Source organism: Pseudoalteromonas sp. 1181_04 (assembly GCF_052850545.1).
Genome location: NZ_VXCS01000001.1, coordinates 115,343 through 335,305, shown reverse-complemented (window position 1 = coordinate 335,305; position 219,963 = coordinate 115,343). Strand labels below are relative to the sequence as shown.

At 40.2% G+C, this 219,963-nt stretch carries 165 protein-coding genes, 1 other RNA gene and 2 pseudogenes (1 of these 168 running past the window's edge); 71 read left to right on the top strand and 97 right to left on the bottom strand.

Annotated features, from left to right (window positions below; all coding sequences use genetic code 11):
* From FW757_RS01400 to fabB, 4 genes are all read right to left on the bottom strand, one after another.
* Positions 1 to 2,113: FimV/HubP family polar landmark protein (locus FW757_RS01400; RefSeq protein WP_446440790.1), on the bottom strand; the 2,113-nt coding region annotated here is incomplete at its 3' end.
* Between the two features lie 319 nt (positions 2,114 to 2,432).
* A complete protein-coding gene (locus tag FW757_RS01395) occupies positions 2,433 to 3,449 on the bottom strand; it encodes an aspartate-semialdehyde dehydrogenase (protein ID WP_145241502.1) in 1,017 nt (338 codons plus the stop codon).
* 51 nt (positions 3,450 to 3,500) lie between these two features.
* Positions 3,501 to 4,619 (bottom strand): 4-phosphoerythronate dehydrogenase, encoded by a 1,119-nt coding sequence (locus FW757_RS01390; RefSeq protein ID WP_446440789.1) that lies wholly within the window; start codon positions 4,617 to 4,619, stop codon positions 3,501 to 3,503.
* A 109-nt stretch (positions 4,620 to 4,728) separates the two neighbouring features.
* Entirely contained in the window at positions 4,729 to 5,940 is a 1,212-nt protein-coding gene (gene fabB, locus FW757_RS01385; protein ID WP_145241506.1) for a beta-ketoacyl-ACP synthase I, read from the bottom strand.
* A 177-nt stretch (positions 5,941 to 6,117) separates the two neighbouring features.
* On the opposite strand from fabB, the gene mnmC reads away from it, so the two are divergent.
* Together mnmC and FW757_RS01375 are read left to right on the top strand one after the other, a co-directional pair.
* Entirely contained in the window at positions 6,118 to 8,142 is a 2,025-nt protein-coding gene (gene mnmC, locus FW757_RS01380) for a bifunctional tRNA (5-methylaminomethyl-2-thiouridine)(34)-methyltransferase MnmD/FAD-dependent 5-carboxymethylaminomethyl-2-thiouridine(34) oxidoreductase MnmC (RefSeq protein ID WP_182785311.1), read from the top strand.
* 29 nt (positions 8,143 to 8,171) lie between these two features.
* Positions 8,172 to 8,501: a hypothetical protein gene (locus FW757_RS01375; RefSeq protein ID WP_446440788.1), complete on the top strand. Its 330-nt coding sequence runs from the start codon at positions 8,172 to 8,174 to the stop codon at positions 8,499 to 8,501.
* A 317-nt stretch (positions 8,502 to 8,818) separates the two neighbouring features.
* Here FW757_RS01375 and FW757_RS01370 read toward each other — a convergent pair whose 3' ends face one another.
* From FW757_RS01370 to FW757_RS01325, 10 genes are all read right to left on the bottom strand, one after another.
* Complete coding sequence (locus tag FW757_RS01370) at positions 8,819 to 27,616, bottom strand: tandem-95 repeat protein (protein WP_446440787.1); 18,798 nt, start codon at positions 27,614 to 27,616, stop codon at positions 8,819 to 8,821.
* Positions 27,617 to 27,621: 5 nt separating this feature from the next.
* Entirely contained in the window at positions 27,622 to 28,770 is a 1,149-nt protein-coding gene (locus FW757_RS01365; RefSeq protein WP_259398577.1) for a TIGR03032 family protein, read from the bottom strand.
* Entirely contained in the window at positions 28,760 to 29,851 is a 1,092-nt protein-coding gene (locus tag FW757_RS01360) for a S8 family peptidase (RefSeq protein WP_259398578.1), read from the bottom strand. Before FW757_RS01360 ends, FW757_RS01365 begins: the two co-directional genes overlap by 11 nt.
* A 277-nt stretch (positions 29,852 to 30,128) precedes the next feature.
* Positions 30,129 to 30,665, bottom strand: coding sequence for a phage tail protein (locus FW757_RS01355; RefSeq protein ID WP_054205193.1), 537 nt, complete (start codon positions 30,663 to 30,665; stop codon positions 30,129 to 30,131).
* Positions 30,666 to 30,677: 12 nt separating this feature from the next.
* Positions 30,678 to 31,208 carry a phage tail protein gene (locus FW757_RS01350; protein ID WP_054205192.1) on the bottom strand — a complete coding sequence of 177 codons (531 nt, stop codon included), beginning with the start codon at positions 31,206 to 31,208 and terminating at the stop codon, positions 30,678 to 30,680.
* 14 nt (positions 31,209 to 31,222) lie between these two features.
* Entirely contained in the window at positions 31,223 to 31,768 is a 546-nt protein-coding gene (locus FW757_RS01345; protein WP_145242941.1) for a phage tail protein, read from the bottom strand.
* A gap of 58 nt (positions 31,769 to 31,826) precedes the next feature.
* Positions 31,827 to 32,108 carry a DUF6916 family protein gene (locus FW757_RS01340; RefSeq protein ID WP_054205190.1) on the bottom strand — a complete coding sequence of 94 codons (282 nt, stop codon included), beginning with the start codon at positions 32,106 to 32,108 and terminating at the stop codon, positions 31,827 to 31,829.
* 29 nt (positions 32,109 to 32,137) lie between these two features.
* Complete coding sequence (locus tag FW757_RS01335) at positions 32,138 to 32,647, bottom strand: GNAT family N-acetyltransferase (RefSeq protein ID WP_145242939.1); 510 nt, start codon at positions 32,645 to 32,647, stop codon at positions 32,138 to 32,140.
* 7 nt (positions 32,648 to 32,654) lie between these two features.
* Positions 32,655 to 33,329, bottom strand: coding sequence for an aspartyl/asparaginyl beta-hydroxylase domain-containing protein (locus tag FW757_RS01330; RefSeq protein ID WP_145242937.1), 675 nt, complete (start codon positions 33,327 to 33,329; stop codon positions 32,655 to 32,657).
* A 550-nt stretch (positions 33,330 to 33,879) separates the two neighbouring features.
* Entirely contained in the window at positions 33,880 to 34,935 is a 1,056-nt protein-coding gene (locus FW757_RS01325; protein WP_145242935.1) for a phytanoyl-CoA dioxygenase family protein, read from the bottom strand.
* A 137-nt stretch (positions 34,936 to 35,072) separates the two neighbouring features.
* Between FW757_RS01325 and FW757_RS01320 the strand changes: the two genes are divergently transcribed.
* From FW757_RS01320 to FW757_RS01310, 3 genes are all read left to right on the top strand, one after another.
* A complete protein-coding gene (locus FW757_RS01320; RefSeq protein WP_446440786.1) occupies positions 35,073 to 35,585 on the top strand; it encodes a hypothetical protein in 513 nt (170 codons plus the stop codon).
* 18 nt (positions 35,586 to 35,603) lie between these two features.
* A complete protein-coding gene (locus tag FW757_RS01315; RefSeq protein ID WP_145242932.1) occupies positions 35,604 to 36,401 on the top strand; it encodes a hypothetical protein in 798 nt (265 codons plus the stop codon).
* Between the two features lie 132 nt (positions 36,402 to 36,533).
* Entirely contained in the window at positions 36,534 to 36,878 is a 345-nt protein-coding gene (locus FW757_RS01310) for a mannan-binding lectin (protein ID WP_149980783.1), read from the top strand.
* Positions 36,879 to 36,939: 61 nt separating this feature from the next.
* Here the strand turns inward: FW757_RS01310 and FW757_RS01305 are convergent, their stop codons facing one another.
* On the bottom strand, positions 36,940 to 37,692 hold the full coding sequence (locus tag FW757_RS01305) for a sulfite exporter TauE/SafE family protein (protein WP_446440785.1): 753 nt from the start codon (positions 37,690 to 37,692) through the stop codon (positions 36,940 to 36,942).
* Between the two features lie 529 nt (positions 37,693 to 38,221).
* Here FW757_RS01305 and FW757_RS01300 point away from each other — a divergent pair.
* Positions 38,222 to 39,046: a hypothetical protein gene (locus FW757_RS01300; protein WP_446440784.1), complete on the top strand. Its 825-nt coding sequence runs from the start codon at positions 38,222 to 38,224 to the stop codon at positions 39,044 to 39,046.
* Between the two features lie 117 nt (positions 39,047 to 39,163).
* Here the strand turns inward: FW757_RS01300 and FW757_RS01295 are convergent, their stop codons facing one another.
* From FW757_RS01295 to FW757_RS01260, 8 genes are all read right to left on the bottom strand, one after another.
* Entirely contained in the window at positions 39,164 to 39,304 is a 141-nt protein-coding gene (locus FW757_RS01295) for an alpha-amylase (protein ID WP_182717125.1), read from the bottom strand.
* 463 nt (positions 39,305 to 39,767) lie between these two features.
* The gene (locus FW757_RS01290; RefSeq protein ID WP_446440783.1) at positions 39,768 to 40,433 is read right to left on the bottom strand and encodes a hypothetical protein; all 666 of its coding nucleotides are present in this window, start codon (positions 40,431 to 40,433) and stop codon (positions 39,768 to 39,770) included.
* The gene (locus tag FW757_RS01285; RefSeq protein ID WP_446440782.1) at positions 40,426 to 40,815 is read right to left on the bottom strand and encodes a hypothetical protein; all 390 of its coding nucleotides are present in this window, start codon (positions 40,813 to 40,815) and stop codon (positions 40,426 to 40,428) included. The genes FW757_RS01290 and FW757_RS01285 overlap by 8 nt, the downstream gene beginning before the upstream one ends.
* Positions 40,816 to 40,836: 21 nt before the next feature.
* Positions 40,837 to 41,385, bottom strand: a complete 549-nt coding sequence (locus FW757_RS01280; protein WP_446440781.1) for a hypothetical protein — start codon at positions 41,383 to 41,385, stop codon at positions 40,837 to 40,839.
* Between the two features lie 415 nt (positions 41,386 to 41,800).
* Positions 41,801 to 42,502, bottom strand: coding sequence for a hypothetical protein (locus FW757_RS01275; RefSeq protein WP_446440780.1), 702 nt, complete (start codon positions 42,500 to 42,502; stop codon positions 41,801 to 41,803).
* Positions 42,492 to 43,295, bottom strand: coding sequence for a hypothetical protein (locus tag FW757_RS01270; RefSeq protein ID WP_446440779.1), 804 nt, complete (start codon positions 43,293 to 43,295; stop codon positions 42,492 to 42,494). The genes FW757_RS01275 and FW757_RS01270 overlap by 11 nt, the downstream gene beginning before the upstream one ends.
* Before the next feature lie 68 nt (positions 43,296 to 43,363).
* The gene (locus FW757_RS01265; RefSeq protein WP_446440778.1) at positions 43,364 to 44,371 is read right to left on the bottom strand and encodes a DNA-processing protein DprA; all 1,008 of its coding nucleotides are present in this window, start codon (positions 44,369 to 44,371) and stop codon (positions 43,364 to 43,366) included.
* A complete protein-coding gene (locus FW757_RS01260) occupies positions 44,368 to 45,843 on the bottom strand; it encodes an HAD hydrolase-like protein (protein ID WP_446440777.1) in 1,476 nt (491 codons plus the stop codon). The genes FW757_RS01265 and FW757_RS01260 overlap by 4 nt, the downstream gene beginning before the upstream one ends.
* Before the next feature lie 240 nt (positions 45,844 to 46,083).
* On the opposite strand from FW757_RS01260, the gene FW757_RS01255 reads away from it, so the two are divergent.
* The gene (locus tag FW757_RS01255) at positions 46,084 to 46,866 is read left to right on the top strand and encodes a BRO-N domain-containing protein (RefSeq protein WP_446440776.1); all 783 of its coding nucleotides are present in this window, start codon (positions 46,084 to 46,086) and stop codon (positions 46,864 to 46,866) included.
* A gap of 443 nt (positions 46,867 to 47,309) precedes the next feature.
* On the opposite strand, the gene FW757_RS01250 is transcribed toward FW757_RS01255, so the two are convergent.
* The gene (locus FW757_RS01250; protein WP_446440775.1) at positions 47,310 to 47,486 is read right to left on the bottom strand and encodes a hypothetical protein; all 177 of its coding nucleotides are present in this window, start codon (positions 47,484 to 47,486) and stop codon (positions 47,310 to 47,312) included.
* A 545-nt stretch (positions 47,487 to 48,031) separates the two neighbouring features.
* Between FW757_RS01250 and FW757_RS01245 the strand changes: the two genes are divergently transcribed.
* Entirely contained in the window at positions 48,032 to 49,102 is a 1,071-nt protein-coding gene (locus FW757_RS01245; RefSeq protein ID WP_446440774.1) for an HNH endonuclease signature motif containing protein, read from the top strand.
* 5 nt (positions 49,103 to 49,107) lie between these two features.
* Here the strand turns inward: FW757_RS01245 and FW757_RS01240 are convergent, their stop codons facing one another.
* The 16 genes from FW757_RS01240 to ssrA all read right to left on the bottom strand — a co-directional run bounded on the left by FW757_RS01240 (position 49,108) and on the right by ssrA (position 66,201).
* The gene (locus FW757_RS01240; RefSeq protein ID WP_446440773.1) at positions 49,108 to 49,473 is read right to left on the bottom strand and encodes a hypothetical protein; all 366 of its coding nucleotides are present in this window, start codon (positions 49,471 to 49,473) and stop codon (positions 49,108 to 49,110) included.
* 355 nt (positions 49,474 to 49,828) lie between these two features.
* A complete protein-coding gene (gene darG / locus FW757_RS01235) occupies positions 49,829 to 50,896 on the bottom strand; it encodes a type II toxin-antitoxin system antitoxin DNA ADP-ribosyl glycohydrolase DarG (protein WP_446440772.1) in 1,068 nt (355 codons plus the stop codon).
* Between the two features lie 9 nt (positions 50,897 to 50,905).
* The gene (darT, locus tag FW757_RS01230; protein ID WP_446440771.1) at positions 50,906 to 51,514 is read right to left on the bottom strand and encodes a type II toxin-antitoxin system toxin DNA ADP-ribosyl transferase DarT; all 609 of its coding nucleotides are present in this window, start codon (positions 51,512 to 51,514) and stop codon (positions 50,906 to 50,908) included.
* Complete coding sequence (locus tag FW757_RS01225) at positions 51,511 to 52,104, bottom strand: DarT ssDNA thymidine ADP-ribosyltransferase family protein (protein ID WP_446440770.1); 594 nt, start codon at positions 52,102 to 52,104, stop codon at positions 51,511 to 51,513. The genes darT and FW757_RS01225 overlap by 4 nt, the downstream gene beginning before the upstream one ends.
* A gap of 41 nt (positions 52,105 to 52,145) precedes the next feature.
* On the bottom strand, positions 52,146 to 52,976 hold the full coding sequence (locus FW757_RS01220) for an ATP F0F1 synthase synthase (protein ID WP_446440769.1): 831 nt from the start codon (positions 52,974 to 52,976) through the stop codon (positions 52,146 to 52,148).
* A 3-nt stretch (positions 52,977 to 52,979) separates the two neighbouring features.
* Entirely contained in the window at positions 52,980 to 53,525 is a 546-nt protein-coding gene (locus FW757_RS01215; protein WP_446440768.1) for a hypothetical protein, read from the bottom strand.
* A 36-nt stretch (positions 53,526 to 53,561) separates the two neighbouring features.
* Positions 53,562 to 56,714 carry a type I restriction endonuclease subunit R, EcoR124 family gene (locus FW757_RS01210; protein ID WP_446440767.1) on the bottom strand — a complete coding sequence of 1,051 codons (3,153 nt, stop codon included), beginning with the start codon at positions 56,712 to 56,714 and terminating at the stop codon, positions 53,562 to 53,564.
* Between the two features lie 12 nt (positions 56,715 to 56,726).
* Positions 56,727 to 57,944, bottom strand: a complete 1,218-nt coding sequence (locus FW757_RS01205; protein WP_446440766.1) for a restriction endonuclease subunit S — start codon at positions 57,942 to 57,944, stop codon at positions 56,727 to 56,729.
* A complete protein-coding gene (locus tag FW757_RS01200) occupies positions 57,945 to 60,563 on the bottom strand; it encodes a type I restriction-modification system subunit M (RefSeq protein WP_446440765.1) in 2,619 nt (872 codons plus the stop codon).
* Positions 60,564 to 60,614: 51 nt separating this feature from the next.
* Entirely contained in the window at positions 60,615 to 61,553 is a 939-nt protein-coding gene (locus FW757_RS01195; protein WP_446440764.1) for a restriction endonuclease, read from the bottom strand.
* Entirely contained in the window at positions 61,550 to 61,726 is a 177-nt protein-coding gene (gene mads1, locus FW757_RS01190; protein WP_033103556.1) for a methylation-associated defense system helix-turn-helix domain-containing protein MAD1, read from the bottom strand. Before mads1 ends, FW757_RS01195 begins: the two co-directional genes overlap by 4 nt.
* A 179-nt stretch (positions 61,727 to 61,905) precedes the next feature.
* Positions 61,906 to 62,085 carry an AlpA family transcriptional regulator gene (locus tag FW757_RS01185; RefSeq protein ID WP_446440763.1) on the bottom strand — a complete coding sequence of 60 codons (180 nt, stop codon included), beginning with the start codon at positions 62,083 to 62,085 and terminating at the stop codon, positions 61,906 to 61,908.
* A 702-nt stretch (positions 62,086 to 62,787) separates the two neighbouring features.
* Positions 62,788 to 63,834, bottom strand: coding sequence for a replication initiation factor domain-containing protein (locus FW757_RS01180; RefSeq protein WP_446440762.1), 1,047 nt, complete (start codon positions 63,832 to 63,834; stop codon positions 62,788 to 62,790).
* Positions 63,827 to 64,039: a helix-turn-helix transcriptional regulator gene (locus tag FW757_RS01175; protein ID WP_446440761.1), complete on the bottom strand. Its 213-nt coding sequence runs from the start codon at positions 64,037 to 64,039 to the stop codon at positions 63,827 to 63,829. Before FW757_RS01175 ends, FW757_RS01180 begins: the two co-directional genes overlap by 8 nt.
* A gap of 392 nt (positions 64,040 to 64,431) precedes the next feature.
* Positions 64,432 to 65,625 carry an integrase domain-containing protein gene (locus FW757_RS01170; protein ID WP_446440760.1) on the bottom strand — a complete coding sequence of 398 codons (1,194 nt, stop codon included), beginning with the start codon at positions 65,623 to 65,625 and terminating at the stop codon, positions 64,432 to 64,434.
* A 219-nt stretch (positions 65,626 to 65,844) separates the two neighbouring features.
* Positions 65,845 to 66,201: a transfer-messenger RNA gene (ssrA, locus tag FW757_RS01165) on the bottom strand.
* A 305-nt stretch (positions 66,202 to 66,506) separates the two neighbouring features.
* On the opposite strand from ssrA, the pseudogene FW757_RS01160 reads away from it, so the two are divergent.
* A pseudogene (locus FW757_RS01160) lies at positions 66,507 to 68,133 on the top strand (DUF342 domain-containing protein).
* Here the strand turns inward: FW757_RS01160 and rnt are convergent.
* Positions 68,117 to 68,812 (bottom strand): ribonuclease T, encoded by a 696-nt coding sequence (gene rnt, locus FW757_RS01155; RefSeq protein WP_446440759.1) that lies wholly within the window; start codon positions 68,810 to 68,812, stop codon positions 68,117 to 68,119. The pseudogene FW757_RS01160 and the gene rnt sit on opposite strands and share 17 nt — an antisense overlap.
* Before the next feature lie 217 nt (positions 68,813 to 69,029).
* Between rnt and FW757_RS01150 the strand changes: the two genes are divergently transcribed.
* The gene (locus tag FW757_RS01150; RefSeq protein ID WP_145237165.1) at positions 69,030 to 69,908 is read left to right on the top strand and encodes a flagellar protein MotY; all 879 of its coding nucleotides are present in this window, start codon (positions 69,030 to 69,032) and stop codon (positions 69,906 to 69,908) included.
* Positions 69,909 to 69,948: 40 nt separating this feature from the next.
* On the opposite strand, the gene FW757_RS01145 is transcribed toward FW757_RS01150, so the two are convergent.
* Positions 69,949 to 70,851: a DMT family transporter gene (locus tag FW757_RS01145; RefSeq protein ID WP_145237168.1), complete on the bottom strand. Its 903-nt coding sequence runs from the start codon at positions 70,849 to 70,851 to the stop codon at positions 69,949 to 69,951.
* Between the two features lie 387 nt (positions 70,852 to 71,238).
* Here FW757_RS01145 and FW757_RS01140 point away from each other — a divergent pair, with 387 nt between their 5' ends.
* Complete coding sequence (locus tag FW757_RS01140; RefSeq protein WP_145237171.1) at positions 71,239 to 72,438, top strand: aromatic amino acid transport family protein; 1,200 nt, start codon at positions 71,239 to 71,241, stop codon at positions 72,436 to 72,438.
* A gap of 71 nt (positions 72,439 to 72,509) precedes the next feature.
* Here FW757_RS01140 and FW757_RS01135 read toward each other — a convergent pair whose 3' ends face one another.
* On the bottom strand, positions 72,510 to 75,500 hold the full coding sequence (locus FW757_RS01135) for a bifunctional diguanylate cyclase/phosphodiesterase (RefSeq protein ID WP_446440758.1): 2,991 nt from the start codon (positions 75,498 to 75,500) through the stop codon (positions 72,510 to 72,512).
* A 360-nt stretch (positions 75,501 to 75,860) separates the two neighbouring features.
* On the opposite strand from FW757_RS01135, the gene FW757_RS01130 reads away from it, so the two are divergent.
* A complete protein-coding gene (locus FW757_RS01130) occupies positions 75,861 to 77,018 on the top strand; it encodes a chorismate mutase (RefSeq protein WP_149980790.1) in 1,158 nt (385 codons plus the stop codon).
* Between the two features lie 70 nt (positions 77,019 to 77,088).
* On the opposite strand, the gene tyrA is transcribed toward FW757_RS01130, so the two are convergent.
* The 6 genes from tyrA to ffh form a co-directional block, all read right to left on the bottom strand.
* Complete coding sequence (gene tyrA, locus FW757_RS01125; RefSeq protein ID WP_145237181.1) at positions 77,089 to 78,222, bottom strand: bifunctional chorismate mutase/prephenate dehydrogenase; 1,134 nt, start codon at positions 78,220 to 78,222, stop codon at positions 77,089 to 77,091.
* A 404-nt stretch (positions 78,223 to 78,626) separates the two neighbouring features.
* Positions 78,627 to 78,986 carry a 50S ribosomal protein L19 gene (rplS, locus tag FW757_RS01120; protein ID WP_002962189.1) on the bottom strand — a complete coding sequence of 120 codons (360 nt, stop codon included), beginning with the start codon at positions 78,984 to 78,986 and terminating at the stop codon, positions 78,627 to 78,629.
* 33 nt (positions 78,987 to 79,019) lie between these two features.
* Positions 79,020 to 79,787 carry a tRNA (guanosine(37)-N1)-methyltransferase TrmD gene (trmD, locus tag FW757_RS01115; RefSeq protein WP_145237185.1) on the bottom strand — a complete coding sequence of 256 codons (768 nt, stop codon included), beginning with the start codon at positions 79,785 to 79,787 and terminating at the stop codon, positions 79,020 to 79,022.
* Positions 79,787 to 80,323: a ribosome maturation factor RimM gene (gene rimM / locus FW757_RS01110; protein WP_149980792.1), complete on the bottom strand. Its 537-nt coding sequence runs from the start codon at positions 80,321 to 80,323 to the stop codon at positions 79,787 to 79,789. Before rimM ends, trmD begins: the two co-directional genes overlap by 1 nt.
* A 17-nt stretch (positions 80,324 to 80,340) precedes the next feature.
* Complete coding sequence (gene rpsP, locus FW757_RS01105) at positions 80,341 to 80,589, bottom strand: 30S ribosomal protein S16 (protein ID WP_145237191.1); 249 nt, start codon at positions 80,587 to 80,589, stop codon at positions 80,341 to 80,343.
* 261 nt (positions 80,590 to 80,850) lie between these two features.
* Positions 80,851 to 82,230 (bottom strand): signal recognition particle protein, encoded by a 1,380-nt coding sequence (gene ffh / locus FW757_RS01100; RefSeq protein ID WP_145237194.1) that lies wholly within the window; start codon positions 82,228 to 82,230, stop codon positions 80,851 to 80,853.
* 273 nt (positions 82,231 to 82,503) lie between these two features.
* Between ffh and FW757_RS01095 the strand changes: the two genes are divergently transcribed.
* From FW757_RS01095 to FW757_RS01085, 3 genes are all read left to right on the top strand, one after another.
* On the top strand, positions 82,504 to 83,310 hold the full coding sequence (locus FW757_RS01095) for a cytochrome C assembly family protein (protein WP_145237197.1): 807 nt from the start codon (positions 82,504 to 82,506) through the stop codon (positions 83,308 to 83,310).
* 61 nt (positions 83,311 to 83,371) lie between these two features.
* A complete protein-coding gene (locus FW757_RS01090) occupies positions 83,372 to 84,640 on the top strand; it encodes an HlyC/CorC family transporter (RefSeq protein ID WP_145237200.1) in 1,269 nt (422 codons plus the stop codon).
* Between the two features lie 136 nt (positions 84,641 to 84,776).
* Complete coding sequence (locus tag FW757_RS01085; protein WP_145237203.1) at positions 84,777 to 85,613, top strand: mechanosensitive ion channel family protein; 837 nt, start codon at positions 84,777 to 84,779, stop codon at positions 85,611 to 85,613.
* Positions 85,614 to 85,668: 55 nt separating this feature from the next.
* Here FW757_RS01085 and FW757_RS01080 read toward each other — a convergent pair whose 3' ends face one another.
* Together FW757_RS01080 and gshA are read right to left on the bottom strand one after the other, a co-directional pair.
* Positions 85,669 to 86,277 carry a transglycosylase SLT domain-containing protein gene (locus FW757_RS01080; protein WP_145237206.1) on the bottom strand — a complete coding sequence of 203 codons (609 nt, stop codon included), beginning with the start codon at positions 86,275 to 86,277 and terminating at the stop codon, positions 85,669 to 85,671.
* Between the two features lie 140 nt (positions 86,278 to 86,417).
* Positions 86,418 to 87,995 (bottom strand): glutamate--cysteine ligase, encoded by a 1,578-nt coding sequence (gene gshA / locus FW757_RS01075; RefSeq protein WP_182740351.1) that lies wholly within the window; start codon positions 87,993 to 87,995, stop codon positions 86,418 to 86,420.
* Positions 87,996 to 88,480: 485 nt separating this feature from the next.
* Here gshA and FW757_RS01070 point away from each other — a divergent pair, with 485 nt between their 5' ends.
* Positions 88,481 to 90,028: a methyl-accepting chemotaxis protein gene (locus FW757_RS01070; RefSeq protein WP_446440757.1), complete on the top strand. Its 1,548-nt coding sequence runs from the start codon at positions 88,481 to 88,483 to the stop codon at positions 90,026 to 90,028.
* 111 nt (positions 90,029 to 90,139) lie between these two features.
* On the opposite strand, the gene clpB is transcribed toward FW757_RS01070, so the two are convergent.
* The 3 genes from clpB to rluD form a co-directional block, all read right to left on the bottom strand.
* A complete protein-coding gene (clpB, locus tag FW757_RS01065) occupies positions 90,140 to 92,716 on the bottom strand; it encodes an ATP-dependent chaperone ClpB (protein WP_149980795.1) in 2,577 nt (858 codons plus the stop codon).
* 97 nt (positions 92,717 to 92,813) lie between these two features.
* Complete coding sequence (gene pgeF, locus FW757_RS01060) at positions 92,814 to 93,539, bottom strand: peptidoglycan editing factor PgeF (protein WP_145237218.1); 726 nt, start codon at positions 93,537 to 93,539, stop codon at positions 92,814 to 92,816.
* Between the two features lie 9 nt (positions 93,540 to 93,548).
* Entirely contained in the window at positions 93,549 to 94,526 is a 978-nt protein-coding gene (gene rluD / locus FW757_RS01055; protein WP_145237221.1) for a 23S rRNA pseudouridine(1911/1915/1917) synthase RluD, read from the bottom strand.
* 141 nt (positions 94,527 to 94,667) lie between these two features.
* On the opposite strand from rluD, the gene FW757_RS01050 reads away from it, so the two are divergent.
* The gene (locus FW757_RS01050; RefSeq protein ID WP_149980797.1) at positions 94,668 to 95,429 is read left to right on the top strand and encodes an outer membrane protein assembly factor BamD; all 762 of its coding nucleotides are present in this window, start codon (positions 94,668 to 94,670) and stop codon (positions 95,427 to 95,429) included.
* A gap of 82 nt (positions 95,430 to 95,511) precedes the next feature.
* Here FW757_RS01050 and glnB read toward each other — a convergent pair whose 3' ends face one another.
* Positions 95,512 to 95,850 carry a nitrogen regulatory protein P-II gene (gene glnB / locus FW757_RS01045; RefSeq protein WP_145237227.1) on the bottom strand — a complete coding sequence of 113 codons (339 nt, stop codon included), beginning with the start codon at positions 95,848 to 95,850 and terminating at the stop codon, positions 95,512 to 95,514.
* Between the two features lie 196 nt (positions 95,851 to 96,046).
* Between glnB and FW757_RS01040 the strand changes: the two genes are divergently transcribed.
* Positions 96,047 to 96,592 (top strand): GspH/FimT family pseudopilin, encoded by a 546-nt coding sequence (locus FW757_RS01040; protein WP_446440791.1) that lies wholly within the window; start codon positions 96,047 to 96,049, stop codon positions 96,590 to 96,592.
* Between the two features lie 75 nt (positions 96,593 to 96,667).
* Positions 96,668 to 97,207 carry a GspH/FimT family pseudopilin gene (locus FW757_RS01035; RefSeq protein WP_182794087.1) on the top strand — a complete coding sequence of 180 codons (540 nt, stop codon included), beginning with the start codon at positions 96,668 to 96,670 and terminating at the stop codon, positions 97,205 to 97,207.
* An 89-nt stretch (positions 97,208 to 97,296) separates the two neighbouring features.
* Here FW757_RS01035 and FW757_RS01030 read toward each other — a convergent pair whose 3' ends face one another.
* From FW757_RS01030 to murJ, 14 genes are all read right to left on the bottom strand, one after another.
* Complete coding sequence (locus tag FW757_RS01030; RefSeq protein ID WP_182797447.1) at positions 97,297 to 97,731, bottom strand: type IV pilin protein; 435 nt, start codon at positions 97,729 to 97,731, stop codon at positions 97,297 to 97,299.
* Between the two features lie 192 nt (positions 97,732 to 97,923).
* Complete coding sequence (locus FW757_RS01025; protein ID WP_404687415.1) at positions 97,924 to 101,079, bottom strand: PilC/PilY family type IV pilus protein; 3,156 nt, start codon at positions 101,077 to 101,079, stop codon at positions 97,924 to 97,926.
* A 437-nt stretch (positions 101,080 to 101,516) separates the two neighbouring features.
* Positions 101,517 to 104,705, bottom strand: coding sequence for a pilus assembly protein (locus tag FW757_RS01020; RefSeq protein WP_182797458.1), 3,189 nt, complete (start codon positions 104,703 to 104,705; stop codon positions 101,517 to 101,519).
* A 17-nt stretch (positions 104,706 to 104,722) separates the two neighbouring features.
* Positions 104,723 to 105,205 carry a pilus assembly PilX family protein gene (locus FW757_RS01015; protein ID WP_182794084.1) on the bottom strand — a complete coding sequence of 161 codons (483 nt, stop codon included), beginning with the start codon at positions 105,203 to 105,205 and terminating at the stop codon, positions 104,723 to 104,725.
* Complete coding sequence (locus FW757_RS01010; RefSeq protein WP_182794083.1) at positions 105,193 to 106,179, bottom strand: PilW family protein; 987 nt, start codon at positions 106,177 to 106,179, stop codon at positions 105,193 to 105,195. Before FW757_RS01010 ends, FW757_RS01015 begins: the two co-directional genes overlap by 13 nt.
* Before the next feature lies 1 nt (position 106,180).
* On the bottom strand, positions 106,181 to 106,741 hold the full coding sequence (pilV, locus tag FW757_RS01005; protein ID WP_182794082.1) for a type IV pilus modification protein PilV: 561 nt from the start codon (positions 106,739 to 106,741) through the stop codon (positions 106,181 to 106,183).
* 133 nt (positions 106,742 to 106,874) lie between these two features.
* Positions 106,875 to 107,576: a LytR/AlgR family response regulator transcription factor gene (locus FW757_RS01000; protein WP_446440756.1), complete on the bottom strand. Its 702-nt coding sequence runs from the start codon at positions 107,574 to 107,576 to the stop codon at positions 106,875 to 106,877.
* Entirely contained in the window at positions 107,573 to 108,613 is a 1,041-nt protein-coding gene (locus FW757_RS00995; protein WP_446440755.1) for a sensor histidine kinase, read from the bottom strand. The genes FW757_RS01000 and FW757_RS00995 overlap by 4 nt, the downstream gene beginning before the upstream one ends.
* Positions 108,614 to 108,651: 38 nt before the next feature.
* Positions 108,652 to 109,581: a 4-hydroxy-3-methylbut-2-enyl diphosphate reductase gene (gene ispH, locus FW757_RS00990; protein ID WP_182717083.1), complete on the bottom strand. Its 930-nt coding sequence runs from the start codon at positions 109,579 to 109,581 to the stop codon at positions 108,652 to 108,654.
* Complete coding sequence (gene fkpB / locus FW757_RS00985; protein WP_145237262.1) at positions 109,581 to 110,021, bottom strand: FKBP-type peptidyl-prolyl cis-trans isomerase; 441 nt, start codon at positions 110,019 to 110,021, stop codon at positions 109,581 to 109,583. Before fkpB ends, ispH begins: the two co-directional genes overlap by 1 nt.
* Positions 110,018 to 110,518, bottom strand: a complete 501-nt coding sequence (lspA, locus tag FW757_RS00980) for a signal peptidase II (protein WP_145237265.1) — start codon at positions 110,516 to 110,518, stop codon at positions 110,018 to 110,020. Before lspA ends, fkpB begins: the two co-directional genes overlap by 4 nt.
* 9 nt (positions 110,519 to 110,527) lie before the next feature.
* A complete protein-coding gene (gene ileS, locus FW757_RS00975; RefSeq protein WP_182739368.1) occupies positions 110,528 to 113,356 on the bottom strand; it encodes an isoleucine--tRNA ligase in 2,829 nt (942 codons plus the stop codon).
* 25 nt (positions 113,357 to 113,381) lie between these two features.
* Positions 113,382 to 114,308, bottom strand: a complete 927-nt coding sequence (gene ribF / locus FW757_RS00970) for a bifunctional riboflavin kinase/FAD synthetase (RefSeq protein WP_446440754.1) — start codon at positions 114,306 to 114,308, stop codon at positions 113,382 to 113,384.
* Between the two features lie 109 nt (positions 114,309 to 114,417).
* Positions 114,418 to 115,956, bottom strand: coding sequence for a murein biosynthesis integral membrane protein MurJ (murJ, locus tag FW757_RS00965; RefSeq protein WP_404699110.1), 1,539 nt, complete (start codon positions 115,954 to 115,956; stop codon positions 114,418 to 114,420).
* Between the two features lie 297 nt (positions 115,957 to 116,253).
* Between murJ and rpsT the strand changes: the two genes are divergently transcribed.
* A complete protein-coding gene (rpsT, locus tag FW757_RS00960; protein ID WP_145237275.1) occupies positions 116,254 to 116,514 on the top strand; it encodes a 30S ribosomal protein S20 in 261 nt (86 codons plus the stop codon).
* A 92-nt stretch (positions 116,515 to 116,606) separates the two neighbouring features.
* Here the strand turns inward: rpsT and FW757_RS00955 are convergent, their stop codons facing one another.
* Positions 116,607 to 116,990 (bottom strand): response regulator, encoded by a 384-nt coding sequence (locus FW757_RS00955; RefSeq protein WP_145237278.1) that lies wholly within the window; start codon positions 116,988 to 116,990, stop codon positions 116,607 to 116,609.
* Positions 116,991 to 117,099: 109 nt separating this feature from the next.
* Between FW757_RS00955 and FW757_RS00950 the strand changes: the two genes are divergently transcribed.
* The 3 genes from FW757_RS00950 (at position 117,100) to smrA (ending at position 118,607) form a co-directional block, all read left to right on the top strand.
* Positions 117,100 to 117,549: a hypothetical protein gene (locus FW757_RS00950; protein ID WP_446440753.1), complete on the top strand. Its 450-nt coding sequence runs from the start codon at positions 117,100 to 117,102 to the stop codon at positions 117,547 to 117,549.
* Between the two features lie 99 nt (positions 117,550 to 117,648).
* On the top strand, positions 117,649 to 117,894 hold the full coding sequence (locus FW757_RS00945; RefSeq protein ID WP_145237284.1) for a hypothetical protein: 246 nt from the start codon (positions 117,649 to 117,651) through the stop codon (positions 117,892 to 117,894).
* A gap of 134 nt (positions 117,895 to 118,028) precedes the next feature.
* Entirely contained in the window at positions 118,029 to 118,607 is a 579-nt protein-coding gene (gene smrA, locus FW757_RS00940; RefSeq protein WP_182717078.1) for a DNA endonuclease SmrA, read from the top strand.
* Between the two features lie 30 nt (positions 118,608 to 118,637).
* Here smrA and FW757_RS00935 read toward each other — a convergent pair whose 3' ends face one another.
* The gene (locus FW757_RS00935; protein ID WP_257325490.1) at positions 118,638 to 118,769 is read right to left on the bottom strand and encodes a hypothetical protein; all 132 of its coding nucleotides are present in this window, start codon (positions 118,767 to 118,769) and stop codon (positions 118,638 to 118,640) included.
* Between the two features lie 98 nt (positions 118,770 to 118,867).
* Positions 118,868 to 119,788, bottom strand: coding sequence for a 2-hydroxyacid dehydrogenase (locus FW757_RS00930; protein ID WP_182794080.1), 921 nt, complete (start codon positions 119,786 to 119,788; stop codon positions 118,868 to 118,870).
* Between the two features lie 169 nt (positions 119,789 to 119,957).
* Here FW757_RS00930 and FW757_RS00925 point away from each other — a divergent pair, with 169 nt between their 5' ends.
* The 3 genes from FW757_RS00925 (at position 119,958) to FW757_RS00915 (ending at position 124,174) form a co-directional block, all read left to right on the top strand.
* Positions 119,958 to 121,670 (top strand): GNAT family N-acyltransferase, encoded by a 1,713-nt coding sequence (locus FW757_RS00925; RefSeq protein ID WP_182717076.1) that lies wholly within the window; start codon positions 119,958 to 119,960, stop codon positions 121,668 to 121,670.
* A 163-nt stretch (positions 121,671 to 121,833) separates the two neighbouring features.
* The gene (locus FW757_RS00920) at positions 121,834 to 123,447 is read left to right on the top strand and encodes an ATP-binding protein (RefSeq protein WP_446440752.1); all 1,614 of its coding nucleotides are present in this window, start codon (positions 121,834 to 121,836) and stop codon (positions 123,445 to 123,447) included.
* Positions 123,448 to 123,466: 19 nt separating this feature from the next.
* A complete protein-coding gene (locus tag FW757_RS00915; RefSeq protein ID WP_182717074.1) occupies positions 123,467 to 124,174 on the top strand; it encodes a response regulator transcription factor in 708 nt (235 codons plus the stop codon).
* A gap of 123 nt (positions 124,175 to 124,297) precedes the next feature.
* Here the strand turns inward: FW757_RS00915 and FW757_RS00910 are convergent, their stop codons facing one another.
* The 3 genes from FW757_RS00910 to FW757_RS00900 all read right to left on the bottom strand — a co-directional run bounded on the left by FW757_RS00910 (position 124,298) and on the right by FW757_RS00900 (position 128,084).
* A complete protein-coding gene (locus FW757_RS00910) occupies positions 124,298 to 124,969 on the bottom strand; it encodes a hypothetical protein (protein WP_446440751.1) in 672 nt (223 codons plus the stop codon).
* A 227-nt stretch (positions 124,970 to 125,196) separates the two neighbouring features.
* The gene (gene dapE / locus FW757_RS00905) at positions 125,197 to 126,384 is read right to left on the bottom strand and encodes a succinyl-diaminopimelate desuccinylase (protein WP_446440750.1); all 1,188 of its coding nucleotides are present in this window, start codon (positions 126,382 to 126,384) and stop codon (positions 125,197 to 125,199) included.
* Positions 126,385 to 126,665: 281 nt separating this feature from the next.
* A complete protein-coding gene (locus FW757_RS00900) occupies positions 126,666 to 128,084 on the bottom strand; it encodes an MATE family efflux transporter (RefSeq protein WP_182717071.1) in 1,419 nt (472 codons plus the stop codon).
* 238 nt (positions 128,085 to 128,322) lie between these two features.
* Between FW757_RS00900 and FW757_RS00895 the strand changes: the two genes are divergently transcribed.
* Complete coding sequence (locus FW757_RS00895; protein ID WP_149980817.1) at positions 128,323 to 128,976, top strand: OmpW/AlkL family protein; 654 nt, start codon at positions 128,323 to 128,325, stop codon at positions 128,974 to 128,976.
* A 47-nt stretch (positions 128,977 to 129,023) separates the two neighbouring features.
* Here the strand turns inward: FW757_RS00895 and FW757_RS00890 are convergent, their stop codons facing one another.
* The gene (locus FW757_RS00890) at positions 129,024 to 129,560 is read right to left on the bottom strand and encodes a thioesterase family protein (protein ID WP_149980818.1); all 537 of its coding nucleotides are present in this window, start codon (positions 129,558 to 129,560) and stop codon (positions 129,024 to 129,026) included.
* 108 nt (positions 129,561 to 129,668) lie between these two features.
* On the opposite strand from FW757_RS00890, the gene FW757_RS00885 reads away from it, so the two are divergent.
* Positions 129,669 to 130,160 carry a hypothetical protein gene (locus FW757_RS00885; protein WP_446440749.1) on the top strand — a complete coding sequence of 164 codons (492 nt, stop codon included), beginning with the start codon at positions 129,669 to 129,671 and terminating at the stop codon, positions 130,158 to 130,160.
* 27 nt (positions 130,161 to 130,187) lie between these two features.
* Here FW757_RS00885 and tyrR read toward each other — a convergent pair whose 3' ends face one another.
* Positions 130,188 to 131,744 (bottom strand): transcriptional regulator TyrR, encoded by a 1,557-nt coding sequence (gene tyrR / locus FW757_RS00880; RefSeq protein WP_149980819.1) that lies wholly within the window; start codon positions 131,742 to 131,744, stop codon positions 130,188 to 130,190.
* A gap of 252 nt (positions 131,745 to 131,996) precedes the next feature.
* Here tyrR and FW757_RS00875 point away from each other — a divergent pair, with 252 nt between their 5' ends.
* The 13 genes from FW757_RS00875 to FW757_RS00815 all read left to right on the top strand — a co-directional run bounded on the left by FW757_RS00875 (position 131,997) and on the right by FW757_RS00815 (position 159,096).
* Complete coding sequence (locus tag FW757_RS00875; protein WP_220493209.1) at positions 131,997 to 134,222, top strand: CapA family protein; 2,226 nt, start codon at positions 131,997 to 131,999, stop codon at positions 134,220 to 134,222.
* A gap of 25 nt (positions 134,223 to 134,247) precedes the next feature.
* Positions 134,248 to 136,239: a hypothetical protein gene (locus FW757_RS00870; protein ID WP_182794078.1), complete on the top strand. Its 1,992-nt coding sequence runs from the start codon at positions 134,248 to 134,250 to the stop codon at positions 136,237 to 136,239.
* Positions 136,232 to 139,348, top strand: a complete 3,117-nt coding sequence (locus FW757_RS00865) for a poly-gamma-glutamate biosynthesis protein PgsC/CapC (RefSeq protein ID WP_182731089.1) — start codon at positions 136,232 to 136,234, stop codon at positions 139,346 to 139,348. Before FW757_RS00870 ends, FW757_RS00865 begins: the two co-directional genes overlap by 8 nt.
* A complete protein-coding gene (locus tag FW757_RS00860; RefSeq protein WP_446440748.1) occupies positions 139,335 to 141,608 on the top strand; it encodes a hypothetical protein in 2,274 nt (757 codons plus the stop codon). The genes FW757_RS00865 and FW757_RS00860 overlap by 14 nt, the downstream gene beginning before the upstream one ends.
* A complete protein-coding gene (locus FW757_RS00855; RefSeq protein ID WP_145237330.1) occupies positions 141,592 to 142,362 on the top strand; it encodes a hypothetical protein in 771 nt (256 codons plus the stop codon). Before FW757_RS00860 ends, FW757_RS00855 begins: the two co-directional genes overlap by 17 nt.
* On the top strand, positions 142,347 to 146,687 hold the full coding sequence (locus FW757_RS00850) for an autotransporter outer membrane beta-barrel domain-containing protein (protein WP_257325480.1): 4,341 nt from the start codon (positions 142,347 to 142,349) through the stop codon (positions 146,685 to 146,687). Before FW757_RS00855 ends, FW757_RS00850 begins: the two co-directional genes overlap by 16 nt.
* 1 nt (position 146,688) lies before the next feature.
* Positions 146,689 to 150,801, top strand: a complete 4,113-nt coding sequence (locus FW757_RS00845) for a poly-gamma-glutamate synthase PgsB (RefSeq protein ID WP_446440747.1) — start codon at positions 146,689 to 146,691, stop codon at positions 150,799 to 150,801.
* A gap of 313 nt (positions 150,802 to 151,114) precedes the next feature.
* Entirely contained in the window at positions 151,115 to 152,329 is a 1,215-nt protein-coding gene (locus tag FW757_RS00840) for a hemolysin-type calcium-binding protein (protein ID WP_182717063.1), read from the top strand.
* Between the two features lie 417 nt (positions 152,330 to 152,746).
* Complete coding sequence (locus tag FW757_RS00835; RefSeq protein WP_446440746.1) at positions 152,747 to 154,177, top strand: peptide MFS transporter; 1,431 nt, start codon at positions 152,747 to 152,749, stop codon at positions 154,175 to 154,177.
* A gap of 624 nt (positions 154,178 to 154,801) precedes the next feature.
* Positions 154,802 to 155,848 (top strand): 4-hydroxyphenylpyruvate dioxygenase, encoded by a 1,047-nt coding sequence (gene hppD, locus FW757_RS00830; protein ID WP_182739377.1) that lies wholly within the window; start codon positions 154,802 to 154,804, stop codon positions 155,846 to 155,848.
* A gap of 153 nt (positions 155,849 to 156,001) precedes the next feature.
* Positions 156,002 to 157,315 carry a fumarylacetoacetase gene (fahA, locus tag FW757_RS00825; RefSeq protein ID WP_446440745.1) on the top strand — a complete coding sequence of 438 codons (1,314 nt, stop codon included), beginning with the start codon at positions 156,002 to 156,004 and terminating at the stop codon, positions 157,313 to 157,315.
* A 142-nt stretch (positions 157,316 to 157,457) separates the two neighbouring features.
* A complete protein-coding gene (locus FW757_RS00820; RefSeq protein ID WP_182717061.1) occupies positions 157,458 to 158,615 on the top strand; it encodes a M23 family metallopeptidase in 1,158 nt (385 codons plus the stop codon).
* The gene (locus FW757_RS00815) at positions 158,605 to 159,096 is read left to right on the top strand and encodes a bactofilin family protein (protein ID WP_145237352.1); all 492 of its coding nucleotides are present in this window, start codon (positions 158,605 to 158,607) and stop codon (positions 159,094 to 159,096) included. Before FW757_RS00820 ends, FW757_RS00815 begins: the two co-directional genes overlap by 11 nt.
* Before the next feature lie 10 nt (positions 159,097 to 159,106).
* On the opposite strand, the gene FW757_RS00810 is transcribed toward FW757_RS00815, so the two are convergent.
* Positions 159,107 to 159,580 carry a hotdog fold domain-containing protein gene (locus FW757_RS00810; protein WP_145237355.1) on the bottom strand — a complete coding sequence of 158 codons (474 nt, stop codon included), beginning with the start codon at positions 159,578 to 159,580 and terminating at the stop codon, positions 159,107 to 159,109.
* 164 nt (positions 159,581 to 159,744) lie between these two features.
* On the opposite strand from FW757_RS00810, the gene FW757_RS00805 reads away from it, so the two are divergent.
* Genes FW757_RS00805 through FW757_RS00795 form a run of 3 tightly spaced genes read left to right on the top strand, consistent with a single transcriptional unit; the run spans position 159,745 to position 162,058 of the window.
* Positions 159,745 to 160,938, top strand: a complete 1,194-nt coding sequence (locus FW757_RS00805) for a multidrug effflux MFS transporter (RefSeq protein WP_182739378.1) — start codon at positions 159,745 to 159,747, stop codon at positions 160,936 to 160,938.
* A 5-nt stretch (positions 160,939 to 160,943) separates the two neighbouring features.
* Positions 160,944 to 161,579, top strand: a complete 636-nt coding sequence (locus tag FW757_RS00800) for a LysE family translocator (protein WP_149980833.1) — start codon at positions 160,944 to 160,946, stop codon at positions 161,577 to 161,579.
* Between the two features lie 14 nt (positions 161,580 to 161,593).
* A complete protein-coding gene (locus tag FW757_RS00795; protein WP_145237363.1) occupies positions 161,594 to 162,058 on the top strand; it encodes a methylglyoxal synthase in 465 nt (154 codons plus the stop codon).
* A 7-nt stretch (positions 162,059 to 162,065) separates the two neighbouring features.
* Here FW757_RS00795 and yegD read toward each other — a convergent pair whose 3' ends face one another.
* From yegD to FW757_RS00770, 5 genes are all read right to left on the bottom strand, one after another.
* Complete coding sequence (gene yegD / locus FW757_RS00790; protein WP_182739379.1) at positions 162,066 to 163,433, bottom strand: molecular chaperone; 1,368 nt, start codon at positions 163,431 to 163,433, stop codon at positions 162,066 to 162,068.
* A gap of 64 nt (positions 163,434 to 163,497) precedes the next feature.
* The gene (locus FW757_RS00785) at positions 163,498 to 164,346 is read right to left on the bottom strand and encodes a DNA ligase (protein ID WP_145237368.1); all 849 of its coding nucleotides are present in this window, start codon (positions 164,344 to 164,346) and stop codon (positions 163,498 to 163,500) included.
* 34 nt (positions 164,347 to 164,380) lie between these two features.
* On the bottom strand, positions 164,381 to 165,037 hold the full coding sequence (locus FW757_RS00780) for an HAD family hydrolase (protein ID WP_145237371.1): 657 nt from the start codon (positions 165,035 to 165,037) through the stop codon (positions 164,381 to 164,383).
* A 60-nt stretch (positions 165,038 to 165,097) separates the two neighbouring features.
* Entirely contained in the window at positions 165,098 to 165,397 is a 300-nt protein-coding gene (locus FW757_RS00775; RefSeq protein WP_145237374.1) for a hypothetical protein, read from the bottom strand.
* 115 nt (positions 165,398 to 165,512) lie between these two features.
* Positions 165,513 to 167,795 carry a TonB-dependent receptor gene (locus FW757_RS00770; RefSeq protein WP_145237377.1) on the bottom strand — a complete coding sequence of 761 codons (2,283 nt, stop codon included), beginning with the start codon at positions 167,793 to 167,795 and terminating at the stop codon, positions 165,513 to 165,515.
* Between the two features lie 497 nt (positions 167,796 to 168,292).
* On the opposite strand from FW757_RS00770, the gene FW757_RS00765 reads away from it, so the two are divergent.
* Entirely contained in the window at positions 168,293 to 168,841 is a 549-nt protein-coding gene (locus tag FW757_RS00765) for an HdeD family acid-resistance protein (RefSeq protein WP_182717055.1), read from the top strand.
* A 77-nt stretch (positions 168,842 to 168,918) separates the two neighbouring features.
* Here FW757_RS00765 and FW757_RS00760 read toward each other — a convergent pair whose 3' ends face one another.
* Positions 168,919 to 169,791, bottom strand: a complete 873-nt coding sequence (locus FW757_RS00760) for a mechanosensitive ion channel family protein (protein WP_182739381.1) — start codon at positions 169,789 to 169,791, stop codon at positions 168,919 to 168,921.
* Positions 169,792 to 169,971: 180 nt separating this feature from the next.
* Here FW757_RS00760 and FW757_RS00755 point away from each other — a divergent pair, with 180 nt between their 5' ends.
* From FW757_RS00755 to FW757_RS00730, 6 genes are all read left to right on the top strand, one after another.
* Positions 169,972 to 170,181, top strand: a complete 210-nt coding sequence (locus FW757_RS00755; protein WP_145237750.1) for a hypothetical protein — start codon at positions 169,972 to 169,974, stop codon at positions 170,179 to 170,181.
* Positions 170,182 to 170,433: 252 nt separating this feature from the next.
* The gene (locus FW757_RS00750; RefSeq protein WP_182739382.1) at positions 170,434 to 172,566 is read left to right on the top strand and encodes a M3 family metallopeptidase; all 2,133 of its coding nucleotides are present in this window, start codon (positions 170,434 to 170,436) and stop codon (positions 172,564 to 172,566) included.
* A gap of 143 nt (positions 172,567 to 172,709) precedes the next feature.
* Positions 172,710 to 174,137 carry an amidohydrolase family protein gene (locus FW757_RS00745; protein WP_182794072.1) on the top strand — a complete coding sequence of 476 codons (1,428 nt, stop codon included), beginning with the start codon at positions 172,710 to 172,712 and terminating at the stop codon, positions 174,135 to 174,137.
* 91 nt (positions 174,138 to 174,228) lie between these two features.
* Complete coding sequence (locus tag FW757_RS00740) at positions 174,229 to 175,074, top strand: carboxylate/amino acid/amine transporter (protein WP_446440744.1); 846 nt, start codon at positions 174,229 to 174,231, stop codon at positions 175,072 to 175,074.
* Positions 175,075 to 175,143: 69 nt separating this feature from the next.
* Entirely contained in the window at positions 175,144 to 176,469 is a 1,326-nt protein-coding gene (locus tag FW757_RS00735) for a glycerophosphodiester phosphodiesterase family protein (protein WP_182783852.1), read from the top strand.
* Between the two features lie 69 nt (positions 176,470 to 176,538).
* Entirely contained in the window at positions 176,539 to 177,273 is a 735-nt protein-coding gene (locus FW757_RS00730) for a dienelactone hydrolase family protein (protein WP_149980843.1), read from the top strand.
* Between the two features lie 8 nt (positions 177,274 to 177,281).
* Here the strand turns inward: FW757_RS00730 and FW757_RS00725 are convergent, their stop codons facing one another.
* On the bottom strand, positions 177,282 to 178,205 hold the full coding sequence (locus FW757_RS00725) for a LysR family transcriptional regulator (protein ID WP_182767470.1): 924 nt from the start codon (positions 178,203 to 178,205) through the stop codon (positions 177,282 to 177,284).
* Between the two features lie 144 nt (positions 178,206 to 178,349).
* On the opposite strand from FW757_RS00725, the gene FW757_RS00720 reads away from it, so the two are divergent.
* The 4 genes from FW757_RS00720 to yghU all read left to right on the top strand — a co-directional run bounded on the left by FW757_RS00720 (position 178,350) and on the right by yghU (position 185,173).
* Positions 178,350 to 179,033 carry a type 1 glutamine amidotransferase domain-containing protein gene (locus FW757_RS00720; RefSeq protein ID WP_149980845.1) on the top strand — a complete coding sequence of 228 codons (684 nt, stop codon included), beginning with the start codon at positions 178,350 to 178,352 and terminating at the stop codon, positions 179,031 to 179,033.
* A gap of 103 nt (positions 179,034 to 179,136) precedes the next feature.
* On the top strand, positions 179,137 to 179,733 hold the full coding sequence (locus tag FW757_RS00715) for a rhomboid family intramembrane serine protease (RefSeq protein ID WP_145237407.1): 597 nt from the start codon (positions 179,137 to 179,139) through the stop codon (positions 179,731 to 179,733).
* 794 nt (positions 179,734 to 180,527) lie between these two features.
* Positions 180,528 to 183,821, top strand: a complete 3,294-nt coding sequence (locus FW757_RS00710; RefSeq protein ID WP_446440743.1) for a ligand-binding sensor domain-containing protein — start codon at positions 180,528 to 180,530, stop codon at positions 183,819 to 183,821.
* Between the two features lie 512 nt (positions 183,822 to 184,333).
* The gene (yghU, locus tag FW757_RS00705; protein WP_446440742.1) at positions 184,334 to 185,173 is read left to right on the top strand and encodes a glutathione-dependent disulfide-bond oxidoreductase; all 840 of its coding nucleotides are present in this window, start codon (positions 184,334 to 184,336) and stop codon (positions 185,171 to 185,173) included.
* A gap of 44 nt (positions 185,174 to 185,217) precedes the next feature.
* On the opposite strand, the gene FW757_RS00700 is transcribed toward yghU, so the two are convergent.
* Positions 185,218 to 185,721 carry a DUF6622 family protein gene (locus FW757_RS00700; RefSeq protein WP_182767472.1) on the bottom strand — a complete coding sequence of 168 codons (504 nt, stop codon included), beginning with the start codon at positions 185,719 to 185,721 and terminating at the stop codon, positions 185,218 to 185,220.
* Between the two features lie 361 nt (positions 185,722 to 186,082).
* Here FW757_RS00700 and FW757_RS00695 point away from each other — a divergent pair, with 361 nt between their 5' ends.
* Together FW757_RS00695 and FW757_RS00690 are read left to right on the top strand one after the other, a co-directional pair.
* Positions 186,083 to 186,682 carry an FMN-dependent NADH-azoreductase gene (locus FW757_RS00695; protein ID WP_149980849.1) on the top strand — a complete coding sequence of 200 codons (600 nt, stop codon included), beginning with the start codon at positions 186,083 to 186,085 and terminating at the stop codon, positions 186,680 to 186,682.
* Positions 186,683 to 186,901: 219 nt separating this feature from the next.
* A complete protein-coding gene (locus FW757_RS00690; RefSeq protein WP_145237444.1) occupies positions 186,902 to 187,330 on the top strand; it encodes an OsmC family protein in 429 nt (142 codons plus the stop codon).
* A gap of 107 nt (positions 187,331 to 187,437) precedes the next feature.
* Here FW757_RS00690 and FW757_RS00685 read toward each other — a convergent pair whose 3' ends face one another.
* A complete protein-coding gene (locus FW757_RS00685) occupies positions 187,438 to 188,049 on the bottom strand; it encodes a flavin reductase family protein (RefSeq protein WP_145237753.1) in 612 nt (203 codons plus the stop codon).
* A gap of 94 nt (positions 188,050 to 188,143) precedes the next feature.
* On the opposite strand from FW757_RS00685, the gene FW757_RS00680 reads away from it, so the two are divergent.
* Positions 188,144 to 189,457 (top strand): DASH family cryptochrome, encoded by a 1,314-nt coding sequence (locus FW757_RS00680; RefSeq protein WP_446440741.1) that lies wholly within the window; start codon positions 188,144 to 188,146, stop codon positions 189,455 to 189,457.
* An 80-nt stretch (positions 189,458 to 189,537) separates the two neighbouring features.
* Here the strand turns inward: FW757_RS00680 and fucP are convergent, their stop codons facing one another.
* A complete protein-coding gene (gene fucP / locus FW757_RS00675) occupies positions 189,538 to 190,845 on the bottom strand; it encodes an L-fucose:H+ symporter permease (protein WP_145237450.1) in 1,308 nt (435 codons plus the stop codon).
* 288 nt (positions 190,846 to 191,133) lie between these two features.
* On the opposite strand from fucP, the gene FW757_RS00670 reads away from it, so the two are divergent.
* From FW757_RS00670 to FW757_RS00645, 6 genes are all read left to right on the top strand, one after another.
* Positions 191,134 to 192,291 carry an ROK family transcriptional regulator gene (locus tag FW757_RS00670; protein ID WP_220493207.1) on the top strand — a complete coding sequence of 386 codons (1,158 nt, stop codon included), beginning with the start codon at positions 191,134 to 191,136 and terminating at the stop codon, positions 192,289 to 192,291.
* A gap of 462 nt (positions 192,292 to 192,753) precedes the next feature.
* Positions 192,754 to 193,719: a carbohydrate kinase family protein gene (locus FW757_RS00665; RefSeq protein WP_446440740.1), complete on the top strand. Its 966-nt coding sequence runs from the start codon at positions 192,754 to 192,756 to the stop codon at positions 193,717 to 193,719.
* A gap of 169 nt (positions 193,720 to 193,888) precedes the next feature.
* Positions 193,889 to 195,400 carry an FAD-binding domain-containing protein gene (locus FW757_RS00660; protein ID WP_446440739.1) on the top strand — a complete coding sequence of 504 codons (1,512 nt, stop codon included), beginning with the start codon at positions 193,889 to 193,891 and terminating at the stop codon, positions 195,398 to 195,400.
* Positions 195,393 to 195,545: a DUF2256 domain-containing protein gene (locus tag FW757_RS00655; protein WP_446440738.1), complete on the top strand. Its 153-nt coding sequence runs from the start codon at positions 195,393 to 195,395 to the stop codon at positions 195,543 to 195,545. Before FW757_RS00660 ends, FW757_RS00655 begins: the two co-directional genes overlap by 8 nt.
* A 141-nt stretch (positions 195,546 to 195,686) precedes the next feature.
* Complete coding sequence (locus FW757_RS00650; protein WP_182758542.1) at positions 195,687 to 196,241, top strand: TFIIB-type zinc ribbon-containing protein; 555 nt, start codon at positions 195,687 to 195,689, stop codon at positions 196,239 to 196,241.
* 376 nt (positions 196,242 to 196,617) lie between these two features.
* Entirely contained in the window at positions 196,618 to 197,760 is a 1,143-nt protein-coding gene (locus FW757_RS00645; protein WP_446440737.1) for a N(5)-(carboxyethyl)ornithine synthase, read from the top strand.
* Positions 197,761 to 197,840: 80 nt separating this feature from the next.
* On the opposite strand, the gene FW757_RS00640 is transcribed toward FW757_RS00645, so the two are convergent.
* The 4 genes from FW757_RS00640 to FW757_RS00625 form a co-directional block, all read right to left on the bottom strand.
* Positions 197,841 to 198,104 (bottom strand): biotin/lipoyl-containing protein, encoded by a 264-nt coding sequence (locus FW757_RS00640; RefSeq protein ID WP_149980857.1) that lies wholly within the window; start codon positions 198,102 to 198,104, stop codon positions 197,841 to 197,843.
* Positions 198,105 to 198,132: 28 nt separating this feature from the next.
* On the bottom strand, positions 198,133 to 203,454 hold the full coding sequence (locus FW757_RS00635) for a DNA repair ATPase (protein WP_446440736.1): 5,322 nt from the start codon (positions 203,452 to 203,454) through the stop codon (positions 198,133 to 198,135).
* 81 nt (positions 203,455 to 203,535) lie between these two features.
* Complete coding sequence (locus tag FW757_RS00630) at positions 203,536 to 205,638, bottom strand: flotillin family protein (RefSeq protein WP_145237480.1); 2,103 nt, start codon at positions 205,636 to 205,638, stop codon at positions 203,536 to 203,538.
* Positions 205,639 to 205,700: 62 nt separating this feature from the next.
* Positions 205,701 to 206,324 carry a YqiJ family protein gene (locus FW757_RS00625; RefSeq protein WP_257325469.1) on the bottom strand — a complete coding sequence of 208 codons (624 nt, stop codon included), beginning with the start codon at positions 206,322 to 206,324 and terminating at the stop codon, positions 205,701 to 205,703.
* Positions 206,325 to 206,602: 278 nt separating this feature from the next.
* Here FW757_RS00625 and FW757_RS00620 point away from each other — a divergent pair, with 278 nt between their 5' ends.
* A complete protein-coding gene (locus tag FW757_RS00620) occupies positions 206,603 to 207,388 on the top strand; it encodes a putative porin (RefSeq protein ID WP_446440735.1) in 786 nt (261 codons plus the stop codon).
* 64 nt (positions 207,389 to 207,452) lie between these two features.
* On the opposite strand, the gene FW757_RS00615 is transcribed toward FW757_RS00620, so the two are convergent.
* Positions 207,453 to 208,943, bottom strand: a complete 1,491-nt coding sequence (locus tag FW757_RS00615; RefSeq protein WP_446440734.1) for a dipeptidase — start codon at positions 208,941 to 208,943, stop codon at positions 207,453 to 207,455.
* A 144-nt stretch (positions 208,944 to 209,087) separates the two neighbouring features.
* Positions 209,088 to 210,317, bottom strand: a pseudogene (locus FW757_RS00610) (methyl-accepting chemotaxis protein); the annotation flags it as partial.
* 461 nt (positions 210,318 to 210,778) lie between these two features.
* On the opposite strand from FW757_RS00610, the gene FW757_RS00605 reads away from it, so the two are divergent.
* The 4 genes from FW757_RS00605 to FW757_RS00590 all read left to right on the top strand — a co-directional run bounded on the left by FW757_RS00605 (position 210,779) and on the right by FW757_RS00590 (position 213,893).
* Positions 210,779 to 210,949 (top strand): DUF2986 domain-containing protein, encoded by a 171-nt coding sequence (locus tag FW757_RS00605; protein ID WP_182783823.1) that lies wholly within the window; start codon positions 210,779 to 210,781, stop codon positions 210,947 to 210,949.
* Between the two features lie 297 nt (positions 210,950 to 211,246).
* A complete protein-coding gene (locus FW757_RS00600) occupies positions 211,247 to 212,647 on the top strand; it encodes a pre-peptidase C-terminal domain-containing protein (protein ID WP_446440733.1) in 1,401 nt (466 codons plus the stop codon).
* Positions 212,648 to 212,775: 128 nt separating this feature from the next.
* The gene (locus FW757_RS00595) at positions 212,776 to 212,934 is read left to right on the top strand and encodes a hypothetical protein (RefSeq protein WP_182758552.1); all 159 of its coding nucleotides are present in this window, start codon (positions 212,776 to 212,778) and stop codon (positions 212,932 to 212,934) included.
* 143 nt (positions 212,935 to 213,077) lie between these two features.
* Complete coding sequence (locus FW757_RS00590; RefSeq protein ID WP_220497016.1) at positions 213,078 to 213,893, top strand: AraC family transcriptional regulator; 816 nt, start codon at positions 213,078 to 213,080, stop codon at positions 213,891 to 213,893.
* 64 nt (positions 213,894 to 213,957) lie between these two features.
* Here the strand turns inward: FW757_RS00590 and FW757_RS00585 are convergent, their stop codons facing one another.
* A complete protein-coding gene (locus FW757_RS00585) occupies positions 213,958 to 214,926 on the bottom strand; it encodes a TDT family transporter (protein ID WP_182761472.1) in 969 nt (322 codons plus the stop codon).
* 111 nt (positions 214,927 to 215,037) lie between these two features.
* On the opposite strand from FW757_RS00585, the gene FW757_RS00580 reads away from it, so the two are divergent.
* Complete coding sequence (locus FW757_RS00580; protein WP_182717031.1) at positions 215,038 to 215,916, top strand: LysR family transcriptional regulator; 879 nt, start codon at positions 215,038 to 215,040, stop codon at positions 215,914 to 215,916.
* A gap of 42 nt (positions 215,917 to 215,958) precedes the next feature.
* On the opposite strand, the gene FW757_RS00575 is transcribed toward FW757_RS00580, so the two are convergent.
* Positions 215,959 to 218,109 (bottom strand): TonB-dependent receptor, encoded by a 2,151-nt coding sequence (locus FW757_RS00575; RefSeq protein ID WP_404699089.1) that lies wholly within the window; start codon positions 218,107 to 218,109, stop codon positions 215,959 to 215,961.
* 447 nt (positions 218,110 to 218,556) lie between these two features.
* Between FW757_RS00575 and FW757_RS00570 the strand changes: the two genes are divergently transcribed.
* The gene (locus FW757_RS00570) at positions 218,557 to 219,759 is read left to right on the top strand and encodes an MFS transporter (RefSeq protein WP_182761470.1); all 1,203 of its coding nucleotides are present in this window, start codon (positions 218,557 to 218,559) and stop codon (positions 219,757 to 219,759) included.
* Positions 219,760 to 219,803: 44 nt separating this feature from the next.
* Here FW757_RS00570 and FW757_RS00565 read toward each other — a convergent pair whose 3' ends face one another.
* On the bottom strand, positions 219,804 to 219,963 hold the 3' portion of the coding sequence (locus FW757_RS00565; RefSeq protein WP_182761469.1) for a helix-turn-helix transcriptional regulator. 38 nt of this gene lie beyond the right edge of the window; the window shows 160 of its 198 coding nt (coding positions 39–198); its start codon lies off the right edge, out of view; the stop codon is at positions 219,804 to 219,806.

Sequence of the window (219,963 nt, the reverse complement as noted above, 5' to 3'; positions counted from 1 at the left end):
TATCGCCAGTCTCATCAATTAAACTATCGATGTCGTCTAAATCAAATTCATCTTCTTCAGCCAGCTCCGGCTCTGCTGTTGCTTTATCGCCAGCTTCATCAAGCAGACTGTCAATATCGTCTAAATCAAATTCGTCTTCTTCAGCCAGCTCTGGCTCTGCTATTGCTTTATCGCCAGTCTCATCAATTAAACTATCGATGTCGTCTAAATCAAATTCATCTTCTTCAGCCAGCTCCGGCTTTGCTGTTGCTTTATCGCCAGCTTCATCAAGCAGACTGTCAATATCGTCTAAATCAAATTCGTCTTCTTCAGCCAGCTCCGGCTCCGCTGTTGCTTTATCGCCAGCTTCATCAATTAAACTATCAATATCGTCTAAATCAAATTCGTCTTCTTCTGCCAGCTCAGGCTCTACAGTCGCTTTATCGCCAGCTTCATCAATTAAACTATCAATATCGTCTAAATCAAATTCGTCTTCTTCTGCCAGCTCAGGCTCTGCAGTTGCTTTATCGCCAGCTTCATCAATTAAACTATCAATATCGTCTAAATCAAATTCATCTTCTTCTGCCAGCTCTGGCTCTGCTGTTGCTTTATCGCCAGCTTCATCAATAAGGCTGTCAATATCGTCTAAATCAAATTCGTCATTATCGCCGTCATTCTTATCTGTCGGTTGATTACTACTTTGTTCATCAATCAATGCATCAATGTCAAAATCATCACCTTCATCTGCTAACTCTTCACTGAGTGCTGCTAAGTCATCATCTGAATCAAGCGAGTCATCTAATTCAGCAGTCGGTTCATCGCTGTCATTAGCAAATAAATCATCTAGATCTGCTGCACTTAAAATATCGCCATCATTGTTGTCAGCTTTAATATCTAAATCAATGTCGTCACCTAAGCTATCATCATCTGCTTGATCAAAATCTTGCTGCATGAAGATATCAAGTTCATCATCTTCTTTAGCTTCGTCACTTTCATCAGAAAATACAATGTCGTCGCTCAGTAAGCCATCTAATTCGTCTTGATTTAATAAACTGTCACCATCCTCAAACGCATCATCAATATTGTCATCAAAAATAATATCGTCGTCATCTGGTAAAATATCGTTCTCAAGATCATCAAGCTGAATACTTACATCATCGTCTTCTTGAACTGGATCTGGAATAATTGGATCAAGTGATGGTCCTAAGTCAACATCATCCTCTGTTGTATAACTAGGGCTTTGTGGTAAAAATTCGTCATCATCTGTGCTTTCATCTTCTTTATTACGTTTACGTAAAAACATCACGATTGCAAAGATGATCAATAACGCTGGAATTGTCATTAATAAAATAAGAACTAGCGGATTGGCTAACAGCCCAGCAAAGTCAAACTCACTAGTCTCTTCGAGCTTTTTTGCTTGTTGTTGCTCTATAATTTCGTTCTGTTTTGCAATCAATTCAGAAAGTTGGCGTTGAATTTCACTGTCTTTACCAAGTTGCTCACGAATATTTTCAAGCTCTTTAGACACACCAGTTAACTGTTGCTTTAATTTATTGTTTTCAACTAAAATTTCTTCGACATTATCAACTGACGACTTGAACTGCTTTTGTAATTCAACAAGCTGACTGCCCTGTTGGGTTTTAATGCTGTTGATTTCTTGTTTTAATTCTTGCTTAGCTTCATCAACATCCACTTTGCGTGCTTGAGTTACTTTGGTTTGTGAAGCAGTAATTTCGCTGTTCGTAAGCGTGCCATTTTTCTTTTTTTCCCATAGCTCATCATCTTGCTCTGAGCGCTGTTTGGCAAGCTCCGGGCTTACTGCGCGGATATCGGCTAAGGTAGGAATTTTTAAATACGCACCATCGCGCATATGATTGAGATTTTGATCTAAAAATGATTGCGGATTTTTTTCATATAGAGCCTGCATAACCTGATAAATACTGACGGAGTTATCTGGTCGCACTTTTGCAGCAATACGCCATAGCGTATCGGTTGGCTTTATTGGCCCAATAGAACGCCCTTGAACGCCATAATCAACGCCTTTAGGGCCTTTAAGTTGGCTGCCGTCTTGGGAGTATATCGGTGTTACCACCAATGCAGACGCTAATAAGAGGAGTGTAGCTAAACCGCGCATGCTGATCCTTTAATGTTTAAATGTTAACGCAGCGCCATTAAATTAGACGCTTAAACATTGATTATTTCTTGCAGAAATAACGTACATAAATAAATAGTTAATTAAGTCTTTCCTGCAAGCTCTATTCCAGTTGCAAACTATAAACCAGTTGCGGCTTAATATCCATCGCAACACTTTGATACGTAATAGCTTAAACTTTATTAGCCGGAAGAGTTTTTTATCGTTAAGATTAAGTTTATACGCTTTTAGCAGCTATGCGGCAATTATTTGGCAGTTAAAAAATAAAAAAGCGACAAACTGCCGCTTTTCTTGCTTTTAATTAAAGATAGTTCGCTATCAACTCTTCAGCTATTTGCACGCTGTTCGTTGCGGCCCCTTTACGGGTATTATCACTTACAACCCACATATTTAAACCATGCGGATGTGAGATATCTTGACGTAAGCGCCCTACATACACAATGTCATTACCACTTGCATCCGTAACCGGGGTTGGGTAATCCCCTTCGTCTTCTATAAGTTCAAGCCCTGGCGCGTCATTAAGTAACTGTTTTACATGTTCAAAGTCGTAAGGCATACGTGTTTCAATGTTAATCGCTTCTGAGTGACCAAAAAATACCGGAACTCGTACACACGTCGGATTAACAGCAATTGTGGTATCACCCAGAATTTTATGGGTTTCGTTAACCATCTTCATTTCTTCACGGGTGTAACCGTTATCTTCAAAAACATCAATTTGTGGGATAACATTAAACGCCATCTGCTTTGGAAATATTTCGCTATCTACAGGGCGTGCATTCATTAAATTAGCAGTTTGTTTTGCAAGTTCATCAACCGCTTTTTTGCCTGCACCCGATACTGCTTGATAAGTAGATACATTAATACGATCGATGCCGTATGCATCATAAATAGGTTTTAATGCCACCATCATTTGAATAGTTGAGCAATTAGGATTAGCAATGATATTGCGATTTCTAAAATCAGCAAGGCTTGCTGCATTTACTTCTGGCACAACCAGTGGTATTTCAAAATCATTTCTAAAGTGCGAAGTGTTATCAATTACTACACATCCTGCATCAGCGGCAATAGGTGCGTATTTTTCTGACACACTGCCACCAGCAGAAAATAAACCAATATGCGCTTGGCTAAAGTCAAACCCTTCAACGTCCTGCACTTCAATAGTTTCACCACGAAACTTAATATCTTCACCAGCGCTGCGACTACTTGCCAATAAAAATAATTGATCAACAGGAAACTTACGATCTTCTAACGTTTCAATAATTTGGCGACCAACAAGACCTGTAGCGCCAAGTACGGCAACATTATATTTTTGTGACATGTGTATTCCTCGTTTAACAGCCGCCATTGTGGCCGCTGTTTAAATTTTAAGTTATTCGACTACGAAACCAAGCCCTTGCAGCAAAGGCGAATATGCGCCTGCACCTAGCACTTTGACTGTGCTAAATTCACGTCGAATGGGGTAGTTTTTACGTAAGCTATCAAACCCTTCACTTGCTAAGTTGCATCGCAAAATACCATCATCACGACGCACATCGTAAACCAGATGGATCAACTGACTTAAATCAGCTTCGCTAAAGGTTTCTTGTAATGTAACTTGGGTAACCGCAGGCACTGGTAAAAAATCAGCTAATGCTTTGCCTGTTTGCAAACCTTTAAGCTCGCACAACTTTTCATAGAGCATTTGCGTGCCACGTGCTTTACCCTCTAAGGTATGGCCTGCGATATGGACACTGGCATAACGCACAAACTCAAGCAATTCAGTTAATATAGAAGGTTCGTTTTCCCATACATCTAATACCACATCGAGCTTGGCACCACCGCGCATAATTTCCAGTAGAGCATGATTATCGACCACATCGCCGCGACTGGCATTAATCAAAATAGTGCCAGGTTTAAGCGCTGCTAAACGCGCTTTGTTCATTAAATGCAAGGTACTATGTTTACCGGTCGTTACTAACGGCACATGGAAAGTGACGATATCCGCTTTACTCAACAACTCATCAATATCTGTATGCTCGGCTAATTGTCCCGCTTCATGCTTAGGTGGATCGCATACTAATACAGTGACATTAAGCGCGGCTAATTTATCTCGCAAACAGCTACCAATACTGCCCACTCCGACAATCCCAATGGTTTTGTGTTCCAAGGTGCAGGCATTTTCTTGGCACAGTGCAAACAAGCTACTGATCACATATTCAGCCACAGCAACGGCATTACAACCAGGTGCGCTCGTAAATGCAATATCACGTTGTTTGAGTAAATCAGTATCAATATGATCAACGCCGATTGTCGCCGTACCTACGTAGCGTAATTTATTAGCATGTATTAACAGTGCTTCATTTACTGAGGTTACCGAGCGAGTTAATAATACATCAACATCAATTAGCTGTTCGCTTTGTAATGTACGACCATCAAAACGCGTTACTTCACCAAAATCAGCAAAATATTGCTCAACAAGTGGCATGTTTTGGTCTGCAAGAATTTTCATTAACAAGTCCAGTAAGCACTAAGAGCCGCTATTGTAACGAACATAGCCGACTTTGAAAACGAAAAAGCCGAGCAAGTTGCTCGGCTTTAATTGTAATGTGGCTTTTTAATTAGCCTTTATATTTACTCATCACTAACGTGGCGTTAGTACCACCAAAACCAAAACTGTTAGACATAACAGTATTTAGTTCAACGTCTTTACGCTCAGTGATAATGTTTAAGCCTGCAGCTTGTTCATCTAGCTCATCAATATTGATTGAAGGCGCAACAAAGCTATGCTCTAACATCAATAGTGAGAAAATAGCTTCATGCACACCAGCGGCGCCCAGTGCATGGCCTGTCATTGCTTTAGTCGCGCTGATCATCGGTGAATTACCACCAAATACTTCTTGAATTGCTCCTAACTCTTTTACATCACCTACTGGTGTAGATGTACCGTGAGTGTTTAGATAATCAATGCTGTCAACGCCTTGCATTGCTTGACGCATACAACGTGCAGCACCTTCACCTGATGGTGCAACCATGTCATAGCCATCAGATGTTGCGCCATAGCCAACAACTTCAGCATAAATGTGTGCACCACGTGCAAGCGCATGTTCAAGTTCTTCAACAACAACAATACCGCCACCACCAGAGATAACAAATCCATCGCGGTTAGCATCATAAGTACGAGAGGCTTTTTCAGGCGTTTCGTTATATTTAGTAGAAAGTGCGCCCATTGCGTCAAATTCCATTGCCAATGTCCAGTGAAGCTCTTCACCGCCACCGGCAAAAACAACGTCTTGTTTGCCTAATTGGATTTGCTCAACTGCGTTACCAATACAGTGTGCAGAGGTTGCACATGCTGAACTGATTGAGTAGTTAACACCTTTAATTTTAAATGGTGTTGCTAAGCATGCCGATGTTGTACTGGCCATGGTGCGCGGAACCATATAAGGACCTACACGTTTTACGCCTTTTTCACGTAAAATGTCAGCCGCTTCAACCTGCCATTTAGATGAACCACCACCGGAACCCACAATGATACCCGTGCGCTCATTTGATACTTGATCATCAGATAAACCAGAATCTGCAATTGCTTGTGCCATTGAGATATACGAATACGCAGCGGCATCGCCCATAAAGCGCATTGCTTTACGATCAACAAACTCTTTAACGTCAATATCAATTTTGCCAGATACGTTACTACGTAACTTATATTCAGCAAATTCTGGGTTAAAAGCGATTCCGCTCTTACCTGTTTTTAACGATTCTAATACTTCTTCTTTGTTGTTACCGATGCTTGATACAACACCGATGCCCGTAATAACGGCTCTTCTCATGGGTAATTACCTTAGCTTGATACTAAATTGTGTTCTATTTTACGCTGAAACTTACAACGAAGTGGTCAGCTTTCTAGCGTACACTTGTACTCTGAACCTCTAGCTTATAAATAACGCCAGACTATTTCAAAGAAAACACGTAAAATAATGAAAAAAAGTACTCATTAATTGCATGCCATGATTAAAAACGCTGAAATTCACTTTAATAACTTAGGTACACCCGTTGCAGACAACTTTAACGATGTCTACTTTTCGAACGATGATGGCCAAGCTGAGTCTGATTATGTGTTCTACCAGCAAAATAATATGCCTCATCGATTACAAAATCATGACCGTGCACATTTCGTTATCGCTGAAACTGGTTTTGGTACTGGGCTTAATTTTTTAAATACATGGCAACAATTTAAAAATCATCTAACCAGTAGGCAACATCAAAGCCAAGAAGTTCACAACTCAGCACAACAGAATGTGCAGCGCTTACATTTTATTTCTTTTGAAAAGTATCCGATTAAAACAGACGATCTGCAAAAGGCATTGCAAGTATGGCCTAGTTTAGCACCATTGAGTAAACAGTTACTTGCTAAGTACCCGATTAATTTGGCTGGTTGCCATCGTCTTGAATTTGATAATGGTCGAATTATACTCGATTTATATTTTGGCGATGTGCAAGAATCACTCGCAGCTATAAGCTACCCGCAAACAGGTATTATCGATGCGTGGTATCTAGATGGCTTTGCACCGAGTAAAAATCCAGAAATGTGGCAGCCAGCCTTATTTAATTCAATGGTGGATATTTCTCGTAGTAATGCCACGTTTGCAACCTTTACGGTTGCAGGTGTTGTACGTAGAGGTCTTGCTGATGCAGGGTTTGCGGTACAAAAAATCAAAGGTCATGGCAAAAAAAATGAAATGCTGATTGGTTCTTTAGCCCATGCTAACCAAGCACAATCGGCGCCACCTTATCTGGCTCATCAGCAAAGTTCACTTAAAAACGTTGCTGTCATTGGCGGAGGGATAGCCAGCAGCGCTATTTTATATAGCTTGGCGAAACGTGGGGTTAACAGCCAACTTTTTTGCCAAGATCCCCAACTCGCGATGGGCGCATCTCATAATGTACAAGGTGCGATTTATCCGCACTTACAAGCAAAAAACTCCCCGCACAGTGAGCTTTTTGCGCACAGTTTTTTATATGCGAAACGACTTTATCAGCAACTCACTGAGAATGGCTTTCACTATGATCATCAATGGTGCGGCGTATTACAACACGCGATCAAACAACCCTTAGTTGAGCGCCATCAAAATATTGAACATAAACAGCTGTGGCCAGATGAACTCATGCACGGCGTAACGCCTGAGCAAGGTGATGAAATTGCCGGTGTAAGTACAGGCTACTCTGGCGTATATTTCCCGTTAGGTGGATGGGTTAACCCACCACAATTAGTGAGCGCTCTGTTCCAACAAGCCCATAAACTCAAACCAATTAAAAGCCATTTTAATTGTGATATCGAACAGCTTGAGAAAACCCCGCAAGGCTGGCTGTTATTGAGCCAAGGGCAACAGTTTGGCCCATTTAGTGACGTTATTGTATGTGCTGGTGAGCACAGCGACCGTTTTGTACAAACTCAGGCTCTGCCAATTGTTGGCGTGCGTGGTCAAGTATCCCATGTACAAGCAAGTCCTGCATCACGTAAACTAAAAACCGTGCTATGTCATAAAGGCTACTTTACTCCTGCTTATTTAGACCATCACTGTATGGGCGCAACATTCGAGAAGAACTCAAAAAGCCGCGCAGTCAAAGACCAAGACAATCAAACAAATCGCGAGCAACTGCTTCACTTTTATGGACAAACCGACTTTGCCAGTAGTCTAGGTGAGATCACGGCAGCTAAAGCCGCTGTACGTTGTAGTTTTATTGATCACCTCCCTATGGCCGGAGAATGGCCGCAGCAAAGTGATTATATTCACGCGTTTGCCAATTTACGCGCAGGGAAACGCTATCAATATCAATCCTTACAAAAACCACAACAAGGACTACACATACTCACAGGCTTTGGGGCTCGTGGCTTATGCAGTGCGCCCCTGTGTGCAGAACAATTAGTTGCTGCACTTAACAATGAACCACAGCCTTTGAGTGAACGAGTAAGCCAAGCGATTCACCCAGCCCGCTTTATTGTAAGAGATTTAATTCGAAATAAAATTTAATTTAGCAAAAATAGCGTGTAGGAACCAATATGATAAAAATAATAACACCACTGCTGTTAGCAATAAGCCTAACCTCACTGACTTGCGCTGCAAATTTAGACAGCGTTCCGCTACCAGCTGATTTTAAGTACTCATTACAAATTGCCGATGACTACCCACTGATACAAACTGGCTATGTTGCTCAGTCGATTACAAAAGTGAGTGCTTTTTATCAACAAGCTTTAGGTAAGGCTGAGCTTATTATCGGTGATAATAAACGCCGAACGTTGTTTTATACCATCGACAAGAAAACCGTGCGGATCAGCTTATATGCTCGTGACTACCGAACCGAAATAGCGATTATGATCACGCAACCATAATCGCTTGACGGCGAACTGATCTGAATACGTATGCATAAAACAAATTGTTAAGCTTATAGCAAAAGCACCAAAGCAAAACGAGGCCCGATACCGTGAGACCCGAAGCTAATGGCTTAAAGGTGATCACTATCTTAAATACCCTAATTTATTTCCGATGTTAGAAGGTAATCGCTTGCCCAACAAGCGGATCATCTTGATAAGACAGTTAAGTAGCTCAATGATCTTGAAAAGGCATTGTCGCTAAACTTGGGTTGTTTAAGTATTAAATACAAAAACGGCTAGAAAGCTAGCCGTTTTTATTTACGCTTTAATGACTCCTAAAATTGATATTGGAATCCTAGCGCCCATTCATTCACATCGTTTTCTCTTAGCTTATAATGGCTATAGTTAATTGAAACATCTGTATTTTCAAGCACTGGATAAGCTAATTGCCCGCCCAAATAAGGGCGTGTATTGGTGTCACTATATGTAATTTTTTGCCCCGTAGATGAGCGGCTATCGATTGAATAATGATAATGGAAAGCCCCTACAAAAACCTTACTCTTAACTTGGCCCAACAGCGGAAATACATAAGCTGTTTGTATCGCAGGTCCTTGTGACAATACCGGCACGGTTTGTGATACATTCAATTGCGCGTTACTTGGATCAAGCGTATCTCCAACAAAGGTCATACTACCTTCGCCTAAGTTGATATAGCGTACGCCAAATTGCCAATTAGTCGCTAAGGAATAAATTGCGCCTATTGACCAACTAATATCGGTATCGTCGTATTCAGTATTCGCTAATTCGACTGATTGATTAGTTGTGGTTGAGCCTGCAACGGCCGCATAACCAATAGTGCCATCCATAGACCACTCACCTGCTAGTACAGGCTGACTGACTACCGCAGCCGTAGCGAGTAAAGCCCATGGCGTCAGTTTTGATTGGCGACGTATAAAGACTAAACCAATCATTAACAACACCATGGTGCTGCCTAAACTACCTGATGAGCTATTTTTAACCGTGGTGGTTGTATAAGCTTTTACGGTCACTTTTACTTCTCCTTTAGCTTCAGCACCTTTACTGTCAGTCACTGTGTATTCAATTAAATCAACACCTTCAAAACCTACTTTAGGTTGGTAATTCAATGTGCCATCGTTATTTATAGTGACTGTTCCTTGCGTAGCTTGCGCGCTTATTAAACTAAGTGCATCACCATCCGCATCGCTGTCATTGGAGAGTACATCAATAACTATTTGCGTGCGGTCGTTGGTGCTTGCAGTATCAGCAATAGTTGTTGGGGCACTGTTTACTACCACACTAACAGTCGCTGTACCAAAGGCTGTTCCACCTTTACCATCAGACACACTGTAGTTGATTGTTGCAGTACCAATAAAATCAAGTAATGGTTGATAACTAAGTTGATTATTAACGATTGCTACCTCACCAAAATCAACACTTGCACTGGTGAGCATCAATACATCATTATCTGCATCGCTATCATTACTGAGCACATCAATAACAATACTATTACCTAGTGCAATAGTTACTTGATCTGATTGTGTAACAGGCGCGCTGTTATTACTACTCATAACGCTAACGCCGCCTGGATCAACAATTTGACCATTCGCTACGCCATCAGCATCATTGATACCACCATCAGTTATGCGTAATTGTACACACCAGTCACCTTCTTTAAGCCCTTCTTGCCACAGCTGACTATTTGGTGAAGGGCAATACCCTTGCTCACCTTGAGTAGAATAGACCTTATCGCCGTTGCTGGTATTAAAGTCAATCCACTCATTATTGATAAGCTTTCTATAAATCGCCCCCGCTGGTATTGGCATTCTTTGCGGAAGCACTATGTGGTAGTTTTCACCTTTTTGCTCCATGGCGGTTACTATAAAGCTAAAGTAACCACCAGAGTTATCCATCCCAACATCTGCAGGCAATTCATTTTCAAACAATTGTGCTGCGCCACTGCTATTTTGTATGCTTGAGAATGCTTTTCTTAAACATGCTCCCGCATCCCCCTCGACAAGAAACTGCGCGGACTCATTTACTTGCTCAGGTAATACATTACATTCATTAATATTATCCAAATAATCAGGAATACCATCACGGTCATTATCTTGTAGACCTTCGATATTGTCTGGTATTAAGTCATTATCAGTATCGGCAGTTGTTAACTCAGGTAACTGAGCTACCACTTCAACATAACTGGTCACTGTAGTTGATAAGCTATCCACAGCGTCATCTGTTGCGGTTACTGCTATTTCATAAATACCAATATCGAGTTCAGCTGTAGAGAACACAAATGTATCAGCCGCATTACCTAGATCAACAATCCGTTCATCTGCTGCTTGCCAACTGAATGAAATATTATCTCCAGGGTTATTATCTGTTGCCAACGCTGTAATTGTTACGAGATCGTCACTGGCTAAAACAAATGGCCGAGGCTGATTATTTTGCTCCGTTATCGTAACTAAGCTTGGTGCTATATTACTCTCTGAAATAGTCATAATATTAGAGGCTTGCGCGCCAGTATTAAGGCTATCGTCAAGCGTTATAACTATTGTTTCATCCGCTTCAATCTCACTATCTGCAAAGACTCTAAAGTTGATCTCACCAACGAGGCCTTGTTCAATAACCACTTCACCGCTGATTAAATCATGATCATCTGATGTTGCGGTTCCAGATACGCTGTAAGGTACAGTGACAGGATAACTTGCCGCTGTTCCATTCAAGTAAACCCGAGTGGTATAACTTTGATCCTCAGCAACAACTTTATTTTTACCTAGTGATATTTGCGGGTGAACCATTACTTGCTGGCTAGCCATTGTGGTTTTACCACTACTGTCTGTCGCTTGCCAATACACTTGATGTACACCTGGCGTAAACAACATACTTTGATTTAAAGTTGCGACTGGTAATCTGTTTTGCTCGCTATCAAACGCAAGAGCTGTACCCAGCTTAACTCGAGTAAACAATCCTGTTGCATCAATATCCACATCAGCTGGAGGTGTAATGGTTGGTGCACCTAGTTGGCCATCAGTAAAGTTAATAAAAGCAAACCCTGTGCTTTGTGCTTGCGCGGGGTCGGCAATAATATACTCAACTTTAATAGTGCCTTGGTTACTTGCGCTAAATTGATAGACAAGCTGCTGGTCAACAATACTCACTGTACCCACTGACGCCCTAGCACCAATAATTGTTATTACATCACCATCAACATCAGTATCATTCGCCAATACATCAAGTATATAACGGCCGCTTTCTGTTCGCGCTAAGTCAAAGGTATCTTCCACAGCAACCGGTTGATCGTTTACTGACTCAACAGTAATTAACGCCGTAGCTATAGCTGAACTTGTTTTACCATCAGTCACTAAATAGCTAAAGGTGTCGCTACCATGATAATCAGCCTGTGGCTGATAACTAAATACCGTTCCTTGCACCGTTAAGCTACCAAACTGTGGTTGAGTGACCACTTCTATAACTAAATTGTCGTTATCACTGTCACTAACCTGAGCACTGACACTGAGGTTATTATCTTCTTTAACGCGCATTACCATATCATTAGCAACAGGCGGCGCATTCACATACGTTACATCAATACTAAATGGGTTAAGCGTACTGCTTAACTGCCCATCGCTTACGCTGATCAAAATATTACTATATAGACCAACGTCATCTCGTGTCGGTATACCACTTAATGTACCACTTGTGCTATCAAACGTTGCCCAACTCGGCTTGTTCGCAATCGTCAATGATAAACTGGTATTATCAATATCCGACACAATTGGCGTAAATGAGTAACCTGTATCTTGCGCGATTGATGTTGCAGGTGAACCGCTGATTGTTGGTGCATCGTTAACATTCACTACTGTCAGTGTAAATGGGGTTAAACTTTGACTTGCAATCCCATCCGTTACACGCACCGTGATGCCTGCATAACTTCCTACATCAGCATTGCTTGGTCTGCCTGATAGCTCCCCTGTGGTGGTATCAAAGTTCAACCAACTTGGTTTATTTTCAATACTGAAGCTGAGGTTATCGCCATCATTATCTGTCGCTAGTGGTACAAAGCTATATAAGTCATTTTCATTAACCGCTAAGCTTGGTACTCCAGTAATCACTGGCAAATCGTTAATACTATTAATCGTTACTGATACTGTGCTCGGTGCTGAATCAAGTAATCCATCATTCGCTATATAACTAAACTGATCGTCACCAAAGTAATTTGCACTGCCTTGATAAGTAACTTGCTCACCTGAGATAGTCGCAGTGCCATGAGTTGGTTGACTAACGATTGTATAGATTAATGTATCACCATCAACATCACTACCGAGTAAGTTCATAACGACTGGCATGTCTTCATCAGTAACGCCGGTTTGTAGACCAACAACTGGCGCGTCATTCACTGCGGTGATAACTAACGATACCGGCGTTATTGTTGAATCTAATAGTCCATCATTAACAACAAAGCTAAAGCCATCACTGCCGTTATAATTGGCGTTTGGCGTATATAACCAACTATCATTACTTTGCTGCACAAGCGAGCCATGTAATGCGCCTTCATCAAGACGATAGCTTAGATCATCGTTCTCAATATCTGAGCCAACCAAGGTGATCAAAACGCTATTATCTTCTGCAAGTATTAAGCTTTGCGGAATACCTAAAGGCGCATCATTGACTGGGTTTACAGTCATGGTGACAGTAGCAAGGTTAGATACCTCGCCATTGCTGTCTTTAACTGTGTAAGTAAAGCTGTCGTCACCATAGTAATCTGCATTGGCGGTGTAAATGATTGCCCCCGTTGCGGTTACTTGAGTTTGCCCATTGCTTGGTGCACTGACAACCGTCACACTGCTCACATCTAAGCTGTCGCCGATATCAACATCACTGTCGTTACCCAATACGTTAACTTCAAATGAACCTTCTTCTTGCAGTTGGGCGGTGTTATCTAGCGCCACTGGTGCATCGTTCACGGCATTAATGGTCAGTGTGACGGTCGCTGGGGTTGAGCTTAAGCCTTCGCTGTCTGTTAATGTGTAGGTGAAACTAAATACCCCATTCACATCTTGGCTTGGCACGATAGCTAAACTACCATCGAGGTTAACACTGACTGTCGCAAAGTCGTACATGCCCGCCCCCGTGCCTTGGTTTTCAAGGCTTACGTTGGCAGCATTAAAGCCACTGTCTTCTACGTCTGAGTCGTTTGCTAAAATAGCTAACGTTGTTGCGGTATCTTCATCAGTCGTCACTGCATCATTAGCAACAACTGGACGGTCATTCACCGCACCTATATTTACCGTAACGGTTCCTGGCAGTGACACACCGCCTTCGCTGTCGGTAATGGTGTAGGTGAAACTGTCTTGCCCTGTAACGTTCGCATCTGGGGTATACACAAAGGTGCCCGCGGCTTGGTCAAACACCACTTGCCCTGAGCTTGGCGCTCTGACTAAGTTAATCGTGCCCGTTGGGATGGTGTCTTCCACATCACTGGCCAGTGAACGCACATTGGTCACTGCTGATGCGGTGTCTTCATCCACACTTAAGCTGATAGCTTGTACCTCAGGGAGGTCGTTCACTGGGGTAATGGTGACTGTCACTGTTGCCGCTGTCGAGGTATTCAATGCCGCATCTTTTACCGTATAAGTAAAAGTGTCTGTCCCCGTTACGTTGCTGTTCGGTGTATACGTGGCAATGCCGTTAGTGATACTTACCGTGCCTTTACTCGCAGGTAATACGATAGCCGCTGAAGCGACCACTAAGTCATCTTCTGCATCACTGTCATTTGCTACCAAACTAAAGTTCACTGGCGTGTCTTCTGCAGTGGTGGCACTGTCATCCATGGCAACCGGTGCATCTGCAACTGGCGCGACCGTTAGTGTTACTGTCTGTACTGCCGATAACGCACCGGCGCTATCACGAACTTGGAATGTAAAGCTGTCGCCGTGGTTTTCACTGCCGTCATGTTGATAACTAAAGCTACCATCACTGTTTAAGCTGACACTACCAAATTGTGGTTGACTGACCAGCTCTGCGCTGAGTGTGTCGCCTGCATCATCATCGCTGGCGTTACTTAATAACCCGTTTGCAAGTGCCACGGTTAATGTCGCGGCTTCATCGAGGTTAAACGCGAAGTTTTGCCCTACCGGCGCATCGTTGGTGTTGGTGACCTCTAATGTAAATGGCGTTAAACTGGCGCTATCTGTGCCATCGTTAACACTGATAGTAATAGCCGCGTAGCTGCCTACATCCTCGTTCTGTGGCGTGCCCGCTAATTCGCCCGTGCTGGTGTCAAAGCTCGCCCAGCTTGGCTTATTAATGATGCTGAAACTGAGGCTATCACCATCAATATCACGCACTAATGGCGTAAACTGATACTGACTGTCTTCGCTTACCGTGGTGTTCGGTGTACCACTGATTGTCGGTGCATCGTTAACGTTCTTAACTGTGAGATTAAAGCTACTCAGTGCTGTAGTAATCGCGCCGTCTGATACTGAAATAATAATGTTATTATTTACGCCGACATCATCATTACTTGGCGTACCTGACAACTGCCCAGTGCTGCTATCAAAGTTTGCCCAGCTCGGCTTGTTGCTAATGCTAAAGGTTAAGCTGTCGCCATCAATATCGCTGGCTGTTGGGGTAAAGCTATAAAGGGTATCTTGATCAACATTTAATGTTGGAGCACCACCAATCGTTGGCGCGTCATTGACGTTGATCACCGTTAAGCTAAATGCCGGTAAGCTTACCGTATCCATGCCATCGCTGACACTGATCACAATATTACTATACACACCCACATCACTGTTACCAGCGGTACCACTGAGCAACCCGGTACTGCTATCAAAACCCAACCAACTTGGTTTATTACTGATGCTAAAGGTTAAATTATCACCCTCGGTGTCAGTTGCCGTTGGCGCAAAACTATAAACGATTTTTTCACTCACTGACACAGTCGGTGAACCGCTGATCACTGGCACATCATTGACACTGCTCACGGTCACTGTGATCACCGCAGGTGCTGAATCTACGTTGCCATCGTTAGCAACAAAGCTAAAGCTATCGGTGCCAAAGAAGTCACTCTCGCCTTGGTATACTGCTTGCGATCCAGTCAATGTAACACGGCCATTTTGTGGCTGACTGCTGATTTGATACGTTAAGGTATCGCCTTCGATATCGCTGGCGGCAAGGTTGACCGTCAGTAGCGTATCTTCATTTACTGACACCGCCTCTGCACTGGCAACTGGGGCATCATTTACAGCATTAACGGTTAAGTTAACACTAACAGGAGCTGAATCTAACGCACCATCATTGGCTACAAACGTGAAACTATCACTGCCGTTATAATCTGCCGCAGGTGTATACAACCAACTATCACTGCTTTGTTGAACTAGCGTTCCGTGTGCAACATCAGTATCGATACGATAAGTTAAGCTGTCATTTTCGATGTCTGTCGCAAGCAATGTGATCAATAAGCTTGCATCTTCATCAAGGTTAAGGGTTTGCGTTTGTGCCACCGGCGCATCATTGACTGGGTTTACAGTCATGGTGACAGTAGCAAGGTTAGATACCTCGCCATTGCTGTCTTTAACTGTGTAAGTAAAGCTGTCGTCACCATAGTAATCTGCATTGGCGGTGTAAATGATTGCCCCCGTTGCGGTTACTTGAGTTTGCCCATTGCTTGGTGCACTGACAACCGTCACACTGCTCACATCTAAGCTGTCGCCGATATCAACATCACTGTCGTTACCCAATACGTTAACTTCAAATGAACCTTCTTCTTGCAGTTGGGCGGTGTTATCTAGCGCCACTGGTGCATCGTTCACGGCATTAATGGTCAGTGTGACGGTCGCTGGGGTTGAGCTTAAGCCTTCGCTGTCTGTTAATGTGTAGGTGAAACTAAATACCCCATTCACATCTTGGCTTGGCACGATAGCTAAACTACCATCGAGGTTAACACTGACTGTCGCAAAGTCGTACATGCCCGCCCCCGTGCCTTGGTTTTCAAGGCTTACGTTGGCAGCATTAAAGCCACTGTCTTCTACGTCTGAGTCGTTTGCTAAAATAGCTAACGTTGTTGCGGTATCTTCATCAGTCGTCACTGCATCATTAGCAACAACTGGACGGTCATTCACCGCACCTATATTTACCGTAACGGTTCCTGGCAGTGACACACCGCCTTCGCTGTCGGTAATGGTGTAGGTGAAACTGTCTTGCCCTGTAACGTTCGCATCTGGGGTATACACAAAGGTGCCCGCGGCTTGGTCAAACACCACTTGCCCTGAGCTTGGCGCTCTGACTAAGTTAATCGTGCCCGTTGGGATGGTGTCTTCCACATCACTGGCCAGTGAACGCACATTGGTCACTGCTGATGCGGTGTCTTCATCCACACTTAAGCTGATAGCTTGTACCTCAGGGAGGTCGTTCACTGGGGTAATGGTGACTGTCACTGTTGCCGCTGTCGAGGTATTCAATGCCGCATCTTTTACCGTATAAGTAAAAGTGTCTGTCCCCGTTACGTTGCTGTTCGGTGTATACGTGGCAATGCCGTTAGTGATACTTACCGTGCCTTTACTCGCAGGTAATACGATAGCCGCTGAAGCGACCACTAAGTCATCTTCTGCATCACTGTCATTTGCTACCAAACTAAAGTTCACTGGCGTGTCTTCTGCAGTGGTGGCACTGTCATCCATGGCAACCGGTGCATCTGCAACTGGCGCGACCGTTAGTGTTACTGTCTGTACTGCCGATAACGCACCGGCGCTATCACGAACTTGGAATGTAAAGCTGTCGCCGTGGTTTTCACTGCCGTCATGTTGATAACTAAAGCTACCATCACTGTTTAAGCTGACACTACCAAATTGTGGTTGACTGACCAGCTCTGCGCTGAGTGTGTCGCCTGCATCATCATCGCTGGCGTTACTTAATAACCCGTTTGCAAGTGCCACGGTTAATGTCGCGGCTTCATCGAGGTTAAACGCGAAGTTTTGCCCTACCGGCGCATCGTTGGTGTTGGTGACCTCTAATGTAAATGGCGTTAAACTGGCGCTATCTGTGCCATCGTTAACACTGATAGTAATAGCCGCGTAGCTGCCTACATCCTCGTTCTGTGGCGTGCCCGCTAATTCGCCCGTGCTGGTGTCAAAGCTCGCCCAGCTTGGCTTATTAATGATGCTAAAGGTATGGGTATCTTGCGTATCGCTGTCTGTAAGGGTGGGTATAAAACTATACGCTGCATCTTCAGCTGTAGTTGTACTTGGTGAACCACTTAACACCGGTACGACGTTGTATTTTTTAGTTACTGTGGCAGTTACTGCTGCGCTGGCATTGCCTGCGGTGTCTGTAACTATTGCTGAGAACGTTAACACTCCCTCAGCCAATGTTGTAACATCAATACCTGTAATTTGCTGCGTAACAGCACTAATTGTTGCGTTACCAGTAACAGCATTACTGCCATCACTAACCTGATAACTAAGCGAACCACTGCCTTCAAGTCCAGTAAAACTAACACTCATTGCGGATTCGTTATCTGCGTTAATTAAGCTTTGATCAACGCTAACTGCATGCCCAGTTGGGCTGGTATTATCTAAAGTAATAGAGCTGGTCGCCGCTGGTGAAGTATTCCCTGCACTGTCAGTTTGCGTTACCGATACTGTTAAAGTGCCGTTATTAAGTGCACTTATATCTAATTCATTGCCGTTAAGCGTCCAATTACCACCACTACCAGCTGTCACAGTGGCATTTACACCGCCAATATCAACATTAACTGCAGCGCCTGATTCTGCCCCAGAGCCGGTGATCAATACACTATCATCTTCACTAGCGTTAACGATGCCATCGACTTCGATTGGCGTATTAATAGTAACAACTGACGGTGCACTGTTATCCAAGGTTATCGTCGTCGTTGCCGCTGGTGAAATATTACCTGCGCTGTCAGTTTGCGTTGCTGATACCGTTAATGTGCCATTATTTAATGCACTGATATCTAACTCATTACCACTGAGAGTCCAATTACCGTTGCTATCAGCAGTCACGGTGGCATTTACACCGCCAACATCAACCTTAACTGCAGCGCCTGATTCAGCCCCAGATCCTACAATTAATAACGCATTATCTTCAGCAGCATTAACAATGCCATCAACAGCAATCGGCGTTGTAATAACCAATGCATTTGGCGCAACATTATCTAAGGTTATAGTGGTTGTCGTTGCAGATGAAATATTTCCTGCGCTATCGGTTTGCGTTGCAGATACTGTTAATGTGCCATTATTTAGAGCGCTAATGTCTAATTCACTGCCGTTAAGTGTCCAGTTACCGCTGCTATCAGCTACCACAGTGGCATTTACGCCGCTAATACCCACTGTCACTGTTGCGCCAGCTTCTGCTCCTGACCCTGTGATCAACACAGCATTGTCTTCAGCCGCATTTACAATACCATCTACTGCAATCGGCGTTGTAATAGCCACCGCATTTGGTGCGATGTTATCTAATGTAATTGAAGTTGATGCAGCCGTTGAGATATTGCCCGCATCGTCGGTTTGTGTTGCCGAAACTGTCAATATGCCATTATTTAGAGCGCTGATATCCAGCTCATTACCTAATAATGTCCAATTACCACTTGAGTCTGCGGTAGTCGTTTTAGTAACCCCAGCGATACTCACAGTGACTGTTGCACCTGACTCTGCTCCCCCGCCTTGGACTAATACATCATTATCCTCCGCAGCGTTAACTTTACCATCCCCCTCAATAGGCGTAATAAAGGTTGGTGCGTTTGGTGCTTGGTTATCCAACGTTATTGTTGTAGTTGCAGCTATTGAGATATTACCTGCGCTATCGGCCTGAGTTGCCGAGACAGTCAGCGTACCATTATTCAGCGCACTGATATCCAGCTCGTTGCCCGACAATGTCCAATTACCACTTGAATCTGCTGTGGTAGTTTTAGATATACCATCAACATTTACTGTAACTGTTGCACCTGACTCTGCGCCAGATCCTTGCACTAGCACATCGTTATCTTCTACAGCATTAACTTTGCCGTCGCCTTCAATTGGCGTAGTAATCGTCAATGCATTTGGCGCTTGATTATCCAACGTAATTACTGCGGTTGCCGTAGTCGAGGTGTTACCCGCCGCATCACTTTGTGTGGCGCTGACGGTGACGGTGCCATTATTAAAGCTGCTGACATCAAACTCACTACCACTGATAGTCCATGCCCCAGAGCCATCAGCCGTTACGGTACGTGATAAGTTATTCGCGCCATCGCTGATAGTCACACTGACACTGGCATTGGCTTCTGCGCCAGAGCCGGTGATCAATACACTGCCATCTTCTACAGCATTGATCCGGCCATCAACCTCAATTGGGGTGGCAATCGTTAAGGCATTCGGTGCTGTATTATCTAAAACCACCGCGGTGCTGACTGCGCTGGAGGTGTTACCCGCCGCATCAGATTGTGTGGCGCTGACGGTGAGCGTGCCATTATTAAAGCTGCTGACATCAAACTCACTACCACTGATAGTCCATGCCCCAGAGCCATCGGCCGTCACAGTGCGCGATTGGTTATTCCCGCCATCGCTGATGGTTACACTGACACTGGCATTGGCTTCTGCCCCGGAGCCGGTGATCAATACACTGCCATCTTCTACAGCATTGATCCGGCCATCAACCTCAATAGGGGTCGTTATGGTCAAGGCATTCGGTGCTGCGTTATCTAAAATCACTGAGGTGCTGGCTGCACTGGAGGTGTTACCCGCCGCATCACTTTGTGTGGCGCTGAGGGTGAGTGTGCCATTATTAAAGCTGCTGACATCAAACTCACTACCACTGATAGTCCATGCCCCAGAGCCATCGGCCGTCACGGTGTGCGATAAGTTATTCGCGCCATCGCTGATGGTCACACTGACACTGGCATTGGCTTCTGCCCCTGAGCCGGTGATCAATACACTGCCATCTTCTACGGCATTGATCCGGCCATCGCCCTCAATCGGGGTGGCGATCGTCAAGGTATTCGGTGCTGTATTATCTAAAACCACCGAGGTGCTGACTGCGCTGGAGGTGTTACCCGCCGCATCACTTTGTGTGGCGCTGACGGTGAGTGTGCCATTATTAAAGCTGCTGACATCAAACTCACTACCACTGATAGTCCATGTACCTGCGCCATCGGCCGTCACGGTGCGCGATTGGTTATTCGCGCCATCGCTGATAGTCACACTGACACTGGCATTGGCTTCTGCGCCAGAGCCGGTGATCAATACACTGCCATCTTCTACAGCATTGATCCGGCCATCAACCTCAATCGGGGTGCTTATCGTCAAGGCATTCGGTGCTGCGTTATCTAAAATCACTGAGGTGCTGGCTGCACTGGAGGTGTTACCCGCCGCATCACTTTGTGTGGCGCTGACGGTGAGCGTGCCATTATTAAAGCTGCTGACATCAAACTCGCTACCACTGATAGTCCATGCCCCAGAGCCATCGGCCGTCACAGTCCGTGATAAGTTATTCGCGCCATCGCTGATGGTCACACTTACACTGGCATTGGCTTCTGCCCCGGAGCCGGTGATCAATATACTGCCATCTTCTACAGCATTGATCCGGCCATCAACCTCAATCGGGGTCGTTATGGTCAAGGCATTCGGTGCTGCGTTATCTAAAATCACTGCGGTGCTGGTTGCACTGGAGGTGTTACCCGCCGCATCAGATTGTGTGGCGCTGACGGTGAGCGTGCCATTATTAAAGCTGCTGACATCAAACTCACTACCACTGATAGTCCATGTACCTGCGCCATCAGCCGTCACGGTCCGCGATTGGTTATTCGAACCATCGCTGATAGTCACACTGACACTAGCATTGGCTTCTGCCCCAGAGCCGGTGATCAATACACTGCCATCTTCTACGGCATTGATCCGGCCATCGCCCTCAATCGGGGTGGCGATCGTCAAGGTATTCGGTGCTGTATTATCTAAAACCACCGAGGTGCTGACTGCGCTGGAGGTGTTACCCGCCGCATCACTTTGTGTGGCGCTGACGGTGAGTGTGCCATTATTAAAGCTGCTGACATCAAACTCACTACCACTGATAGTCCATGTACCTGCGCCATCGGCCGTCACGGTGCGCGATTGGTTATTCGCGCCATCGCTGATAGTCACACTGACACTGGCATTGGCTTCTGCGCCAGAGCCGGTGATCAATACACTGCCATCTTCTACAGCATTGATCCGGCCATCAACCTCAATCGGGGTGCTTATCGTCAAGGCATTCGGTGCTGCGTTATCTAAAATCACTGAGGTGCTGGCTGCACTGGAGGTGTTACCCGCCGCATCACTTTGTGTGGCGCTGACGGTGAGCGTGCCATTATTAAAGCTGCTGACATCAAACTCGCTACCACTGATAGTCCATGCCCCAGAGCCATCGGCCGTCACAGTCCGTGATAAGTTATTCGCGCCATCGCTGATGGTCACACTTACACTGGCATTGGCTTCTGCCCCGGAGCCGGTGATCAATATACTGCCATCTTCTACAGCATTGATCCGGCCATCAACCTCAATCGGGGTGGCAATAGTTAAAGCATTAGGGGCTGCGTTATCTAAAATCACTGCGGTGCTGGCTGCACTTGAAGTATTGCCCGCTGTATCCGATTGTGTGGCGCTGACGGTGAGCGTGCCATTATTAAAGCTGCTGACATCAAACTCACTACCACTGATAGTCCATGCCCCAGAGCCATCGGCCGTCACGGTACGTGATAAGTTATTCGCGCCATCGCTGATGGTCACACTGACACTAGCATTGGCTTCTGCCCCAGAGCCAGTGATCAATACACTGTCATCTTCTACGGCATTGATCCGGCCATCAACCTCAATCGGGGTCGTTATGGTCAAGGCATTCGGTGCTGCGTTATCTAAAATCACTGAGGTGCTGGTTGCACTGGAGGTGTTACCCGCCGCATCAGATTGTGTGGCGCTGACGGTGAGCGTGCCATCATTAAAGCTGCTGACATCAAACTCACTACCACTGATAGTCCATGCCCCAGAGCCATCGGCCGTCACAGTCCGTGATAAGTTATTCGAACCATCGCTGATGGTCACATTAACCGTAGCGCCAGAGTCAGCGCCGCTACCTTGTATAAGCACATGCGCATCTTCCACAGCATTGATCCGACCATCTACTTCAATCGGGGTGGTAATACTCGGTGCACTCACGTTAGTATCAATGGTTATTGTAGTACTCGTTCCATTGGTAATATTACCAGCAGAGTCCGTCGCGCGTGCCACAATAGTATGCGAGCCACTCGTCATTGCTGAGCCTACGGTGATACTCCACACCCCACCACTAACAACAGTACTGCCTATTGAGCCATCAACACTTGAAATAAGAGTAATAGTGTCGCCTGTGGTGCCTGTACCTGTAAAAGTGGGTGTTGTATTATTGGTTATATTATCTGTACTCGAAGAACCACTATCACTGGCTGCAGTTAGATCGGCTGCGCTCGGTGCGCTCGGCGCGGTTGTGTCAATTGTCACTGTAAGTGCGCTTGAGCTACTACTTACATTACTTGCTGAGTCTGTTGCTTTTGCTGAAATAGCATGGTCTAAACCGGCAGTTAAAGTGCTAGTGGTAATTTGCCAATTGCCATCGGTCGCTATGCCAGACCCGATTACAGTTGCTCCAGCACCAACTTGGTCGCTGTAAAGACTAACTGTTGAACCGCTCTCAGCAGTGCCACTAAATGTTGGCGTGGTATCGTTGGTAATATTATCCGTAGTAGATAACCCTGAATCAGCAGCCGCATTTAAATCAGGGGTAGATGGCGCACTTGGCGCAACATTATCATTTACCGTTATAGTAAACGCTTTTTGAAAAGTTGTTGTTGCATCGTTACTTTGTACGCACACAATATAACTTCCTGCACTAAGTGCAGCTTGCGTCTGAATTAAGGTGCCACTGATCTGAAAATTGCTGTTGTTTGTATCAGCGCTACATGTACCGTTTACACTTGCGCCTGAGCTTACAAACGTATAACTATGACTGTCGGTGGTATCTACATCTGAGGTAGTGAGCGCCCCTATATTAGCACCAGGTCCAGTTGATGATTGATTTATACTTGCCGATGAAAGTGAAATATCCGTTGGGGCATCATTTTGCCCAGTAATATTCACTATCGCTTGATTTGTACCCGCGCTGTTTGCTATCCCATCATTAAAGACATAATCCAAAGTCACTGATGATGATGGAGATTCGGAACTATTTTGATAGGTAATGCTTTGTAAAACTGAGTCAACAATTGCAGATGTAGCATTAGCATTAAAGGTCAGTACCAAGGTACCTGAGGAGTTAGTCGTTACCGTTCCGACTGTGGTCGAATTATAAGTAAACGTATTGCCCTCAATTAGCGCGCCCAATAAGTTATTGTTCGCAAAAACATCTTCAGTACTTGCCCCACCGTTTCGACTAATAGTTAAACTGGCATTATTATAATTACCAATTGCGCCATTAAGGGCATCGAGCTCAGTATCAGCGATAGTCACATCAGAGTCGATAACAATTGCAGAGCCATTTTCAATGAAGGTTGCACCGCCATTCAAACTACTAAATACGGGGGCGCTATTTGGCTCAACAAAAGTTATTATGGTATCGCTACCACTTTCAGCAACGCTAAAAGCTAAACTTGAGCCTGGTGAATTACTTAATGAGAGCGTAAGCTCAGAAATATTAAAATCGGTGGCATCTGTATCAACTTCTAATGTACTCGTGCCATTAAATCGCACATTTGCACTTGAAAGCCCTGTCACGCCAGTAATCGTTAAGGTATCACCTACGGCTAGATCGGTGATGGTATCCCCTGATAATTGTGATGCACTGCCGACAAAATTATCGTTACCTGCATTGCCCGTCATCGAATCAGTACCACCGCCAGGGCGGATGGTATCTGCGCCGCTACCGCCAACGAAAGTATCATCACCATTAAAATTGCTGGCTGTAATCGTCAACATGTCACTGGCAAAGGCTGAAGCATTTATTGATAGGGCTGCTGTAATTTCACCGCCACTGACATTTGACACTGATACTGCTTGACCATTGGCATTAAAGTTGTCAGTTAAGGTTACTGTGGCATTATTGTCAGTTCCTATTGCCACGCCTTCAACAGCAGACACTGAGGTACTGGTAAAATCAAACGCCCCACCATCCATAAGTTTCAGTGTTTCAGTACCCGCACTACCCGTTATAGCAGTGCTAAAATTACCAATATTAGCGGCATCAATAGCCACTGTTGCGCCACTAGCTAACGAAAGAGTGCCTATATTTAAAAATCCACCGCCGCTAATGTCTGCACCATCAGTTACTTGTACTTGGTCGGCAACACTATTTTCGCCAATTAACGTGCCCGTGTATGCACTGTTACCAATTGCAAAAATTATGGCGTCGGTTGACGAACCAGCCGTAACATTAGTGGTCCCTGTTGATACGGTGATTGTTCTGGTGTTTGTACTGTCATCAGCTGCATCGTAGCTTTCAATACCAGTTAAGGTTGTGAAATCACCATCACCGGTGATAGTAATCGTTTCTGAACCAGGCGCTGTTATGGTGCCCGTAAAACTACTATGCTGGCTGGCCGTCATCGATACTGACGCACCCGAAGCGAGTGTTAAATTAGTCACATTACTAATCGTGGCATTACTAATGTTTGCGCCGCTACTCATAGACAATGTATCAGCAACACTATTTTCGCCGGTAATTGTTCCCGTATAAGCTAGTGTGCCAATATCAAACGTAATGGCATCAGTTACGGAGCTAGCTGTTACTGAGTGCCCCGCGGCACTAATAGATACTGTACGCGCGTTCGTGCTATCGTCATTTAATGTGTAGCTTTCAATTGCTGATACTGTAGCGAAATTACCATCACCTAAAATATCTAGCGTCTCATTACCACTGCCTGATACAGTGCCTGAGAACAATGCTAGCTGTGATGCAGCAATACTTGCTGAACCGCCACTTGCTACCGTCAAGTTTTCAAAGCCGCTAATTGTGGCGCCAGAAATACTGCCACCACTACCAATAGATAACGTATCAGTGCCGGTGTTGCCCGCTAAAATACCGATTGCGCTAACTGAGCCAATATTGAGAGTATCGTCGCCGGTGCTACCAGTAAAATTTTGCCCTGCAGCGCCAAGGGTGAATGCATTTGGTGCAGATAAAACATACGTTTCAATCGCACTGTTGCCTGTTAGTCCATCCGTTGCTGAGCTAATAATTATCGTTTCTGTGCCTGGTGCTGTAAACGTTGTAAAACTATCGTGCTGTGCCTCAGTCATCAATACACTCGCACCACTGGCAAGTGTTAATGATTCAAAGGCAGATATTGTTGCACCACTAAGATCAGCACCAGTGCCAGCCTGCAATATATCGGTACCCGCAGCGCCGTTCAATGTACCTGTTACCGTGAAGGCATTAATATTAACGGTATCATCTGCGCTGCTGCCAGTTACATTTTGCGCTGCGCTACCAAGCGTAAAGATCATTGCAGCGCCAAGCACATAAGTTTCAATATCCGCATCACCCGTTAGCGTTTGATCGCCATCGGCACTAGCGATAGTAAATTGATTTGTACCTGTACCATTTATAGTAGTGAAACTGTCATGCTGCGTTTCACTTAATGTCAATGAACCATTGTTATAGGGCGTTAAGGTTTCAAAACCCGTTAAGCTTGTGAACCCAGTTAAGTCGCTCCCGGTAACAACACTGATTGTATCGGTACCGCCGCCGCCATCAGCCGTTGACCCTGTAATATGCGCTGCATTGTTAATATTTAATGTTTCATTATCGTCACTAAATGTAATTGCTGGGCTTAAATTTATACCGTTTAAGGTACTAAATCCAGCAGCGGCAGAACTCGCTGAAGTAATATTAGCAACCGAAATTGTCGCTGTACGACTTACACTATTTACAGTGCCATCATTAATTACCACTGTCACCGTTCTAGCAGTTTCATCGGGCGTATTTGAAGTATTATCGTAAGTGATATTCTGCAAAAAGGTAGCCACTTCAGCGGCCGTTACGGTTGCCCCTGTGATAGAAATTGTGTCTTGAAGTATAATATCCGCCGCAGACCCACCCGTGAGTGCGTTTTGCGCCGCAGCTGTTACGTTCAGGCCTTCTGAGGCGCCATTTTGATCGTTGGTTAATGCAACGGTTATTGTTGTTATTGTATCGCCATCACTATCCTCTGCACTAGCATCGGGCGCAATATTTACAGCACCACTACCTTCGGTAAATGACACTGAACTCCCTGTACCTGGAATCCCACCATTTAAATCAACAACAGGCGCTGAATTTGTAGAAGTACCTGTGGCACTCAAAGACACATTATACATACTCTCATTTGCATCAGTGTTGCTAATTCTTAAATTACCTGATATCCCACCAACTGTTGTCGTTTGTACAGTTACAAGTATCGTACATTGCATACCTGAGCTTAATGTTTGACCATTCGTAGCACATGTACCGCCTGTAATTGAAAAGTCGCTACTTCCACTTGTTATAGAAACAGCCGTAGTCGTTAAATTACCAGTGCCTTCATTTTTTACCGTAAAGGTTTTTGTTGTAGTTGCTACACCATCCGCTGCAACACTGCCAAAGTCTTCGCTTACAGTTGTCGATCCACTTTCTTCAACATCTATTTCTGGCGATGACCCACAAGCGCCAACACTACCACCTCTCAAAGTACAGCTAGAAGAGCTTACAGTGGTGCACGCCCCGCCTGGTAGGGTGCAGTTTGCACTTGCAAACACCTTTCTTATTAGTAAATCACTTTTTACTTGTGTATTATCGCCCTTAACAATACTTACTTTTTGTTCATTCGTTTCAAGTAATCCCTGCTCTTTTAAAAAGCTTAATGTATTATTTATATCTGGGTTTACTAAGTGTGATTGGGCTTTTTGCCCTCGACTAAATGTCGAAAATGGGCTTTTTGACTCTATACCAACTATTTCATCTTCAGTTTCTAGCGCTAACTTTTTTGAAAATTGTTTTAAATCTACAGCTTCATTTACTGTTTCTGCGTAAGCCCCGCTAGCTATTACTGCAGAAATCGCAACCCCTAAAAAAGTTTTATTTAAGCTTAAACGTTCCATGATACTCATCCTCGACAAAATTCAAAAATATGGCTAGACAACGCGTCTGAGCTTTGAAATAGCTCTGGTTTCCTGCTGTTCGGTACAACAGCAATATCGTAAATCTGTTTTACATCACCCGTAAAAGTCAAATTACCTACCACCTCACCTGTATTTACATTCACTAACCATATTGCGCACACACTTTTCCCATCTAATAATCTTGGGTTTGCTTTAAAGCGAATATGCTCTTCTGATTTACGTAATGTACTCGTACCGACAAGCATCAAGTCACCAAAGAACGTCATTCCCCTTGTAAAACCTTGCAACTCACATAAAACTCTATTAGTACCTGACTTTGGATCGTATACATGAATATCGCCATCTCCAGATGCACAATAATACACCTTGCCTGCGTGGCATCTTGGCGAATGTGGCATTGAAATACCTGATTTGATGACCTTATTTTCAACGACATCAATAAGCACCCCTTTATTCCCTAGCTCTTCACGCCAACCTTGTGCTGTATCTGATTCACTAAAGGCTGTAGCATAACGAGGCACACCATCTAACAACGCCATGCCATTTAAATGGCATCTATTTTCCGGCTTCAGTTCTGAAATAAACGACGGCACCCAAGCAGCGACAAAACTATGGTCAGGACTTAACTTACTTAAACAAGAGAACATCGAGTTAACTACCCACAAACCATCATTACCCCAACAAATATCATGGATGTTGATCATACCTGTTGATAAAGTCGCTCTTTCTATAAACAAACTGTCGGCTGCCTTTACACTTTTGACTTGTTCATCCCACTCTTCACGAAATTTGGGGCTATCTCTGAGTTCATTATCTTGTAATTTTTTTGGCAACTCTTCATAACGATCAAGGTTCCCATTAATAACATCAGCATAACCACTTGGTGTTTTTTGAAAGTCGATTACTTGATTTAGTGTTCCAAGCGTGACCCTATTTTCGTCGGCATAAAGTCCCATTGGTCTTGGAAATGCCTTTAATTTTGTTTCTAGCTTGCCATTATTGGAACGCACTAAAATAACACGTTGTGATTGATAACTTGTCGCAATCAACGATACGCCCAACTGAGCCAATATTTTTGGGAAGTTGTCACTGTGGGTGCTACTAAAATCTAACGGTTCCATTTCAGTGCTCATTAATTTCACTACCTTTTGATCTAATCAAAGTTACACTCTTTATATTATTTTTATTAACTACATGTGCAGGCAAAATATTTTCAACCATCGTTAATTTTGTTAACGGGTATTCAACTCCGCATGCTTTTAGCTGTGCCACAACGCCTGAAACAATAGCGGCTGATGATGAGGTGCCACCAAAATTTACATACCCATTAAGTGACGTTGATGCAATTGAAGAAGGGGCGTAATAATCAACACATTGCCCATAATTAGAAAACTCAGCAACATTCCCATTTTTATTTATTGCCCCTATAACAACCACTGAACTTAATGCCGATAGATGATTGACTTCACAAGCTTTCTTACCCGAATTTCCTGCTGAAACAACGATAATAGGTGCATTTGATGCAGATGCAACATTCTCAATTACCAGTGACGTAATACCCGATAATAACGGTAAAACCCAACTACAGTTGATAACATCCGCTTTCATCAACTTAGCGACCTGAAATGCCAATATTATAGAAGATGACCATGTTGAAACTTGCCTGATAGCTATTATTTCACTAGTCGGTGCGAAACCCTCAACCCCTATATTATCTTGCTTTGCAGCAATAACTCCAACAACACGTGTACCATGGTAATCAGTTGGGTTTTTAGCACTGGTTGCCAGTGTTTTTTCATCAGGATCATATTCAAACAATACTGTTAAATCATCAAACTCTGGGTGAGTAAAATCAAAGCCGTCATCAATAATTGCAACCCGCACAGTATTCTCTGGTTTATCGCATAAAGGAGCATTTTGTGACACAAGCACGCTGCTAGTCTGCCTGCTTGTTCCTGACGTAACTAACTTTGTGACAGGTGCAATATCTGGTTCGATCTCTAGCACATCTTGATGTTTGCTTAACGCTAAATAAACATCAAAAAAATATTCGGGTCTAGGTGTTACCCAGTAAACCAATTCACTTCCTATATTAGCGATTACTTGAACTTGTTTTATTTCATCATGTAGCTGTGAGATCTCATCGACTGATAGCAAAGAGAGTATTATTATTTTTTTGTTAAAAGCGTACATCTTCCCTGCATCATCAATCAAAAAATTACTGTCATGCTTGGCAAATACAACACTACCTTTAGAGCTTTTAAATTGCAGCTTGTCTAAACTCGCCTGAGCAGATACATCTCTTGCAAATAAGCACACAACTATAATTAAACAGCTGAAAACAATATGCCAATTAAGGTATTTCAACATAAGTAAATAACAACCAACAGAGCTCTTTCAAACAACATATAACTTACTTCCTGCACAAACATAATGGTTTTTCATCATATGTAGAATACAGATTTCAAACTAAAATCTGTATTCTCACACATCAATTTCTTGGTGGATAAATTCCATCTAGTGCAATGCAAAAGTTTAACGCTAAGCTAGGTTGCATATTTTCATGCCGCTGACTCTTACCTGACGATGCTAAACTGCTGCTACTCATAGCACTTGTATTACTATCCAGTGGCGCAGTATATCGCAGTGCACCACCTGAGGAGGCAACGTCTATTGCAAGTTGATTATCACTTGGTTGGTCAGTATTACCAGCTTGAAATACACCTGAAATAACATGGTCATGCTTAGGTAGCTGTATGGGGGCCAACGCTACTTGGCTAACACCACCAAAGGTAGAAAATGGCCGAGTCGTTAGTCCTATCCCTGATCCCGCATGCATTGGTGCTCTGCCTTGTAAATCAGGGACTCCAAATGTTGTTCGTCCATCACCACCGAAATTAGTTCCCAGCAAACTAAATAGCGCTGTAGATTGTGAAATACTGAGTATTTGCCCTGCGCATTTAGCCCAAGCTCTAGGACTATACGTAAGACCAAATATTCTAATTTCAGCCATAAATGGTTCAGCCATAATATTTCTCCTTTAATTTCTTGATGGGAAGAGGCCGTTGAGGCAAATAATAAAATGTATAGCCAAATAAGGCATCATATTAGTATGCGGCTCATTAGCACCCACAGTTTCAACTGCAGCGTCATTTAGTTGCTGACTTTCTCCCGTGACAGCGCCTGATATATAAGTTGACTCAGTTGCAGGGCTTCTCGCCAAAACATTACCAATGGCTGTAGATGTAGTTGCACGATTATTATTTGCCTGCAAGCTATGGGTGTGTGCTGGCATCTGCTGTGGTAGAAGCGTCACTTTTTCTACGCCAGCCTGACGCGCTATAGGGTAAGGTTGTAATCCTGGGCCTTGCCCAAAATGTACGGGTACACGCCCTCTTAAATCAGGCAGCATAAATGACGAGCGCCCATCACCGCCATATTGTGCGCCAATCAATGCAAATAACACTTGGTTTTGACTTATTGAAAAAGTAGACCCGCTACAAAATGCCCACTGCCTAGGTGAGAATGTAGTAGCAATCATTTTTATTTCACCGACAAATGACTCAGACATGCTAGTTTCCTTTTTTAATTTCTAGCTGGAAAGGTACCTTCCAGTGCAATACAAAAATTAAGTACGAGTAAAGGTTGAAGATTAGTATGTGGCGACCCACTCCCGCTACTACTAACAACATCCTGAGCAAGTTCTGTCAAATCTAACGATGAACCGTATACGAAAGGTTCAGCTGAGGTACCCTTATTATCCTTTGATTCAGAAAATATACGATCTGTAAACGCGGGGCTATTAGCGGCTATGCTAGCCGTAGCTTTTACTGCATGCGTATGCGCTGGCATTTCATCTAACGTTAACCTAACCGTTTCCTCCCCTGAACTATCTCCAGCATAAAAGGGACGGTTTTCAGTGCTCAAAAACCCACTACCGATAGGCGTGCGCCCCCGTAAGTCCGGTAACTTAAAATCACTTGTTCCGTTACCACCAAACTGAGTCCCTAATAGAGCATACAGTGCCCCATTCTGTGTAATTGCGATCACTCCACCATTACAGAATGCCCAATTTTTTGGGGCAAAATCAAACGCAAATGGTCGTATTTCAGATATAAACGGATCAGCCATATAAATCTCCCTACTCACTTTTATTAAACGAATAATTTAGTCTATTAAACACGAAGTACTATTTTTGTGTCGTGATGTATATCTCATACTCAGTTTCGCTATTTGGTGATAGAAACAGCTCTGCATCATTAAATGCATCGTGTGTGAGTCTATATGTGCCTTGTTCTAAAGGTTCATTTGCAGAGCCTTTAAGCAAAACACGAAATGCATCCCATTGTTCCCCATTCAGTTTTGTTCTATCAACTGATGATACCTTTAACTCTACTTCACCATCTTGACCAGCAACCTTAACAATTGACCCTTGTGCTCTTTCAACATTTTCAAACGTAAACTTTTCCATATTCAACTCCTGTGTTTAACTTCGCTTAGTCACACACCACTCATTAATTTCACTGGGTGTGGGTACCACGCCATAAATTCATATGGCGGGCTAATTGATTCAACTTGAAACCCTAAACGCGCATACAACTGCTTAGCAGCAAAATTATGTTGCTCAACGGTCAGTGTTAAAGGTGCACCAGATTGTAATGCGGCACTTTGAAACGATTGAATTATCGCTGAGCCAAAACCATGCCCTCTCGCACTTGGTAAAAAGCCAATATCGACGATACGAATTTCATTTGGGCCAAAATCAATGGTTGCCTTACCGATTGCTTCATGATGTTTTTCAATAATAAAGTACATTGCATTGGGGAACTTATCTCCATACCCTTGGGTTTGAGCTTTAAACTGCATTTCCACAATTGACTCTACAAAATCTTTTTCGCCATCAATTAACTGTAAGTCTTGTCGCATTAAACTATGCAGCTTTTCTAAAAAAGGCTTATCGTTTGCATTTGACGGTCTTATATTTAAGCCCTTAGGAATATTAAGTTTCATTACCTCTTTAGCTCCTTAGCTTACTTTTTTTACTACAATATGTTTTTTCTTTAGAGTTCATAATTAAATCCAACAACCACTCATTAACATTACAGTCTATGACAAGGTTGATTCTTGGTGTATCACCAGTATTTATTACAGAATGTTCCGCATCGGCATTTATATACCAACAGCTGCTCTGACTTATTGGAACTTTTAAATCATCCACTAAAAATTCAACATGTTCAGATGTCTCTAAAGAAATATGAATACGTGCCTGGGCTGATAGCTCAATACTCAATCCAAGGTCTCGGTGGGGTTTAATCAAAGAGTTGGGGGAAAGGCGCATAAGCCGTGCAGATAAAATATTACATTTAAATTGTGACAATAACTCACTAATAGAAGGTAAATATTGAAGGTGATCGCCATCAATAAAACTTGAGCTAGACTCAATTGCGAAAGATTGCAGAATCACATGCTTATCAGCATGTTCAACAGGCACTCTTAAAGGCAATACATCCCAATCGCCCTGATAACACTGGGTATTAACATGTCTAACCCATTCTAATTTTTTTGCTACAAGCAAATCGGCAGACATCTTTTTTACATTATAAAAAATTTCAAGCTTGGCAAACGAAATGACTGGAGAGACTATATTCTCACCAGCATTAACAACTTCAGGAATAAGTATGTCATCATTCATTATTTGTTCTCAAACGAAGAGAATGAATGAGCAAGTATTTAATCTTAAAACAAAGTGTATACAGGATGGGGGTGAAATCGATTTCTGTATGTATATTGTTGCGGTATGTTGAGCTACTTTCACTCACTATAACGGCTTTAGCAAATGACTCTAATTGCATTTTAAGTAAAGACTTTAAATAACAAATTATTGGTTTTGCGCGCCGTAAACGCTTTGTAAGCTGTGAACTTTGTGCTTCCATACTGAAATATTCCTTTGATATCCAATTATCGTGCTAAATTCTATTAGGGAATTAATGCTACATTCAGTTAAGAGCTTAGTTTAAAAGCTATAGGGTACAACTTTAATTTTCATTTATTTTATATAGCTTTAATTTATTTGATTTATATCAAACATCATAAAAAACCATAAAAAATAAAAGGCTTAGTAAATGCAGCTTAATTTAAATTATCTTGAGCATGGCACAGGAGTGTTATAAAAAACATTACACGTTATTACATGGCATCATTTTTATTCTTATAAATAACTGCAGGCTTGATTTTGCTTAGCTTTATAATGAGCTCATATTTATATATTGCACAATTCGAGGACTATTCGTCCTATTTGGACAACTACCATGCGGCAGTGTATGTTGCCAAACAATTAAACTGCCCGCTTTTGCAGGCAAAGGCGTACTGTGCCATTGTTGGCAATTAAAATGATGTGGATTGGTGTTTTTAGGTAAGCTAGCAAGCCAGCCGTCTATTTTTTTATGAAAACCAGGAACACAACTAAACGCACCTTGATCAGCGGTAACGTCAGTAAGGTACAGTAACCCTTGCGTTGCAAAGGTGAGCGGTTTATTAAAATTAATATCCCAGTGCAGATTTGGCCCGGGAAACTGCCAACTCAATGTCTCTGGCGGGTTAAAACCAACCCTATCAGTACTTACAGTTAAATTACTTTTACCCCACAGTTGCTCAAAAACATCCCGCACCTGAGGCTGCTTCCGAATAGCTTGCATTGTTATATCATTAAAAATTTGTACCATAACTCCTTGTTTAAGATCATGATTTCGGTACCATGAAGCAGGATTGTGTTTATCCATATTCAAACGTTCATAAATCATATTACAAACGTTTTCACATAGCGTTTTTTCCACCAACTCAGGAATAATAACGTAACCATTATCATCCCAGCTTTGCCACTGCTGTGACGTTAAAACATAATGACGAGGCTGATTTAGTAATATTTTTTGTTGTTTTGGGTCTTTTTGCTGAAAAAATGCTGCTACCTTTTCATTTAACTTACTTTTAACTGTATTTGAAATAGCTATGCCATAACGCTGTTCTACCCAGTTTTCGAACGTTAAAAAACTATCCGATGAAAAAATGAATTCTATCGTCGGTGTGAGCCCTAAGCCTAAAGTATCCATGATCATGACATCAAGCGACCATTCGCCTTCTATTATTTTTTTATCCGCACAGCCTTGTTTTTGTAATTGCGCTTTGTGCCACATTCGTTTTAATTGAAATAGACCTAAGCGCCCAGTTTCTTTATAACAAGGTAGTATGCTCTGCGCTGTTGTGTGCAGAGATGGCACTTTTGCTATCAATTCATTTTGCATAATAACTCCTTTTTCTTGCCTGATTTTAGACAAGCAAAACACCTTAAATTGATTTATTAACGCTAACTAAACTTAGTTAGAATAGAGTGCTATATTACTGTAAGCAACAATTGTAATTGCTAAATACAGGGAGTGGTATGAACACTGAGATTGAAAAAATTCTCGCCTTTGTTACTCATATTGGAATAAAGCACAGGTATCAAAGGTTAAACGAAAAGACTTTTTTGCCGGGAATTAAAGTAGCCCAGGGAACTTTACTACTTGATTTAGAAAAATGCCTCTACCCTGGTGACATCCTTCATGAAGCAGGGCATATTGCAGTAACCCCAGAGACAAACAGAACCTGTTTAACCGGCGATATGAAAAACCATGATCACCAAGCCGCTGAAGAAATGACCGCGATTGCATGGTCATGGGCCGCAGCCTGTTACTTAAATATTGCACCCGATGTTTTATTTCATAAACACGGTTATAGAGGCAGTTCAGCTAGCTTAATAACCGCTTTTAGCAATAATACTGGCTTTGGCTATCCGCTGTTGTATTCATGGTTTATGTGCGAACAACCTGATCACCCCAACGGTTATCCAAACATGTTGAGGTGGCTTAGAGATGACGCCTACACACAAGCTCAACTAAAAAAATTACAATAAATACGATAAGGAATATACGTGCTTGATAATAACTTTTCCTCAGAGCAGCTTACTTTACTATGTGCTGACTTAGCTCAACTAAGATTAATAGCCGATTTAACACTTGCACCTACGATGCCTTACTTTGCTGAAAAACCTTATCCAATTGGCCGCTGTAGAGAAATAAGAGACGAGGTATTTACATTACTACAAGCACAACTGCCGCACACAAACAAACCTGGACTTAGCTTATTAAAAGGTCTTATTGCACAGGGCAATCCTTTACAAAAAGCCTGGGGTTCACTGCGGGATGAGTATTTTCAAAACGCATTTATTATTGGTCCTTGGTATATTGATGTTTCTAACGACACCGTGAATGCCAATAAACCCAGAGTAGAGATTTTGCCTTTAGCGACATCAAACTTTACCCCAATTAAAGATTTTACTCAGTTTGTAAAAATAGCCCGTAACTATTGGAAAGTTGAGGTGTATAGAAATGATGTATGCCCAGCACTTGCGCCTTATATGCCACTTTTATGTGTTGGCGATAACGGTACTAGCTGGCTAGGAGCTGCAAACGACGACATGCTAAACATCGCAATAAACAGCCAATTTACCCAATCAAAAGCAATATTAAAAGTTCTGCCAAGCCCACCAAAAGAAATAATACAGCGCTGGCAATCGCTGTTATTAAACTTCACTCACGACCCTTTATTGATAACAAAAGGAGATGCAATCATCTTTTGTGATGAATACAGTAAAAAGTTACAGCACCCCGATCTAGCACACAGGGATGCCGCTGTGATTGCCTATTCATCGTTACCAAAGTCAGTGTGATTTAGAATATCAGTGCAACACTCATTGTAATGATGTGTAATAGAAAAGCCTGCCCTTGTTCCTATACTCCTTAATGAGTAAAGCAATTAGCTTTTACTCGCCAACCTATTAAAACAATTTAAGGAGAAATTTATGGCTACATTTAAAGTGAATATCCCAGCAGGTCCAATCTGGGATCAAAAAGATGCTGAAGAAAAAGCACCTGCCGTTGCCGCAGCACATCAAGGCACATGGACAGGCCAATGGAATACCGTAGTAGAAAGTCAAATGAGTGTTGTTGAAGTTGAACTTGAAGTGGCAAACTCAGGCAGTAACTCATTCAAAACTACTGTATTAGCCGGCCCTCTTTGGAGCAATGACGAAGCCCAAAAAATAGGTAAAACAATCGCAGCTTCATACGGTGCAGAGTTTACGGGTGAATGGAAGACTATCGTAAATGGTGTGATGAGTGTTATTGAAATAGAGTATAAATTCTAATTAGTTAGAATTTATAAAGCGCTATGACACCTAGGCTTATAGCGCTTTAACTAACTGTTAGTTAGAACGCTTGCAACCCCTGCCATGCCAATTGCAGTGCGAGTAAGGTTAAAACAACCCGAAAAATACGTTTAAACTTATCGGCAGAAATACGCTGTAATAACTGTAAACCAAGCCACGTGCCAAGCGCACCACTGATGATCATTGCCGCAACTAAAGGCAACCACTGCCAAAACGAAAAACCTACAAAGCCATACAAAATAGCTTTAAAAGTATGTTGCACACTCATACAAGCGGAAAAAGTAGCGGTATATCTTAGCTTTTCATAATTATTAACATACAAACAACTGCCCACTAACGGGCCACTTGCGCCAACAAACATCGATAAAAATGTTGTCACAGCACCAGCTGTACTGCGCCATAAAGCTGAGGTTTCACGCAACTTTGGCGTCATTCCCCACAATAAATAAAGTACAAACCCTGCCACGACAATTTTCATAAATTCAAGTGGAATACGTGTCACAATAGCCGACGCAGCAAACGCACCAATAATCCCACCGAGTGAAAAGTACGCAAACATACTTTTATCAAGGTGCTTAAAAGTCAGCATAAACCTGTTGGCATTTGAGCCCAGCTGCACTAACCCATGCACCGGAATAACAATACTCATAGGCAATAACGATGCCATCACCACCAACAACATCAACCCGCCACCAGCACCAAAAGCCGCCGAAATCATCGACGTTACAGCCGATAATATAATAAGCCCAATCACGCTGAGCGGCGTTAATAAATCGCCAGCTAAAAATTCCATATAAGATCACTTGGCAAGTAAAAAATAATAATGACGTTAACATGAGTAAAAATAAGATGCGAGTACCTAAAGCACCAGTAAAATGAAGCGCTTATTTCAATAAAATAAAAATAAGCGATGAGCTATTAAAACAATAAAACACTTCGCCTTAAACATAAAAAAACCCGCAAAATTGATTACTCAAATTTGCGGGTTTTTTAGGGTTTTTAAATCAACGAATTTAAAAACCGATATTGGTGGAGCTGGGGGAAGCCAAACCAAACAAATAACCCTATGTTATTAAAGAGATAACGATATTTTAAACTTCATATTATGGTACTGGCTGTGGTACTACCAATTCGCTGTCGGAAAGGGATATGAACCGCCGTCTGAAACACTTTAACCAAATGAAAAATAACAAATAATACTTTCAGCAGTTGTATATTATCGTGTATGTTCGAAGATTATAGATGCTGTTCCTATTCAAAGCAATATTTATGCTTTTTACAGCAGTTTTAAGCCGTGTATTTTTTCACAATGAGGTGTTTTTATGACAAGTGATCAACCGACTACAAATGAAATTGAAAGTATTTATATTGATGGCCAACTCGTTCACCCCTTAGATATAGAAGACCCTGATGCGTTTTTTACAAATTTAGTGCGGAATGAGCTTGAAGACTATTTAGTAGAGGAAATACAACAACTCGATAATCTAACAGCAGCAACTAATGTCTTTAATAAAATGGTTGATGAATTCATTAATTACGCTGTAACGACTTATCTTGGGCACGTAGAAACGGACTCTGTAGCTGTATTACAAGAAGAAAGCACCATACTACAAGTTATTGAAGATTATCGTGAGGCTGATGCAAAGCTAGGTGCAAATGAACTTAACTATAATAACTTAGACATTTTTGATTATGCGGGTGATTTACTTAGAGGGCTGGGAATTCCAAATTTGGGATTAGCTATAAAAGCAAAGCGAATTGAAATTATGATTCGCGAGCAAACACAAATTCAACTTGAAAAAATAGGCGGGCTTAAACATTTAAATGATGAAGCTATTAAACGCGGCAGGCAAGGTGGTCAAAACAAAGCCCATAAACAAAAAGAGCTTGTATTTTTTGTTTTAAGGGAATACGAAAGTAACTATATGAATTCAAAGCATAGCCAAGCGCGTGCTGCAAAAATGATAAAAGATAAATTAAACGAGCACATACAAAACACATCAGAACTAAGGGCACAAAACCAGCCATTTAGCGAAACCTCTGAAGCCGTTTTAAAATGGATTTCTAACTTCAATAGTTACATGAAAAACCAAGTATGGCCGCCAAAAACCTCATCTGCGGTTAAAGAGTATTATGAGTCTAGGTAATAGGCCTTTGTATGGTTTTGGTATTAATGCCGCCTCCCTTTACTAAATTGCCAATATTACGAAAGTTGCTCTGGATGAAAAAGGTACGGCTATAAAGCCGTACCCACTGTACCTCCGTTATTTTTTGCCTTGGTAATTAGGGTTATTTGGGTTTAACTGATTACCACGATTATCCTGCGCTTTTTGATACGCAGGGTTATTACCTGAAGTACCTTTATTACCGTTATTTTGATTAGCTTTGTGATTGTTGTTAGACATAAAAATCTCCTTAGAAGTTAAAAGAATAAGTTCGATTTTAGGAGCTTCAGCGATTGCTAAAGCTCCTTCAATCGTCGAATATCCATTTTAAAATTTTTAAACGCTCTACAATCACTTGGGGTGCTTGGCACCGTTACTTTTATACCTGAAGGTGTTATTAGTCTTGGGTGCCTGCCTTGTTTGATAGACCACCCTTTCTTCTTCAACAAGCTGCGCACTAGCATATTTATATCTTTGTCACTGCTATACTTTTTCATTAACAAAGCCCTAAAAGAGTAACTTTGTTTATTGACGTATAACACTGCTTCTTAGCATCACTAGTGCCACAACGAAAATTGCAGCTTTCAGTCATCTTACAGCTAATAGTGAGCTCTTTAATGTTTGTCATGTAAATCTCCATTTGTTGCTGACAAACACAGATTCACCTAGTGCAATGCACTAAAAAGCATTATTTTTAAAATAATTACATTTTTTGAAAATAATCTAGCAAATCATCAAATTCCTCAGCCTCTTTGTGCTGGGCATGGATATGTTCAATGAGTTGTTTAACACTACTATTATTGGCCTTAAATTGGTTTGATAACGCTAAGGCCTTATCTATATCATTATTTAGATAAGCCAAAAGTAAGTTATCTGTAGCGCTAATAAGTGCGGATTGGGTAAGGAGAGCATGAAGTAAACTCAGATTTTTACCTAACACAAGCTGTGGGAGTGTAGCAAAGGGATTTGGAAGCCTGATAGAGTAAAGATCCATCTCACTTGCCAAGTCATCAATAAATTGAACTGCGTTTTGATTACTAAGAGCAACTCCCATTAAAGAATTATTCTCAGCAAAAAGCAGTTTAATCGTTTTTACAGATTCAGCTCTAAAGCGCCTGTCTTCGAAAATCTTTTTTACGTCTTTAGGATCAGTAAAAATAGCATTCAGCAATAACGCGTTAAACAACACATCTAACTGCCCTTCAGCTAGATATTGCTTAGATCTTTGAACAACTTTCTCAGTATTAACTTTGATAAGCTTATTTCGCACTAAGGAATTAGCTTTGTCTTTTAAGTATGGACTTTCTTTGGCAACTTCAATTCCAAATAAATGACGAATTGCATCGGGGATAGTTAAACCACTAGCCATTGCAAAAAGCCTCTTTTAGCAAGCTACTTGCTTTAACTTGCTCTAATTGCTCTGTACTTAATGATAAACCAACTATTATTTGTGCTAAATCGAACCAATTAAGAGTTCTATAATTACCATACATGTTTTTACATTTTGGTGGAGTCTTAATATATTGCTGTAAAACACCTATACAATAACCTGCTCTCATGGCTTCAGACATTGAAGTATGTAAAGCTGCATATTTACCTGTTTCTTGCTTTTTATTGAAAATTTCAATCACCTCTCTACATGATGACTGTAAAAAGGCTGTATCGTCTGGCTGAAATAGCTGCTCTTTTGCACCTAGGCTACTAATAAACAAACAGCTTGTAATAACTAAACTTTGAACTAATTTCTTCATACTAAAAACTTCCATGTTAATCTATCCCACTAAACTTGCTGATTCAGATTTTTCAGATGTTCCATCACTAAAAGTATCTCCTGCTTCCTCTTTTGGTTGTTTTTCCTTATTTAGATAAAAAGGAGGCAGTGGAGTTCCTGCGTAGATAGCCGCAATTATAACCAATGACGATAGGAAGGATTCAAAGTCAGCATGCCTATCTAGAATTTCAACTCCCAGTACACCTTGGTCTGCTAACTCTATAATCAAATAGACTGCATAAAAGAACATATACAAAAGCTCAGCGAAAGCGACAACAAACACAAAGCGTTTTATAGCTCTCCATTTTGTCCATTTCAAATTAAAGCAACGATTATAAAAACGCCAAACCGCTGCAATTAATAAAATAAAAAGCCCTAACTCCACCAAGTCTAAATCAGATAAACCGGCATCATACTCAAAGAAAGAGAACGGTATTAACAGTAAGCTAGTAACTGCAATCAGGCTTATAACTATATAAAGAAAAACAACTGTAAAACCACGGGCGAAATGCCCAAGCAAAATATCAACGGTATTAAGAAGTGATTTCATTTTCATCCTTGAATTTATTAGAAAATATATTTTTCAATATCATCCCTTGTTGCATAATAAAGGTCCAGAAAAATATAAGTAGATTGATTATTAAAATCAAAAAGGCAATAACATGGAAGACTTTAAACACTTTGATGAAATAACACAGATGGATGACAGGCACCGGCTAATGGGCTTAATTACAGGAGCTCTCATTAGCCTTGAATACATTTATAAATACTTAGAACAAAAAATTACACACAAACGTACATAAAGAGGTCAAAAATCCGTTCAATGTGCTTATGAATATGGCTTTATATACATATTTTTCTTACTCCTTAGCGCCAGAAGTTAACTTCAAAACATACACTCTTTTTGAACTTTCATTACGTATATAAATAATAAGTGGTATAAGCCACAACCTAAACGATTAAAGCTAGTCAGATATTAAATCCTTAAAAGCTAGAATTATAGAATCCTCATGAACTCCACCAAAAAAATTCCACTGTAAATATTCTGTAAAGATCTTCTCCGCTTCAGCTCCTAATTTATACCCTAGATGTTTATATGATTTATAATGCGCACCAATAGGCATGATGTGATCAAATCGAAGAATTGAAGGCTGCCCATAACTATGAGGCAACTCATCATATAAAAATTGCTTATACTCAACATGTCTCACCCGTTCAACAAACAAGGGATTATAACCAGCCCTTTTCTGACTGTTAGCAATCCCGTAATAAGGAGCAACAATAATAGTAGGAGCAGTTGAGTGATTAGCCATACCTTTTGTTATTGCTTTATCTATATTGTCTCCTTCACCGGAAAGAACAATACAGGGACGTTTTTTTGATCTGAAAGCGCTCCAATATTCATTTGGTAAAGCTCTAGGCATTCCTGCGACTGGTAAAGTTACTTCTGCTAAACTTTCGCCAACTTTAAGTGGCTTTACAATGACATCTGCTTGATTATGGGCCCTAGGGTCCTTTCTGCCAATTGGTTCAAATTGATATGGTACTTGATCAACATGCGGTATAAAGGCTTCAATTAAACTGCCTCTTACAACATCCTCTGATTTTACCCACCAATCATCCACCAAGTCCTGTAGCTTAAATTCTACTTTTGAATTATCTTTCATAAATTCCTTTTCTAGCAGATGAAGTCCAAACAGATGAGTCAAACTCAACAACAATCTTAGATTCTTCGAACTTTTTCACCTCAGACTCATCTAGCATCGAAATACCATCAAAAAATACCTCGTCATATTTAGGCGAAGGTGAAGGATCAATTAAATATTCAGTTTTAACATGCTCTTTTAGTTTATTTTTAAGGGTTGAAATACCTTCTTTTATTTTTTTCTTTTTTTTGTTTGAAAGCTTTACTTCAATAGACATTTCTAAGTATTCATTAGTCTTTAATTGATCTAAATGCTTACCTAATGATGAAAGATCAATTTTTTCATTCGGGGATGTTTCTAGCATTGGCTCGGTACTGTATACATAATTAAGTAAATCAGCTGTATTACTACCAAACTTTTTAATGTAAACCTTCAAATTTCTAGACACTACTGGTGGGATAACTCTCTCAATTTGTTCAAGTAAAAATTTATCTCTTTTCTCAAAGCGTAAGAAATCATCATCACTGTATTCACTTTCAAACTGATGCTTTATAGCATTAATACCTTTCATCGAATAATCTATACGACTATGTGCAAGGCTACTCCATGGACCAAAGTTATAAAACTGCCATTCTATTCCCGAGAACGATTCCCCACTATTTCTTTTTGCATAAAAGTAATCAGCTAAATATAAATATTTAAGAAGATGAATAGGGCCAAGCCTTGCATACATGAAATCATCAAGTTCCCCCGCAACAAGCAAAGAGTATTGAAAAACTTCTTCTATCTTTTTGATAGTTGTATTCTCTTTCAACTTATCCCCCTACACTGTATAAAAGGGTGCGATTTTAGCACGAATTTCAAACAAAAATATATCAAAGCTCAAAAATCAAAATCGCCATTCGAATTTACCTGCTGATACAAATTTGATTGTTGGATAGACATTAAACTTATATCTAATGCAGAAAGTGTAGAACTGTAATAGTTTCGACTATGCATTTTAATTAAAAGGTCAGACGGGTAGCTATTTGTTTTTAATAAGTTACAAGCTTTTCCTTTATCCTCACCTAAGAGAATAATATTAGCCATTAACTGACTTGGAGAAGTTAACAAGTCACTTTTTGACTGACCAACAACAACTAATGGTCTCTTATATTTAATAATTTCTCTTGATGCATGTAGACTCCCGCCTTTTTCTCCACTTTGGATTAAAACTACACCAGCTGAAAGAGCTGCTTGTATTTTATCCCTTTGGACTAATTGAGCAGGACGTACTGTAATGCCATATGGATATTCTGATACTAATGCTCCATCAGTTTCTAGTATTTTTTCTGCAAGTCCCATATTTTCTTTAGGGTATACATTAATATCGAGACCATGAGCTAATACCGCGGTAGTTTTTTTTCCCGCACTGATACAAGTCTCATGTGCAAGAGTATCGACCCCTTTAGCTAAACCGCTAACAACATTCCAATTATTTGAACATAACCATTGAGTAACTCTACTAGCAATTTTCATTCCATTCGGTGTTGGATTTCTAGTTCCAATAACAGCTATATTTTTTTCATTCAAAAAATCGAGTTTCCCTGATACATAAAGAATTACAGGGCTGTTTGCTATATTTCTGAGACTAATTGGGTAATCATTATCTAAAAAAGATACTATTTTATGACCAAGCTTTTCTGCTATTTCAACCTGCTTTTTAGCAATTTCTTTGCCTAAGCTGTATGATTTCATATTTATAACCGGAAATTTTCTGCTTATCAGCTCGATCATTTCATTTGACTCTAAATGAATAAACTCTTGAACCTCTCGCAAAGTAGCTGGCCCAATACCTTTTATAGCTTTAAGGGACAGTAATTTAAACGTCAAATGTGAAATTGAGGTCACTTTATTAACTCCGTCAATTTCCTTGTAAATGAGCAGTTCTTGCCATGCAATGACCAATCATGCGATAAATAAAACCCATGCGCCCCGTACTTTTGTACCAGTTTATTATTACAATTTGGGCAATCTGCAACTTCGTGGGCCTGAGTATGTTTACAAGTAAATGATGTTTCATAATACCCGCTACATCCCCAAAACGAAATTCCCTGCTCATTTTCAAGCATTCTCATTGGCCTATGACATTTTATACAAGCCTTTTGCGGTCCTATTGGGTTAACTGTTTTAGCGAGCGTTACAGCCAAAAAACGCTCAATCCCCTTCTCTTCTAATAACTTTCTTGCTCTGTTTAATGTCGCACCTGTTGTCATCACATCATCTATTACTATGACCTTTTTACCTTCTATTAATTCAGATAGTTTCTTATCTATCCATAAACTTCGTGTAATCTCAAAGTCTCTATTATCTGCCCCCCCAACAGTTTTAAGGCTTTTTGCATCATCAGTAAAATAGAAAAGTCCTGGTAAAAATAGATATTGGTTTAATGATGCTCGCTCATAAACTTTTTGTAATAGTTGCTCTAATCTAGGTGGCTTACCTTGCTTAGAAGGAATTACTGTTATCACATCAAAGTCTTGATGTCCCTTATATACAAATTCCCCAATTCGCATTAAGATAAATTCAAATATATCAACCCAATAATTAGGTACTGAATAATTAAACTGGTTCTCTTGTGAATCTTTCTGACTTATGTCCTTAGAGAGCTTATGTCTAGCTCTTAAAGAAGACGTTATTTCTGACTTATTAGTAAAATAACGTCCGAAAGTAATAACTTCTAATCTATCTCTACCTGGCATTATTACATCGCCATTCATATCAAGAGGAGCAAAATAAAACTTTTTTCCTTTAATAGCAGATAGATCCTCATTATGAGATGCAGCCTCAGCAAGAAATATTAAATTTTCAGGAGAAGGTAATTGCTCAATTAATTCTTTGGTAGAAACAACACAAGCTGGCATTTGGTGAATGTGTGTATTAGCCCAAGAAGGTGCCAAAGGTACAACACCGGCAGCATAAGAAGCATCAACGTCAGATTGAAGGTCTCCAATATAAAAAACTCTATCTTTAACTTCTGAAACACCTAAAGCTTCACAAGCTTTATTTATTCCTGTTGCATGTGGTTTTATTCCAGCAGGTCCCACATCATTATATGTAACAACCACCTTAAAAAAATGAGAAATGTTGAAGTGATTGAGTATGATATCAGTGTACCAGCCTGGTGAATTTGTCACTATTGCCATGGGTACTCTATGCTCTGAAATTCCTTTTAAAAGTGGTACAGTAGTTCGGTATAACCGAGTTTGAGGTAATAATTTAATAAGCTCATTTCTATCTGCATGCACACGAGCAAACTCAAGTTTATCCGTACCCAATAAAGTATTATCTAAATCGAAAATCACTGCCTTAATTCTACCCATTTGCATATCCCTTGCTTAACAGTTATAACTACATTACTGGTGTATAAATTTACACTACTTTCTCTTGCACAATTAGAACTAATTTTTTTAAATTTGACCACACCTATACAAGAATTACTAGTAATAGTAATTTAATTTGATGGCATAAGCTAAATAATTTGAAATTTTAATTATGACTGCGAAAACACTAAACCTCTGTAAATTAAAACAACGATATTACTTTATTAAGGACAAATTAATTTGAAAAGTGAACTAGTGAACATTTGTTATGAAGGAGCATCCGGTACTTCTGATATAAGAACGCTCATCCACGATGAGTTATTGCATATTTCATTGAAAGACATATTAACAACACTTAATAAAGAAAACCGAGAGCTCAATCAAGAATATCTACCTAAATTAATGGCAGGTTTACTGAGATCTCAATTAGAAGCGCTAGATGTAGATGAATACATATCCGTACCTGCATTAAACCCAAAGTTTTTAGATGAAACGGAAGTATTTGTTACTCAACCAGGACTTTACAGAGTTCTGTCAAGTGACAGAAGCCAAGCTGGTAAACGCTTTCAAAAATGGCTTTATCACGATGTTATTCCATCACTAACCAAGCATGGGGTATACCCACCACCACCTGAAGCAAAAGGCTCATTGCTAACTAAAATGGCTGAAGTTGTTGCACAAAATTCAAGAATTATAGCCGATGCTTTGGCAAGACAAGATGAACTAGAGCAAGATGTTCAGAAAGTAAAATCAACTCTTGGCAATGTTGTAGATAAAATCAACTCAATTGAAAAGAAATTTCCTGAAGATCAATTTATTGTTACTGTTCGTAATAGATGCGATTCACTTGATATACCTTTAGATTCAGAGACTGAAAATCATCTTGTTGCTTGGTGCGATAATTTAAGCTTAAACCAAAATAAAAGAATTAAGAGGTGTGCTTCGGGATTGAGGTTAAATAGTCGCTACCACTTAACAATTATTGATGCTGCTATTAATTTAGTATTAAAGTCAGAACAATAGCTCAATTTCATCCGAAAAAACTTAAGCAGAACAGTACTGGCCTAGAGATAAATACTGTTCTGAATAACTTGAATATATTTCAATAAACCTGACTACTATATATTCCTTTGATGAAATTAAATCTCAAAAGCATATATTTCTCTATGCTTTACTAAATAACTCAAGTGATTACTAGTCAGCCAATTTATTTTCATTGACCCATTGATAGCAAACTTTCCAAGTAAATCTCGACACAAATTTTGTCTGATTAGAATAACTCCATTTTTACCAAAGGATATTATCCCTTTATCAAATAGCTTATCTAATGTGGGGAAGGTATATCTAAGCCATTAAATTTATAGAATTTTTAAATTAATTAGAATGTTGCGAAGGCAAAATATGGGAAGTTATTAAAAGCTTTCTATATTTAATATTTGTTAGAGCACAAGTACCTTACCAATATTTCAATACCTCTTTTCTAAATTTGCCTGCCCAACCCTTGCTTTTACAATAGCTTCTCTTTCAGCACCCATTGCTATACTTTTACCAGTTCTTTTAACAATTCCATATTGAACTTTGACAGCCTCTTCACCAACTAAATCGAGTAGAAAGCCACCAGAAGCAGTAGGTAATTTAATCATACAATCCTGAGAAACAGTATGCATTTTGGCAAAAAGCCTTGTGTAACAAAAATTTAGCTATGAGGTGTTCAATTACAAAAACCAACATACCTTTGATTTTGCAGGTACTTTTCTAAGGGCAATGGGGTTGGAAATTTAGGGTTATCTATACTTGCACAAAAAATGAAGATACTCGTCTGTGAACGAACTACGAATTATATAGAAAAAAGAGGCTGTGTTTTTTGTTTTAAGGGAATACGAAAATAACTATATGAACTCAAAGCATACCCAAGCTCGAGCTGCAATAATGATAAAAGATAAAACCAATGAGCACATCCATAACACACCTGCGCTAAGGGGCCCAAATCCAGCCATTTAGCGAAACCTATGAAGCCGTTTTAAAATGGATATCAAACTTTAGTAATTACATGACAAGCCAAGTATGGCCGCCAAAAACCTCATCTGCTGTAAAAGAGTATTATGAAAATAGATAAATTAAATTGCCTAAACTATAATCAATTTAAGACGGATTTCATGAATTATAAAACATTTTAAGAGGAAAAATAATGGAAGGAAATGTTGATTATGAGTTCGTTGAGCTCAATTGGAAAAAATATCCTATTCAAGCTCTAGCATACAAATTTAAGCTAAGCCCAATTAAATTTATGCAGTTAATTCGTAAGAAAGGGATTTGTAAAGAAGTCCAACCTTTTGAAATCGAATACATAAATAAAAAAATAAATAAGCTCCCATTATCTGAAATAAGACAGCAACTTGGAGTAACAAAAACACAGCTAGACCAGCTAATTAGAGGGAAACTATCTAGTAAAAGCACTAGTACATCTCTACTATCTCTAGACGATGTTATTTCTAAAACCAAATGGCTGGTAGAAGGTAAATTAAAATTGAATTTAGATGACTTTTTACCTAGGACTATTACAAGTAAACAATTTTATGAAGCTGATCTTTATCACTGTATTAAATTTGCTACTGCACTGAAAACAAAAGACAGCTACTATAAATCTTTTTCAGCTATCGCATTCCTTATATGTAAAACCTACCCTTCTTTATATAAGCCATTTCAATTTAGGCATTCGAAAACTAATGACTATTTCAAAGGGAAAGTAGGTAGAAAGAATTTAATTAATGCCGCTATTTGGGTCATTGAAGAGAAAATGCATCTATCACTAGAGGGCCTAACAGCCCTATCTAGTAGTAAATATTTCCTAAGGTCTAGAGATTTAGCATTTTATGGTATCAGCAGCCACTGGTTCAGAATGCATTTCAACTCGCATAATGAATTCATAAATTCAATTTTAAGTAATTTTCAAATTACTAAACACGAAAACCCAACAACAAAACAGCTCAGAGAGATACTATTAGAAAGTGGCCGAAATATCGACAAATGCGAACTAAAGTCTTGTCTATTAAAATGCGAAGCACCTGAAATTCATCATATAATTCCTAGGTCAATTCGAACAATTAAGCCAGAAAAGCTTCATGCTCCTGACAATTTACTCGTACTTTGTTCAAAGCATCATACCCAGGCACATCAATTTGATTGGCAAAAGTATAGTTTTGAGGGAGCTAATTTAAGAGATGAATTAATGCTATTCTTAGAAAGTAGTATTAACTAGACAAGCTATGAGGCATTATTTTTGCTGTTTGCAATTTTCTCTCTAATGCCGCTTATAGCTTGCTTCCCTATTTCCTTTTTACTCTCCGAAATAGGTTTAATAGCTTCAGGCTTATGAAAGCTTGCTTCGAGGCGTTTTTTAGCCTTCATAGCTCTTAAAGTAAAAAATTCACTGGGAATAGCAATATCGATTAATACTTTTAATTCATAGGCACTTACTTTATGTTTTCTTGAGACATTTGTTATAACTATCTTCTTCTCACCATACTTCCCAACAATACAATAAACAGCATTATAAGCTGCACGACCAAGCGCAAAATCATCCGTAGGGGGAATATTAGCTTGGTATTCTTTTACAAGTTCTGAATTCATTAACACCTCTATTTTAAGTGAAGATCAACGATTAATGCTTCAGTCAATATTACATGAGAATTATAAAGTGCTGAAAGTGGAAAGTTATAATTTTGTAGTTTTCGTTATAAAGGTAGCTTGCTACTGCACTAATCAATAATATTGCAGATACATATTTTATCAGATAACCAACTAATTTTATTAAAATCAGTATCACTATAACAGCATCTTTAGTAACTTTTTCAATTGCATACAACTACCAAGGTCTAGTTCAAAACCCTCGTCTAGCGCAATTTTACATTGTCACCAAAAACTCTTCACTTAAAGGTTCACTACCGGTGATTGAACGGGATTACCCCTTCCTTTTAAAATAGTTTTAAGCTGTTTGTGCTTTTAAATTCAACCAGTCTTCTTGTTTTAGCTTGTTCCAAGCAGCAAGGATACGGGTGGGCTTCATTTCCGACTTTCTAGCATTCCAGCTATGTACTGTATTAATAAGCTCTTCATCAGTAATGTTATTGCCTTCTAGCTCATTCGTTGCAACCCAATGCACAGTTGAAAGTAGCTCCATACCGTTTTGCGACTCAAAGCCTTCTATTAGCCTAGCTACTTTATCAAATCGTTGCTTTGTGTTTGGGCATTCTTGCAAATAGTTAATTGCTTCGATAGCCGCATCATCTTTTAACTCTATAGGCTTATCAGGCTTATTTATACCATCTACATAACCGGTAATAAAGTGACCTTCCATTTTGTCTAGTACATGGCGCAGCACATCAGCAGAAGGGCCATAATGATGTTTTTGAAATACCACTTTGTTTAAAGGTTCCCCCGCCGCAGTTAAAAAATACACAAGCTTTTGCACTTCAAGTAGTGATAAACGATACCCAAACCCTGTAGAGGTATAACGCTCAATCAACCCCAGTACTGCGGCTCTGCCTTGCGTCATTTCAGGTCTTTTAGTTTTATTAGGCACAGCCTGGGCACTTGGTGCATTTTGTGGAGGATAAACGCGCCACTCAACGTCTGGCAATTCATTTAAAGAACGCTGTATTAGTGAATTTACATCATTCCAATCTAAGCCCCCTAAGCCGCTTCCCAGTGCTGGTAAAGCAACTGATTTAAGGCCTAATCGTTTTACCTCAGCTTTTAAGCTGTTAAGCCCTTGCTCTATATATTCAAGCTTAGACTTACCTTTCCAATGCGCTTTAGTGGGGAAGTTAATAATGTAAAATGGTGCATTAATAGAGTTAAGCTCAACAGTTAACAGCTCACCTGTTATAAGTTCTTTATCATTACAGGCTTTTTTGTATACTTTAAAATTATCAGGAAAGGCCTTTTTAAATTGTAAAGCAAGACCTTTGCCCATTACACCCACAGTGTTAACTGTATTGATAATAGCATCGGCCTGGTCATGTAAAATATTGCCTGTTTGATAAGTAATCATAAATAACCTCTAATAATACCACTCAGGTTGAATAACAACCTTTGGCTTATGCTGAGCATTCTGAAGCAAAGCATTAACTTCATTTGCAATCGCTTGCGTCTTAACACCAATTTGTTCAATGGCGGTCCATTGTACCGATTCAAAAGCTAGAAACTCAGCTTGTTTTTCTTCTTTAAAGTCTTGCCAATACCTTTCATTAATAATTTTTTGAATATTTAACTCTGCCATTCTAGTAAAATCATCGATCTGTTCGGCATAATCTAAATCAGCATGAATGTCAGTGAAAAAACAATGTGGGTTATTCAAGCGAATCGTATCAACGTCACTAATTAAGTGTAGCACTCGTTCTTGCCCATCGTTGAAATCTTGGTGTCCTTTATAGATAACAAATAGCATAACCGAACGAGGGCAAAAATTAAATGGAACATACTGACCTATTGTTCCACCTGCGGCGACATTTACAGGTCGTATAAGACGTCGTTGTTTAATGTGGGTATAACCAATATTTTGATTAACTAAGCCCAACTCGATGCGTTTAGCATCAGACCACAAGCATGATTGCTGTATAATACCATCAAGATTGTCAATGTGTGTGATGTGTGAAACTTTTACAGTCATATATTCACTCTTGGAAACATATTAGGCCGCTTATTAACGTATATATCTAACTCTCTTTTTCTTACCATCCAACTAACTCTTTCTTCACAAGCATCAGTTTTGACAAAAATTGAATTAATGTGGCTAGCATCTACCACTCCTGGTGCAAGGCATTCAGCCATACAAACACTTTTACTGTTCGCATCACTATAATCTCTTTTATTCATTTCAACCCAATCAATAGCTTCCATTCCTTCATCGTATGACATTAACGAAATCGTTTCATTAGCCAATGGGTGACGTGGTATCACTTCCCAATTTTGTTCTTTAGAGTGAGTTCTCAAAATGCCAAGGAGTACAAATGTCTTCATTGGATTAGCATGAACGACTCCACCATCAAATGGATTATTGACAAAAAAGTGAAAAGGCACTTTCTCATCAAGTTTAAATCGCTTTCTTTTCTCAAGTATCTCTGAGTCTGCAACATCAGAAAAACCTTCAAGCTGGCATCTTGGCTTTATACCTTCACTTAATATCGAATCAAGATTAATTATATCTGTCATGTGATAGATAAGTTTTTGGTTTCTTATATCTGGCCTTTCAAAACTCATATACAGCCTTGTAAATTAATTTAATACATTACTCTAATGCTCTACATTGCCTGCACAGAGTTAGCTAAACGCTTTTCATGTCCTAGCGGTGTGGTGTAAAAGCGCTGCTCTATACCGTAGAGCAAGTATTTCAGTTCATCATCAGAGTTGATTTCAAACTTACTGTTTTCTTTATCAAACGTTAGCTTTTGCTCACAGTAACTATGAATATACGAGTACATTTGATCTCGTTCTTCAACTGGTAGTGCCGCCAGTGTATCCATTGCCAATGCGATTCGTTTACGATTGGGCTTCGTTACTTTAGACGCATCATAGCCATCAGAAAGCTCAATAAAGTCCTCCTCCAAGAACTTTGCAACCTCTTCTTTTGTTGCTTCTTTGTAGAGCTCATCAATACCTTTAAAGATGCTAGATATTGTAGCTAGACTCTTAAATACTAACTTGTCCTGCGCTTTGAAGTAGACAGCATCAGCAACTTGATTAACAACTAAACGCTTTTCAGTACTTTCAAGTTCCGCAGCTTCACCGAAAGCAATCATCTTCTTTGTTACAAAGAGAGAAGGTGTTATTTTTTGGAAATAAAAATCATCGCCCTGAATACCTAGCAACAAATTAATGCTACTAAATTTATCTTTTGGGAGATCAACATAGCCCTTAGGATCAAATTCCGTTTCCAATATATCAAGGCAATATGGTTGCTCACTAAAGTTATCAATTTTAAACCATGAATCTTCGTCTAAATTATGATCAGGTGCATATTCAACACAGGCCTCGTCTGTAACGAACAATTTATTAAACAGTGTTTTTTCTGATAAAAGTTTAAAAGTTTTCCTTTTACCGTGCCCTTTAATTTTAGCTAGTACGTGATCCATCAACTATCTCCGTTCAATAAATGTGTAATTATTAATTCGATGAGCTTCCTCAATAACTATTTCATCAGCGGTTTTGTATTCATGCCTGCTGATCAAAAAGATTGCTCCACCATTTTTAGTTTTTATATTGTAAAACTCAAACCCAAACAGTAAAAAAAGAGGATTAAAATATAATGCCTGCGATAAAAATGTAAAAACAAATAAAACGCCATAAACAAAAAACAAGGTTTCCCAGTTCATAATGCTCAAGGCAACAAAAAAGTAGCCTAAATAGCTCGGCAAGAAACTATTATTTGCGTGCTCCATATCTGTAACTTGACCCGTTTTAAAGTCATCCTTACCTAGGTATCGACTTAAATAGATACTGACCCCTGTAAAAATAACGGGCACTGTAAAATAAAGCCCATAAGACACCATATTATGCATTTCCACAAGGAACGTACAATCATCAAAAAAGTGTCCTAAAGTATAAGCTTTTTGTACTAAAAAAATAATCACCAGTAACGAGGTAGCATTAAATGTTAGTAGCAATCTAAATAATAAATTCATTCAACCTAATCCTTTTCTGTTGGCAAAATTAAAAGCTTAATCTTCTAAAATAAAATCTTGTAGATGCTTATCTACTTTGATTCTTAGCTTGAAAGGAGGGATAGTAGTACCCTCTTTATCCTCAAAGAATGCTTTAGCTTTATTTATATCAACTGTCGCTTTTAAGTTATCGAATCGACCAAATTGGTTTATGTTTTTCTCATTAATTACACTGCCCATTAGTTCAATTAAAAGCTCTTTATCAACACCTAAAGCATCAACCAAAGCATTAATTTTGGCGTTTTCTACGTTGTTTTGATAATCGTTTATGTAATCTCTAAAGCTATGCCCATCGACTAACTTAGCATCACCGCGCTGTAAATCATGCAAAAATAATTTAGTGTACTTTTGCTCATTTTGAGTCAGTGATGAAAACGACTTGTGTAGTTCGTTAAGTGTAAGCTCAATATTTGCTTTATCCTGGCCCTGATTTAGCTCTTTTAAATATTTATCGAAGCGACTATTCATATAGTCGGTATCGATTTTACCGGTGTCAATTTCAGTTAAGTAACCGCTAATATCAAAAGGTACTTCACCGCCACCAGCGCCGCCACCATCACCTGAACCAGCAAGTTCTTTATAGCGCAGCACTAAGCTCAAGTAGGTTTGCTCATCTATCGCCAGCGTCACCTCACGCTCATTATTGTCACCAAAAGTGTGGGTAAGCTCTTCCCAGAGTAAGCCCTGTACTTTTGCTGCCTCTAAGTGCTGGTTAAAAATTTTGAATAAATCTGCAAACTTAGCGCAGGCTTCTAGATCATCAGGTAGCTTTTCAAAATTTTCAACGCCAGCACTTTCAAATAGCTCTGTTATATCTGCCGCTATTGTGTTCATAGCTTCAAGGTTACTTTCTAAGCGGTCAACAAATAAGCCGATAGGGCGATCACCAGAATACAGTTTCACCGCGTCGTTAATGTGCTGTTCCATTGTGTGAGGATAGCGGTAATAACGAATAATCCCGTGTGGTTTATCCGGCCCAAATAAGCGATTAGTGCGTGAGAAGGCTTGAATAATATTTTGATATTTAATCACCTTATCTAAATACAAGGTATTGAGCCACTTAGAATCAAAGCCTGTTAGCATTTGATCTACCACTATAAGTAAATCTAACTGCTTTTCATGTTCTGTGTGTATGCGCTCATAGGGCTTTTTATGAGCAAGACGTGCGGCTAAATCTTTTTTAAACTTACCATGTTTTGCAAAATCAAAGTCTTGTCCATAGCGTGCATTATAATCTGCCATAATTTCGTATAGGCCATCACCTTTAAAGGTGGGCCCACGATCGCCGCTACCGTCATTATCAATATTTGGGTCAAACAAAGCCGATATTTTAAGTTCAGGCTTGGCCGCTTTTAAACGGCGGTAATAGTCAATGGCTTCAGCAATACTGTTGGTGGCTAAAATGGCATGGAATTTATTAGCCTGACTTAGCACATCCCATTTATCTAAAATATCACTCACTACTTCTTCTTGGTGGGCATCTGTTAAGTATTGGCTTTTAGGCACGTAATCTTCAATGCCTTTATGGTATTTACCTGATGCATCTTTTTTTCCTGCCATAGGCACATCATTCATAAAGTGGTTAAACTTTTTCTTTTTCGCGGGGCTGCTCATGGCATCAGCCACCGAGTCAGCTTTGGCTTGGGCTAGAGCCACCTCTTTTTTTAAGTCGCCATCTTTAAAGGTGGGCACTTTATAAGGGTCAAAACCTAGCACGTTGCCGTCACGAATCCCGTCAGCAATACTGTAGCGATGTAATTCATTACCAAAGACGGTGCTGGTGGTATTCCCGCTTTTTTCGTTCTCTTCTTGAATGGGTGTACCAGTAAAACCAAAAAACAATGCACTGGGGAAGGTATGCTTAATCGTAATCAACATATCACCAAAAGTTGAGCGATGAGCCTCATCAATAATGAACACTAAGCGCTTGGCTTGTATTATTTCAATATCGGCAGAATTAGTAGCAGTGCCTTCATCATCAACCGCTTCAAAAATATTACTCATTTTTTGAATAGAGCTAACTATTAACGTTTCAGCCGGATCAGTACTTTTTAACTTAGAGATTAATACGCCAGTATTCTCTGTTGCTTGCACGTCTTCACCGTCGCCAGCAAAGTTACGGTACTCTGCAAGTGATTGAGTACCTAACTCAATTCTGTCCATCAAAAATATAACTTTGTCGGCATCTTTAGATTGCGAGATTAATTGTGCTGACTTAAAGCTGGTCATGGTTTTACCTGAGCCTGTGGTATGCCATATATAACCCCCTAATCGCTCGGTATTCGAGTTTATTTGCTTCCAATGAGTTTTAGCCACTTTATCGGATATCGCATTAGCGGCGTAATACTGATAACTACGCATTACCTTAAGTACACCGTCGGTATCATCGGCCACGGTATAAAAACCAATAAGTTGGTGTGCCATAGGGATAGACAGCAAGTCAGACGCTATATCTTTCCAGTAATTTTTGGGCTCATTCATAAAGTCGGCCCAGTTAAATTGGTAGTCAGAGTTAAACTTGCCATCTAAGCCTGGATTGGCAAAGTATTTGGTCTCATTCGGCTGCATGGCTACAAACACTTGAATCAATGAAAAAAGCCCACTAAAAATGCCTTCTTTACTGTATTTTTCAATTTGATTTACAGCTTGGCTTACCGGTATACCACTGCGTTTAAGCTCTACATGAATAACGGGCATACCGTTAATTAATAACAGCACATCGCCACGCCTGTCGTTACGCAAAGGGCTGCCACGTTCAAATTTTGGTTGTTGTACTATTTGGTAACGGCTTTGGCCTGCGGCTATTTCTTGGCGGTCGTATATTTTTAGGCTAACCTCTTTACCTAAACGCTCTGGGTGAGCGGGGTTGTCGCGCTTAATTGCTACCGTTTTACCATTAATTAAACCATTCAGCTTTAGCGGAGTTTTAAGCTCTTTTATCTGCTCAATAATCTGCTGCATCTCAGTTGTAGTTAGTGGTACATCGTTTAAGCGGTCTTGCTGGCGGTTATTCTCAAATAAAATATTCGCCCAGTTTTGCAGTAAATCAACCTCGGTTTTGTTTTTTAATATTTCTGCTTCCCAACCTTTATGGGTAAGTACTTCAATAAAAGCCTGCTCAAATTGTGCTTCGGTTTTAAACGTAGTCATGTACATTCCTTGTTATACAAACATTTTACTCAAGCAGGCCTGCTTGATGTTTTTGAGTTTAGTGATTTGTTGTTGGTGTTGGTTGATTAGGGTGTCGAGTTTTTGAAAATAGTTTCCGATAGCGGTTTGTTCTTTTTCGCAAGGTATAAGAATTTTCATGAGCCCAAGTTGCTTACCCGAAATCTCTAAAAACGTCGAGCCTGACGCATGTTTAAGTGCAAACTCTTTAATCTGTTTACCTGTGGAATAAATGAAATAAGGTGAAAGCCCTTCTTTCACAACAAAGGATTGAAATCCCTGATTAGTAGCACCTGGTCTGGCAAGAATAGCCATATCACCTATACCAGCTCTACTAGTAAATAGAACCGTATTACCAGCAGGAAGTATTTTTGCAGATGAACTTTTAAGACCTAGAGGCGTAATTTTTTTCTGACTACCTTCAGCATACACATTGTCGCTAATTTCAGTAGGCGAATACCAATCGATATCACCGTTCCAAAATTCAGATATTGAAGTGCTAGGAGTGCCGCCGCCAATAATGTCAGCAACATCAGTACCCAGCTCTTTCTCTTCCCACTCCCCATTAAACCCCTTAAAGCGGATTTCTGGGATCATTTCACCTCGTTTAGGGAACATCTTTTCCAGCATGGCTTTTTTAACATTGCTGAGCTTGTCATGCTTTTTTTGATGTTGGTTAATTAGACTATCTAACTTTTGGAAAGTGTTGCCTATTTCATTAGATTCCCTTTTGTCTGGTGGACAGTTAATGGTAACCAACTTAATTTCATTCATATTGATTTTTTTGGGGAATGCAATATGGAGAGTACGAAGCCATATGTCTCTTTGCACATATGGTGAAGCAATAGAGCTTTTCAAAAAATAGGGGCACAATTGTTTATACTTCAATAATGCCAGTGTCACGTAATACGCTTTGTCATCATCAGTTTCGACAACGTTTGCTGTGCCTACATCCCCTATTCGAGTCATTAGTACATCGTTTTTTTTGGGATAGACCTTAAACTCTTCATTGAAAGCTTTTTCTGAAATAAATTTTTGTGAATTTAATGTCTTTATATTCTCAGCAGAAAGAAACATTACTCCACTTTTTGTATACGCTGGCGTTTGATGTGTTCCATCATATACATCGGTAATTTGATCCAGGTTGAAACTTAGCCACTCATCACTAAAGCAATTGAAACGAATCTCAGGCACTTTCTTTTCTACTCTCATTTATTCACCCTTCAACAAGTTTGTGAGTTCTGCTAAGCCTTGCTGATCAAACTCGTTACCGGTAAGTTCGACCATCATTTTCGCCAATTCTTGCTCAGTAGTTTTTATCTCACTTGCCACTTGCGAATAAGTAACCGCATATTTATTGGCTAGAGCTTGCACTTGGCTGGTGAGCTGGGTAATAACTGCGCTTGGCATCGCCGCGAGCTTATTACTTAATGGAGTAATCCATTTGAGGCGCAGCAGTTCAATTACCTTCTCGTTAGATAAACTCTCAATTGTTGTCTTAGTTAAAAGGTGCAGTGCAATAGCGGCTTCTTTAACTACTTTTTTAAGCGCTTTTTCTTCGTCAATAAGTTGGTTAGCGTTAATAATTTTCGCTTTATAACTTTTTTCAGGGTCAGCGCTCTCAGTTAAAAATTTAACTTTGCGGTCTTTTTGCTCTTTTAGGAAGGCTTTAGCCGCTTTGCCCACTTCTGCATTTACAAAACCGTCTTTGTCTTCTTTTACTGTACTCTGCTCTTTATCTTCTTCACTTAAGCTTTCTAAAACTTCTTCAAGCTGGCTTGAAATTTCTGCAAGGCGGGTTTCTTGATCTACCAAGGATTGCAATTCGTCACTTAGGTGCGTTTGCTGCACTAAATCAAACGGCAGTATATGACCTTTCCAAGGCGTATTAGCATCTTGCACCTCAACTTCTTTGCTATTTTGTTTTTTGATAACCATATTAGCAACTACCTGTTTAGCAGCAGCAAAGCCTTCGGTCTGCATCATTTCTAAATCGGCACTAATAGTTTGCCATTGGTTATTTTGGTGTTGATAGGCTAGGTATTTATCAATAAGTTTAATAGGCGCCAAGCGCTTAAAAAGCTCTTCACTGAGTGAAGCCTCTATTTGATTGAGATTAACCGTTTCCCACTTTTTAATAAGTGTGGTGTGTAAATAGTCATCGTAACCATTAAATGCTTGATTATAGGTAGTGATAAATTCACGCACTTGTGGGTGGTCGCTAATGGTGGCGTTCACATCTTCTTTGGCAACTGTAAGCTCACTATAAGCGGCTGACTTAGGCGTAAACAATGCTGAGTGCAGTTGCGGAAAGGCTTGCCAATAAGTTTGCAGCTCGGCAATTTCATTGTTAGGAATACCACCAAGCATAGTAGCGTGCAGGTCCCAACACTCAGCGGCAACTGAAGAATCTACATAACGCGGTATATTTAAGTTATACCCGTTTTTGCGAAGGGTTTGCTTGCTCACTGCCTTTGAAAACTTATCGATATTTTCACGGTTAATAACCGCATCAGTCACTCGTTTTATATCACTTGCTTGTAGCTTGTTGTTTTTACCTTCTTTAATAAAGTGTTTAGAGGCATCAACTACTAGCACATCGGTATTTTGTCGCTTTTGTTTAAGCACAATAATAACGGTTGGAATGCCTGTACCAAAAAAGATGTTAGCCGGTAAACCGATAATGGTGTCAATATGGTTATTTTCGATCAGTTGTTTACGTATTTTACCTTCTTCGCCACCACGGAATAAAACACCGTGTGGCAGTACAATAGTCATAATGCCATCGGGCTTTAAGTGATAAAGATCGTGTAGTAAAAAAGCAAAGTCGGCTTTGGTTTTAGGTGCAAGGCCAAAACGCGAATAGCGAGGGTCGCTGTCTTTAAAGCTTGGGTCCCAACTTTGTGAGTAAGGCGGGTTTGATACAACTGCATCTACGTATAAAGGGTTGTATGTAGCAAGCGGATCGCTTTCATCAAAGTATGGCCAGTCGTCTTCTAAGGTATCGCCATTACGGGTAGTGATGTTGTCGGGTAAAATACCGCGCATAATCAGATTCATACGGGTTAAGTTGTAGGTGCTCTCTTTTAGCTCTTGGGCGTAGTATTTAATATCGTCTTTACTTTTTGCATATTTTGCAACTGAGCTACCAATGTTTATTAGTAATGAGCCTGAGCCACTGGTTGGATCGTAAATTTCAATTTTATCTTTATGTTTTAGTTCATGCGCTGTGATTTCTGACATGAGTAGTGACACTTCGTGAGGTGTATAAAACTCACCGGCTTTTTTACCTGCATTGGCGGCAAACTTTTCAATTAAGTATTCGTATATGTAACCCAGCACATCGTAACCAACATTACCGCCCATAGGGATGCTTTTAATTAGGTGTAGTAAATCACTTATCGCTTTAGTTCGTTTAGGCGCACTTTCACCTAGCTTGCTTAAGCCTGTTTCTAGTGTGGTGAAAATACCCTCAAATAGTTTTTTATGATTAGGGTGAATAAGACGGCTAAAAGCAGAAAGTGCATCGCGCACGTTAGATTCATCAAAGTCTGATTTTGGATCAACCCAAGTAGAAAACAGATTATTGTAAGATATAAAGTAACCTAGGTTGCTTTGCACATATTCTAGGGTTTCAGGGTCGTCTTCGCCAAGGGCTTTAATTTCATCTTCGGTCATGCCTTGCTCTTTAACAAAGCTAACCAATTGATCACTCACATACTTATAAAATATAAAGCCTAAAATAAAGTCTTTGTAGTCGTTCGCTTCAATTTTCGAACGCATTTGGTTGGCTGATTCCCAAATTTTGGCTGCTAGTTGTTGCTTATTCATAAATAAAACTATTTCCTAATACTTAAGTAAAACGTAAACAAAGAATGTTGCTTACGCTTCGAAAAATTCTTCGTCTATTTTTTTCAGGTGTAATACCTGCTCGTCTCTGCTGCCAATATTGTAACGCAGCATGAGCTTTGCTAATTCTTTACCATTTATGAGGACTATACGCATACCTAGGTCTTTGGCTGTTTGCATGGCTGATGGGGTAAAGTCTGAGGTGGTAATAAAGATTCCTTTTTGCGCTTTTTTAAGGTTGAGAGCGCCAAAAAAGTCTCGTATATCGCCTGATCCAACATTATTACCTTGTGCGTATCGTTTAGCCTGAATGTAGATTTGATCCACGCCTAGCGGGTCTTGGTTAATAACGCCATCTATGCCGTTATCTCCTGATTTGCCTAGTGCATGTGCTGCGCCTTCGCCGGTGCCACCGTAACCCATAGCTAGCAGTAATTCGATTAGTAGGTTTTCAAAAAAGGCTGGTGTTACCTTACGTGTGCGCTCAATAATTTCTTCGGCTAGAGCATCGTTTATTTTACGATACGCTGAGCGGAGTGCTTCATCTGGCGTAATATTACTTTCAGGCTCATTTGTAGCTCTTTCGATAGTACTTTGCGTTTCGGAGGGCTCGTTATTTTTTTGCTTAAAAGCAACAAACTCATCAAAGCGCTTTAAGTACTCGTTATTTATATCTACATTATCTTTTAATGCTTCAATACCGCGAGGCGTTATTACAAAATGCGCTCTGCGTGTAACGTCAAGCAAGCCTGCCTTTGTTAAGTAGGTTCGGGCCCAGCCAACACGGTTATCTAATACAGATTGCTTACCACTAGGTAGTGTTTCGGTGCGCTCTTCATCGGTTAAATTAAACTGCTCAGCGAGCTGATTAATAACATCACGTAATTTTACTTCATTAACTTGCCCATCGTGATGAGCTTTATACGCGATTTGAAGAAAGGGCCGCATAAACTCTTGGTAATTTGGGATCATCCGTTATCCTTTTGTTTTTCTATCCAGGCTTCTATATCTTCACGCTTAAATCGCCATGAACCACCGACTTTAAAGCCTGGCAGCTTGCCCTCGCCAGCTAAGCGATAAGCTGTTTTTTCATTAAGCTTTAAGTAAACCGCAAGCTCTTGGATCGTTAGTATTTCGTCACTCATTGATTTATCTCTAACTGTGAACAAAAGTAGAGTATGAGAAAATTGCGGAATGGTCAATTTAATGCTGTAAAACACTTTTATTATCGCTTTTTGCTACTGCGGCATAGAAGCTCGGTTATTAAGCCCGAGCTGAACGTTATTTCTTTTATATAGAGCTTATAAGACGATTTTAGGTCTAGTTACCCTCTTTCCCCTATTCTTTCTATTATCCAATCATCAACTTCTGACTCAAGCCAGGCTACAGATTTTGCACCTAACGATACTTGCTTCCGGAATGTCCCTTCAGAAATAAATTTATAGATACTTGAGTGGCCAAGTGATGTTTTTTGTATAACTTCTTTTAATTTGATTAAACGCATGAAATTTCTCCGATTAGTTATTAGTACATAACCTTTCCGGAATCAGTATTTTGATGCCCTTCAAATAAAAAATAAATATATCAATAGATTGCACCAATTAAGAGAAATTAAAAATGCAAGGTCAAATGTCGTTATATGAATTTAAACAACGAATAAATGATGAGCCGATAATGCAAGTCATGAAAATAGTAAGTAAAACAATAGCTTTTGCTATCACTATAGTAACTTGTCTTTTATGGTAAATGTACTAGTTGCACCGTTTCATCAAGCAGTAGGCTAAATACACTAGCCCAGTCTTTGCGTGCCAGCGGCTATTTCGATGATTTAACAACATTGGTCGTTATGACAAACTTTGCCAAATGACAAAAAATTTGTCATTTTAATTAGCTAATTATTCACTCAATGAATAATTTAAAATTATATTATTCAAATAGTTAAACCTACATAGTGAATAAACACGCCAAACGGATTCATTTTAAACGCGGAGTGAATTACTAGTTTTAGCGTACCAAATCCTATTAATAATGGTCTTATACGTGCTGAAATTTGCCCCTTAAAACACCTTAAATATACAAAAATGGCAAACTCTATCTATAAGATTGTCATAAATCACCTCTGAGCCCTTTATACACAAGGGCTCTAACAGGTATGAACAAAGCGCCAATCTAACGAGGATCTAACATTTATCAGCAGAAAAAACGGCTAAAAAACAGCCTTTGATTCTTGAAGTAGTGCAATTGGTAACGATGGTTGATTACTTTTACTACATCGAGCAACGGACCTTATAATTTCCGTCTCTGTCATTGTTTGATTTGCAAGAATAATTGTAGGCCCATACTGGTTACGTAAGTGTGAAAGCCGCTTATCAAGCGTTACTTTACAACGTGCTTTTACTTCTCGAACAATCGCTCTTGGCTCAACACTCTTGAGCATGCGGCTATATGCCTTTGGGTATGCTGCAACAAAATAGCTGTCTGGTACTGTAAATATATCAAGCGGTATCGGTTGAGTCCGCTTACCTTGCAAACGTAATTCGTGACGCGTCCAACCTTTATAAAAAGGTTCATCTTCAGGTAGTTTGAGTTGCTTACCCTTTTCATAAATTGCCATCTTTTTATGAGAGCTATTGGCACCTATGTAAATTGTTCTCCCCTCGTTTGATTTAAGATCCCTTCGAGTCGGTGCAGTACCGGACTTAGGCGAGTAGTCACCTTTACTAAACGACTTTTGAACATGACGTATGTTGTATTTACCGCTTAAATCATCGAGCGCTAAATCAATTCGCCTAATGTCCAACTTAGCAAATTGCTCGAGTTGTAATAGCGGAAAAAAATAGCGGTCATCTAAATTGATTAACTCACATGCAAAACCTGTTAGCTCTAATCGAATACTCATTTTATTGTTAGGCCATTTAATTGCACCGCAATTTTGTTTAACCACATCATAACTGTGGAGTAATTGTCCATCATCAAAGTGTTTTAGCTTAGGCTTAAACTGACTGATTTTAATCAATAGTGACTTTAGCCAGTCTTTAAGCTTTTGCATAACATCATCGAATTGCTCCTTACGAACAAGCACTAAATTAATAGTTACATAATCAATTCGTGTTTTAATATTATTGTTTACTAAAAAAAGACAATCTGTCTTTATTAATGACTCTTTATGAGCCCCTGTAAGTGTATTGTTTTTACTTACTTTATTAGTATTATCTGTCGGTGTTAATGCCCCTTTTATGATCTTATTATCCATTAATGCATGCCTCCATCCAGTTTAAGAGGTCGGATAATCGCCATGCTGTCGTTCTTTTATTTAATTGAATTCGCTTTGGAAACGTACCCGCCTGCTCCATCTCATAACGTGATGTACGTGATAGCCCTGTAATATGCTGGCATTCTTTTTCTCTAACAAAACGGTCAATACTTGGTGTTTGCTGTTCGCTATGATTTTTATTCATGTCAATTTCTCTATTTTTTATTTCGATTCGATCGAGTGTGATCGCATCAGTTCGAGAGCTATTAAATAGAAAAATTAAAAGTCTGAGAATCGAGCCTAGCTGCTAGGCTCAGACTTTTTTTAAATTGAACAAATCGAAAAACTACTTCTGCGGCATAAAAAACAACAGCAAGCAATTGATTTTAAATAACTAATAATAATAAATGGAGTAACTAATACAAACCGTGGATTTACATGGAGGTTTATTTAAACGTAGGCTAAACAATTACTATTGATAATAATGAGGTATAAGTAGGATGTTCAAGGCCTCTTTTTTGTCAAAAGATAGCCTTGATAATATGGCATGATTTAAGGGGTTTTACTCGTTCAGATTTGTTCCATCTGAGCTAATTATTAACTCGCTTTTGCTATGTGTTCGCTCCACCAGTCCATCATTTCTCGTCTGCGGTCGATATACTGTGCACGGTTATAAGCGCGTCTGACTTCGTTTTTTTCTATGTGTGCTAAAGCAGTTTCTATTAAGTCTGGATCAAACCCTTGCTCATTTAAAATGGTGCTAGCAAGCGCACGCATACCATGGGCCACCAGCGCACCTTCAAGCCCCATCCTTTTTATTGCCGCATTAGCTGTTTGCGCATTTGTATGACTTCGTGGGTTTCTATCAGCAGGAAAAATATATTCTCTGTGGCCGCTAACTGGTTTCATTAATTCTAGTAAATGAAGCGTTTGTTTAGTCAAAGGTACTTTGTGCTCTTTTCGCATTTTCATCCGCTCGGCAGGGATTATCCATAACCCGTCATCAAAATTGATTTCAGACCACTTAGCAGCTGCGGCTTCCATTGGTCGGCACATTGTGTGTAACTGCCATTCAATCAAACAGCGTGTTGTGTATTTTATACTTGCACGATTTAGCATTGCCATTAATTCTGGCAATCTTTCTGGCTCAATCGTACTCATGTGAGTTCGCTTTGGTGATTGAAATGCACTGCGAATACCTGCCAACGGGTTTGATTGGATCAAGCCCACGTTAACAGCATAAGTCATGACTTCATTTACTCGTTGGCTTAATCGTCTAATTTGTTCAAGCACACCTTTTGATGCTAGTGGCTTCATAACAGCAATGACCATGGGCGCTGTTAATGTATTAATAGGTCTGTTTGCTAATTGCGGAAATAAGTGATTTTCAAACGAACGCCAAATATCTTCAGCATAGCCTTCACTGACTGATGCACGCTTTACATCGAACCATTGCTCAGAAACATATTTAAATGTATTTTGAGTTTCGTTAAGTACATCGGTTTTTTCTTGCTCGGCCTGCTCTTTCGGATCAATGCTTTTTGCAAGGAGCGCACGTGCTTGCTCTCTTAATACTCTAGCTTCTTGAAGTGTGATTGTAGGATATGCGCCCAGTACCATATTATTACGCTTTTTAGTGTAAGGACGATAGTAACGGAATATCCAAGATTTATTACCTGAGACGCGTATTCTTAAATAAAGACCATTGCCATCTGCAAGTTCATAATCCTTATCTTTTGCCTTTGCGCGCTTTAATTGGGTGTCGCTGAGAGGTTTGATCAATTTTGCCATTAGTTACCTTCTTAAACTTAGCTACAATCAACTGAAATTTATAGTAAAAATGCTTTTTGGTACCACAAGTTTATTCTCAGCGGTTTATGGTACTTGCAATGGTACTTAGTGTTCCGAATAGTACCATACATCTTCGAACCATTTAGAAACAAAAAAGCCCTTAACTCATTAAAAGTTAAGGGCTTTTTGAACGTATTCGGCACTTGCCGAACACTATATTGGTGGAGCTGGGGGGATTTGAACCCCCGTCCGAAAAGCCTCGACCGTCGGTACTACATGTTTAGTATTGTCATTTAATTAACCTTTAAGTCCCGGACAAACACGGTAAGTAAAGGCGAGGCCGCTTAGTTTTAGCGCTTCAACCCCGGCCAGGGTTTCCGTCGCGATCAGGTGTTAGGGTGACACTCCAAAATCCAGTCCACAAGAATACATGGAAGGAGCGCTAGCTAGCCTAAGCTGCTAGAGAGTAGTTATCGTCGTTTGCGATTACTTTAAGTTGCGGCTTTTTAACGAGGCAAACCGCACCTCGACATGCACCTTGGGCTTCTTGAATTCCGTCGAATCCTAATCAGCCCCTGAATTAGTAAACTCATTCAGAGCGTGCAGCCAGTATAACCGAGTAACGCGCTGATACTCAAGGCCCTTTTATGCTTTATTTTATATTGCTATGTAGTTGCGGATTAAACACGCAACAAAATGTTACTATTCTCTCCTAGAACAAGCAAAGCATTAACATTTACTTAACAATATTTGAAAGTTATGTTCAAATGGTCTGCTACTTTGAAAATGCCTGACTATGGGTTTTAGCCGAGCGGCATATAAATAAAAAACATCTACATCCAAAATAATAAGAACAGGCATATTACATAGGAAATCTATAAATGTCGTTGTTTACACATGACTCTACTACGGGTTTTGTGTCACTGCTTGATCACCCTAAAAATAGTGGTTTTCCAGTGACAAGCTCGCAACTCATTGAGTTGATTGAGCAGTCCCAATTTGCTGAATTTGAGATAATAAGTGCTAATATTGGTAAACTCTTCTCGCCAACTAAAGACTATCAAGCTGACTCTTTGATCATTGCGCGTGCTCTTGATGCATCGATGTTAATTCACGTTGATGAAAAAAACATGGTTGCAGAAGCCTGCCTTACCACAGCTAAAGGTGGAGCGCTGATGTCTATTGAAAATAGCCCGTGCAGCATTGGTTGATGCCGGTGTTTTGCAAGGAGTTAGTTCCCGTGCATTGGACAATTTTTTAGGTCAGCAATTTGACAAGCCTGCGGGTGTTTCCTATAGAGCGATTGTTGCTCATGGTCGTAGACCAAAAGAAGGCAGCGACGCTAAATTTGTACGTTTGTGCGCTACAGCACAAGATCGTGTATTGAGCCCACAAGCAAAAGAAGGTGGTAAGGTCGATATGCGCAATTTAGGCGCGATCATCACTGTAAAACCGGGCACTCCTCTAATGCAGCGTGTTGCTGCAACTCCTGGGGAAGATGGTTATACGGTATTTGGTGATGTGCTGCCCGCCATACCTGGTAAAGATCTACCATTACAACCATTTGAAGGCACTAAACTCGATCCAACTAATCCCAATGTACTGATTGCAGATTGTAAAGGTGTGCCTGTCGCCCTCCCTCGTGGCATGCGCGTTGATGACGTGTTGTGTTTTGATAATGTTGATATTGGCACCGGTCATGTTGATTTTGACGGCAGCGTAATTATCAGTGGCGATATAAAAGATGGTATGCACGTGCGTGCCAGTGGTGATATCACGGTATTAGGATTTGTTGAATCAGGCCAGATCGAAAGTGCCAGTGCGGTTACAATTATGCTCGGTGCAATTGGTCGTAAGCGTGAAAATGACGAAGCGTTTACTTGCAAAATTAAAGCCGCTCGGACTATTTCAATTGGCTATGCCCAGTATTGCCATATTCATAGCGAACACGATCTCTTTATTGAACGACAAGCATTACATTGTGACTTGAGTGCTCGGCGGTTGATCCGCGTTGGTAAAGCAAATAATCCGCGCGGTAAAATTATTGGCGGCAATATTTTAGATGCCATGCGAATTGAAACCGGAGAGCTAGGTGCCCCATCGGGCACAAAAACGCGAGTTTTCATCGCGCAGTATTGGCATGACTTGAGACAAAAACAATTGCAAATTGCCGATTTTGAAAAACTGTTAGCCACTAAATCCGCAGCATTAAAGCAAGCACGTAAAAAAGCAGTTAAAATTCCAGCACCAGCAAAACGACAATTATTTTTAGACAAAATTAGTGCCAGCGAGCAACAAATTAATATTCGTATTGCCAACACCAAACGTAAAAAACATCTAGTAAAACAAAAAATAGCACAGCTTTTAGCTACTAGCCGTTTAAAAATTAATGAGTTAATGCATCCCGGTGTGGAGCTAAAAATCGCAAAAGATTCAAAACACTTTTCGCGTATTTATCCGCCCCACTTAGTTAAAATGAGCGAAGGTAAAATTACTCAGTCGTTTTAACGGCTGAGTCTTCGTTGTCACCAGCTTGCTCTGCATCTTCTGGCAGTTCTTCAGCTAAAGGCCAGCCACCCAGCTGTTGCCAACGATTAACTATCAAACAATATAGCTCTGCCGTACGTTCGGTGTCATATAATGCTGAATGAGCCTGTTTGTTGTCAAATTCAATGCCAGCTGCACGACATGCTTTAGCAAGTACCGTTTGACCAAGTGCCAAACCCGCTAATGAGGTTGTGTCAAAACTAACAAACGGATGAAATGGCGTACGCTTAATATTATTACGTTCTATTGCTGCATTTAAAAAACCATGGTCGAACGCCGCATTATGAGCCACTATGACTGAACGTTGACAACCCGCAGCTTTTTGAGCTTTACGTACCACTTTACAAATTTCTTTGATCGCTTCCTCTTCAGATACTGCACCACGTAATGGCGAGAAAGGATCAATACCATTAAAATCAATAGCGGCTTGTTCAATGTTTGCGCCTTCAAATGGCTCAACATGAAAATGCACAGTATGATCAATACTGAGTAGGCCTTCATCATCCATTTTTAATACTGACACCGCAATTTCTAACAGTGCATCGGTTACTTTATTAAAGCCTGCAGTTTCAACATCAATAACCACCGGGAAAAAGCCACGAAAGCGTTTTGCGAAAAGAGTTTGTTCAGTATTTGCCATAGTATTCTTGGTTTGCCAGAGTAAGCTGGCTATTATGTCAAAAATCATAGTGGCTAGGCTAGCGCTTTACAGATTAAATTAACACTTACATTTAGGCATATAACTTGCTTTACTTAACTAGAACTAGAGCTAGCTAACGACACCTTGATGGCTGTTAGCCTCTGTAAATGCAGCTTTTGCCAAGATATTGGCGTAATAAATTGTTGGAGATCCCGTAATGAAGCTTTCAATGCTGTTTATCAGTCTAAGCATTGCAACTGCATGCCTTTCAGATACGGCCAGCGCTGCAATGCGCCAGTACACAGCCACGGCAGATAACTCACAATGGGAAGTTGTAAAAACAACTCGCTTACAATGCCAATTAAATCATGAAGTTCCATATTATGGCGAAGCTATTTTCAGCGCTACCGCGAGCAAAAATAAAGACCTGCTATTTAACTTGGATATGGTTGTCCGTCCTGACAATTACAGTATTGCTGGTTTAAAAGCAGTCCCGCCAATCTGGCGAGCAGGTTTACCAGCACGTGATATTGCTGACATGAAATTACTACGAAAATTTGACGGCGAACTGGGTAACAAAACGGCATGGGAAATGTTGACCGAGCTTGAAAAAGGCTACCAACCTACTTTTTATTACCAAGACTGGCAAAATAGTGCCGATAAAATTGCCGTTGGCTTATCGAACATTAATTTTAAACAAGCCTATTGGGCATTTTTACAATGCCGCGATGAATTACTGCCATACAGCTTTGAAGATATTTCCTTCACGATTATGAATTATCAACCAAATACCAGTAAACTTACTAAATCATCAAAACAACGTTTAGATAAAATTGCTGAGTATTTAAAGTACGATACGACGATTGCGGCTATTTCGATTGACTCATACACAGATAGCTACGGTGGTCGTTGGAACAACTTAGAGCTGTCTAAAAAACGAGCTCAAGCGATCAAAGAATATATGGTGAGCCTAGGAATTGATGAAACTAAAGTTGAAACGCAAGGCTTTGGTGAAAAACGTCACGTAGCGACTAACGATAATATTTTGGGCCGCGATAAAAACCGCCGCTTAGTGATACAAATTGAGAAAATGTAGCTAAAAGAAGTAATGCCTTTTAGCTACATGACGACTGTTGTTAAGGGTTAAGCTTTTTAAACGTGGCTCTTTTTTTCAACCAACCATCACCAAACTGAAACACCGCTAAGCTCAGTAATATGATGGCAGCGCCAATAAGTAATTGTTGATCAATTGCTTCATTATTTAACCAGCCCCCTAAGCCAATCGCAAAGCTTGGTGTGATCAAGGTGGTTAGCGCCACGGTACTAGCTGGTAATTTTTGTAACACATGAAAATAAGCAAGCGAACCAACCAATGAGCCAAACACGCCCAAATACACAATTGACCACAGTGATTTTACTGTCCACGTACTCGTATTGAGCTCACCATCGAACAACCACCAAGTAATAAAAAATAAGGGCGTAACAAATACTAATGCACCAAATGTGGTCGCCATTGGATGAATAGCAATTTTTATTCGCTTGATCATCACCCCACTTAAACTAAAAAAGCACACAGCCATAAATACGTAAGCTAAACCCTGCATTTGCATCAATGAGCCTTGCATGTGTTTTTCACTTACCAAAAATAACCCCAATAGCGCAAATGCTAACGCAATTAGTTTAACAACGCTGAATTTTGGCTCGTTGAGTAATCGCTGTGCTAATAAACCAGATAAAATTGGTGCCAGACCAAACATTAATGATATCAGCCCTGATGGAACTGTTTTAGCTGCCATATAACTCAACAGCATGCCACCATATATGCCGATACTCGAATAACCATACAAAAAACACGCACGACGGTGCCAAGGGACACGAATATTAGCAATCGCCACAACTAATGCAGCCAGCACTAATCCTATCGACATCCGTAACAATACCGCGAGCGTTGGTGTAACAGACTCACTGCTCCAAACAATTCCCAAAGGCGTTGTTGACCAAATTAAGACCATTAAAAAATATGATGCTTTAACGCTCACAAGCGGATCCTTTTAGCAAAGTGGCGATAACAAAGAGGAAGGAGATACAGCACTAACCGCTTTGAAATCGCGGTTAGTAAAAAACAACTTAACCGCAGCGCAGCAATGGGCGCACAACTGATAGATTCAGCCATGGGCGCATGGTTAGGGCTCGGTTAACTTGTTGCATGTAAATAGTATTCTTAATAATAAATTGAATTTATAGAAATAGCAGAACTGGTTAATAAGTCAACTGCTAGAGTGGTTTTTATACCAAAAACTGACTTCACAATGATGGCTTGTAAATCATAAGTTACATTTAATTTCTTTGATTTGTAACAAAACTATTTAAGTTTGTGCCAACTAGTTATATCTTGCCTGCCTCTCACGATGTTTTAGGGGCAAAAAGTGCTTAAAAATAAAACAATAGGCAGCATGTTAATTGTTGCAGGTACCACTATCGGCGCAGGGATGTTGGCGCTACCAATCGCTTCTGCGGGACTTGGCTTTACAACCGCATTAGCATTAATTATTTCAATATGGGCGTTAATGACTTATACCGCATTATTAATGCTCGAATTACATCAACATGCTGATCGCGATGCCACGCTAAATACGTTAGCAAAATCATGGTTAGGTAAACGCGGCCAATATCTGGCTAATTTTTCGGTGATGTTTTTATTCTATGCGCTTTGCTCAGCTTACATTGCAGGTGGTGGTGCGCAACTACAAGAAAAAATAAATAACGGCTTTAGCCTCGATATTGCTCCGCAAGTAGGTTCAATCATTCTAGCGATTGTAATAGGCACAGTTGTTACCTTAGGCACCAGTAAGGTCGATAAGCTAAACCGAGTGTTATTTAGCATCAAAATTGTGGTACTGGCGAGCTTATTTTATATGTTAACCCCGTATGTTCATGGCCAACATTTACTCGAAATGCCCATTGAACAAGGCCTTATTTTATCAGCTATTCCTGTGGTATTTACCTCTTTTGGTTTTCATGGTTCGATCCCATCGATCGTTAAATATGTTGGTTTAGATATTAAAACCTTACGCCGTGTCATGATTGCCGGAGCAGCTTTACCGCTGGTTATTTACATTTTTTGGCAGTTGATCAGCCAAGGTATGATGAGTCAAGCTGAATTACTAAAAAGCTCTGGCTTACCAGGCTTTGTGGCAAGTATTGCCAGTATCGCTAATAACGCAGCTGTTGCCACTGCAGTTAACCTATTTGCAGACTTAGCACTGGCAACCTCATTTTTAGGGGTGAGCCTAGGATTATTTGATTTCTTTGCTGATGCCTTTAAAAAAGGAGATGGTAATAAAGATCGGATAAAAACAGCCCTCATTACTTTTATCCCGCCATTAGGATTTGCATTGTTTTACCCACAAGGTTTTATTATGGCGCTTGGCTATGCAGCTATCGCTTTAGTCGTACTAGCAGTGTTTTTACCCGTAGCAATGGTTTATAAGCAGCGTAGCAGCGATAAAGGCGGCTATACAGTGCGTGGTGGTAATTTTGGTCTGGCAGTAGCGGCGCTTTGCGGCGTGCTTATTATCAGCGCCCAAGGGCTGCAGATGGCAGGTTTAATCCCCGCGATAGGTTAATGCAAAAAGGCACCTAAATGGTGCCTTTTGGTATTTTAACTAACTTGAGTTAGATTAAACATGTGTTTAACTCAATCATCAAGCTTTGCAAATAGCTTTGGCAAATCTTGCTCTGCTATAGGCGGGCTATAATAATAGCCTTGCACTATAAAGCAGTTATTGTTTTGTAAAAACTCCACTTGTTCTATGGTCTCAACGCCTTCGGCTACCACATTCAATTTTAACTTTTGTGCCATCGCTATAATTGCCGCAGTGATCTCCATGTCATTTGGATCATCCGGTATATCTTTAACAAACGAGCGGTCAACTTTTAAAATATCAACTGGGAAACGTTTTAAGTAGCTCAATGACGAATAACCCGTGCCAAAGTCGTCTATCGATATTGACACGCCAAGCGCTTTTAGCTGATGTAATTGCGTAATTGCCGCTTCCACATTACCCATTAGCATACTTTCGGTTAATTCCAGATGTAACCGCTTAGCCGACACCTTGGTTTTCTTAATAATCGATGCCAATAATGGCACTAACTTAGCATCTTTAAACTGACGAGCAGAGAGATTAATCGAAATATTATTTTCTCGCCCTTGCGCTGCTAATCTTGCTGCAAACTCACACGCTTCTTGTAGCACCCAAGCACCTAACTCAACTATTAAACCTGTTGCTTCAGCTATTGGGATAAACTTGGTAGGTGGGATCATCCCTTCAGTTGGGTGGAACCAGCGGATCAAGGCTTCATAACCGACCACATGCTGAGTGCGACTATCAACTTGTGGTTGATAGAAAATCACAAATTGCCGTGCTTTGATTGCTAAACGCAGTTCGTTTTCAATAAACAGTCGCTCATTTGCTGCAGCATCTAATTCTTGGCTATAAAAGTGATAAGTATTACGCCCTTTTGCTTTAGCCTCATACATAGCTAAATCAGCGTGTTTTAATAACTGGTCTTCTTCTTTGCTATCATATGGTGCCATAGTAATGCCAATACTAGCACTAATAATGACCTCGTTATTGCCAAGCATTATTGGCACATTCAATGTTTTTTGAATCGTGTTAGCAACATCCATTGCATGCTCTTGACGCTCAATTCCACTGAGTAAAACTGCAAACTCATCGCCACCTAAACGGGCAATTGTATCTTCCGCTCGCAGTCGTTTTTTCAAACGGTTAGCAACCTCAACTAGTAGCTGATCGCCTGCATCATGACCAAGTGTATCGTTAATACGCTTAAACTCATCTAAATCAAAATAGAATAAAGCAAACGCATAATGGCCACGCTCTGCAAGCGCCATTGACTTACGTAATTGCATTCTAAAGAAGGTACGGTTAGCTAGCCCCGTTAAGGTGTCGAAATAAGCCAATTGCTCCATTTTCCGCTGGCTTTCTTTAACAAACGAAATATCCTGTGCTGAGGCAACATAACTGGTGATGCTGCCACCGTCTTCGCGAATTGGTGAGATACTGAGCGACACCCAGATTGGCTTTTTATCTAGACCTTGGATCAAAGTATCGCCACGCCAATAATTTCGGCTGCGTAAATCAATATCAATGTCATCAACCAAAATAGCCATTTCTTTGGCGATAATACTTAATAGCGGTGACTGCATAAAGTGATTTTCTTCAAATCCGGTCATTTCTAACATTTTTGGATTGACGTATTCAATCACGAAGTTTTGATCGGTGATGACCACTGCAGTGCCAGAAAAAGCAACCGCTTTAGATAATCGATTTGCGGCTTTTTCGGCAATCTCTTTTTCTGTAATACGCTGATTCAGACCATCAATAAGCTTACGAATTTCAATAGCCATATCGCGAAAAGAGCCATTTAAAGTACCAATTTCGTCTTTATTTTCTTTTGGAAATTCAATTTGTAAGTGCCCTTTGCCAAAGCTGGTTACCGCATGTACTAATGAATGAATACGACGTAACACCAGTTGGTAAAGTGCTTGATGTAATAACAGTGCGACTAAAATGGCATATAAAATAAACAACCCAAAAAACTTCACTTTTAGCTCTTCAAGTGCTGAAAGTGCTGATGAACGTTTTTTGTAAATTCCTATATACCAGTCTAAATTATCAACTTTACGAATATTAATGATGTGCGATTCACCATCTTGTACAAAAGAGTCTGCGTATTCTGGTAAATGCATTTTGATAGTTTGATTGATCAGCTCTTGTAGATCGCCATTAACAAAATCATGAGTGCGTAGTGGTTTGCCTGCTTTACCGTAGGTTTCGTAAAGATTTTTATTCAGATCAGGATGAGCAAGTAATTGCCCTTGGCTATCAAAAACAAATAAGTGCTGCTCCTTGTCACCGATCGGTAATTGCGAAATAAGCGTATCGAGTGCTAAATCGCTGCCAGTAACACCTAAAAATTCATTTTCAAGATAAACTGGCACCAGTAAACTCACCACCCATTTATGCCAAATTTTATCGTAGTAAACTTTAGACCACACAGCCGAGCGGGTTGGGTTAAGCGCTTCTTTTGCGTAATTAAAACTTTGATTATCAATAAACTGATGAGAGCCTGCAACATTCAGAGCCCAATTAGGTGGCGCAATACGGATAAAATTATCTTTGGTGATTAAATAAAAGTTAAAGAAATCTTGGATCAAGGTAGGCGCTACAATTTTCCATAGCGATTCAGAATCATTAATGAGTTTTTTATAAAAAGGTGAGTACTTATCTTGTGGCATAAAAGCCGCAGATAAACCATCATCAGAGGCACTGCGAATACTGCCATCGGGGTCAAAGCTGAGCTGCGCACTTTGGCTACTGAGCAATTGCGAGGAATTATAAAATAATTGGCTAGAGACGACATTATTCGCTTGCTCCGCAATATTAATTTTGGTTTTCACCAGAGTATTAAACTGACGGATCAGACGTTCGCTGGAATGCTTGAGAACTTCATGTTCTTCAAATACCAATTGTTTTTCTTCTGATTTTAGCATTAACACCGCTGCACAGATCCCAGCAATTAAACAAATTGCCGAAATTAACAGCGAAAGCTTCATACTCAACGAATTTACACCAAAGCGTGATGGTGGGCGTCTATACACCACAGGACAACCTTATTTTTAATAATTATTTTTATTTAAATTCACCTAAATAAATATACCAGATCCCTATTTAGATTTATAAATTTTTCGTTGAAATTACTGAAAAAATCCCATATCAAAAATAAACTATCCTTTGGCGGCGATAAAACCCGCTAGAGTGTTGACTTTATAGCCCACTCTCCATACATTAAGAGTATGAATATAATATTTTCGCAATTACATTTTTCGTTTTTTAGCTTCTTTAGATAGAAGAGGCTTACCTGTTTGCGAGATTAAATCAACCGAATAGCAAAGCCTCCCAATTGGGAGGCTTTTTTGTTTTTATTACCCAAAAGGTAATTTTTTGGAATGAGGAACCCAAAAATGACTAATGATGTACTTAATTCACTTAGACACGATATCAATGAAATTGATTCTGACCTATTAGTGCTATTAGCAAAACGTCGCCGTATTAGCCACGGCGTTGTAGAATATAAGATTGCTAATAATAAACCGATACGTGATGAGGCCCGAGAACTTGCCTTGTTAGAAAAACTCATCGGTTATGGTAAGTCTCTTGGTTTGGACGCTTATTATGTGAATAACGTTTTCCAAACAATTTTAGAAGATTCAGTACTTAATCAACAAGCCATGTTACAGAAGAACTTAAATCCAGATGCTATGAGTGAAACACACCGTGTTGCTTATTTAGGTGGTCAAGGTTCTTACAGCCAACTTGCTTGTCATAAATATTTTAGCCGTCGCCCAGGTAAACTTGTTGAAATGGGCTGCTCTAGCTTTGAACAGATCACTGGTAAAGTTGAAAATGGTCAAGCAGATTTTGGCTTATTACCCATTGAAAACACCAGCTCTGGCAGTATTAACGAAGTGTTTGATTTACTGCAACACGCACAAGTCTCCATCGTTGGTGAAGTAACCCACAGTGTTGAACATTGTTTATTGGTCACACCGGGTACTGAGCTTAGTCAGATCAGTAAGATTTTTGCTCACCCGCAACCATTCGCTCAATGTAGTCGCTTTTTACAAGGCTTAGGAGATATTCAACATGAAACATGCGATTCAACCTCAAGCGCTCTACAATTAGCATTAGATACCCCTAATAGCGCAGCAATTGGTTCAGCTCAAGCGGGTAAGAATGTGGGTTTAGAAGTGATTAAATCAGGCCTTGCGAATCAACGTGAAAATCATAGCCGTTTTATTGTAGTTGCCCGTAAGCCTCTTTATGTATCAAAACAGATCCCGACTAAAACCAGTTTAATTATGGCAACTAAACAACAAGCAGGTTCTTTGGCTGATGCGTTGATGATTTTCAAAGAACATAATATCAACTTAGTAAAACTAGAATCACGCCCTGTGCCGGGTAACCCATGGGAAGAAGTATTCTATGTGGATTTAGAAGCAAACCTGGTTGATAACCATGTTAAGCAAGCACTTGAAGAACTTAAAGAACACACCCAATATGTACGCGTACTGGGCTGTTACCAAAGTGAATCGCTGCAAGCTGTTAGTATAGAAAGTTAAGCGCTAAGTAAAATATAAAAAAGGGCTAAAATTAGCCCTTTTTTATTATCTGTTTTTCACACAGCGGTTATCAATCAAGTACTTTCGCATCATTAGCTTTGTTTAACAGGCTGCGACTTTGCGTTAAAAAATGCGCAGTAGCATCTGAAAAATACGCTTTAGCATCCGCAAATGAATCAATTAAAGCGGCCTTATCACCGGCTTTTAATTTTGCCAAGGTACTTGCAAACGTATCTTGATATTGTGCAAGTAAAGGCTCTACGTTATCAAATTGCGCTAGCATAATGTCTGAATAAAGCTCTGGTGATTGTGCGAATAAGCGCCCTACCATCATCAACTCTAATTGGTAAATCGGTGACGAACAACTGCGGAGCTCCTCGAGAGTATGACCTTGTTTTGCTAGAAACTGACCGTATACAAAAGTGGTTAAATGGCGCATAACCTGAATAATTTGCATGGCTTCATCGTGCTTTTGCGCATCGAGTTCAACAAGTTGACAGCCCCACACTTGCAGTTGCGATAATAAACCTTGGGCAATCTCATGGTTACGGCCTTCGCAAACCACCACTGTTTGCTTTACCCAATGAGAAATATCAGGACCAAACATTGGATGTAAACCTACTACAGGACCGCTATGCACTGCTTTTAATACTTTTAACGGTGCTTGCTTAACTGAAGTAATATCAACTAATAAACAATCATCATCGAGCTTAGGTAAGGCAGTAACCACTGTTTCTAAGGCATTAATTGGCACACTGATCATCACCAGTTTTGCACCCGCTAATATTTCTTGCGCGTTACTTTGCTGTTCTTTGTCGAGTATTCTAACTTCATACCCTGAACGGATAAATTGCTGAGCAAACAACTGCCCCATAGCGCCTTGACCACCAACAATCACAATAGGTGATAACTGTGGCGCGCTACATGCTAATTTAGCCTGTTGATTTTGGTAAGCTTCCCGCATCATACGGCGTAGGATATCTTCCACCAATTCAGGATTAACACCTTGGTTAATCGCTTCTTGGCGACGAGCAGCTAATAAAGTAGCTTCACGGTCAGGCGCATGCAGTGGCGCACCCGTTTGTTGTTTGATTGCGCCTATCTGCTCGGTAATACTATTACGTCTAGCCAGCAGTGCAACCAACTGGGCATCGCATTCATCGATCCCCTCTCTTAACTTATCTAACTCTTTTATATCCGCCACGCGACTACCACCTTAGAAACTGCAATTTCGTACATTTAAATTTACATAAAAGTAAACTAATCAATACGATAAATACTAACAGGATCGCTTAGTTGTTAAAAGGCTAAATAAGCAAAAGAATGAGGGTTTAAGCGTTAAGCCATAAGTTATAAGTTGGCCGAGTTGTATTTGATTTATGAGTAATTCTTGGATGGGTATTTTTTTACTGAACTTCTCTGCGCTCTAATCAAGTTATGGTGATCACTTTAACGTTGAGCGATCTTAATCTTTTAACTTTATCCTTTAACCTCACTAGCCTTCTAATTCGATAACTTTACTCTACCTAACTTACTATCTCTAAAAACCAAAACGGGTTGCAGCCCGAAGGTTGCAACCCGTTTTTTTGCGTTGATAAACAGCGCGTATTAGTTAAGTTTTTCTCTAATACGTGCAGATTTACCAGAACGCTCACGTAGATAGTAAAGTTTCGCACGGCGAACTGCACCGCGACGCTTAACTGCTACGCTATCGATAAGAGGGCTGTGCGTTTGGAATACACGCTCAACACCTTCACCGTTCGAAATTTTACGAACTGTGAATGCTGAGTGAAGACCACGGTTACGCTTAGCGATTACAACACCTTCAAAGGCCTGTAGACGCTCTTTAGCACCTTCTTTTACTTTTACCTGTACAACCACTGTATCACCAGGGCCAAATGCAGGTACGTCTGTTTTAAGCTGCTCATCTTCAAGCGCTTTAATAATATTTTGGTTTACTTTTGCCATTATGTTTCTCACTTTCCTAGGTGTAACTGTCTTCTAGCCACAAGCTTTTTGGTACTCTTGCTGAAATTTCGCGAGTAATACCGCTTGCTCCTCAGTCAGAGCTAGGTTATGCAACAAGTCAGGACGGCGTAACCAAGTTCTGCCTAATGACTGCATCAGCCGCCATTTTGCTATCTCTTGGTGGTTTCCGCTGAGTAATACAGCAGGAACCTGTTTGTCGTCCAATGTTTCTGGCCGTGTATAGTGAGGACAATCTAGCAAGCCATCCGAAAATGAGTCTTGCTCTGCTGACTGGTTGTGTCCTAATACACCCGGCACTAATCGCGCTACTGCGTCAATTAATGTCATGGCTGGTAGTTCACCACCACTCAAAATAAAATCACCAATCGACCATTCTTCGTCAACGTATGATTCTATTATTCTCTCGTCTATACCTTCATAGCGACCGGCAATTAAAATCAGTTTTTTAGAGCTGGCGAGTTCGCTTGCCCCTTGCTGATCTAATTTGCGCCCTTGCGGGGACATATAAATTACTTTTGCACCATCGCCTGCCGCCTGTTTGGCGTCAAGAATGGCTTGTTTCAGTGGTTCAACCATCATTAACATACCTGGACCGCCCCCGTAAGGACGATCATCCACGGTTCTATGCTTATCAATAGCATAATCTCGTGGGTTCCAGCAGTTAAAGTCGATCAGACCATTTTTTACTGCTCGACCAGTTACACCTTGCGTTGTAATGGCATCAAACATGTCCGGGAAAAGGCTGATAACCCCTACCCACAACGAACTCGTTTGACTCATTAAAAGCCAGGATCCCAGTCTACTGTAATTTCTTTTGCATCGTGCTTAATCTCTTTGATAACTGAATCAGTTAAAAACGGAATTAAACGCTCTGCTTGGCCAAATGCATCTTTATTGTTTGCTTTCACAACCAATACGTCATTTGAGCCTGTCTCCATCAGGTCATCAACTATGCCTAAGTCATAACCTTTATCGGTTACAACAGACATGCCAATGAGATCTCGCCAATAGAACTCACCTTGCGGGAGCTCTGGTAATTGCGCTGCATCCATTGAGATTTCTGCATGGGTATAAGCCATTGCTTCGTCTCGATCGTTTACTTGCGCAAATTTAGCGATAAAGCCTTTGTTGTGGCGACGCCAGTCGACCACTTCTAAGGTCTGCCATTTACCTTGCTGCCCTATCAACCACGGGCTGAAATCGAAGATCCCTATGGGATCATCAGTAAATGAATGTACCTTAAGCCAGCCCTTTATACCATATGGGGCACCGAGCTTTCCTACGACAATTATTGATGAGGTGTTCTCTTGACTCATGGTTACACTTACGCCTATTAAGCCGCTTTACGAGCGTCTTTAACTAACTTATTTACGCGATCTGAAAGAGATGCGCCCTGACCTACCCAGTGTTCTACACGAGATAAATCTAAACGTACTTTTTCTTCTTGACCACTAGCAATTGGGTTAAAAAAGCCTACTTTCTCGATGAAGCGACCGTCACGCGAGAAACGGCTATCCGCAACCACAATTTGATAGAAAGGGCGTTTTTTAGCGCCACCACGTTGCAAACGAATAGTTACCATACCGTCCTCTAAATAGATTGACTGTTTTCATTAATAAGATTTACTCCCCAGTATGGGGAGCTGGGGAATTGTACGAGTTTTTAGCAACAATGCAAGTAAGAAGTGACTCGAAATGACTGTTAAGTTGATTAAACTATGATCTACGCGTTAAATCAGGCTATATAGAACTTTCAACGCATAATTTATCTACAAAAAAAGAGGCTATTTGCCTCTCTTTTTAGTTAACTGAGTAACTACATCTGCATGGCGTCAGTTAAAACATTAAAATTTAGGGCCACCGCCACCCATCATTCCTGGTGGTAACATGCCTTTCATGCCGCGCATCATTTTCATCATGCCGCCTTTACCTTTCATTTTTTTCATCATTTTTTGCATCTGCGTAAACTGTTTTAACAGCTTATTGATCTCTTGTACTTGCGTACCAGAGCCCGCTGCAATACGCTTTTTACGAGAGCCTTTAATGATCTCTGGACGCGCACGCTCTTTTTTCGTCATTGAGCTGATGATCGCTTCCATCTGAATAAAGGTTTTATCACCCATCTGACCTTTCACTGCATCAGGTAAGTTTTGCATACCAGGTAATTTATCAAGCATTGACATCATGCCGCCCATGCTTTTCATTTGCTTTAATTGATCAGCAAAATCATCAAGAGTAAAGCCATCACCTTTAAAAACTTTTTCAGCAACTTTTGCAGCTTGCTCTTTATCGACTTTCATTTCGACTTCTTCGATCAATGAAAGTACATCACCCATACCAAGTATACGCGATGCGATACGATCTGGATGGAAAGGCTCAAGCGCATCAGTGCGCTCACCAACACCCATAAACTTAATGGGTTTGCCGGTAATATGACGGATTGATAGTGCAGCACCACCGCGCGCATCACCATCAGTCTTGGTTAGTATCACACCGGTCAGAGGTAATGCTTCATCAAACGCTTTGGCAGTATTGGCAGCATCTTGACCCGTCATGGCATCAACCACAAACAAGGTTTCGATTGGGTTAATAGCATGATGAAGATTTTTAATCTCGTCCATCATGTCATTATCAACATGCAAACGACCTGCGGTATCAACTAATACAACATCGATAAATTTCTTTTTCGCATGAGAAATAGCTGCCTTCGCAATATCAACCGGCTGTTGTGAAATGTCACTTGGGAAAAACTCAACACCTACTTCATCGGCCAGTGTTTCCAACTGTTTAATAGCCGCAGGACGATAAACGTCGGCACTGACTACTAATACTGATTTCTTTTTACGTTCTTTTAAGAATTTGGCAAGCTTAGCAACACTGGTCGTTTTACCCGCACCTTGCAGACCCGCCATCATTACAACGGCTGGCGGTTGTGCGTTTAGGCTCAACTCTTCGTTTGCTTCACCCATGGCTTTTTCAAGCTCTTCGCGAACGATTTTAATGAACACTTGCCCAGGACTTAGGCTCTTAGTTACTTCAATACCTACCGCGCGCTCTTTAACTTGTTTAACAAACTCACGAACAACGGGTAAAGCGACGTCGGCTTCTAAAAAAGCCATACGCACTTCGCGTAGTGTATCTTTTATATTGTCTTCAGTAAGGCGTCCACGGCCGCTGATATTCTTTAAGGTTTTACCTAATCGTTCTTGGAGGTTCTCAAACATGTAAAGGTTCCGATCAAACGTGATATACCAATTTCCCAACCAACGTTATTGCCGCAAGTTTAGCACTTACTATTAATAGCGCTGATTTCATATAATCAGTATTATTAAAATTTTAATTAAAAACAGTATACCGTAAATGGTGGCGCACAATACAGTGTTCAAGTGAGCTGTTTGAGTTTCTTTTTACAAACTCTATGCATTTGCCTCACTATAAAATACAATGCCATTACTCTAACAAGGAATATTTGACTCAAATTGAGTGGCCCAAGCACTATGCTGATTATTAGTTTAACTATTATTGCCAGTTTATTTTATATCTTCGCGACGTCTCACGTGCTGTCTCGGTTATTTCACCAACAAGGTCCGAGCCAAAAGCTGACGGTTATCCTCAGCACGGTGGCAATTTTAGCGCACATGTTATTACTGGTGAATTCAGTGTTTCGCGCCGATGGCCAAGATTTAAGTATTGTTAATGTATCACTATTAACCTGCTGGGTGATTGTGGTCTCTGTCACTACAGTGTCATTAAAATTCCCTGCCACATTATTACTGCCTGTTGTCTATGGCTTTGCTGCTTTGCTAACAATTGCCAGCTTATTTATCCCGCATCATATTTTATTGCAAAGTATTGATGTTGAAATAGGTTTAGTCACTCATATTTCGCTTTCCCTGCTTGCATACTGTGTGTTAATTATTGCCACTTTATATGGCGTACAGTTTTACTTTATTGATAAACGTTTAAAACGAAAAGACTTAGCGATTGTGCATAGCCATTTACCGCCATTAATGGTGGTTGAACGCCAACTCTATCACTTATTAACGCTAGGCACGGTTTTGTTAACCTTAGCGTTATTATCTGGTTTTATTTTTCTTGATGGCATGTTTGCTAGTGAATTTATTCATAAAACTGTTTTATCATTAATTGCTTGGGCTATGTTTGCAACGGTGACAATTGGTCACTTAAAGCAAGGCTGGCGTGGGAAACCGGTCGTACTAGCTATCATGGCTGCTGCTTTTGTTTTAACGCTGGCTTATTTTGGCAGTCGTTTTGTGCAAGAGGTGATCCTGAATAAGTTTTAACTTGACTCAGGCAGCTCACTCCCGCTTAATACGCATTGGTTAAATAAAAAAGGATCCTTCTTTGGACGACATCTCTACAAGTGTTTTGTTTATAATACTTGGAATACTCATACTTTGTTCTGCATATTTTTCTGGTTCTGAAACGGGCATTATGTCAATTAACAGAATCCGCTTACGCCACCTTGCTAAAGAAAATCACCGCGCAGCAAAGCGTGTCAACAAACTTTTGAGCCGTCCTGATAGACTTATTGGCCTTATCCTCATCGGTAATAACTTGGTGAATATTGCTGCCGCGCAGGTTGCAACCATTATCGGTATTCGTTTATATGGTGATTTAGGTATCGCTATTGCCACTGGCGCACTAACTTTAGTAGTGCTTATATTTGCAGAAGTAACGCCTAAAACGCTAGCTGCGCTTTACCCTGAAAAAGTTGCCTTTCCTAGTTCGGTGATACTCAAAGGGTTACTAAAAATTCTCTTTCCATTTGTCGTCGTCGTTAACTGGATGACCAATGGCATATTACGCCTATTTGGTATTAGTGCTGCACAAATAGATGAGCACAGCATGAGTAAAGAAGAATTAAAAACGGTGCTGAATGAATCGGGTGCGCTGATCCCCGCGCGTCACCAAAGTATGTTGACCTCCATTTTAGATTTAGAGCAAGTCACTGTCGAAGATATTATGATCCCGCGCAACGAAATTGTTGCCATTGATATCAATGATGACTGGAAACTAATTAGTAAACAGCTTACCCATGCACAACACACGCGAGTACTTTTATATCGCGACCAAATTGATGATGCGGTAGGCTTTATTCACTCACGGGATGCACTGCGGTTATTAACAAAAGAGCAATTTGATAAACCATCATTGCTTCGCGCAGTTCGTGAGATTTATTTTATTCCTGAAGGTACGTCGCTCAATACTCAGCTATTTAAATTTCAGCAATCAAAAGAGCGTATCGGTTTAGTAGTTGATGAATATGGTGATATTCAAGGATTAGTTACCCTCGAAGATATTCTTGAAGAAGTGGTCGGTGACTTTACCACTACGCAAACACGTACTCCAAGTGAAGAAGTTGTGTCACAAGATGATGGCTCATTTTTAGTTGATGGCGGTGCTAACGTACGCGATCTAAACAAAGAAATGGATTGGGAGTTCCCTCTTGATGGCCCGAAAACATTAAGTGGCTTAATTGTCGAATACTTAGAAGACATTCCTGATGCCAACTTGAGTTTGCGTATTGCAGGCTATCCGATTGAAGTTGTTGAAGTAAAAGAGAACATGATCAAACTGGTGCGCATTCAAGCGAACAAGCGCAAAATATAAGCAATATCTGTAGAGTAACCTATGGTTACTCTACTCCCTCAGCTCATCCCCGCAACAAATTTTTTGTTCATTATTCTCTATAAAGTGTTAATTATTAGGCTATTATATTTGTAACTTTATAGATGTGGAAAATGCAATGGAAGATATCTCTATCGAGACCCTGTACACCAAAGCGATTGAAATGCTAATGACCTATGGCCCTCGATTTTTATTGGCAATCTTTGTTTTAATTGTTGGTTGGTGGTTTGTTGGCCGTATTGCCAGTATGGCTGAAAAATCAATGGCAAAGGTAAAATTTGAAGCCGGATTAAGTCATTTTTTGGTCTCCTTCTTATCGGTTATTTTAAAGTTACTATTACTGATCTCAGTCGCATCAATGATTGGTATAGAAACAACCTCGTTCATCGCTATGCTCGGTGCTGCAGGTTTAGCGGTCGGTATGGCATTACAAGGCAGCCTAGCGAATTTCGCTGGTGGTGTGCTGATCTTATTTTTTAAACCATTTAAAATTGGTGATGTCATTGAAGCCCAAGGCTATATGGGCAAAGTGGTTGAAATTCAAATATTTGTTACCGTACTACTCACTTATGATAATGAAAAAATTATCATCCCAAATGGTGCACTTTCTAATGGCTGTGTAAAAAACAAGTTTGCAGAACCAACTCGCCGCGTCGATATTGAGTTTGGTATTAGCTACAGTGATGATGTGCTTAAAGCGCGAGAAGTACTAATGGGCGTGTTAAATAGCTACGAGTTAGTACTCAAAGATGAGGCAAAACAACCGGTTGTGCATGTAAGTCAGCATGGCGATAGCCATATCGGCATGTTGGTCTGGGCATGGGTTGATTCTGAAAATTACTGGCCAGTGTATTTTGGTTTATACGAACGCGTTAAAATTGCCTTCGATAAAGAAAATATTACCATTCCATTCCCACAGCGCGATGTACATATTCATCAATTCCCAGGGAAATAAACTAATATTAAAAAGCCCGCACAGCGGGCTTTTTAAAATCTTGAATCTTGTCAGATCAGCTAAATAACCTTTCTAACCACCCTTTATCTAAATCGTCTTCACAACGTTTAAGCTGAGCCGCATAGCGACTTGCACGATTTTTTACTTTATTAGCCACTGCCATTAACCACTTTTTATTTTTATAGGTGCCGCGTTTATAACCGCCCCAGCCTTCGTGGTAATTTAGGTATTGCGCGTAGGCATCCCATTTCGAGATGCCATTAACTTTATGAGTCTTATAAACAAACCAGCCCATAAAGTCGATAGCGTCATCAAAATCATCGCGATCTGCGCCGCTATTACCCGTTTCACGAATATAATCAGACCAGGTGGGAGTTTTTGCTTGTGAGTAGCCGTAAGCTGAACTTGCTCGCCCTGTGGGAATAACCCACAAAAAGTATTCCATTGGCGGTGCAGCATCGTGTTTAAAGGAGCTTTCTTGATACATCATGCTCATTAGTACATGTTTAGGTGAGCCCCATTTTTCTTGGGCATCTTTTGCGTCATAGTACCAATCGCTTTTTTCTTCAAAAATTTTACATATATCATTAGGTTGCTTTGGAGGGGCTGTTGCGCAACCAGTTAACAGAGCCCCCAGCGATAAAATAATTAAACTATTTTTCATTTTTTTTTATGCTCGCTGAACTTTTTATAAAAGTATAAGTCTTATTTTATGAATGCGCAGTTTAGCATTGTTTATCCCTGAAGAATCTTTACGCAGCCAACTTGGGCTGCGTTTTTTTGCCTGCTTATTTAGCTACAAACTTACTTAGTGGCAAAATAATCATCTAAAAATGCATTAAATGTTTGATTATCAGCGGCTTTCAACTCGCGTTCAGCAATAACTGACTGTTCTGCTTGTTGTTTTAAATAGCTGTCTGAATACACTTTATATGGCGTATCTTGATGTTGTTGCTGGTAACTTTTTGCCAACGATAAGGCAAAATAACCATTATCAATACCAGACCCTTTCAGTTGACTAACGTAGCGCCCTGAGTATGTTAATTCAGGATCTGCTATCCATTGGCTTAATCGAGTAATCGTTTCGCTGTAATAGCTAACGCCGTAAGCATTATCCATATAGGCTGCAACTTGTTGTAACTGTACGAAGATCTCTGCTCCCCACGTTGCTAGACTGCGTAAACTACCAGAGCGATTTAGCATCACTTCTAAAGCGCGACCTTGGCTTACAACCGTATCTAAATTTTCGGTGCTCCGCTGTTGCGAATCCCAATCCATTGTTGGAGAATCTTTCAATAAGCAATAAGTTAGAAAAACATCTAGGAAATGAATTTGCTCAATATCAATTCCCGTTGCTGCAAATGGATTTACATCTAGAGCCCGGATTTCAATATACTCAATACCGCCACGTAACAGTGCGTCAGTCGGTGTTTCACCACTTTTAGCATTGCGCTTAGGACGAATTGGCGAATAAAATTCGTTTTCAATCTGCAATACATTTTTATTCAATTGTTTAGGCTGGGCATCTTTATAATCAGCAAGCTGACCATAAATATCTGACGGTGAATGAATCGCACTTTTTAATCCTGCTACATATTCATCTAGTGAGTTATACAGTACTTTTAGTGATGACTGAGCACTGTTGGTATAACCCAAATTACCTAAGCGCAAAGCTGTACCCACTTCAAGATAAAGCGTACCTTTACCTAGCTTTTTAAAAGGAAGATCCGTACTACGCCCTTGTAAAAATGAATTACACAGCGCTGGCGATGCACCAAATAAATAACTGATCAACCATAGTTCTCGTTTGAAGTTACGGATCAGTCCTAAATAACCAGCCGAAATAAACTCTTGTAATGAGCCAGTATCGCCTTTAATCGTTTTTAAACTCTGCCAAAATGACTCTGGAAACGATATATTAAAGTGCACACCGGCAATCGCTTGCATCATGCTGCCATAACGATTTTTAAGACCTTCGCGGTACAAGGTTTTCATGCGTCCAATATTAGAATCACCAAATTGAGCTAATACAATGTCATCTTGATGTTCTATAAAACACGGCATACTGATAGGCCATAATAATTCATCGCCCATCTGTGATAGGGTAAACTTTTGTAAGTCTTGCAGCTGATTTAACGTTTCTTCAGCAGATTCACTAACGGGTGTTATAAACTCTAGTAAAGACTCAGAAAAATCAGTTGTGATATGCCCGTTAGTTAACGCACAACCAACCCCTTTTGGATGACCTTGCTGTGAAATTACACCGTTTGGCTTGATCCGCAACGCTTCTCTTTCAATACCGCGTTGAATGCCTTTAATTGCGTATTTATGCTGTTCTGGGGCTAGCGCTGCTAACGCTTTAGTTAAATCATGTGTAGTCAAAAATGCTTCCTCGAGCCACGTGGCCTAATCATAAGTCAATGGGGGCAAATTGATAATACTCAAGGTTTAATAGTGGCATAACTCTAATTTCCACTATTTTCCAAGAAGGTCACCGTATGTTTGTAAAGCAAACTTGCTGCGGGCAGCCAAGCTATAATAGCCAAATATTTACTAATCTTGCCATTGTAAGAGCTAATATACAATTGCTTTAATGACACCACAGTAATGCAAGATACTGACTAATTAAATGTTTGCTTGTTATGTGCAACTCATTGCTGACATTTACTCATTGCTCGTACTAGAGCAATGATATCTATTTATATATTAAGCTATTACCCGCGCACTTTTTGCAAGTTTCTTTGTTTTAGATCATTAAAAAGCTATTTAATAGCTATTTTACTCCTGTGATCACTGAACCTGCTATCATTACATTTGTATGAACTTTATAATCATCACTAATAATAAAGCATGTTTAAGGACTACCTATGCGTCGGGGTCAGCAGTTAATAAACGAAGAAGTCACCTTTTCAGATCACCAGGAGCTCGTCTCCACTACAGATATACGTGGAGTGATAACCTATGCAAATAAAGAATTTTGCAACATTGCCGGCTTCACCCTTGAAGAACTGATTGGCAAAAATCATAATATTGTTCGCCACCCAGATATGCCTAAAGCAGCATTTAAAGAAATGTGGGGAAAACTCAAACAAGGTCATTCATGGCGCGGCATGGTAAAGAATCGCTGCAAGGATGGCCGCTATTATTGGGTTGATGCATTTGTTACTCCTATTTTTGAACATGGTCAACTCGTTGGCTATCAATCAGTACGAACAAAACCGAGCGAACAACTAAAACGACGCGCACAAAGCCTATACACTAAAATAAATGCCGGTAAATCGTTGTCCTCTTGGCGTGAATGGGTCGGTGTTCGCCAAAGTGCAGCCCTACTGATTGGCTTACTTGGTTTAGTACTATTGGCAGCTTTTGTATCTATTGCTGTTGCATTGATAACCGCGTTATTTAGTTTACTAATTATGCTATTAAATTATGATGAATTAGTTTTCACACCAACAGCACTGAAACAGCTAAAGGCAGTAAATGATTCTGTATCCCGCTATGTCTATGTCGGCCATCATCCATTTAGTATTAGTGAATATAACCAGCAAATGCTTAATGCTAAATTACGTACCGTATTAGGACGAGTAAAAGATACGACTGTCACGTTTACCGGTATTGCGGCTAATCTAGACCAACAATCAGCATTAACTGAAAAAGGCATTGCCGCACAAGGACAACGCCTTGGCCAAATGGCCACCGCAATGTCACAAATGAGCGCAACCATAGGTGAAATATCGAGCAACACTCATCATACCGCTGAAAAAGTAAATATTACTTACCAAAGCTGCACTGATATAAAACTGCACATTGCAGACAATAGTGCCATGGTGTCTGACCTTGCTTTACAAGTTGAACAAGCGGCAAGTACTGCTAATTCCCTTGCAACCGAGGCGGATAAAATAGGTCAAGTAATGACTGAAATCGAAGGCATTGCAGAGCAAACCAATTTGCTGGCATTAAATGCTGCAATTGAAGCCGCGCGTGCTGGTGAACATGGCCGAGGCTTTGCGGTAGTTGCCGATGAAGTGCGTGCATTATCTTCTCGTACTCAACGTGCTACTGCACAAATTCATAGCTCTATTAAAGAAATTCAAGATACCCTGTTTAGCTGGTCCACGGTCATGAAAAACACCAAGGCGCAAGCCGATGAATGTGTAAATACCACCGGACATACCCAAGTTGAACTGGATAGCATCTTCGCGCAAATAAGTGAAATATCGCAACTAGCGACACAAATATCTGCTGCCGCCGAGCAACAACAAACTGTCAGCCTCGATATTAGCGACAACATTACACAAATAAAAGGTTACAGTGACGAGAACTTAACGTTGAGCTTTAATGTCGCTAAAGGTGCTGCACAGCTTGTCGAAGGCTCACGTAAAGTTAACGATATTTTACTGACTTTTAAGGTTTAATTAAGCGCGGCTAAATGATAGGGGTTTATCTTTAATATTTACTTTATAACTTTTTATTCGCAGCGAGTTTAAGGCCAGCATATTCACTGGCCTTAAAACTCAGTTAATCAGTTAGCGTGATGAGAACACTAAACCATTTTCGTCAGCATCAATTACTATCATGTCACCACTTTGATATTCACCTGCGAGTAACTTCTGCGATAATGGGTTTTCAATGGTATGTTGAATAGCCCGTTTGAGTGGTCGTGCACCATAAACCGGGTCAAAACCACTGGCTGCAATTCGATCAAGAGCTGCATCACTTATTTGTAACAAGTAACCCATTCCTGTTAGGCGCTCACGTAACTTGCTTAACTGAATATCTGCAATCTCTTTGATATGTTCATTAGCAAGTGGGTGGAATACTACGGTTTCATCAATACGGTTAATAAATTCAGGTCTAAACTCATTAACCAAAACCCCCATCACTTTTTCTTTTAACGCTGCATAATCGTTGTTACCGGTTTGCTCTTGAATAATATCTGAGCCTAAATTTGAGGTCATGATGATCACTGTATTTTTAAAATCAACAGTACGACCTTGGCCATCCGTTAAACGACCATCATCTAACACTTGCAGCAGAATATTAAATACATCAGGATGTGCCTTTTCGATTTCATCAAGCAAAATTACAGAATATGGACGACGACGAACAGCTTCTGTTAAGTAGCCACCTTCTTCATAACCAACATAGCCCGGAGGCGCGCCAACTAAGCGAGCAACTGAGTGCTTTTCCATAAACTCAGACATATCAATTCGCACCATCGCGCTTTCAGTATCAAACATATATCCAGCTAACGCTTTAGTCAGCTCAGTTTTACCGACCCCGGTTGGGCCTAAAAATAAAAACGAACCGATTGGCCTATTTGGATCTGCAAGCCCTGCCCGTGAACGACGAATCGCATTCGCCACTGCGACTACGGCTTCGTCTTGACCGATCACTTTATGGTGTAAATGTTCTTCCATTTGCAGCAGTTTTTCACGCTCACCTTGAAGCATGCGCGATACAGGAATGCCAGTCCAACGTGAAAGTATCTCAGCAATTTCATCTTCACCCACTTGGTTTTTAAGTAAGCTCATTTCTTGCATTTCAGCTTGTGAAGCTAAGTCGAGTTTACGTTCCAACTCTGGAATGCGGCCGTATTGCAACTCTGACATACGTTGTAGATCAGTGGCACGACGAGCAACATCTAAGTCTAATCGCGCTTGCTCAAGTTCAGCCTTAATTACTTGAGTACCTTGCAAAGAGGCTTTCTCAGCTGTCCATACTTCATCAAGTTCACGGTACTGGGCTTCAAGATCGGTGATCAGCTCCTGCATCTCAGAACGACGCTTTTGACTGGCGTCATCTTTCTCTTTAGCAAGTGCATTATCTTCGAGTTTTAGCTGGATGATACGGCGCTCTAATTTATCTAATGATTCTGGTTTTGAATCGATTTGTAGGCGAATAGACGAACCCGCTTCATCAATTAAATCAATGGCTTTATCCGGTAGCTGGCGATCGCTAATGTAGCGGTGCGATAAATGCGCTGCGGCAACAATGGCTGGATCGGTAATTTCAACACAGTGATGTAACTCGTAACGCTCTTTCAAGCCTCGAAGAATCGCTATGGTATCTTCTACTGATGGTTCTTCAACAAGCACCTTTTGAAAACGACGTTCTAAAGCGGCATCTTTTTCAATATATTTACGATACTCATCAAGGGTTGTAGCACCGACACAATGCAGTTCACCTCGAGCCAATGCAGGTTTGAGCATATTACCCGCATCCATTGCACCATCAGATTTACCGGCGCCCACCATAGTATGAATTTCGTCAATAAACAGAATCACTTGGCCTTCTTCTTTAGCCAATTCATTAAGCACTGACTTTAAACGTTCTTCAAACTCACCACGGTATTTTGCACCGGCCACCAAGGCTCCTAAATCAAGCGATAACACACGTTTGTTTTTCAAGCCTTCAGGCACTTCGCCATTTATAATACGCTGCGCGAGCCCTTCAGCTATAGCGGTTTTACCGACACCGGGTTCGCCAATCAACACGGGGTTATTTTTAGTACGCCGTTGTAATACTTGAATGGTGCGGCGAATTTCATCATCGCGGCCAATAACAGGATCAAGTTTACCTTGCTCTGCACGCTCAGTTAAATCGATAGTAAACTTTTTCAGCGCTTGACGGGTATCTTCAGCATTCGGATCATCAACTTTTTGACCACCGCGAATAGCTTGTATTGCTGCTTCTATTTTAGTGCTGGTCATATTTAAAGCGCGGAAGATATCACCCAATGGCCCTTTATCATCACACGCTGCTAATACAAATAACTCACTGGAGATGTATTTATCTTTACGCTTTTGCGCGTACTTATCGCATAAGTTGATCAGTGAAACCATGTTATTTGACAACTGCACGTCGCCGCCAACACCTTCCACTTTAAATAGCTTTTCTATCTCTTGTGATAACTTGGTATTAAGTTCATCGGCACTCACACTGGCTTGGGCTAATAACGCACGCACACTTGAGCCACTTTGCTGCAAGAGTGAATACATTAAATGTACTGGTTCAATAAATTGATGATCACGACCAAGCGCTAATGACTGAGCGTCAGAGAGCGCAGATTGAAATTTACTGGTAAATCGATCTAAACGCATAAGGGGTTACCTATTAAAAAAACTAATTACTTAATTAATGGGTATGCTCGGCACTTTGATCAAGGCTTAGGAGAAAATATACTCACTGAATAGACTATTACTTGCGCCAGATCAAAGAAGCCATACGGCCTGTTTGACCATCTCGACGGTATGAGAAGAATTGTTCGCTATTGCTAACTGTACAGTACTCACCACCACTAATATTTCTTATGCCTAGATTAATAAGCTGTGTGGTTGCGAGCAGATAAATATCCGCTAAATATTTACCATCCGCCTGCGCCACAAATGCAGTGTGATGAGATGCTGATTGTTCACAGAAAAGCGCTTTTACTTCACTGCCAACCTCAAACTTTGCAGCACCTATGGCAGGACCTAACCACGCTATAATTTGTTCTGCAGGGCTGCTAAAGTGACGCAAAGTATTAGCGATAATACCCGCATGCAAACCGCGCCAGCCACCATGAATAGCAGCCACCTCATCACCACTTTCACTGGTAAGTAAAACCGGCAAGCAATCTGCTGTCATAATTGCCAGTGGTTGATTTTTTAATCGGGTATACAGCGCATCCGCATCATAATTAGCCTGTGGGTCAAAATACTCATCCACAACAACGACTTCACTGCTATGGATCTGATTAAGCCACACCGGTGCTTTAGGAAGCTGAGCAGCTAAAAGTGCGCGATTCGTTAATACCGCTTGCTGATCATCGCCCACATGTAGGCCTAAGTTTAAACTCATAAAAGGCGCATGCGATACACCGCCCTGACGAGTTGTACTGAGAGCACCTACATTGGTTGGCGCTGTCCAATTAGGATAAAGCATTAAAGCAGCTTAAAAATCGATATTTGGATTAGCTTTGGTGTCTTCACGAAGTACGTGCGTCATGGCAACCATGTCATCAGGAATTGGCGCCTGCCAAGTCATCATTTCACCCGTAATTGGGTGTGCGATACTTAGCTTTACCGCGTGCAATGCTTGACGATTAAATTCACGTAACATTTGGAACAATTCAGGTGTTGCGCCTTTTGGTGGACGTGGACGACCGCCATAGGCTTTATCACCAATCAATGGATGATTAATAAATGCCATATGCACACGAATTTGGTGAGTTCGGCCAGTTTCTAAACGAAGACGTAATCGCGTATGCGCACGGAATTTTTCAGCAACTCGAAAATGCGTAATTGCTGGTTTGCCCTGCTCATGCACAGCCATGTGTGTACGCTGCGTAGGATGGCGGCCAATTGGTTTTTCAACCATGCCACCCGCTGTCATTGTGCCATTACAAATTGCTTCATATTCACGCGTGAAATTTTCACGCTTTTGTAATGCTTTAACTAAATGTGTTTGCGCCTGAATTGTTTTAGCTACCACCATCAAACCGGTAGTATCTTTATCTAGACGATGCACAATACCTGCGCGCGGAACATTAATGATATCTGGATAATGATGCAACAATGCATTGAGCACTGTGCCATCAGGATTACCGGCACCAGGGTGCACAACTAAACCCATAGGTTTGTTGATAACCAAAATATCATCATCTTCATAAACGATGTTTAATTTGATATCTTGCGCTAGATATTCACGTGGGGCTTCAATGCTAGTTTCAACATTGACCGTTTCACCACCAAAGAGTTTTTCTCTCGGGGTGTTTAAAATTTCACCATCCACGGTGATTTTATCATCCAAAATCCACGTTTTTATACGTGAACGTGAATAATCAGGGAACAATTGCGCCAATACTTGGTCTAGACGTTTACCGCCTAACTCAGTTGGCACCTCGGCTTGAAGAGAAATTTGCTCTGACATTAGTAACTTTACCCAATTTACCAGTGCAAGCTGTGCTCGACTGGGTTAGAATCGCTTTTAATAAAAGCATTATATAATAAGCATAGTTTACTCGGTTTTACCCACTTGGCCTAGCCGAAGACATCGAAGGTAACAAATAAAATGATAAATAGAATAGGGAAACGTGCATTCGCCATTGTTTTTACAGTTTCATTACTTGGTTTAGGTGCCTGTTCGTCAGCACCTGATGCAGAAGATATCCAACGCGTTCCTAATAAATCAGCGCAAGCGTTGTATGATGATGCCAAACAAACACTTGATTCAGGCTTGTACGCGCGTGCAATTGAGCTTTTGAGTGCGATTGATTCACGCTATCCGTTTGGGCCTATGTCAAAACAAGTACAAATGGATTTAGTCTACGCCCATTACCAAGCGGGTAATACTGAACAAGCGCTTGCAACAATTGACCGTTTTATTCGCCTAAATCCAAACCACAAAGATTTAGACTATATGTACTACATGCGTGGTTTAGTAAATATTAAAGCCGATAAAAACGCATTCCAAGAGTATTTTGGTGTTGATAGAGCCGACCGTGATGCTAATCGTACCCGTGTTGCCTTTACTGATTTATCAACCTTAGTCAATCGCTTCCCTGACAGTGGCTATGCTCCTGAAGCAAAAAGACGTTTAGTTTGGTTACTCAACAAAATGGCACGTTACGAGTTGAAAGTTGCTGATTACTACTATGAACGTGAAGCTTACTTAGCAGCAGCAAATCGCGGTAAGTACGTCGTAGAGCATTATTCTCAAAGTAGTTACTTAGATAATGCACTGGAAATGATGGAAAAAAGCTACAACAAGCTTGGTTTACCAGAATTAAGTAAACACGCTAAAATGACCCGTGAGTTAAATAAAAAGAAATAAATTAACATATACAAAAAAGGCGCTACTGATTGTTTATAAGTAGCGCCTTTTTTATGTCTGACTTTTAATCTCAGATAATAAATTAAATCGCGTCTTCATCTTCTTCAGCAGTACGAATACGTACCACACGCTCAACGTCAGTGACGAAAATCTTACCATCGCCAATTTTACCTGTTTGTGCTGTTTTAACGATCACTTCAATAGCACGGTCAACATCGTCATCACCAAGGACAATATCAAGTTTTACTTTTGGTAAAAAATCAACCATGTATTCAGCTCCACGATATAACTCAGTATGCCCTTTTTGACGGCCAAAACCTTTCACTTCACTGACGGTCATGCCAGTAATACCGACATCAGACAACGCTTCACGAACATCATCAAGTTTAAATGGTTTAATTATTGCTTCAATTTTCTTCATTATTAGTCGCTACTCTTATATTGCCAATTGAGTCGATTTTAGACAATCCTGCACTTCATAGCAAACAAAGCAATTGAATTACGGTGATTTAATCGTCAGCAATGGTATGATTATATCAATTGGAACAATTATGTTTAAGATAAGTTCCTCAAAGTGCACTGATTTACTCAGCGCCAATCCAGTACCAGAGGTGAACATGAACAAACAACAACATGGCTTTACACTACTTGAGGTGATGGTCACCCTTGCGATAGTCGGAATTTTAGCCTCAATTGCTTTTTGGAATAGCAGCGACATGCTTGAAAACAACCGAGCTGAAAATTATTTGCTGGAGTTAAAACGTAACCTCAACTTTGCTCGCGCAAAAGCAACGGGGACGGATTCACTGATCGTCGTATGCAGTGGTGATACAACTAGAATAGAAAGAGACAGAAAAGTGACCTGCTTAAATGATTGGAGTGACGGCACTATACTTGTATTTCATGATGCCAACGGTAATGGTGATTATAATCCAAAGCAAGGCGAAACTATTCTCAGAGTCATGGAAGAAGTCCCTGACAATAATCAATTAACATTTTCGGGGGATAGCTCATTAAGATTTGATGCAAGTGGCCGTATTACCTCTAACCCTGGTACATTTATCTATTGTCCAAATAAAGATAATAAAAACAATAAAGCACTGACAATCAGTCAATCTGGTACAGCTTTATATAATGGCGATACTGCGAATACCTGTGATTAAATAATATTAGTTGAACTTGCAACTGTTCCAAGCTCAACTAACATTAGAATAGATATTCTCAAAGAGTTCTCATGGATGAGAAAAATAACTCAACGCAATCCCAACTATGGCACCACGCTTATTGAAATAATGGTCGTGTTGAGCATCATCGCGATCATTACTAACCTTGCTCTTTTCCACGTTCAACCTTTCCTTGTAAAAACACGGCTGGAAAATTATACCCAGCAGATAAAAAGAACGCTGAGTTTAGCTCGTAATAAGGCTATTTCTTTAAATAGCCAAATAACTGTTTGCGCTTTAGAATCATCTATATGCGATAGTAATAGCTGGCATCAAGGGCTAACTGTTTTTGTAGATAAAGGTAAAATTGGCGTATTTGGTGCTGATGACACTGTGATTTTCGTCACTGCGGCGATTAATGAATCTGATATGCTCACTTACCCACGTAATGCAGTCACATATCGACCAGATGGCACCCCTAGAGGGTTTAATAATGGTACTTTTGTATATTGTGCTGAATATGAATCTGCAACTCTGCCCGGCCTTGCTATTTCAGTAAGTACGACAGGTAAAACAACCTTAAAAGACACTAAAGAATGTCAAGAGAGTCACTGATCTAAATTATCGGTTCAAAGCTTCCCCAAGCAATTTGTTCAACGCTAACTAGAGTAATTTTGATTGCAATAGACCTGTAAAGTTAACTGTTATTTCCCCCAACATTTACCTGGGTTAGTTTTACCGATTGCACCTGTTGCTGTTTTCAGCCCCGTATCATCAATAGTGAATGATTTACAGTCGTCATCCTGTAATACAGGCCCGGCAACTGGCGTTGCAGTAAAACTAAATGTGCCTTCATCATTGTCCACTTCAACCTTAATAGTATAAAAACCATGCTCTGTTGGTGTTGCCACCCCAAGATTAGCCAAGTTAGTGGTATATTGACGATTATCAACAAAAAATTGTTCTTGTCTGTTTGCAGCATCAAGAAGCGAGGTTATCGCCTCTGTACGTGCTGTACGTTTCACATGTTCAAAGTAACTTGGTAATGCAATAGATGCGATGATACCCAGTATTGCTACAGTGATCATTAACTCTATCAAGGTAAAACCATTTTTTTGTGCTTTTATTAGTCGTGCCATTTACTTCTCATTTTATATCTAGATTGGTTATATACAAAGCCATGCACTGTAACCAAATATATTCACTATCATAGGTCCGTATGTCATTGAATGCAATTATTGGCTGAGTTAAAGCACACTCCCAGCGCCATAAACTCTACACAAGTCATTCATAATAAAACACACAGGTAATTCTGACTAACAATTCCGAGATTATTGAGAAATAATATCTTGCTTATATACATAGGTTTGCCGAACCCTAAAGCCAAACCCCTGAACTGATGTATCACTAATCAATTTTATGTGACCATTTTCGTCAAAGGTAAGCTCTGGTCCTAAAAGCTCTTGAGGTATAAAAGCTTCGCTAGGTTGTTTTGATCCTTTCATTTGGCTGGTATTCAGCCAAGGTCCAACAAGCAGAAACTGACTTTTCTCTGTGACTGGCTCCAGCGTATCATCGCAAAGTTTGTCATGATTTTTATCTTCGCATTGCTCACTCGCTCCAAAGTAGAGCTGTGGTGTATCTGGTAATTCATGGCGGGTTAGATAAGCTAACTGCTCATATACTTTGGTTCCGTAATGTAAATGAAAAGCATACATTGCCCCTTGCCCACTACTATTTATACACTGCTGAGCTTCGGTAGCAACAGCTGGAGTATAACTTGTAAAGTAGGCAATCCCACCTATGACGGTCGCAGCTGCCAAAGACTTTTCACCTAACTTAGGTAAGTTGTAATACCAACCTTTAAAGCGACTCAGCTCCACCTCTAATTGATTAAACCCCTCAATATCGTCGAGTTTAGTCGAAAATGGATCCGAACTGACATCCATTAAATGGTCAATCTTAATCGGTTCTGGTATACCATTGACAAACTTGCCTGTCACAGTATTAATATCCCGAATCATATATAGTTGGTCCTGAACGTCCGAAGCCATTGGTGCTGCACGGTCACCGCTGCCGATTAACACAGCATCGAAGGGGATATCTTCACGTACTTTAAGTTGTTCACCATTATAAAAAACACGGCTAACCCGGCTAAATACAGTCCTAGCAACCATAGGCTGATTTAAGAAACGCCGATTTTGAGCGGCTCCATTACCACTGAGCTCGGCAAGCTTAAAATGTGTCCATAACTTGCCCTCTGGCATATCCACTCGCCACACATTACCTCCCGTATCAGCAGCATAAAGACGATCAATATAACCATCATAATTTGCATCAAATACAGCTACATCGCCAGCAATGCTATCGACACCTTTAAAGCCATTTTCAGGTGTTAACGACCACACTTTTTCGCCAGTACTAGCATCTACAATATAGATTCCTCGTCCTTGGTTATCTGAATGTAAATATTCATTGTCTTTATTTGTGTCATAGCCTGCGGCAAAAATTAGTACAGGCTTATTTTCAAAGCCTGCTAATTTGATATAAGTCACCACAGGTTTAGACCAAGTTTGCCCTAGCTCTTTAAAAGGAGCCCTTCCCCCTTGAATTGGGTTACTCCAAAGAAGTTTCGGTGAGTCTGGTTTCGATATATCAAGTCCATAGTAATTTCGTCCACCTCGACGTTGCCCGAAAAACGCCCAAACACGATCATCATCATTGATAATACCATTACTATTTTTGTCGTCTATAAACAAACTAATAGGACCATCTACACCATAAATTTTACGGTTTGCTTGATTAACTCTGAGGGACTTGAGAATGCCATAAAGGCTACGAGGTATAAATGCCCAGCTTTCAGCTAATGTATCATTTTTATCTTGGAACATATGTAAAAAGCCAGCATTTGTGCCTATTAGAATCCTTATATCTCCGTTACCATAATCAATTGCGACTGGTTTTGAGTGTAGAGGATCACCAAAGATATTACTACGTGACTCGGTTCGATTATCGTTGTTGTTTTCATCATCAACATCGACTCCTCTAGCCCAGTTTATAGTTGCCTCTAACTGTAATGGCGATTCATTAAATAACTCATCAAGCTTACCTACATCAGCTTGTAATTTGGCAAATGTAAAAGGCACTAAACCAGCGAGGGTATCCGTATAAATAGTTCGTTCTGCATATTCTGATAACCAATAATTGACTCCTCCTGCAAGCAACTCCGCTCCATCATTCGGTTCGCCTCCAGGAAGCCAAAAAGTGCGACTATCTTGGTTTATTTTACCTTCATCATCCAAAGCGATATTACCTGTAGCATCGATGATTTGCGTACCAGAGACTTTTAATTTCTTCAAGTTACCCAGCCAACGAGGTCCTAGTTCTGGTCGAAACATTGTTAAATAAATACTATCTAGATGGCGAGTTCTATCAGCGTTATTTGCGACAATAGCAGGTGAAGTAAAATTAGCATCCACATCACGTACCGTTTTCATCGTAGCTGCAAAAGCATCATCAAGTTCATCTATTGATTCAGCTAAAAAATACTGACCGCCACCTTGCTTTGCTGTTTCAATTAATACTTGCTCTGCATAAAGAGGCATAGCAAAACCAAATCCTACTGTGTGAATTTTGATTGTATCTATTATTGTAGTTTCTGGGTAAGCGTCATAGTCATCAATTCCTTGGCCATGTAGAACCTTAGCAACTATCGGTAAGTAAGTATTTTTAAATTTTACAGCTGGATATCCATACATAGCTTGATGAAGCTGTTTAATATCGTTCACTCGGCTATTATCTAACAATGGAAGACTTTCGGTAAGTGATATACCGTCAGTGATCAATACTACATTCACTCGGCTTTCACAGGGCAGAGCAAAGCTGTCTAACAACTTGAAGGGAGAAATATACTGCCCTTTTTTTTGAATACGAATATCAATTAGGTTTAACAGATTTAGGTGATCATAACCTATTTGTCGGCCGTGCAAATAAAGTAAAGCTTCATGTAGCATTTCAGTCATAGGGCTTAAGTTAACTAAGGAAAGAAGATTCCAATTATCTATTGTATCAATAATATCAGCATGATCAGCGCCAAAGCCATGTGCTACATAACCACCAGCAGGGCCTACTAATAAACCATCTATGTTAAGCATATTACTTAAATTTAAGCTTAGTGGGCCAGTCGATTTTATAAGTGCAAAGTCAATATCAGGATTATCATTGATTAGCTTTTTCATCGCTTTCTTTGCCGCTGAAAGCCGTGTCTCTGGGCATAACTTGATTACTCCTAAGAGTCCTTTACAGTGCTTATTACTGTGCATAGGTAAAGCCATACTTAGCGAGTTATCAAACACAAGTAATACCCGTGGCTTATCATTACTTTCTAAATGATAAAGTTCGATATCATCAGCAATGCTAAATTGACTGGTTAAAAAAAGTAAAATGCCTAATAGAAGACTTGTAACTCCATGAGTGAACTGAGACATAGCGACCATCCTATCCATGTGAGAATCTTTTAGATACAAAAACTCATACAGAAGACGTCTCTACATCCTGCTGAGTACTACTTTAGTACAGCATAGAATTTAGATTTAACAACATAAATCAATCACATTTTTGTACAAAAAAAGCACAGCAAATCATTTTTAACTATACCTAATTGATTAGACTAAAATAATATAACAACAGATATTATGGTGTTTTTTAGATTAATTTATCTTCGAGGAATGATGGTTGAGCTAACTCTATGTTTAAGAATAAATGACTTATGGAAGATTATTCAATACCGTTTAACATTTCTAATCTAATACTTTTCATGATGAGAATAAATGTGCATTGCTTTATTCAGACTTACTAAAAGAGAAGAGTAAAGCACGGCTTTGCTACATTTCGTAGCAAGCCGTGTATTTAAAAATACTAACAGCTACTTATGGTTATCATTTACTTCGCGCTTATAGATAAAAGTTTGTTGTGTTTTAAAACCAAAGCCAATTGGTACGGCATCACTAACAAGTTTAATTTTGCCATCTTTATCAAATGAAATACCAGGACCAAGAACTTCTTTGGGTTTAAAAGGATTGCCAGGGTTTTCATCACAGTTATCTGTACAAATAGGCTTTTTAATGCCTGGACCTATTAGTAAAAACTGACTTTGTTTTTTTACATCTACTTCAGTGTCTTTAGGATTATCTGGATCTTCTGGATTATCTGGATTATCTGGATCTTTATTTTTTGGCTCAGCATCACATTTTCCATTATTATTCTTATCAACACACGAAGGTCCTTCACCAAAATATAACTGAGGTGTGTCTGGCACATCATTACTGGTTGTGAAGCTTAATTGATCGTACACTTTAGTACCATAATGTAAGTGAAAAGCATACATAGCACCTTTGCCACCACTTAGTGAACATTGATTAACGGTTTCTGTCGCTGATGCAGGTGTGTAAGACGTATAATATGCAACGCCACCAATAACGTTTGGAGCAGCTAAAGATTTCTCTCCGGTTGCGGGTAAGTTATAATACCAGCCTCGTTTGTTACTGAGCTTCACTTCTTGTGCAGTGAACTTATCAATATCAGCTAAGCTGTTACCAAACGGATCGTTATCTACGTTCATCAAATCGTTCGCAGTGATCGCTGTAGGGATCGCATTATCAATAAACGACTTAGTAACAGTATTATTATCGCGGATCATAAATAGTTGATCTTGAACTGAGGTAGCCGTCGGTTTTGAGCGATTACCACTGCCAATAAGCACCGCATCAAACGGCGTATCTTGACGTGTTACCACCGTTTTACCATTGGTTGTGGTATTTGTTACTTTACTGTACATAGTACGCGCAATCATTGGCTTATAGAAAAAACGACGATCTTGCGTAGCCAAACTATTGCCTAAATCGGCTAATTTAAAGTGGCTCCACGGGTTAGTGTTATCATTAGGATTATCTGAGGGCATATCCACTCGCCATACCGCACCTCCCGTATCTGTTGCATAGATACGATCTACGTAACCATCATAATCTGAATCAAGTGTACTAATATTGGCGGCAATACTGTGCTCACCTTTAAAGCCACTTTCAGGTGTCAACGACCAAACCACGCTGCCCGATTGCGCATCAACAATAAAAATACCGCGACCTTTCTTATCATTAGTGCGAGCAACATTATCTTTGTTAGTATCATAACCTGCACCAAAAATCAGCACGGGCTTGTTTTTATAACCGGTCAAATTAATAAATGACACTGTTGGTTCAGACCACGTTTGCGCTAACTCTTTAAAATCGCCTGTTCCACCTTGAATTGTCCACATTAACTTTGGCGAGTTAGGGTTAGTAATATCTAATCCATAATAATAATTACCACCTCGACGTAAGCCAAAGAAAGCCCAAACCCTGTCACTACCATTCACTTTACCATCACGATCTTTATCATCAAAAAATACCGATATAGGTCCATCAACACCATAGACTTTTGTATCGGCTTGGTTATTGCGAAGCGGATCAATGATTTTATAAAGACTTTTAGGAATAAATGCCCATGTCTCATTAACTTTGTCGTCTTTATCTTGGAACATATGCAAAAAACCTGCATTCGTACCAATCAAAATTCGAACATCACCATCACCATAATCGACAGTGACTGGTTTTGAATGCAGTGGATCGCCAAATATGTCTTTACGTTGATCGCGACGAGAGCCATCTCCGTCTTCATCATCAACATCGATCCCTCTTGCCCAATCAATGGTACTTGAAATATTTGTACTACTTATACCAAAGCTATTTGCAAGGGCCAAAGTGCTCCCCAAGGCTGAAGTAAGTGCATTATTGTTAAACTCTACTAAACCACTACTTCCCGCATCTGTATAGAGTGTACGTTGCGCTAGCAGTGATAAATGAGAATTTACCCCGCCACGTTGTACATTATTGCCATCAGCTTCTTCATTACTTGGCAACCAAAAAGTCTTGGTCGATTTATCAATAAGGCCATCATCATTTAGTGCAGGAAGATTATTTAAACCAACTATTTCAGCGCCTTTAACTTTCAGTTTCTTTAAGTTACCACGCCAACGTGCACCTGATTCAGGGTAAAACATCGCGTAGTAAATTGACTCTCTACTGCGAGTTTGGTCAACGTTGTTACTTGCTAAAGAAGGTGAAGTAAAAGTGTCGTTCACCGACCGGATCTGGGTAATAGTATTCTTTAATGCTTCAGATAGCTGCTCTGAGGTATCAGCATGTAAATACTCACCACCACCCAGCTTGGCAGTCTGATCCAGTAAGTCTTTACCACTTGCGCTCATTCCAGAGCCAAAGCCGATTGCATAAACACGGCCAATATCATCTACTTTTGGTGTATTTGGATATAAATCGATTTTTACATCTTTAGTACCATGGATCACCTTAGCTAATGCCGCTAAATAGCTACCACTTACAACGGGGCCATTGCTATTATTAAAGTAATAACGATGTAAATTATTAATATCACCGTTGCGATTCGAGTCATTCGATGGGTCACCATCGGTCATCAAAATAATATTGACTGAATTATCACAACGCTCAGGCTCACCTTTAACTGGCTCGAAGGGTGATTTATATATACGACCCGATTCAGCGGTAAAGTCACGATCATTCGTATTAGTACCGTAATAAACAGAGCTCCCTGTAATATACAAATAGGCTTCCCACAGGGTTTCCGCTAGAGGTGTTGCACCATCAGCAGGTAATTTTTTCACTTCATCGAGCACAGTTTTACGTGATGAGCCTAAACGCGCCATCACGTACCCACCATTATCGCCATTAAAGCGCATTAGGCCAAAATCAATGTCCTCATTATCGTCAACTAAGTCTGAGATAGCATTTTTAGCAACCCCTAAGCGGCTGTCGGAACATAGTGTATATTTCCCTGATGAGTAATTATAACCACAACTATTACCGGTTTTGGTCGAAAATGCCATACTACCAGAGGTATCGAAAACTATTAGGACACGCGGCTTTTCATTTATTTTAACATTATGATTTACATATAATTCAATGTCTTCAGCATAGCTTTGCATACTCAAGAGTACCGCAATACTGAGTGAAATATTCGTAACTAACTTTTTAAACTTCATCATCTTTACTCACTCACTTAGCCACCAGTATTCAAACTTGCCATTTCCTGGGCGATGCCTGACGTTACTGTTATAGTATGTTTGCTTTTTGAGCCGTACGTTATAGTGCTGTTCACTTGCACCATGTTGCACGAAATGCCAGCTGTAAAATTAAATTTTCGAGGACAAGGTAAATCTAATACACCATTATTTAAATTACTCATTATATTTGTCGTATCGTCAATTTTAGGTAACTCAATAGTGCCACCGGGTATTTGAGCTTGCGTGTATAAAAAATGGCTTGTGCCACCTTGAGTTGCTTCAGTAGCAATGACTTGTTGTACATCACCCATGAGAGCATTTTCTGCTTCTTCGCGCTCAAAGGCTGCATTGGTAATTTTCATATCAACACTACTACTGCTCATCAGCGTCACGGCAATACCTGTAACAGCAACTACCATGATGAGCGCTATAATTAACACCACACCTTGTTGTTTGCTTGCAAATTTTAAATGCGCCATAAGTTTGCCCCCACATTATTTAAACGAATAGTTGTTGTAAATAAAGCCCGACGAAACCGATCATTAAACCTAAGCACTCGTTGATCTGCATCCTCACCCAAAGTATACGTTTGGTTTAGCTGATTTAAATCAGCATCCTCATGAAGAGCTCGCACTAAAATAAATACTTGCACAGTCAGAATACCTCGGCGATTTTCCCAATCTGTTGGTGTCATTTTGCTAATGCTTCGATAGGTATCCACGCGGTTGTCGTTATTGGTATCTAAACCAAATAGAAACCGCATATTTTCAACTCCTTCCATGATGGTTTCAGGATTCATGCCACCATTTGGGGTTAAACGACGACGCATCAGTACTGGTACATCGATATTTTCACCATTAAATTGAAAAGGTTGTTCGTCTATATAATAAACATGATGGCGATAACGCCAAATCGTCGCATTACCGTTAATAGTCCCAGCGGCAATGGGCCCACGTCTAAATTCAGCACGCTCTTGCTCGGCAATAAAATAGTACATGTTGGAACTGGTATCGGCAGGAGCAATTTGTAAACCCTCTAAAAACTTCACCTGTAAAATATCGGTATTATCTTGTGAATCTGGAATACAGTTAAGCTGTGCACCGCCTGTAGATTCAATAGCATACACAGAACGAAAATTACTGTTTGCGCTAAAAACAGGAAAACTACCATTATTAAGACCTTCAGAACAATCCGGAGTCGGATTTGCTAATGTATTCGTGTTTTCTTTCGAAAATGAATCTTCATAAAATGTACCCCAAAAACCTATTTGCTCAATATCACGTTGCATAATATTCAGCGCTAAACGACCGGTTTCTTGTAACTCGCCGATCGTCATCGTATCTCTAGTCGTTACTTTCATGCTGATATAAGTGAACATCACTCCGCCAAGCACTAAACCACCGATAAACAATGCGACCATCATTTCAACTAAAGTGAAACCTTGCTGCTTCATATTAGCTCCTTAAGTAAATGTAACTTTTTAATACCATGATCCGACGATTATTATTATTCTCGCCACACGCTAGCTTTTGGGTATCTGCATTTGCGGTGATCTCTTGGCGCCCTTGCCAACTAACTACGACTTCAATATCAAACGCTTTACCATTACTATTAGCTACAGCTGTATTATCTATACATACAGTTGCGCCGTCTAAAGCGCCGGTATTTTCTCGTGCTTGTATTGCACGGATCCATTGTTGGCGATCTAGAGCAGCTATTTGAGCTGAGCTACATGTGTCGGTGTAACATGTTCTAGACTGCTTAAGTGCTGTGTTACTGGTGAATGTGCCATTATACTGAGTGATTGACGCAACTCGGTCATTTGCTCGTATCCGTTGAATAATGTCATTACCTAAAGCAACTGCTGCTGCTCGTTGCATAGAGTCGAAGCTGGCTTGTTTTGCTTTTGCTTGTAGTGCGACCGCACCGAGCAAGCCAAAGCTTAAAATCACAAACGCAATTAAAACCTCAATTAACGTAAAACCATGTTGCGATGTATGCTTGATGGACCTCATAGTACACCCAATATAAAACTATCTGATTATAAGGATATGCTAATAATATGTAGATACAAGATGGGTTAGGATGAACGGTTATATTTGTTGATGAATGGTTAACTATGCATTTTTGCTGCAAAATTTAATGTGTTTAAAGATGCTCTTTTACTGATTTATAGGCGCGTCTACTTACTGGTAATAAACAACTACAACCTTCTAATAAAACCACATGACTGCCATCTTCAGCTTTTTTTAGAGCGATTAGCCGGGACAGATTGATCACTATCTTGCGGTGAATTCGTAATAACTGTGTAGGATAATCCTGCTCAAGTTGCTTTAAGCTTTGATCAAGCAGTGCTTCGCCGTGAGTGAATATCAAACGCGTGTATTTATCTTCCGCTATCACATAACATACCTCTGCTAACGCCACACTTCTGGTCACGCCTGCAAGTTGATAACTGATTGCCGCTGGACGTTGCTTTTGTAGATGGGCGCGCGTTAAACGGCCTAGTTGATCTATTGCTTTTGCTAAATTTTGCTCCGTCACAGGTTTTACTAAATAACCCGCAGCACTGAGTTGCAATGCTTCTAAGGCATGCTCAGGATGAGCGGTGACGAAAATAATAGCTGGAGGGACAGACAACTTATTCAATTGTGTTGCAACTTCTAAACCGCTCATAGCAGGCATATCAACATCCAGAAATACAATATCAGGAGCCTGCAGCTTCACTTGTTGCAAAGCCTCGTTGCCATTACTTGCTTGTGCTGCATGGTTATAGTCTGGGTAATGAGCAAGTAATCGCTGTAAGCGAGCACGTGCTAATGGCTCATCATCAACTATGAGTACCTTCATGCTTGCTCCTTGGCATTATTAATAACCAGGGGCAGCACTAACTTGACCCGAAAAATATCACCTCGTGTTGTCATTGTCAGCTTTGCATGACCTTGATAATAAAGATCTAACCGCTGGCGAATATTATTCAGTGCCATACCATTTCCTGAGCGTTTTTGCTGCTGCGACGAGATTGGGTTTTCAACTAAAATGACTAACGAGCGTTTACTAATATGTAACTCGACATAAATTATAGCGCCAGTCAATGAAGGCTCAACACCGTGACAAACAGCATTCTCTAGCAGTGGTTGTAATGTTAAGCACGGAATAGTTATCTCTGGCAATTGCTCCGGTAATTGCCAGTTGACTTGTAAACGATCAGCAAACCGCCAACTTTCAAGCGCAATATATTGCTGAGTCAGTGCTATTTCATCACTTAGTGCAGTCTCTTTCCCCACTCGCATTGCCGCTTGAGATAATGCCGCGAGCGCTAAAATCGCTTGCTCTGCAGCTTGAGGATCATAATGTGTAAGCTCCGCTGCGGTATTGAGGCTGTTGTATAAAAAATGCGGACGAATACGTGCCTGTAAGGCATCTAGCTCTGCGCGAGCCAACGCATTAGTTTGCTGGTCTTTTTCAAAATGAATAGTTAAAAATTGAATAAATAATGCGGTGACTAAAAAAGCGACTAATAAGTTTCTTAAAATAAACTGATAAGTATGTTGTTGTGCAATAAAGTCGCCTCCATAGGCCACTAACAATCCGCTGAAAACCGCCGTTGTAAGTAGTAATGAAGCCATTAAAGCACTTAATTGCCAAGGCTGACTCAAGTATGCAAGTGGTTTACGTAGTAAGTAAAGCCAAGTTAGACTAGACAAAAATGTGAGATGTAAAAACAGGCTGATCCCGCCGAGGCGGATCCAAATATCATCCGCAGTTGCAGGAGCGAAAGCTAGTATAGTGGCGATAACTTGCGCAACGACTAAAGTAGCAAGTACGCCGCGTTCTTTAAACAGCGCCGCAAAAAGCAAAGTATTGGTTTGCACCGACTTGCTCATTGCGCGCTCCTTAAAAATGTCCTGTCAGTACGCTAAGGTTAGCGTAGCTCAACGGGTACAGCAAATACGATATTTTCTACTTCGCCTGGGTTTTCAATAACCTGTTTACCGCCTAATTCTTTAAGGCGGTTAATCACTTGTTGTACAAGCACTTCAGGGGCTGATGCACCCGCGGTAACACCAACCGCATTGACATTAGTAAACCATTGATCTTCAACATTACTGGCGTCATCAATTAAGTAAGCAACAGTACCCATTTTATCAGCAAGTTCACGTAACCGATTTGAATTTGAGCTATTTTTAGCACCAACAACTAATAACACATCTACTTTATCAGCTAAGTCACGTACCGCATCTTGGCGATTTTGTGTGGCGTAACAAATATCGTCTTTACGTGGGCCATCAATCGCTGGAAACTTACTTCTTAAGCCATCTATAACATCTGCGGTATCATCTACCGATAATGTAGTTTGGCTACAATAAAATAAGTTATTTGGATTTTTCACGTTTAGTTTGGCAACATCTTCAGGCGTTTCAACTAAATAAATACCACCTTTAGCGTTATCGTATTGCCCCATGGTGCCTTCAACTTCAGGGTGACCATGATGACCAATTAAAATACACTCGATACCTTTACGACTAGCGCGGGTCACTTCCATATGCACTTTAGTGACCAATGGACATGTTGCATCAAATACTTTTAAATCTCGACGCTTAGCTTCACTGCGTACAGCTTGTGACACGCCATGGGCACTAAAAATAACAATGCTGTCGTCTGGCACTTGATCCAATTCTTCAACAAACACCGCACCACGTCTTTTCAAACCATCTACCACGTAGCGGTTATGGACAACTTCATGGCGCACATAGATCGGTTTTTCAAAGATATCTAACGCACGTTCAACGATACTAATCGCACGGTCGACTCCCGCACAAAAACCGCGCGGATTTGCCAATAAAATTTCCATTACCCGTTCACCTCTAAAATATCAACTTCAAAAGTTAAACGTTGACCTGCAAGCGGATGATTAAAATCGATGGTCACAGACTCACCCTGCACTTCACGAACAACTCCTGGTAATTCGGTACCATCAGGTTGAGTAAACGCAATAATAGAGCCAATTTTTGCCGGCGTTTCTGGGCCAAACTTACTACGGTCTACATAGTAAATATTATCTGGGTTTGGTTGACCAAAAGCATCTTCTGGCTCAAGTTCAAATGACTTGCTGTCACCAGACGCTAAACCAAATAAGCATTTTTCAAAGTTAGCCGTTAGACTACCATCACCCATCGTTAATTTTGCAGGCTTATTATGCACTTTGGTTGAATCTGCCGCAGAGCCATCCGATAGCTTAATTGAGAAATGAAAAATAACCTCTGATTTTTCACCTATAACTGCTTGGCTCATGCTTTTTGCTCCTTAGGACTTTCGCCAGTAAAGGCATCAAATAATAATAATGCGGCACCAATACAAATCGCACTGTCGGCAATATTGAACGCAGGGAAATTCCAGCTTTCATAATAAAAGTGTAGAAAGTCAATCACATAACCATGGCTGATACGGTCATATAAGTTGCCAATTGCGCCCGCTAATACTAACGAATAAGCACTGCATAAAATTTTATTAGTGGCAGGTAAACGCTTTAGCCACCAGATCAATAATACGCTGATTGAAATAGCAATAACGCTTAAAAACCAACGTTGCCAACCACCCGCTTCACTTAAAAAACTAAAAGCTGCGCCATAGTTATGAACATAGGTTAGATTGAAAAATGGCAATATATCAATTGATTCGCGTAAATTCATGGTTTTAACAACCAGTGTTTTACTGGCAAAGTCTGCTACTAAAAGTAGCAAACTTAACCAAAGCCACACTAAACCACTTTTTTGGGCTAGTTTGCTCACTTCCTACTCCTATGCGAATTGGCGTGTTTCGCCTTCGCCATCTACGTTGCTAACACAACGACCACAAATTTCTGGATGCGCAGGATTTGCACCTACATCATCACAGTAATGCCAACAACGTTCGCACTTTTGTGCGTCGGTAGCTGATACGCTGATGTATAAGCCATCAATTTCAGTTGTTTGAGTTGCATCTGGTTGTGCATCAACAGCTGTAACAGTAACGTTAGATGTTAAGAATACAAAGCGAAGCTCATCACCCAAAGCTGCTAATTTAGCTGCAAGCTCTGCATTGGCAAAAATATTCACATTAGCTTGTAGTGTCGCACCGATCACGTCTTCTTTACGTGCACCTTCTAACACACGGTTTACTTCATCACGCACGTTTAGAATCGTTAACCAATCGTCATTACTAAACTGGCCTTCGCCAACCGCTTTTAAGCCATCATACCAAACTGAGGTAAACACATATTGGTCACGCTCACCTGGCAGTGCTTGCCAAATCTCTTGCGCGGTAAAGCTCATGATTGGCGCCATCCAGCGCGTCATAGCTTCGGCAATATGATATAGAGCTGTTTGACATGAACGACGGGCATGACTATCGCTTTTCGCTGTGTATTGACGGTCTTTGATCACATCTAAATAGAATGAACCAAGCTCACCAGTACAGAAGTTCATTAGCTTTTGCGTTACTTGGAGCATTTGGTAACTTTCGTAAGCCGCCAAAATTTCATCTTGTAATTGCGCCGCACGGCCAACAATCCAACGATCAAGTTCAACCATGTCATCAATAGCTACTTGGTCAGTTTTAGGATCAAAACCACTTAAGTTAGCGAGTAAGTAACGGCTAGTGTTACGAATACGACGGTAGCGATCCGCAGAACGGTTGAAGATTTCATCTGATACGGTCATTTCTGCAGTGTAATCAGTTGAAGCAACCCACAAGCGTAAAATATCTGCACCGAGTTTATTCATCACATTCTGTGGTGAAATAACGTTACCTAGCGATTTTGACATCTTACGGCCGTTTTCATCAACAGTGAAACCGTGAGTTAGCACTTGACGATATGGTGCATGACCATTAATTGCCACTGACGTCATCATTGATGACATAAACCAACCGCGGTGTTGATCTGAGCCTTCTAAGTATAAATCAGCTGGACCAACTAAATCTTCGCGAGCATCAACCACACAGGCGTGCGTTACACCAGAATCAAACCATACATCTAATGTATCTTGCACTTTCATGTATTGCTGAGCATCAGCTTCACCAAGTAAAGTTGCAGGCTCTAAGTCATACCATGCTTGAATACCGGATTTTTCAACCAGCAAGGCTGCTTTTTCAATCAAAGCTTGAGTATCAGGATGAAGAGCACCGGTGTCTTTATCAACAAACAGTGCAATTGGAACACCCCAGGTACGTTGACGCGAAATACACCAATCTGGGCGACCTTCAACCATGTTTGCTATGCGGCTTTCGCCCCATTCTGGCAACCACTGAGTGTTTTTAATCTCTTTTAATGAATCTTGGCGCAAATTAGCTTGATCCATACTAATGAACCACTGCGGCGTTGCACGGAAAATAATTGGCGTTTTATGACGCCAGCAATGCGGGTAACTGTGCGTTAAGGCATGGTGATGCATAAGCGCATTACGCTCAGTCAGCACATCAACTACACTCGCATTGGCTTTGAATACATGTTGACCTGCAAAAAGCTCAGTGTCAGGTAAATAAACACCATTTGCACCAACCGGGTTAGCCACTTCTAAGCCGTATTGTAGACCTGCCACGAAATCTTCTTGACCGTGGCCAGGTGCTGTATGCACGATACCCGTACCAGAGTCAGTAGTAACATGATCGGCCACAATCACTGGTACATTAAAATCGTAAAATGGATGTGCCACTTGTAAATTTTCAAGTGCTGAACCCGTTACATAACCTAATACGTGAAAGTGCTTAAAGCCGTAGCGATCCATTGCATCTTTAACTAGCTCTGACCCTATAATCAAACGCTGCTGCGCGCCGTCATCATCAACTTGCACTAAGGCATATTCTAGTTCAGCATGCACGGCAACCGCACGGTTAGCTGGCAGTGTCCATGGTGTAGTTGTCCAGATCACTGTACTGACAGTACCTTTACCTTCATGATCGGCTTTTAAATCAAAGGCACTAACAACGGCTGCTTGATCAACAAACTCAAAACGCACATCAATCGCTGGTGATTGCTTATCTTGATATTCAACCTCAGCCTCGGCCAAAGCAGAACCACAATCAGTACACCAATGCACAGGCTTTGCGCCTTTGTGTAAATGGCCTTTTTCGATGATACGTCCAAGCACACGAATTGCGTTTGCTTCGAAGTCAAAATTCATGGTTAAGTAAGGCTTATCCCAATCAGCAAATACGCCTAAACGTTTAAAATCAACTTTTTGGCCTTCAACTTGTTTTTTAGCGTATTCACGACATTTCTCACGGAATTCTGCAGCCGTGACTTTCACGCCTGGCTTACCCACTTTTTTCTCTACCATTAATTCAATCGGTAGACCATGGCAATCCCAACCAGGTACGTAAGGCGCATCAAAATCAGATAAGGTTTTTGATTTAACAATAATATCTTTTAGAATTTTATTTACTGAATGACCTAAATGGATATCGCCGTTCGCATACGGAGGGCCGTCATGCAAAATAAAGGTTTTTTTACCTTTCTTAGCGTTGCGAATTTGACCGTACAGGTCGTCTTCATACCATGTCTTAAGCATTTTTGGCTCACGTTGTGCCAAATTGCCGCGCATTGGAAACGTCGTTTCCGGTAAATTCAAAGTATGCTTGTAGTCGCTCATTAATCCTAGTTTCCGTATCGGCTACCTAATTTAAACCAAAACACTGTTTAGCGGCAGCAACATCAGTTGCTATTTGTGCCGTCAATTGTGTTAATGTCTCGAATTTTTTCTCATCGCGAAGCTTTTTAATTAACTCCACGTGCATAAACTGTCCATAAATATCTTGCGCAAAGTCGAACAGATGAACTTCTAATAATGCGCGTGTTCCATTAAATGTGGGTTTGTTGCCAATATTTGCAACCCCATACACTGTTTTATCGTTTAACGTTACTTGTACCGCAAACACCCCATTTACAGGGCATACTTGCCGCTTTAACGCAATATTTGCAGTCCTAAACCCTAATTCACGACCGCGTTTCCAGCCATGAATCACTCGCCCTGATATTGCGTAATCATGACCTAGCATCGCTTTGGCTTGCGCTAACTGACCTTCAGCTAATGCTTGGCGGATCAAGGTGCTGCTTACTCTAGCATTTAATTGCCGAAAACTCGCGGTGCTTTTTACATCCATATGAGCCGCGAGGCCCATTTTTTTTAGTAAATTAAAGTCACCTTGACGTCTTTTACCAAAGCGAAAATCATCACCTACGGTTAGCGCTTTGACACCCAACTTGTTGATCAGTATCTCTGTTACAAATTGCTCTGCTTCCATATTGGCAAATTGCTGATTAAAACTAATACAAATTACCCGTTCAACGCCTAACTTTGCTAACAGACCTAGCTTATCGCGTAACCGCATTAATCGAGCTGGCGCATTATCTTTGGCAAAAAACTCTTGTGGCTGAGGCTCAAATAACATTACCGTACTCGGTAAGTTATATTTTTTAGCGTCATTGAGTAATCCATTGAGTACTTCACCATGACCTAAGTGCACACCATCAAAATTACCAATGGTCAACACACAACCATAATGCTGTGTGCGAATATTGTGGATACCTCTAATTAACTCCATGCCACCTAATGCCTTTGTAAGCGTTATGTACCGAGTAAAATTTCACTTGGGTTACAGAATCACCGATTATACCCAAACCACCTCAAGATGCGAGTTTCAGTTGATTTTTTTAGTCTGATTGAGCACTAACAACGTTTTTTATGGTATTTAGTCTTACCCCGAGTAAAAACAACACTAAAAAGTACACCCCCCCTGCCAGAGCGAGTAAACCTATCAATAAAACAACTTGCTCACTAAAATGCCACTGACGCCATAAAAACTGTGTCGCAGCGTACCAAACTACAACCCCCATCAATAAAGCGGCGAGCAAACATTTGCAGGTAAACAATAAACTAAAACGCGAAAACTGATAAACCTGCTCTTTGCTTAATTGACGATAAAGCAGATACGCATTACAACTGGCCGACATTGAAGTCGCAAGCGCCAATCCTAAGTAACCTATAAACGGTGCTAACATAATATTAAAAACCATGTTCAACACCAGCGTAATAATGCCAATACGCACCGGAGTTTTAGTGTCTTGACGTGCATAAAATCCCGGCGCTAAAACTTTGATCAACATAAAACTGACAAGCCCAACAGAGTAAGCCATCACCCCTAAACTCACGGCCTGAACATGATCGACATCCCCTTGACTAAATGCGCCATGATCAAATAATACAGAGATGATTAACGGGCTAATGATCATCAAACCAATCATCGCAGGTAAGCCTAAAAAGATCACAAACCGCACTCCCCAATCTAAGGTGTGCTGAAAATCGCTGCTTTTTTCGCTGCTATGTAATTTAGATAGCGCAGGTAAAATAACCGTCGCGATACCAATGCCAAATAACCCCAGTGGAAATTCGATTAGCCGGTCAGAATAATATAACCAAGCAATTGACCCTGTCATTAACAATGACGCAATCATGGTATCAAGCAGTAGATTAATTTGACTAATAGATACCCCAAACAAAGCCGGTAACATTAACTTACGGACTTTTTTTACATTTTCGTCCTGCCAGGCCCAACGTGGTTTACTGAGCATTTTCGCTCGGTACAGAAACGGCAATTGAAACAATAACTGCACCACTCCACCGACAAACACACCAATAGCTAGCGAATAAGCACCAACCGAGAATTTATCGTGTAATAAGATTGCACAGGCAATAATCGAAATATTCAACAGCACTGGCGTAAAGGCCGCAACAGCAAAACGATTATAAACATTCATCACCGCGCCACTGAGAGCAACAAGACTTACAAAAAATAAATAAGGGAACGTTAGCTTAAGTAAACTACTGGCTAATACAAATTTTTCACCGTCTGGGCCACCTTGCCACCACTCAATAAACCACCCAGTACCAAATAGTGCTGCAATAATTGGCGATGCAATTACACCGATTATAGTTACAACCAATAAAATAGTACCAAGTGTGCCAGCGGCTTGAGCAACAAACAGCCTGACTTTGTCGTCTCCTTGTTGCTGTTTGATTTCCGACAAAACGGGCACAAATGCTTGCGCAAATGCCCCTTCAGCAAATAAGCGGCGTAAAAAGTTGGGAATGCGATTAGCAAATAAAAAAACGTCGGCGGCAGCACCTGCGCCAAGTAAATTTGCGACAACAGCATCTCGCACTAATCCTAAAACACGCGATATCATTGTCATTGCACTTACAATCATACCGGAACGAAATAATCCTTTTGCCACACTAAACCTGCTTTAAAACCAACGATAAAACCAATTATGCCACAGTCTTTTTTATAAATCGCTCTAAAGCACTAGGCTGAACTCACCGCCTTTGTTACAATAGCGGTATTAACTGTGCTAGAGCGGCAAATTGATGTTCGTTATATAGGAGCAGTTTTTCTTGGTATGTCAAATTTTTATTGACATTCACGATTAAAAAAGGCATATTCCACGGCCTTTAAATTAAGCTTATTTTAAGATTGTTAGGAGCAAACCTTGGCTAACATCAAGTCTGCAAAAAAACGCGCTATCACTAGCGAAAAAAACCGTCAGCATAACGCAAGCCGTCGTTCAATGATGCGTACATACTTCAAAAAAGTAGTTGTTGCTATTGAAGCGGGCGACAAGGAAGCTGCACAGCAAGCTTTCGCAGTTGCTACACCTATTTTAGACCGTTATGCAACTAAAGGTCTAATTCACAAAAACAAAGCAGCTCGTCATAAGAGCCGCATAGCAGCTAAGATCAAAGCGCTATAATTTGTTTTTGCTAGAATATAAAAAACCGGTCTTGACCGGTTTTTTTATATCTATCATTTAACGCTTAAAATTATTTAAACACTGTTGTTGCGTTAAACAACGTCTAATTCTGGATAAAACTTTTTCAACATTGCCGCTATTTTCTTCGGTGTAAATGGTTTTACCACAAATCCTTTAGCCCCTTTATCGATTGCATCTTTAACATTCTCAACCGTTGAGTGAGCCGATACCATAACGACATTAGTTTGTGGGTTTATTTCATTGATCTGCGCGATAATCTCTTTACCATCACCGTCTGGCAACTCAATATCTAAAAAAATAATATTATAATCGGCCGCTTGGCAAGCACTTATACATTGCGCAGCTGTCGACGCTTCTCTAACATTTTCAATACCTAAGTGCATTAATGTTTGATGGAGAAAGCTGCGCACTGTTCCCACATCATCCACTATTAAAATTGAAAGCTGCGTATTCATTGTTGATCCCCGTAGGTTATGAACTAGGTTTAAGTTATTATGCTTAATAACTTTTCTAATTTAATAATCTCATTATAGAGAGCTCTGCTTAAAAGGCCAGATTTGCTTTATGTCAAATAATATAAAAAAACAATCCTTGCTAGGAAAAACGCCTCAACGAAAAAAACCAACGGCACCAACTAACAAGCGAAAAGCGCTTGCTCAGGCAAACGTCACGCAAGCACAAACACAAACTGCTAGTAGTGAATTGGCTGAAACAAAAAAAAGCCGCACAGGCATTATTGTAGCGGGTGTTATTGTGTTTACTATTTTAGTTATCCCCAAACCACAGTTATTAACCTATGAAAAATTAGGATTAGTAACGCAAAGTGTATATTGGCCGGGACTGTTTGGTTATGGCGCCATGTTATTTGACTCAAATTTGCAGCCAAATGCCGATTTAGCGCGTAATAGCCTTTATTTATGTCAAAACAATAAGCAACCAGATACTTGTCAAAAATATCGAGTAACCGAACAAGCCGGCTTTTTTTCTGCATTACAAAAATTAATTTTGGATTAAAAAAACTAATCTGAAAATATAAAATTACTTGGTTGAAAGGTGCGCAAAATATCAACATAATGGCGCTCCTTTTTTCAACACTTGAACAACGATACAACCATGCTAAACGAGCTAGATTGGCTTTTAAATATTATCCTGTTAGCCCTAGGATTAGGGGCGTTTTTTATCAATCAATTAACAATACTGCGTGTAGCGGCGATCAGCGCCTGTGCTTTACTGTTTTTGTCATTTAGCTTGGATTTAATGTCGTCGAGTGTTATTTCAAACATGAGTTTAGTGTTGATAAACACGTTTTACTTGTTCAAGGTTTATACCTTTGGGCAATTAAATGTGCCGCAAAATTAATATCTCTCCCTAGATAATTTTATGTACCCTACCGGGCTTTGCTCGGTAGGGTATTTTTTTGCGCGAATAGAACTTGGGCAGCAAAATGAACTAAGTTAAAATCATCGGCGTATTATGCTATTTTGGGTATCACTATGCCTTTAACTGACTCTGATTTATTTTTAACGTCTATGGAAGACGTTGCTCGCCTAGATCACGATACGATCGAACCATCACAACACTTAACTGGCCCCTCTTTAGCCCAGCAACAAAAACGCAAAGCCGCAGAATTAAATTTAAACATCGATGAAAATTATCTACGTAGTGAATTAGTCGAGCTATTAGAGCCTAATGCACTATTGAGTTATAAAAATGCGGGAGTGCAAGATGCTGTATTTAAAAATCTTCGATTAGCTAAGTATCAGCTTGATGCGACACTTGACTTACATGGCCAAACACTAAAAAACGCACGCCAAGCCTTATTTGAATTTATAACTGATTGCCAAAAAAGTAATATTCGTGTGGTAGTGATCCGCCACGGCACTGGTATCAAAAATAAAAAGATCCCTGGGGTGTTAAAAAGTTATACCAATAAATGGCTACAAGAAATTGACTGCGTATTAGCCTTTCATAGTGCGCTTAGGCATCATGGTGGCAGTGGTGCAAGCTATGTCTTAATTAAAAAAAGTGATGAGAAGAAGAGTGAGAACCGGGAGCGTCATAGTAAACGCTAACCCGGCTTCGATATCAATTGTTGGTTCTATTTATTCTGTTTGGCTTTGTAAAACGGGGGCTTGTTCACTTGCATTAGCTTGATTAAACCATGCAGACACACCCATTAAGACCACTGAAATAACGATAATGCTAAATTTAACGCCTGTTTGATGCTGTTTCATTGTACACCTTATTATTATTGTTAGTGTTTTTTGAATTACCTAGACTAACTAAAATTACAGATGTTAACAAGATGTACTACGCTATTGTCGCTGAACTTTTAATAACCTTTTGTTCTATCAACCTGATTATTTAATTTAAGGCCTGTTTTCATACGTTGTACATTATTAGCAATCTGCTGCGTTACAGTTTCCAGATCAGACAATGCCGCGCAATGGGGAGTCATTGTAACCGCTGAATGATGCCAAAAAGGATGCTCTGCAGCTAATGGCTCTTGTGCAAAAACATCCAATGTTGCTCCTCTTATAATTTGATTATCTAATGCCCAAAGTAAATCGTCTGCAACGACGTGCTGGCCTCGCGCTACATTGATGAGCACGGCATGACTTGGTAGCTGCATTAATAAGTTGCGATTAATAAAGCCCTTCGTTTGCGTGGTTAGTGGAAATAAACACACGAGATAATCAGCTTGTGCTAACAAACTCGGTAACTCACTTGCTTGATGAATACAATTTACTTCGGGTATATTTTTAGGGTTTTGTGAAAATGCACTTACGGTAAAATTATTAGCCAGTAAACGTTTAGCGCAGCTTTGTCCTAACTCACCAAAACCTAAAATCACAACATGATTATGACTATAAGCGCGTTTTGGCAGCCATTGTCGTTGTTGTTGCTTAATCACATAGTCTTTAAGCCTTAACTTATGCGCTAAAATATGGGTAAGCACATACTCTGCCATATCATGAGCTAAATTTTCATCAACGATGCGTGTCACAACGACATTGTCAGGGAGTAAGTTTAAATCAATGCTATCGACCCCTGCGCCAAATGAAGAAACTACTTTTAAATTTGGTAGTTGTGCCCACATATCTGCAGGTGCCAGCCAAGCAAGCACAAATTCAACATCCTCTAAGTTATCACAATCTGGCCACTGTGAAATTTTTACATCGGGTAATTTAGTCGCTAACGCAGTAATAATTTTACTGCAATCACGTCCACTAATCGCAACGAGTACGCTCATGTTATGCCTATAGAGTTGTTGATTTGCAAAGAGTATAACCTTTGTTAAAACATTTAATCTAATCGAATTACTGCTCGGCTCTTTAAAAAGTCACACAACTGCAACCTAATTGTCATGGCAAGCTTTTACTCTGGCGATATATTGATCACCATATGCAAACGAGGTAATTATGATCAGTGTTGATAAAGTAATCGCAGCAAATCTACCACAATTAGAAAACTCACCTAAAGTAAAAAGTTTAGTTAAAAAAGGGTTAGGTTATTTGCTTCACGAACAAGAATTTGTTGCATTTGGTGATGCCTACCCGCACTTACAAGGCATTGAGTTTGTTGAGCAAGTGTTGGATGAACTAGATTTTGATACTCGCTACAAGCCAAAGCAGATTGAGAATATTCCTAGCGAAGGTAAGTTAGTTATTGTTGCTAACCACCCTATTGGCTCTTTAGATGCACTGGCATTAATTAAAGTATTATCAAGTGTTCGTAAGGATTTAAAGGTCGTTGCCAATCGCATGTTAATGTCAGTTACGCCAATGCACTCATTATTACTGCCGGTCGATAATTTATCGGGTGACAGTAAAAAGCAAGAACTCAATAATATCCACCAGCACCTTAAAGAAGCTGGGGCCATTCTCATTTTCCCAGCAGGTGAAGTGTCGCGTTTAAGCCCTACCGGAATTAAAGATTGCAAGTGGAATAGTGGTTTTTTACGGATCGCAAAAAAAGCCAATGCGCCAATTTTACCGATTTTTATTAAAGCCAAAAATAGCCCACTTTTTTATGGCACATCGATGATTTACAAGCCTTTAGCGAGTTTATTACTGGTTAAAGAAATGTTTAAACAACGACAAAAATCATTAGAGTTTGAAATAGGCGCATCGATACCTCCAGAGTCTTATTTAATTGAAAACCTTAAAGACAAAGAAGTAGTCAATCTGATCCGTAAGCAGCTTTATGCACTTACCTCAAAGAAAACCTTACCGCTTAAAACACAAGCACCCATCGCTTCCTCAGAATGCCGCAAGGAACTAAAAAAAGCCATCGAACAATGTGAGCTATTAGGCACAACTCAAGACGGCATGCAGATATACCTTTATCAATATCAAGGCAGCTCAGCGATTTTCAGAGAGCTTGGCAGGTTACGAGAGATTTCGTTTCGCACTGTTGGTGAAGGCAGTGGTAAGCGTCGTGATATTGATAAGTACGATATGGATTATCAGCACTTGGTTTTATGGGACGGCTCACAACTTGAATTGGTTGGCGCATACCGACTTGCTTGTGCTCAAGCTATTATTGATAAACACGGCCGCAAAGGTTTATATACTGATAGCTTATTTTCTTACAGTGATGCAATGACTCCTTACTTTGCTGCAGGTATTGAACTGGGTCGCAGCTTTGTACAACCTAAATACTGGGGTCGTAAAAGTCTTGATTATTTATGGTATGGGATTGGCGCGTTTGTGAAAAATTATCCTCAGTATCGCTACCTCTACGGCGCAGTCAGTGTCTCGAACGCGTTGCCAGAACCTGCCAAAGCCATGTTAGTTCATTATTATCAGCATTATTACGGCGCTAAGCAGGTTATTGCTACACCTAATAATGAGTTCAAACTCACAGAGCAGCAACTCATACAGTGCGCAAATCTATTTAGCGGTAATGATGTCAAAGAAGACTTTGTTGAGCTCAAACATGTGCTCGCAAACATGGGTGCCCAAGTACCCACTTTATTTAAACAATACACCGAACTATGTGAGCCTGGCGGCGTACAGTTTTTAAGTTTTAGTGTTGATCCTGATTTCAATAATTGTATTGATGGCTTAGTGCTTGTTGATCTTGAAAAAGTAAAAGCAGGCAAAGCAAAAAGATATTTAGGAAAGAACTAAGAACGCAAAGGTGTATAAAATAACAGCGACCAGCCATCTAGCTTATTTACTAAACCTACTTTTGATCCGTAACGTGAATTTGCGCTCGCTGTATGCTATCAAAAGTAGTTTTTATGTGCAGATATGATAAAGTGGTTGTACACAAATTGTTGACAGAACAGCTATGAAAAGGTCCCTGCTATTTTTAGCTTTTATCATTATTTTTTCGGTAGTTAGCATTCAATTATTGGTGATACCTCATTTTGAAAGTAACGTCAGATACCCTACTGAAAAATGGGCTTTAGAGTTTTTAACATCAGGATCTACGGATCTTCTTGCACAACAATTACAATCCATACCTAAACACCAGAGAATGGCATACTTACAAACCATACAAGCTAATTTTGGCTTTGAACTTACTTTACAAGACTATCAACAAAATGATTTTTCAAGTGAGCAACAATCTTGGCTCGCAGAGGATAAAATTTGGGGTGATCCGCAAGCAGATTTAGCATATCGAAAAATAGATGACGAACAGCTATTAGTAATTGTAAAACCCAATACGGTTCCTAAGCATCTGATCAACGAAGCGCAACGTTGGATGATGGGCTCTTTTTACCTACTGAATAATATGCTGATGCAACACCCACAGCAGAGCTGGCCGTCGATAATTGATTCGCTCAGTGATGATTTTACATATCCCGTTGCACTGATGACATTGAGTGAGTTAACTTACACAGAGCAACAAATAGCCCAATTAAAAACAGGAGCTATTGTGACCATATCAACTGCGGATTCTGATTTTATTGGCTATCCCGCCGACACTGCCGTACAGCGCATCAAAAATAGCGATAAAGTAATTGTACTTGGCCCTTTTAGCCCTCAACTAAAGGGCAAAGTGGTGTACATGTTAAGTATCTTTTATTTTATATTCGGCTTTTTTCTGCTTATACCAATTATAATATGGTTAATTCCTGGCTGGCGCTCTATGTTATCGCTCAATAAAGTGGCGATATTACTTGGACAAGGTAAATTTGATGCTCGCGCTAAGCTAATTCGTTTTAGCCATCTAACCCACTTGTCCAAAACGTTTAATACCATGGCCGAAAAAATACAACGCCTTATCTCTTCTCATAAAACTCTGATCAATGCTGTATCACATGAATTGCGAACTCCCATCGCACGCATTGAATTCAATGTTGAATTACTTAGAAATAGTACAACCAATGACTATCAACTAGGGCAACTAGAGCGGATTGAATTATCTTTGAATGAACTAAATTCATTAGTGTCAGAAATGCTTACACATGCTCGATTTGAGCGCGAAATACCCACTCTTACATTTGCAACCGTTGAACTTAATCATTGGATAAAACATGAGTTAATCTGTTGGCAAGAAGCCAACCCTGATACTGAGATTGTTTTACTTGAACAAGGCGCTTGCCATGCAATGATTGATAAGTTTTATATGAGCCGTGCATTAAGTAATTTAATGCGCAATGCCATAGCGTATGGAAGAAACCATATTCAAGTAAGCTATGAACAAACCGCAAAAGGCTGGCTGATTTGTGTTGCTGATAACGGTGATGGTATTCCTTTACCCTGTGCTGAGAAGGTATTTGAACCATTCTATCGAGAAGATCAAAGTCGTAATTTGCAAGTCGGTGGAACCGGACTAGGCCTTGCAATCGTTAAACAAATTTTAGGCTGGCATGAAGGAACCGCGAGTGTTGAGCCATCCAGCTTAGGTGGTGCATGTTTCATACTAAATTGGCCTGCCAAACGCACACATCGATAATCCACATAGAGAACAAGAAATGAAAACAAAGATTTTAGTGGTAGAAGATGATTTACCGCTCGCTGAGTCAATTCAAGAGTATTTAACGATTGAAGGCTATCAGGTTGAAATAGAATCAAATGGCGAGCATGCGGTCTCCCGTATTCTTCAGTGGCAGCCAGCTCTGGTGCTGCTTGACGTTATGTTACCGAACAAGGATGGCTTAACGGTATGCCGCGAAGTAAGGCAGTCATACAGCGGCTATATTTTGATGTTTACTGCACGAGAAGAAGAAATTGATCAGGTTGTAGGGCTTGAAATTGGTGCCGACGATTATTTATTAAAGCCGGTGAAACCTCGCTTACTACTGGCAAAAATTAAAGCTTTTTTAAGACGTGGACATCCCACAGATCCACTCGCCATAAAGCCACAAACGAAAGAGTCTATAACGTTTGGGCAATTAATCATTAATACGCACAACCGAACTGTCTCTTTAGCAACGCAACATATCCAGCTCACAGACGGCGAATATGACCTACTGCTACTGCTTGCTAAAAATGCAGGAGTTATTCTGTCACGTAGTGACATTGTTGAAAAAATAAAAGGTTATCACTATGATGGAATTGAACGTGGTGTTGATAATCATATTAGCCAGTTACGCAAGAAGCTCGGTGATAATGCGCGTAACCCAATAAAAATTAAGACTATCCGTTCCAAAGGCTACTTATTTGTAGTTAGTGCGTGGTAGTTCTAGGTGGATATGGCGCTATATCTCCAACATGGGAGTAGCGCCTTTGAGAGACTTGAACTGTGGATAATACATCTATCTCAGCAACTATTTCACACTAACCAGAGGAGTTTTAATCTAAAGTTATTCTTCAGCCATTACTCGTTTACCATTACTATCGACAACTAATAAATATGAAGCGCCAAAATTACCCGCACATAAATCGATAGCCTGATTGGCAACTTTTAGGCCATTAGCACAATTACTCACCGCTAAGAACGCTGTGACACTGCCCTTTTTTGTAGTTAATACTTTTTTATCATCAATTGACACATCGTACTCGCCATAGGCAAATAAACGCACATTAAATACATCTGCAGTATTGTTTTGTTTTTTATCAATGACAGACAAAGCCCGCTTACCTGAAAATTGCCAAGCAATTACCCATAAATCGTCGTTATTACTCAAGGTTGTATTTATGCGTTCCTCTTTATTCGCATTGATACTATCTTTAACTCCCAAGTTAATCATGTTATTGATTACTTTATAACTGTAGTTATAGCGACTACCCACAGCATTGGCCTCTACATCGCCCGCAGCGATATTATCACTATCGAATAAACCACTGTAGCCGGTGCTAATACTCCTTTTTTTGACATGAAAGTCAGCCATATAATCCAATGAATTTATGAAAGACATATTTGCTTGATGGGTTAATTTATCATCTAATTCATCCGTGCTTTCACCACATCCACTTAAAGCAGCTGCCACACCAAACAACAGTGCAATACTAAATCCTTTATTACTGGTGCTCATAACAATCTCCATAATGTTTAATTTTATCAACGCTAAAAACCGCACTAAACGCTGTTATTACTTTAATAATTTTTTATTAATCAATTACTAAGTATTTTATTTCGAATAGCGAAATTTACTGAAAAAATGTTAGCATATCCTTTACGATACATCTCTCAGCGCTTGTCGGACATTGTCAGAAATTGTCTGTTTATAATGAACAGTTTAATGATAGCCTTGCGTTATAGTCAGCTGATAAGGCTAAATACCTGCTCTAAAAGCTGTGTATATATTTTCTCAATTTTTAGTAAGTCATTAATAGGCACATGCTCGTTAACTTGGTGGATGGTATTATTTCGTACCCCGCATTCAATCACTTGGGTGTAATCATTAGCAAAAAACCGCCCATCAGAAGTTCCGCCACTGGTACTTAATAAAGGATAACTGCCTGTCACATTAAAAATAGCTTGTTCAACTTGAGTCAATAAACAGCGACGCGTTTGATGACTCGTATAAAAAGGCTCACACGGGCGCTCCCATTCCACACTCAGCAAAGCTTGTAAATCGTCTAACGCGAATTGAATTTCATTTTTTATATCACTGCTTTTATAACCATGGCTATAGCGAATATTAAATGTCATTTCACATCGTGCTGGCACCATGTTATCGACAACATTAGCAATATTAATCCCGGTTACTTGCAAGCTCGTATGTGAGCTTGGCTCGTCACGCTGCCAAGTTATGCTAGTTAAGCGCTTGATTACTTCTGCACTAAGATGAGCTGCATTGATGGTGTTTTCTGGATAAGCAACATGCCCTGCTTTGCCGTTGATCACTAACCGCGCAGAGAGTGCACCTCGACGGCCATTTTTGATTGTATCACCAACATGCAAATGACTGGTTGGCTCGCCGACAATGCAGCCGTCAAGTTGGATGCCCTGTTGCGCTAAACGCTCGGCAATCAGTAGTGAACCATATTCCGCCTCCCCTTCTTCATCAGAGGTGATCAACCAGTAAAAAGTACCTTTTTTTGCAGCTACGTTAGCTAGTAATGCACGACTGGCACATAACATGGCGGCAACGCCCCCTTTCATATCAGCAGCGCCTCGGCCATAAATCGCGCCATCAATAATATCACCTGAAAATGGTTCTGCTCGCCACGCCCCTCCAGATGCGGGGACCACATCAATATGCCCCGAAAAAGCATAGCGTGGCCCATCACCAAAGCTTACTTTAGCTATTAAGTTAGTAACATTATTAAAGGTAAACTGTTCACAGTTAAAGCCAAAGTCTGTTAACTGCTTTGCTAACCAGTCTATTGCCCCGGCTTGCTGTGGTGTAACAGATTTAAATTGGATCAGCTTTTGAAGGTAACTGACCACAGTATCAGTGTGGATTGCATCATTCGTGGTGTGAGATTGGATAGCTAAAGTCATAATTAACACCCTTATTAAGAGAGAGTGTATTCATTACAACCTGAATTTATGACCGCTTTATGAAACACGGATTATACTAATCGTTTTAAGTTACTGACCATTTATAGCGACAGAAAAATACAGTGATAACAAGGCAGAGATTTTGACATGTAGTTGTTCTCGGCAATTGCTCCTGCATTGCTCTACCTCTTGCATCCATGCAGTCTTAAATGAAAAATTACTAACGCAGTTAGCGCTTTATTTAGCGCGCTAGAATGGTTAAATATTTAAGTCGATTGGTATTAGTGTGCACCTTCTTCGATGAATGCTTCTTGGCTAACTTTAGCGATATCTTTATCATCTTTGGTCAATTTTGTTTGTTGCCAACGACCACGACAAAACCACAAATACGATAGCGATGCGACGATCACATTGGTGACAGCAAACGAGTACCAAATGCCGTGATCGCCCAGATGTGTGTGTTTTGACAAAATATACGCCACCGGAAACTGTACTACGCATTGAGAAAACAGCGCCAACAACATCGCATTAAGCATGTTCCCTGATGCTCTAAATGCAGCCACCACACATAATTGCACGCCTATTCCGCCCCAAGTTAAGCACATAACACGAATAAACTGTGCGCCTTTGGCTATCACACCTTGATCATCGGGGATAAAAAATGCCACTAAGTAAGGTGCAAATATAAATGCAATCGCCCCAATAAAAGACAAACCACATAATCCCCAAAGTACCGCCAACTTAGTAATTTGCTCTGCTCGTTGCGGGTTACCTGCGCCCATGTTTTGTCCGACCAAGGTCGACACAGCCATCGAGAGTCCCATAGCCGGGATCATCACCATCTGTAATATATTTGAACCAACACCATAAGAAGCAATGGTTTGAGTGCCAAAACTAGCCACTAAAAAAGACATGATAATCAAACCAAATGCACGCGCTGACAACTCCACAGAGCCTGGTGCACCTAAATAAAACGCTTGTTTGATATAACTGTAATCAGGAATGAAACTTGATAATTTTAGCTTAATACCATGGCGACCACGCATAAAAATAACAATGCCAGCAATGGCTGCCAAACTTTGTGTCACCAATGTAGCCAGCGCTGCCCCCATCACCCCAAGACCTGTAAAGCTGCCATAACCAAAAATAAATAATGGATCGAGTACAAAGTTTAGCAACACGGTTACGGAAACAATGATCAATGGCACCTTGGTTTGGCCAATACCCCGCATTAAGGCTTGAAACATGGCATAAATAAATACAAATACCACCCCCACAAATGACACATGCATAAATTTTAAAGCATCGTTATAAACGGCATCTTCAACACCCAGTAAATGTAAAAAGTAAGGCGATAGCAAATAACCGATAACTCCTAAAAAAATGGCCGTCACAGTCACCATTAACACTGTTTGTGCGGCCACATGGTTTACTTTATCTTGTTGGCCAGCCCCCATATATTGCGCTGACAAAATAGCCCCCGCCATCGCAAGTCCAGAGCCAATCGCAATCACTAAAAAAGTCACCGGCATACTGACTGACACCGCTGCAACTTGTGCCGCCCCTAAGCGACCAACCCAAAACGCATCGGTTAATTGATAGGCAGATTGTAAAATGTTGATAAGAATAATAGGAACTGCAAGTTTTAACAGTGCTTTGCTAATAGAGCCAGACAGAAAAAGATGGTTGGTTTCGTTCATTGTATACCCTTGCTTTAAGCAGCAATTATAACTTATTTTCCTGACCTATTGATGAATAGCAATAAAAAAGAGTGCACTGTCAATCGATTTTAAACGTCAATTAAGTAAACCTTAATCTAAATCAAACAAACGCTGCGCCGTTTTATACCCTGTTATAAAGCTTGATCTAGAACAGTTTTATATTTTTTTTTTGGCTGATAATAGCGTCAATTCAAAAAAGTAGTTCTCGGAGAACAGCATGAAAAAACAACTTAGCGCAGCGTTACTCACCTCACTTTTAATCGCGTCTCCTTTCGCCAGTGCAAACTTAAGCGTTAATGTCGGTGCTATTAATGTTAACCCTGACAATAGCAGCTCAGCGATCAATGAAGATCCAAGTTTAGGCTTAAAAGGTAGCTCGGATACACAACTAGGTATTACAGTTGACTATGCATTTAACGATCAGTGGGTTCTAGAATTGGTTGCTGCAACACCCTTTTCTCATGAAGTTAATGGCGCAGGTGGTTTAGCTGGCAATAAAATAGCAGATATTAAGCAATTACCGCCGTCACTAATCGCTCAGTATCACTTTTTAGAAAGCACTTCAGCATTTCGTCCGTTCGTTGGTGTGGGTATTAACTACACAGTGTTTTTTGATGAGCAACCTTCAGCTGCACTAAAAACAGTACTGGGTACCGATAACGTTGAAGTCAAGCTTGATAATTCATTTGGTTTTGTAGCCCAAGCAGGCTTCAATTACATGCTAGATCAAAACTGGGGCGTACACGCAATGGTATCAATCATGGATATTGAAACCGATGCAACTGTGTATGCCGGTGGCAAGCAAGCCCTCACTTCAACAGTAAAAATTGACCCTGTAGTTGCCATGTTAGGGGTTAAATACGCTTTTTAAACATACTCTAAAAAGGCCTGATGGCCTTTTTATCTGTGTGTGTAAAATCAGCTGGGAAGATTTGTTATTTTTTTCTGCTCTAACATTTCTTTCCAGTGCATAATTTCCGCTGGTAATATAGGCACAACACCGTCGAAGTTTACCGCCTCTAGCATTTCTTCTACACTGACGACACCTCGCTTGCGCTTAAACACACCTCTTACATAGGCGATCGCATGCAAGCCACGCTCGGAATGAAATTTTTGCTCAATATAAAAATACTTATGATCCCAACCCACTAAGCGCGTGCTAATGGTATAGCGTTGCATTGGCTTAATATCACGAATATAAGTAATGGCTGTGGCGTTAACGATAGGAAACCAACGTTTTTTCATAATCGTTTCAAGCAAGCCAACTCGCTCAGTCATCCAAGTGCGAGCTAAATCCATCATTGCTAAATAACGAGAGTTAGTAAGATGTAAATTGATATCACAATCACTTGGCAGCGCTTTGTAATCTATATCCACAGTGTCTAACAATGATTGATAATCACGGTTACGTTTGATTTTAAAAAATAATAATAAAAGACGAAAATATAAGTTCACAATAAAGGTCTTACCAGTTAACAATTTTGTGAGTGTAGCATAGCGTATTGCATTGGAGAATATTCTGCTCTACTCTGAAATTCTCTGATTATAAATAATAGTAGAAAAATGATGAAAAAATCAGTTTCTTATTTAAGTGTGGTATTAGCATTGATGAGTACCAGCGCGATGGCCGACTTTAACTATCCAGGCGAAGGAAACGTACGTTATCCAACTGGGGTTGAAAAGCCGTTTCTATTTGGGTTTGCTTGGCAGCAACAAAATAGCAAGTTTACTATAGGTAAAAAAAGCTATGATATGCAATTACCTGAATCCTATTCCATTGCTATTACTTTAGCAAAAGACGAGCAACAAGTGTGGGTGCAAGAATTTAATAATGGCTTTATTGAAGGATTCAGCTGGGAAATTGGCGAACACACAATCAAACTTGAAAAACGTCAATATAAAGGCGCGGTAAAAGGGGATTATGTTATCAGTTTAGATAACAAAGATTACTTTTTTGCCCGTAATAACATCAGTATCTTAATTAAGTTCACCGCTGAGGGTATCGATACTGTCGCTATTGACGGTGTAACCAAAGATATGGGTACTAAGCAATAGTACCCAACACTGTTGATTTGAGTCAGTTTACACTTTTACCGTTTTACGATTAATGCCGTAATCACGTAGCTTATTTGCAACTGCGGTATGACTTAACCCTAAACGCTTAGCCAACTGTCTCGAACTTGGGTAAGCAGGGTACAACTTACGTAATAATGTAGCCTCAAAACGCTTTACAGCTTGATCGAGCGAGCCCTCAAAATCAGACTCCAAGTACCCTAAATCATGGGTAAATGTAGGTAATTGTAAATGCTCAACACGCAGCTCGTTATCATCTAATAACGAGACCGCACGGTATATCGCATTTTCTAATTGGCGGACATTGCCCGGCCAAGGATAATCTTGTAAAAACGACAAACATTCTGCAGATAGTTCCGGAATTGCATGACCATTTTGCTGCGCATATTTTTGAATAAAATGTTCTGCAAGTGGCCCTACATCAGCTTTACGATCACGTAATGGAGCAATTTCTAAAGTCAGTACATTGATCCGATAATATAAATCTTCTCTAAACGTACCCTCTTGTACCATCGCGGGTAAATCTTTTTGCGTGGCGGCGATAATGCGTACATTTACTTTTACTTCGTTCTCATCGCCAACTTTGCGAAATGTCCCATCTTGTAAAAAGCGCAGTAACTTAGTTTGAAGTTGGGTAGACATTTCACCCACTTCATCTAAAAATACCGTGCCACCATCCGCTTGCTCTAATACGCCGCGTTTTGGCGCTGCATTTTCTTCATAACCGGCATAACCAAATAATTCAGACTCAGCAACATCATCAGGCAGTGAAGCGCACGATAAAGCGATAAAAGGTTTCACAGAACGATTAGATGCATAGTGACAAGCGCGTGCCAGTAACTCTTTGCCGGTACCGGTTTCACCAGTGATAAGTATCGGAGCTTCAAGTTGCGCCATTTTACGCGCTTCACGAACCACACGACGCATCGCAGTGCTAAAGTTGTGAATAGTTGCAAAGCTTTCTTGACCATAACGACGAAACGCACTTACCTGCTGACCTAAACGGCTTTGTGATTTGATGTTGATCACCGCACCGGCTAATACATCACCTTCGTTGCCTTGTGGTACTGCGATTGGCAAGATATCCGCGATAAAATCTTCACCAGCCACCTCAACCCGGGTTGTTTGTCCCAGTACTTCTTTGCCTTCTAACCAACGGGTAAAGTTAAAGCCTTTCAATAGATTATTAATATTTGAACCAATAACTTCTTTTTCAGTTAACTGTAAGTCTTTACATGCAGCATCGTTGCAAAGCCTTACCCAACCTTTGGCATCAATTGAGATCACACCATCTGGTAGCGCACGCAACAATGTGTTGAGCTCATTATGCTCACGCTCAGAAGGTAAAAAAGCGGTGGTACGTACATCCTGCACACCATCAATTAATCGAATTGAGGGCATGATTTTTTGAAACTGCTCAAATTCAATCGGTGGAAAACTCACATACATACGACAGTTAATTGAATCAACTTCAATACCTTTTAAATCAACGCGATAGTTGACTAAAATATTGAGTATTTCTTGAGCAATACCGATGCGGTCTGCACAATGGATATCTAAACGCATTTCACCCTCAAAAAGAGAAAACCTACTATGTCGCAAATAATACGCTAACTACCCATCGCTGGGTAGTCTATTGTAAAGATTTTTGGACAAATGATACTAACCATTATTGCAAAGACTTTTTATGGCAACTGACTATAATTTAGCATGAATGATATTAGAAAAATTCAAATACTTGGCTAATATCATTTCCACAAAAAATCCGTATAATGAAAACATATTAAAAAATGTAACTACAGTGATAACGAGGCTTGTTTGAAAATTAAAAAATATAAACTCTTTTCTATTCTCTGCTTAGCCCTAATTATCGCTGGCTGTAAGGTTGAAGACCCCTATGATACAGGCGAAACACAAGCCCAAAAGAGCGATGCACAACTGCGCGATGATTATTTAAAAAAAACGTTTAATGGTGTAATCACAATAACCGATCAGCAAGCTAATAGTGTGGCTGGCATCATGGTTGAGTTTGCAGGACAGCAGTATCAAACAAATGCCAGTGGGCAAATTAATTACTCAGGTATTACAACAGGTAACCATCGGTTAATGATCGCTGATGAAAGTTACTTCCCTGCTGTCGCTACAGTCAAAATTACTGCTGATAACGCTCAGCAACAGCTGACCCTAACAGCTAAGAGTAGTAACTCGGTTAGCCTGCTATTTGCTGGCGATACTATGTTTGCACGACGCTTTTTAGATCCCTCTTTGGCAACTATGACGGCTGCGATCCCTGATGTCGCAGGGGCACTTATTCGTCCAGCAACAGCCAGTGAAAATGCTCAAGCATTAACACATTTTGTCGCACCATTTTTTCAAGCTGCTGATTTTTCATCAGTAAACTTAGAGACACCGATAACAAGTAGTCCTGAAGCAGCACATCCAACAAAAGAGTTTAGCTTTTTTTCATTACCTGAGACGCTAGATGGGATCAAAGCCATTGGTATTGATTACGTCGCACTAGGAAATAATCATGTGTATGACTTTTTAGAAGATGGCCTCAATGATACTTTGCTTGAAGTAGATAGCGCTGGCCTTGCTCACAGTGGCGCAGGGAAAAACATAGCCAGTGCTTACCAAGCAAAGTTCATGGATGTGGGAACACTCACGTTAGGACTTTTTTCAGCGACCTCCATTACAGGTAAAGAACATGCAATTACCTATGTTACCGATGCCACAAAAGGCGGTGCCGCAGATTTAACAGAAACAGAATTAGTCTCCAACTATCTTAATGATGCAGTGCAAAATAGTGATTATGTAATTGCCCAAATGCATGGTGGTGATGAATACACTTATCAACCCAGCGGTTACATTAAAGGCAGGTTTAATTCTTTATCCAAACAACAAACCAATTTATTAGTTGCTCATCATCCGCATATTGCCCAAGGCTTTGCAGTTTTTAATGGCGTACCTGCCATTTTAGGCTTAGGCAATTTTGTGTTTGACCAAGACCGCTTAGAAACGCTGCTTGGTGTTGCGGTGTTAGTAAATGTAGACAAAGATGCATCTCCTATGACGAAGCGCGCTTTTGCTTACCCTATTTATGTTGAAGGGTATCAGCCTAAATTTACCAATGGTTTTTTGAGTGATTATTTATTACGACGTCTGGCTGAGTTTTCTGATAATAACATTACCTTGATCCCACGAGATGGTTATGCCGATGTATTTTTCACCGCAGATCAAGCGACTGTTTCTCAGCACACGGAAACAGTTACAGTTACCCCAAATCAAAGCATTCTAGATTTACGCAACTTTGCTCCATCAACAAAAGCATTTTTATCTAAACTTGAAATCATTGACGGATCGCCAAGTGATGTCACTTTAGGGCGCGATTTAATGATTTTCGGTGACTTTGAAGATTGGGATAACGATGATGAACAACTAGAAGTTGCTCGTTGGGATCACACCGGCGACAGCGTAACGCCTTGCTTAAGTGGTGCTCGTTCAGGCGCGCAAGGCTTATGCTCTGCTCGCACCCAGTTTGATAACACGCCATCGCTGCTCCCATTTAGACAAACCATTCGTGCAATGGAATTACCTAATGATGATGGCTCAATTGATGTCTTCAAGGAGTTTAGTTTGTTTGGTTACAGTAAAGCTGAAAACGCCGGAAAACTAGACGCAAAAATAGTTTATACCACCGCTGAGGATGGCCTTGAATTTTCTACTCAATTGGTCGATATTGAACCGGCTGGTAACCATGACTGGCAAGCCTTAAACTATGACTTTTCACTGCCTTCTGACGACTTAACACTTGGCCCAGAACAGTTACCACCGCGCGGTATTAAAGTTACCTTGCGTCACTTTGCGCCAAATAGTGGCGAAGCAAGCTTAGCGTTGGATGATATGGCAATGATTTCATGGCAACAAAAAGTAAACTTCACTGATACGATGTGGCGCACGGATAAAATCCATGGATTTGACTTTTTACGTTTAAATGCAACGTCTTCTGTTACGTTTAAACTAACGTATAGCACCTTTAATTAATCTCTATTCTATTTTGGAGCTAATCGTGGCTTTTAAACAACAGTTTTTTTTACTTAAACGCCAGCGTTCTTTTTGGCTTACTATTTGCCTGTTTATCATTGTGGTGATCTCAAATTCATTATCACTGTTTAATTCATCAAATGCCTTTTTCTATAGCCGTTTAGCAAATCTTACACAAAGCCAGCAAAGCAATGTTGTGATCATTGAAAGTGAGCATTTAAGTCGCGAACATAATGAACTAGTACAACAACTATTAAGCTATCAACCAAAAGCAGTATTGGTTTTTGCTAATGAACAACTAACAGTAAATAAAACCTTGACGGACATGGCACAAAACACTGTTTTTTACCCACACCCTAAAAATGACTACTGCCTACCACATATAAACGATTGGTCTGGCTACAATGTTGAATTAGCCGCTATGGCTGACAGCTCATGTCTGGCAATTTGGCCGACACTGTTTAACGACCTTGATAGTAGCAAAAGTGTATTGCTTAACTTCGCTTTAGCCCCTTCTGCACTGCCAAAGTTTTCAGCTGAACGGCTGATGACAATGGACATTATGGCCAGCCAGTTACAAAACAAAATCATTATTCTCGGTCAACATAATGCTGGTTTAGGGGTAAAACTTAATGCGCCTAAATTAACCCAGACATCAAACTATTTATTACTTACTGCTTATATTGCCGATACACTTGATAAGCAAAGCAGCATATCGCTACTGACACTATGGCAAAGCACCCTACTGCTGCTTAGTATTTCTTTACTACTGCTGTTCGCTTTTCAAAAATTATCAATTAGTTACAGTATCGTAATTGCAGTGCTAACAAGTATATGTTGGTTTGGCTTAGGGTATTTTATTTTAGTGTTTCAGCATTTATTTTTACCCGTTGGCCAGATGACCATTTTTACCTTTATTACACTAGTGTGGGTAATATTGGTTAGAAAACTCAACGAAGACAGGGAGCTCACTAGCCTAATTGGGAATATTCAACAGAAAATGGCTGGGCGCTATTTACCAAAGTCATTTATTTCTCAAAGCTCGCCTTGGGATGCGATTATTCGCTTGGTAACTCAACAACTTGCTTTGAATAAATCGATATTTTTAGCGCGTAAAGAAGGCGATCACCGACTAACCGAAATAAGAGCCGTCAATTGCCACCTTAGTGATATTAAAGAAATGCGCCGCGATTATAAGCGCGCGCCATATTCAGATGCTTTAAAAGAATTTGGTGTTGTGCCAATTTTGCGCCCATTTTTTAATGAGCTAAGTGACGGTGAGCTGCAATATATCGTGCCATTTATCTATGCCGGTGATGTGCGTGGTTTTTGGGCAATGACAGTAATGCCTGATGCACAATTTAACAAACAAGCATTTGAGCGCAATGTAAATGCCTTTGCCGGACAAGTGGGTGAATTACTGTTCCATTATCGAATTATTGAATCACAAAATAATGCTAATGATAGCGCCCTATCTCAACTACTCACTTTGAAATTACAAGAACCGCTCAGCCAGCAAGTGAAAACGTCGATAGCGGAAATGGAACAAAAGCTAACGACCTTAGAGCATGTGTTTAATAATGTTCGCTCTGCGACTGTATTATTTAATTTATTTGGTCAAGTGGTGCAAATAAACAAATCGTTAGAAAAACTAGCTGCGCAGCATCAATTCTCTATTTTTGATATGACAGCATTGGATTTGCTCTGCTTAGTTACTGATTTAGATACTGAAACCGCGAAAGGTAAATTACGCTTTATCACCTTACAAAAAGGCGATATTTATCTTCAAGCTAAGCTTGATGAAAATACCTATATACTCAATGTTCGAGCAATGGATGCAAGTCATCTACAAAATGCATCTGGCGAGCCATTTCAGGTTTCAGGTATTTTATTTGAGTTTATTGATATTGCGTTTTTTATTGAGCAAATGCCCAACAGCAAACAACTGTGTGATTCATTATGCAAACAACAGCAATTTTACGCTCAAAACTTGATGGAGCCATCAACTAGTGGGTGATTTTATTTTACAATTGTTTCCAGCAGGTGGTGGCTTAGGTCAATCGGTGATCACCACTGTATGGATAGGCATTACTGTTGTTTGTTTGTTAAATTTACGATTTGGTTTTCCGCTTACTGGGCTTGTTGTGCCTGGTTATTTAGTGCCACTACTTATTGTTAGCCCAACCTCAGCCGCCGTTATCTTAATTGAAGCGGTAGTAGTGTATGGCTTAATGCTCTTTAGCGCTAAGTACGTAATGCAAAGATTTGGCTACGCCGAGATGTTTGGTCGTGACCGCTTTTTTGCCATTATCTTGATCAGTATTTTAGTGCGTGTAGTCATGGATACTTTGTTTTGGCCATTGATTGCTAACGTGCTCAGCGGTTGGGATATAACCTTTGATTATTCATCACAGCTTTATTCCCTGGGGTTAGTTATTATCGCCCTCACTGCCAACGTGATGTGGAATGGTGGCTTTAAGTACGGCATGAAAGTTACCATTGTTCAGCTACTAATTACTTTCTTATTAGTTCGTTTTGCACTCATGCCAATGACTAACTTTAGCATCGCCAATTTAGCAATTATGTATGAAGCGGTTGCCGCATCAATTATAGCGGCACCAAAAGCCTATATTATTTTGGTGATCACTGCGTTTATTGCGTCGCGTGCCAATATTAAATATGGCTGGGAATTTAATGGCATTATGCTACCCGCATTATTGGCGCTGCAGCTTATGCAGCCAACTAAATTGCTCACATCCTTTGCAGAAACAGCCATTATACTGATCATTGGTGCTTCGCTATTAAACTTTACGCGGTTACGTAATGCCAATATTGAAGGTGCAAGATTATTGCTATTTTTCTTCAATATCGGTTTTATCTATAAGTTATTTTTAAATTATTTTGTGGTGCACTACTACCCTGAAATAAAAGTTACCGATACCTTTGCTTTTGGTTATATGCTGTCTACGCTTTTAGCATTAAAAATATATCAAAAAAGCGCACTAGGCTTAGTGATCCGAGCCACCTTTCAAACTTCAATCCTAGGCGGTGCGTTAGCCATTGTGATCGGCTTTATTATCATGTTTATCCCTTCTTTATTTGTTACAACTGACATTAAAGAATTGCAAAGCACAAACAAAGTCAGCGCTCTTGGTCAACAGATCAGTGAATATAAAAGCTACCTTTATACGAGCAATAAAGGACAACTAGACATCAGCAGTTATCAAGCTAGTCAGGACAAAAATAACTTTAAACAAGCGATTTATGAAATTAATAAAGCCCCTAATTCAATAGAAAACTTACTGCTGAATAAACAGCGCTTAGCTAAACTTGATTTTCAATTGCAATTTGATGATAGTTATATTTACATTCGCGATGCTAGAAAAACCTCGCAACGCGGGTTATTTGTTATTTCTCGAAAACCAAGCGCAGATTTCATAGTCACGGTACCATTTCCCACTTCAGAAAGTTTAGCGAGCGACTCTGCGGGGCTTATATTTTCACACTTTGACAGTCGTGCCTTAGTATTTGGTACCAGTGCTACACCAACGACGGAATTAACTCATAATAATAAACAAAGTCCTTATTATTTAGCATTTATTGAAGCGCTGGGGCTTGAGCAACTATTTCAAGTACGGGAAGTTAACAATCGCACAAATCGTTTGTTAATCAAAACCCCTGTCGGCGCAACAAGTCAGTATTGGATTTACAATCAGTTACCAAGCTCACTCAGCCAACGTTTGATCCAACAGCTATTAGGACATCAAGAGACTTTTTTTGGTCAAGCAACCAATAGCTCTTTACCTGCAGCAAATTTTAATGGCCAGCTGTTTGAAGTGTTTTTAAATAGTGATAACTACACTACGTTATTAGCTAACATATCTCGTGATGAAAGTAATAACGAGGACAACGCAATTAGCTATGCAACGCAGAGCCTGAATGAAGTGATTGAGCTATTTGCTGACAACATTACCGCTAAAGGCAGTGGCGCTTATAAACCATTAACGGCAAATCAAGCCGCCTTGTGGGAATTTGAAATATTACACCCTCTATACCGTTTAAAAACTAAGCTGACGGATCAAGATGTAGATGAGAATATAATCAATCAACTAAATCAAATTAATGCCACAGCCAGACTAATGGGCTATCAGCTAACATTACTCAATAACGCGCAAGGTCGCTTTTTACTTATCGCCCCTTTCGTTGATGGGGCTGCAATAGCCTATGGTCAAGGTTTCTATGTCATCAATCTGACATCAAGTACCCAACTTAATATTGAAGTACCGCGACCATTATTTGAAAGTAATACCTTAAAGTTTGCCACTGAACTATTTGTAAATAGCCGGGCAGAGCATTTACTGATCGCCGGTGCCCATCCTTATGCGCATCCACAAGCGAATGTATTATTACCCAATAACGTTGATTCATTATTTAATGTGGTTCATCAAAGCTATTTACGGTTTGCACAAAATAATGCCATTTTAAACTTACAAATTCGTAGTCACAGTGCACCATCATGGATCAGACCCACCGCCCTAGCTTTTGAATATACGCAATCAAATAACGCCCACCAGCATCTTTTACAAACACTTAATCACAGTTTGCAAGATTTGGCTGTTGATTACCAAGTTGTGCAAGGCCAAACCGCGACAAGAGGTTTAGAGCTTGGTACGTCGCCGCAATCTGGCTATCAAATATTTGCTCCCCACAGCGAACTAGCAACCCTGTGGCTTGCATCTGATTTTAAACAGCAATTTTCTGTTAACCAGCAAAGTCTTTTACAACGCTTGCTCGCGATTTCAGCGCAACCAACAATTAAAGTAATGAATATAACCACATTATCGCCTGCCAATTGGCAAGCTGTAAGTTCACAGCAGCAAAGTCATTTTTTAAAAACGATTGAGCATTATGCCAGCACGCAACGCTTGACGGCACTGGCACAACTATGTAAACCATTCGCTAACTGTGAATTACAAACAATTGAATTTGAAGGCCGCCAAGAGTATGCCCTCGCGATCAGACAAAAAGGTAAGCTGTTGGCAATTTTTAATCCGATAACAAACCGTCTCACTGACCAAAACCGTTTTAACACTATGATGATTGAGGGATCGTATGCAATTTATTAAACGACTCTTAAAAATACTCATATTGCTCCTAATACTTACTGGGCTTAGTTTTGCGCTGTTTAGTTTTTATCTGTGGATACAGTCAGCTGAACCTATAACTAGCCGTTCGGATGAAGAGACACGCTCTAACGTTCAATGGCTAAGCACTGAAAAACCATTGATTTTTTCGTTTTCTAGCACTAGAACACACTCGATCCGAGTATTATCAAATGCGATATTTTCTGAACCACAGGATTTAGATAAACCGATAAACTATGCCATTGAATACGCATTCTTAAATGAAAAACAACAAGTAATTAGTAGTCATGTCTATCACCATGCGTCAAAACTAACACCTCCCGACAATGAGCAACAAATAAAGCAAATTATTGAAAATCGGCAAGCTTTACAGGTCTCATCTGGGCAATCTTTTTATATCAGCCCAGAACAATTAAAGAACGTTACCAGCGTATCATTAAAGTTAATTAGCGAAGATAGCCAAGTTATGGGAGTTGTAGTGCGAGTCCATGCTAAAACACATAACGATAATGATGATAAATACAGCGCGTGGCTCAAGTTACCATTAGAGCGAAGAGAGCGAAGCAGCGCATATCACAGTATTGGGGTTAATGCGTTATCAACCACAGAAATAAACAATGCAGTTACCTATTCATGGCTAAAACTTGCTCCACAAGGTATTCCTGGGATCGACTTTAAAGCCGACATTTTATATGAAACGCTGCCCTACAATGTTGTTACTTATGACTTTGCGCAGCAACAACTTAATTTAAATGACTATTACACCGATGCGACACTGTGTGCGAGCATTGAACTAAAACAGCCAGATTCGCTTATTTTCAGTCTGGACAAATCAGCTGAAATCAATTTAACTTGGTATGATTTAAGTCAGTTTATTGCACCACATACTGTGCTTTATCGCGCAAATACAGCGCAGCCACTGAGCTTTATTACCGAGCCATTAGATATTGGTTTAGTAACTATATGCAGCACCGAGCCACTGTTAAGTAATTGGTCTTTTAGCTCACTACAACCGTTAACGACCGCACAAGATGGTTACTATCAAATAAGTAACTTATTAAATGCTCGCTTCACACTTGAAGGAAGTAGCGATATTAACATCGATCTCAGATCATCTAGTCGAGGTCATGCTACTGTGATTGTTTATGATCAAAATAATCAGCCAATTGATACCTTTACTATTTCTTATGACGATGAATTATCTGAATTTGATCGAGTTATTCTAGATTCCACACAACGAGAAAAAATCCCTAAAGCAAATAGCTTTTATTTACGTCTTAACGAACGTGCAGCGGCATTGGTAATTACAACTGAGCAACCGACTCTTGTACGTGTCAAATCACGTAATAGCCAGTTTAACTATCAACGTACGGTATGCCATACGAAATGTATTGAAGATCCAAACTTTCATGATATTGCCGCTTGGTATGAGCAACAAGCTGATAACCATTACGACTTTACTGAACAAGATAGTTACGTCAATATCCGAGTTTTCCAAGAGCCACCAGAGATCCTAATTAAAGACAGTTTCTATCAATCAAGAGAGCTGTTTAAACAATTACCGATCTCTAATGTCGCATTGGTCAATAGCCCAACAAAATATTTTACCCCAGTTACTGAGCCCAGCCCTTATAACTTTGCACCATTGCAAAATAAGCATCTGCTGCAAGCGGCGACTAATGCGCCAAGTACAGATCCAGGCAGTGTGGTTTATCAACTAAACAACAAAACAGCCAGAGAAGTAAATTTAGTAGACACTGACTTTGAACAACTGGCAAGTATTGAAAAAAATGCCCAACAAATTTATCAAAACTGGCAAGGGCAACGCCCGTGGCTTAAACAACGGTTGTATAAACTTACGGCAAATACACCACTAAAATTAGCATATCCAACGCAACGCCCGTACAGTGTGGTATTAAAAGCGTACAGCCATTATGCTGAGCAGAGCATTATCCTCGATATTGCTCAACGTGCTAAATACCAAAGTGGCTTAACCCATGATTATAGTATTGCAAACAAGCGCTATGGACTTCAGCCGAGCCGCTTAAGTGATGCCTTTTTGATCCATCCAAAAGACAGTCAACTATTTGCTTACCCGGCAATTACTCAACAGCTCAATGCTGATGTTCGTGCGCTCAACAGTTTAACCATTACAAGCAATAAAACCGTCTGGATCGCAGTATTAGAAGAGTACGCTAACGAAGAAGTAAAAATAAGGTGGTGGAATGATGATGCAAGCTAAACGCTTACTTGCGATAATATTACTGTTATTAACTAGCGCAAGTTACGCTAGTTCGTCATCACAAAATGGTGCCTATGCGGTTACAAAAGCCCAACTAGCGCAATGGCTGAGCACGCAAACAAACTTGGCGCAAGGCAACGAACTAACATCAGCGTTAACTTTAGTAACGAAAGATGAACACGTTATAGCAGGAGAAATAAAATACCAGTCGAGTGGCAGTCAGTGTATTGCCTATGCTCCGCACCGCTATTTTGACAAACACAGCTACCCTATTGCGATGGCTCTATTTACTGAATGCCAGGTTTTCTTAGCCAATACCATACATCGCAATACACTTGCAGCTGATGGACAAAAAAGTGATCTAGGTAAATACCACTACAGTGTTACCAATGCGTTTATTCAAAGCTACGCCAACACAGTCGATCAGTTCGTTATTTATCAGATACACGGCTTTGATCCAAAAAAACGACACACTAAAAAAGCACGCAATAGTGATGTAATAATCAGTCATGGTGCCAAGCCAGCTACAGCTAAATTACAGCAAATAAGCCAGTGTTTAACTGACAAATTACAACTTGCCAGTTATGTATATCCGTTAGAAGTTACAGAGCTTGGCGGCACAAAAAATATTTTAAATAAAATTCTGCCAAGCAATGGCGAATTTTTCCATATTGAATTAAGTGATATATTACGCGCGCAACTTGTTCAACAGCCTACTTTGATGAGTCAATTTAAAATATGCATTACGCTATAACTGCTATTATTTTCAGCCTATTGCTTACTTTGAGCCCACACGGCTTAGCCAGTAATGACAATATTTTGAGTTCGCCTATGTGGCTAAATGTGACACCTAACGTGCATTTAGATAAATCTCAGCAAGCGATGTATTTTGAAGCTAAACAAAGTCGTTATCTTTGGCTGGCAAAAGGTCAATGGCTGGAGCTGGATAGTACAACATTTAATTCGTTTATTTACAGCTCGGGGACCAGTCACCTTGCCCAGCAGAGACTCAATGTGAGTCGCGATTTTATCTGTGAACAAGCCAAGTGTCAGTTACCGATTGCATCATATAACCGCATTTTAAAAATCACCAATCACCTTGATGAAGGTGTAACCTTAACGGCAATGGTCGGTGAAACAAACCGTCACCGTGATAGCTTCCGTCGCGCCGTAAAGCTACCACGAGCGGTAACTCGTTTACAATATGGTCAAAATATTGAGCATTATTATCACTTTAAAGCGGGCGAAAAAGTAAAACTGTACTTTCAACACGCTAAAAAATTAAAACTAACTGTGCGCAAAGATTTACTAAATAAAGATATTAACGGCAAAGTCTATACCTATGTAAATGAGCAACCGATCAGTGTGCTCGGTGTTATTGCCAGTCGCGCCAGCGAGTATAGTGACCAACACATTGGTTTGGCCAATACCGATTACTTAGCAATAGATAAAGGTGAATATCTAACTATACGTAGTGAAACAGACGCTTATATTAAACTTGAGCAAAATCACAGAGCAATTTTTGATGATCAAGCAATGGATAAGCAACAAGAACGTTTGTTTCAACCATATTGGGTTAATAATTTAGACAACACGCTGCGTGCTATCTACTCTCAACACGACTTATCACAGCTAAACAATTCACCTTATCAAAGTGGTGAATTACTTTCGCAACGTCGTTATCAAGATTTACTTAGCACAATTTCATCTCGCGATTTTCTTGTTCCGAAGTCGCAGGATAAAGCGTACTTTAATAGTCAATTTAAGCAGTTTGATAGCTTTAGCGGACTGCGGATGGTTGATGATACTGGCTACCCTGTACTATCAGAGCACTATGCGCAAATACATCAATTAGGCCAGCAACAGCATCAATTTTCTCTAAACAATAAACAGCGCGTGAGAACGACGATAACACTGCATGCGCGCAGCAGTGTCGATAGCCAATTGTTAGTTCGCAGTGGTAACTTAAAATGGCATTTAACCTTGCTAAAAAGCGAAAATTTTGCCGCTTTTGAGTTAAACGTGCCTTTAACAACAACTCAATTAAGCATTCAGAATCTTCAGCAACAGCGCCAACCAATTGAATACGTAATGCAAAGTGATCAATTACTAGATTTACCAAATAATGAATTGCTCTATGCACAAGCAGGTACGCTAAAAGAAAAAAGTAATCTTATTCATAACTTATTGGCCCAGCAAATTAGCCAAATCGGTGATGAGTTTACTGCCGCACTGCTCCCTTATAAACCACTGAAAACAAAAACTGCGGCAATAACTTCCACTGATACTATGCATTGGCAACATCAACTCGGTGAAGCTGAGTATTTAATGGCAGAGCATCCACTTCAGGCACTGCAATTAATTAAAAAATTAGTCAACGTGCCCAATACAGATATTGCAATTAAAGCGTGGCAATTGCGTCTCACTATTTTGATGGCGCAAGGGCGCGACGCTTTAGCCAAAAGCTACCTTGAAGGGCTCTACAAAAGCAGCCAAGAAGTGGCTATCAAATCCTATGCTGGCAATCAGTTGATACAACAATATCAAGCATTAGAGCAAGACTATAAACTGCAAGGTTTATGTGCCAATGCTTTAGATTTATTAGCGCCATGTAGGAACATTTTGATTGCGCTTGCAATCAAACAACAAAAAAACTTACTCGCATTGTGGTTAAGTCATGACTTACCTAATCAAGCGGCATTGCAAACAAGCTTTGCAAAATTAAATTGGCGCGATTACAGCGAAGCAGATATTCAACAGCCCAGCTACGAACTTGATTACCCAGGCACGCAAACGCTTGCCAGCCCAACGGGGTTAATACAAGCACTGGTGGTTAATAAAAGCCAAGCGGTAACATTCAAAGCGCAAAGCCAACCACTCACAATTGCCCTAAGAGCGCGCAGTACCAGTGTTCAAAATGGTCAATATAAAATGAGCTGGTTGTTTGCACAACAGACATCGCAATCATCAAAATCAGCGCAACACACTGTACTGCCAATTTTTTCTGATATTAACTCGCAAACCCTATTACGCAATGATGCTCAACCGCTGTCGATCTCCAGTGACGCGTTGATCACATTACAAGCTGGTGAGTCAGTTCGCTTATATAGTGATCAACAAACATTTATTTCCTATAAAATACTCTCGCAGCCATTGACGACAACGTATAATTATCAAAATATGGCAACCCGCTATTTTTGGCAAACACCATTTATGGCGTTGCTATATGACACCGATATCAACATGCAGACGTTATTGAATAATACCTTATTTAAGTTAGCGGATAAAACGCTAACCACCAATGAGTACACGCAAGTTTTAGCGAAAGTAAATGCCCTGAGCTTACCTCCACAACTCGCGCAGTTATTTTCACGTATACAAAGTTATGGCCAGTGGGTTCCTCTACAAGACTATACTGACTTTGCTGGCACGCAACTCATTGCTGTGGATTCTCAAGATGAGAGTAGCTATAGCGACCAATTACTGCGTACCAGTAGCCAAGGCGGTTTTACGCAAGGATTAGTCTTACGCCCACATCATGATTTACATATTGACTTGAGCCAAACCCGCTCAGAACAAATTCGTTTAAACTTTCATTTTTCGGTCGCAGAGTTATCTGCAGCGGCTGACTTATCCCAAGGGAATGTCGCGAACGTTGCAATAAAATTAGCCACATCGGAAAAAGTTTGGTCAATACAACCTGATAAACCAACTGCATTTGGTTTTAATAAAACTGAGCTAACCGATAATGTGCTCTCGTTGCAATGGCTTAATCCTTATTTATCACAAATGATGACAATCAGCGCACAAGAGTACCGTAATGGTCGCTGGTATGACTTACCGCTTAGCAATAACTTGTTATTTTACACTGTTCTGCCAGAGCGGCATTTAATCGCACAATTACCAGCCGATCGCTTAGTTAAGCTCGAGCAAATGCTCCCAAGCAGTATTGTTGGTGAATTTGAACAACGCCTTGAACGCAGCTTTTTCCACCCAGCAGGTAAAATAGAAGTCAGCACCGACAGCATCAAGCACGTTCGCTTATATACTTGGCAATTGAGTGAAAGCAATCATAAAATATCTAATTTTGAAGCCGAGCAAAACAGCTTCGCAAACACCGTAATTTACCAACTGCCCGTTGCTCAGCGTGCCCTGCAAACTGAGGTCGCACAGTTTCATCCAGACGACTTAAGCTGGCAAGCATTTATTAATTATGACCGCCGAGGTATTTTTGAATCTAGCGAAAACGTCCCTATTCGTCATAGTATGGATGTTGGCGCTAGGTTTCGATTAAGTGACGATGAGAATTGGTATCGTCTTGATCTTACTTACTCTTTGAGCGAACAAGATAGCGAACTATTTTCGATTGATGGCTATCATTCTTGGCAAGATCATGACAGTCCTTGGTACGTCGACAGCGCCTTGCAAACCACATGGCAACCAAGTCAAGCAGACACTGACAGCCAATATGCATTTAATACCTATGTGCAGATTGGTCAGATCTGGCGCATTGATGAAAGTCATCGTCATCAATGGCAAATAAGTCCATTCTACAGCTACAGCAGTGCTAATATTGAAGACTTTTTATTTGATCCTAAACTCAATTCAGACATTTATAATTTTTATCGCGAAGATCACCCGCATGGTTGGCGAGGCGAATATCAATATCGCTATCAACCGTGGGTTGATAGTTACTTTAATTTTCTCGCCGGCAGCACGTCCAATGCCGATTGGACAAGCCTAGATATTTTGCGTTTTGGCGCATCTTGGCATCAATATTATCAAGGGCAAATCTTCCAAGCCGGATTAACCAGTTACTATAAGTTTGCTGATAAACATCGCCCTAATAGCACATGGCAATACATCACCAGTGTAGGTTGGCGAAAACAGCTGCCATTAGGTAACTTTTCACAAGGGTGGATCAAAGTACGTTGGGACCAAGATTGGTTTAGAAATGACCATAACATCAGTCTCGAGTTTTCGACTGGCAATATAGCTGACACCGGTTTTGGTGTTTTCTCTCACGACGAAATTATTTTTGAGTCACTGCAACTCAATCACTTTTTAGAGCAGAATTAATATGGCAAACACCAAGAAAGTTACTCCCTCTAGCGAATTAAAAGATCGCTTAGAACATCTATTGTTTGCTGATATTGCTAATTTTTGGCTGGACCTTTATCGCCAAAAATACCGTCAACTTGTTGATGAACTAGCGCAGTGGGAATTGCTGCAAAATATGCCCGATGGCGAAGATCAGGATATTTGGCTATTGCGCCAAGCAATTGCTTTTCTACGTCATCGCGTAGAACATAAACAGCAAAGTTTACAAAAGTTGGATGCCGGTTATCTGCTTTTTATTGAAAGACTCAGTCATGCAGAAATCAGCGCCGAACGTGAATTCCATATTTTAGATTACGCTCAGCAACTAGGCGCCACGTCTGAACAATTACGCCAAGATAAACTTGCCTTTAATCGTTGGTTTGACGAAGGTGCTGTGATCAACCGTTACCAAGATATAGTCGCTGATATTGAACAAACTCTTAAATTTTTAATTGGAAAGCTTGGCGACTTAAGTAATCGCTATTTAAAAAAATCTTCAAACGATATAGCAAAAGCGTGGCAAACTCTGGACTTAGAGAGCTTCTTTTTACAATTATTAACCAAGACCGATAATGAACATGTAAGAAATGCGCTATACCGTGCCTTAGCGAATCAAGTACAACTGATGCATAACTATGATGGCGATCCAGAGCTAAGTGCAAATTTAATTGAAACCTTAGTATTAGCATTAGAAGAGGTGAATACACCGCATTTAGCCCGTTTGGATATATTAGAAATTTTGATCCATCAACGGCCAACCTACATTCGTGCATTTATGCAGCAGCTGATCCAACAAACTGATCAGTGCCAACTTAATGCTGAAGAACGGTTATTTATTTTAGCTGCGTTACCAAAAATTTTAACCAGCCAGAACACATTGAGCCACTTATGTGAAAACCTGTTAATGCAGTTAGCCGAACACAGTTATCCACGAGTAAGGCAAAGTGTTATAGAGCAAGCTGGTAATTTTTCTGTCAGTTTTTTACAAAATTTATTAACCGAACGATTAAAAATAGAAACCGTTGATGCCGTGCGCTTTACGTTAGTTAAACAACTAAGTAGCCCTCGTATAGATACCGACAACTTTGCATTCAAACTCTGGTGGCAACTATTAAGTGGTAATGAAAGCTTTGCCATTAAACGTTTAACGTTAGAGCTCACTGCTCGTATGATGCTCAATCAACAATTAGAGACAAACCAACCAAATAGCGTTTTCACAACTTATATCAATTGTTTAAATGAACGATTGCAGAGCGAGCCGGTGCTGGCTATTCGCCGTTTTATCAGCCGTACCAGAGAGCAATTAGTTGCATTTGAGCATCAAAATTTAATGGCTGAGTTAGAGCAAGTATTACCAAACTCTGCAACCCTATCTCAGCTCGATAAAGAATTAGATGAAGAGTTACTTGGTCGCTTACTCAGTCGTAAAGCTCAGCAAAGCGAAGGCTACAATGTTAGTAAAAATAAATTAACATGGCAGATCCGCAGTGGTTATCGTTATGCGTTTAGGTTGTGGCGTTTTATACATGAATGGCGCAACCCAAGCACAGACAAACGCCAAAGCTTTAATCATAGCAAAGCCCGAAAACCATCTGCCTTTATGCATGTGCCTAGTTGCTCTGTAGCGGAGATAAGCACTACCAATGTTCCTGGCGAACCGTTATTTGATACTGATGAATACTCAGCGCGGCCACATTTACCGTTACCTGATTTCTTACTCTCGGTACTGAGCCAAGACAATTTAAAACAGCCAGCAAAGACCTATACGCCAGATGGTATTTTATTAATTACCCCGCCAAAGTCATTATTTCAGCGAATTAGCAGTTATATTTGGCTAAGTATTAATATTGATAGTTTAGATACGCAACGTAAAGGTAACGAAATAGAGCAAAACAATTACCTGACAGCACTCAATAAGCATGGTTTTAGTTTTGAATTTAAAGCCTATGGTGAACAACTCGGTTGTACGTTTGATGTAGAGCCAAATATTAGTAAGCTTTATAATAAGCTAAGTTTTTCTCCACTACTGGTAAATATTTGGCTGAATTTTAAAGAGTATCTTTACTCAATCTATCAAAACAGTATTGGTCAGCTTATCTTTTTTGTAGTTGGTTTTATGGTTTATTTTTGGGGACGTCATATTCGCATAAGCCGACGTATAAAAACCGACCGTCAAGCAATTCCAGTCAGTATTGGTGGTTGGGGCACCCGAGGTAAATCTGGCACTGAACGCTTAAAAGCCGCGCTGTTCAGCAGTCTTGCGTTAAAAGTAATAACGAAAACAACGGGCTGCGAAGCAACCCTTATTTATGCTCGCTCCAATGGTGAACAATTTGAAGTGCCTTTATTCCGCTCATTTGATAAAGCCAGTATTTGGGAACAAAGTGATGTTTTACATTTTGCTAAAAATGTCAAAGCAGATGTCTTTTTATGGGAGTGCATGGGCTTAACACCTCGCTACGTCAAAATACTCAGGCAGTGGATGCAAGATAACTTTTCAACTATTACCAATGCCTATCCTGATCATGAAGATATATTAGGACCAACAGGTATTGATGTGGCTAAAGAAATGGCAAACTTTATCGCCCCCAAAAGTCAGGTTTTTACTAGCGAACAAACCATGTTCCCTATTTTAGATAAAGACGCTACACAAAAAAGCAGTACCTTAATTCAGGCACATTGGGGCGATGGTTATCAAATCACACCCGACATTAGAGCACTTTACCCATATGAAGAGCACCCGGATAATATTGCTTTAGTATGTAAGATGGCAGCCTACATTGGCCTGGAAAAAGACTTTGTATTTAAAGAAACAGCACAGCGTATAGTACCTGACATTGGTGTTTTACAACACTTTAGCCCTGTACCTTTTACACATTTTAGCATGTCATTCGTTAATAGTATGTCAGCCAATGAACGCTTAGCGACCATAGAGAACTGGCGACGCTTAGATTTATTTGGCCTAAGCAAGGATCCAAGTAAACAAACCATCGCCTTGATTAACAACCGAAATGACCGTGTAGCACGTTCAAAAGTGTTTGCCCAGATGCTCGTCGAAGATTTACCGTTTGATAAAATGGTTGTCATTGGTACCAATGTTGATGGCTTTTATAGCTATTACTTGCACGCTTTTGCTGAGCGCTTTGAACGAATAATTAGTAATAATGATTTACAGGAATTAGAATTGTTGTGCTCTCAGCTACACTGCATTAAAGAAGCAGATACAGTTGCCGAAATAATGAATAAAGCACTTGAAGGTAGCTACCAGGCAAAAGAATTTACCGCCTTGAATAATGCAGAGCAATTTACTGATTGGCTCAATGGACAGGCACAAACATTAAGTGAACAGCAGCGGATAAGTTTGCAAGATGTTTTTAATCACTATTTAAGCTATCAACAGATGCGGCCTTTGTTGAGTGATTTAAAAAAGAATCAACATAATTTACAAACAATATTATTGGAATTAGTCAAAAGTAAATGCATATTAATTACTAACTCCAAGGTCACCCCCGATCAATTAACGATCATGCTAACGGCACTTGCGAGGCCTCACTGTCACCAAGTCATCATTGGTATGCAAAACATTAAAGGAGCTGGCTTAGGCTATGTTTATGGCTGGCAACAATGGCAAAAGATTTACGATAGCATAAGTATGCTGTTAGATAACAATTGCTCAGCTGAACAGTTTAAAAAAACCTTAACGCGCTTATCACTGATCAGTACATTTAGTCAGCTTGAGCATGCTTATTTAAGCAGTGCGTTATTAGAGATAAAAAAAATGCATCATGCGCAAAATGAATACAGCCAAGCAGAGCTTGTGCATATTAATGAACGTTTGAATAAACATCAGCAACAGCTAGACAATAAAACCGACAGCCAGCAACAAGGCCCATTAAAAAGATTTGCCAGACAAGTGGCTGAATCATTTTTAGATGCTGGGGCTGCTGTTAAACGCAAAAAAATTGCCAACCAAGTTTATAAAGATATCGCAACCCAGCGTATTACTCTTGAAAAAGCTATTACGGTCTTAGGAAAGCTAAATCGCAATCAAAAGCCCGGCTGGTTAACATTTTCAAATAAAGATAATAGCTAAGTTAATCATACCGTAAAAACCTACAAAGCCTTAATTACTAATTAAGGCATACCGACCTAAACAAATGTATTAACTTAATTTTCAGCTAAAATTTTAGTTATAAAATAAGTAAAATATTTTCAAAGTAATTACATTCAGCAAGTCACTGTTTGCAAATGAATTATTTAAAAAAGACAAATAAAGCAGTGAATTATTGCGAAAACGCTCATGTTCAACATTTGACCGAACCCAATATTTATAGCAAAATAGTACCATGAATTGTTAATAAAAATGTTAACAAAAACAAAATGAATTACTTGGTAGGAAAAGTACTATGAAAAACTCATTGTTTAAGCTTGCAACATTACCTTTATTGATCGCTTCAGGCTTTGCAGCAGCATCAACGAACCTAGTAGCAAATGGTTCTTTTGAAAACACTGCAACAATTTCTGGAACATGGGGATTATTAAATCAAGTCTCAGGTTGGCAACGTTCAAACAATGCTAAGTTTGAAATCCAAACCAATAAGCTTGGCCTTATCAAACCTCAAGATGGCAGCCAGTATTTAGAGTTAGATTCGACAGCTAATTATAGCGTTTCGCAAACATTGAATACTGATGTTGATCATAACTATGAAGTAAGCTTTTATTATTCAGCACGTGTAAGTGGTGATGCAAATACTAATAAAGCAGAAGTATATTGGGATGGTGAGTTACTCGATACGTTAAATTCAACCACCAAAGACTGGCAAAAGTTTACGTACACTGTAAAAGCAAGTTCAGCAGCAACCGAACTTAAATTTATCGGCGCAGGTAAATCTGATTCATTAGGTGCGTTTATTGATGATGTTAAAGTAACTAGCCAATGTGCATCTGGCTTATACGGTATTAATAACTTCGGTACGAATGAAGAAGGATTTGTTTACTTTTTCAATACTGACACAAACACATACTCTAAAGTAACGGGTTTAAGTAACACGGCATCAAATATTGCATCACATAATGGTGTTTTATATTTCATGGAGCAATTAGATAGCTCGACTAAAATCTCGCAAATTTTATCACTTGACCTTGCTACGAATGAGCAGGCATTGGTTACATCTGCAACTTCGTACCCGATTTACCGCTCTGCAATGAACGCTGATGGCACAACATTACGTACCACAAGCAAAACATACATGTACGATTTTGACCTAGCTACAGGTGATAAAACAGTACTTGGTAAATTAACTTTCCCTGGTGATTCGTTCGCTGATGGTGATATTGCTTATTCAGCTGATAATAATGTTCTTTACGTTCTTACCGGTAAAGCACTTTATACTATTGACCAAGGTTCAATGGAGTTGTCTTTAATTGGTGAGCATGGTGTTGATCAAGCATCTGGTATCGCAATTGCTGCAGATGGCACAATTTATGTTTCAGGACGTGTAAAAGGTGAGAACGCTAAAATTTACCGATTAGATCAAAATACTGCGGCGGCAACATTCATTATGGATGGCCCTTCACATGTTAATGATTTAACGTTTGTTGATAGTAACTACTGTAACTAATTTACACTGTTAATAAGTCTTTATTTAAAGGCCGAGTAATTTATTACTCGGCCTTTAGTATTTGTTACACAATGCCACCTTATTTACCCGCTATACAAAAAATGAGCAAGTGTCATTTCATTACGCTTATTACCGCAAAGCCCCTTAGTGCCTTACGCTGACGCTTTAAAGCCATCAGTAATCTAACTATCGCAAGCACTTCCCCTGCACTGCCCGTGTATGTATACTTAGGCGCAATTGTAGCTAGGATAAGGGTGTGACTCTTACCCACTAAGCAATCTTAGTGAGCAAACCATTACCTTAGCTGCATTAAAAATAATATTCATGGCCACCCGTTCTATTTGTGTTGAAAGCACATGAACGACCAAAGCAAAAAATATAAGGCCGCAATAATTAACGTTGAGTTAGGAAGTAAATATGAGTTCATTACCTAAAGCAGGTGATTTTTTAGGGCATCCTAAAGGATTATTTCTGTTGTTCGGCACAGAAATGTGGGAGCGATTTGGTTATTACGGCATGCGTGCCATTTTAGTACTTTATCTTGTTGCTATTGTCAAAGACGGTGGTTTTGGTTGGAGTAATGCAGACGCACTAAGCCTTTATGGTACGTTCACAATGGCGGTTTATATCACTCCATTATTTGGTGGTTGGTTAGCTGATAACGTACTTGGTCAACGAAAAGCTATTATCATAGGCGGTCTACTAATGGCTGCTGGCCATTTTACTATGGGTATCCCCCACGATATGTTAGCCGGCCAACAAGAAAACGTATTTTATATCGGTCTTGCTTTATTATGTATGGGTAACGGTTTATTTAAACCTAACATCTCAACTATGGTTGGCGACTTGTATAAAGAGGGTGATCAACGTCGTGATGGCGCCTTCACAATCTTCTATATGGGTATCAACTTAGGTGGTGCGCTTGGTCCACTTGTTGCGGGTTTCGCAGCTGCATCTATGGGTTGGCAATATGGCTTCATTGTAGCAGGTGTTGGTATGCTTTTATCTGTGGCGATGCAAGTGGTTTTAAGTAATAAATACTTAGGTGATATTGGTGTTGTTCCTGCAGCTAAATTAGCGCAATCACAATCAACTTCAGATACCAAAGAGCCGCTAACTAAAGTAGAAACTGACCGTATCAAAGTTATTTTCACTATGAGTGTATTTAGTATCATATTTTGGATGGGTTTTGAGCAAGCCGGTGGCTTGATGAATTTATTCGCAAATGATTACACAGACCGTATGTTGTTCAACTTTGAAATTCCAGCCTCTTGGTTTCAATCATTAAACTCTATTTTCATTATCATTTGTGCTCCTATCGTTGCCATCGTTTGGCTAAAACTTGATAAACGTGAACCTAATTCACCCGTTAAGTTTGCCATTGCGTTGATATTTTTAGCGCTTGGTTTCATCACTATGATTTTAGCACTTATGACTCAAGGTCACGGTGAGCCATTACAGATCAGCATGATGTGGTTAGTGTTATTTTACTTATTCCATACTCTGGGTGAATTATGTTTATCACCTATCGGCTTATCAATGGTGAGTAAACTAGCACCACTGCGTTTAGCATCAATGCTAATGGGTATTTGGTTCCTATGTACTGCGGTTGCAAATAAGATTGCAGGTTTCGTTGGTTCATTCTTAGGTGAAGGCGAAGAAGCGCTTGATAACGCATTAGGCATTTTTATTGGTTTAGGTGCCACTGCTGTTCTCTCTGCTGTGATCATGTACTTACTAAGCGATAAGCTTGTTAAGTGGATGCACGGTGCTGAAGGTCAACACGAGCCACAAACACAAGAACACATTTTAGCTGAAGAGCTTGAAGTAGTTGCTGAAAAACCGTAACTCTGTGTTTATTATCTCCCCACAAGCTATGACGCTTGTGGGGATTTTTGTTGCTCTATTTATATCACCATGATTAATTCCTGCCAACCAAACGTCGATTTAAGTTACGATATTAATAAGGCTGACTTCAAAGCGCGTAACAAAAGATTATAAATTACTTTTCAACAGCTTCATTAAACACATCTGATAGGCCACCACGCACGTTCAACGAAACGCTGTAGCACTGCTAGCAAAATGCCCCAGCCATTACTAGTGACCTTAGCTTAGCGCAGAAGAGTTAGTTTTTTAACAAATACGGCTCTAGCGTAAACAATTTATTACACCACGTATATTTAATAAGGGGTGAATAGTTCCTTTATTTGATTATTTACCCCCTTAAATAAGAATAAATTAATTCTATTTATCAATAAGTTAACGAAAGTTTAAGTTACTTAATACAAGACCTTTCAATACAAATCTCAAAACCAAGCATTAATGCTTATGCATTTTAAAATGATCGTCCCATTTAATTTACAAAGAGCCGTTTGCCTAAATAGCTATCGGCTCTTCCCCTGCTGCCAATTATGGTTAATTATCTGCGCATCAGACACAACAAGACGCAGTGTTTATTGCGGGAGAATTATAATGAGTGAAGTAACTAACCCTTTAGGTTTGGTAGGTATCGAGTTTACTGAATACGCTACACCTGATGCAGATTATATGGATAAAGTATTTACCGATTTTGGTTTTTCAAAGCTAAAAACATTTAAAGGTAAAGACATTGTTTATTACAACCAAAACGATATTCACTTTTTACTAAATAATGAACGTGATGGTTTCTCTGCAGAATTTGCAAAAAGTCATGGTCCTGCAATTTGTTCTATGGGTTGGCGTGTAGAGAATGCTCAACAGGCATTTGACACCGCAGTAGCACGTGGTGCAAAACCAGCGACTGATTCAACTCATAAAGACCTACCATACCCGGCAATTTACGGTATTGGTGACAGCTTAATTTATTTTATTGAGCAATTTGGTGATAAAGGTTCAATCTATGAGCAAGACTTTGAAGACTTAAGCGAACAAAACATTGTTGATGATAAAGGCTTTATCCGCATCGACCATTTAACTAATAACGTTTATAAAGGCACTATGGAAACATGGGCTAACTTTTATAAAAACGTATTTGGTTTTACTGAAGTTCGTTACTTTGATATCAAAGGCCAAAAAACAGCCTTGATCTCTTATGCACTTAAATCACCGTGCGGCACCTTCTCGATTCCAATCAATGAAGGTAAAGGCAACGATAACAACCAAATCGATGAATACCTTGGTGAATACAATGGCCCAGGCGTGCAGCATTTAGCATTCTTAACAGATGACCTAGTAAGCTCACTAGATAAGCTTGATAAATCAACCATTGCCACGCTTGATATTATTCCTGAGTACTACGATACAATTTTCGATCGTGTACCTTGGGTTGCAGAAGATAAAGAAAAGATCCGTGAACATCAGATCTTAGTCGATAGCCAAAGTGAAAATTGCTACTTGTTGCAAATTTTCTCGAAAAACTTATTTGGCCCAATCTTTATCGAGATGATCCAACGTGTTGATGACGGCGGTTTTGGTGAAGGTAACTTCCAAGCACTGTTTGAATCAATCGAGCGCGACCAAGAGCGCCGCGGCGTTTTATAAGCACCGTATTGTAAATTTAAAAAGCAGCGTACTTCGCTGCTTTTTGTCGTTTCATCAATATTATAAATGACAATCTGAATTTCACTGTTTAAATCGCGCTATTCATCACCATATCCACTGTAAAGCGCGACTGACTAAACCAAAGGAAATGTAATGAGTTTAATTAACGAAACCCATGATATAAATTTAACTAGCTGGGTTGCCTCAGCGAACGTTGCAAATTGTGACTTCCCAATTCAAAACCTACCATTTGCAGAAGTACGTCGTAAGAACTCTGACGAAGCTTTTCGTGGTGCCGTTGCCATTGGCGACCAAGTTATCGACCTTGCCAAAGTAAACGAGTTAGCTATTTTCTCAGGCGATGCACAAACAGCCATAGCAGCAGCAAGCCAAGCAACATTAAATGAATTTATGGGTCTTGGTCAGCAATATTGGTCAGCGCTACGTTTAGCATTATCTAAAGCATTACGCGAAGGCGCCGCTGAACAAGCTAAGTTAAGCGACGCATTAATTGCCCAAGCAGACATTGAGTTTGCATTGCCATGTCGTATTGGCGATTACACTGACTTTTACACATCTATCTATCATGCAACAGCAGTCGGTAGCTTATTCCGTCCTGACAACCCGTTACTGCCTAACTATAAATGGGTCCCCATTGGTTACCATGGCCGTTCTTCATCAATTGATGTGTCAGGTCAAACCTTTCATCGCCCAAATGGTCAAACTAAGGCGCCAGACGCTGAAGTACCATCGCTTGGTCCGTGTAAACGTTTAGATTATGAGTTAGAGCTAGGCATTTATTTAGGTAAAGGTAATGAATTAGGTGATGCCATTGCTATCGAAAACGCTGAAAACCATGTATTTGGTTTTTGTGTATTCAATGACTGGTCAGCACGTGACTTACAGGCATGGGAATACCAACCATTAGGTCCATTCCTTGCGAAAAACTTTGCTTCAACTGTATCACCGTGGATTGTAACCACCGAAGCATTAGCACCTTATAGAACATCATGGACTCGTGATGAAAATGACCCACAACCATTAGATTATTTAGAATCAAGCCAAAACCGTGAGCTTGGCGCCTTTGATATAAAAATGGACGTACAAATTGAGACCGCTAGAATGCGTGAACAAGGTGCTGCACCTTCATTAGTATCTAAATCAAGTTTCAAACATTCATACTGGACAGTGGCACAAATGGTGACTCATCACACAGTAAATGGTTGTAACTTTATGCCAGGTGATATGCTGGGCTCAGGTACGCAATCAGGTCCGACTCATGAAGAAGCCGGTTCATTACTTGAACTGTCTCGTGGTGGTAAAGAAAAAATCACCCTTAATAACGGTGAACAACGCAGCTTTTTAGAAGATGGCGACAACGTTATTATGCGTGGTTGGTGTGAAAAAGCCGGTTTTGCTCGTATCGGTTTTGGCTGCGTAGAAGGAACGGTTCTTCCTGCTAAGTAACTAAGTTGTAAACATTTATTAAATGTATTTATTATAAGGAGGCGACCAACGCCTCCTTTTTTAAGATTAATTACAATTTTTTACTGGCTTTTTCAGCTCAGATTGCTATCTTAATTCGGTTAATAGCCAGTGTTTATAAGCCATGTCAGCATTTATTAAGTCTTTTTATCACAAATTATTCCCAGCTAGACAGCTGTTGATCCGCCAAAATGGTGAGGTTAAACATGTGATATTAGCACCTTGGTTACAAATATCAGCCGTAGCTATTATTTTAATTGCTTTAATTTGGTTGGCTGTTTCGACCCTGCGAATATACTCTCAAACCAACAAGATTTCCGATATCGAACAAAGCCAATTATCAAAACAACAACAGTGGCAGCAACAAAGTAAAGAACAACAAGCACAATACGATAAACAGTTAGCCCAGCTTGCGGTGCTAGAGCAAAAGCATGCTTTATTGCAGAGCATGATCGATTCTTTACCTGAGTCGATGAGTAATCCCACACTGCCAGCAGCGCCGCCAGAAGGTGAACTCGGCGAACAACAAGAAGAGTTCCACGAACCATTAGTTGATGAAAACCCTAACAGCGCACACACTCTTTCACTCTCTGACTCTGTTAATATCGAGCAACGTTTTGCACTACTCGATAGCCAATACCAACACAGCTTTTTACAAATAGAGCAACAAATAGAACGCCGCCAGCACGATATTTTAGCGATGCTCAAAGGTGCAGGACTTGATACCGCCTTGGCGCGTCGTCTAGATGGTGATATGACAGAAACCGCGCAAGGTGGTCCGCTGGATTTATTTGATGAATCAAAGATCCCAGCTGAATTTTTAGTCATCGCAGATAAACTATTGGCGTTGAATAAGCTTGAAAATTTACTCAGTGAGTTACCGCAAACTCTGCCTGCAGCAAATTACTATATTTCGAGTAGTTTTGGCCTGCGTAAAGATCCAGTGAATAACCGTCATGCTTATCATAAAGGTGTTGATTTAGCAGGTTGGCATAAAACCGAAATATTCGCCCCCGCTGATGGCACTGTATTACGCGCAGGACGCAACGGTGGTTATGGTAATTTTATCGAACTGCAACATAAAAACGGCTTTGTAACTCGGTTTGGTCACTTAAATAAAATCAACGTTAAAAAAGGCCAAACGGTAACCAAAAATGATGTTATCGGATTAATGGGCAGCACTGGCAGAAGTACTGGCACTCACCTACACTATGAAGTATTACTTAACGACAAACATGTCAATCCAGTCAAAATAACAAAGGCGCTTTCTCGTGTTCGGTAAAAAAAAATCAACAGTAAGTAGTTCTGCAAATTCTCAACTAAAAAGAACTAGCCACACTCCTTCGATCATTTCTGAAGATGTTCGCTTAACGGGCAGCTTAGTGAGTCAAGGTGAAGTACAGCTTGATGGTCGCATAGATGGTGATGTTCGTGTTAACCATTTAGTTATTGGTAATACCGGTTGTGTTGAAGGCTCAGTGGTCGCTGAAAGCGTGATTGTAAAAGGTAAAGTAATCGGCTCGCTCAACGCCAGCAAAGTAGTTATTGAACGTTCAGCGCAAGTGCACGGGGATGTTTATCAAGATACTTTAAGTATTGATGCTGGTGCAATTATTGAAGGTAACTTAAAACAACGCCATGAAGCTGAAACGGTTGAATTAATTACCAATAACGCAGAATCAAAGCCGGAGCTTACATCTGCGCTCAGTGAAGGTGATAATGACTTGTCGTTTTTCAACAAACAAGCCGCAGAGAAAAAATAATCGCTTTATTTTACTTTTTCTTAGTAACGTACATCGTAATATCAGCAGTGAAGACCAATTCACTGCGAGTATTGTAAAGCTTCACTGGCACCACTAAATCCTCTTTATCTAGCCATTGTCTTGGCATTGCAATTTCTGCCACAGCTGTGACATCAGTATCAACCTTCGCTAAGTACTGCACCGTCATTCCTTTAGGGATCCAGCGATGAGTTTTATATGGCACGGTAGCATCAACCATCACACCGGCACATAACTCAGCTAAATTACATTGCGCAATAGCATGGATAGTCCCAATATGATTGTGCACACTCCGTCGGTTTTTAACCATTGCGCTGCAATGTCCGTCACGTAAATCTAAAACAGTGGGTTTCATGGAGCCAAAATAAGGGGCTTTAAAACACACGACTTTAGTAAATAACCAATTGCCAAATGGTAGACGCTTAAAACTATGCCATGCTGTTAAAACTGCAGATTTATTACTCATTATTATTTTCCATTGAATGTCGCTATTGCAAAATTAGCACATCAGACCAGTTAGCAAAAGTGCATTTATACTTATAATCTTACTAGCTATATTCTTATAGATGGGTCATATGCCCTTTCTTTTTTATCTTTGCAGACCTAAAATACGCGGCAAAAGGAGCACTCATGCCAACAACCGATCGCCGCAATCATCTTAGTGTTATTTTAATTCTCGCTCTTCTGGTTATATTCTGCCCATTAGCGATTGATATTTACTTACCCGCATTTCCTGATATAGCGCAAGCATTGGCTATTGATGAGCAGCAAGTGCAACTTACCGTCGCTATTTTTATGCTGACGGTTGGCTTAGGTCAGCTTATAGCAGGTCCTTTAGCCGACAAGTTTGGCCGCCGTCCAGTCGCACTATTTGGCATCACACTGTATGGATTTGCTGGGATGTTGGCTTTTTTAGCACCTAGTTTTAGCATTCTGATGCTTGCACGTGCACTGCAAGGTTTTGGGGCTTGTGCCACTTTTGTAGTTGCATTTGCGATTGTTCGTGATACCTACGGCAGTGCTAAAAGCGGCCAAATGATCACTTACCTTAATGGTATTGTGTGTTTTATTCCCGCGTTAGCACCGATCTTAGGCGCTTGGCTGACTGTGCAATTTGGCTGGCGGATAAACTTTTTATTTTTGGCGGGGTTTGCTTGTGTTGGACTAATGATCACTGCCATATATTTTAAAGAAACACGCCCTGCGGATAGCCACTATGAGGGCCACATACTCGATTTACGTCGTTTTATACCAATCATTAGCACGCCTATTTTTCTTTTTAATAGCCTAATTTGTATGGTGGCAATGTCGGCTATTTTAGCTTTTGTAACATTAGCACCGGGATGGATCATGACCGAGTTAGGTGGATCGGTCAGCGATTTTACTTTTTGGTTTACTCTCAATGCCATTGTTAGCATTGTAGCCAGCTTTATTGCACCATTGTATATCAAACGCCATAGTCAAAAAGCGTTACGCATAGGTATGAGTTTATTAATTTTCTCTGGTGTACTGATTTTAATTCTCGGCCAGTTTAAAAGTGCCTTTGCTTTTATGCTACCAGTGTTGATTGCTGCGCTAGGCTTTGCACTTAGCTTAGGCTCAGCGGCTGGAATGGCATTGTCACATTTTGCTAAACAAGCAGGTACTGCATCTGCGTTAATCGGTTTAATGCAAATGAGCGGCGCTGGAGTATTGGTTATGCTCACCCAAGTGCTCCCTTTCAATGCGCCCGAGTTTATTGCTTTTCACTTATTATTATTGCTGCCACTGTGGGTTATACTGCTCAGTAATAAAGCACATGCTTATCACCCTAAAAACACATAAAAACAATGATCAATTTTGAATTTTTACTGTCATTTTTAGCCGCGAGTTTTTTAATCGCTGTTGCACCAGGTCCTTCCAATGCTTTTTTAATGGCGCAAACTTTTGCCAATGGCCGCGTAGCAGGCTTACAAAGCGCATTTGGTTTTGCTTTAGGCGGAGTGGCGCATACTTTATTTGCCGTTGTCGGTCTTACGGCTATCCTTAAAGCCTCAGAAGTGGCTTATACCAGCGTACAATACGCTGGTGCTGCCTACTTATGTTATTTAGGTGTAATGATGTTTAAAAGCACATTTATCCAGTCAGAGTGCAGTAGCGAAGATAAACCCCATGTAAGCACCAAGAAAAAAACTAATGTTATGTTTCAGGCTATGATGACTGAAGTGCTCAACCCTAAAGTAGCGTTATTTTTTATTGCGTTTATTCCGCAGTTTGTTGATCCAACCCTGTCATCATCAACTACATTTCAATTAGCTTTCTTTGGCTTACTGTATCCACTTTTTGCGTTTCCGATTGACTGCACGTATATTTACTTTGGCGATAAAATTGCAGGCTACTTTCGAGAGCACCCGCAAAGCCAAATTTGGATTGATCGTATAACAGGTGTAGTATTTGTAGTTCTTGCGGTTAATCTACTCATCTAAAAAAAAGAGTCAACATGGAACAAAAACAGCAAACCCTTCCAGCGCAAAAAAATATTGCTTTAGTTGCACACGATGGTAAAAAAGCAGCCTTGCTAGCCTGGTGTAATAAACATCGCGATAACCTCAGTAAGCACACTTTATATGGCACAGGCACCACAGGTCATTTAATTGAGCGAAATACTGGACTTGAAGTTATCAAACTACTTAGTGGCCCTATGGGGGGCGATCAGCAGTTAGGCGCTAAAATTGCGGAGCATGAAATTCATGTGTTGATTTTCTTTTGGGACCCCCTTGCATCTCAACCTCATGATCCGGATGTTAAAGCGTTATTACGCTTAGCTGCGGTATGGAATATTCCAGTGGCGTGTAATGAAGTCAGCGCAGATATGATTTTAAGCTCGCCTTTGATGCATAACGAGCTTGAACGGTCATTGCCAGATTACGAGAAATACCTCGCAACCCGACAAGTCATACTATAAGCACCCTTTAACGATAAAGCATACTTGCCCATTTAGTGAGTCCGGCGGTTACACTACCAAAGTGATCGCCGTTTACCATTTTAATATCACCTAAGTGCTCAACTAATGCAGCTTTTATTAGTGGCGATTGCGCGCTGCCACCGGTAAGGTAAATCACATCAGGAACGGTCCCTGCATCTTTAATCGCTTGTTTTGCTAAACTTACTATTTGCATAATTGAATCATCAACCGCCACAGCTAAATCAGCTCGTGATAGCACTTTATGTAATTGCGGTGCTAAAAACCCTAATTCACAGTCATACTCAGTCACTGAAGAAAGCGCAATTTTTGCCGCCTCCCCTTGCTGTACCAGCTGATGACCTTGCTTATTTTGCTGCAAATCGATCAGTCGTTGAAATAACTCAGGTGCTTGTACTTCACGTAACTGCGTAAGTAATTCTCGGTGATGGCTTTGACTATAAAACTGGCTTTGTAAGTTCACATCGTTAATTTTACATGCTTGCCAAAATGCTTGATTAGGCAATGGTAAACCTGATTTAAACTGACTGCCTAAACCAAGCAATGGCATTAATGCGTGATAGCTTAAAGCAATGTCTAAATCATTACCGCCAACACGTTTACCTGTATGTGCTAAAAAGTCATGATCACGGTCACTACTATCACGAAAGCTAGGTCCCATTTGCACAAATGAGCAGTCACTGGTACCACCACCAATATCAATAACCAATACTTTTTGATCGTTATTTAAGTCACTTTCATAATCAATTCCCGCTGCGAGTGGTTCATATAAAAAAGCCACATCTTTAAAGCCAGCTCGTTTTGCTGCACGCTCTAAAATACCAATTGCTTGTTGGTTTGATTGCTCTCCACCCACGGCTTGGAAATTTACCGGGCGGCCAATAACCGTTTGTGTTAACTCTTTTTGTAGTGATGTTTCAGCACGTTGTTTGATTTTTAAAATCATCGCGGTGGCAATATCTTCAAAGAAGTTGATTTGTCCTTGCTTTAAGCCTATTGCCCCAAAAAACGATTTAGGGGATTTAACAAAATAGCCTTCTTCAGGAAATTGCACATATTCGTTAATTGCTTCACGGCCAATAAAAAGACTTTCATCACCGGGGGCTAGATCTAAGTCAGACTTGATCCGCACCATACTATTGAGCAGGGCTTGGCGCTGGGTTTTAAAATCAGTTTCATAATTTGTACCTGTTAGATGCTGAGCAACAAAATCGACAACTAAAGCACTATGATGTGTGTATAAGGTTGAAGGGAGGTAAAACTTACCTTGCTCTAGGGGCACCAGCTCAACAGTATTTTGAGCATTCATTACACCCATTGCGCAATTAGAACTACCATAATCAAAACCAACTACCATTACTTCACCACAACTAACATCAAAAGGCCGCGCAATTTAGCATACTTACGGCTTTTTTTAAATGTTAATCAGGATCGCGTTGACGTAAAAAACTGGCAAACCGTGGTAAACCGTTTTTAGTAAAACCATGGTATCGGTATGTCACCGTCGCTCCTATTGCGGGTGGATTTTGGCGCTGTGCGTTACTAAAGCCAGTACCAATTGAAAACTCTTTTCCTTGTGGTGTAACTACTTTTAACGCCCCTAGCATGCCAGTAAATTTGCCTTTTCCTGGAAGATGAGCAATGACGACCGCTTCACTATCAAAATAAGGTTTTAACTTTAACAGCGCATCAGAACGGCCACTTTTATGCATTGCCGAGGCTAAATGCAGCATTACACCTTCACCACCTTGCTGAGTTACTTTATCAAAGTACGCAGATAATGCCTGCTCTGTAGTAAATTGATACTGCTGTACTGCTTGGATGTGAGGCTTATTTAATGTTTTTACTAAACGTAGATAATTTTCATAGCGTACTGCAAAGGGATTATGTTGATCTGGCATGTCAAATATCTGATAGGTGACTTTTTGCCAGTCACTATCCAACGGCTGTAAAGTGCGCACAATACCACTGAGGTCTGCAAAATCACCGCGCTTGGTCCACAACTCACCGTCTAACCTCAAATTAGGTAAATCAGCAATAAACCAGCCTGGCGCATGAATGACATTGCCATTACGGGTTATCAACTGTGTTCCTGTCCAAATCGCACGGACCCCATCAAACTTCTCACTAACGAGATAGTTTTCAATGGCAAGCGCTTGGTCTTGTTGGTAAACCTTGGCCAGTTGGGCATCTGCGGTGATCTGTGTATCAGTTGCTGAGCAAGTAAAAGTACTGATCAGCAACCATAATACTGTTAGTCCTTTAAGCATATCGGTCTCCTTGTTTATCACCAAGCAGACTAAACTATAGCTTAGTTTGTACCCATTGCCATAGCTGCTGTAAATTATCCATGCGAGAAACAGCTAAACTTAAATCGTGGCCTAGAGTATGTTTATTCGGTATTGCAACCACAGGTACGTTTGCATTAGTTGCTGCTGTAACGCCGGTGTGTGTATCTTCAACAGCAATTGCTTGCTCTGCTGAAATCCCTAATGTTGTCAGTGCAAGTAAATAAGGGTCTCCCGCCGGTTTTGGATTTTGCACGTCGTCTTTAGTCACTACGCAGTCAAACCATTCATAAAAGCCATAGCCTTTTAAGATAGGTAACGCCTCATGGCGTGAACTACCCGTCACTAATGCCATTTTAAGATCGCTTTGCTTCACTGCCTCTAATACCTCTTCGGCAAAAGGCATTAAAGGAGGTAAATTAGTGGTAACAAATTGCTCGAATGCATCATATTTAGCCTGCGCTAACCACTGCGGTGAAACCGATAAGTTATATTGCTCAACCACTTCAATTGCCGCATCTAAGGTCGGTTGACCTGAAAAACGTTGGCAAAAATCATCTTCTTCATAGCGCACGCCAAACGGTGCTAAAACATCATTCCAACAGTTAAAGTGGACACTTTCTGAATCAACTAAAGTGCCATCCATATCAAATAATACTGCTTTTAATGTCATCCTCATTCCTTTATTTTCAGCAACAAAAAAGGCGCTCATAGCACCTTTTTGGTTTAATACTTATGCTGTTAAACCTGCTGGCGGCTCTGCAAATGCTTCTTCACCCGTTTCAACATCTACCAACTCGTAGCCACGTTCTTTTCTAACAACTTTTAGTACAGGTTTTTCAAATGCTGTTTTTAAACGCTCTGCGTCATCTCGTAACGCATCTAAGGTGTTGCCAAAAGGCGCTGCGCCCGTTTCTGACCAATTCGTTACTTTACCATTTAGGTTATATTCAACCTCATGTATTTGATATTGCGCCGCTTCATCTTTAGTTGCTTCACAAAAAATCACTCGGTAGTTCCAAAATCCAGCCATTGTTCTTCTCTTGTTAAATTTAATTGTCGCTACTTTAGCAGTTATAAATCAGGTTTTACAATACAAAAGCCCGCAACATGTGCGGGCTTTTAATATTAGCAATTATAAAGTCTACTTAGAAAAAGTTAACTTTAAATTCAGCGCCAATAAAGCGAGGCTCATTAACAATTGCAGAGTTATTGCTAAAATCTACACCACCGATGAATACTTGCTCATTGGTTATATTACGTGCAAATGCCGCAACTTCGTATTCGTAGTTATTATCAAACCACTTATAACCCGCGCGTAAGCCACCTTCTAATAATGCTTCACCAGTAAACTCCACTGATTCATATAAAAAGAAATCAATTTCACTACGGTATGACCAATCTGTAAACGCATAAAACTCACCATCGCCAAGCTCTTTAGTATAGCGTAGAGTAAAGTTAGCAATCCACTCCGGCGCATGTGGCAGGCTATTACCGTCTAAACTATAACCTTGGTTTGTTAGCGGATCAGTAATCGTACAAGCAAAACAGCCTTGCGAATATAAATCATCATCTTGCAGCTCAGTATTGTTATAACTGAAGTTAAAAGTTGCATCAAATTCATCAGTCAATACCCATTGAGTATCAACTTCAAAACCGTAGCCAACAGTTTTATCAGCATTCAACAAACGAGCTGAATTTCCCGAGTCACCACCAACAGCTGTTAACTGTTGATCATCCATTTGATAATAGAAAACAGTAGCATTGACACGTCCACGACCGTCAAGCACGTCTGATTTAATACCCGTTTCAATTGAGTTAATTGTTTCAGAATCAGCAACCGTTACATCATCACTAAATAAGATACGACCTTGAACGCTCGGTGCACGAAAACCATTTGCAGCACGAACGAATAAGTTTATATCATCAGAATATTTATACGCAGCAGCTAAATCCCATGATACATGGCTATCTTCTGGTGCAACTGACTTAGTTAAATTAGCAACTGCCGACTCTGGAGATGCGTAACGTGACGCTGTAAAGTCACGTTTATCATCTGAGTAACGTAAACCAGCAGTGATTTCTAACTTCTCAGTTAATTGATATTCACTCGATGCAAATACAGCCCATGCTGTTGTGTCTTGATCTTGGCGAACATAGCCAGTTAAGAAGTTTGCACCTAACCCATCGTAACCGTAAGTCTCAATCACTTGCTCTTCATTATAATAAAAAGCACCAACTTGGTAATTAAAGTCACCAGCAAAATCACTTGCTAAACGTAGCTCTTGTGTATATTGATTGTGATCTGGAAGGGCATCAGCGGTTTCAGACGCTAAGAAAATAAAACCAGGTCCCATTTCTGGTGTTGGGCAACCAGGAACAAAAGTATTCCCACAACCAAAACCACCATCTACATCAGCACGAGAGAAAATTTCTGCACTTTCCCAGCCACTGATCGATGTCAACGTGTAATCAGCAAAACTGTACTCTAGCTTTAAGCTAGCACCTTGGCTATTTACATTCTGTGTAGCAAATTGCACAGTATCTTGATATATCACTTCAGGATCAAAGCCCGGACGCGGGTTATTTGTGCCTGTTTCAATTGCATTTGCATGAAATACAATTGGCTTACCATTTAAGTCACGAGTGTGGTAATTCAATAATGCACTGAAATCATCTTTCTCATATAAGAATTGGATACGCGCGGCAGTTTCTTGATAACCTCCTGTTACGTCATCAATCTCATTGCCTGCTAAGCGATTATCAATATAATCATCGCGCTCTTGACGTAATAGAGAAACACGTGCTGATAAGTTATCAGTTAAGCCACCACTTACAGCCCCTTCGAAGTCAATTGAATTGAACGAACCATATGATAAGGCTGCATAACCTTCAAAATCTTGACTTGGGCGAGCTGAATCAATTTTAACTAAACCAGCTGGGGTATTACGACCGAATAAGGTGCCTTGTGGTCCACGGAGAACTTCTACGCGGCCCGTGTCAAATATAGGAAAACCTTTTAAAATAGGGCTTTCTTGAACAATTTCATCAACCACTAGGGATACTGGTTGTGATGAATTCAAATCGAAATCTGAATTACCAAGACCACGAACATAAAAACGTGGGAATGAGCGACCAAATGAAGATTCTACAGTTAAGCTTGGAATTTTTGCATTTAAAAAACGAATATCCATGCCGGCAGAACTGGCAGCATCAAGGCTATCACCTTGTAAAGCAGAAGCAGCGACAGGTACTTCCTGTGCGTTTTCTACACGCTTGCGCGCAGTGATTTGAATAACTTCTAATTGCTTGCTTTGCGCAGTTGGAGCTTGTTCATCAGCAGCAAGAGTTGTAAATGAAGTACCTGCTACGGCAGAGAACAACGTTGCATTGATTAGGGTTGCTAACGTAGATCTTTTCATTGCTTTCATGTCGGGGTTTAACCTTTTTAGTGCACTCTTATTCAACGGTTGATGTGTTGCGCCAAATTCACTCGGCGGGCTCGGCCAATTTTTCGCGCCTTAAGTTAAGCTGCGCGGACCTCTTTGTCGAGAGTGCAAAACGAAGTAAAGAGGCTGAACGAACGCTGAAGATTATAGCATTGTGTGACACTTTTGCTGCATTAATATGTACAATAATATAAACTTTTTACAACAAATAACGGCACAATAAGCGAACTTGAGAGATTTTATGCAATTATATTTATTTTATACGGACATTTGTCCTGTCAATAAAGTGGTTGTAAATGTAACAGGTATCACAAGTGGGAGCCGCTAAGTGACTATAATGATCATTGAGTAAACCTAGCATAGCCAAATTTAATTCTGCTATACAATGCTTCTGCTAAGTTAATAGATATATTTTATTGATAAATCATACCTTATGCTAATGTATATAAACACGACAGAGCTAATCATTAAGGATTAAGATGGATCTAACCACCACACTTTCAAAAAACTGGTCAGTACTGTTAGTACGCGGCCTCATTGCAATTATTTTTGGCGTTATTACTTGGTTTGCACCCAATGCATCTCTGAGTATTATGTTGTTATTTTTTGCGGGCTATTTTTTATTTGATGGCATGCTAAGAACATGGGTTGCTTGGAACTCTAAGCAACACAATCCCTATTGGCGCTGGTTATTGGCCGGTGGGGTGTTATCAATCATCGCAGGACTAGTTACCCTATTTGCACCAAACGTTACCGCGATACTATTACTTTATTATGTCGCTGCGTGGGCCATAGCGATTGGCGCTGTTGAAATTTTAATTGCGCTTAAATTAAGAGCGGAGATATCTAATGAGTGGATATTAATTATTACTGGGGCAATATCAGTATTATTTGGTTTATATTTAATCTTTAATCCTAGCGCAGGGATCCATACTTTACTTTGGTTAGTCGCCACTTACGCCGTACTATTTGGTGCTTTAATTGTATTATTTTCATTAAAGCTAAGAAAGATGGCACAACAGCAATAACTCATCAATAAAAACGAAGTAATTTGCTACTCGTTGCAGCAAATTACTTCTGCAAGACGATACCGGTACCGCTGGATTTATTTCGTTGCTCGTCCCCGCCTTAATGCAATTTCACCATCAATATGTATATCGCGTTGTGGGAAAGAAATAACGACATTATGCTCAGCAAATATTTTATATACGCTAAAACGAATATCACTGCGGACTTGGCGCAACATGGTTTCTGATTCAGCACAAACCCAAAAAATAGCATTGAACACTAAAGAGCTTTCAGCAAAATCATCAAATAACACTGAAGATGCCGGCGTCGGGAGTATTGCAGGATGTTCGCTCAACACTTTTTTGATCAGTTTTTCAACTAACAATACATCTGATCCATATGCCACACCAACACTGACAGACGAACGAGCATTGCGGTCAATCAAGGTCCAATTCGTCACTGTGTTTTCGAGTAGTTGACTGTTTGGTATAAGCATGTGCACACCATCGTTGCGACGAATGCGCGTGGAGCGAGTATTAATCGTTTCAACCACCCCTTTGGCGTTGCCCACTTCTAAGAAATCTCCAATACGAATTGGCCGCTCCCACATTAAAATCCAGCCACTAATAAAGTTATTAATGATATTTTGTGCCCCGAATCCTACACCAATAGCTATAGCGCCAGAAACAAAGGCAAATGCTGTTAACGGAATATTTAACACTTCAAGGGAGGTAAATATTAAAATTGCGATACTTAACACTAAATAAATACGGGTAAATAAATGCACCGCATCAGGGTTCATTTTACGTGCGAGCAGAGTTTTTCGTATTAATCGACCAATCCATGTAACCACAAACCACATGGCAAAGAGTATCAAAGGCACTTGAATAACTTTAGCTACAGTAATTTCGATATTGTTATAGCTAAAAATTACATACGATAAATAATGAGAGATTGACTCTAACGTCATACTTTTTCCAAAATTAATAAAACAAATAGCTATTCAGGGTTAAGTAAGCTTAGCACGCCATAATGGCATTTACGGAGAAGTTAAAGTTCAATATGTTTTTTATGAACAAATCATTAACATTTTCTTACAGGTAATGCTATATAAGTACTGTAAGCTTAAATAAAGCACGAGGAACGAATGATGTCACAACTGACCTTAAATCAAAAATTAGCCACGCTACAACCTTTAGTTGATTTGCAACTGTTTGAATCAAGTATTGAATACCGCAATAAAATTTTGTCTGTGCTTGCAGAGCAAGAGCATACTCTTAATTGCATTAACAAAGAGTTTGGTCACCAGCAACCGGCAAGTTTTGGTAGCGAAAAAAAGTTTGTTTTAGGTTACAACTAATTTTGCTACTTCGCGCATGCAATATAAACCAAAATTCTCAATTAAGTACCAACCTGTAGTAGCTTTAATACGTCCTACTGTTTAAGGCTACTATTTCTCGATTTGCACTATTTTTACCTAAAAACACGTTTTTTGCGCTCAATCCCCACCTTAAACCGATAAACTTAGTTGTATATACATGAAAATTTGCTAAGTTATGGGTGTTTTATGTCTCGCCTGTTTTTCAAGGCTCACCTATTTTATGGAGTTCTCATGCGTAAGACCCTTATAGCAACTACAATTGCTAGTGCATTATTATTATCTGCTTGTAGTTCGCAAAACGATGCAGATACAAAAGAGCAAACGACTCAAGTACAAACAGCCAATGTAGACAACGTATTAATGAAACCAAGTCCATTACAATATATGGCACCAGAATTTGATAAATTTGGTACCAGTGATTATGAACCGGCATTTGATGCAGGTATTGCGCAGCAAAAAGCGCAAATCACGGCTATCGCTAACAACCCAGCTCCAGCTACATTTAAAAACACCTTAGTTGAATTAGAACTATCTGGCGAATTGCTTGATCGCGTTTCAACCGCTTTCTATAACTTATCTGGTTTGATCTCTAATGATGAGTATCAACGTATTGCAGCAAAAATGGCCCCAGTGTTATCTGCGCATTCTGATGACATTTATCTTAACAAAGCATTATTTTCACGTGTTGAAACCATTAATGGCAATAAAGCGAAGTTAAATGCCGAAGATCAGCGTTTAGTTGAGTTTTACTACACTAAGTTTGTTAACGCTGGTGCAAAATTAGATGAAGCACAAAAAGCCAAAATGCGTGAAATCAACGCAGAGCTTGCTAAGTTATCAACAGCCTTCTCGCAAAACGTATTAAAATCGTTTAAAGAGGACGTTGTATTAGTAACCGATAAAAGCGAACTTGCTGGCCTTTCTGACGCTGAAATAGCAAGCCTTGCCGCTGCCGCTAAAAAAGCAGGTAAAGAAGGCTACATGATCACGTTGGTGAACACCACGCAACAGCCGATTCTCAGCAGCCTAGAAAACCGTAAGTTACGTGAACGTATTTTTAAAGCATCAACGACTCGTGCGCAAAATACCAATGGCCCTATCATTATCAAAGAAACCAATTTGCGCGCTCAAAAAGCAGCACTACTTGGCTACAAAAATTGGGCTTCATATGTAATGACCACACGTATGGCTAAAACCACTGAAAACGTTTATGGCATATTAGATGACTTAGCACCTAAAGCCGTAAATAAAGCAAAAGCTGAAGCTGCTGAAATTCAAAAAGTAATTGATGCATCAGGCGAAAAGTTTACTGTACAACCATGGGACTGGGCATTCTATTCAGAAAAAGTGCGCCAAGCTAAGTACGACCTAGATCCTGCTTTAGTTAAGCCATACTTTGAAATGCAATCAGTGATCCATAACGGTTTATTCTTTGCGATGGAAAAACTATACGGCATTACTTTCAAAGAGCGTAAAGATTTACCACTTTATCACGAAGATGTAATGGCGTTTGAAGTGTTCAACGCCGATGGTAGTTCTATTGGTTTATTCTACATGGACCCTTATGCTCGTGAGGGTAAACGTGGCGGTGCTTGGATGAGTGCATATGTTAGCCAAAGTGGCTTAAAAGGCACAAAACCTGTAATTTATAACGCGCAAAACATTCCTAAACCTGCAGATGGTCAGCCAACACTGATGACTTTTGACGAAGTTACGACTATGTTCCATGAATTTGGTCATGCGGCACACGGTTTGTTCTCAGACGTAAAATACCCAAGCCTTGCAGGCACTGCAACAGCTCGTGACTTTGTTGAATTCCCGTCACAAGCGAACGAAGATTGGAACATCGAACCAACTGTACTTGCTAACTACGCGAAGCATTACAAGACGGGTGAACCAATTCCTAAAGAATTACTCGACAAAGTACTTGAGTCACAAAACTTCAACCAAGGTTTTGGTACCACTGAGTATTTAGCTGCAGCATTACTTGATATGGAATGGCATTCATTTGGTGTTGATAAGAAAATAACTGATGTACAAAAATTTGAGCATGACGCGTTAGAGAAACACGGCATTGCTTACTACCCAGTACCACCGCGTTATAAGTCTTGCTACTTTAGCCACACCTTTGCTGGTGGCTATTCAGCAGGTTACTATGCATACCTTTGGACTGAAGTATTTGCAGCTGATGCCTTTGCGCATATGACAAAGCAAGGCGGCTTAACTCGTGACAACGGTGATAGCTTCCGCAAAGAGATTTTATCAAAAGGTAACAGCCGCGACTTAATGCAAAGCTATATTGAGTTCCGTGGTCAAAAGCCAACTACCGACGCCCTACTTAAGCGCCGTGGTTTAGTTAAGTAAGCCAAACTAATTATAATGGGAGTCCGTAATGGGCTCTCATTTTTTATCGCCATTATTCATCCTAACCTTGTTACCTCCTAACTCAAATCAACACCTTACAGAAGATATATATGCTAATCTAAATAAAAAATTTAGGTTACACAATGCAAAATATACTTTTATTTTCAACTTGCTTACTACTAAGTGCATGTGCTACAGAGCCAACTGAGCACGCCGATATAGTGATCGCTAATGCGACGATCATCGACGTAACAACCGGACAACTCAGCGTTGAACAATCCCTTGCTATTCGCGATGGTGTGATCATAAAGCGCGCTAACAACTCACTAAAAAATAACTACATTACTGAGAATTACATTGATGCTAATGATCAATTTTTAATGCCAGGCCTTTGGGATATGCATGTCCATTTTGGCGGCGGTGAAGCGCTTATAGCCGAAAACAAAGCCCTGTTACCACTTTACCTTGCGTATGGCATTACTACAGTACGTGATGCTGCTGCTGATTTAAGTGAGTCAGTTTTAAGCTGGCGAGAGCAAATTAATAATAACCAATTAGTTGGCCCGACCATTTATACATCAGGGCCCAAACTCGAAGGTAAAGACTCTATTTGGCCTGGCGACTTAGAAGTTGAAACTGTCGAGGAAATGAATGCTGCTATTGATACGCTTGATGCTATGAATGTGGATTTTGTGAAAATCACCGATAGTGCATTAACACCTGAACTTTATTTAAAAGCAGTTAAAGAAGTGAAAAAACGTGGCTACCAAATATCTGGTCATATTCCGTTTTCGCTATCAGTTACAGATGTATCAAATGCAGGGTTAGATGCCATTGAGCATATGACCTACTTGTTAAAAGCCGCAGCAATTAATGAACCTGAAATATCAGCAAAAGTGGCTTCAGGTGAACTGAGTTACCGCAGTGCTTTGCCAATTATTACAGCAAATATTGATAACCAAACAGCTTTAAATAAATACGCCGTGTTAGCTCAAAATAACACGGCCGTAGTACCTACTTTAATTGGTGGTCAAATCACCGCTTATATTGATGAAGATAACCATCAAGATGATGAGTTTTTAAATTATTTAGGTAAAGGTCTTAAAGCCACTTACCAATGGCGTGTAGACAGAGCCAATAAAGATACCCAAGATCAAATCAAACAACGTAAAGAACGCTTTGTTAAAACAGCTCAATTACTACCTTTAGCACAACAGGCTGGCGTATCAATTATTGCTGGGACCGACGCTGGATTTTTAAATTCGTATATTTACCCAGGTTTATCTCTTCATCAAGAGCTGGCTATTTTTAGTGATTATGGCTTAACGCCATTACAAACATTGCAATCAGCAACACTTGCTGGACCACAGTTTTTAGGTAAAACGGCGCAGTTTGGAAAACTTACAGAAGGCAAAACCGCCGATATCATTTTCTTAACTGATAACCCATTAATTGATGTACGTAACACGCAAAAGCTCACTGGGGTTATTTCTCATAGTCGTTATTACAATCAAGCAGCACTTGAACAGCTAAAAGTAGATGCCAAGCAATTCGTTAGTTCACAACAGTAAATTAATCACCGGGCTCAGGTTACTTCACTGAGCCACTCCCTTTAATACTCTTTGTAGTATACACTCGCGCTTTTAGTTTGGAGTAAGCACTATGGGCTACTTATTTGCCGTCACTCTATTATGGGCGTTTTCATTTAGTTTAATTGGCGTATATTTAGCAGGTCAAGTTGATGCTTGGTTTAGTGTATTAATTCGCGTAGCCCTAGCCACACTGCTATTTTTACCGTTTTTAAAACGAACACCTCCCCAACTTGCTTGCAAACTCATGCTGATAGGCGCAGTACAACTCGGTATTATGTATAGCTTTTATTACCACTCATTTTTATTCTTAAGTGTGCCTGAAGTACTGCTATTTACCGTAATGACCCCGCTTTACATCACGTTATTAAGCGATGCGTGCAACAAGTATTTTAACCCACAGTTTTTTATAGTCGCTTTTATTGCCGTGCTGGGTGCAATTACTATTCGCTATGAAAACTTAGACAGTAACTTCTTAGTCGGATTATTACTGGTACAAGGCGCTAATATTAGTTTTGCTGTAGGACAAGTAACCTACAAACGCTTAATGCTGGGTAAGCAGCTTGATGATAAAACTGTATTTGGCTGGTTTTTTATTGGTGCACTGATTGTTGCAAGTAGCTGTTATGTCTTATTTGGTAACTCAAACAAATTACCAAGCACCTCAACACAATGGGGCATATTGATTTATTTAGGAGTTGTGGCATCTGGTGTTGGCTATTTTATGTGGAATAAAGGCGCCACACTTGTCAATGTGGGCGCACTGGCGGTGATGAACAACTTGCTTATTCCTGCAGGCATTGTTGTTAATGTACTTATTTGGAATAGAGACGCGGACATACTCAGATTAAGTATTGGCGCGGGGGTTATGCTATTTGCCTTAGTGATAAACCAAATAATGGCTAAAAGAGTAAATTAGTTACCCTGTAGTTAAACTGTCACTAATAATTAGTAAGGTAGCGTCCACTTTGATTTTTAAGGAAAAATAATGAAGCACACACCTTTACTGACTAGTTGTTTATTATTAATTACACTCGCTGGCTGCGATGACGATGTAGAAATAGTCGAAAAAGAAGTGGTTGTTACCAACACTGAGGTTGAAATTGTTAAAGTTCCTACCCCGGTTATTGTTGAAGTCGCGCAAGGTACGAATATTCAACTCGGTGCTCGCCCCGACTACTTAATTGACGATATGGCCACCAGCGCACTAAAAACAAAATTAGAATCGTGCAAAGACGGCCCTTTTTATCGTACTGATTTTTCAATTGGTCACCGCGGTGCACCTATGCAATACCCAGAGCACACTAAAGAATCTTACATTGCAGCAGCTCGTATGGGCGCTGGCATTGTCGAGTGCGATGTGACGTTTACAAATGATAAAGAGCTGGTATGCCGCCATTCACAATGCGATTTACATACCACCACTAATATTTTAGCGATCCCAGAACTTGCCGCTAAATGCAGTGTGCCATTTACGCCAGCGGATCCTAACAGTGGCACACCCGCTGCAGCTAAATGTTGCACCAGCGATATTAGCCTGGCGGAATTTTTAACCCTTGAGGGTAAAATGGATGGCGCGAACACCAATGCCACCAATGTTAACGATTATATGAATGGAACACCGAGTTGGCGCACTGATTTATACGCCACCTCAGGTACACTCATGACTCATAAACAAAGTATTGCGCTATTTAAAGAGCTGGGTGTAAAAATGACCCCAGAGCTGAAATCGCCTCAAGTGAGCATGCCTTTTAATGGTATGACTCAAGCGCAATATGCACAAAAAATGCTGGATGAATACACGCAAATGGACGTACCCGCAAACCATGTTTATCCGCAATCATTTAACCTAGCCGACGTAGAATATTGGATTAGCACTAATCCTGAATTTGCAGCGCAAAGTGTGTATTTGGATGGTCGCGACAGCAATGCAGGGTTTGATCCTAATAACGCAGCAACATGGCAGCCAAGCATGGCAGAGCTAGCTACTGATGGCGTTAAAATTATAGCGCCCCCTATTTGGATGCTGCTAACCATAGATAACGACAGTAATATTGTACCCTCACAGTACGCTATAGATGCTAAGGCCGCAGGGCTTAATATTATTGCATGGAGCCTTGAACGCTCTGGCCCTCTAAATGAAGGCGGTGGTTATTATTATCAATCTATTAGTGATGTTATAGATAACGATGGCGACATGTTCACTGTGGTTGATGTTTTAGCACAAGAAGTGGGGGTCATGGGGATATTTTCCGATTGGCCAGCAACCGTAAGTTACTATGCTAGCTGCAATAAAATGCCTGCAAGTATTTAAACTTTAAGGCGTGTTTATTTTATCGCGCTCAGTTACCATATATTTTATATTATTTAACTGAGCGCTTTTATGATCATCCAACACCACCATGCAGACTTGCCTACCCCAACAGGTTTAATGCGCACCACGGTTTACCGCCCCGAAATGTCAGGGCAATTTCCCGCGATTATTTTTTATTCTGAAATATTTCAGCAAACCGCGCCTATTGCTCGCAGCGCTGCACTTTTAGCAAGCCATGGTTTTGTAGTACTTGTGCCAGAAGTGTTTCATGAGCTAAACCCTATCGGGACAGTGCTTGCCTATGATGATGCGGGTAAAGATAAAGGCAATAACGATAAATGGGCAAAACCGCTTGAATCCCACGACAGCGATACCCAAGCGTTAATCGACTTTGTACAAACACAAGACTATTGCACCGGCTCTGTAGGTACTATGGGTGTCTGTATTGGCGGTCACTTAGCTTATAGAGCCGCATTAAACCCACACATAAAAGCCGCATTTTGCTTATATGCCACCGACATTCATAGCGATACACTCCCCGCACAAGCCGGTAATAACTCGTTTGAACGCATGGCTGATATACAAGGTGAGATTCACTTTATTTGGGGAAAGCAAGACCCCCATGTGCCACAACAAGGTCGCGACAAAATTTATCAACAAGCTGTTAGTACGGGTATTAATTACCAATGGCAAGAAGTTAACGCCCAACATGCCTTTATGCGTGATGAGGGGGAGCGATACGACGGCGCACTAGCAATCACCATGTACCAGCAAGCCGTTGCATTATTTAACCGTACTTTGTAAGCCATAAATTAGACATTTTTAAGCATACCCAATGCGGTATGCCTTTTTATAAAATAATCTTTTAAATAATCGATAAATAAGCGCAACTTCTTAGAATCGGCGCCGCCGGGTGGAAATACGCCGTAAAGTTCTATATCTTTACTTTTATAGTCATCGAGTACAATTTCCAATAGCCCAGCTTGAACTTTTGGCCATGCATCGTAAAGTGGAATACGCCCGATACCATGGCCTGCTTCAACAAAAGCAGTTCGCGCCGCAGCGTTATTAGTCCTTAAACCACCTTGCATAGTTAAGTTATGCTTTTTACCATCTTTTTGTAGCGTTAATGTTTTACTGCCGAGCTGATACACCACCCATTTATGTTCGCTTAATTGCGCTGGAGTTTTAGGTTTACCGTAATGGGCAAAATAATCTGGCGAGCCACAAATACAGGTACTCATCGTAGTGAGTTTAGTCGCTTGTAAATTGGAGTCACTAAGCGCCACACCGCGAATCGCAAAATCAAAGCCATTTTTAATAATATCAATCACTTCATCACTTAACTGTAAATCAATATCGATTTTGGGATACTGACGTTTAAAATCATTGATTGCAGGCACAACCAACTGCATACCGACATTCACCGGGCAGCTAATTTTAAGTAAGCCTTGTGGTTCGCTTTTTATATTTTCTATTTGCTGTTTAGCCGCATTAGCTTGCTCAGTAATAATTCTGCAGCGCTCATAATAAGCAATCCCCGCTTCGGTCAGTGCCATAGTTCGCGTTGAACGATTAAGCAGCGTCACTTCCAGTTGGGTTTCTAATTTTTTTAAGTGATAACTTGCCACTGCACGAGTAAACCCCAATTGTTTGGCGGCCGCCGTTAAACTGCCCTGCTCTACAATTTGTGCAAATACCACCATACTTTTGAGTTGCTCAAACGATACCTTCATAAGATCTCCTATACTGACTTACTTTATTGTATCAACTATTAAACCAATAAAGTTGAATTTATCATCGTTGTTTAAAGTGACCTTAGTGCTTATAGTAGTTAGTAAGATAAATTAAAAATTTAAATCATCAGAAGGAATATGGTTATGGCTAAAAAAATACTTATGGTTCTTACCTCTCATGCAGAGCTTGGCAATACCGGTCATAAAACGGGCTTTTGGGTTGAAGAATTTGCGGCTCCTTATTATGCATTTATTGATGCCGGTGCTGAGGTTACACTCGCATCAGTAAAAGGCGGGCAACCACCGATTGATCCAAATAGCGCCGCACCTGATGCCGCAACAGATGCTACAAAACGTTTTGATAACGACAGTGCAGCACAAACATTGATGGCCAATACAAAAGCGCTTGGTGATGTAAATGCCAGCGACTTTGACGCCGTATTTTACCCAGGCGGTCATGGCCCATTATGGGACTTAGTTGACAATACAGACTCAATTTCATTGATTGAAGACTTTATCAAAACAGAAAAGCCTGTTGCAGCTGTTTGCCACGCAAGTGCCGTGTTTTTAAATGCTAAAAATTCAGATGGCAGTGCATTGGTTGCAGGTAAGAAAGTAACTGGCTTTAGCAATAGTGAAGAAGCCGCAGTGCAACTTACTGACATTGTTCCATTGTTGGTAGAAGATGAGCTAATCAAAAAAGGCGGTGATTACCAAAAAACGGATGATTGGGGTGTGCTCGCATTAGTCGATGGCTTATTGATCACCGGTCAAAATCCTGCCAGTTCTGAGCTTGCAGCGCAAAAACTGCTAACCCAATTAGGCTAATTCTTTAATATTGTATCTAAAGCCTTGCTTAACCCAGCAAGGCTTTTCAATTAAGCATCAGGATAGGTATACTCAGTCAAACATATTTAAAATTAAGTGATGTATGGCAAACCCAAAAAGCTCTTTGAGCATTCCTCCTCTAGTCAGTAAACGCTTTACGCTTATTGGTATTATTTTATTGTGTGTTTTACTGCAAATTATTAATAGCTTACCAGGCGTTAACTTAAATGGATTAGGTATTTACCCTCGCAGTCTAAGTGGCTTAACGGGTATTTTTTTCGCGCCTTTTTTACATGGCGGCTGGGCACATTTACTTAGTAACTTAATCCCATTTGCAGTGCTTGGCTGGCTAGTCTGCCAATATAGCGTCAAACGGTTTTGGGCTGTATTTATCTTTACGGCTGTGGTTGGAGGATTACTGGTTTGGCTATTTGGTCGCGCTAATATTCACGTTGGCCTGAGCGGTGTACTTTATGGCTTGTGGGGCTTTTTAATTTGCTACGGCATTATGCATCGGTCATTTAAGGCCATTGCTATTAGTGTCGCGGTGGTATTTTTATATAGTGGTTTAATTTGGGGCGTTTTGCCACAGCGTCCCCATGTGTCATTTGAAAGCCACCTGTTTGGCGCACTCGCTGGTATTCTTATTGGCTATTATTTAGCAAAACAAGATAAGAAAAGCGCAAGTTACAAGCTTTAAAGTTAGCAAGGTTAAAGATAAAATATTAACCGTCATTATCTCGGATTAATTCAATTTGCGCTTTCTCAATTTCGGTTAGCGCTTTATATCCTAGAGGATAAGGCCAACCATAACCCCATCTAAATGTTGTTGGAGAATATGGACTACCGCCAACACGCACACCGCGAGCATGAGTTGTGCTATTTACACCTCGCTTACTTCAGCTACACATTCACGAAGTCCATTATCAACAATATGCCTTTGCTCATACGTACCATCTTGGCAATAACTATAATCGTGGGCGGTACAGCAAAATAACCATAATTATTGCTGAACAGGTAACAAACTTCGAGTAAATTAGGGGCGCTCAATCGATATGGAACCAACTTTAGCTGCAGGTTTGTTTTATCCCGAGTCTGAATGAAACCGCAATCTTGTATTAGTGATTTCAGCATTTTGCTAGCTATTAATCAGATATCGATACTGCTAAATTATTATACTTTGTCAATAATGTTGAGCCTTTTTAATGATTAAGCTACTTAAATTTACTTAATAACTAACTACACTCGGTTATAGAACCTATAATTAAAGCAATACCTTAACAAGAAACTATTTCTTCGTGTATAACTCTCAAAGTATGATTATGAATCGAAGCTGCTATTTTCCTAGCGTAAACGATGGCTCAACAGGTAAATAACTACAATCAAGAGTAGCTATTAGCTGATTATTACTCTTTTTAAGAATTATTTAGCCATAAAACATAGTAGATCGGAGTCCTATTTTTGACAAAGATAATTAAACACCTGAGCATAGTTTTGTTAGCACTCATATTTGCAATGTCATTTGCTTTTGCTAACTCGCCATCAGTTCATTTTGAACGTCTATCTATCAAAGATGGCTTACCTCAAAGCAGCGCGAAAGCGGTGTTACAAGATCGTAAAGGGTTTTTATGGGTTGGTACTGAAGAGGGTTTGGCCCGTTATGATGGTTATGAGTTTAAAGTTTTCAAAAATAGTTTAGATAATCTCCACTCACTCTCAAATAATTATGTAACTGTTCTTTTTCAAGATCAACAGAGCGATCTTTGGATCGGCACCAGAGGTGGTGGCCTAAATCGCTTTAGCTCTACAACTGAACAATTTACGCATTATCGCCATCAAGCAACAAATCTAAACAGTTTAAGTAATGATACCGTGCATGCTGTTACGCAAGATAAACAGGGAAATATTTGGGTGGGGACAGACGGTGGAGGCCTTAACCGTTTTAATCCTGTCACCGAACAATTTACTCATTATCGTCATCAGCAAGCAAACTCTGCAAGCTTAAGTGATGATGCTGTTAGTGTTATTACTGAAGATCAACAAGGAAACCTATGGGTAGGCACGTGGAGTGGCGGCTTAAATCGTTTTAATCCTATCACTGAACAATTTACTCATTACAAACACCAAGCAACAAACCCTAATAGTATAAGTAATAATGCTGTCAGTGCCATTCTTGAAGATAAACAAGGTAATCTATGGGTAGGAACAAAGGGTGGCGGCCTTAATTATTTTAATATCACTTACGATAAATTTACTCGCTATATCCATAATGCAACTGTGCCCAAGAGTCTGAGCCATAATGAAATAGCAGCCATTACCGCAGATCAAGAAGGTAACCTTTGGTTAGGAACTTTAGGTGGTGGACTCAATTATCTCAACTTAAAAACCCAAAAATTTACCCACTATCGCAATCAGACAACAAACCTAAATAGTTTAAGTAATGACAATATTCGAGCCATCACTTATGACCAACAGGGTAATCTTTGGATAGGAACCGATGGCGGCGGACTTAATCGCTTAAACTCACTTACTAAACAATTTGCTCACTACCATCATCAAGCTAATAAACCCAACAGTTTAAGTAATAATATAATACGCGCTATTACCGAAGACAGTCGAGGCATACTGTGGGTAGGAACTTGGGGAGGCGGTTTGAATCGCTTTGATTCCGTCACCGAGCAGTTCTCTCATTACCGTTATAATGAAGATGATCCCAACAGTTTGAGCGACGATAAAGTCTATGCCATCACTGAAGATCGCCAAAATAATCTTTGGATAGGCACTGATGGTAATGCCCTTAATCGTTTTAATCCAATGACAGGGGAATTTACTCACTATCGTCATGATCCTAGCAATGCTAACAGCCTAAGTGATAATGCGGTTAGTGCCATTACTGAAGACCAGCATGGCGATCTTTGGTTTGCCACGTGGAAAGGTCTTAATCGCTTTAATCCAATTACGGAGCAATTTACTCATTATCGCTATCAAGCAGATAACCCTAATAGTATAAGTAATGACAGTATTCGGGTGATCACTGAAGATCAACAAGGTGATCTTTTGCTAGGGACTTGGAAGGGCCTTAATGTTTTTAATCCAAACACCGAAAAATTTATTAATTACAAACATCAGCCAACAGATCCTAGCAGCTTAAGTAATGACACTGTCTACGCGATTACCGAAGATCGAAAGGGAAATATTTGGATAGGTACCGCCAGTGGCCTTAACTTATTCAACAAAACTACCGGTAAATTCACTCGTTTTCTGAAAAAAGATGGCCTACCTAATAACGTTATTTATAGGATTGAAGAAGACAATAAAGGCAGTCTTTGGCTGAGCACAAATCTTGGTTTATCTAACTTTGATTTTAATACAAAAACATTTAAAAATTACAATATGGATGATGGATTACAAAGTAACGAGTTTAATGCTGATGCATCATTTAAAAATAAACGCGGTGAATTATTTTTTGGCGGGATCAATGGTTTTAATCGTTTTTTCCCCGATAAAATAATCAGTGATACCCAACAACCAAAGGTTGTTATTACCGATATGTTACTATCTAACCAATCCGTACCTATCAGCAATGTAGTACCATTAGATAAAAAATCAGACATAATTAAAAACACGCCTAATAGTAGCTATTCTTTAGAAAAACCAATTCACTCCACTTCTGCAATCACCTTAACTCATCAACAAAACCTTGTAACATTTGAATTTAGTACACTGCATTTTTCCAATCCCAAAAAGAATCAATATGCCTATAAAATGGAAGGTTTTAATGAAAAGTGGATCACAACTACTTATAAAAACCGCCGCGCAACATATACCAATTTACCAACCGGCAATTATATTTTACGCGTTAAAGCCAGCAATCCATATGGCATTTGGAACGAAAAAGGAGTAGCCCTTAAAGTCACTGTATTACCACCGCCATGGCTATCATGGTGGGCATACTCATTTTATTGCACGTTACTCCTGTTCATTATTTGGCTATTTGTGCGCGCGCAACGCAAAAAAGTCATATTTATAAAGAAGCTAAATGAGCAATTAGAAATTAAAGTGGCTGAACGGACACTAGGTTTACAAAAAGCGAATGAAGAACTAGCTAAAATTACTGTAACCGACGAACTCACAGGGTTAAATAACAGACGATTTGTCGCTAATAATTTGCAAACAGACATTGACTTAGTACTACGAAAATATCGCACTCATGATCAAAATAATGATATTGAAAATCATAGTGAATCAGACTTAATCTTTTTTATAATCGACCTAGATCACTTTAAACAAATAAATGATCTTTATGGTCATGCCGCAGGTGATAGCGTATTAATGCAAATTAAACCTATTTTAAAACACGTTTTTAGAAATACCGACTATCTTGTGAGGTGGGGAGGTGAAGAGTTTTTAGTAGTTGCCCGCTTTACCGACCGAAAAAATGCACCGCTACTTGCGGAAAGACTAAGAGCATCGTTTGAAATGCATAATTTTGTCATAGATGACGGAACTATTATCAAAAAAACATGCTCAATTGGCTATGCTAGTTTTCCTTTTTCAATAAATAATCCCGAAAGTTTAAATTGGGAACGAGTTGTCGATATTGCCGATCACTGTTTGTATGCAGCGAAAGAATCAACAAGAAATGCTTGGGTAGGACTAAGCGACATTGATTGTTACGATGATAATTTATTTGTAGCCATCACTGAAAAAACGCAGCAATTGATCAACCTCGAGCAAATAAAAGTAGAGTCTTCAATTCTTAAACCGGATAAAATAAAGTGGCATTAATACACTTTTGTTTACTCCATTAAATAGAGTTAAGTAGTTGCAGGTTTATCTTCTAATTATACAAAAAACACTTAAAAAATAGCCGCGATGTAAACCAATAAACACACGATATGCTTATTACGTGGCGTGGCAGTTTATATTATACCTTATGATCTCAGCGTCATTGTCACTAATACAACGGCGTGATCAGTGCTTTGGTGGTCATGCTCAATCAAGGGATGGTCGTAGTTGTACGAATGAGCTCTGCAGCTCTGCTTAGCTCATATTTAATAACATTACTCATTGATATGTGGTAACGCAATTGTCGTTCAAATTCATAGAAAGTATTCAGTGGCTCAAAGATTAAATGTCGTAATTTAAAGCTGAGTAACGGAGACAACATAAACATTGCATCATCTAAATGATCTTCATATTACTCATGAAAGTTATCTTTGCTTCCCTTGCTCTAAATGATCAACTAGGATGGGTTGTTCGTAACCTTAATTAAAGTAACCAACGTTTAAGGAGTTTTGATGAGTAACAGCGAAAACTATACCCCGCCTAAAGTATGGCAGTGGGACGCGGAAAGTGGCGGTGACTGGGCAAAAATAAATCGACCAATTGCAGGCGCTACGCACCAGCAAGATTTACCCGTTGGTGAGCACCCTCTTCAGCTTTACTCACTGGCAACCCCTAATGGCCAAAAAGTCACCATCATGCTTGAAGAACTGTTAGAGCTTGGTATCACTGAAGCCGAATATGATGCGTTTTTAATTAAAATCGGCGATGGCGATCAATTTGGCTCAGGCTTTGTGGGTGTTAACCCTAATTCAAAAATTCCAGCGCTGATGGATCACTGTACGACCCCTATAACGCGAGTGTTTGAGTCAGGTGCTATTTTACAATACTTAGCAGAGAAGTTTGATGCGCTAGTGCCAAGCGACCACACCAGTAAAACCGAATGCCGTAACTGGTTATTTTGGCAAATGGGATCAGCACCTTATTTAGGCGGTGGTTTTGGTCATTTCTATGCCTATGCACCACACAAAATGCAATATCCTATTGACCGATTTACGATGGAAGTTAAACGCCAGCTAGATGTATTAAACCGCCATTTAAGTGATCATGATTACATGGCTGGTAGTGACTATTCAATCGCAGATATTGCTATTTGGCCATGGTATGGCTCGCTGGTATTGGGATATTTATACGACGCCGCCGAGTTTTTAGATGTTGAATCATATACCCACGTGATGCGCTGGGCAAAACAGATTGAACGCCGCCCTGCAGTAAAGCGTGGTCGTAGAGTTAACCGGACTTGGGGCCCAGAAGATGAGCAACTAGCCGAGCGCCACAGTAAAAGCGACTTTTAACGAAAACCTAACAGCGCGATTAGTATGACTAACCGCGCTGTTACTTATGCTGGCTGTAAATCTATTTGGTTATCTCGCGCCTGCAGGATCTGTAAGCCGCGAGCTAAGAATATGCCACTTAAAATACCGTAAATCGCGCTGACAATAACCATAAATTCTGTACTTTGCGTAACTGCTAGTTGTATTGCCAACATCACTCCAACACAATATTTAGTAAAGAAAATGGCCATTATTAGTATAAATGGTACTTTGCTACCAGGTATATGAAACACATGCTGCTCACTTATGTAGCGCACTCCCTTTGGCAAACCGAATTGACGAGCGACTCCCCAACCAAGTACTAAACACACAAACCAAACTGCTAATGCAATTACACCAGAAAATGCGGAGTACACCCCAAAAACTGACAGGCCAGCCATTGCGACAGGTAACACACAAACACTGCGTAACGTGACCTCTCTTGCTCGGGTTTGTTTGACACCAAGCACAATCAGGCCGGCAAATAACGCGAACACCCACAGCGGTGTATGTTTAATTATATCAATCACTAAACTTCCTTTTTATTGTTGTTATTGCTTATTGTATTAGTGCCTTGAGCTTAATCTTATTTAAATAATTAATAAAGTTACAATTACATTTTTTTAACCTTTATATACGTAGCAAGCTTAATGTGCCATCTCGATGCTAACTTAGAGAATAGTAAAAGGCGACGACAAACAAATATCGCAGAGTGTAATCGCCATCATTTCAGTAGTAGCAAAACAACAGCGCAATTTGATAACCAAAAACCACTCAGCAGCAAACTAAAACATTCTCTTAAATCGAATGGTTAAGCCATTAAATTGCATTGTTAATTTGTAATATAAAAGGATATGCTCTTATTAGTAATTTACAATTAAAGGAACGGCTATGAAGAACGTATTATTAATCAACTCATCACTCAACGGTGAAAACGGTAATTCACATCAGCTTAGTGAACAGTTCATTGCTGAGCTTACACAAAAAACTGACATTACAGTGACTCGTCGGGATGTTGCCGAAAACCCATTACCACACCTAACTCAAGCTGAAATGGGCGCATGGATGACAGAGCCTTCAGAGCGTAGCGATGAGCAAAACAAACTGGCTGCTATTTCTGATGAGTTGGTCACTGAGCTGCAAAATAATAAGCTCATCGTGATGGGCGTCCCTATGTATAACTTTGGTATTCCATCTACATTAAAAGCGTGGATCGATCGTGTTGCTCGCGCAGGCATTACGTTTAAATACACTGAAACAGGCCCTGTTGGGTTAGTTGAAAATACTAAAGTAGTTATTCTTGCTGCTCGTGGCGGTATGTACTTAGGTACTGATATGGACACGCAAACTAAGTATCTAAAAGACTTTTTTGCATTTTTAGGCATCAAAGATGTGGACTTTATTTATGCTGAAGGCCTAAATATGCCTGGTGGTGATGACAGCAAAAACGCCGCTAGTAAAGAAATTTCAGATTACGTATCGGCACTTTAATTTTTTGATAAACAAGCGGTCAGTAAGGATCGCTTTTTAGTTAGCCATGCTGATTTCATTTATTACACATTCTTATCGTCAGTGGATCCGTGTAACTCAACATTCAATACTTTTGTAAACTTGGTGCTTATGTTGCAACACTCTCTATAAACCGCCCATTTCGCTATGCAAAGGTGAAATCTTTTCACAGTTAGCGAAATTATTACAAAGGAGATGAGTATGACGATTAAGAAATCTGCACAATCACATTGGTCTGGCGATATTAAATCTGGTAAAGGTCAAATTAGCACCGAAAGCGGCGCTTTAGATAATCAGCCCTATGGTTTTAATACGCGCTTTGAAGATAAAGCGGGCACTAACCCAGAAGAACTAATAGCTGCGGCGCACAGTGCTTGCTTTAGTATGGCGCTATCACTTGCGTTAACTGAAGCAAATTACGTTGCTGATGATATCACCACCAGTGCAGTGGTTAGTTTAGATGAAGTGGATGATGGCTTTGAGGTTAGTCATATAGCCTTAAGTGTAGAGGCAAAAATTGCCGGTATTGCTGAATCAGAATTTAAAAAACTGTGCGAGCAAACCAAACAAGGCTGCCCTATCTCAAAATTAATGAATGCTGAGATATCTCTCACTATGGCACTCAACTAAGCTAAAAAATTAACCGTATATAAGCCAAGTAATTATTACTTGGCTTTTTACTGCACGGTTTTTACTATACGTAAAAGGTATAAACATAAAATAACGTAAAATTTCAGCTAAATCTCTGGCCTAGCCAAGCTAAATAAATCATGCGTTGTCGTAAAGTAATCTCCGCCCATTTTACCAACGGTATTTAAAGCTCTTGGGTCAATATAGCCGTTAACAAGTACACTTTCATCAATATAAATACCAACTACATTTAATAACATCATTTGCCCGCCACCTGCTTGTTCAGAAATAGTGACCACGTCACGTAAGCTACATTCATAACGAACCTTAGCTGCTGCCACCCCCAATGGAGTTACTGATTGACTTGCACATGATGCGATCCCCACAGCCGTAAATTCACTAGTTTGCGAAGAAAAATTACCGCAACTTTGATTCATTTGCTCCACCAGATTATGACTGACCACATTGATAACGCACTCTTTTGTGGCCAGTAAATTGTTTAAGGTATCCTTGTTTTGATTCTCAGCTGGATTTACCTGAGTCACACTCAACACTGGCGGGTTTACACTTGCCACGGTAAAAAATGAATACGGCGCAATATTCGCCACGCCATCACTACTTAACGTGCTTATCCATGCGATAGGCCTTGGCGTGATCCCACCAACCAATTTACTGTATGCCCCTTTTTGCTCGTCAGGATCAGTTAAATCAAAATACATCATCACCTCATTAAATTTAAACTCATTAAACTAAACGCCTTTTCACTTTGTTACGTATTAAAGACAAAGTAAATGAAAAAAACGCTTTATTACTATGACACACTCTTTGTACTGGTTTACTAACGATTTACGACTAAGCGATAACGCACTAATCTCTCTTGCTGCAAAGCAAGATACAGCACTTAGCTTTGTATATTGTGTTGACCCTCAATGGTTTAAAAGCAATCACCATGATTGCCAATCAATGGGACAACATCGCTGGCAGTTTTTAGCGCAATCTTTACAACAGTTAAACAATACTCTGAGAGACTATGGGCAACATTTAGTGATCTACCATCAAGCTGCTCATGAGGTGATTGAACATTATTATCACCATCACAACGTGCGTACTCTATATTGCAGTGAACAAATTGGTTACGATGAGCAGCAAACGCTACTCAATGTAGCGAAAAATCATGGTGATCTTGTTATTAAACAAGCTAATACATTTACCTTATATGACAACCAGCAACTTCCTTTTACTATTAATGAACTGCCAGCAACATTTAGTCAATTCAGAAAGCTAATTGAGCAAACAACGCCCACTATCAATACACTTTTAGATCCTCCAGAGTACATAGCCAGACCTTTAATTGCTCCAATGCCTTGGCCAACTACATTGCCTAATGTCAGTAAAGAACGAGCGTTATTCGCAGGTGGTGAACAAAGTGCGACTGATCACCTAGCTGATTACTTTTCAAGTGCTAATCCATCTACCTACAAAGAAACTCGCAACGCTTTAGCTGGTATTGAAAACTCAACCAAGTTTTCTCCTTGGCTTGCTAATGGCTGCATTAGTGCTCGGCAAATAGTCAACGCTTTGCGTAATTATGAGCACATTCATGGCGCAAACGACTCAACTTACTGGATTTATTTTGAATTACTGTGGCGTGAATACTTTCAACTATACAGCCTGCGTTATGGCAATAAGTTATTTTCTTTTGCCGGAATTACAAAGCGTAAGCCACTAACCAGTTTTTACCCACAGCGATTTAAGCAATGGTGCACAGGCACAACACCGTATCCCATTGTCAATGCATGTATGAAACAGCTGAATAAAACCGGCTATATGTCAAATCGTGGCCGGCAATTAGTTGCAAGCTGCTTGGTAAACGAGCTCAAGCTAGATTGGCGCTTTGGCGCTGCTTATTTTGAACAACAACTGATTGATTACGACGTGGCATCTAATTGGGGAAATTGGCAATACCTTGCAGGTGTTGGCGCGGATCCTCGCTCGGGTAGGCATTTCAATTTAGCAAAGCAAACCCAAACCTACGATGCTAATAATCAATTTATTAATCACTGGCAAGGTGATGAGGTACACGCCATAGACTCGTTAGATGCCGCAGATTGGCCGTTAAGCAGTTAATAATGCTTAAAGAATAGCGGTGGTGAGAATAAAAGTTGTAGCACACAAAACCGAGCCTTTAAGACTCGGTTTTGTGCATTTTAGCAAGGTGCAACATTATTAAATGTTCTAATTTTTGTTTTTAAATCAAATGCTGCATAACCAGCCACAATAATAAAACAGCCTGCTGGCACAATATAAGAAAAAGCGACACTGAAGGTATCAATAAATACAGCCTGTACCACGGGTACTATTGCTCCACCTAAAATAGCCATTACTAATCCGGCAGCACCTAACTTTGCATCATCGCCTAAACCATGTAATGAAATTGCGTAAATAGTGGGAAACATTAACGATAAACAAGCCGATATACAAACTAAAGCCCAAACCCCACTTATAGTTGGCATTTGCACCATATATAAACATAATAGCGTCGCAATTACAGAGGTTGCCATTAATAGTTTTGCTGGTCTAATAAATCCCATAAGCCATGTCATCACAAACCGAGAGAACAGAAAAGTGATCATACTGTATTGCAAAAACGTTCCACCGGTCACTTCGTTTGTATCAAGTGCTTCCATAACGTATTGAATGGTAAAGGTCCATACACAGGTTTGCGCTGCAACATTAAAAAACTGCGCAATAACGCCAAAGCGATAATGTGTATTTTTAAATAATCGTTTAAAGGTTGCACGAAAATCGACATGCTTAGATACCTTTTTTTGCTTGCAAAAGTTAGGTGTTTTAGTAAATGCAATTGCCAGCCAAATAAGCACAAGTACGCAAGCCATACCCACATAAGGCACCATAACCGCATCTAGTTCTGCTTTTATTACCTGAGTTAGTTGCTCAGCGCTCATAGCTGCACGCTCATCTGAGGAAGCTATATTTAGGCTAGGTAAAATAAGGGTTGCGGCTAAAAACACACCGATATTAGTACCAACAGGATTGAAAGATTGCGCTAAATTTAATCTACGGGTTGCACTTTGCTGATTTCCCATTCCCATCACATAGGGGTTTGCTGAAGTTTCTAAAATAGATAGACCACCAGCTAACACAAATAAAGCGGCTAAAAAAAAGCCGTAAGTCATTGCTTGGCTTGCGGGATAAAACATAAATGCCCCCATCGCAGCCATGCCTAAGCCTGTCAATACTCCCGTTTTGTAAGAAAAGCGTTTATTTATATAAGCGGCAGGAATGGCTAAGCAAAAGTAGGCGCCATAGTAGCTAAACTGTACAAGTGCCGATTGCACTGAAGACATAGTAAATATTTTACTAAATACTTTAACTAACGGATCAGTCATATTTGCTGCAGCACCCCATGCTGCAAAGCAAAGTACAAGCAAAATAAAGGGAACCACCATCTCCTTAGAGACAAGAGGTGTTTTTGTATGTGTGTGTGTGGTCATTGCCATGTCTCAGTTGTTAACTTTGAGTAAAGCATTTAAACAGGTAAATATCACCTCGTCAATAAATCAACTATAGTTATTTATTACATTTAACAATAATTAATTGTACTCTGTCGTTAATTTAATATTAAATGATCAGCACAGTAATAAAACCAATGCTGTCGCCAAGTATGTCCGCTCAGTGTACAATTAGTTAAGTTATTCAAGACAATAACAGATTAGACAGGAATCATTATCAAAGCTAAAAACCCTCGACTCGTCTCACAAGAAGGCCGAAGCCAATCTGGCTTGCGTGCTCACAATGAACGTCGAATTATGTCTTTAATTCGTCAACAAGGGAGTGCGCCAAAAGCCGAGATAGCACAAAAAACGGGTCTTTCTGCACAAGCCGTTACAGTTATTATCAATAGCTTGGAAGCCGAGTCGTTATTAATAAGAAAAGAGCCACAGCGTGGCCGTGTTGGCCAACCCACGATTCCGTTTGCCTTAAATCCTGATGGTGCTTTTGGCATCGGCTTAAAAGTTGGTCGCCGAAGTTATGATTTAACCTTAATTGACTTGGTCGGAAATATTCGCGCAACCTTAAATGAATACTGTGCCTACCCTACTGTAAATAGTCTGCTCACTTTTCTAGAAAAAGGTATCAGCGTACTTAAAATGAGCTTAAGTGACGAGTTAGCCGAGCGTATTCTAGGTATTGGTGTTGCAACTCCTTTTGAAATTTGGAATTGGACTGAAGAAGCTGGCGCACCAAAGAAAGTAATGAATGAGTGGAAGTCTTTCGATTTTAAACAAAGAATCAATCAGATCATCTCTCTTCCTGTCTATGTATGTAATGATGATACCGCAGCATGCTCAGCAGAGCTGAGCTTTGGCAACCCAGCTCGCTTTACTGATTTTTTATACATTTTTATTGGCACTTTTATTGGTGGTGGAGTCGTTATAAACGAAACCTTATTTACCGGTAAAAAAGGCAATGCGGGAGCTATTGGCTCATTACCAAGGCCTGTACTCAATAGTGAAGGCCAACTAACATCGCAACAGCTGATCATGCAGTCTTCGCTGTATATACTTGAAAAAATGCTTAAAGATGATGGTTACAATACCGACATAGTGTGGAGTTCAAAAGAATATTGGGGAGATTTAGGCCCTGTTTTAGATAAATGGATAGATCAAGTTGCAGATGGCCTTGCCTATGCAGCACTGTGCTCACTGGCTATTTTTGATTTTGAAGCCATTGTGATTGATGGTGCAATCCCTATCAATGTAAGAGAAAAAATAGTATTAGCAACAAAGTTAAAATTAAGCCAAGCCGATCATCGTGGCATATATCGCTGTGCCGTACAAAGCGGCTCTATTGGTGCTAAAGCTCAATCAATAGGTTGCGCTAACCTACCGTTAATTATAAATTTTTCTCAAGATAACGTCAGCCTTTCCCACAACTAGCTTCCAATAAATTTATCAAGCAGCCGGCGCTATTCGCCGGCGCTTTAATATCCTGGATTACCCGCAAATAAATTCAATTAAATAACTCCATAAACTTGTACAAAAAAATAAGTAATAATAGTTGATTTATTCCTTTTAGTTCTCTACATTCTATTTACAAATTTGCCCAAACTGGTGAGGCGGGCTGATAAAACAGCAAGTTTTTAATCACACGCAACAAAAGCAAAAAATGGTTTAGGATTTGGCCACATAATCGTAACGGGTACATCTGGTCAAAAAAGAGTGAATCTATCAATGCCATTAACCCAGCTAAGTTAGCTGGCTTGATTCGAGAAGATACATAAAGCGACGTATTTTTTGACACCAAAATCAATAACTGTCTTGGTGGTCAAGGCTTAGATTTAACCAAAGGTATCGTTTAAAACGAGACGATACCCTGACAATTTTTATAGGAATAACGTAATGGAAGTAGTTGCAATTGGTGAAGCCTTAATTGATTTACTCTCAAATGATTGTATAGATAAAACAGTATTAAGCAGCGAGCCAGGATTCACTCAATTTGCAGGAGGTGCGCCCGCAAATGTAGCTGTCGCCGTAGCAAAGTTAGGCGGTTTGAGCTCACTGCTTGGTAAGGTAGGCGATGATCCGTTTGGTCGTTTTTTAATAAAGGCACTCGATACACATAATGTTAAAACATCACATGTTAGCTTTTCTAAAAAGGGTAAAACTGCACTAGCCTTTGTCTCATTAGATGAAAGCGGTGAACGTACATTTGATTTTTACGATAAAGACGCCGCGCATTATGATTTGCAGATTTCCGATTTAACCCCCTCTTTATTTGCAGCCCCTAAAATAGTGAGCTTTTGCTCAGGCTCTTTAGCTAAGGCTCACATATTAAATACTACGTTAAATGCACTAAAACACTTTAAAGAAGCAGACTCGGTTACATGCTTTGATATTAATTTTCGACCTGCCTTTTGGGATGAACCACTTACAGCCCCATCCATTATTAATGATATAGCTAAAACGGTTGATGTTATTAAAGCAAGTAAAGATGAGCTGATAGCCCTGTATGGCATTGAGCATATTGAAACCACAATAAAAAGCTGGGTAGACAATGGCGTGTCATTGGTTTTAATGACTGATGGTGGCGAGCCAATTACATTTTCCTCATGCTCATTTAGTGGTACATATCCTTGTCCACCAGCGAATGTCGTAGATACCACAGCTGCCGGTGATGCTTTTGTAGGCGGTTTTTTATACCAAGTAGCTTCGCTAGTAAGTGATAAAAACGAATTTATTGATTGGGCCAATAATTTTGAAAAAGTATTAAAAGCAATCGACTTTGCAGCTAAGTGTGGCGCCTCAACTGTCGCAAAGTTTGGTGCATTCGACGCTTTACCAACGCAGCAAGACCTGTCTGCCTGAGCACTTACAATCAAGCAGCCTATTTGTAACCTCTATTCTAACGACTAAAACTCATATTTTTAGTTTTAGTCGTTTAACAAAATCGCTTTTAAACTACTTTTACATTTAATACGTATAAAACTATTTATGCCTAATTATTTATAAACGATACGGTTTTGATATCACCAGTATGAAAGAAAAAATAAACATAGTCTGGTTTAAACGTGACTTACGCCTAAGCGATCATCAGCCTTTAAAAAATGCGTTTAGTAATGGCCTGCCCACACTATTAATTTATAACTTTGAACCTTTACTGCTTGCCGATGGGCATTACAACGAGCGGCATTGGCGCTTTGTCTATCAATCTATTGTTGATTTAAATACCCAACTAGCTCGCTATAATAGCCGCGTGTATATATTTAATGAAGACATGCAAACCCTGCTTGAATCGCTTCACTCGCAGTTTGCAATCACAAACATGTTTAGCCATCAAGAAATAGGGCTAAACAACACTTTTGAACGTGATAAAACCATTAAAACATGGTGCCAACACCACCATATTAACTGGTTAGAGTCGCCAACCGGGGCTGTGATACGTGGCAAAAAAAATCGCCACAATTGGAACGAACGCTGGCAACAAACCATGCAAGCACCTATTGCTATACCTAATTGGAAGCAAATAAAGCCACTCACCCTTACTGACTATAAAACACCCAAGCTGCCTAGTTCCTATACGCAAGATAATGAACATTTTCAGCATGGGGGCCCACGACTTGCCCGTGAAGTAATGCAAAGTTTTTTTGCTGAACGCGGTAAGGGTTATCAAAAAGGAATATCTAGCCCTAGTTTAAGCCGTACTCATTGCTCTAGGCTATCGCCCTATTTAGCGTGGGGAAATATCAGCCTGAGGCAAGTGTATCAAATGGCGATTGACGCATACCATAGCACTCATGCTGATAAAAAAGGTTGGAAGCGCCCGCTTGCTGCATTTGTATCTCGCCTGCACTGGCATTGCCATTTTATGCAAAAGTTTGAAAGCGAATGCAGCATGGAATTAAAAGCATTAAATCCGGGGTACCATGCATTTCCATATCGTGATGACGCACAAGTTACTAGCGATATTGAACGCTGGGCACAGGGGCAAACCGGTATTCCTATTATTGATGCCTGCATGCGCTGTTTAAAAGCCACCGGTTATATTAATTTTAGAATGCGCGCTATGTTAGTTAGTTTTGTTACGCATCATTTAAATATTAGCTGGCAACATGCAAGCCTGCCGTTGGCTAACTATTTTTTAGACTTTGAACCGGGGATCCACTACCCGCAAATACAAATGCAAGCATCGGTTACGGGCATTAATACTATTAGACATTACAACCCGATTAAACAATCTGAGGATCAAGACCCGAGCGGTGAATTTATAAAAAAATGGTGCCCAGAGCTTGAAAAGCTGCCTGTAGAATACTTGCATGAACCTTGGGAGCAAACACCCATGGAAGCATTATTTAACGACTTTAAACTAGGTGACGATTACCCTGCACCGATGATTGATTTAACCAAAGCGTCTAAAGAAGCGAGAGAACGGCTTTGGCAATATCGCGAACGTATTGAGGTTAAGCGCGCTATTCCTGCGATTTTAAAAAAGCATGTAAGCATCGCCCCTAGAACAAAAAGTACCAAGACAAACCATCACAATGGCTAATAAAAAACTAACTTTACCGCAAAAAACCTGCCCCACTTGCAAACGTGATTTTGCTTGGCGTAAAAAATGGCAGCGCGACTGGGATAACGTTATTTACTGCTCGCAGCGCTGTAAACGCAGTAAAAACGAAGAGTCAACGCGCTAGCTAAAATTTGCAGTTAAACAGAACAAAGCTTTGTTATTGATTCTAAAAATACGGTAACATTATTGTTATTATTAATAATAAATAGCAAGAATTATCCTAACGGTGGTTTTTCAGGGTAAGTAAAATAAATTAAGGGATACTATGAATTGTACTAATTGTGGTAAAGGTTTACTTAAACCGAGTTTTATTGAAGGTCAATTTCGTTCGCACACATGCACGCACTGTAATGGCCACTGGATACTAATCGAAGACTTTGCAGCTTGGAAAGAGCGTAACCCAAACTTTGCATTTGCTGACAATATCTCATTCGAAGCCGACGCTAAAGACACTAAAAAAGCGTTAATTTGCCCAGTATCGGGAGTCATTATGCGTAAGTTTCGTATTTCATCAGCAACTGACCACCGTATTGATTACAGCGCACCAGTAGGTGGGATCTGGTTAGATGCAGGTGAATGGGAATTACTAAAAGAAGAAGGCTTAGCTGGTACATTGAATGCAGTAGTAACACAGCAATGGCAAAACCAAATTAGAGAGCAAAGTACCAAGCAAAACTTTAGTGACATATATGCTGATAAATTCGGCGCAGACACTTATACAAAAGTGAAAGAACTCAGAACATGGCTTAATGCACAACCGCAAAAAGCAGATTTGAGAGCCTACCTAATGGCTGAAGACCCATATTCTGCAGAAAAGTAAGCTGCTAGAAAAAGTAGGACTCGCTGTATCGAGTCCTTTCATCACAAAATACACCACAGTCATTGTACTTGTTTAATTTTCTTATTGCTGTGTTAACCGCATGCGCCACTGTTTTACTGTTATACTCAAATGCTAATACGCAGAAGCCAATCGCGGCTATGTCATATTTACTTCCGACTTGTCATTCTATGCAAGTTAACCACCTGATTTAAAACCGCTTTATATTAAAAATACTAATTTAGTAAATAACAAAACCCTTTACTAAGACCATTGTTTACAGTCAAGTGTTTCGCTTGCCTGTAAAACAGCCCACAGTTTGTTGGCGAAGTAGCATCATTCGTTTATGAACTCAGCATACTTTAAACAAGGCGATAGCATGAGTGAATTAACTATTGGCGTAATTGGTACGTCACGCAAGACAGATGAACGCCGTTACCCTATCCACCCAGACCACCTTAAGCGCATTCCAGAACAACTTAGAAAACAACTGATCTTTGAACAAGGCTACGGCGAAGCTTTTAATGTGAGCGATGCGCAAATAGCCGCATTAACCGGTGGTGTTGCAAGTCGCAGTGATATTTTAACCAAAATAGGCACCGTGATCATCGCCAAACCGGTGCTTGCTGATTTACAGGAGCTACGTGAAGGTGGAACCCTTTGGGGCTACGTACATTGCGTACAACAACGCGAAATAACCCAAGCTGCACTTGATAGAAAACTCACTCTCATTGCGTTTGAAGATATGTTTGTATGGTCGCCACAAGGCAATGTTGGCCGTCATACTTTTTATAAAAATAACGAAATGGCTGGCTACTGTGCGGTGTTACATGCACTGCAGCTCAAAGGCATTGACGGACATTATGGTGATCAGCGTAAAACCATCATCTTTAGTTTTGGTGCTGTTAGTCGCGGTGCAATTTATGCACTCAAAGCCCATGGTTTTAGAGATATTACGATTTGCATCCAGCGCCCCGATCACGAAGTACGCGAAGAGATCCTCGACTGCTATTACGTTAAAGTTCGCCAAGGCCAACACGATGAAGCACGGATGATGGTGGTTGAACACGATGGGACGCAACGGCCACTAACGGAGCTCATTAGCGAAGCCGATATTATCGTCAATGGCACTTTTCAAGAAACTGCAAACCCAGTTAATTTTGTTATTGAATCTGAAGCGGACTGCCTAAAAGCAAACAGTTTAATTATAGATGTAAGCTGTGACGAAGGTATGGGGTTCTTTTTTGCTAAACCCACCACATTTGCAAATCCGATGTTTCGCTATGAAACCGTTGATTATTACGCGGTTGATCATACACCTAGTTATTTATGGGAAAGCGCAACACGTTCAATCTCAGCCGCCATGATTGTATACTTACCTACAGTATTAGCAGGCAAGGCACAATGGCAAAAAAATGAAACCATCCGTCGTGCGATTAATATTGAAGACGGTATAATCAAAAATACTGCGATTCTAGCGTTTCAAAAGCGCCAATTAAACCCGCCTTATAATGCACTTTAGTTATTAAACATAATTAGTTTTTCAAACATCAATAAACACGCCGAGCAGCTAATCCTGCTCGACGAGTTCAACTGTAAGAGTCATTGTTCTGATGTTGTTTGCTCTCCAGCGACTTTTTCTCTCAGTTGCATCACCACTTGATCTGATATAGCTAAATCTCCTTGCTTGGCACTAAAGCTATGAACAACCCCGGCAGTGGTAGCAACCACTTCCAACACCACTTTATCAAAATCAACATCAAATAAAGTTTGGTCTCGTACTACGGCATCCCCCTCATTAACGTAAATTGCCGAAATCGTAGCCTTACCCATCATTCCTTGTAGTTCAGGTACTTTGATATCCATCTTGCTTCCTTAGTGGTTAATTTAAATGCTATTTCGCGCCCCATGCAGCAATTAATTTTTCAAACTGAGCCTGCACATTGTTATTATTGATACCTTGAGTTTGTTGGTTAATTGCATTAACAAGCTCAGTAAATGACGTTTGGTTATTGTTACTGGTAACCGCTGCAGTTAGCGCATTCACAGCCTCTTTATTATCAAGGGCTGCAAGTTGCTCAATTAACGCCTGCAAGTGTGGTTGATAGTTATTACCAGCTATAGCACGGCTTAATTGCTCTAAACTTGCCATATAAGGCGTTTGCACAAAACCATTATCAAGCGATTGCGCTATGCTACTAATTGCTTGTTTATTATCTAAACCTTGAATATTCACACCAACACTTTGCAATAACTGGCTGTAATCGTGGCTTAGGTTGTTTTTACTAAGTTTACCGGCAATCTCTTCCAGTGATTGATGCAAATAACCCATTTGCTCAACCGCCATCATCACCGGACTGCCGGCGCCATCAAGTTTATTTAAACGTACAAAGTCACCTTTAATTTGACTAAAGCGCTGCTGCTGTTCTGCGCTTAAGGTGCCACGCAGTTCACCGAGTTTAAGTAAGTTCTCTTCAGAGCCTTTACTGAGTGTTTGCGCTTCACCACGATAATGGTCACAAATCAAGTTTTCTAGCTCTTCGTCATTCATGGCAGCAACGACTTTTTCTGCCATTTTATTCATATTACGGTAGCTGCCTTGCAATTTAAATGGCGGCTCTGTGCGGTAATTATTATCTTGCGCGGCTGAGGCAATATACTGGGCGTTCACTTTTAGTACGGTATTACGAATAGTGATTAGTCGCATCAGTACCGCTTTAATTTCGTTAACTTCCGCTTGTGAATAGCCGTGTTCAAGCTCATTTAATGAAATGTCTTCGCCTTGACACATCCGCACTAACTTATATAAATCTTCCATGTTGCGGTTAGCCAATGGCGCTAATACGGCATTAGATGTTAGCGCATTTTCTATAAAGCTCATGGCAAACTCTTGCTCACACCCGGCTAAGGTATCACCAAGATTATAAATATCGGCGCGGTTTGCCAACATATCAGGAATTTTAAAGCTCTCACCAGATTCCGTATACGGGTTACCTGCCATCACTACGGCAAACTTTTTACCGCGTAAATCATAGGTTTTACTTTTACCGTTCCACACCCCGTCAATACGTCTTGAGCCATCACACAAAGAAATAAACTTTTGTAAAAACTCAGGGTTAGTATGCTGAATATCATCTAAATACAGCATCACGTTATTGCCCATTTCAAAGCTCTGATTGATTTTTGCAATCTCTTTTTCAGCAGTAGCATTAATGGCTTGAGCAGGATCGAGTGACACCTGATCGTGCCCTATCGACGGGCAATTTACTTTTACAAAAGTCAGCCCTAAACGGTTAGCAACGTATTCAACTAAGGTTGTTTTACCGTAACCTGGCGGCGAGATCAGTAATAGCATGCCCATTAAATCAGTGCGTTTGTTTTTACCTGCTGAGCCAATTTGTTTTGCTAAGTTATCACCAATAATTGGGAAGTACACTTTATTGATCAGCTGATTACGTACAAACGAGCTAAGTGGCCTGGCTTTAAATTCCTCAAGTTGCAGGCGCTCTTTTTGCGCCGCTAAAATATCACTGCGCAGTGCATGATACTGCTCAAAAGCCGGTACTTGCTCAGTGATGTATTTACGAGTTCTGGCATAAAACTCTGCATAATCAACATGTAAAGTTTGCTCTTGCACTCGTTTATGCTGCCCCATTAAACGCTCAACTTGGGTGTTTGGGGTGACGTCCAACACAGTGTATTTTAATGTTGTGGTGGCACTGAGATGCAAGTAGTTAGCCGCTTCCGCCTGCACCATCGCCGACACTTTAGGATTTTGCATGCAGTACGCATTAAGCCAACTTAAAAATAATAATGCCCGCTCATCAGTTTGCTTTACGTTTTCACAGGCCTGAGCAAGCTCGTTGCTATAACCTTTGGCTTTAGCGTCACTGCTAAACTGTTCAGCTAAATTTTTAGCTTGTTGAGAAACGATAAATAGCTGTTGCTCTGCCGTTTTTTGTTGCGCTAATTGTTGCACTAAATAAGCAGCGGCCAAGTCAGTGGATAAATCAGCAAAACGTGCAGATAATTTGCTAACTTGAGTTAAAAAGGCATTGATCTGTTCACTTAACTGCGCAGTTAACGTGCCGATAAAATTGGTCGCAGCAAAGTGTTTATCCATCAAAATAGCATTGCTCGCTTGATGGAAATATTCGTTCAGTTGTGCAGATGACAATTGCGCACTAAATAACTGCGCAATAATACGACAACTAGCCGGATAAATAAGTAAATCCAGACTATTTTTTTGCGTCAATAAGGTGTCAATAATTGCCCATGCATCGTGGTCATGAATGCCTTTTTCATAGCCTTCTTGATAGCGCGGTTCAGCAAATTTTTGCACCAGCTGCAATAATTGTTTATCTCGTTGTGCCTGCTCTAATTGTGCAAAAGTCAGCGAATGCTCACTGTTTTCACAAGCGAGTAATATTTGTGCAGCTAAATACTCACCACGATAAACCACCTCACTTTCAGAAACTAATGTTTGTTGCCACAAATGACGGCTTTGCTGTAACGTTTGTAAGCTTTTCTCATCTGTTATTGGCTCAAAATAATCAGTACCCGTTAAGTGCAGCATCAGCTGCTCGTCACGCGGCAATAAGGTTAAATCGAGTAATTGCTTATTAACACTAAAAGCGTGCTTACCAATACTGACTGTATTGCCGCCGTCAGTGAAAATATCTTGTTTATCACGTAACGAACGTATGCCCTGATCTTTACTGGCTTTTAGCTTTGATTGGATATCATCGGCACGAATTTCATCGCCTAACTCTTTAAGCTCACTAGTCAATGCACGAAGCTTGCTGATCATAGGATCGGCGGCAAAATAAGTATTTAATGCATCAAGCTCAGTAAAGCTTTGCGCACGGCGGTTAACGCCTTGCAATATACGCTCGGCGGCATTGGCTAAATTCAATGCGCGGCGCTGACGGGTATCAATTAAGCTTTGTTTATGCGCTTCAAAGCTTTCGTATACGTCATCACGTTTGGCAATGATCTCTGTCAGATATTCGTCAAAATCACTAAATTGCGATTCCAGCTCCTCAAGCTGAATAAGCAAACGTGAAAGTTGCTCGTCACACGCCTCTGGGGTTTTAGCATTATTTAGTGCGTTGGTAATACTTTGCGAAAAAAGCTTAAAGCGTGCGGCAAATTCAGCTTTAGCTTCAACACTGCCAAGGCTCTTTTGACGGATTTCAATGCTCGCTTTAGCACGATTAACCAACGCATAAACAGCACTGATATCTTCGAGGATTTGCGTGCGCACACGGCTGTCGTCGATGTCTAAATCAAGCATAGTGTGGTTAAGTAAATCCAGCTCTACACTTTGCGCATCTAACTGTGCGATATAGGTCTTCAGCTCGCTAACGCTTTCGCTTTTACTGCTTAGCTCTTCAAGCTCTTTAAGTTTTTCGTGGTACGGCGCCAGCGCGCTGTCTTGTTGTAAAAACGCGGCAGTTGCTTGGCTTACTTCAACCAGCCGTGTATCAATTTCACTTTGTAAGTTATTCAGTGCAGCAATATCTATATATTTAATATCTTCAAGGCTTATTACTTGCCCTTTGAGCATTTTTAATGCATCAATACCTTGCACAAATTGCGGTGCTACTTTAAAGCTATCAGGACGTACTTCTCGGGTTACATCAGTGTATTGCTTATTAATATCCACCAAGGCTTGCTTGGCTTTGTTTTGAATCTCGGTGACTTTTTCAAACTCATCAAGCACTTGCTCAGCGGTTTCATTGATGCTGTGTAGGTTTTGTGCGATTTTCGCAAATTCGCTTTCGTTAAGCCAATGGTAACGGTCAAAGATATTCCGGCTAAGGGCAATTAAATCTTCGTAATGAAATAAAGTCGGGCTTTGCTCGCTAATGGCTTTACAGACACTGTATAAATCAGAAATACCGCGAACTAAATCGGGGTTACCTATTTTACCAAAAAAGCTAGTAAGTGGCGGCGCATTGGCTGCAAATTCAGCCGATACAAACGGGCTTTGCCAAATTTGAATCGGATGTACTCGCTCCGCTTGGTCTTTATCGGCTTTAAAAGTCAGCGTTATACCATCGTTGTAAATAGCATAACCGTGACAATAAATTGGATTTTGCAGGTTTTTATCAATAATATTATAGGCAAATAGCGCGTAACGGCCTTCACTTGGCTCGTAAAACACGTATAAAACATCTTCGCCGTTTGGTGACTTTATATGTCGGTGAAATTCTAAATCTTCTATTTGCTCTTCAAACGAGCGTGCTTGCCCTGATTGTAAGTAGTAACCGCCAGGGAAAATAATGCCGTGATCTTCAGGTAAAGTAACACATGCACTGCCGATTGCATCTTGGCGCATGACCTGCTGAGTGCGGGTGTTATAAATAAAGTAACGCCATGTTTTTTCACGGTATGGGAGAATTTTTAGCAGCACTAAGTCGCCTACCAGCGCGTACTCAACTTCGCTGTCAGCAAGGGATTGGTTTTTATCATCAACAGCTTCTTGATAAATCCCTTCACCGGTGTCAGTGCTGTTTTCTATTTTAATGGTCAGTGAACCGCCAATGGTTTCAACAAACACTTGGTCCGCGATGTTGATATGAGCGTGGCGCCCTTCTATGTGGTTACTTCGGTCAGTTTTGAGCCATTCAAAATCATAGTCATGTGCGTGTTGAATATCACGCTCACCTCGGTTATCGATATAATTAATGGTGTTGTCTGGGTGAATTTCCCAGCGAAAAACCCGCACATCCGATAACTTGTCACCGATTTGGAATAGAGCAAATAGCTTGCCATTTTGTTGATATAAATGCTGTAGGCTGGTTTGTTTGTAGTAGGTATACAGTTCTTCAAAATCACGAATAAAACGACTATCGGTTAAAAAACGCGTTGTCTCTGGGTAAGGCTCAATTTCGTAATGGTCGTCTTGCTCCACCAACTTTTGTACACTAAATACATCACTGATTGCGGTTTCTTTTTTTAATCCCAAAAATACGTTGTAAGCAAAGATAACTTTATCGCCAATAATCACGATATCGCGCGGGGTACAATTTTGCTCCGTACGAACGCGAACACGCCCTTTTACTTGTAGATCAGTGCTACCAAACTCGTTAATACGCTGTGTATTTACATCATCTATTTGCGTTTTTAAACTAGCACCAAAATTATTTAAGCGGCGTTTAATTAAATCGTACGAGCCTTGTTCTAGCGCTTGTTGAGTTGCGTCCGTCATGAAACCTATCCTGAAATTTAATAGAAGTTAGCCGCAATAGTTAAACTATTGCGGCTACAACGAGAGAACTTAGAAATTAAGCTAATCTTTTGGATCTAGTTTAATTTTCTCATCTAACCCACCACCTAAGTTACCGCCTAACATGCTTAGTAATTGGCTTTTTTCAGCCGCAGAGGTATTACTTAACTGCTTTAATAACTTACTCATGTTGAAGTTTTTAAGTGTTTCGGCTGAGCCATTCGCCCCAGCTAACACCCCTTTTAGGTCTTCAATTAAATTTCGATCACCATTTAAGTGATCTTTAAATACGGTTTGTACGGTTTTACTTTCATCAACTAAGCCATCAATTGATTTACCTAAACTGATTGCACTCATAAATTGATTAAAGAACTGACCATCGCCGCCCATAATATTGATATCAGCATTACCTAAGGCTTTCGCCATAATGTGTGCTTGATGCTCGGCAATATCTTTGCTGGCTGAAATTTTTGCCAATACGAGCTCTTTTTGTTGGTTAAGCTGCAGCGTAAAGCTTTCGTAATCGCGAGCATCTTGATCCATCGCATTCAAGGCTTGTAGCTTCTCTTCAAGGCCTTTTGCTTCGGCGCGCATCTTACGCTCTAGGTTAATCGCTTCCACTTCACCTTGTTTCTCATTCGCATCAGCCATGGCTGTTTGTACTTGCGCCTGAGATAAACCAATTTCACGGTTACCTTGTGCTTCAGCTTCAAGTTTTTGACGCATTACTTTAGCATCAGTTTCACCTTGAATTGCATTTGCTTCGGCCTTCGCTTTAATAACATCCGCTTCAGCAAGCCCTTTAGCAGCTGTTTCAACTTGTTGCGCATGCGCCAAAATCTTTTTCGACTCAGCTTGTTGATTAGCAATTCTAAGCTCTGCATTGGCCATTGTTTCAAGCTCACGAGCTTTATATTCTGCGGCTTGCTCTTGCGCTTTTGCAGCTTCGATATCTTTTACTAATGACTGTTCGGCTTCGGCTTTGGCACGAATGATCATCGCACTCTTCTCGCGCTCTGCACCTGCGAGTACTTTCACATCTTTAATGCGCTCTTCTTCTTCAGCCACTGATTTTTCAACAATCACGCGATCACGCACTACATCGGCAATTTCTTTACGTTCTACTTCCAGTGCTTTTTCTTTATTGATGCGCAGGATTTCGGTTTCTCTTTCACGTTCGATCACTTCAATTTCACGTGAACGAGCAACTTTCTCTTCTTCAATACCCAAAACGCGTAATCGGTTTTGTTCGGCAATATCAAGCTCACGTTGCTTATTTTGCTCGCTAATGCCAATCGCTTCTTCTGTTTGAATGCGGGCTTGCTCTGATTTTAAGCGCTCTTCTTGGCGTACTTTTTCAGCTTCGGCATATTCTCGGGCTTTCACGGTTTCAATTTCGCGCACTTGACGTGACATTGCATCTTGCTTTTGACGCTCAATTTCCAGTGACTTTTCGGTGGCTTCTTGATTTTGGATCTCAATTTTAGCGCGTTCATCACACTTCAATTGATTGGTAGATACATTTTGTACTGCTGTCATTTCAGTGATGCGGCGAATACCTTCGGCATCGAGAATATTTTGCGGATCGAGCTTATCAATTGACGTTTGTTCAAGGTAATCAATAGCAACATCTTCAAGTGAATAACCCGATAAATCTTGGCCAATCACTTCTTTAATATTATCGCGAAATTCATTTCGGTGAGTAAATAACTCAACAAAATCCATTCGCTTACCAACAGTTTTAAGTGCTTCTGAGAATTTCGCTTCAAACAATTCTTGCAATGTGGCGTGCTCTGATGCACGGGCGCAACCGACTTGCTTAGCAACGCGTAAAATATCTTCTTTGTTTTCGTTAACACGAATATAAAAAGTAATGGCGATATCGGCGCGAATATTATCTTTACAGATCAAACCGCCTTTATCTTTACGCTCAAGCACCATGCGCTTGGTTGAAATGTCCATCACTTCCATTTTATGGATCACAGGATAAACAATTCCGCCCGTAGTGGTGACATCGGGCTCGTTCTTCATTTTATTAATGATCAGTGCTTGGCCTTGCTCTACCTTGCGATAAAACTTGCCGATAATTAGCAAAATAGCAAAAATAACAGCGATTGCTATACCTACAAATGTCAATATAGGTATGAGATTATCTAAAAATTCCATGTTATGTCCTAACGTGATTATCGATTTATTATGTGTTACTTACCCCTAAATAAACTAGGGTATTACCAAGGTTTGGCGGTAATAATGTAACAGTGTTGCTCTTTGAGGTGTTCAAGCAACACCGCTGTGTCACCTGATGTAAATTGCTCGTCATTTTCAGCTCTAACTTCAAGTAACTGCTCAGTACCTTGAAATTTAACCCGTGCTTGGCCAAATGTATTTGTTACTTTGCCAGTAACAACAACACATTCTAAACCCAGTAAATCTGAACTTTGCGAGGTTTGTGCGCTGCTAAAAAAGCGCTGTAATGGCCGAGAAATAATGGCCGCAATTGGCATAGCAATCAGCAAACAAACGCCCAGCATTAGCACGCCAAAAATATAAAACCACATACCATCGCCTAACAGGTAGGCAAAAAACTTATGGGCATAGATGCTGATCAACCAGCTACTCATCACTACGAGACTAATAGATACAGTAATTGGTATGCCACCAAACCCCATGCTAAACCATGAACTCAAGCCTGAGCTTTGCGACGCATCGGCTTCAATTTCTAGATCTGATTCAAACATGTCAATATCAGCAAAGCCAATAAGGGTTATTAGCCAAAACAACATCACAACTAACAACAGGGCTGAAAAAATAACGGTGGGGAAAGTAAGCGCTAAGTTTAAAAATTCCATCATTACAACTATCCATTTATTTTAAACGCAGTAGGCGATAAAACTTTTTATCATTTAGTCGCGTAAATGTTAAGTGTTTTATGGAAAATCAACGTTGTTAATATAAAAAATTGTAAATGAACGACTACTTTGAAACGTTAACTTAGCTTAATTAACGACTTAAGGGCTAAATTAATAGTGGAGTAGAACTAGCAATCAACATTAATTGGCTATAACATTCGCGCTTTATTTTTGTACCCATAGCAACGAAACTATATTTAAATCGTCAAGAAAGGACACAAATGCGTTATTTTCTGCCTATTTCATTACTTGCGTTATCTTGCTCTGCCACTGTTAATGCGCAGCAGTCTGAAACTCGTCAATGGTTCAACTCAATTCAATACACAACCTTAGAAAATACAGGTTATGACTATGACACTATGTACTTATCGAGCCATTATTATTTTGCGCCGCAGCAAAACTCTGGCGTATGGGATGATTACGGCTACTTAGACACTGATTCAAATATCAAATTAGATTATTCCAATAATGATTTAGCCAACAGCTTTGGCGTATTTGGCGAAGGTTTTTACGGTAACTGGTTTGCAAATTTAGAATTTTCTGATTTGAGTGAAACAGATGATTACTCTGTAGGTGTTGGTTATTTATTTGCTGACGATCTAAAAGTAACTGTGCAAATGCAAGAGTTTGAAAATATCGACACGATCTATCGGTTTACAGCGCAATATAACTATCAACTTAATGATAGCGATTACCTAGGCCTTACAGCTGACACTGACGATGAATTAGAAATATGGAGCTTATCAACTCGCTATTTTGCACATCTTAATGCTGATAGTTATTTAGCTGTAGATGTTGCTTATCACTATAATAACTTTAATCCTTATATAACTAGCCTTGCAAATTATTATTTTAATCGCCATGTTGCGGTTGGTGCAGGTGTTGCTGATTCTAAATTATTACTTGAAGCTAAGTACTTCATTGATTGTCAATATTACTTCACTGCTAACTTTTTCGACAGAGCGGACGGTGAGGTATATAGCATTAAATTTGTCGCACAGTTTTAATAAGTAAAAAGTCAAAAACGCCGCTATTTAGCGGCGTTTTACTTTGTGTGTATGACAACCTAAGTTACATATTACCCAGCTTTATCATCATTGCTGTATACATTTTAAGGTTTAACTTAAGCTGCTCTAAGGTAATAAACTCATGCTCTGAGTGACCGGTGTAGCGCTTGCCTGGCATTGATGGCCCAAACGATACTGCATTATCAAATAACTTTGCATTGGTACCGCCACCAATAGATACAAATCCAGCCTCTTGATCACCGGTAAAATGTTTAAAAATATCTAACAATGCTTGTGCATGAGGTGCGCTGTCGAGCAACATTGGCGTGCCAATCACCACATCAACACCAGATAACTTTACGTTATTTCTCACTTGCCAATTACTCAGTGCGGTATCAATTTGCGTACGCAATACCGCTTCATCTTTACCCATTGGGCGACGTAAATTCACAGCGAGTGTGAGTTCATTACCATTACGTTCAATAAGCGTTGGTGCTACTGTCATAGGTCCCATAAAGTCATGTTTATAAGCAATATCACCAAACTGTTTGCCATGTATATCAAGACCAATTAGCTGATTAATAAACGCAATTACTTGGCCATCACTGTTATTCTCAAGCTCAACACCTTTAAAAACTTCTGCTAAGTAAGCAATGGCGTTAACCCCAGATTCTGGCTCTGATGAATGAGCAGACAACCCTTTTACGCTGATAACAACACTATCAGCTTGCTCGCTAAAGTTAAATTCCACAGCGTTAAGCGCACTCGCTGCATGTTTAAGTTTGCTGACTAACGCAGTATCGGCGTTATGTAACACCACACTCGCATCTTCTGGTATTTGGCTTTTAAAAGCGCCGCCAGTAAGTTCACTTACATACACTCCTGTTTGTGCTGAGGTAGCATTAAACGTTGGTGCAATTAAGCTCCAACCTTTTTCCGCGACAACCACCGGGTATGACGCATCAATAGTAACCGCATATTTAGGCTGCTGATAGCTTTTCATAAACTCTTCAAGCGGACCCCAATCAGATTCTTCAGCTAAGTAAATCATCAACTCAATACGATTATTAAGTGTGATCTGTTGATCTTTTATAGCTTTCATTGCATATAAAGCGGTTGCGATAGCACCTTTATCATCTTCTGTTCCACGCGCAATTAATTTACCTGGCTCTGAGGTACTATCTATTTCAAACGGGCTTTTTTTCCACTTACTTGCGTTGGCAGGTTGCACATCGCCATGGGTTACTATGGTTACTTTATCTGTTTGTTGACCCATACCAATTAAGACTATGTAACCTAAATCTTGGTAATCAAAACCAAGTTCAGCAGCTTTCATTTTTAACAAAGCTTTAAAGCCAATAAAGTCGGGATTATCAGGAGTATTGATGCCGTCTTTATTAACCGTCGGGAATGATACTAAATTAGCTAAGGTATGAATTTGCGCACTTTGGTAGGTATTTACAGCATAATCAGCAACGCTGTCATTAATCTTATTTAATTTTGCATGTGCGTTAAAGGCCAATAAAGCGATACTAGCTAAAGCTAATTTTTTCAAAACAAGTCCCATTCAATTAACAACTAAGAATCACAATTATAACGCTCTGGCTTAATAACGAACAATGCTTTGCGATAGACCGACAACTTATTATTAATAAAACATAGAGCAAAGCAGCTAGGTAAATAATAGGCTGTAAGAAACTTAAGGTTTCATCTGATCAACCATTTCAACAAAACGTTTAACCCCTTGCGTAATTTCACTTAACCCTTGAGATACTTCTAAAATACTTTCTTGCCCTTCGTTTGCAATACCAGCGACAGATCCTAATAGTTCATCCATTTGACTTATCAACGCTTGAGTTTGCTCAACGACACGGCCTATCTCTGCGGTCGATTCTGCGGTATTACTTGCAAGTGTGCGCACCTCATCAGCAACGACAGCAAAGCCACGTCCAGCTTCACCAGCTCGAGCAGCTTCAATTGCAGCATTAAGTGCAAGTAAGTTTGTTTGATCTGCAATAGATCGAATAGTAACCACAATATCAACTATACTTTTAGACTGTATTTTAAGCTCTTTCCCTGTTGCCGTTGCATTATTAACTCGTTCAGCAATGTTTTTTGATGTTTCAACAGCTAAGCCTAAAATATTTACTGCATTGGAAGTTACTTGACTGGTTTCCTCTGAAATAGTCGCAGCTTGATCAATCGTGTTAAATGCTAAGTTAACGCGCTCTGTTATGTCTGATGCAAACTTAATAACTTTATATACCTTACCGTTTTCATCAAAGATTGGATTGTAAGTTGCCTCAAGCCACAAAATGCGACCATCTTTGCTAAATCTCTTAAAACGACCTGAATTAAATCGTCCCTTACTAAGGCTCTGCCAAAACTCTGGATTTTTAAGATAAAACTCTTTATCACAAAATATTTTATGATGTTTTCCTTTTACTTCTTCAAGTGAATAATGAACGGTTGATAAAAAGTTTTCATTAGCATCTAAAATATTTCCTTGTGTATCAAACTCAATGACTGCTAACGATAGATCTAGCGCATTAAGAATTGCATCTTTGTTCTTCAACACATTATTTATAGTCGTGATGTCATTGGCAATTTTAATAACTTTACTTACGCTGCCATCATCTTCTACAACTGGAAAATAATTTGCTTCTAAATAAATAGGAACCTTAGTTTTTGTAAAACGTAAAAAAGTACCACCAAATGATTTACCCGCACTTAAATCTTGCCAGAAATGGCGATAGTCCTCAGAATTTACATAGTCTGAATCACAAAATATTTTATGATGTTGGCCAACAATCTCACTAAGCTTAAACCCCATTACATCTAAAAAATGTTTATTAGCATCAACAATGATGCCATCCACTGTAAAACTAATAAAAGCTATATTAGATTTAATTGCATTTAGCTCTTTTTGAGCCTGAGAGGTCATTGGGTCAGTTTGTTTATGTTTATCTAAAACAGCATTCTTTGACTTAAAAAACATCATTTTATCCTTTGACTGTATCATTCTTATTAGCTATTTAAATCATAGAATTAACAACACTACTCTTTAACAGCCACACTTTAATTGTGACTACCATTTAGTAACAAAAATCAATAATATCTAATAGTTGAGAATTTTAAAAAGAGCAAGATTAGTCATCAAATTAGTAAGGGGTATTACAGAAAACGCAGGAGATATAAACGATAATAGTATAGGGATAGTTGAGTTTCTAAAATAAATGAGCTATCAGTAAATCTTGTTACTTTTGAGCAACTAAATTTTTAATGTGTTAGAGCATTTAAAATGCCCACATAACAAACATTTTATAAATTTATTAGTCATATTTGCATACAACGAAGTATAATGCGCATCTTAAAATTATGGGGTCGATCATGAATCGCAGAAAGAAAATCGTTACAAAGTTTAATAACAAAGATAAGCGCGCAAATGCAAAATTACATAAAAGTAATAAGCCTGCTTATGTGTCTAAAGCTGAACGTGAAAGATTGGCACTACTCGCTCAAGAACAGCAAATAGACACTTTAAACGATGAAGCGAATTGATAAACCAATAAAAACATAAACTTGAGATTTAAGTAAAATAAAAGTTAATAAATAGTTGCAAATTACACACCTAACTGTAATGTTGAATATTCAGCAACAATGCTGAAACACACCAATAATCACTTAGGAGGCATAAATGAACAAATTATTTATTATCGCTCCTAGTGCTCCTCAAGAATGTTCTGTCAACTATCATTTAAGTGAATGGTTCGACGAATAAAAAAACCTGAATAATTTAAAAGCAATAATGCCTCGCAGTAGGAAGGCTTCTATGTAATTAAAATTCAGGTAACAATAATGAAAAGAAAACTCTCAATTCTTAATGGATCACTAGCCGCGTGCATGTTTTTTTCGTTTGCAAGCAATGCTTGCTTAACAAACGAAGTTGAATCAAACGACACTGAAAGCAATGCAAATACCCAACTTTGTAGTAATACCACCGTTGCAGGCTCGTTGAGCCGCAATGATACTGATTGGTTTAGCTTTGAAGTAACTCAAGTCGGGCCTATTGAGGTCAGCCTTGAGCACAACACTAACGATGATTTTGACTGGGCATTATACCAAGAAACAGGATCTGCTGTTGCCGAAGGGGCAACTAGCAATGTACCAGAAACAGGCAGTTATAGTGCACAATCAACGGGTACTTATTATGTAAAAGTAACGCGTTACTCCGGTACAGGTTGGTACGATTTAACGGTCAATTTTGGTGAAGGTAGTAACACCGGTGGCGGAAGTGACAGCGGTGATTGTGGCTATAGCTCTCGCCCTGCAAAGCCAAGTTCATTACAAGCATATTTACAAGGTGGCAGTGCTGATTCATGCAACACATTAACAGCTGATCAAGGTGCTGTATTACTTATGGGCGGTGGCAGCGATGTTGATCAAGCATTTAGTAATCGCGTTGCTAACCATGTTGGCAGCGGTGCCGATGTTGTTGTGCTTAGAACCTCAGGTACTGACGCCTACAACGATTATTTACTGAACTTAATGAATACCAACTCAGTAGAAACACTGATCATTGATACTCGCAACAAAGCGAATGATGACTATGTTGACTGGGCTATCCGCAGCGCCGAATTTGTATGGATTGCAGGCGGTGACCAATCAGATTATCTTAATCAATGGCAAGGTACAAAAGTACAAACCGCTGTGCAACACGTTTTTGATAAAGGCGGTGTCGTTGGCGGAACGTCTGCAGGCATGGCGTTAATGGCAAACAGCGTGTACGACCCAGATGGCGTTGCTGGCGCAGTATCAGATGAAGTAGTCACTGACTTTTGCCACGAAACACTTAACTTCAGCAGTCGATTTATTGATGTGCCTGTATTAAACAACAGCTTAACCGATACACACTTCCAAGAACGTGACAGAATGGGGCGTGCCATCGTGTCTTTAGGCCATCACAGCAATCAGTATTTTTCTATTGCAGCCAGTGAGGCAACCTCACTGTTCATCGATGCCTCTGGTACAGGTGTTGTTGACGGCAGCAATGAAGTTTACATCTTTAAAGAAACCGCTAATACGCAAAGAGTGACATTGCAATGTGGGAGCCCAGTAAACTATCAAAATATTAATAGAGTAAAGCTACTACCTGGTGATAATTACAATGTGGTTAGCCACGCTCATAATGGTATGCAACTAGACGTGAGCATTAATGGTAATAACAATAACTTCTACTCCCCTATCAATCCTTATTAATTCCCCCAGTTAAGAGCCCTTTGGGCTCTTTTTTATTTAAAAAGCAACTTGAGCAATTTCAATCAGGCAGGCATTCTCTTACTTTGTCACACTGACGCCACTTCTGAATAAAAGTATAACGAGTAACTATGAAAAACACGCACCTACAGCGCATCCATCATGTCTGTGGTTACGTATACCCAAACCACCTCAAGATGCAAGTTTCAGTTGGAATTAAAAGCGATTTAGGCAAGGCATTGATTGCAAGTAATAGTGGTTCTATTATTAAAATTAATAACGCAGTATAAATCGCTTTTAAACCAACCCGTTGGGCGTTTCACAGGCACATACTCTCATCGTTGTTACTTCTTAAAAGGGACTGCCATTCTTGCAAAGTAACGCCTTGATATTAAGCACCTGTGAAACGCTGAATTCTGCATCTTGAGGTGGCTTGGGTATAAACCATATTGATGAGCCACTTACATTAGATAGTTTAAGTGCCGTTGCCTATTGTTCTAAATTTCATTTTCATCGTTTATTTATCTCAATAATGGGGGTAAGCGTTACTAAGTACACGCAATTTGCTCGCTTAAAGCGCGCCTCTTATCGGCTTGCTTTTGAGCATCACAAACGCATTATTGATATTGCATTAGAGGCAAGTTTTGAAAGTCCTGAAGCTTTTAGTCGTGCTTTCAAACGTGTTTTTGCTCAATCCCCAACTCAATTCAGAAGCACACCAAACTGGCCACATTGGCATGCGCAGTTTGACTTTAAAATACCTGAATTAAAGGTTAGTAATATGAAAGTAGAAATTGTTCACTTTGCACCGCAAGCTGTTGCGTTGCTTACCCACAACGGTTCGGCCACTAAGCTTATGGAAACAGCCGCACAGTTTATTAAATGGCGAAAAGAGTCAGGCTTATCACCGGTAAAAACCAGTGATACTTATGGCATCCCTTATAGCGATCCTGCGGTGACTGACGACAACGATTTTCGCTTTGACTTCGCCGGCAGCGTCAAGCAACCAATTAGCGATAATCAATATGGCGTAAGAAATGGTGAGATCCCGGCAGGTCGCTGCGCTTTAGTCAAGCACTTTGGCAGTCATGACACTATCAGCGACACTGTTTATTATCTATATCGTCAATGGTTACCAAACAGCACTGAAGAAGTTAGAGATTTTCCGTGCTTCTTTCATTACTTAAATCTCATTCATGAAGTAGATGAGTGTGATTTAATAACTGATATTTACTTGCCGCTAAAATAATAATTAACCGCAGAGGCAAAATCTCATTATTGCCTCTTCGTTCTGTATTCATACTATTACAATTTCACACCTTCAAGCCGTTTAAAGCCAAGGAACTAAAATAATGCGTATAACGGATCGCTACATAGCCAACCACAGCGCTTGCTACTAGCAATTCAACTACCGCTAAATGATGTATTTGGTTTATAAACTGTACATCAACATTCATAGTTAGCATCCAATCCGCGAGTTTAAATAACGCCGTAGCACCAATGACCATGGGAAAGGTAAATGCAGCAAACCCAGGGCAAAACCTACGGCGTAGTAATTTAAAAAATGCCGTATAAATAATTAATGTCATTAGTATGGCAATACCAAATAACCCTCCAATTATCACTGGCGACGGCTGGGTCACTACAGTGAAATACCCCGCCAACGATAAGCTTGCCGGCGCCGCTAATATAGCTAATGTGGGCTGTGCAGCATCAGGAATTTGCTCAGCAAATATTATCCGGTAAATCATTAACGGCAACATAACTGCGTACATTAACATGCCAAAATAAAGTGCTGCTTGTGCTAAAAACAACAGTGCTGGGTTACCCGAGAACGCGACATCGGCAACAATAATACCCACCGGTGGTACAAACCAACTTGGCACCATGTGCTCAATTTTAAACTCACGAACACGATGAATAATAAAGCTCAATAAAAATCCCAAGTGCAATAAAAATGCGCCTACCCAAAGCACATCGCCAGCTACAGAGTTAACATGCCCTATCGAATTAGATACCACCAACGTTGCCATAGCAAAAGTAGGCACAACGCTACCTACAACAGGGTGCGCTAAATCGGCCTTTAATAAGTGTGGGTACAGTAAAAATTTTAAGCCAAGTATTAATAATAATGCGCTCGCAATTGCCGCCCCAGTGTATTGCGCTGCGCCATTTACATTAAACATATTTTCCCAAGCCCAACCAAGGCTGGCTATGCCTAATGCTAATCCACCCATTGGGGTAGGTGCGGTTATTACTTTGGCTTTTATATAATTAAACATGTTTATACTCCACACTCACTGTTTATCTTATAAAGAAGTTTAACCTTGCATTTTGTTTAGTTAAATCTAATTATATAGAACACATGTTCATAAAAATTAAACACCAAGCTCATGAATATTTCTCTTAAACAACTTAAAGTGTTTGTAGGTATTACTCAGCATGCAACACTTACCGCAGCCTCTGAGCGGCTTTACTTGTCTAAAGCGGCGGTGAGCATGGCGCTTAGCGAGCTTGAAAAGCAGTTAGGTCACCCACTGTTTGACCGAGTAAATCATCGCTTAATTTTAAATCAAGAAGGGCAAAAATTACTGCCCTTAGCCGATGAATTACTGCACAGAGCAAATGATATTAATACGCTTTTTTCGTCCCACGCAAAAGCCAGCGGCACCTTAAAAATAGGTGCCAGCGATACCATTGGTAATCATGTGTTACCCTCTATACTTAGTGGATTTCGCCAACAACAGCTGCATTATTCACAGCAAGTTTTTATTTCAAATTCTGAGCTTATTTGTCAAAAACTGCGCGATTTTGAACTCGACATTGCACTAATAGAGGGCCAAGCCCAGCAAAGCGACTTAGTCTCAACCGTGTTTAGTAAAGACACTATGTGTATTATTGCGCCGCTGTCCCACCCTTTAGCTAAAAAACCACAGCTTAGTTTTAATGACTTAGCAAACAGCGAATGGGTATTAAGGGAAGCCGGCTCTGGTTCACGCTCATTCTTTTTACAAAACCTCGCTACACATATCGATAATTGGAGCCAAAGTTTTGAGCTCAATACCACAGAGGCATTGATCAACAGCGTTGCTGAAGGGTTAGGGCTGGGATGTTTATCGTCACTCGCGGCACAATACGCTTTACAAGATGGCCGCGTTACAAAACTTAATTTAAACCACCCTATGCAAAGGCAATTTTGGTTAGTAATGCATAAAGACAAATATAAAAACCCGTTGCTAACGCAGTTTATAGATTTTTGTGATCAGCTATAATGTAGCCATGCTAAACATCATGGCTACATTTAGGTAGTTTACTTAAAATGCGTAGCTGATACCGGCATTAACCGAGCGACCTTGTCCTGCTAATTGGCTAAAGCCTTGGCTCATATCTGTTTTAAAATCAGCAATACTGACTCCGCCTAAAGGCTGCTGGTAGTATTCGTCAAGTAAATTAGTAATTGCCAACTTAACTGTTAGCTTATCCCATGTCGCCTTGGTTGCTAAATTCACTAAGCTATAGTTGGCTGATAGATTTTCAATACGACGCGGATCTACACGCGTTTTACTATCTACCCACTCCCAGCTTAATGAGTTTTGCCATTTACCGAGTTGTTGCTCAAGGGCTATTTTGCTGTGCAATGGCATTATTTGATATAACGGCTCATCACTGTCATCACGCTCGCCATGGGTGCTAGTAAGCGCGGCGGTTAAATCCCATGTGCCTGCATTTTTACTATCAACAACACGAATAATACCTTCAAGCTTAGTGCCATAAAGTGTGGCGTCTAAATTGGTAAATTGCAGGGTATTACGCACAGTTAATGCCTTATCTGTGCGGTTAGTACTGCCAACAACAGTAACATCAATATAATCATTTACTTGGGTATACCAAGCGTTAGCTGTTATTTGCCACTGACCACCTTTTGCCGATTTAGTGTAACTGGTGCTGATGGTATGCGCGGTTTCGGCTGCTAAGTCTGGGTTACCAATATAACCATTACCATCACCAAACCAACCAATCATACTGGTCGACATTGTGCTGACACCCCAGCTATAACGTTCATATAAATTAGGCGCACGATTTTTACGTGCTAAGCCAAATTGTAGTTCATCTTCATTCGTAATTTGGTAGCGTAACAATAGGCTGGCATCCACAAGCGTGTCACTGCGCGCGCGATCCATGGCATTAAACTCTTTTGCAGCATCTTTATTTGGATCTGCCATATTCATTGCTGGCATACTTCCCATACCTGACATTCCATTCATGCCATCACCCATGTCTGAATATGGCTGCACTTCACCGGTATCCGTTTGCACATATTCAATACGCGTACCAGCAGAGACCCACCACTTGTTATTTAGCTGCTTTTGCAGCTCAGCAAAACCGGTGTAGCGGTCACGTTCACCGTCATTAATATTTACATAGTCGTTAGGCCCCATCATCATTGAGCCTTCAATCGCAGGCCACCAATCATCAATGCGGTAACCATAGTATTCTTGGCCGAGCAGTAATACAGTGTCAGCATCAAAGTCTAAACGCCAATTAAGTTGATAACTGATATCTTGCGCGTCGGTATTCATCGGCATCATGCCGGTTTTTTCAGCGCTGAAAAAACCCATTTCGTGCTTTACATCATTAAAGTTTATTTGCGCTCGAAACTCACCACTTTCAAGCTGGCGTTTATACTGAGTGACTATGCCATAACTGGTGTTATCCGTCATATCCATATATTGATTAGCAAAGCCCTGAAAGGGTATTTTTTGATGCGTTAATTTAACCACTAGCTGTTGTTTTTCATCTCGCAGCGCTGCGGTTAATGCATGATTTTGCACGCGATATAGAGTATCTAATACTAAATCACCATTACCATCGTCATAACTATCAGCGTCTTCAAAGGCACCTTGATAATTTAAACTAAAGCTGTCACTGGCAAGTCGTGCGCCAACACCAACCGCTTGCGCATTATTTACACTGCGATACTGCGCCGACACATAACCTGAATGCCACACTAACATATCACTCTCACCATATTGCGGAGCAATGGTGTTTACTACAATAACGCCGGCAATGTTATCGCCACCAGCGCTTACTGGCGAAATACCTGCAATCACTTGATAAGACGATAGCTGATTAGCCGAAATATAAGATAATGGTGGGTTCATCTGATTGCCACAGGCCGCAGTAATATCTGCGCCATCGACCAGTACTTTAACTCTATCGCCCATCATGCCATTTAATATAGGTAAACTAGAAATGCCACCTGCCGCAGAGAAATCCACCCCCAACTCAGTTAAAAGCTGTTCAGCAGAACCTAAATTTGCATGGCTGTTAACGTTTTGGCCCTGTACTTCAATCACTTCAATTGAATCATCAGCCAGTACATAAGGAGAGACTAAACTCGCAATGCAAAGTGCTAACGGAGAAAGTGCATAACGTGAATTGATAGGTGGATTGTGGTTGCTCATTTTATTCTTTAATTACAGCAGGTTTAAGATAAGCAAAGTATATAACTTGACGACAACACTGAACACGCGACAAATTGTCGCACCCCAAGCTCTGACTCGATGTTTATTGTTCTTATTTTAAACACGCTAATAACTTTTAAAAGGCTGTTAGAACACTAAAAACATAAAATAGCCACAACCACTGAAAATTTATTTTTCATCAGCATGCCGCTTAATAACCAAGGTGAATATATCAAGTCATTGAAAATTAGAACGTTCCTATTCAGCCAAAAACACTGCAATCTAAAATCGTATTTTCTGCTCTAAATACACTGTTTTTAGTGCAAGACGCTGACTTATTTTTATCATACAATCGCGGTTTAATTGGTTCTTCAAAATTGCAGTTTCCTGCTTTTTATTAAATAAATCATTCATATTTTGTCGTCAGTCTTTTTACAAGGGTTATCTATGTCACCTGAACCTAGCGTCGTGAACAATACGCTAAGCACTACCGCTATTTTGTTAGTACTTGCACTGGGTACTTTTATTTTAGGATTATCGGAATTTTCGATGATGCCGATGCTGCCATTGTTCAGCGAAACATTTGCCTCAACACCAGCACAAAGCGGTTATACCATTAGCGCCTATGCGATTGGCGTAGTGATCGGCGCACCGTTTTTTATGATCACCACAGCAAACATGCGCAAGCGTAATGCTTTGCTATTATTTGTGTCGATGATGTTTATATTTAACGGCTTAAGCGCATTTGCTAATTCGTTAGAGCAGCTTATATTATTTCGCTTTTTAAGTGGTTTACCCCACGGAGCTTATTTTGCTGTTGCCATTTTATTAGCCGCAGATATAGCACCTACCAATAAACGCGCCAGCTTTATGTCTAAAGTATTTATGGGCCTTACCATAGCAACGATTGTTGGCGTGCCTATGGTTACTTTAGTCGGTCAAAATTTTAGTTGGCGTTATTGTTTAGCGGGCACCGCAGTGCTGGCACTTGTTGCGTTAATTCTAATTGTAAAGTTCATACCAAACACAAAAAATTCAGCCCCTTCGTCGTTATTAAGCGAGTTGAGCGTACTGAAAAATAAGCTGGTTTGGTCAATTTTAGGGATCATTATTGTTGGCTTTGGCGGGGTGTTTTGCATTTATACTTATATTGCCGATACAATTTTAGTGGTCACTCACACACCAGCCTACACTATATCAATTGCAATGGTTATGTTCGGTATTGGTTGCACGCTGGGCAACTATATTTTAGGTAAGGCAGCTGATCATTCGCCCCTTAAAACCACTGGAATAGCACTTGTTGGCGCAATCGTTTTTGCTACAACTTATGTAATGGCAAGCCATAACATTTGGTTACTTTATGCGGTTATATTTTTTATTGGCTTTAGTGTCGGACTTGGCACAGTTATCCAAACTATGTTGATGGATGTATCTCCCCATGGGCACGCAATGATTGGCGCACTTGTACAATGCGCATTCAATACTGCAAATGCAATTGGTCCTTGGGTTGGCGGCTTAGCAATTGCACAAGGCGCGCAACCTAATCAAACCGGCTATGTCGCCGCAGTGTTATTTGCTGGTGGATTTATCATGTGGTTACTGAGTGCATTGCAAATGGGTAAACAAAAACCGCAACTAGTTGCCCCATAAACAGCGCTACACTCTGCGTACTTAAAGTACGCAGAGTGTAGAATTTATATCTCTTCATCTTGAAAGATATCTTCAATTTTTAATTTAAATAAACGAGCTGCTTTAAACGCTAATGGTAAACTAGGATCGAACTTGCCTTTTTCGATAGCATTCACCGTTTGCCTTGATACATCAAGTAGCTCTGCTAATTTTGCCTGAGTAAGG

Bases quoted from the DNA above. Each gene is read 5' to 3' on its own strand.
- FW757_RS01395 (WP_145241502.1), bottom strand. From the start codon at position 3,449: ATGTCACAAAAATATAATGTTGCCGTACTTGGCGCTACAGGTCTTGTT.
- FW757_RS01390 (WP_446440789.1), bottom strand. From the start codon at position 4,619: ATGAAAATTCTTGCAGACCAAAACATGCCACTTGTTGAGCAATATTTT.
- fabB (WP_145241506.1), bottom strand. From the start codon at position 5,940: ATGAGAAGAGCCGTTATTACGGGCATCGGTGTTGTATCAAGCATCGGT.
- mnmC (WP_182785311.1), top strand. From the start codon at position 6,118: ATGATTAAAAACGCTGAAATTCACTTTAATAACTTAGGTACACCCGTT.
- FW757_RS01375 (WP_446440788.1), top strand. From the start codon at position 8,172: ATGATAAAAATAATAACACCACTGCTGTTAGCAATAAGCCTAACCTCA.
- FW757_RS01370 (WP_446440787.1), bottom strand. From the start codon at position 27,616: ATGGAACGTTTAAGCTTAAATAAAACTTTTTTAGGGGTTGCGATTTCT.
- FW757_RS01365 (WP_259398577.1), bottom strand. From the start codon at position 28,770: ATGAGCACTGAAATGGAACCGTTAGATTTTAGTAGCACCCACAGTGAC.
- FW757_RS01355 (WP_054205193.1), bottom strand. From the start codon at position 30,665: ATGGCTGAACCATTTATGGCTGAAATTAGAATATTTGGTCTTACGTAT.
- FW757_RS01350 (WP_054205192.1), bottom strand. From the start codon at position 31,208: ATGTCTGAGTCATTTGTCGGTGAAATAAAAATGATTGCTACTACATTC.
- FW757_RS01345 (WP_145242941.1), bottom strand. From the start codon at position 31,768: ATGGCTGATCCGTTTATATCTGAAATACGACCATTTGCGTTTGATTTT.
- FW757_RS01340 (WP_054205190.1), bottom strand. From the start codon at position 32,108: ATGGAAAAGTTTACGTTTGAAAATGTTGAAAGAGCACAAGGGTCAATT.
- FW757_RS01335 (WP_145242939.1), bottom strand. From the start codon at position 32,647: ATGAAACTTAATATTCCTAAGGGCTTAAATATAAGACCGTCAAATGCA.
- FW757_RS01330 (WP_145242937.1), bottom strand. From the start codon at position 33,329: ATGAATGATGACATACTTATTCCTGAAGTTGTTAATGCTGGTGAGAAT.
- FW757_RS01325 (WP_145242935.1), bottom strand. From the start codon at position 34,935: ATGCAAAATGAATTGATAGCAAAAGTGCCATCTCTGCACACAACAGCG.
- FW757_RS01320 (WP_446440786.1), top strand. From the start codon at position 35,073: ATGAACACTGAGATTGAAAAAATTCTCGCCTTTGTTACTCATATTGGA.
- FW757_RS01310 (WP_149980783.1), top strand. From the start codon at position 36,534: ATGGCTACATTTAAAGTGAATATCCCAGCAGGTCCAATCTGGGATCAA.
- FW757_RS01305 (WP_446440785.1), bottom strand. From the start codon at position 37,692: ATGGAATTTTTAGCTGGCGATTTATTAACGCCGCTCAGCGTGATTGGG.
- FW757_RS01300 (WP_446440784.1), top strand. From the start codon at position 38,222: ATGACAAGTGATCAACCGACTACAAATGAAATTGAAAGTATTTATATT.
- FW757_RS01295 (WP_182717125.1), bottom strand. From the start codon at position 39,304: ATGTCTAACAACAATCACAAAGCTAATCAAAATAACGGTAATAAAGGT.
- FW757_RS01290 (WP_446440783.1), bottom strand. From the start codon at position 40,433: ATGGCTAGTGGTTTAACTATCCCCGATGCAATTCGTCATTTATTTGGA.
- FW757_RS01285 (WP_446440782.1), bottom strand. From the start codon at position 40,815: ATGAAGAAATTAGTTCAAAGTTTAGTTATTACAAGCTGTTTGTTTATT.
- FW757_RS01280 (WP_446440781.1), bottom strand. From the start codon at position 41,385: ATGAAATCACTTCTTAATACCGTTGATATTTTGCTTGGGCATTTCGCC.
- FW757_RS01275 (WP_446440780.1), bottom strand. From the start codon at position 42,502: ATGAAAGATAATTCAAAAGTAGAATTTAAGCTACAGGACTTGGTGGAT.
- FW757_RS01260 (WP_446440777.1), bottom strand. From the start codon at position 45,843: ATGGGTAGAATTAAGGCAGTGATTTTCGATTTAGATAATACTTTATTG.
- FW757_RS01250 (WP_446440775.1), bottom strand. From the start codon at position 47,486: ATGATTAAATTACCTACTGCTTCTGGTGGCTTTCTACTCGATTTAGTT.
- FW757_RS01245 (WP_446440774.1), top strand. From the start codon at position 48,032: ATGGAAGGAAATGTTGATTATGAGTTCGTTGAGCTCAATTGGAAAAAA.
- FW757_RS01240 (WP_446440773.1), bottom strand. From the start codon at position 49,473: ATGAATTCAGAACTTGTAAAAGAATACCAAGCTAATATTCCCCCTACG.
- darG (WP_446440772.1), bottom strand. From the start codon at position 50,896: ATGATTACTTATCAAACAGGCAATATTTTACATGACCAGGCCGATGCT.
- darT (WP_446440771.1), bottom strand. From the start codon at position 51,514: ATGACTGTAAAAGTTTCACACATCACACACATTGACAATCTTGATGGT.
- FW757_RS01225 (WP_446440770.1), bottom strand. From the start codon at position 52,104: ATGAGTTTTGAAAGGCCAGATATAAGAAACCAAAAACTTATCTATCAC.
- FW757_RS01220 (WP_446440769.1), bottom strand. From the start codon at position 52,976: ATGGATCACGTACTAGCTAAAATTAAAGGGCACGGTAAAAGGAAAACT.
- FW757_RS01215 (WP_446440768.1), bottom strand. From the start codon at position 53,525: ATGAATTTATTATTTAGATTGCTACTAACATTTAATGCTACCTCGTTA.
- FW757_RS01210 (WP_446440767.1), bottom strand. From the start codon at position 56,714: ATGACTACGTTTAAAACCGAAGCACAATTTGAGCAGGCTTTTATTGAA.
- FW757_RS01205 (WP_446440766.1), bottom strand. From the start codon at position 57,944: ATGAGAGTAGAAAAGAAAGTGCCTGAGATTCGTTTCAATTGCTTTAGT.
- FW757_RS01200 (WP_446440765.1), bottom strand. From the start codon at position 60,563: ATGAATAAGCAACAACTAGCAGCCAAAATTTGGGAATCAGCCAACCAA.
- FW757_RS01195 (WP_446440764.1), bottom strand. From the start codon at position 61,553: ATGATCCCAAATTACCAAGAGTTTATGCGGCCCTTTCTTCAAATCGCG.
- mads1 (WP_033103556.1), bottom strand. From the start codon at position 61,726: ATGAGTGACGAAATACTAACGATCCAAGAGCTTGCGGTTTACTTAAAG.
- FW757_RS01185 (WP_446440763.1), bottom strand. From the start codon at position 62,085: ATGCGTTTAATCAAATTAAAAGAAGTTATACAAAAAACATCACTTGGC.
- FW757_RS01180 (WP_446440762.1), bottom strand. From the start codon at position 63,834: ATGGATAATAAGATCATAAAAGGGGCATTAACACCGACAGATAATACT.
- FW757_RS01175 (WP_446440761.1), bottom strand. From the start codon at position 64,039: ATGAATAAAAATCATAGCGAACAGCAAACACCAAGTATTGACCGTTTT.
- FW757_RS01170 (WP_446440760.1), bottom strand. From the start codon at position 65,625: ATGGCAAAATTGATCAAACCTCTCAGCGACACCCAATTAAAGCGCGCA.
- rnt (WP_446440759.1), bottom strand. From the start codon at position 68,812: ATGGCAAATACTGAACAAACTCTTTTCGCAAAACGCTTTCGTGGCTTT.
- FW757_RS01150 (WP_145237165.1), top strand. From the start codon at position 69,030: ATGAAGCTTTCAATGCTGTTTATCAGTCTAAGCATTGCAACTGCATGC.
- FW757_RS01130 (WP_149980790.1), top strand. From the start codon at position 75,861: ATGACTAATGATGTACTTAATTCACTTAGACACGATATCAATGAAATT.
- rplS (WP_002962189.1), bottom strand. From the start codon at position 78,986: ATGGCAAAAGTAAACCAAAATATTATTAAAGCGCTTGAAGATGAGCAG.
- trmD (WP_145237185.1), bottom strand. From the start codon at position 79,787: ATGAGTCAAACGAGTTCGTTGTGGGTAGGGGTTATCAGCCTTTTCCCG.
- rimM (WP_149980792.1), bottom strand. From the start codon at position 80,323: ATGAGTCAAGAGAACACCTCATCAATAATTGTCGTAGGAAAGCTCGGT.
- rpsP (WP_145237191.1), bottom strand. From the start codon at position 80,589: ATGGTAACTATTCGTTTGCAACGTGGTGGCGCTAAAAAACGCCCTTTC.
- ffh (WP_145237194.1), bottom strand. From the start codon at position 82,230: ATGTTTGAGAACCTCCAAGAACGATTAGGTAAAACCTTAAAGAATATC.
- FW757_RS01095 (WP_145237197.1), top strand. From the start codon at position 82,504: ATGCTGATTATTAGTTTAACTATTATTGCCAGTTTATTTTATATCTTC.
- FW757_RS01085 (WP_145237203.1), top strand. From the start codon at position 84,777: ATGGAAGATATCTCTATCGAGACCCTGTACACCAAAGCGATTGAAATG.
- FW757_RS01080 (WP_145237206.1), bottom strand. From the start codon at position 86,277: ATGAAAAATAGTTTAATTATTTTATCGCTGGGGGCTCTGTTAACTGGT.
- FW757_RS01070 (WP_446440757.1), top strand. From the start codon at position 88,481: ATGCGTCGGGGTCAGCAGTTAATAAACGAAGAAGTCACCTTTTCAGAT.
- clpB (WP_149980795.1), bottom strand. From the start codon at position 92,716: ATGCGTTTAGATCGATTTACCAGTAAATTTCAATCTGCGCTCTCTGAC.
- pgeF (WP_145237218.1), bottom strand. From the start codon at position 93,539: ATGCTTTATCCTAATTGGACAGCGCCAACCAATGTAGGTGCTCTCAGT.
- rluD (WP_145237221.1), bottom strand. From the start codon at position 94,526: ATGTCAGAGCAAATTTCTCTTCAAGCCGAGGTGCCAACTGAGTTAGGC.
- FW757_RS01050 (WP_149980797.1), top strand. From the start codon at position 94,668: ATGATAAATAGAATAGGGAAACGTGCATTCGCCATTGTTTTTACAGTT.
- glnB (WP_145237227.1), bottom strand. From the start codon at position 95,850: ATGAAGAAAATTGAAGCAATAATTAAACCATTTAAACTTGATGATGTT.
- FW757_RS01040 (WP_446440791.1), top strand. From the start codon at position 96,047: ATGAACAAACAACAACATGGCTTTACACTACTTGAGGTGATGGTCACC.
- FW757_RS01035 (WP_182794087.1), top strand. From the start codon at position 96,668: ATGAGAAAAATAACTCAACGCAATCCCAACTATGGCACCACGCTTATT.
- FW757_RS01030 (WP_182797447.1), bottom strand. From the start codon at position 97,731: ATGGCACGACTAATAAAAGCACAAAAAAATGGTTTTACCTTGATAGAG.
- FW757_RS01025 (WP_404687415.1), bottom strand. From the start codon at position 101,079: ATGTCTCAGTTCACTCATGGAGTTACAAGTCTTCTATTAGGCATTTTA.
- FW757_RS01020 (WP_182797458.1), bottom strand. From the start codon at position 104,705: ATGAAGTTTAAAAAGTTAGTTACGAATATTTCACTCAGTATTGCGGTA.
- FW757_RS01015 (WP_182794084.1), bottom strand. From the start codon at position 105,205: ATGGCGCATTTAAAATTTGCAAGCAAACAACAAGGTGTGGTGTTAATT.
- FW757_RS01010 (WP_182794083.1), bottom strand. From the start codon at position 106,179: ATGAAGCAGCAAGGTTTCACTTTAGTTGAAATGATGGTCGCATTGTTT.
- pilV (WP_182794082.1), bottom strand. From the start codon at position 106,741: ATGAGGTCCATCAAGCATACATCGCAACATGGTTTTACGTTAATTGAG.
- FW757_RS01000 (WP_446440756.1), bottom strand. From the start codon at position 107,576: ATGAAGGTACTCATAGTTGATGATGAGCCATTAGCACGTGCTCGCTTA.
- FW757_RS00995 (WP_446440755.1), bottom strand. From the start codon at position 108,613: ATGAGCAAGTCGGTGCAAACCAATACTTTGCTTTTTGCGGCGCTGTTT.
- ispH (WP_182717083.1), bottom strand. From the start codon at position 109,581: ATGGAAATTTTATTGGCAAATCCGCGCGGTTTTTGTGCGGGAGTCGAC.
- fkpB (WP_145237262.1), bottom strand. From the start codon at position 110,021: ATGAGCCAAGCAGTTATAGGTGAAAAATCAGAGGTTATTTTTCATTTC.
- ileS (WP_182739368.1), bottom strand. From the start codon at position 113,356: ATGAGCGACTACAAGCATACTTTGAATTTACCGGAAACGACGTTTCCA.
- ribF (WP_446440754.1), bottom strand. From the start codon at position 114,308: ATGGAGTTAATTAGAGGTATCCACAATATTCGCACACAGCATTATGGT.
- murJ (WP_404699110.1), bottom strand. From the start codon at position 115,956: ATGACAATGATATCGCGTGTTTTAGGATTAGTGCGAGATGCTGTTGTC.
- FW757_RS00955 (WP_145237278.1), bottom strand. From the start codon at position 116,990: ATGAATACGCAGCTTTCAATTTTAATAGTGGATGATGTGGGAACAGTG.
- FW757_RS00950 (WP_446440753.1), top strand. From the start codon at position 117,100: ATGTCAAATAATATAAAAAAACAATCCTTGCTAGGAAAAACGCCTCAA.
- FW757_RS00945 (WP_145237284.1), top strand. From the start codon at position 117,649: ATGCTAAACGAGCTAGATTGGCTTTTAAATATTATCCTGTTAGCCCTA.
- smrA (WP_182717078.1), top strand. From the start codon at position 118,029: ATGCCTTTAACTGACTCTGATTTATTTTTAACGTCTATGGAAGACGTT.
- FW757_RS00935 (WP_257325490.1), bottom strand. From the start codon at position 118,769: ATGAAACAGCATCAAACAGGCGTTAAATTTAGCATTATCGTTATTTCA.
- FW757_RS00930 (WP_182794080.1), bottom strand. From the start codon at position 119,788: ATGAGCGTACTCGTTGCGATTAGTGGACGTGATTGCAGTAAAATTATT.
- FW757_RS00925 (WP_182717076.1), top strand. From the start codon at position 119,958: ATGATCAGTGTTGATAAAGTAATCGCAGCAAATCTACCACAATTAGAA.
- FW757_RS00920 (WP_446440752.1), top strand. From the start codon at position 121,834: ATGAAAAGGTCCCTGCTATTTTTAGCTTTTATCATTATTTTTTCGGTA.
- FW757_RS00915 (WP_182717074.1), top strand. From the start codon at position 123,467: ATGAAAACAAAGATTTTAGTGGTAGAAGATGATTTACCGCTCGCTGAG.
- FW757_RS00910 (WP_446440751.1), bottom strand. From the start codon at position 124,969: ATGAGCACCAGTAATAAAGGATTTAGTATTGCACTGTTGTTTGGTGTG.
- dapE (WP_446440750.1), bottom strand. From the start codon at position 126,384: ATGACTTTAGCTATCCAATCTCACACCACGAATGATGCAATCCACACT.
- FW757_RS00900 (WP_182717071.1), bottom strand. From the start codon at position 128,084: ATGAACGAAACCAACCATCTTTTTCTGTCTGGCTCTATTAGCAAAGCA.
- FW757_RS00895 (WP_149980817.1), top strand. From the start codon at position 128,323: ATGAAAAAACAACTTAGCGCAGCGTTACTCACCTCACTTTTAATCGCG.
- FW757_RS00885 (WP_446440749.1), top strand. From the start codon at position 129,669: ATGATGAAAAAATCAGTTTCTTATTTAAGTGTGGTATTAGCATTGATG.
- tyrR (WP_149980819.1), bottom strand. From the start codon at position 131,744: ATGCGTTTAGATATCCATTGTGCAGACCGCATCGGTATTGCTCAAGAA.
- FW757_RS00860 (WP_446440748.1), top strand. From the start codon at position 139,335: ATGCAATTTATTAAACGACTCTTAAAAATACTCATATTGCTCCTAATA.
- FW757_RS00855 (WP_145237330.1), top strand. From the start codon at position 141,592: ATGATGATGCAAGCTAAACGCTTACTTGCGATAATATTACTGTTATTA.
- FW757_RS00850 (WP_257325480.1), top strand. From the start codon at position 142,347: ATGCATTACGCTATAACTGCTATTATTTTCAGCCTATTGCTTACTTTG.
- FW757_RS00845 (WP_446440747.1), top strand. From the start codon at position 146,689: ATGGCAAACACCAAGAAAGTTACTCCCTCTAGCGAATTAAAAGATCGC.
- FW757_RS00840 (WP_182717063.1), top strand. From the start codon at position 151,115: ATGAAAAACTCATTGTTTAAGCTTGCAACATTACCTTTATTGATCGCT.
- FW757_RS00835 (WP_446440746.1), top strand. From the start codon at position 152,747: ATGAGTTCATTACCTAAAGCAGGTGATTTTTTAGGGCATCCTAAAGGA.
- hppD (WP_182739377.1), top strand. From the start codon at position 154,802: ATGAGTGAAGTAACTAACCCTTTAGGTTTGGTAGGTATCGAGTTTACT.
- fahA (WP_446440745.1), top strand. From the start codon at position 156,002: ATGAGTTTAATTAACGAAACCCATGATATAAATTTAACTAGCTGGGTT.
- FW757_RS00820 (WP_182717061.1), top strand. From the start codon at position 157,458: ATGTCAGCATTTATTAAGTCTTTTTATCACAAATTATTCCCAGCTAGA.
- FW757_RS00810 (WP_145237355.1), bottom strand. From the start codon at position 159,580: ATGAGTAATAAATCTGCAGTTTTAACAGCATGGCATAGTTTTAAGCGT.
- FW757_RS00805 (WP_182739378.1), top strand. From the start codon at position 159,745: ATGCCAACAACCGATCGCCGCAATCATCTTAGTGTTATTTTAATTCTC.
- FW757_RS00800 (WP_149980833.1), top strand. From the start codon at position 160,944: ATGATCAATTTTGAATTTTTACTGTCATTTTTAGCCGCGAGTTTTTTA.
- FW757_RS00795 (WP_145237363.1), top strand. From the start codon at position 161,594: ATGGAACAAAAACAGCAAACCCTTCCAGCGCAAAAAAATATTGCTTTA.
- yegD (WP_182739379.1), bottom strand. From the start codon at position 163,433: ATGGTAGTTGGTTTTGATTATGGTAGTTCTAATTGCGCAATGGGTGTA.
- FW757_RS00785 (WP_145237368.1), bottom strand. From the start codon at position 164,346: ATGCTTAAAGGACTAACAGTATTATGGTTGCTGATCAGTACTTTTACT.
- FW757_RS00780 (WP_145237371.1), bottom strand. From the start codon at position 165,037: ATGACATTAAAAGCAGTATTATTTGATATGGATGGCACTTTAGTTGAT.
- FW757_RS00775 (WP_145237374.1), bottom strand. From the start codon at position 165,397: ATGGCTGGATTTTGGAACTACCGAGTGATTTTTTGTGAAGCAACTAAA.
- FW757_RS00770 (WP_145237377.1), bottom strand. From the start codon at position 167,795: ATGAAAGCAATGAAAAGATCTACGTTAGCAACCCTAATCAATGCAACG.
- FW757_RS00765 (WP_182717055.1), top strand. From the start codon at position 168,293: ATGGATCTAACCACCACACTTTCAAAAAACTGGTCAGTACTGTTAGTA.
- FW757_RS00760 (WP_182739381.1), bottom strand. From the start codon at position 169,791: ATGACGTTAGAGTCAATCTCTCATTATTTATCGTATGTAATTTTTAGC.
- FW757_RS00755 (WP_145237750.1), top strand. From the start codon at position 169,972: ATGTCACAACTGACCTTAAATCAAAAATTAGCCACGCTACAACCTTTA.
- FW757_RS00750 (WP_182739382.1), top strand. From the start codon at position 170,434: ATGCGTAAGACCCTTATAGCAACTACAATTGCTAGTGCATTATTATTA.
- FW757_RS00745 (WP_182794072.1), top strand. From the start codon at position 172,710: ATGCAAAATATACTTTTATTTTCAACTTGCTTACTACTAAGTGCATGT.
- FW757_RS00740 (WP_446440744.1), top strand. From the start codon at position 174,229: ATGGGCTACTTATTTGCCGTCACTCTATTATGGGCGTTTTCATTTAGT.
- FW757_RS00735 (WP_182783852.1), top strand. From the start codon at position 175,144: ATGAAGCACACACCTTTACTGACTAGTTGTTTATTATTAATTACACTC.
- FW757_RS00730 (WP_149980843.1), top strand. From the start codon at position 176,539: ATGATCATCCAACACCACCATGCAGACTTGCCTACCCCAACAGGTTTA.
- FW757_RS00725 (WP_182767470.1), bottom strand. From the start codon at position 178,205: ATGAAGGTATCGTTTGAGCAACTCAAAAGTATGGTGGTATTTGCACAA.
- FW757_RS00720 (WP_149980845.1), top strand. From the start codon at position 178,350: ATGGCTAAAAAAATACTTATGGTTCTTACCTCTCATGCAGAGCTTGGC.
- FW757_RS00715 (WP_145237407.1), top strand. From the start codon at position 179,137: ATGGCAAACCCAAAAAGCTCTTTGAGCATTCCTCCTCTAGTCAGTAAA.
- yghU (WP_446440742.1), top strand. From the start codon at position 184,334: ATGAGTAACAGCGAAAACTATACCCCGCCTAAAGTATGGCAGTGGGAC.
- FW757_RS00695 (WP_149980849.1), top strand. From the start codon at position 186,083: ATGAAGAACGTATTATTAATCAACTCATCACTCAACGGTGAAAACGGT.
- FW757_RS00690 (WP_145237444.1), top strand. From the start codon at position 186,902: ATGACGATTAAGAAATCTGCACAATCACATTGGTCTGGCGATATTAAA.
- FW757_RS00685 (WP_145237753.1), bottom strand. From the start codon at position 188,049: ATGTATTTTGATTTAACTGATCCTGACGAGCAAAAAGGGGCATACAGT.
- FW757_RS00680 (WP_446440741.1), top strand. From the start codon at position 188,144: ATGACACACTCTTTGTACTGGTTTACTAACGATTTACGACTAAGCGAT.
- fucP (WP_145237450.1), bottom strand. From the start codon at position 190,845: ATGACCACACACACACATACAAAAACACCTCTTGTCTCTAAGGAGATG.
- FW757_RS00665 (WP_446440740.1), top strand. From the start codon at position 192,754: ATGGAAGTAGTTGCAATTGGTGAAGCCTTAATTGATTTACTCTCAAAT.
- FW757_RS00660 (WP_446440739.1), top strand. From the start codon at position 193,889: ATGAAAGAAAAAATAAACATAGTCTGGTTTAAACGTGACTTACGCCTA.
- FW757_RS00655 (WP_446440738.1), top strand. From the start codon at position 195,393: ATGGCTAATAAAAAACTAACTTTACCGCAAAAAACCTGCCCCACTTGC.
- FW757_RS00650 (WP_182758542.1), top strand. From the start codon at position 195,687: ATGAATTGTACTAATTGTGGTAAAGGTTTACTTAAACCGAGTTTTATT.
- FW757_RS00645 (WP_446440737.1), top strand. From the start codon at position 196,618: ATGAGTGAATTAACTATTGGCGTAATTGGTACGTCACGCAAGACAGAT.
- FW757_RS00640 (WP_149980857.1), bottom strand. From the start codon at position 198,104: ATGGATATCAAAGTACCTGAACTACAAGGAATGATGGGTAAGGCTACG.
- FW757_RS00635 (WP_446440736.1), bottom strand. From the start codon at position 203,454: ATGACGGACGCAACTCAACAAGCGCTAGAACAAGGCTCGTACGATTTA.
- FW757_RS00630 (WP_145237480.1), bottom strand. From the start codon at position 205,638: ATGGAATTTTTAGATAATCTCATACCTATATTGACATTTGTAGGTATA.
- FW757_RS00625 (WP_257325469.1), bottom strand. From the start codon at position 206,324: ATGATGGAATTTTTAAACTTAGCGCTTACTTTCCCCACCGTTATTTTT.
- FW757_RS00620 (WP_446440735.1), top strand. From the start codon at position 206,603: ATGCGTTATTTTCTGCCTATTTCATTACTTGCGTTATCTTGCTCTGCC.
- FW757_RS00605 (WP_182783823.1), top strand. From the start codon at position 210,779: ATGAATCGCAGAAAGAAAATCGTTACAAAGTTTAATAACAAAGATAAG.
- FW757_RS00600 (WP_446440733.1), top strand. From the start codon at position 211,247: ATGAAAAGAAAACTCTCAATTCTTAATGGATCACTAGCCGCGTGCATG.
- FW757_RS00595 (WP_182758552.1), top strand. From the start codon at position 212,776: ATGAAAAACACGCACCTACAGCGCATCCATCATGTCTGTGGTTACGTA.
- FW757_RS00585 (WP_182761472.1), bottom strand. From the start codon at position 214,926: ATGTTTAATTATATAAAAGCCAAAGTAATAACCGCACCTACCCCAATG.
- FW757_RS00580 (WP_182717031.1), top strand. From the start codon at position 215,038: ATGAATATTTCTCTTAAACAACTTAAAGTGTTTGTAGGTATTACTCAG.
- FW757_RS00575 (WP_404699089.1), bottom strand. From the start codon at position 218,109: ATGAGCAACCACAATCCACCTATCAATTCACGTTATGCACTTTCTCCG.
- FW757_RS00570 (WP_182761470.1), top strand. From the start codon at position 218,557: ATGTCACCTGAACCTAGCGTCGTGAACAATACGCTAAGCACTACCGCT.